Source organism: Paenibacillus sp. sgz302115, assembly GCF_056120445.1.
Genome location: NZ_JBVYOK010000001.1, coordinates 115,344 through 346,029, shown reverse-complemented (window position 1 = coordinate 346,029; position 230,686 = coordinate 115,344). Strand labels below are relative to the sequence as shown.

The window sequence follows — 230,686 nt, the reverse complement described above, 5'->3', positions numbered from 1 at the left end:
GGAAATGAGGGCTGCGTCCTTTTGAAGACTCAATGACACTTGAATACTTCCGGGCTTTAGAGAGAATTTCAGCGCATTGATCAGCAGGTTATCTATCGCCCGCTTGATCATATCGGGATCAATCTCGGCAATTAACGAATCTGTTGTGAAGTGCGCTTGCAGCGTCACCTGATTTTCTTTGGCTATGGGTTCCATTTCAACCAGCAGCTGCTTCAGCATTCCGCCCAAATCCACAGGAAAGGTATTCAGCTTCAGCTCTTGTGTAGTCAATCTTGTATATTCAAATAAACCATCTATCAACAGCTTTAATTGGACCGCTTTGTTGTAGGTATTGCCGACAAAGCGGTCATGCTCTTCCTGATCCAGATAAGCTTTGCCTTTCAGCAAATCCAGGTAGCCGATGATGCTTGTGAGAGGCGTCCTCAGATCATGCGAGACCCCTGTTATTAATTCAAGCTTGCCCTGCTCCAGCCGCCGTTCGCGGTTGATCTGCTCCTCCAGCTTCTCAGCCATACTGTTAATGTTGCTTGCAATAGCCCCGAGCTCATCCTTTCGTACCTCATCAATCCGGTAATGCAGGTTGCCCTGCGCAATGGTCGCTAGTCCAGCGGTCAGCTTGAACACATAACGGATGATATTACGTGTCAGCAGGAAAAAGACGAAAAAGGACGGAATAACAAACGATAGGATTACAACAATCAAATCCAGGTAGTATATGGTGGTTCGCGGGATCACAGCGGATACAGCAATTCCAACCACAATACTGATATATAAGAACAGGATCAGCCGGAAACGCATGTTATGTGTTCCAGACATGCGTCTGTACCCTTTATTTTTCAATTTTATATCCTACTCCCCATATAGTTTTGATGTACCGGGGTTCTCTGGGTGAGATTTCAATCTTCTCGCGGATATTGCGGATATGAACCATTACTGTATTCTCCGAGTAAAAGGCGGTGTTCTCCTTCCACACGCTCTGGTAGATCATATCCACACTGAACACCTGCCCGCAGTGTGAGGCGAGCAGTTCCAGAATGGAAAACTCAATTGGCGTTAAGGATACCGATGTACCGCCCACCTCGACGGAATGCCGGTTTTTGTTGATCACCAGCTCGCCAATGCGGATTTCCGCTTTGCTGTTCTCCTGAGGAGCAAGCAGCTTTTGCCTCCTGATTTGAGCCTTCACTCTTGCCATCAGCTCCAGCGGATTAAACGGCTTCGTGACGTAATCATCTGCTCCTACAGACAGACCCGTAATTTTATCCAGCGTTTCTTCCTTGGCAGACAGCATAATAATCGGAATATCAAACTGCTCCCGAATGCGGAGACACGCGGCAATCCCATCCAGGCTGGGCATCATAATGTCGAGAAGGATCAGATGAATTTCATTCTGCTCAAGAATCTTCAGAGCCTGCAATCCATCCTCTGCTTCCATGACAGTGTATCCTTCATTCCGTAAATATACATGCAGCACATCCCTGATCTCACTGTCGTCATCGACAACCAGGATATTAATTTTCTTCACTCCGCAGGACTCCTTTTTGAATTACGCCCATCATGCTTCCAATATAAGGGTACCACAGGATAGAGGGAACGATAAAGATTGCCAAGAACGGAATCTGCAAAAATACAGTCTTCTCTTCAACCCATTCACTTATTTTAGCTGAACTATCTGTAGAAAAAGTAACGGGAATTCTGAATTTATTCTGAAGAAATACTATGCCAATCCCAATACATGCACCAGCGTAAATCCCAGCAAGGACAGCAGCACTGAGCCGATGAGCCCGGCAAGAAATGGCTTTTTACCCATTCTGCCAAAGGTCTTCATATCCACGCCAAGCCCCATTCCCGCCATTGCCATGCCCAGTAATAAATAAGCTAGTACGATCATATCCGCAGTGATGCCCGCCGGGAGGATGCCCAATGTGTTAATGCCGCTCATCAAAAGAAACCCCAAAATGAACCACGGAACCGGAAGCTTGCTCCACTCGATCCGTTTTCCGTCCTTCCTGCCGCTTGCTTCCACTGCCTCCTCTGCACTTCGGCGCTCCTGTCTGCGCTCCCGGTATCTTTCCCAGCTTCCTAATAGAATCGCTACGGGAACAAGCAGGGCCACGCGGGTCAGCTTGACAATCACTGCCAAATCAGCAGCATCTTTTCCGGCTGGCGCAGCAGCAGCGATCACGTGAGCCACTTCATGAAGTGTACCTCCCGCAAAGATACCGTAGCCAGACGGGCTAAGACCCGTAATCGGATAAATCACTGTATAGATCAGTGTGAAAATCGTCCCTAGAATCGCCACCGTCGCTGCACCCACAGCCGTTTCATTGTCCGTTGCCTTAATTTGCGGAGCAATCGCCGCAACCGCCGCCGCACCGCAAATTGCTGTTCCGCAGGCGGTCAGCAGGCTGATCCTTCTGTCTATCTTCAGCCATTTCGTCAATCCATAGACAGTGAACAAGGTGAAAATAATATTGATTGCGGCAATGGCCAATACTTTAGGCCCCGCCGCAGCTATGTCATAAAGGTTCAGCCGCATCCCGAGCAGAATGATACCCGCCCGCAGCAAGCTTTTACCTGAAAATTGGATCCCTGCCATCGCCTTCTGCGGCACAGCAACGACTGCTCTCACCGCCATACCCAGCAGAATCGCCAGCACCAACTGTCCCATAATGCTTAAGAACGGCAGCAAGGCTAAAAATTTGGCCGCAACAGCAATCACCAGAGTAATTGCGATTCCCTGGATAAACCCTCCATGTCTAAATGTACTGTGATACAGCTTGTGTGCGTGATTCATTCACTTCACCCTCCATCCGCCGCACGTGGCGGCTAACTCTCTATAGCTTCACTATAAGAGCGCCAGACGGGGAAGTGAAATACGGGTTTACTATTTGTATCATTACAAATACTTATGATTAACCGGCTAACGTGTGTTACATTAGGTAATATATTATAGAATATGCCTGAAAACTCGAAGAAAAATGAGGTATTGTTATGATTGTCGATGCATTGAGGGTGTTTGTAACGGTGGTAGAGCAAAGCCATTTCTCCAAAGCCGGTGAGCTGCTGAACCTGTCACAGCCCGGGGTAAGTCTGCATATCCGCAATTTGGAAAATGAACTGGGAACGAAGCTGCTGCACCGCTCCCCCAAACAGGTGCGCATGACAGAAGCCGGAACAATTCTCTATAGACATGCCAAGCAGATTCTTTCCCATTATGAAGAGGCTGACAGAGAGATCAGGCTACTGCAGCACGAAGTCACGGGAAACCTCCACATCGGGGCCAGCTTCACCATCGGAGAGTACATTCTGCCTGCCAGACTTGCTGAATTTGCCAAGCAATATCCGCAAGTCAATCTTCAGGTAACGATTGGAAATACCGAGGAAATCATTGCGTCTGTAAGAGCGAATGTACTGGATGTTGGCTTTATTGAAGGGGAGACCGAAGATGCGGATCTGACGATCATTCCCTATATGAAGGACGAAATGATCGTTATCGCTCCCGCCGGGCATCCCCTTGCGAACAACATCATGGTCGAGAACCGTATGCTGCAGGATCAGATATGGGTGCTGCGGGAGCATGGCTCAGGCACCCGTGCCTTTAGTGATCATTTTTTGGAGGCGTCGGGTATTTCCGTCAAACGGACCTATGTGTTCAACAGCAGTCAAGGTGTTAAGGAAGCGGTCTCTGCCGGTCTGGGACTGGGTATGGTGTCGAGATGGATTGTGCGCAAGGAACTGGCCGGCGGTGAACTCAGCGAACTACGGCTATGGCGGAGACTGCTTGAACGGGAATTTCTGATCATCCGGCACAAGGACAATCCGGCAGGTATGGCGGTTAGTGTGTTCGTTCAGAAGCTGCTTGATCTGCAGAAGACGTAGGCGTATAGAATGTATGGTCTATGGGCGGAAATCCAAGCCTTAACTGCATTTCGTACAACTAAAAGTGAGGATTTTGCCGGAAAATCCATTTTAATTGCACTCTGTACAATTAGATAGGCGGTATCCACCCAAAAGTACGCGTCTGCTATTTTTTAACTGTACAGAATACAACTATCACCCAAAAAATTGAATAAAACATCTTTTTAACTGCAATGGATACAACTATATAAGCTATAGATTTTTATATTGGGTCTGGTCGTAACTACGGGGAATGTTTGGACTTCCGGCCGCTGTTGTCTGCAGATTTCTTGATTATTACCGCTCTTCGCGGTGGAAATCCGCAGACAAAGGCGGTCGCTACCGCTCCTCCAGTTCCAAACTTCCCCTCCGTCACTTCTGCCCTTTTTATATTTTCTCTAGCTTATATAGCTGTTCTGCAGCAGCAAATTTGTTCTCTATCACCCGCACACTCCAAGACTCTAAACTTGTGACTCGCGTACCCCACTCCCCCGCACAGGTCGAATCGTAATTACACCTGCCGGGGGCACATTGAGGGCGTATACTCCACTTTTCCACGCCACAGTATACTCCGCAACTAGAGCTCCCTGGCAATCGCAGACGCGCAGTTCCAGCTCTCCCGGATCACGGTCGAGCTCGAGCACAAGGCGGGTAAGCAGCGTACCGTTCACTACAAGCACCAGCTCGGGCAAATCTCCGGCTAATGGAACTACAGTATCCTCATAAGCTGCTATGACCCATTTCTGCTGTGTGCGGGAGATGATCAGAGGATACAGCAGCTCAGGGTGATGGGGCTCGAGCCGGCCGTCCAGCAGTACATCACGGTGCTCGCGCCAGAAGGACAACCAGAAGGATAGCATTGCAAAATGCGCCTGCGGCAGCGCTCCCAACCGGACAGATATCTGCGGGACGGAGAACAGCACGTTAATGAACTGCAGGGCGGCGTTTGGTGCAGTCTCCCCGGGATTCCACATCAGCATGTCGGAATGGGCCGCAGTTGCACCGCAGATCAGCCGGATATCCATCGTCTTGATCCGGTTCTGCAGGGCATCGTTCGGGCAATCGCCGGCCCGGAACATATTGCCGTATTTGCGCATCAGCGGGCCGGTGTAATTCTGGCGGAATTCGATCAGAACATCCGGCTTCAGCCGCCGCAGACGGGAGATGATTCCGCTCAGAAGCAAATCCACCGCTTCCGGCACGGAATCTGTGTCCCGCCCGCCCCCATTCAGAGCAGATGAACCCTTTGGTACATAAAAGCTGTCTACGAAATCAAGCTTAAAGCCATCCAGCTCCCAGTCCAGTAAAGCCCGCTCATAAATGGCCGTCAAATACTCCCGCACCTCGGGGAACCGCGGATCTATAACCCCTGCGCCAAAATCTCCGCTATAATACAGCAATTTATCTTCAAAGCGCTGCCAGGCTTCGCTATGCTTACCGATGAACGGAACGGCGTACCACAGCAAGTATTTCATCCCAAGCCCGTGGACCCTGGCAATATGAGCCTTCATATCCGGTATCTTATCAGGGCTGTTTCTCCAGTCCCCGCAATACGCATAACCCCTGGCCTCATCCGAGGTCTGCCAGCCATCATCCACAATCACTGCCTTGCAGCCCAGCTCCGCTGCTAATCTGCATTCAGCCTCCACCGCTTCCGGCTCAAGCTGCTGATGAAAGCTGTACCAGGTCGAATACATCGGCTCTCTAGCTGGTTCCGGGACCGGGGACGGCTCACAGCCTGCAAGCCCCGCCCACCATTCACTCGTCCCTTCCAGCGCTTCATAGTAAGGAATACTGCGGGCATCCAGCCGCAAAGTAGCTGTATAATGCGCCACTGGAGGGCTTGGCTCGGCAAAAAACATCACCGAGCAATGAAAGCTGGCCGTTTCCTCGTTAAGGCCCGCATGCAGCTCCAGCGGCTGCAGAACATCCGAGCAGGCAAAGGTCAGCACATTGTTGCCAAGGTTCCCGTATAGGCTTACAACCGGAGCGGCGGAAGTGGCTCTGGAGGAGAGCCCTTGCCACCAATCGGGAATCAGCCCACGGCTGCGCTCCACTGCCGGGTGCCACAGGCCCTGGACATCCACCGCCTCATAGCTCCAACTCAGTGAAAGCTTCGGGGGAACTGCCGGAACCGGCGCTTGGAGATCAAGGCGCACATAGTGAACACCGTTTTCCCCATTGTTATCATCCAGAGAAAGTGAAGCTTCAAAGCTGCCTGTATGACCTTCCAATCTGATTTCACAGCAACCGGTAATTAAGGTCTTCAATAGAGTCTTCGGCTCCTTTACAGCGGATGCCCTGCCTTTGATTTCAGGCTGCTACATCCGACAGGGAATAGTGATCTGTATGCAGGTACCTATACCGGAACGGCTGGCAATCGTGACCCCATAGCCATCGCCGCCATGCAGCTTGATCCGGGAATCGACGTTGCGGATGCCGTATCCGATTCGGGGGCCCTCCGGGGCAAGAATCTGCCGGATGGTGTCCGCGTTCATGCCTACGCCGTTATCAATGATTTTGAACACAATCTCAGTCTCCCGCCTCTCCACCACAAGCCGGATGCCCAGCGTAGCCCCGAACCAGGCATGCTCCAGCGCATTTTCAATCATCGGCTGCAAAATCAGTTTGACCGTCGTATACTCCAGCACCCCGGGGTCAATATCATAATAAACCGTCAACCGGTCGCTGTATTTGATGCACTGAATGGCAATGTAGGCTTTGGCATGTTCGATTTCTTTGCCGACGGTTGTTAAGATTTCCCCACGGTTCAAAGAAAGGCGGTAAAATTTGGCCAGCTCCTGCACAAGAATGCGCAGCTTCTGGGTATCTCCGAATTGGGCCAGGCGGTTGATGGAGGAGAGGGTATTGTAGAGGAAATGGGGATTGATCTGCGCTTGCAGCGATTCCAGCTCCGCTTCTTTTTTCTGGAGATCGGCGACATAGTTTTTATGAATCAATTCTTCCATATTGCTGCCCATCCGGTTAAAGGCGGTGGCGATTTGCGCCAGCTCATCATTGCCTTTGAAGCGGATTCTCTGGTGAAAGTCCCCGTCGTGAAAAGCATTCAGCGAGTCCACAATTTTTTGAATCCGCCGCGAGAAATAACCGGACACTCCAATTCCCAGGCAAGCAAGTACGAAGGCACTGGCCAGACTGACGAGCAGGGTCATCCGGCGCACCTCATTTGCGCTCTCGTCAAACAGGCTGTTCGGGATATAGGCCTGCAGCTGCCAGCCGAGTCCGTGCAGCGGCTCACTTAGCAGCAGCCGGCCCGCAGCGAGCTTCCCCGTATCGGTATCTCCCGCTTCTCCATCCGGCGATGATGCCATAACAACTCTCCCGCGCTGGTCGAGCACTACGAGCGTGCTGTACTCCCCGATTTTGCGGTAATCCACGGAATCCAGCAGATCACGAATCTGCACAGTCACCCGGACGAGTCCGATCTCCTGCCCCCGCTGAACATCATCGAGCTTCTGCAGCAGCGAAATATTTCCATCCTCCGTATCCTGCAATATCTGCTGCCATCGGCCGAGACCCTGCATGGCTCCCGTAATTTCCAGCATACGGTACCAGTCGGCCTCTTGAATCCGCTGCAGATGATAGATTTCATACCGTTTGGTCGAGAGCAGCGGATTCTGCTCCTCTTCCTTGTAGAAAATTTCCGGAAAACTATCATTCTTGAGATACAGCGAAAGACCAATATTGCTGGCCGTATAATTGAGCAGATTTTCCAGCGTGGGCATCAGTGTTTTCGTCATCGTCTCATAGCTGTACCATCCTTGATCATAGCGCCGCAATGCATTTTGCAGACTATAGTTGTAATACAGCATATTCGAAATCCGTTCGATATCATCGGTGCGGTAACGGATATTGTCGCGCATTTGCCGCAGCGTGCCTTGAATATTCTCCCTTGTTTTCTCTTTGAGAGAGCTTACGGAATGCGCATAGGCGAACAGTCCTACCGTCAGTACAGCGACCAGCAGACACAGCACGTAGGGCAGAATCAGCTTGTATCCGAAAGGAATGTTCAGTATGCGCCGCATCTTACAGATGTCTCCTGTAGTCGCCCGGGCTGACACCGTAATACTCCTTGAACTGCTTGCTGAAATGGGAAAGGTTCTTGTATCCCACACGGTTGGCGGCCTCATAGACCTTCAGCTTAGGATCGCCAAGCAATTGCTTGACCCGCTCCAGCCGCCTTAGGCTGACATAGTCCGAGAAATAAACCCCGGTCTCCTCATAGAAGATCTGTCCCAGATGATTGGGTGAAAAAGAAAAATGATTGGCCGCATCCCGCAGCATGACATTGTGCTCCAGACGCTCCTCGATGTACTTCTCAATCTCAGCGACAAGCTTGCGTTTCTTGCCCTGCCGCTTGCGCTGAAGCCGCTCTGACAGCTCGAACATCCGGCGGCGGAGCCAGGATTTCATGTCCTCAATCGTCTCCAGATGATATAGAATGCTCAGGTGCTTCTTTTCCAGACCCAGCAGCTCATAGAAATCCTCATTAATCGTATGCAGATAAGCGTCCAGCTTGGAGACAATATGCAGAAACAACTGATAAATCTCAAGCTTGGTTTCCATATTTCCGACCCATACGAACAGCTCTTCATTACAGTCGTCCACATCCACCAGCCTGTAAGAGGACATCGCCGCAAATAAAGATTGGAGTATGCTGTCCAGATCCTTGGCTTTGGCCGAGATCGGCCCTCTGGCGTCGGAGTGGAGAATAAGCTTGCCTTTGCCCAGGAACAGCTTCAGTCCGAGCGCATGCTTCGCCTTCTGAAAAGAGTCCGGCAGCTCCCTGAGACTCGTCACAGCAGGCCCGACCCCGATTGTCACCGTGAGCGGCATTCCGCTAACCGCCAGCTCAATCAGTCTACGCAGCCGTCCGCTGTCCACGTTCTCCTCCAGAATTAGCGCATAATGGAACCGCTCCGTTCTGCAGGCCTGAATCCGTTCCTCGGCGCAAAAAAGCTCGACCGCTCTCTCCAGCCGGTTCTCCATTTCCGCCTTGGCTCCATCTCCGTAGCCATTCAGCTTCCAGGACAAATCATCGGGCTCCAGCAGCGCTGTGTACAGCCGGGTTGTCCTCCAGGTAATGCCGATCCGCTTAAGCAGCGGCAGCACCCTTTCTTCATCCGGCATCCCGTCCAGAAGCTGCAGGAACAGCTCTCTTTTGACAAGCGGCTCCGATTCCGAGAAGCAGCGCTGCAAATGCGAGTGCTCTCCTTCCCGGTCCAGGGTCTCCCGCACCTCTTCAAGCGTCCGGCGCATATCCTCATCGTCCATCGGCTTCAGAACATAACCGGAGGCGTTCATGGAAATCGCCTGCTTGGCATACTGGAAATCCTCATAGCCGCTCACAAAAACAATCTTCAGCTTCGGGCTTAGCTCCAGAGCTCTGCGGGCAAGCTCCATCCCTGACATAATCGGCATTCTGATATCCGTGACAATAATATCCACGTCCTGGGATTCCAGCACCTCCAGCGCTTCAAAGCCGCTGCTCGCGGCTGCGCACACCTCCATGCCGAGACCGTCCCAATCCATGAAGCGCTGCAGACCCTCCAGATCCAGCAGCTCATCGTCCACCAGCAGCACCTTGTACATCCTATCCCATCCTTCGAACTCAGACTTCAGCCGCTCGAATTCATTCACCGAAATTACATTTTATAGTAAAATGGGGGTACACTTGGCTACAGTATACCCCACACATAGACCCCGCTCTAGCTTTATTTCATCTTGCTGAGGTTGTTTTGCCATTTTTCTGTCTGGAATTTGAGCAGCTTCTCATAACCTGCGCGTTTCGCATCCTCATTGGCTTTATTTAAGAGGCTGCTGACCTCTTCATCACTTTTTGCATACAGTGCTTTGGCAAAGACCTCCTGGTAAATATCATTCACTGCGGTCGCAATAGTTCCCTCTTCGGAGTCAGGCAGCGGGTCCAGATTCACGAACTCCGTAAAGTTTTTGGAGGTCTTCCAGGTTACCTTTTGCTGGGCCAGTGTCGTCCAATTTTGTTTGTCTGGCGGCAGCTGCGCATCCATCTTGGCTTTGGTATGGTCAATGAAGGTAGTGTTGCCAACCCAGTTAAAGCGGCCGATTCTTTCTTTGTCCTTGTCACCCTGCGGAGTGTTCAGTCCTTGTTCATTCAGGATCGGCACGCCGTCAGCATCGGTCTTATCCCAGTACAGCCCCTGGCGTCCGAAATTCAGTATGCGCTGGCCCTCATCGCTAGTCACCCAGTCCAGATAGGAGAAAATAGCTTCCGGGTCCTTCGCATTTTTCGTGATTACAAGCACATTCCAGCCCAGCGAATTGTAATTGTTCGGGGTAATCTTGCTGGCATCCAGTCCGGCCTTATGAATCGGCCAGATGATATCGTAGCCGGCTTCGGGATCGGCTGTGCGCAGCGCACTGTCAGCCCCCCGGCCCGGATTCACTACATCTCCGTCCACGTAGACGGCCACCCGGCCTGTTTTGAGCTTCTCGGTGATCTGGTCGCCGGTCTGCGTGAACAGGTCCTGGGTAATCAGCTTCTCGCGGAACAGCAGGCTTGCGAACTGCATGTTCTCGATGAATACCTGGTCCTCAAAAATGGATTGCAGCGTATTGCCCACTGGATTTGCTTTGGGCAGATAAGGCTTATTCTCGGCAAAGCCGCCGTACATCGTATCAATTCCCCGGCCCTTAGCCCCTACTTCAAGCGGAACCACGTCGCTGTATTTCCCCTTCACCAGCTTCAGATAGGCGTAGAGATCATCGAAGGTTTCCAGCTTCGGCGACCCCAGCTCCTTGTAAATCTTCCGGTTAATAATCCAGCCGCCATTACCGTTCGGGCTTGACGTGTACCAGTTCGGGAACTGGTACAGCTTGCCGTCCTCGGAGCGGAGCATGTTCAGCGTTGCTTCTCCGGCATTTTTTTTCAAATTGGGGTACCGGTCCAGATAATCATCCAGCGGAACCAGCAGGCCGGGCTGACGCAGGCGCTCCACATTGGCTCCCCGGTCCATCATAATGAGATCCGGCAGACTGCCCGAAGCAATCATCGTGCTGAATTTGGTCTCCGCAGCGCCACTGGATTGAACAGGCGTCATTGTAACCTTCAGCGTGTCTGCGATCCAGCGGGTCGTGGAATCTCTGCCCCACTCTTCCGTGGTGTCCCAATCGTAATTGCTATAATAAGTGAAGGCGACCGGCTTCACAGTGCTTCCTATAGCTGGTGATGCGGCATCTGCAGTTGCACTTGCAGCAGCAGTCTCCGTAGCGGCAGGTTCCTTGGTAGGTTCCGCGGTTGGAGAAGCAGCATTATTTCCTCCTCCGCAACCGGCCATCAGAAGCACCGTGCACAACACAACCGTCAGCAGCCAAAAACGCTTAGTAGACTTCAAATGAGTAACCCCTCTCTAATGTTCACTTGGTGCGGCCTGCTTTCAGGCCTGGATAAACCTCTTGCTTCAGGGCTCCTCCTACTCCTTGAGCGAACCAATCAGCACACCTTTTACGAAATACTTCTGCAGAAACGGATAGACCATAATAATAGGCAGTGTTGCTACCATTGTAGTTGCCATAATCAGCGATTTGCTCGTCACCGACTGCACCAGCGCCAGCCGGTCCTGAGCCGCTGCATTGCTCCCTATCGCCTGCTGCAATTGATCCGTTACGATATTGGAGTTGAGAATCTGCTTGAGCAGGGTCTGGATGGGAATCAGATCGGGGTTGTTAATATAAATGCTGGCTGAGAACCAATCATTCCAATGGCCGACAGCCGTAAACAGTGACAAGGTAGCCACGACAGGCCCGGAGATCGGTAAAATGATGCGAAGCAGCACCCCAATGTGGTTGCAGCCGTCAATCCGCGCCGATTCAACCAGACCTGCCGGCAGCCCCAGAAAGAAAGTCCGGAAGATGATCATGTTATACACACTGATTATTCCGGGAATGACAAGCACCCAAAACGTATCCAGCATGCCAAGCTCGCGCAGCAGCAGAAAGCTTGGAATCAGTCCGCCGCTGAAATACATCGTAATGATGCAGAACACCATGTAAAATTTGCGTCCCATCAGCTCTTGCCGGGATAAGCCATATGCCAGAATAGCCGTAAACATCACCGACAGCGTAGTCCCCACAATGGTGCGCAGAATTGAGATCAAGAAGGCGTGACCGATCCGGCTGTCCCGGAACACCACCTCGTAATTATCCAGCGTTAGACTACGCGGCCAGAATGTGATCCCCCCAAGCGCTGTGTCTGAGCCTACATTGAAGGAAATTACCAGGGAATTCCAAAAGGGGTACAGGGTGATGAAGCCCAGCAGCAGCAGCAATATATAGATAAATGCGTGCAGTATTTTGTCTCCCGAAGACAGCCTCAACATAACCTGTTCCCCGCTTTCCCTGTCACAATTAGAATTGCTGACCGTTTGCTTACCATAGGCTTGAGCCCATTTTTCTCGCTGCCTTGTTAGCCAGAGCTAACAGGCCGATACTGACAACTGCCTTGAATAATCCCGCCGCTGCTGCGTAGGAGAACCGGTTGTTCAGAATCCCCATCCGGTAGACATAGGTGTCGATGACATCGGACACATCCCGCAGAATCGGATTTGTTGCCAGGATGAGAATATCCTCAAAGCCGGCATTCAGAATGTTGCCCACGGCCAGAATCAGGAAGATGATAATGACCGGCCGGATGCAGGGCAGCGTGATTAGCTGAATCTGCTTGAAGCGCCCTGCTCCGTCAATGGAAGCGGCTTCATAGAGATGCGGATCAATTCCGGCAATGGCTGCCAGATAGACAATGGCCGCGAACCCCATCTCCTTCCAGATGCCCGTTCCAACAAGGATGCCCCAGAAGTATTCCGGCACCGACAGGAAGCTGATCGGCTCAGTAGTGAGATGCAGGCTCATAAGCAGCATGTTAACGCTTCCATTATCAGTCGAAAGCATGGAGCCTACGAATCCGCCCACGATCACCCACGAGAGAAAATGCGGTAAATAGCTGACCGTCTGGATGATCCTTTTGAACAGCATATGCCGCACCTCATTCAGCATCAGCGCCAGCAGAATCGGAGCCGGAAAACCAATGCACAGCTTCAGCAGGCTGATGACAATCGTATTGCGCATGACCGTCCAGAAGTCCGGCGAATTGAAGAACGCCTCAAAGTGCTTCAGCCCGACCCAGGGACTGTGCAAAAAACCGCCAAACAACTGATAATCCTGAAACGCCATCAGCACCCCGTACATCGGCAGGTAGCTAAATACAAAGATGAACAGCAGCGCCGGTACAACCATTAGCTGAATATCCCATTGCCTGATCCACCTGGACCACCTATTATCCTGATTTCCTTTCGTTTTAGTGATGAGCTTTCGTTGGATTTCCACGTCTGTCATCCTTCCTGTTTCTTTGCTTTACATCTTCATCTTATGCAGGTTCAGAAAGGCTCACCAGTACCGTGGTCAACGAAAAATGTGGTTTAGCAATGATGCGTGAAATGCGGCCGTATAGCCGGTATAACGGACCCAGAAGCGATAACCGGTCTACTCTCCGGCAACCGGAAGCTTGATGGCCTTCACATCGTCGATATACAACGTTCCACTGCCTTGGGTTCCGCTGCCCTGCGCCACATAGAAGGCGAATTCCTTAATGGAGCCCAGATCAATGACTCCGTTGCCGCCAGTAGACCAGCCGGGGCGGGCAAAACTGGTGAAGGGAATGGTCACAAGCTTTGGCGTTGTCCCTTCAATCTTGATGCTGGCTTCCCACACCTCGCCGTTCGTCTCATGAAATTGAACCGCCAGCTGCCGGCTCGAGCCATCCGGCTGCAGCCAGAACGATATGGCCTCCATGCCCGGCCATTCCTTGCCCATGCTGCGGTAGACTCCGGCATAACCGGGATTGCCGACAGTATAATCCAGCTTCAGCCCGTAAGTGCCGCTGTTCAGATGATACGTGTCCAAAGTTACCGTCGCGGCATTGCCGGAGACATTGCGCTGCCATTTGGAGCGCAGGCTTCCATTCGAACCGCCGTAAGTCTCAAATTCGTCAATGATATAGCTGTCCACGGGCGGTGGAATGAAGGGGCCGTTGCCTGTCGCGCCGTTATTAAGCGCACTCGGATCGCTGTATAGCGCCTGAATGCTGCTGATTGAGTTTTTGTCGGTCAAATACTCTGCCCACGTCATGAAGTATACATAACGCGGCTGTTTCTCCCGCAGCATCTGCATATCCGGCAGTTCGCCATTCTCCCCAATGGCTATGGGCCGGCCGCCGCTGAGCTGCACAAGCTTGTTATAATACGTGTCGCGGTAATCGTTGTTGTAGATATCCATAGCCAGCACATCCACATACTCATGGCCGGGATAATAAGGGGCCGAGTCGTACGCCCAGGAGCTTTCTGCATTCGGATTCCATACCCAGATCAGATTATCCAGCCCATGCAGATTGGTCAAGTGGTCATACATATTGCGCCACAGTTGCTTGAACAGCTCCGGCCGCGCACCCCACCAAAAGAATTCAGCATTCATCTCATGATAAGGCCGCCACAATACCGGAATTCCTTCATCCTTAAGCTGCTCCAGATATCCGGCAACCTCGTCCACCTGGGCAGCCCACTGGTTGTACAGTGCTGTGCCCGGGGTCACGATATCCGTCATCTGCGCTTCCGTCACATCTCCCGTGACACTCTCCCAGCCGGAGGTATTCGGGTCCATAGGCCGGGTCTCGTGATACGTCAGCGTCACCATCGTACCTGCATGGCCCTTCGCTATCACTTCATCAATCATGGATTGCCGCATTGCGCTCATATCTCCGCCTATATAATAGGCGAAATCCGAGCCCCATAATGCCGGATAATATCCGGTCAGCTCTGCTGCCTTGTCATACCACTGCGTAGGATGTTCGTAATAATTATGCTGTCCCGTATAGACGGCATTCCCCACCGTGGCATACAGACGGTCCAGCAGAGCTGCCGCTTCTGGAGACGCATTGGGATTGACCGGGGACATGGTCCCGGTTGTTACCTGAAGCGAGCTTGCTGCCGAGATCGCAGTCCCTTCACTGACGGCCTGTACCGCTATATCATATAGGCTTTCAGGCGACAAGCCCTCCAGCTTATAGGCATATTGCGGCTGGCCGGGAACATACGGAACCGTTAAGCTGCTCCATTCGGCGGCAGAGGCTTTTTTGTACAGCAGCTTATACGCTTTTACGCCAAAAGGTCCTGTCGAAGCGGCCCATTTGAGCTGCGCGGACACACCATCCACACCGCTAACAGCAAATCCCGCAGGCGCACTCGGTGAAAGATCTGCGGGCAGCTCAGGCATTTCACCTATAAATAGCTGATCCATGAACATATCTCCGCCGCTCGAATTACCCGCATGGAGCTGCAGGTATACCGCGTCAGTTGCCGTCTGAATCTGCTGTTCCGAACGCGACCATGCCGCTGTCCGGTTTGTATAGAGCGGGTATGAAGCTGTAGAGGCTTCCCGATAAACGTCGAGTGTTACCGTGAAGGTCCCCGGTGAACTGGTATTGAATCTGCTCCAATACGAGACGAGATAGGAGGTATCGCCTTGAGCGGGAATCTCGGCTGTCTTGATCGCAGAGTGGTTCTGCAGTTGCACAGCATATTGCCCCGAATACGGATCATATGTTGTGGTCTGCACCGTCCCCGCGCCCTGCAATGGAGCCACCATACCGGTCTCGAAATCCCCGTTCACAACCTGATTCGGCCCCGGGGTAGCTTCCAGCCCCATGACTGCATCAGAGGTGTTGCCGGCCACATCCTTGGCCCGCAGCATAATGGCGTACACAGAGAACGGATCAAGATTGTTCAAAGTATAGGTGTACTCTGTAACGCCAGCCTGCTGAGGAATTGCTACTGTGCTCCAATCCGGGGCATCCGCCCTTTTGTAGGACAACTGGTAGGATTCGACACCCATATCATCCGTGGAGCCTGCCCAGACCAGCTTCAGCGCGTCCGGTTCATGCACGGCCTGCCAATTGCCGGGGATGCTTGGGCGCTCAATATCTACATTCTCCCGGATCACAGCATCATCAATGTAATAATCCTTGCTGGTGCTGTTCCAGAAGGAGAGCCGGACATACTGCACACCGGGACCCGGCGTGTACAGCAGCTGCCGGTACTCCCAGGTGGTAGAACCCGAGAAGTGAAGCTGCTCCTTCGTCTGTGTGGGGCCAAAAGCATCCATATCTATGACAGCATTCGTGACTCCTGTTCCGGCAAATTTGACCCACAATCCGACACGATACGTTTTACCTTCTTGTACTGCTACTGAAGCTGATGCGCCTCCTGTATTCCGTTTGACCTGGAGGCTTTTTGCTCCCCCATGCTTCTCGGTGGTGGTGACCACCGGACTGCCCCACTTCTCCCAACCCGTATCCCCGGCTTCAAAACCGGGATTGCTGAGCAGATTCTCGCCAGCCGCCCTGGACACGGCTGGCGGCACAACAAGCGATGCGATCAACAGTACTGCAGCGAGCCAACCCTGGAACCATTGCTTGCCTGTTCGTGGAACCATTTTAATCAGGCCTCCATTGGGATTTAGCCGGTGGAATTACGATGAATACATCGTCCGGCACCTCCAATGTAAGCGTTTTCTACAATATTCAACAAGGTACAGCAGCAACGAAAAGTGTGCTGCAGCAATGATGTCCGGTATTTTTGAAAAATTTGTGTTTTTGTCTACGATTTGTCTATGATCGTCGAATGAAAGGCCCCGTTCCCGCAAGATACACCAAGCAGCCCCTTGCCCCCGCTGTCCAGAGCAATTCCTTTCCAGCGGACCGCACCCAGATTAGTCTGGTCCCAGGTCTCCCAGTGAATACCGCCATCCCGGCTGCACACCACCTGTGAATCCGTCCCGTTCACCACCATCGGCTCGCTGGCAAGGATCAGCAGATCTTCGCCGTGCTCTCCAGTACCAACGGATAATGCCGAAGCATTGAAAATTTCTCCTTCTGCAGCCGGGTATAGCTTATTCCAGCTCTGGCCGTCATTGCTGCTGCACCACAAGCCTTCCGATATAAAGCCGGCATACATTTTATCTGAACGATTGGGCGAGTAAGCCACTACATTCAATACAGAGGCGGGACCGCTTCGCTGGAACGGAAGTCCTTCGCCTATGGATGCCCAGCTGTCTCCCCCATCCTTTGACTGCCAGATGCCCTCGGTCCATTCGCCAACCAGAATCCGTCCCTCCTGAAAGGGACTTGCCGCCAGCAGTTGATTGGCCCCGCAAGCATTCTTGACCTGATAGACGACTACGGACAGCAGATCGCCTTCAATCCAGCGCTTCTGATGCGGCAGTGCCGCCATATAACCCGGTGGACGAAAAGCCGTTCGGAACCAGGATTCACCTCCATCCACGGAACGGTAAATTCCGGCTCCTGTTGCGACCGGCCCGTCAATATAGGCATAGAAGATGCCGGAGCGCACGCTGTCCTCCCGCAAAGCCTGAACGAACAGCCCCGGACCCAGAGTGAGCACGGCGGTAACGCTCTCTCCGTTATCACCGCTTGCAGCAATACACGCTGTCCGCCCATGGCCGACAAGTCCGTAGAGATAGCGGCGGTGATCTGCTCTAGCGATGACAACGGCGGTGCTGCCTGAATAATCGGGCAGTCCGGGCAGATCGCGGAAGCTCTGCCCCCCATCCTCTGTTACCTTGGGCGGGTGGTCCGCCATTGTAACACAGAATTTGCCCGGCTGCTGCGGAGCAGCGAATACAGCTTCCATGCAAGTCGTTTCCAGTCCCCGGAACTGCCCTGCACGCCACGTCCTGCCGCCATCCTCGCTGACGGCTACTCCGTACCAGTTGGTCAGGTAGAGACGGCCTTCCGTGAAACGGTCCACAATGATTTTAGAGATAGCCCAGCCTGTTGCGAAAGCCCGCGACCCTCCCCCGAAATGGTCCATGTATGCGGGAAATCCGCTAAGATCCTCATCCTTATGATGCTGAAGCAGCTCCCATTGTTCACCTCCGTTTACGGAAGCATACAGCGGAATCGGCGGAACGCCCTTCATATGCGGCCGGAGATCGGGGGCGGTATACCATCTCTGCGGCTGGTGGAGGTCCTGAATGATGGTGCCGTATCTTTGTTCACCTGCGAGCAGTCCGGTCATGGCTTGCTGCCAGGTCCGTCCGCCATCCGCGCTGCTGCGGATGCCCTTCCAGATACAGGCGGCCATCAGGCGCTGCGGATTCCGGCAGTCAAACGACAGCTCGGCGAAGCTGGGGCCTTCATGCAGCAGTGTCCAAGATTCTCCGTTGTCGCTGCTGGCATATAATCTGCCCAGTGTGCCCCTGGGGTGATCCTGAAGCAGCCCAAGCACGCCTTCTTCCCCCACTTCAGCATAGTCCATGTTCAAATCATCGTCGCTTATTGTTCCTGCATACAGCACTCCGGGTATGCCGGGATGGAAAACAACACACCCGAACCGCTCCTCCGGCAATTGAGTCTGCTTCCAGGTCTCCCCTTCGTCCCGGCTTATCCATAAGCCGCCTGTATACCCTCCGGCAGCTACGATCCGCTGGTCAAAAGGATCCGCCGCAATAACCTCACCGTACATCCTTGTCGGCCCGTTGCCATAGAAGCCCATACCTGTGCAGACTTCCCGCCAGTTGTGCCCGCCATCGGCGGATTTGTGTACCGAGCCGTAGAATCTATGGCTCCTCACCTCCCCGGAGCAGCGGAACAGCACCTCCGGGTTATGAGGGCTAATGGCAAAGCTCTGCACTTGATGGTGGTAAGCTTTGGTCAGCCCCCCGTTCCGGGTTTCCCAGGTGAAGCCTCCATCAGAGCTGCGGAAGATCCCCGCCACGTCACAGCGGGCGTATAACACTTCACTTAATGACGGATGCTGGATCAGTCCCGTGATGTAGCCGCCACCGCCCAGCGAAGCCGGGGACCAGGCATGCACCGTATTGTCAGCGTTAGCCATAACGCTTCATTCCTCCTTTCGCACTCTCTTTAAGCTTACCTTCAAGCAGCGGAACCGTGCATCCCCATGAGCAACGAATTCTGCTGCTCAGCAAAGAAGGTTGATTTGATATCTTTTTCAGAAAGATTGGGTTGAAGCAGTTCCTCTTTTTCATTAGGAGCATCTATCTATACCAAAACTCTCTGAGGGACATACACTAGAATAGAATCAAATTGACCCTTTTAGAGGAGGTGGGTTCATGATTCAGGCTGTCAAATATATTACACCACTTATTGGATGGAGTTTGCCTCACTTGATGGAATGCAGCGATGGTAATTTATATGTAGTCAAACTATCAAGTAATCCTCAGGGAGTTCGGGCTCTTGCAAATGAGATGATATCCTGCTGGATAGCAAAGCGGTTGAATCTCCCTGTTCCCGATAGTCAAGTTATCTACATTCACGAGACTGTGAGGAATCATTGCTTAAACTTTGGGTACGATCCAGGACTGGGTCCGCATTTTGGTAGCCGGTATGTTCCTGATTGTACGAACCATCCTACAGATGCAGAACTTGCCGGTTGTATTAACATTACTCAGGCCGCTGAGATCATTGCATTTGACTACTGGTTGGATAACAATGACCGCTATTTGTGGAACGATTCTGCGCAAAATATCCTTGTCTCCAGGGGGGAGTTTCCAAAACTGTGGATGATAGATAATGCCAATATCTTCAATGGACCAAACTGGACGGTGCCGTCGATTTTGAATTCAGTTTCTGTGCATCGCATGTTTTGGGGATCATTGTATGCTAAATTTGTTCCCTTTTTGAAGGGGACTGATTCATTTAGACAAGCAATAGCTAACATCACAGCACTACCCACAGGCGAACTGCTTGAGGTTATGGCTGTAATGCCAATTGAATGGGGGGTTACTCAAGAGGAAATTGCAGCAGTCTCGTATGCATTGAATAGCCGAAAGTGTAATCTCCCTAATTGGCTGAGCCTCCTGCAAGCTAATTTTTCAGTGTGAAAAGGTTATTTCGGAGGGGTGATAAAGTATGACAGACTTCAATATCCAGGTATATCCCGGCGTTCATCGGCCTGGGCTTCCCTATGAGGTACAGTGGTGCAATCCGGCAGGCTTACCCTTTCTTGGGGCGGGCGCACAAGGTGCAGTTTTCCAGCTATCGCCAACTACTTGTGTCAAGGTTTATGCTGATGAGTCCGATGCTCAGCAGGAGGCTGACTCTCTCCTTAGGGCCTCCTCTGCATCGTTTGTTCCCCAAGTATACGAGGTAGGGCAGAACTATATCATTATGGAATTTATTCGGGGACAAGGCATTAAAGTGTTTCTTTCTGTCCAGCAATCCTTTCCTTCTTTTCTTGCTAAAGGATTGTTAACGATGCTTTATGAAATGAAACGAGTTGGATTTACAAGGATTGATTCTGCATTGCGCCATGTATATGTTACGCCCGAGGAACAGATCAAGGTGATTGACCATGTGAATTCGTATAGGACAGTCCAGCCCTATCCGGCAAGAATACTAAGCAGTCTTGCAAATATAGGTTATTTAGCCCCGTTTATTCACTATGTCCAAAAGGAAGATCCAGCGATATACGCTGAGTGGAGTCAAGCATCTATTATTCCTTAGCCATTACAATGCTGCCAAAAAGAAAAACGGATACCGTCCCTATGCAGGCTGGTATCCGTTAATTTTTTTAAGATAGGCTATTCCTACTGTTCAACCAGTACGCCGTCCTTCAAATGCAGCACCCGGTCGCACCATTCCAGCATCCGCTCATCGTGGGTCACCATGACAGCTGCTTTACCTTCGTTCTTCACCTCGTCTGCGATCATTTGCACAACCTCTTTGCCGCGGTTGAAATCGAGGCTGGCTGTCGGCTCATCCGCGAACAGAACCGCCGGCTTATTCATCCACGCTCTGGCAATCGCCACACGCTGCTTCTCACCGCCGGAGAGCTTCTCAGGATAATGGTTCCGCCGCTCCCAAATTCCCAGCCGCTTCAATAGATAGGCTGAGCGCTCCTTTGCTTCCTTGGTACCAAGCTTCGCCAATCTGGCTACGTACAGCAATTGCTCCTCTACCTTCAGATACGGAAGAAGCTGTGCGCTTTGGAACATAAAGCCGATTTTTTGCAGCCGCAGCTCAGTCAAAGCGCCTTTATCCTTGCCCGTCAGCGGCTCTCCGTCGATGTAGATTTCCCCGCTGGTCGGAGTCAGCAGCGCTCCTGCGGCGGAGAGAAAGGTGCTTTTGCCGGTGCCTGAAGGCCCCAGTACAGCAACAAACTCACTATCATTTACAGTAAGATCAAGTTTATTCAGGATGGTTCTTGCCCCATCTCCGTCACCATAAGTGTGGGTCACTTGCTTCATTATCAGTTTGGCGCTCATGCTCCAGTCCTCCCAATCGCTTCCAAGGCGTCTACTTTTGCTACTTTAGCTACTGAAATTAGCGACCCCAGCAGTGACATACCGACAAACAGCACACTGGTCAGCACAATCGTCTGGCCCTCCAGTTGAAATGGCATCGAATCCGGCAGCCCCATATTCATCCCAAAGGTCAGCAGCAGGCTGATCGTCAGACTGGCTACGGAGAGGATCAGCACCTGACCGACCACACTCCAGGCCAAATAGGACATTTTGGTACCCATTGCCTTCAGGATGCCGAACTGGCTGGACTTCTGGATCGTGATCACATAGAAGAATACCGCAAGCACGAACCCGGCAATCACGAACAGGAACACGATCATCATCAAGAGTGAATTCTGTTCGGCAGAATAACCGGGGATGCTGGCAATCGCCTGCTTTTGCGTAATGACCTCCACATTATCCAGCTTGCTTGTGATCTGTGTGGTCTGAGCGGAAGTAGCCTTGAGCGCAATAACATTATAAGGAACCGGCTGGGTCTTGCTGCCTCCCTGTCCTGTACCCTGTCTCATCGCCTGCCAGTCCAGATTGTTGATGTACACGACAGGCGTATGGCTGTAGGAGCTGTCTTTTACAAAACCGGCTACCTTAAAGGTCAGCCCGGAAGCTTGATCCTTAATCACACTGCCGATGCTGATTCCCGACTCTTTGAGCTTCGAATCCACAACGACACTACCCTTGGTTTTATTGGTAATTCCATCACCCTGAACCACCTTTGGCGCAAGCATACCATCCATATCTACTGCAAAAAAAGTAATGTCCGCCTTTACATCGGCGCCATCTGCCGTAATGGTGCTCATTTGCACTGCGAGCGGTGTTGCATTCTTGTCCCCGGTAATCGAACGGGCAGCAGCAAGCTCCGTGTCACTTAATTGGGAACGTCTGAAAGCATGATCAGCGTCACTTTGCACGGCAAAATAGTTTGCGGACATATTTTCCACGGCTGAAATATTGGCATAGGCAAGGCCTCTGGCCAGTCCAGTCACGAACAGGACCAGAAACGAGACCAGCAGCATAATGACCATTATGAGGCTATAGCGTGCTTTGGAGTGCCTCATCTCCCTTATTGATAAAAACATTTAACCACTCCTTCTGCTCTGTATAGACACAGTTTAGAAGGCGAAAATGAACGCAGTATGAATAATAAATTACAAGAGCGGCAGGGTCACCGTGAAGGTTGTCCCTATCCCGGGTGTGCTTGCTGCTTCGATGGTGCCTCCATGCACCTCGATGATTTTACGGGCAATCGCAAGCCCCAGGCCGGTGCTGTTGCTGTCGCGGGTACGTGCCTTGTCTACCTTGTAAAAGCGGTCAAAAATCATCGGCAGCTGATCCGCCGGTATCCCCTCGCCGGTATCCGTTACGGTAACAATGCAGTTGTGATCCGAGATGCGCGCTGAAATGGTAATGGAACCGCCCGCAGGCGTATATTTTACCGCATTGGACACAAGATTCATCCACACCTGATAGAGCAGATTTGAGTCGCCCTCAAGAAAGATATCCGCCACATGCAGCCGTACGGCAAGCTCCTTCTCCGTCAGCCTCCACTCCATAATCTGCACAACCTGGCGCAACTGGGCACGGAGGTCAAAATCCCTCTTATCCAGTGCATTCTCATCATAATCGAGCGACGACAAGGTGAGCAGCTGCTTGCTCAGCATGGATAATCTGCGACTCTCCTCCTCAATGATGGACAGGTACTCCACTCTCTGCGGGTCAGGCACTGCACCGTCCTTAAGCGAGTGGGCAAAGCCCTGAATGGAGGTCAGCGGCGATTCGATTTCATGCGAGACGTTGGCGACAAACTCCTGGCGTGCCCGGTTCGTCCGCTCCAGCTCCCGGCTCATAATCATAAAGTGGGAGGCCAATTGGCCGATTTCGTCACGCCGCGCTGTATAGAGCTTGATGTCGTATCTGCCCTTGGAGATTTTCTTCGTCGCCTCAGTCAGCCGGGTGATCGGTTTCACAACATGAAGGACAGTAATGAGGACAAACAACAGGCTGAACAGAATCGTAAATGCAATCAGCACCGCAAAAAAGATCCGCAGCTCGCCGAACTGTACCTCGGCATCCGGGCGCATAAACATTGCATAGGTCTGTCCGTCCTTATGTATAGGCACGCCTATCGTGTTGCTGAGCTGATTATCGAAGAATCCGGTAATAAAAGCCTTGCTGGGGAAATTCGCCACACCATGATAGATGCCTCCGGCCAGCACCTTTTGCAGCTCTCCCTCTTTCAGATCATATTTGCGGAAGGGCAGGCCATAGGACCGCTCATCGCCCTGGTCGTTCGAGAGATATATTTTGTAGCCCAAATTAGCGGTGCTTAGCAAATATTCCTCCACCGCTTCCGGGTGGTCTCCGATAAACTGCTGCATTTGGGTGGCCATTTTGGTCAGCTTGGCGTCGTTCTGCGGTTTGATTTTGGCCTGATAATAGACATTGGACACAAGAAATCCCAGCAGGCTGCTGATCATAATCACCGAGCAGAACAATATACTCATTCTTACATAGAGCGATTTCATAGGTTCACCAGTTCCACTTTGTAGCCGATGCCCCGCACAGTGCGGATCGTAAAATCATTCTTGTAATCGCTGAACCGGTCGCGCAGGCGTTTGATATGCACATCCACCGTCCGCTCGTCACCCTCGTAATCCGCTCCCCACACCAGCTCGATCAGCTCACTCCGCGTGAACAGACGCCCCGGATACTCCGCAAGCTGGGCGAGCAGCTCGAATTCCTTCACCGGCAGCAAAAGCACTTCCTCACCGCTGCTGATCTCATAATTTTTGCGGTCAATCACCAGTGAATTGAGGCGGATCTTGTCACTGGCAGCCACCGAATACCGGCGGAACAGCGCCTTGATGCGGAACAGCAGCTCCTCCGGCTCAAAAGGCTTGGTCACATAATCATCCGTCCCGCGCAAATATCCCTGCTCCTTATCGCTGAGCTGCTGGCGGGCAGTAAGCAATATAATCGGAATATCATACGTTTCCCGAATATGCTGGCACAGCTCCAGCCCGTCGATATGCGGCATCATCACATCCACAACCGCAAGATCGACCGTGCTCCCCTTCAACTGTTCCATCGCTTCCCGCCCGTCGGCGGCTTCCACAATCAAATATCCATCCCTGGTCAATACATGCCGCAGCAGTGTGCGGATATTCACATCATCATCGGCTACCAATATCTTCTTCATTCCTTCACACTCCCCGAAAAATCCCTGCATAGCTGTCCCCATAGTAGCAACATTGGCTCGATAAGACAACTAAGGGCTGCTATTTCTGGAGCTTAACAAAAGGCAATATGCTCTCCTTGAGCGCAGTTGCAGGCCGTCCCATCAACCGCTGCAAATCCTCTGAGACAGACGCGATATCTATACTCCTTAGAAAATTGTATATCCAGTGCTGATCTGAGGAATCCTCTACGTGAACCACCGGTTTACCGGCAAGCTCTGTCAGCGCCTGCGCCAGGTCGGCAAAGGTCCATGTCTTCGGCGCTGCCAGCTCATAAATCTGCTCTTCATGCCCGCTTCCGGCAAGGATTTGTGCGGTTGCAAGCGCAAGATCGCTGCGGGTAACGGCATTGAACCGCCAGTCTCCGGGTAATGTCGCGAGCACACCGCTGCTTATCGCCTCATTCAGTCCGAGCACACCTACGAAATCAATGTATAGCGCATTCCGCACAAAAGTATAAGCAAGTCCCGAATCGAGGATTGCCTGTTCCGTCTGAGAATGTACATTACCCGCTGCCTTATTGCCATGCTGCGGAAAAGCAAAGCCGGTATACAGGATATGCGCAACTCCAGCCTTCTTAGCCGCTTCCACTACGTTAGTGTGCTGGGTGATCCGGACAGCATCATCCGTATGGGAGCTGGAGATCAGCAGCAGCCGGGATACTCCGGCAAAGGCCTCCTCAAGTGCTTCCGGCACATCATAATCCACTAGGCGAAGCCCGATCCCCTTCTCCTTATAAGCCTTCCCCTTGTCTAGCTGACGTACACCGGCAATGATCCGTTCCGCCGGAATCTTTTGCACAAGCTGTTCTATAATCAATTGTCCAAGCTGGCCTGTAGCTCCGGTAATCATAATTGTCATGTTATTTCCCCGCCTTTAATGTTCATTTAGTTAAGCTATTAACTATTTTCCCAGAGGTGTTTGTTTCGGGATTGTATTGCATTTCCTCCCCCTACAATTATTGCCTGTTCAGTTTGTGCAGCAACACGATCAGTTGTGTTAACTCCTCTGCGTCCAGCCGGTTCATCTCCTCCGCAACGGTTGCGCGGTTCCCGGGAAGCTGCTGAGACAGCAGCGCACGTCCGGCTTCAGTAAGTGAAATGACGGTCTTGCGCCCATCTTGAACGTGCTCAGCCCTGCTAATGTATCCATCCCTCTCCAGCGGTGTCAGCAGCAGGCTGATATTCGCCTTGGTAACCCCGATCCGTCCGGCAAGCACAGAAGGTAGAATGGTTCCGCCCTGCCGCGCAATCTCCACCAGCACACGGATTCTTGCACCATTCAGCCCTTGCGACTGCCAGTATTTCTCGGATACCGCCACCAGATTCGCCGTTGTCTCAACCAGAGCGAAAAATGCCTCATTAGGCGCCGGCAGGTCCAGCACAAGCTGCTGCAAATCGCCGATATCCGCTTCTTCCTTCCCCTTGTTGTCTTCTTGTAATCTGTCCATCGTCATTGTTCCTCTCCATTTAGTTAATAGCTTAACTATATTGAAATAAAGGTAACTTATCCGACGGCGAATGTCAAAGTAATAATCTCTTCTGCTCCATGTAAATAACCCCATCAGCTCTTTTTATAGAGATAATGGGGTTGGTTTCTATAATAAGCTGAAATTTGATTTGCCGAGTCGGCTTTGGTCGTAGCTGCGGGGAATGTTTGGACTTCCGGCCGCTGCCCGCCTGCAGATTTCTTGATTCTGCCTTTTGGTAGGTTCAGCTAATATAGAAGATAAAAAGGCCGAACAGATGCCTGCCTATTAAGCCAGGACAGGGTTGCCGTGAACAGGCTCCTCGCCATATTGCTTGCTGCCTTCCAGCATAATCTCCAGCTTGATCAGCTCGGAGCGGCTGGCCAGACGGATTGGAGGTCCCCAGGTTCCATAGCCGGAGGATACGACTACATGCATGTTATCCTTGCGCAAGTAACCCCAGTCCAGCTCAAACAGCCGTCTGGTAATCCAGTGATTGGGGGCGATTTGCCCGCGGTGCGTATGACCGGAGAGCAGAACATCTACACCCGCCTTGGCTGCCAGATCAAATCCGGTTGGCTGATGGTCCATCATAATGACAGGACGCGAGAGGTCAAGCCCTTCCAGCAAGGATGCCACACTTCTCCGCCCTCCGGCCTCCATGGACTCCGCAGTTTTATCTTTCCGGCCAACAATATAAAGACCTGCCGTTTCCACTACCTCATCCTGCAGCACTTTGATGCCGATACTGTTCATGAGTTCCGTGTACTCAGCGATAGAACCGCCGTAGTATTCATGATTGCCGAGTACCGCATATACACCATAGCGCGCCTTGAGCTGCTTGATCTGTTCACTCATCCTGTTGCGGATGAACGGCTCAATGCTGTCATCCAGCACATCTCCGGCGAGCAGAATAAGATCGGGCTGCATCCGGTTGATTTCCGCAACCATTTTACGCAAATGGCGATTGCCCACGATGTTGCCCAGATGCAGGTCGGAAGCGACAGCGACGGTAAGCGGAGTGCTCGATCCAATGGACTTGCCGATCTGAATCGGATGCTTGCGCACGACCGTACTCCAGGCATTGCGTGAGCCCCAAATCAGGAAGACGGCAAGCAGGACCACCAGTGTTGCTCCAGCCTCAGAAGTAAAGGCCGCACGCTCAACCCCCATCAGCCCCAGCACCCAATACAGCAGATCAGTAAGCGGCAGCATAATAACGGCAAACTCCATGCAAGCCAGATAATAAGAGCCTGTAACCTTGAACAGTCTGCCGATAGGCTTCACAGCCTGCGGCCAGGGAACCATCCCGATCATATAGGCAAAAGCAACGATCAGAAAAACAGGCCAGTATACAGCGGCCGAAATACCGGGCAGCCAATAATCTAGCAAAATCCAAAGATGAAATCCAATGTAGACATTCACAAGTCCCAGCACAAGCAGCATGACCAGCCCCGAAGCGAGCATACGCAGTATTTTCATGATTCCACTCCTTTAGCATGCAGTTTATCTATTCGTTCTACCTCAAATCATAACACAAAGTATTTGACGAGGATTAATTCTGCCCGGGGGATGAGATAAACCTGCCGCTCCACAGCTTCATTCCGTAAAAAAACAAAAAAAAGAAAATGCCCTGCGGCATCTTCATCTTTTATATTCAGGTTATACAGCTTGGTTGCCCTTATTGGCAATGCATTCACCGATCAGCTTATCACATTTGTTAATATGATTGAGCAGCCAGTCCGTTAACGTACGGTTCAGCTTGATTGTGGAAAGTACAGATACTCCCTTAGCCTTGATGCTTTCTTCCAGTTCCAGTACGGTTTTTACAAACTCAGCATGGGTCTTGCGGTGCTCGGCCAGTTCGGGGAAGTCGATCTCCTCCATCAATTCCTCCTCATTGCCAAAATGCTCAAGCGTGTACTCCTTCAGAAACTTCAGGGTCTCTTCGATTTTCTCTTTTCCCTGCTGGTTCGTGCATGCTTCAAAAAACTCGTTCAGCTTCGCAAGCAGCTGTCTGTGCTGGCAGTCAATCCGCTCCACTCCAATTTCGTATGATTCCTTCCAGTTAATCACTGCCCCACCCTACTCTCTACCAAAATTTACATTTGACAAGCTTATCTAATTCTCTACATATCCGCATAAAAGTTCTATAAACAACATCACACGACAACATATAACAAAATATTCGTCTGTAATAAATACAGCTATGGATGGGAATGTCATTTACAAGTAGGCTCGCGGAGGAGTAACATTAGATCACAAAAAAAGCAGCTTTGCTGTTAACTGAAGGAAGAAGGTACACTATGTGGGGCAGATACTTCGGTAAAAACTCTGGAACGCCGTTGTTTACTCGCAAAATCTCTGGAATTGGCTGGAACCTAAATCCCAATCACCCGCTCACTTGGCTCATCATGCTCGTAATCCTGGCAATTATAGTGTACTCTGCATTCACGCACTAGAACGGAGTACCCACCGTTGGCTAAAAAATCAAGCCCGGTTATGCTCATCCCTGCAATAGATCCTCCCGCAGATTCGTCAGAATCTCTCCTAACCAGTTAGTGCCGCGCCAGGTCGCTCTGCTGCGGATACGGCGGTCATCCTCGGCCAATCCAACACCCCAAATCCGATCCGTTGGGCTGGCCTCCACCAATGTAGTCCCCTTAGTACCCAGCAGGATCTGCAGCAGCTCCTCATTCTGAAGGAACTTTTCCTTATTGCCTTGGTAGACAATTTCTTTGCAGTGTTTATCCCACATAGCTTTATTGAAGCCGCTCACCTTCCTTCCCAGTTCCTTCTGCTCTCTGGGGGTTCTGGCCTGTAAAATCTGCTTGGCTATTTCTTCATCCTTGAACAATCGTGCTTTGCCATACATCATATATTGCTCCGCACAATTGAACAGATTCTCCTCTACCGTAAAATTGCAGGGATACCACTGTGAAAATGGTGAAGCACTACGATAAAAGTAAGTAAATTTCTCCATAAAAAACTCTCCATTCTACATTAATTCATATCCCGGTTCATGTTATAGCGGTATAGCTTTGAAGGCCGATGACCGGCATCCTTGGTGAATTCCTCTGTTTCAGTCACGCTGCCCGCGATTTTGCGGCGGAAGGCTGCGGCAAGCAGCTCTTTGCCCAGAATGATCTCATAGACCCGCTGAAGCTCGGACAAGGTAAACAGCGGCGGCATCAGATTGAAAATAATGTCGGTATATTCCACTTTGCCGCGCAGACGTTCGATGGCATATTGAATCATCTTCAAATGGTCGAAGGCGAAGCCGTCATTCTCGGTAATCTCACGTTCAACCCGCCGTACGTGGCCTTGAACGGTTTCCGTAATTTTAACCGCACCTGTCAAGGTTGTGCTCTCGTTTGTCAGGGTAATGCGTATCCGCTGTTCCTGCTTATAGCCGTTCACCTGCTCCTCGCGGCTGGTCTCAAGCACATCATAGGCGACCTTGAACCAATCCGCAGCGTCAGCATCATCTCCTGCTCTCACATTCAGTGCCGTGCGGTCAACCAGCGCCATGTAAGCGCTGCTGATGACACGCATCCGCGGATCACGCTGAACATCGCCCCACGTATAGAGCTGCTCCATGTAAATATTATCGATGTTCGTCTCAGTGAACAGCTCCCGGCGGGCAGCATCCTCCAGGCTCTCATCCACAGAGACGAAGCCGCCCGGCAGCGCCCATTGTCCCAGATAAGGATGCTCCCCGCGCTGAATCAGCAGAAGCTGCAGAGATTTCTCGGACAGCTTGCGGTAATTGTTCTGCTCCTGCTCCATGACGGTAAAAATAAGCATATCGACGGTAACGGACGGACGCTCATACATCCCGGGATTATATTTTTCTAAATATTGCTGCTCGGTTAAGCCGTTTCGGTCAGTTTTTGCTCGTTTGGACATACGCAGACTCCTTTGCTTTCATTTTTCACCCTCAATTATTATCATCATGTTATTATCATAATGTTATTATAGACAAAGTTAATCCGCAGCACAACAAAAAAAGCCTGATTCCTCAGGCTTCGGTGCATCTACACAGGCTCTATATGAACAAGAACATTCGCCACCTGGTGCCGGTCCTTCAACTGACCTTCAATCTCTTCGGTAATGTCATGGCTCTGGACTACATTCAGTGTGGAATCTACCAGCACCGTTGTATCAACCAGGACATTATTGCCGTGTATCCGGGCTTTGATATCCTTAATGGATTCAACACCATCAACTTCAGCCACAGTCTGCTTCATCAGCTCCAGCTCTGAGGCATCAAATCCGTCAGTAAGATCATGAGAGGCCTTGCGGAATATATCCCAAGCCGTCTTGCAGATCAATAGTCCGACTATCGTACCAGTCAGCGGATCAAGCCAAGGCAGACCAAACTGTGAGCCGATAATCCCGATAAAAGCGCCGATACTTACAAGCGCATCCGAGCGGTTATCCTGTGCTACTGCCTGCATCGCATTGCTGCTCAGCGCTCGGGCCAAACGAATGTTGTAAAGGTACACTGCGAGCATAACCAGGGCACAGCCTGCGGCCGTCCAAGCGGCAATGAGATCAGGCGTTTCCAGCGCGGGTTGAAAAAATTTGTTCGCACTCTGGTACAGAACCTGGATTCCTACAGCAATCATGATAAAAGAAGCAACCAGCGCAGCTATGGTCTCTGCTCTGTAGTGGCCATACCCGTGATTGGAGTCAGGCGGTCTTCTCGAAATCCGGAGTCCGACCAGAATCGCAATCGACGCTATAATATCCGTACTGTTGTTCAGTCCGTCGGCAAGCAGCGCCTGCGATCCCGAGACAGTTCCGATAAATAATTTGACGGCAGATAGCAGTATGTAGGCAAATAAGCTTAGCCAAGCTCCTTTTTCACTCTGTTTGATGTCGCTGTAGTTATCCAAAAAAAGAACCTCCAAAAAATAGTATACCTCCATACTACACGCTGACCTCCAGGTGGGTCTAGAGAAACAGTGTTGCCAGACAGCGCAAGTGTTAACCCTGCCAAATAGAGTTGGAAGACAGGAAGTGTTTTGCGGATCGTAACATTGTTTGCCTCCGTTCAACTTTCACTATAAAATGAAAAAACGGATACCCTCCCCTAAAGGAAAGTATCCGTTCCGGCTGCAAGCTGCCGGGTTTGAGCGGCTCCAAAGAGCTGCTGGTTCAGTTGCTTATTCGGCTGGAGCAGTGAATGTGCGGGCCGCAAATTCTGCATCCAGCATGTAGAAGGCGTTGCTGTCGGTTTCGATACGTTTCAGCTTGGCGATAATATTGCTGAACAGCGCTTCTTCTTCAACCTGCTCATCAATGAACCATTTCAGGAAATAGATTGTCGCATGCTCGCGTTCATCCAGCGCCAGGTCAGCAAGATGATAGAATCGTTTGGTGTTCTGCTGTTCATGGGCGAAGGCATGCTCGAACGCATCCAGCATCGAGGTATATTCATTTTTCGGCTCAGGCAGTGCCGCCAGGGTCGCACGGTAGTCGCGGTCATTAAGGAATCTGTAGATCTTCATCGCGTGAAACCGTTCCTCTTCGGCCTGAATCAAGAAAAAGTTGGCGAAGCCATCCAGACTTTCACCGGAACAATACGCGGCCATCGCCAGGTACACATGGGCAGAGTAAAACTCAAAGTTCATCTGTTCGTTAAGCGTGTTCACCAATTCTTCTTTCATTGACACGTCACCTCATCCTATTAATTTGTAATTACAGGCGGTAAGCCTTTATGTAAAAGTCCCCTTTATCTTAACATTAGTGCTTGTTATTCAGCAAACGAATGGAGGAGTATTTTCAAATGAACGGGGCAAAATATAAAGCTCTCATTTCGGCTGTGGCCCTCACCAGTCTATTCCTGATTGGCGGCTGCAGCGGCAGCGCAAATTCCAATAACGCTTCGCTTGGTGAGGCAGTGCCCCAGCAGACTGTTGCTCCGGCGCCTTCTCCTTCCAAATCCGCTCTTCCAGCTCCGGTAGATACAGTATCTCCCACTGCTGACGGCTCCACCGAAAGCGTTGCTCAAGAGGCGATCAAAGAGCAAATAACCGGTATGACACTGGAAGAAAAAATTGGTCAGATGCTTCTTGTCGGCATTGAGGGTACAGTCCTTGATGAGCAGGCCAAAAAGATGATTGCTGAAGACAAGGTCGGCGGAATCATTCTTTATGCGGATAATATTAAATCCCTGAAGGGCATGGTCAAGCTCACCAATGACCTGAAGAAGAGTAATGAGGGCAATCCCGCCCCTCTCTTCATCAGCGTCGATCAGGAAGGCGGCAAGGTCAGCCGGATGCCTGATGAATACGCCGTGATCCCCGCAAACGGAAAAGTGGGCGCGGCCGGCAATGCCGAGGCTGCAGGTACGATGGGCAAGCTGCTGGCCAGGGAGGTGCTGTCCGCCGGCTTTAATATGGATTTTGCTCCGGTGCTTGATATTAACAGCAATCCGGACAATCCGGTGATCGGCGACCGCTCGTTCGGCAGTACCGCAGGCCGGGTAACCGAGCTGGGCATTGCCGAGCTGAAGGGAATTGAGAGCGAAGGCGTGATTCCGGTGGTCAAGCATTTTCCCGGACACGGTGATACCTCTGTCGATTCCCATCTGGAGCTTCCGGTCGTGAAGAAAACAACAGCTCAACTGGCGAAGCTGGAATGGCTGCCCTTCCAGGCTGCGTTCAAGGAGCATGCGGATGCAGTCATGGTGGCGCATATTCTTTTTCCAAAGCTTGACCCCGAGCGACCAGCTTCCCTATCCAAGGTGATCATCGGAGATCAGCTTCGCGGAGAAATGGGCTTCAAGGGAGTCGTCATCACCGATGATCTGACCATGGGGGCTATCGCCAAGAACTACAGCCTGGCTTCCACCGCAGTGGATACGGTACTTGCCGGAAGCGACATTCTGCTGGTTGCCCACGAGTACAGCAATGAGCAGGCGGTGCGAAAGGCGCTGCTGTCTGCTGTGGGAAGCGGCGCGATTCCAGAATCAAGAATAGATGAGAGCGTCTACCGCATCCTGTCACTCAAGCACAAGTATCAGCTCACAGACAACCCTGTCGCCGTTCCCGACCTTACACAATTGAACCAGGACATTAAAGCCTGGCGCAAAAGCCTATAAATCTTTCCGTTAATCCTCTAGAAAAATAAATCAGCCTGCTTCAGCGGGAACCGAATTCCCGTTGAAGCAGGCTGACCCAAGTGGAAAAACTCCCACTAATCACAGACGATCCTCGTCCCGGAGGACTTTAGTGGGAAAAAGGATAACTAATCCGGAGTCGTAGACCGAATTATGGTTATTTCCTTCTGAATAGTTGGAGTAATTCCACTAAAAGTCTCCGCTAAACTGAATTCACCACATTTAGCTGGAGCAATTCCACCTACGCTTTTCCCGCAGTGCATATCGAGCTTCTTCGGCTATGCTGCACCAAGCCAGAGCTACTGCAGAACTACAGTGTCTCCCGGCTTGAGTCCAGAGACAACCTCAGTCTTCTCTGTGGTTTCAATGCCGATCTTGATCTCCTTGCGTTCATACTGGCCATTTCCCTTGTCCAGCATGACAAAAGCCTTGTCTCCCTCGTGAATTACGGCAATGCTGGAGACTACAGTGGCTTTTTCCTTGCGTAATGTCTCGATATCCCCGCTAAGGCTGAGACCACCGATCAAATGCTCTTCCGGCTGCAAAGAAATTACCACCTCGAATTGCGGCACTTGTCCAGCCGTGTTCTGGCCGGTGGTGGTTGTGGCAAATTTCGAGACCTTGGTCACCTTGCCTGCTATGGTTAAGTTCTTCATGGCAGTCATTTTCACCTTAACCTGCATGCCCTGCTTGATGCGGAAGATGTCCTGCTCTCCCACAAGAGCGATGAACTCGAGCTTGCCCAGGTCAACAATTTTACCGATGTATTGATTGTCCGTAACCATTTGAGGACGTTCGGTGCTGCTGTCATACAGAAAAATTCCGGTCGCAGGAGCATGGTACACAGCGGTTTTGAGCTTTGCTTTCTTGTCGGCAAGCTCCCGCTCCTGGATGGCGGAATTTGCCTGATTCAGTTCATCTGTCAGACGTGCTGTCTCCTGGGCTGCAAGTGCCTTCAGCCGTTCTGCTTCAGTCCCTATCGGAGTCGCTGAGGTATCTTCCTGCTGGCTGACAAAGGTATTCAGCTCCGCCTCCAGCTTCGCCTTGTGGATGGCTGCCTCTGTTGTGGCAATCTCATTTTTCAGGGTCGACTCATCCAGCGTGAACAGCACATCCCCTTTTTTCACCTGTCCGCCGTTCTCCACCTTCCACTTTGTTACCTTGGATGCATACGGTGCATAGACCAGCGTTTCCTCCTGATATTTCGACTTTCCTTTGACCTGAACAGTGCTCGTAACCGTCTCCTGGGTAACAGGGAAGCTAATCACCTGCGGAGGTTCTACAACAGCCGCCGGCTCTTCTCCCTTAAAGACTTTGGTGTACAGGAGATAGCCTGCAGCAGCAATGATTCCGACGATGATAATCCACTTCACGGTCCTCTTTATAATCCTTTTCATTGTTTCTGCTTCCTTTCAACTGGAAATACAAGAAAGTATAAGTTCATGGCTAATCACGCTTAATCGCTGTGAGCGCATCCGTCCTGGAGGCACTGATCGCCGGATAGATTCCTGAGAGGACTCCGGTCATAATCGCGAACGCCAAACCAATCGGAATCGTCACCAGCGGGATGAAAAAGGATAGGCCATCCCCTGAACTGCTCACGAGCTTATTCAGTCCCATGATGATCAGGTAAGAGAAAAGCACACCCAGCAACCCGCCCAGCAGTCCAAGCAGAGCCGCTTCCGTGATGAACATATTGCGGATCTGCCTCATATTGGCGCCGAGTACCTTCATAATCCCGATCTGCCGCCGGCGCTGATGGGTTGACATGGTCATGGCCACGATAATCGAAATAGAAGCAATGACAAGGATGAATACGCCGATGCCAAGGGCCGCCATTTTGATCATATCAAATTGCTCTTTAAGCTGATCCATTTGGTACAGATTGTCGTTCGCATTTAATGAGAGCTTCTTAATCAGCTCTTCCACCCGTTTGATGTTATCCATGCTGTCCACCTTCACGGTGATGGAGCTGTAGCTCCCTTCTTCCACGTTTTGAACGGTTGCGTCGTTATTGAAGCTTAGCTCCTTTTGGAGCTGCGCGGCTGTCTCCAGAGACACATACATGATCTTATCATAGGTTGCCCGGTCATCACTTGTTCCTGATGGACTGGCCAGAATCCCGCTCACTTGGAGCGGAGAACTAAGCTTGACCACCGGCTGCACGGAAGACGAGCTGTAATCCTGGGCCTGCAGTTGAACCTTCTGACGGTACATCTCTGAAGGCACCACCATGAGGTTGTTGTACTGGTCCATGGCCTCCTGGTTGAAGGGATCATTGTTCAGCGTTTCGAAAATCTTCTGCCGGGTCTCAAGGTCCATCAAGCCCAGTGTCGCCCCGTGGTTCAGGACAACCATGCCCGTAACGTCCGACGGTCCGCCTTGCTTGAAGTGCTTATCATATTTGGTCAGCATGCGCAAATCCGTTGCGATAACCTGAACGTCCGTGATCTTGTTATCAACGGTAAGCATCTGCATATAGCCCGTATCCTGAAAAGGTGCTGCGGCAACCACGTGATTGAGGCCCTGTATGATCTTCATCTTCTGGAAGGTCAGCTTGCCGGGATCAAGGTTGCTGCTCGTGCCTGAAGATGAGCCGCTGCTGCCTTTTGAAGAAGGAATGCCGCCGCCCGGAGTGACCGTAATTTCATCCATCTTGAAATTACGGTTCACTTCATTGGTCACATAGACCTGCGCGGATTGTCCGATGCTTAGTGCTGCGATAATCGCGGCGCAGCCGATGGAAATCCCGGCCATACACAATCCGGTAACCACCTTGCGCCGCTTGACCTGATCCCAGGCCATGCGGGAAATATCCCTGATTTTCACGGATTCCCCTCCTCTGCGAGCTCCGTTTCCACCGCTGTCTGCTGTCCGTTAATCAGATATCCGTCACGAAGCGAGAAGGTACGCTGCATTTGATCCGCTACTTCCTGCTCGTGGGTTACAACTATAAATGTGGTCTTCATCGTTTGGTTCAGCTTCAGCAGAATGCTGATGATTTCCTCCTCCGTTTTGGTATCCAGGTTCCCGGTAGGCTCATCCGCAAAAATGACGGAAGGCTCGGTAATCAGCGAGCGGGCAATACTTACACGCTGCTGCTGTCCGCCCGATAGCTGTGAAGGGAACAGGTTCGCCTTGTCGGGAAGCCCCACCTGCTCCAGCAGGGCCAGCGCCTTCTGCTTGCGGATGGAGGGAGATACCGACTGGAATACCAGCGGCAGCTCTACATTCTCCCGTACGGTAAGACTGGTAATCAGCTCGTACGCCTGAAAGATAAATCCGATGTGCTTGCGGCGGAATTCGGCAAGCTTGTTCTCGCCCATCCGCACGATATCCTGATCGGCAATGTAAATATGGCCTTCGGTCGGCTTCATGAGACCAGCCATCAAATTCAGCATTGTAGATTTGCCTGAGCCCGAGCTGCCCAGGAGGGCAACCATCTCACCCTGCTTAACGCTAAAGCTGATTTCATGAAGGACCTTGGTCCATTCATTGCCGGTCTTAAAGGAATGTGTAATTTTATCGACTCGCAACATAAAAGCTGCTCCTTCTTAGTCTGTGATAGATGGAACCCTTGTTATTTATCAGTACCCGGCTTCTCAGTGGTTGGCTTCTCAACGACCGACAGCGGTTCATAAGTCAGGAAGTAAGACTGGCTGCCGAGCTCCATCCGCTCGCCCTGGAACTCATCATAAAGCGTAATTTTGTAAGAGCCGCCTCCAATCTTCTTGTACAGGCTTCTGACGATGGTTGTGGAATACGTATTGTTGTCGCCTTCTGTCAGATCTGTGCCAAGAGTGAGCGATTTCTCCGTCGACTGGCCGAACGGATCAGTGATCTTAACGATCAGCTTATGGCTCAGCGCTTGCGTATCGTAGGTGCGGTCCTGCATCAGATTGTAGTTCAGTACAATGCTTATAGTGTCGCTGCCCTCCGTAATCTTTCCGTCTGAGCTCAGCACCGTCAGGATATACGGATACAGCGAGATTCTCGACAAATCCTTCGCCGGGGTGACCGTTTGCGGAGTAAGCTTCAGCGAAGCAATATTGATATATCCGGTTGCTTCCTGTCCAGACTCGCTAAGCTTGCTGCCGATGATTCCCGGCCCTAAATACATAGAGATTTCCGAGGTTGCCACCGACTTGGGAATCTTAGCCCAGAAGGTAATCAATTGCTTGCCTCCGGGAGCCGCCAGGCCCGTAGTCTGGGCAGGCTGTGCTTCATAGAACTGTCCGTCCGTGGTTTGATAATAGGCCTGCATACGGGCTAGTGCGCTTTGTCTTTTTTCCTCATTGCTCATCAAGAGCTCTGTATAGACGATTTTGTAGTTTCCGCTGCCCGGATAGACGATGGTTCTGTTCTCTTGAAGCTTGGCGTTTTTACCTTTGCCTGAAACCGTGTAGCTGCCTCCGCGTTCAATGGACGGAATATCGTTGATCGCACTGTTCGTGGTAAGCGACAGGAATGGCAGCTTCTCCTCGTTTGCCGTAGTATACATGCTGATGTTCATCGAATCGAAGTTTTCGGCATATGGAATTTTGGTGATGATGGAGATTTCGGCAGTTCTTCCCGGGGCCAGCTCTTGAGAATCCTTATCCAGCAGCAGGTCCGTGGAAGCGGACAAATCCAGATTTCCTACCTTCAGCGCACCCTTCAGCTCCGGCAGGGACAGTGTTACAGACTGTGTATTGGTCAGGTTTACTTTAGCTACAACGATATCGTCATCCTTCCACGGATAACGCTGAATCGACTGCAGGCTGTAGGAGAAGGAACCGAAAGGCGTGGTGGTTCGATACTCCTGCCCTTTCTGGATATCGGCACGAAGCGTATATGGAATGGTGAAATAAGCTATCGGGAAAGTAATTTTGGACACAGCACTCTCAGCTACCGGTGTTTCCGTTCCAGGTGTTCCGGTTGTTCCGCCTGCTCCGGTGCTGCCGGAAGGCTGCGCCTGGCCTTGGCTGACCGCTTCGATCATTTGCAGTTGCAGCGTGTTCTGCTCCACCTCAAGCGGAACCTGGGCAGTGAGCGGAATTACCTTCACTTCCAATGGTCTGAGCGTTATGCCGTTCAAGGCTTTGGCGTTTACTGGAAAGCTTGTCCCTTTTGCAGATTTGACGGCAAGCTCGTATGTAGGAAGCGTGACAGCCTTGTTGCCGGTATTTTTCAGCTCAAGCTGAAAAGACCAGGCAGCCGATGCCTTATCGGCATACACAGAGGCATTGCTGAGCTTGGTTTCTATGGTATTGCTGTTGATCGTTATTTTCTTAATGGCCCCGTTGGCCACCACCAGGTTTGGAACTGTCACAGCGGGAAGCTTAAACGATGCGCCGGCCATCTCAAGCTTCAGCGTTTCATCCTTTTGTGTGAATTGCAGCTTCATGTTGTCGGTTTTCAGGTAGGCTGGAATTTCAGTCAGGTAGTAGATGCTCTTCTTTTCCTGCGGCTGTACCTTGTAGCTGGATTGGGAGCTGTTCAGGGCCAATTCAAAGGATGTCCCGCTGGACGAAACCAAATAAGCGGTGTAGCCGGGATCAGTGAGCACCTTGCTGCCTTTATTGGTCAGGCTTATTCCCACCTTGGCGTACACCTTGCCGCTGTATTTATAGAGCTGAAGGGATTCTGCCGCTGCAGTAACAGGGATATTGTTCATAGTCATATTCAGGCTTGTCCCGGTTGCCACCGTTGTGGAGTAGCTCGCCGGAAGGGCAAAGCTGCCTGCCTGTCTCAAATATCCCTTGGCTTTGGCATCCCAGACGTGCATAGAAACCTTGAAGCCCTGAAGCGACTTGGTCTGGCCTACATTGACATAGTAAGTCACACGCAGGTTTTCTTTGGCTCCGACCTTCTTTTTGAGCACATCGGCAGTTACCGGATTGGCGGGAATCACGGACCCGCCCGGAGTAACTACCCGCGAGAAATATTGCGTTAAGTTCGCGCTTACACCGCTTGCATTGGAATAATTCAGCGTGTAAGCCAGAATGTTGCCGCCAGGCTGCGCCCATATATTCACATTTTCGATCGTTGCCGTAACCCCTGGCGCCATTTGAACAGGTTTTATTGCAGACGCCGCCGCGGCTGCCACAGTTGCGGTATTTGAGCTGCCTGCAGCCTGCACGGCCCCAGGTGTTATGCCGCCAGCTAATTGGCCAATCACAAAGGTGCTTATGAGCAGGGCGACATATGTATTTTTATACGTTCTCATCAATTTCCCCCCAAGAATTTTAGCTAGAATAATTATAGTAGCAGCGGACGAGGGAAATGTATCCAATTTGTAACCCTTCCGCTCAGGTTGTAACCTTATTGTTCCATTTATATCAAAAACAGCGCAGAATGCGCCGTTCGTGTAATAAACTTCGATAATAATCTACATAAAACTCTTGCCTGCTCATAATCCGAAGGCCCGTCTATACTGGTTGGGCGGCATGCCTTCCATTTGTTTGAAGACTTTAATGAAATAGCTGGACTGCTGAAAGCCCGTCTGGGCAGCGACCTGCGCAACGGAAAGCTCCGTCGAAACGAGCAGCAGCTTCGCTCTCACCAAGCGGCAATCGGTCAAATAACGGTTAGGCGTTTTCCCCATGATCGCCCGGAACAAACGCAGAAAATGATAGCTGCTGTAGCCCGCAAGCCTGGCCATAGCCTCCAGTGTCCAAGGACGCTCGCATTCCCGGTGGATCATATCTGCCGTGTGGCGGATAGAGTGCCTGATCTCCAGAGGCACCGACCCGTGCAGCGGTTCGGAATTCTGCAGCAGCGTGATCAGCAGTTCATAGAGCAGGGCCGACAGCCTGGGCTCGCTGGAGGTTGCATAGCAATCACTGAGCCTGTACATCTCCTCCATGACAGGGATTAGACCTGCTTCCGGATCAAAAGAAAAGAAATAACCGCGTGACTTGTCCACCTCCTCCAGCAAGGGAAGGGAAATCCCGGTTCTGAAATGCATCCAGCGCACCTCCCAGGGCTGAACAGGGTCAGAGCCATACTGCTGATAAGCTCCCTTCGGGAACAGAAACCCTCTGCCCCGCCCGATTGGAATCCGTTCACCATCCTGAAAAACATACCCTTCGCCGCCAAAAACCAGATGCAAATTATAGCTGTTCAGAAAACCTTCGCTTCTTCGCTCCGCATGCTGCGGAAAGTCAGTATAATGTCCCAAAAATTCCGGGTAACACACATAATGCATGTACGCCGGCGCCGGTAAAACCCATTGTTTTTTCATCCTGCACCCTTCCCTGGCCCGTGTTAAGCAAGCACGCAATATAATCATATGATAGCAATATTGTGTTATATGAGAACCCATTCACCTAATACTACAATAGGTTCATAGCGTTCATAAAGCATATTTTTTACACTTGGAGGTTGGAAAATGAAGACTCATGCTAATGCAGAAACGTTCGAGCTTGGTGCCTGCTACTACCCTGAACACTGGCCGGAGCAGCTCTGGGCTGACGATTTCCGGCGCATGGCTGAAACCGGATTCACGATTGTACGGATGGCCGAATTTGCCTGGTCCATCTTTGAGCCGCAGGAAGGCGTTTTTCAGTTCGATCTGTTTGACAGGGCCATAGATCTGGCTCACAGCTATGGACTAAAGGTCATTCTGGGCACGCCGACCGCTACACCCCCCGCCTGGCTGACCGAGCGTTATCCTGAAGTGCTGAATGTAACTTACGACGGGGTAACTCTGCAGCACGGCTCCCGCCGTCATTATAATTACAGCAGCCCTAAGTACAGGGAACTCTGCGCCAAAATAACAACACAGCTTGTACAGCATTATGGTACTCATCCAGGCGTAGTCGGCTGGCAGATTGACAATGAGCTGAACTGCGAGATCAATGTGTTCTATTCGGAGAGCGACCACAAAGCCTTCCGCGAATGGGTGCAGGCCAAATACGAAACACTGGAGAGACTGAACGATTCATGGGGAACCGTCTTCTGGAATCAGACCTACACCAGCTGGTCACAGGTCTTCTTGCCGCGTCCTACCCCTTCTCCGATGCAGCCCAATCCGCATCAGGCGCTGGATGAGAAGCGGTTTATTTCCGACAACGCAATCTCTTTTGCCAGAATCCAGGCGGAAATTATCCGTAAGTTTGCCCCTTCCCAGTGGGTAACCACCAATGGCCTGTTCGGCCATCTGGACAGTCATGAGCTAAATGACGAGCTGCTGGACTTTTTCAGCTATGACTCTTATCCGCAGTTCTCCTCCATTAGTGAGGATACAAATGAGGTTAACCCGCTGCGAGACCGGAGCTGGAGCCTCTCGCTGTCTGTAGTCCGCTCCATAAGTCCGAACTTCTGCATCATGGAGCAGCAGTCCGGCCCTGGAGGCTGGGTAAACCGCATGGATATGCCGTCTCCGAAGCCGGGTCAAATGCGTCTTTGGACGTACCAGTCCATTGCCCACGGAGCAGACAAGCTGCTCTACTTCCGCTGGCGGACGGCAACTATGGGCAATGAAATCTATTGGCATGGCATCAATGATTACCATAACCAGCCAAACCGCAGGGTCAAGGAAGCCGCACAGGTTGGCCGGGAGCTGGCTGTAGCCGGCAAGCACATCGTAGGAACGCAGAACGAAGCGAAGATTGCCATTCTCCATGATTACGACAATGAATGGGACGGCGAATACGATGTCTGGTACGGGCCCTTCATGTGGCAGAGCAACAAGGAATGGTTCAAGGCACTCCAGAAGCGGCATATCCCGAATGATCTCATTTATTTGCGCAGCAAGACCACTCTCGAAGACCTGACTCCTTATGAGGTGCTGATCTATCCGCATCCGGCGATTATGAGCGATGAGACAGCGGCACTGCTGGATCAATATGTGCAGCAAGGCGGAAAGCTGATTTTTGGCTGCCGGACGGGCTACAAGGATACCCGTGGACAGTGCTATATGCGGCCTTTTCCCGGCGCAGCCAAGGACCTTTGCGGGATCACTGTAGAAGAATTCACCCTGATCAAAGGCACCCGCCTACCTACCTCCATCCAGTGGGGCAATGATCCTGAGGCGCTTACCGTAGCTGATGCCTTCAACGATGTTCTTCATATCGAAGAGGACAGCGTCGAGATCATGGGCACTTATGCTTCTGACTATTACGCCGGCAAACCGGCGGTCACCAGAAACAAACGCGGAAAAGGCGAGGTTTGGTATTACGGAGCTGTATTTAACGAACAGGCAGCGCTCAAGATCGTAGATAGTCTGAATTTAGCATCCCCAGTTGCAGAGTGGCTGGAGCTGCCCGGTGAAGTTGAACTGCAAATCCGCAAAAGCGAAACTGCAAGCTACACGTTCCTGCTTAACTACAGCGAAGAACCGGCAACCATCCGGCTCAAAGAGCAGAAAAGAGATTTGCTGACAGGCCGGACGGTCTCAGGCTCCTTCACGCTAGAAGGCTTCGGCGTTCTGGTGTTGCATTAATTCCATATTTGAAAAATAAAAAGGCTCCTCCACACCAGAATGAGTTCGGGTGCGGGGAGCCTGCCATGTGTATGGCTATTCTATTGCTGTCCATATGTCTAACGCAAGCGAGCTTAGCCCGATGTTTATATGATTTCTGTATAATCTTAAGCGATGTGCACAATCCGGATTCCACAATAAAGCATTCCCAGCAGCTTCAAGCAAGGAAAGTCCAATATACTGAGATTCATAACGGTCTTCAGACCACAATAAGTCTACAATTTCCAGCACTGCTTCCGGACTCCAATGTCCTTTGTTATCCTTCAGATTTATGGCAATTCCTCTATATGCATCGCTTAGAAGCTGTGGCTGATCCGTAATGCAACTTACAATACGCTTAAGGTAAGCAACGGATTCCAGGGCATTATTCCAATCTATTGACGCTATATAAAATTTCATGACGACATGCTTAAATGTTTCATTTGACGCAAGACAGCCGGTAATGCCCATATACAAAGGAACCAGACTTGCACGTGTATGCTTGGGCATAGAGGTTAACTTATTCGTAAATTTCAACAGGCGTTGCCGATGAGGTAAATCTCTTTGCGTATCCGCATTCCATTTCTCATTTATTGTTACACTGGCCAATTTCTTAAACACACCGATCACAAATTCATTTACCCTGCCGTCACGACACGTTTCTGCCAATGTGTCCATTGCAGCATTCCATCTGGTACGGTCTTCCAAATCAACAATAGCCTTCGCAGTGACACTCGCAATCCTCTCTTCACTTCCATTTGTCCACTGCCGCATACAATTGAAAGCTTCTCTTCCAACAGCCGCTTCTGCATGACCTGCAATTTGAATGATCAAGTCTAAATATTTGGGTCTATATGCTGCTGGAAGCTCATTAGGCCGTTGGTACAGCAGACTCATTGCTACGTCACTTTGTGATGAAGCCGCGATTGCCCTTAAAATATTCCACCCGCGTTCATCATCCAGAAACTGTCTCGCCGCATGTCCGATTGCAATGATTACATCCTTATGCACATTTGTTTTGCCAAATTCATTCATCAGCAGCAGAAGGCTTCCACTGCTTTTATAAGCCCCCAGCAGCCTAATGGCTTCTTTTCGCACAGTGATCTTAAGCTTGTCGCGGTTTAAAAGCTCTTCGAGCATTGAAGTTAATGCATCTGGATTAACTTTACGAATACATCTGGGTATCGAGTACATTGCTACACGTGCTCTATCTCCATCTAAATGCTCCAACAGAATTGGAAGCGCCTTTTCCGGCTCTTCTGTTAATGACAGTGCATGAAGTGCAGCCTCTACTACAGATACTTCATTATCCTTTAAAAGCGCTACGATCCTGTGTGGGGAAAGGTCAGGCATTCTTGCCATTATCTTTACAGCTCCTGAACGCTCCCAAAGATTTCGCTTAGTATTGGACGCCACTCTTTCTAGTAGAGAACTTAAGAATTTTTGCTGGCGTGGCAGCCATCTGTCAAATCCGTTCATAGCCGGGACAAGATAAATGGTTTTACCTGTTAAAAATTTACCTTTAATCGTTTCTCCAGAAATAAAGGGGTCCAGCCATTCCTGACGTTTCAAATGCACATGCCAAAACACTTCGTTTATTGTTATAAATGACTTATCCAAAGCCAGTAATTCTCTGACTCGTTCATCACGTGTTTTTCGGGGCGCAAGCCACTGTCTTGCCGCTTGTACAGCGATGCCATCTGGTTTTGCCTTCGTTGCTTCCTTTAATAAATCCTGAAGCTTAATTATATTAAAGCCTCTTTTTCCAAACGAGCTTGCCAGAGCAATCACAAAATAGTAATTTTCTTTTTTGTTCTCCTCCACAGCTAATGGATAAAGCTCGTCAAATATGGCCTGCTCAATACCTTGAGGCAAATTTTTCTCCAATGAGGGCAGCGTAAGCTGACCGGTCTGTCTGGCCAGTTTTGTAATCGTACTTAAAGAGAATTTAAAAATCCCGCTTTTGGGATTGAAGCCGTTATATTGCATAATACCAAAGGCTAATTTTTGTGTTGCCATTCGTGTAGCGTATGAAGTATCTCTAGCTTCAATAACACTATCCACAAGCAAAGTAAGCTCTTTTGTATGTTCATCTGTGAAAATAGAGGCAGGACACTTCGAAAGCTCACTAAGCACCTCACAGCGCACAGGGTCCTGATCATTTTTGATCCGGCCCAGAAAAGCCAAAGTCTCAGCAACACCATCCCTTGATAGCGCAGTACTCTTGATCAGTTGCACAAGCGCTCTTGCCCGCTCCTCTGCATTTGACGCCTGTGCCGCTTTTTGCAGCACATCTCTTGAATTATTGATTAAGCGGCAAGCCGTAATATGAATAGTTTTATCCCGATCATCACTGATTTCACGAAGACCCAGCATTCGGACGGCTTCCTTGTCACGCAATTTATGCGGCAAAACATATAACAAAGCTTCCGGAAAAATACGCTCCCGGCGTTTATCTTCCTCATACACTGCCTCAAAAATCTCTTCACGATTTGAAGGCGCAATACAATAAAGTAATTTTGCTATATGTATGGGATTCTCTGCAAGTAATTTAGCCAGTCCAATCCATTGATCCTTCGATAGATAATTTCTCCGTTTCAAAATACCCTCAGGCACACCATGAGCAAGCAGATCGCTTCGGGACTCCTTACGCGTCAGCAGCATATACACAGCATCAGAATTTATGCGGACTAAAGTACCGAGCTGTTTTTTTAGCACAGGATGAATTACATCCATTGGGCCAAGCGTCATTGCACATTCCAGCATCAAATCCGCCTTGAGCCTGCAAAAAGTTTCGACAGCAGATGAAAACCTCCACCATACATATCCTCTTTCCCTCGGTGGTGCGTTTTCTAAGGCCGCTCGAAAATACTCCGCAACCAGGTCCAGATGACGATTGGCTAATTTGGACCAATTTTCTATGGCATATCCAATGTCTGCAAGCCAATTACTGACTGTTTCCTTAGAGCAGGCCGGCAGTAAAATGGATGCCTCCTTTGCTCCCCACCTTGCATACACAACAGGCAATAAGCGATCCGCCAATTCTTGACGTTCACTGCCTGAAATATTGCGCAACAATTTGCGGCGGCAATCATGAGATAACTGGGGGAGTTCACGTTCAATATCACTATCTGAAACCACTTTAGCTAAAAGCCCTGCCGCCCTGCTTCTAACACTAGCCATAGGATGCTTTAATGCTGTCAAAATAACCTTAGCGTCCTTTGTCACACTAGCGCCAATTAATGCAAGATACGCTTCATATACGCCACCCTCCAGCAATGATGCAATCAATTTGGAGTATTGGCTGGACCCGTTATTATCAAGTCCTAATAGTGCTATTTTGTTTATCCGGTCTGAATAACCTAATGAATCTAATTCTTTTAGCAGATTTTTTTTATCCAGCAGGTTTTTTTTGAAAATCATAAGCCGCTCCTTTCTCGGTAATAAATTGAACTATAAATTTTCATATTAGGTCTGGTCGTAACTACGGGGAATGTTTGGACTTCCGGCCGCTGTTGTCTACAGATTTCTTGATTATTACCGCTTGTAGCGGATGAAATCCGTAGACAGCCGATGCTTACGATGCCAGCTTTCCTACGGAAAGCTCTCAGGCGGACGCTACCGCTCCGTAAGTATCCAAACTTCCCCTTCGTCACTTCTACCCTTTTTATATTATCTTCCATATGTTCTTAACATAAGTGCCGATGTTCCCGATTGCCTGCTGCCCATCCGGGAGGATTGCAGCTATCATTTGAAATACGCTCCACAGGTCCTCCCAAATTTCAAGTGTAACCTGGACTCCTGCGGTACTCGCCCGCTCCGCCAGCCGCTGGGCATCGCTAAGCAGTACTTCCTGATCACCGGCCTGGATCAGCAGCGGCGGCAGTCCCTGCAGATCCGCTCTTAGCGGGGAGAGCAGCAGAGGCATGTCTCCGGCATGGTCTCCGAGATAATCCTCCAGAATCCGTTGATTTCCCGCCCGGCTTCCCGTCGGGTCCAGCTCTGCCTTGCTGTCATAGGATTCACCGTCCAGGTGAACGAGATCGCTATGCGGAGAGAGCAGAAAGGCAGCAGCGGGCAGCTTCTTCCCAGCATCCCGCAGGGTAATCAGTGTCATAAGCGCGAGAGAAGCCCCTACCGAATCGCCTCCGAGAATAATGTCCTCAGGTGAATAACCTTCCGCAAGCAGCCAGTCAAATGCGGTCAGACAATCTTCATTTGCAGCCGGATAGACATGCTCAGGGGCCAGGCGATACTCCACAGTGAGCACACGGACACCGCTGGCCGCCGATATACGTGCAGCCAAATCCCGATAGATTTCACAAGTACCGGAAATAAAACCTCCGCCGTGATAATAGAGGATCACCTTCCCTTTGCCCGCCCCGGCAGCTTCATCTGTGCAGTCAACCCACTCTCCATGTAGCTGTGCGATTTGTACTTTCACAGTTTGCACTCCGGGAAGCCTTGGCAGGCTTTCGGCAGCAGCGGCCAGGTCCTCACGGATTTGCGCAACAGTTCGCTCACCATTTCTATTGATTTGCTTCAAATGACTTTTTATTGCGTTCAGCATTTCTGTACGGTTCGACATCTTTGTTTTTCCTCCTGTCAGGTATGATGCCTGCATTGTAAACCCTGTATCTGAGTACAGAGTCAAGAGGAAAGTGGCCCAGCATCCCGGCTTACGAATCCATATGCAAGATTTGCAGAGTCTCCTCTACACCAGGGTGCCGGTTAACCGATTGAAGATTTCTTTTTAGATCGCTGAGCTGAGCCTTGATGTTCTCCCGCTTGGCAATCTCAAGATCAACAGCGATGATTTTCCGTTCAATTGCCGCGATAAAATCAGGGATTCCGATGCTGCCGTCTGTAGACTTGACAAGGGCTTTTTTGATTTCCCGCAGCGTAAAACCACAGCTCTTGGCATTCTGGATAAAAGCAATTCGCTTCAGTGTCTCCTCGTTGTAGACCCGGTAACCCGCAGCTGAGCGCTGTGGTACCGGAAGCAGCCCGTGCTTCTCATAATACCGCAGCGTTTCAGCATTCACATGCGCTTCCTTTGCCAATTCTCCCCGCAAATAGCGGACCATTTTCAACCCTCCAGTCCTTCTATAAAAGCATCTTTATAGCTTCAGCCGATCCTTAAGCGCAGCCACTTCAGCTGCCGGAGGATCAGCCTCTCCGTATCTGGCCTGATTGTACAGATGGAGAAGCTCGCCCGGAGCAGCCGAGGTGCCATCCTGATCCTTACGCGGCCGCTTCTTGACAGCAGTCTGTGCCCATTCGTCCACATCCGCTTCGGTCTCCTGCGGTGTCAGGTAGCGTTTCACCTCATACCCGGCAGCGCGTTTGGCATTCAGCCAATGACGGTACAGCCAGCGTGTCTGCTCCCGGGAGCTGTCCATATCCTCCCAGCGGTCCCGGCGCGAAGCTGGAAGCAGCTTGTTCCGCCAATATTCCTTAACCCCCTGCACCGTTCTTTCCCAAGTGAAGATACTCTTCTCCTCATCCTTGTAGGCAGCTGCCTCCGGCGGCAGTTCTCTTCGGAGCATGGACAGCACGGCATCCATCATTCTGCGCAATAATCCGCCTGTATTGCGGTAGAGCCAGCGCAAGGCATAATAAAGCAAGATAGCTATAACCGCCGTTGCCAGCGCGTAGAAGGCAAAATTAAGAATCATAGCGAGCAGACCCGGTTCGTTTGCTTCCGCCGCAGGAAGCTCAGGCATTGCCGGCGGCGGAGCGGCTTCATCCTGCGGCGGCTCTTCGGAGCCTGAGAACAGGCGGCTAAGCCAAGTGAAGAACAGCCGCGCGGCCTGCCACAGCATTAGCCCGAGTGCCCGGCCCGCACCTGCTGCCAGCGCTGCGGCCACAGCCACAAACACAATGACGAACAAGCGGTTATGGCGCCGCAGCCCTCCGGGAAGCCGCGAGGTCTCTCCCGCAAAGGAGCTGTAGCGCAAATGGCTGCTGTTGGAATCCAGCAATGCCAGAATCAGGCACAGGCTTCCGCTCCAGGTCAAGATGGGTACACTTGGCTGGAGCACAGGAATGCGGGCATAGGCAATGGCGGCAATGAAATATAGGGCGATCCCGATAATATAAGTTCTTGACCGGTTGCTCTGGCCTGAAGCCGCGGTCATGCCCATATATGCATATAGGAAACCGCCGGCAAGCAGCGGCAGCTCTTTGACTGACGGCGCTCCCGTCAGAAGCAGCGATGCCGTACCAAGCTGCAAAGCGATCAGGAGCATCTTCCACTTCCGGTTGCACCATTTCCGCTGCAGCACACCTGCCACCGCTACCAGCGGCAAGGTATAGATCCAAGGCAAAGCACTCTGTTCAGGCTGCAGGTAGGCCTGTAAGATGATCCACACAGGAAGGAACAGCAGCCACACTACAAACCAGGAGAGCCAGTGCCGAATTCCGGCTGTCAGCTCCTGCATTGTCTCTCGCTTCATGCGCTGTCCCTCCTCTCGGCTGGAATATCCAGCCACTCTACGCCATTACCGAGCAGCCTAAGCTGCTCGGCGGCAAGCTGCAGCTCCGTGCCCCGGTGGCAGGAAATGATCAGATAATCAGTGTCGCTGGCTCCACTCTCCACTTCCAGCTCCAGCAGTCTGCTCATTGGCAGCGTTCTGTCCAGGTTAAGCCTGGCCAACAGACCCAGCAGATCTTCAAGCCGGTCCACTTGCTCAGCATGAACCGGATCCCGTTCTCCTTCGCCATCCAATCTTCCATTACTGAGCAGCCCGGTCTCGATGCCATGTCCCATCCCATATTCAGCAACTGTAGCGGCATACCGGATTCCCAGCTCAATCCGTTCAACATCCGTGACCGTTCTCCACATGGAATCGCTGATCTCCACATTCAGACAGATGACCAGCCTGGAATCAGCCGTATAATCCTTTTTGTGCACCTGCAGTTGTCCGGTACGGGCTGTGGCCTTCCAGTTAATCGACCCCAGAGAATCCCCGGGACTATACTCACGCGTGCCTGCTGTAAGAAACGGGTCCTCCACAATCCACCTTTTGACCGGCAAATCTCCAAGCCAGCTATGGATCGGCAGCGGGAGCTCATGCAGTTGCAGCATCACGGGATACACCATTAGTTCGAGCTGCAGCGGAAAGGTTCTGGTGCTCCGGCTAAGCCCGAACAAGTCCCCTGTTGTCATGGTGGCCGTATCCAGCCGGAATAACCCGCGCTTCTCACAGCGGACCGAATGTCTGCGTTTGATATGACGGTAGGATCTTAAGTAGAACAGGCTTACATGGTTCTGATAAATGTCACCGCTGGAAATACCCAGATTCTCCTGGCTGCCGAAATCCAGCCCCCGGGCGATGCTCGATTCCAGCCGCAGCCAGGGCAGCGGCAGCAGCTTGGCATTAACAATCTCTTCCACCATCTCAACCTGCTCGCCTTCATAGACAGCTTTGGCCGAGAAATAACGGATATAGCTGACCTTCTTGAGCGCATTCCGCTGGTAGAACGCAGAAATGAACATCAGCAGCAATACAGTGCTGATGATGAACAAGGGCAGAGTCATCGCTATTCCACCCTTCCGCCTCTATATGCGGAAGCCGTCTCCGCAGGAACCTCCACTTCACGCAGCACTTGCTGCACAAGCTCGGCGGCCTGCCCTTCCCGCGAGCCGGGTCCGCGCTGCAACAGCAGGCGGTGCGCCAGAACTGCACCGGCAACTGCCTTGATATCATCCGGCAGCACATAATCCCGGCCCCGGATGAGTGCGTACCCCTGCGAAGCGCGGAGCAGGGCGAACCCTGCCCGGGGACTTGCTCCGAGCCTGACTGAAGGCGCCTTACGGGTAGCTTCAACAATGGAAACCATATAAGCCAGCAGATCATCGCTAACGCTGACCGCCGCAGCAAGCCGCTGGAGCTCCTGAATTTCTCCCGCTGTGGCGACCGGGACCGTGTCCAGCAGCGGGTTATTCTCGCGGAATCTTTGCAGGATGTGAACACCCTCCTCAAAAGTCGGATAACCCGTCGTAATCCGCATCAGAAACCGGTCGAGCTGCGCTTCCGGCAACGGAAAGGTCCCTTGGCTGTCCACCGGATTCTGCGTCGCAATGACGAGGAACGGCGCTTCCAGCTCATGCGTCACACCGTCGATCGTAATCTGCCGCTCCTCCATGCATTCCAGCAGGCTGGACTGGGTTCTGGGCGTAGCCCGGTTAATCTCGTCGGCCAGCAGAATACTGGCGAATACAGGTCCGGGGCGGAACTGGAACTCACTGGTCTGCTGATTATAATAGTTGATGCCGCTCAGGTCCGACGGAAGCAGATCCGGGGTGAACTGAACCCGCTTGAAGGAGCAGTCCAGCGAGCGGGCCAGTGTCTTGGCGAGCAGCGTTTTTCCTGTGCCGGGCACATCCTCCAGCAGCACATGACCATTCGCCAGCAGGGCAGTAAGAAGCAGGTCCACCCCCTCTTCCTTGCCGACGACTACCTTGGCCAGATTGACTCTTATCGCTTGTATTATTGCCGCAGCTTCCTGAAGATTCATGAGGAATAACACCATCCGTTCCATATATTAGGTATGTACTAGAGTTTAATCATACCAGAAAGCGCCTCCAATAAATAATAGATAAGTCTCAGCGGAAATGACCCTATTTCTTGTAATGTTTAAAACCGCGTATAGCCGCTGCAATACCAATCACGATTATATAGGTGCAAATTGACAATGCTACAATTGTTATTTCTGTTCCATAACTTTTAATGGTGCCTGCTTGTATCGTACCTACGACTCTGAACTGAATATAAGCAGCTAACATAATTAAGCCAATGTCAACAAAGAGCATATAAATTCCGGTCTGACGATTGATTTTCTTTTTATCGTACGTCGGTTACAACCAACGCTGTTCGCACACCGTCCATCAGTTGGCTGACCTCCTCTTCGCTGGTAGCGTCCCCATACATCAGCAGGTGCGGACCAAGCTACCAAACATCCCCTCTCTGTGTCTCCGGCTCCTCAATGCTGAGAAGTGCGTGCTGCACATCGAAATCATCCTCCACAACCGGCTGATCGATCTCGGTATCCGGCATGGCGCCGAATTCTGCAATCAGTTCCCCGATCTCCTCCGGCTCAAAACCGGACAGCTCCAGATCAGCACCACCCTCCTGTGCAGCTCCGACAGCAAGCGTTTCGTCGTCCCAGCGGCCTGACACTTTGTTAAGAGCCAGATTCAGCAGCCGCTCTCGCTCTGTGTCCAGATTGACCACACTGACGGCCAGCTCCGTGCAGCCTTGCTCGTTAACCAGAACCTTATTCCGCTGATGGCCACCGATCATATTGCCGGTCTGCTTATTCCACACAATTGGGTCAACGTAACCAAACTCGTCTAGGCTGCGGCGCAACTTCTCGTACTCCGGATCGCCAGGCTGCAGGTCAATTCGCGGGTTGTAAGCTGCTGCATTTATCTGATTGATCGGCACGATTCTGATGTCCATTCTATCCACTCCCATTTTTTCTTAGAATCCATGTTTTAACAAAATAAGTGTAATTTCTGGAACTTTTGTGTTAGATTAAAAATAGTACATATTTCTCATTTTAGCGGCAAAAATAGGAGGAATGGCATATGTTCAATTCAGATCATTATGTTCCGATAATTAAGTGGAAGAGAGGGGAACGAACTGCTCTAGATCACCTCGATGTATCGGTTAAACAAGCAATGACCCCGTTATTAGAAATCCAACCGGTTCCCTACGACCATAAAAAAGAAGACTTTACAAAAACAATAGACGCACACTTAATTAATGTTGGAAAAGATCTGAAAAATGCATGGATTCTATCAAATCCAGTTTTTGTTGATGCTCTTACATTATATGATAACGAAGAATTTGAAGACGATATTCTATCCACTGGTCAACATCCCCTTGAGTTCGTCATTGAATCAATAGAAAACGAAGGAATACCAGCTATCCCTGTTACAGGTACTTTAAGAGACGCCCTTTACCAAACTGCTGTAAAAAATGTAGTAACTCTTTACAATAGAGGAGTTTGCATTAGAATTGTTGAGAGTCAGATAGATAATTTGGCGCAACTTTCATCGGAGCTCAACAACTTCATGTCATTCCTCCAACTTAAAGAAAATCAAATTGATATTTTAATTGATTTTGAACATATTAACCCCACTAAAGCGCAGACAACCTATACTCAAGTCCTAAATGCCCTTATTCAGTTTCCTAAAATTTTGGATTGGAGAACCATAACCATAAGCTCTACTTCCATTCCACGATCATTATCTACAATAACAAAAAAATTCAGCTCAGGAACAATACCTAGAGCTGAATGGGATATTTATAAGCGAATCAGGAAATCCAATTTAGTCAGACATCCTTCTTTCAGTGATTACACTATCACTAATCCGGATTTTGTTAATTTGGAGCCCTGGCTTTTAAACAAAATAATCGCTAGTCTCAAGTATACGTGTGATAATGAGTATTGGATTCATCGCGGCGATTTGACAGGTAACGGTTTTTCTTACATGAGTAAAATATGCTCCGATGTAGTGGCAGATCCACGGTATTGTGGAAGAAACTATTCTTATGGTGATGAATACATCTATAATTGTGCAAATGGTGGACCCACGGGCAATTTAGAAACATGGGTTGTTGTTGGTATTAATCATCATTTAACTAAGGTAGCAGATGACCTCTCCACCCTTGCCTCTGCTTCAACACCTGGGTCACCTCGATCTTTAACTCATCGGCTTTAACAGTCTCTGCAATCCTGTCATAAAGTACCCGTCTAGGCTTAGAGAGCACTCCCTTCTCTAAGCCTTTTTTCTTTAACAGCTCTATCGCTTCATTTCTCCATAACAGTTGTGCCAATGCAAGCGAATCAAGCGATGGATTTGACCGTCCCTTTTTTACTGTTTTTAGACCCGGGATACCCTTTTTATTTGTAACCCTTATAATTCCCCACCATGGAGGAACCATCTCTTTAATATCATTAAGAAATTGATCCGCTGCCACTATAGTCATTCTTTCAAATACTTTATTGTATTCACTCATTTGAAGAGGTAACCTACTAAGGTTATCGCTCTCGCTCTTGATCTCAAAGCCATGCATTATACCGTTTAAAACAGCCACATCAACCCTTGAAACACCTTGACTTACACTCATTTCGTTAATAATTAACGTTTCACAGGATCCGCAGTATTCATTTATTAGTTGTTCAATCAGAACTGACCTGATTTCTGGATCCTTCAATTTGTCCATAATATACTCCCTCAATAATTATTTACGTGTTCATTTTATCAGTTAAATTCTATAATTCAATGCATTTCCACTATATTTTTTCCATTTTTTTGTTTTTCACTTATATATTGAGTTGAGTTGGTTTTTCATCTTTGGGTAGTCAGAAACTCAGCGAGAGACGAAGAGAACCTGCCCGCCCTGCTTTTGTACGTCCTCCACCACACAAACACTCGTTCCTGCATTTGGGGCCTGAGAACGGCTTACAGAAGGGCATTTTGAAAAAGCATCAAATATGCTATTTGAAATGAAATTTTATTATGTCCGCTAGGCCATAACTATTCTTCAAATAATCACTTGGCATATTTTTGATTAAGCTGTCAAAATACCGCTTGAACATAATGTCAAATTCTATCAATTCGTCTTTTAAACGATCAACTTCTACTACCTCATTGACCAGCATTCTAGATATTTTTCCATTTATCCGTATTCCAAGATGTTCATATTGAATACCCAATCCATTAAAATGCAGGGAACCTCTATGTTTAATGAAATTATATTTTTCTCTCAGTTCAACTGTTAATTTGTGGTTAAAAAAATCACGATAGATCTTTCTGGATTTTAAATCTCTCGCCAAAGTCAGTATATAATTCAACTCATCAAAGGTGCATTGAGTTGAGGCTTTAGAAAATTTAGTAGTATCCTCGATGATTTCCATACCAAAATCCCCATAAAAAAACCAAGAGACTTGCCAGGATAAATCGATACAATAATTGTAAAAAGCTAGGGCGTTAAGCAGAAAATTAGCCCGTAAGGAAAGTGTACCTATCTTATCTCCTTTTGGAAATACTAATTCTCCATAATCATTTGATTCAAAAAATAGTAATGATTGTCTCCCATAGCAAAAGGAATAATAAACATCAACAATTTTAAACCCCGCAGCCAGTACATTAGGTAGAAATCTTAGATACTGTGATTCTTTTGGAGAGTAATCCAACCAATGGTGTACATCCTCTTCTTCATATAAATCCAAAGCGTTCATCTCTCATCCCCCAGTACCAAAAATTTCGACACTCAGGAAGTTTTTCCCTTCTGGCATTTCACTCTGGAACAAAACTGTGCAGATTGTTCCCAACGACCCGATATACAGCCTTTACACTTCGATGGCTGCCTGGGTGGACCTTTAACCCGTTGCTGCTGTTGCTTCTTCTTCAAAAAAATACCCCCCAATAGAAAAAAGCCGATCCATAAAGGAACGACTTTGACTGATATGTGTACGATTTTGTACGATAAAATGACGGTTATGGCGAAAACTCATACGCCTTATAAAGAATGGCGTCCGCTCCGCATCCGCAGCAAATGCGCTGCGCTCTTTGCATAAAATCTTTGCGGACTTTATAACAAAGGCGGACAAGACTATTTTCTGACCCCATGAAATAAGAGTCAAAAACTTCAGAGACGATTTAAAGGCCACGCTACAGTGCTGGCTCAAGAATCCTCAAAATCTCTAACTCTTTCATATCCACATGCCAGAGAGTGGTTTATACTGAAAAAAAGTGATTAAGGAGGCATTATGTTTCTAGAACCTTAAAAAAAGCATTGATCCGAATAGCAATTGTCATTCCTCTCGGATTAATACTAGGGGTGATTATAGATCACTATTAGAAATAGAAAATACGAAAGGAGGTACGCCCCGGTTAAATTCCGCAGGTGCAGCCGTACGTGTCACTCTCGTCTAATTTCCACGCTCTCAAAGTATCAAGGAAAACCTATCAAATGGTGTTCATCTTAGGTTCATGTTTCGTTCAATAATAGTCACTATACTTGAAGAATGTGTATATCCAATAAAATGAAGGAAAGAAGAAATAAATAACGAAATCTATGGAAGATGAGGGAGAATAATGTCGTCAATACAAAATAAAAACATTGAAGACTTAAGAGTTTGGTACACAGAAAATCGCCGTACTTACAGCAATCTTTCAAATAAAGTTGAAGCAATAATAAAAGAATTATTAGATACTGAAGGGGTTACATATTATTCAATTTCAAGTAGAACTAAAGATGTTGACAGTTTTATTAAAAAATCGCAGAAGGACAAGTACCATGATCCCAAAAAACAAATTCAAGACTTAGCTGGAATTCGAGTTATTACTTACGTAAGGAGTGAAGTAATCAAAGCCTGTGAAATAATTAGACCTCTGTTTAAGATTGACGAAAAAAACAGCGTAGATAAAAGCAACGAATTAGGAAAAGACAAAGTCGGATACCGCTCCGTACATTATGTTGCAACTTTAACTGACGATAGATTGGCATTGCCTGAATATAAAATGTTTAAGAATTTTTACTTTGAGATTCAGGTAAGGACATTACTTGAACATGCATGGGCCGATATTTCACATGATAGAAGCTATAAATTTAAAGGAGAGTTTCCAGCAGAGTACGACATTGAACGTAGATTCTCTCTTGCATCAGCAACATTAGAACTTGTTGATAGAGAATTTGATTCAATTGTAACTACTCTTGACAAATATGAATATGAAACTGAAGAAAAGACAAAACAAGGCGATGTTGATATGCCACTTAATTCAACATCAGTTAATAATTACTTATTAAATACGCTTGATTCATATATAAAAATTGGAAGTATCGAACCAAATTTTAACAATACTGATTCTGAAATTATTGATGAATTGCTGGATTTTGGATTAACCAATCTTCGTGAACTTGATAAACTCATAACAAAATTCCTTAAGGAGAGCCCTTTAATTTTTGAAGATACTAATTTTGCTGGTATATTAAGGAATGTGATGATACTTAGTGATATAGATCGATACTTCAACTATGCATGGAAGAGACATTGGATTTTTATAGATGCAGATTTTGTAACTATTGCTAAAGACTATGGCATTGATATAGAAAAGTATATTGAAGATAATGGAACAGACATAATGATTGATGAAGAATATGAAGAATACGAAGATTTTAATGACTACTAGGACAGGAAGATTCTAATTATTAATTAAAAAAACAGTAAAAAACCTTTATTTATTGTTTTACTGTTTTTCAGTTTTATAATATTTATTTTAAGTTTAAATGAAACTAAAAAAATCAAAATTAACCATTCTTCTTCTCAAACAAACCCAAAAGTTTCAGGGTTAGCCACACTCTCCGTACCCTCGCTAATTTTTCGTCGAATAGTGCTAGCACTAAAGCCATGGCGGAAGAACATTATTGTCTCTTTAATAGAGTGTCCTTCAATATATCGATGCTGGATGGCCTGCTGAGCATCTTTGCCTTGTATCAAGCCTGCAGCCCGCTGGATAGTGCTGGTGTAGAACTGTACTGCTGATACACCCATCTTTGCCTACAGGCCCATCGGATTCTCCTCACGGAAGACACCCTGCCCATCCGACACCCTCTGGTTGCCGGATATCTACTTCGGCTACGGCACTTTAAAGGGTAAAGTCACCGGGTGGATTTGAACCACCTAGATTGTGCGACTGTGAGGCGCACCAAAAAAGGAACCGACAGCCGCCGGTTCCACTTGTATCGAAGTAAATTCCAACCTATTCAAGCCAATTATCCTAATAACCAACCACCGGATGCGGGATATAAACTTCTTCCAACCGCAGAATCTCTTCCGGGCTCAGCTTAATTGATACTGCAGCCGCCGCATCGTCCAGATGCTCCATCTTCGTGGCACCAACGATTGGAGCCGTCACCGGCTTCTTCTGCAGCACCCAGGCTAGTGCCACTTGGGCACGCGGAACTCCCCGTTCCCCGGCGATTTCCTTCACCCGTAGCGCAACAGCCCTGTCGGCTTCTTCGGTTCTCGCATACAGCAGCTTGCCGAATTCATCGTTTGCTGAACGGGGGCTTGCTACCTCCCAATCTCTTGTCAGCCGGCCTCTGGCAAGCGGACTCCAGGGAATTACGCCAATCCCCTCCGCCTCACAGAGCGGGAGCATCTCACGCTCCTCTTCGCGGTACAGCAGATTGACATAGTTCTGCATGGACACGAACCGCGTCCAGCCATTGCGTTCAGCGACATTTAGCGCCTTGAGAAACTGCCAGGCATGCATTGAGGAGGCGCCGATATAACGGGCTTTGCCTGCTTTGACCACATCATGCAGCGCCTCCATCGTTTCTTCAATCGGTGTTGCCGGGTCCCAGCGGTGAATTTGATACAGATCCACATAATCGGTACCCAGCCGCTTCAGACTATGGTCTATCTCAGTCATAATCTCCTTACGCGATAAGCCTCCGCCATTGGGACCCGGACGCATTCTTCCGTGCACCTTAGTTGCAATAACGACTTCATCACGTGTGGCAAAGTCCTTGAGCGCTCTGCCGACAATTTCTTCACTCGTTCCATCGGAATAGACGTTGGCGGTGTCGAAAAAGTTAATGCCCAGCTCCAGCGCCTTCCGGATAAACGGACGGCTCTCCTGTTCATTGAGGGTCCAGGCATGATTCCCGCGTTCAGGAATGCCGTAACTCATACAACCCAGACAAATCCGTGAGACATCCAGCCCGGTAGAACCCAGTTTTACATATTCCATAACTGACAGCAGCCTCCCTATTAGAAGATAAAAACTACCAATCTTTTATAGTATATCTCTGTCAGCTGCTTTTGAAAAATCAAGCCCTATCCGCTCATTTCACTCAGTATGATGTTTTCAGCCAATTCTGCTTCGCCCAGCTCAGCTTCCCTGCTCCTGATCCATCCGGGCCGGTCAATCTGGCAGCCAGTGTTGCAGGGTCGTCCGGTGTGTAGCTGTAAGGCAGCGCCGATAGGCCGGACCAGGCGAACGGAATAATCGGGGCCGGTACTGGAGCAAGCGGACTTCCTGCGGAATCGCTATTGCCTCTGAAGACGACTCCACTCATCGAGTAGATTGTATCGGCTGCTTTGATTTTACCAGTGTAGCTGGCGTCAGCCGGATCGGTCTGATTGTTGCGCAGCGGATACAGAATATCTATAATATTGGACTTTTCAAGCAGTACGGCTCCGCCTTCCGTAGCAATGGAACCGTTGCTGGTGACCGTAAAGTGATAGCCTTTGGAGGCAATGGCCGCTTCCATCGCTGCCGTGATTCTTGATTTCGCTGCCCAAGCGGCAGAGTTATCCGCCAGAATGTTATAGACATGGGCGTTGCCGCCTCTAAGGCGTGGCAGGCGGTCCTGAATATCCTGGTAATAGTTATGATGCAGCGTAATGGTTAATTTGGCGTTGCTGGAATCAAAGGAAGTTGAGCCGACCAGATGCCCCTTCTTTTGCGAGCTTGCGATGGCGATCACATCATCCTTGCTGAGTCCCACAGCGCTGCTGCGCAGGTAGGCATACATTGGGTAAGCAGCAGGGTTGGCTTCCATCGCATTGATCTGCCGGGTTACCCAGCTATTTGTACTTCTGTCGTCCCCCTTGAAGGTAGACCAGGAGATTGTTACGCCGGTAGTGCCTTTTTTAGAGTCAACCAGCCCGTCATACGCTTTGTTGAAGGTACAGTGGTCAATCCAGACATTAGTATCCTCTTCAAGCGTGATGTAGTCCCAATCGTTTTTGTCATAGTCGCCTTTGGTGGATTCATCCCACTCCCACAGCTCATCGAATTCCAGATTGCGGATGATTACATTCGAGCTGCGTTTGATTGTAAAAGCAACATGCTTGAGCTTCACTCCGTTAGCCGAAAAGATTGTCAGCCCGTCGAACCCGTCAATGTTGATCTTGCTCACTCCTGTCTGCAGGAGCACCGGATGGGTTAACGGCGAGTTATGGGCGGAAAAAGGTGAGGTCTTGGCCGCAGAAGGAAGCTCATTCCAGCCCAGGCTCAGGTCATTCATAATTTCCACGACCTTTACACCGGAGCCTTTCTTGAGTGCTGCTGCCAGATCTGTTGCGTTATACACCTTCTTGTACAGTGTGGTATTCGATTCGTCCACGATGCCGCCGCCGGTGTTCCCAGCGGAGAACCCCGCCAGATTATAAGTGCTTAGCGAACCTGCCGCTGCAAGCGTAGAAGTCTCTGTTATTTCAGACGATTCCTCCAAAGAAGCAGCGCTGGCTGGAAGAATGCAAACAAGGGCCATAATTAGTGCAATGCCAAGCCCTGAAAGGATTTTGAACTTCAAAAATTTCGCCGTCATATATTTCCTCCCTCATTAGGATTACTGAATTGTTGCCCCAATATTCGTGCCGCTTGGAGTGCCGGAACCAATCAGATCGCTGCCGCTGGCCAGCTTCAGGAAGCTGCCGAGGCTGAACGAACCATCCGCATTCCGCACAACCGAAGGGGTCAGGCTCACGAAATCGGCGCTGCTTGCCACAAGACCCTTGGCATTAGTGCTGGCATTGCTTTTCCACCAGACATTGGTGCTGGAAACATCCGTACCGCTCGTCTTGTCACTCGATGTGCCGGCAAAGCTCAGGTTGTTCGTGAACACATGTGTGCCTGAATCAAAAGCAAAGTTGCTCTGACCATTGCTCCATGAGGTATTGTTGGTTAATTGAATGGAGCCCGGGTTGCTGTTGTAGGTGAAGCCATGCTTTTTATTCTGGAAGGCAATGCTGTTCGTCACAATATGATTTACAGCAATTTTGTCGCCGCCCAGCTTGAAGCCGTTCCCGTCACTGTTGGCTGTTGAGTTGCCATCCGAGGTTTGCCCATTTTTGTAAGCAATGCTGTTCTTGATCGTTACGACACCAATCGGGCCGGTTTCCGACTTGGAGTACAGATCCCATCCGTCATCCGTATTCCAGGCCGAAATGCATTTGTCAAAAACATTGCCGGGGCCAATTGTCAGCTTGGCGGCAAAACCATCGGCATCCTCTCCATTGTCAGGATCGAAATTGTCATGGGAATACACGCCGATAATCTGGTTATAGCTCGGCCAGTCGCTCATACTTGCTGCCGATGTAGCATAGCGGCTGATTTGCAGACCGGAGTCACGGTTATGGTGGGTCTCCACATTCTCGATGATATTGTAATTGCCTCCGATGAAAATCCCGTTGTCTCCGGCTCCCTTCACTTCAAGTCCCTTAACGTACCAGTAGTGTCCAAAGATTTGCAATCCGCGTTCAGTGGAGGCAAAGCTCTCGGCGGAGAAATCAAGCACCGGCTTCTCACTTCCGTAAGCCACAATGCTCTTGCGTGAACCGGAGGCGCCGCTGTTATCCCGCTCAATAGTAACCGGCGAGGAAAAAGCATACGTACCACCCCGCATATAGATGGTGCCGCCAGCCGCTACCTTGGTTAGTGCCGATGCAAGGGTTGTAGGGCTGCCAATCGTCCCGGAATTGCCGGCTGCACCGTTCGGAGCCACATAAATGGCGCCCGAAACTGGTGTTGCGGTAGGTGCGGTTGTTGGGGTGGCCGCAGGAGTTGCAGTTGCTGTAGGCGCTGCTGTCGGGCTGGTTGTTGCTGTTGCACTTGGTTTCGGGGTAGCCGTAGCCGTTGCAGACGGAGTTGGCGTACTGGCACTGACACCGCTTACAATAATGTTGTCAAACTTGGCGGCGGTCTTATAAGCGACCAGGCCAATGCCTCCAGAAGTTAAAATGTTATCGTGTGCATTTATCTGCAGCACATCATTCACATACATGCTGATCGAATCTCCGTTTAATTCGAGCTTGACCGTATACACAGTTCCCGCGGTGATTGGATAGTCTGTCTTGACCGCAAGTGTGCTGCTCGCACCGCCAGATTTTTTGCGGATCTCCAGGGTGCCGCCATTGCTGTTCGACAACGAAGCGGCGTAGTAGTTATTGCCGTCCGCATAGCGGCCACACACATAAGTACGGTTATTTCCGTTAAAATTATCCACCTTCACATCAGCCTGCACGCTGTAATTGCTCCATGAGCTGTCGCCTGCAGAAGTCCGTCCCTCCGTACTGCTGGATTGATAATATACAGATGAGCCGCCGTCCTGTACCACAGACCATGTGCCTGTCGTGCTGGTCCAATTGCCCGCATTGCCGGACTCAAAATCATCGCTGAAGATACTTGCTGCTTGTACTGACGGTATCCCCCATTGCAGGCCGCCAAAAGCAAGGACAGCAGAAAGCGCAATACACGCGGTGAGCGTTGATTTCTTTTTATTTTTCACGTTAACATTTACCTCCATAGTGTTTGTATTTTTTACACAGTTATCCCTTCTGTCAGCCCTCCCCTTATTTGTGATATGCAGATCGCTGGGAATTGCGTTTTTTTGCAGCGGTCAGCCTAATCTCCACTATAAGTAAATATTTGTAATTGTACAGATGTTTTTTCGGAAGATTATTACAGATTTGTGAACTGCACAAAAAAACCAACAAAAAACGGATCATTTTTGTTGGCTAGTTGTGCTATAAGATTCGATGCCGCTTGATTCAGCTTTGAATGAAAGGCTTCAGCTTTACGATCAGAGCCTGCAAATCCGTGGAGCACTGCTCATACATTTGCTTCGCTCTTTCGTTATTGGTTGACAGGCCGAACATCTCCAGGTCCGCTTCGCATTTCTTCAGCAAGGCATAGAGCTGCGGTTTGTCCTGCGGCTGCGGCAGCTCTACACTGTCAGTATATAAGTCCACGGTCAGCTCGCCGTAGGAATCCACCTGACCCAGATAGACATTTTCAGCGGTTACATCAAGCTTTCCCAGTTGACCATCCAGCCAGGCGCGTGTCAATCCGAGAGCATCCAGCGGTTCATCCATTATCTTGCCATCCATAATTACTGCCTGCGTCTCCTGCTCCGGCGCTACTTTGACACCGAGGTGCTTCGGCGTTAGCGGCTGGTTCTCCCGGGTAAGCAGGACGTTGATCATTCCGTCTGACTCCATAATGGCGAATTCCACATCCGCTACCTTGAACACATCTTTTTTCCGCAGCTCTGCCAGCAATTCATCGGTGGTCAAACGCTCTTTTTTCATATTGTCTTCGAGGATCTTTCCATCCTTAATCAGCACGGTCGATTTGAAATCAATGAAGTCCCTGGCCTTTTTGCTCTTGATTTGCAGGAACTCGATGCCCAGCGAGAAGGCTATCCAGACAACCAGGGCAATGATGCCGAGATGCCACGTCTTGTCTGTATCCAAGGATATGTAAGCCGCTATACTGCCTACGGTAATGCCTGTAATGTACTCGAAGAACGACAACTGTGAGACCTGTCTTTTCCCAAGCAGCTTCGTCAATAAGAAGAGTACGACCACAGCAAACATTGTGCGCCAAATAACCTCCAGCCATTCAGGCATCAGTGAAACCTCCTTATCTATAGTACCAACATTCATTATTTGTAAAATAGAGAGCGATTAATCAAGAAAATTTTTCTTGTATGTAATCCAGAGTCACGACAGATACTATGTTGCGAAAATTAAGCATCACTATCCAAGGAGGAATATGAAATGACTGTATCCACACAAATAAAGACCTGTGTCTCATCTTTGAAAAGCGCTCAAGCCAGCTTGGAGCAATTCGCAATGGAAACCCAGAATAAAGATGCCAAGAACCTGTTCACTAATGCGGCGAAGCAGACCCAGCAGATCGTTGATCAGGTAGAGAGCCGTGTAACCGAGCTGGAAAATGAGGAACCACAGTATAAAGGGTTCTAATTGAAAAATCCGGGTCATAAAAAAGAAGCTCTTCATTAGCATACGCTGATGAGGAGCCTCTTTTTGCAACAATACTACTTTTTAACAAGGAATAGAAATAGAGTGATGTCAACGATATATGGATATTTGTGACTTTAAAAAGCGCTTTGGACAGGAATACTCTCCTGCTCAAAGCGCCTTAACTATGCTTTATTAGCTACTGCGCATAAAGTCGGCAAGCGCGATTTTGCTTCCAGTCCGGGCGCTCTCCAGAGCACCAAGCACCATTGCCATGCTGTAGCGGTTGTCGCGGCAATCCGTTTCCGCCGGGCGCTGCTCTGCCAGAGACAGGAACATCTCTTCCAGGCAGCCATGATGGAAAGTCTCCTTCATCTCCACAGGTTCACCTTCTATACGCTCGTAATCGAGAATGAACTTGCCGGACGGGTCGCTTGCAGAGACCACCTCGGCATAGGGCATACCTGCTCCGTCCCAGATCGCAGCACCCTTTTCCCCTTGGATCCGCCATGAGGCTTCCCAGGAGGTCGGAGCCCCTTCAGCACACCAAGAGCCTTGATAGCAAAATACGGAGCCGTCTGACATTTCAAAAATACAAACCGCCGCTGCATTCCCCTCGTACCAGGACCCGGGCGGATTAAATTCCTGGCAGTACACTGTAACCGGATTGGCCCCACTGATATAACGTGCCTGGTCGAAGGTATGAATGGCCATATCCAGCAGCAAAGGGCTTTCCATTACATCGCGGAACCCGCCGAAATGCGGCCCCAGGAAAAAGCTCGCCCCCATATAGCCGATTCTTCCGATCTTCCCGGCATCAATGATCTGACGCAGTGAGCGTATACGGGGATCATATCGCCGGTTCTGCATAACAGCATGACTCCGGCCTGAGCGCTCAGACAGAGCGATAATGCTATTGCATTGCTCCATTGACTCGGCCAGCGGCTTTTCGCTGAATACATTGCATTGCAGTTCAAGTGAAGTACTGGCAATGGCAAAATGGCTGGCAGGTACAGTAACATCAAATACGAGATTTGCTTTTGCAGCCTTGATGGCCTGTCCGATCTCTGTAAATACCGGACATGATAACCCGTGCTTGTCAGCCATAGCCTGCGCCGATTCTTGCCGGATATCCACCAGAGCCACGATTTCCACATCTGAACGGTTAAGCGCATAACTTATCCACTCGTTGGCCATTCCGCCGCACCCGGCTACAGCCACTCGGTAATCCGCAGTCATTGGCATTTCCCTCTTTCTATGCTAGATCGGATTTGGTACGAAGCTGCCTCCGCGGCAGTGCTTCAAATAATTGAGTGCATGCACTTGCCCGGTCATTTCCAGTTCATCCCGATAGACCGGATCATGCCAGCCTTCAATATCAATCGTGCCTTTATAGCCAGCCTGGCGCAAAATGGTAATTACATCGGTCCAGTTCGTATCCCCAAAGCCTGGCGTCCGGTGCCATACGTATGGCTTATGTCCATGAATGCCATATTCTTTGACAATATCCCAGGCGATGGTCGCATCCTTGCCATGTACGTGGAACACTTTATCCGTCCATTTGCGCAGCTGTGGTATCGGATCAATCAGCGCAACCATCTGATGGCACGGCTCCCATTCAAGTCCCAGGTTGTCTACCGGAACAGCGTTGAACATTTTCTCCCAGGCTGCAGGGTTATGGGCAATATTCCAGTCTCCTGTTTGCCAGTTACCATCCATGGAGCAATTCTCAAATGCGATTCTGAGACCACGGTCGGCTGCTCTCTTAGAGAGCTCTCCGAATACCTCTGCAAATTTCGGGATAGACTCGTCTATGGACAGCCCAGTCAGTCTTCCAGTGAATCCGGAAATCATATCCGTCCCGAATAAATGCGCATGATCAATCAAACGCTCCCAGCTGGCCAGGGTATCGGCATTGTCACCTGTTCCTGTCAGCGGATTGCCGAATATGCCTAAGGAGGAAATGACGAAATCATGCTCGGCAGCCAGCTCACGCACCCGTGCTGCAGTTTCCGCCAGATTCGTATCTCCGGTTGTCTGCCAGAAGGTTAAGCTGAAGGATTCAAAGCCGTGTTCAACAATTTGCGGGATGACGCGGAACCAGGACTCTCAGCATGAGCAGTTTGTAGCACCGTATTTGAACAATCTCTATCAATTTCCGGTGAAACCTGTGGACCATAACCCGGTATGCAGCACTTATTTCCCCTTGCTGGATTCCGTCATTGCCGAGGTGCGGGAGAAAAGGCCTGCTTTTCAACTGGTAGTCAAAAATCAATTGCATCTGTTTTTCACTCTCCTGGCGCGCAGTTTCCCGCCACAGCAAATGTCCGACAGACACCACAGCGAGCGCCATTCCATCAACCGGGAGCGCTTCAAGCCGCTTCTGGAATATCTTGAAATCCATTTTGATGAAAAAATATCCATCGAGAGCGCCGCCAGATTCGTGAATCTGAACCCATACCATTTTTGTAAAACCTTCAAAAAGCTAACCGGACGCACCTTCATCGACTATCTCAATTCATGCCGGATGAATGAAGCAGAACGGCTGCTGCTGGAGACGGACCTGACGGTAACGGAAATCGCCGGCAAAGTCGGCTGCGACAATCCAAATTACTTCACTAAGCTGTTCAAACAGTATAAAGGCCATACGCCCTCCGGCGCACGTAAATAAACAAGCAAGTCTGAATATTCAAAAAGACAGCACCGCCCACGATGGGCGGTGCTGCGTCATTTAATTAACCCTATTCTCTTCGCCTGCGCCATGCATGCCCCGGTTTAATCCAGTGTATATGGTGCAAGCCCAAGCGGGAGCGGCGCTGGCCGGCTGCAGGTGCTTTGCATTTCATAGAACCGGTGCGAATCGGAAGAGTCGTGAAAAGCCCACATGGCTTCCAGCACATGATAAGCCAGCTCTCCGCTGGCCCGGTGCCGCCGGCCGCTGCGGATGGCGTAGGCCATATCCGTCGGTCCGATTCCCCGGGTATTCTGGTCGTAGCCGGGCAGGAGCGGCTGCTCGCTCCACTCGCTTTCTCCAATCCGGCGGAATTTCACCGGACCGCCGAAGGTATTGGGGTCAGGCACCTGAATCGTTCCTTCCGTGCCGTAGATCTCAATCGGCGGCAGGCTGCTGCCGCCGAAGATGTCGAAGCTTGTGATCAGCGTAGCAATTGCGCCGCCTGCAAACTGCAGAGTTCCGGCGACGTGAGTGGGAATGTCCACCGGAATCTTTTGACCGGCCTTCTTCTCGCTGGTAATGGTCCGCTCCTCCAAGGCTTTGCCGGTCATCCCCGCCACGGTGCGGATAGGTCCAAGCAGTTGTACAAGTGCTGTCAGATAATAGGGGCCCATATCAAACAGCGGTCCGCCTCCGGCAGCGTAGTAAAACTCAGGGTCAGGGTGCCAATGCTCATGTCCCCGGCCCAGCATGAACGCTGTTGCTGCAACCGGACGGCCGATGATGCCGTCTTCAATCAGCTTCAGCGCCGTCTGAATTCCGGCTCCCAGGAAGGTTTCGGGTGCGCTGCCAACGAGCAGTCCTTTTTCCGCAGCCAATTCCAGCACCTTCCGCCCTTCCTCCCTTGTAACGGTGAGCGGTTTCTCCACGTAGACATGTTTGCCAGCCTCCAGCGCCCGCAAGCTGATCTCGGCATGTGCTGCAGGAATCGTTAAGTTGATGATGATTTCAATCTCCGGGTCTTCCAGCAGTTGGTCCACCGTATAGACAAGGGGAATTCCGTAGTGTGCTGCCTGTTCTTCGGCTCTGGCACGGTCCATATCCGCACAAGCGGCAAGGTCCAGCAGCTCGAACTTCTGACAATTCTCCATATAGATACCGCTTATTTTGCCGCAGCCGATAATGCCGACTTTTACTTTATCCATCTTCTTGTTCGCCCCCGCCTTATAGTTGGCTGTCCGCCATGCCGCTGTACCCGGCGAACGCCGCTTGATCTTTTAACGCTGCCTGTGCAATCTGCTTGCCGTCCGCCGCCCAGAGCAAACCGCGCCGCATCAATTCCTTTACCGGCGGCAAATCAACTATATCGGCATGATGGCCCAACGAGTTGTAGTATACCCGGCCATGACCCCAGCGTTTGGTCCAGACTACCGGCATATCTACTGCCTTATTAGCGGCATGCGGCCCATCCACAATGGGAAAGCGTGTTGTAGCCAGAATCTCCACCGCCGGATCATAATGCAGATAATACTGCTCAGTGCAGACGTTGAAGTCGCTAATACCATCTACCAGCGGACTTGAGCCGGGGTGGATTTCCACCTTGTAATCTACTCCGTCATTGCCTGGATGAGCGACCCATTGTCCTCCGGTCATGAACTGCCAATCCACATTGGTCCGAAAAGAATCGCACATGCCACCGTGACAGCCCGCAAGTCCAGTCCCGTTCTGCACGGCTGCCGATACATTGTCCACCTGCTCCTGGGTGATTTGCCCCATCGTCCAGACCGGAACAATCAGATCAAGGCTCAGCAGCTTTTCCCGATCTCCAAAGACCTCAAGTGTATCCGCAACCTCTACCTCGAAATGCTCATGGCGCAGCAGCCCCGCGAATATTCCGGCAACCTGCTCCGGCTCATGACCATCCCAGCCGCCCCATACGATTAATGCCTTCTTCATCATTGTCACTCCTTCTCCTGAATACTAGTGTTTAGAATAATTACATTTCAGAAATCAGAGTCCAGCGGCGTTCCTGAACAGAACGTTCCACTGCCTCCAGTACGGCCTGACATTTCACACCATCGGCAAAGCTTGGCACAGGCTGGCGCCCTTCCGCAACTGCGGAGGACAGCTCCAGTATTTCATGAATGAAGGTATGCTCGAATCCAATCGTATGCCCCGGCGGCCACCAGGCTTCCGCGTAGTCATGGGCAGGATCAGTGGCGAGTACACGCCGGAAGCCCTGCACATCCTCAGCATCCGAGCTCAGATACACCTCCAGCTCGTTCATCCGCTCGAAATCAAACCTTACACTGCCCAAGCTGCCATTGATCTCAAAAGAATTGGTCGAGCGGTGACCGGCAGCAAAACGTGTGGCCTCAAAGCTGCCAAGCGCCCCGTTAGCAAAACGCGCCAGGAACAATGTGGCATCATCTACCGTAACTGGCCCTCTAGCCGCATTGGCACCCGCCCGGGCACTGAGTCCGGTCATTTCAGTCGCCAAAGGCCGCTCCTTGATGAACGTTTCACTCATGCCGATGACTTCTTGCATATCCCCGACCAGGTAATGTGCCAGATCAATCAGATGCGCGCCGAGGTCGCCATGTGAGCCGGACCCGGCGATCTCCTTCTGCAGCCTCCACACTAGCGGGAATTCGGGGTCAATAATCCAGTCCTGCAGAAACCAGGCGCGAAAATGATAGATTTTCCCCAGCCGTCCGCTCTCCACCAGCCTTTTGGCCAGTCTTACCGCCGGAGAGAACCGGTAATTGAAGCCAACCATATGAATAACGCCCGCAGCTTCAGCGGCCTCCAGCATTTCGCGGGAGTCTGCCAGACTCAAGGCCAGCGGCTTCTCACAAAAGATATGCTTGCCCGCTCTCGCTGCCGCAAGCGCGATTTCCTTATGGACATTGCTTGGGGCGTTGATATCAATCAGATCAATATCGTCGCGGGCGACCAGCTCCCGCCAATCGGTTACGGTTTCCGACCAGCCTAGCTGGGCCGCCGCTTCCTGAACGGCTGCGGTATTCCGTCCGCATAACACGGACATTTCCGGTTTAAGCGCTTTCGGGAAAAACATAGGCAGACTGCGATAGGCATTGCTGTGCGCCTTCCCCATGAACTTGTAGCCAATCATTCCGACACGAAGCTGTTTCATCTGATTCCTCCTCAAAGTGATGTAAATGCAGATTCTTCAAGCCTTTAACGATGAAGCACGAACCACAAGCTTAGCAGGAAGCTTAATCCGGATGATTTCACCCGTATCCTGAGCTTCACTGCCCTCCGGCAGCGCCAGCACTTTGGCGGCAGCAATTTCTCCCAGTTGAAAAAAAGGGACCCGCACGCTGCTCAGTGCAGGAGTCGCCAGCTCGGCGGCATCTGAATCGTCATAGCCGACGATGGCCGGCATCCGCTCTCCCGGTATGCCCAGCTCCCGCAGCCCTTGCTGCAGGCCAATTGCCATCCGGTCATTGGCAACGGCAACAGCCTCGATGCGTTCTAACTGCGCGGCAATTTGCCGTGCTGCGGCGATTCCGCTTCGGCGGCTGAAATTCCCTTCGAACAGGAGCATCGGGTCCAAGGAGATATCCGCATCCGCCAGAGCGTCCGTATATCCTGCAAGACGGTCGCGGCTGTTCGAATAGGCCTCCGGCCCGTTCAAGAAAGCAATCCTGGTGAAGCCCTGCTCAAGCAGATGCTTCACAGCCAGACGGCAGCCCAGAACATGGTCGGCATCCACTTCGTGAAAATTCTCGCCCTCAAAATGCTGGTTGACCAGACAAAACGGATGCCCCTCTTCCTTCAGCTTCCGCAGTGCGGAAAGCTCCCCGGCGTCCTCTTTGGCCCCAAGGACAATGCAGGCATCGACCTTGCGCATCCGGAACAATTCGCTGTAATCCAGCGGTTCATCCGCATCGCGGAAGATCATCAACAGATCGTAGCCCTCTTCTCTTGCCCGGCTCCCGATGCCGCTGAGAATTTCAGAGAAATAGTAAGCGGAGAACAGCCGCGCCTTGGGCAAATAAGGCATAATCACACCCAGGTTGCCGCTCCGCCTGCGGGCAAAGCTGCGGGCGAGAGAGCTCGGTGTATAGCCAAGCTCTCTCGCGGCAGCAAGCACCCGCTCCTTGGTCCGCTCCTTGAGCGGCCCAACGTTGTTCAATACGCGGGAGACGGTCGCTTCGGAGACACCCGCCAGCTCGGCGACTTCTTTGCGGCTTGCGATAGCAATCATCCTTTCTTTCGAAACCAAAAATGTACACGCGTACATTCTCTCACGAAGCTTGGCATTCGTCAATCACCAATCTATTCTCCCTTAAACCAAGCCTGAACATGCTTCAAGAATCGTTTTGTCGCCGGAGACGCATATTTCATTGAATGGACGGCAATCCCCAATGAGCGGAAGCTTCGCTCCTCCAGCTCCAGCATGGCTACGTTATGCTTTTGGCGCTGAATGACCAGCTCCGGCAAAATGCTGATGCCCAGCCCATTTTCCACCATTGCAATAATCGCATAATCATCTCCGGCCGAGAACTTGATGTTCGGCTTGATTCCGGCCTTCTCCAGCACCCGTCTGACATCATAATCCGAGCCGGCCTTCGGGATAATGAAATCCTCATAGGCAATCTGTGCAAGCGGCATAAATGGCGCCCTGCTCAAGGGATGCTCCTTGGAGAGAATAGCGAGCATCCGGTCCTGCTTCAGCGGAAACACCTCAAACTTTTCCCTTGTGGGAAGCGAAATAAAGCCGCAATCAATAACTCCGGCTTCGATCCATTGCTCAATCTCCAAATACCCGCCTTCCATCAGTTTAAATTCAATATATGGGTATTCCTTGCGGAATTCCTTAATCATTCCCGGCAGCCAATGCACAGAGACACTGGTGAAGGTGCCGATTGTAATCGTCCCTGTCTCTAATCCGTGGATATCCGCAACCTGCTGCTTCAACTGCTCGTTCCACTTGATAATCTCGCGGATAGGCTGAACGACTTGTTCTCCGTTTACCGTTAATTTAACGCCGGAACGGTTTCTAATCAGCAGGGAGAAGCCGAACTCTAATTCCAGACTGCTGATCGTGTGGCTAATCCCGGACTGGGTGAAGCCCAGCACCTCTGCGGCTTTGGTTAGGCTGCCCAGCTCTACAACCTTCAGGAACACCTCATATTTGCTAATACTCAAGCCTTTGCGCACCTCCGTTATACATGAATAATCCTCATGTTTTATATGATAAACATTCAGTTACCTTATGTATTTGAGCGTATTATACTATAACCAATTGATTTATAGAAGGATGATGATGAAATGAAGCCGCTCAAGGCTGAGCTGATGCTCTTTGTAGTAACCATATTCTGGGGTTCCTCCTACCTGTTCATGAAGATGGGGCTCGGGACTCTCGGGGAGTTTAATCTGATCGCGCTGCGTTTCGGACTCGCTTTTATCCTGGCGGCGCTCCTCTTCCACAAACGTCTCCGCAAGGTGGATGCCAGAACACTCAAATACGGAGCATTGCTCGGATTCCTGCTGCTTGGCGTTTTCACCTGCATCACCTTCGGCCTTAAGACCACAACTACCTCAAACGCGGGATTTCTCGTCGCCTTGACTGTTATTTTTGTCCCGATGCTGGAAGTGCTTGTATTCAGAAAAAAGGTTGCTCCTCCGCAAGTCTTCGGCACTATATTAGCTATCGCCGGAATCGGACTCCTGACCTTAAATTCTTCGCTGCGTATTCAGCCTGGTGACTTCCTCTGCATACTCTCTGCCGTATTCTATGCAGTACAGATTCTGCTCACCGGCAAAGCAGTAAAAACCTGCGATACCTTAAGCATTGGCATTCTGCAGTTAGGCTTCGCCGGCGGATATGCGCTTGTCCTGTCTGCCTTGTTCGAGACGCCTTCTCTGCCTTCTTCCACGTCCGGCTGGATCGCCATTCTGGCACTGGGCATCTTTTGCAGTGCTTGCGGCTTCATTCTTCAGCCCATCGCCCAGAAATATACGACACCGACCCGCACCGGTCTGATCTTCTCCATGGAGCCGGTATTCGCCGCCTTGTTCGGCTACTGGTTTGTTGGAGAGAAGCTGTCGATGCAGGGCTACACCGGAGCAGCGCTTGTTCTGCTGGGCATCGTCGCTTCAGAGCTTTTGGGCAAAGCTCATTTTGCCCCCGGAACCATCAGGCTTCATAAGAAACGCCGAGCCAATCCATAGGGATTTGATAATATTTTCACGCAAAAAAATGCCGCAACAGCACAAGCTGAAGCGGCATTTTTGAAATATAATGTTTCACGCCATCAATCATCCTTATATTTCTCGCTGAAACGGATGCCGCCTCTTTCAGAGGACGGCAAATCCGTTTCTACTTGCGTATTCGTTTAGTGGCCCATCATCATTGCCGGATCAGTTGCCTGACCGTCAGGCGAAGGCTGAGGTGCTACCTTCGGTTTGCGGAGGATTAAGCTTAGTACCACTCCCGCTATCGCGATGCAGGCGGACAGGAAGAACACATCGTTGAACCCTAACACCATAGCCGACAACGGATTGGACCCCGCTGCCATTTTACCCATATGAGCTGTAATCTGACTAGTCAGGTAACCAGTCATGCCTGCTACAGCGAAGGACACAACTACTTGCTGTGCAGCAGCGGTAAGCGGAGTTACCCGGTTCACCCATTCACGCGGCGCAGAATTCAGTACATGTGTATTGACCGGCATCATCGACAAGCCCATGCCAAGACCCATCAAGCCCAGACAGGCCATAATGACTGGAAGACCTGTGTCTACGGTCACGCCGGACAACAGGAACAATGCAGTTGAGATAATACTCAGACCCACAAACACCAGCGGACGCGCACCAATCTTATCAAACAATCTTCCGCCCAGCGGCATCCCAATCCCGGAGGCCAGCGCCTGCGGCAGCAGGATCAGACCGGTCTCAAGCGGCGTGTAATTGCGGATCTGCTGGAGATACAGCGGAACGAACAGCATGGAGCCGAACAATGCGGCTTGAGTCACCCAGCTAAGAATAATTCCCCGGGTGAAATCCGATGAACGGAACACGCGCAGCTCAAGCAGCGGATGCTTGTGAAGCAGCTCGACGATAATAAACAGCACCAGTGCTACACCGCCTACAGCCAAGCCCACAATAGCTCCTGTCGAGGACCAGCTTTCACTGCCGCCCTGATTCACACCGTAAGCGAGCATGGAGAACGCTACTGGAGCCAGAATGATACCCAGAATGTCGAGATGGGCTTTGCCCTTCTTTTCTGTCTTCGGCAAATATTTGATGCCAAGAATGATGCCTACGATTCCGATTGGAACGTTGATCAGGAAGATCCAGTGCCAGCTCACATACTCTACCAGCCAACCGGACAATACCGGTCCAAGTGCGGGAGCGAGCAGCATTGGAATACCGAGCATACCCATAATGGAGCCTCTACGTTCAGGCGGCGCAAGTCTGAATACCATCGCCATCCCAATCGGGGCAACCATCCCGCCGCCCAGTCCTTGAATGACCCGGAACACAATGAGCTGTGTTGACGTCTGCGCAATTGAGCACAGCATCGAGCCTAAGACGAACATGGCAACAGTTGAGATAAAAACTTGCTTGGACCCGAAACGGTCAGTCATATAACCAGCCAGCGGAATGACGGCAGCCAGAGCGAGGGTATATCCCGTAATCGCCCACTGCACTGTTTTGAGATCCGTACCAAAATAATCGACCAGCTTTGGTACAGCCACATTGACTACCGTACCATCCAGGATAACCATAATCATCCCGACGATAATCGCCAGCAGCGGCGGCAGTATAGCTTTTAATGAGAAAGGCTGCTCCACCGGGGCGCTCTTCACATTTGATGTTTTTGACATTTATTCTCCACTCTTTCTCTTTTTATATAATTGTATTAATCAAAATAACGTTCAAACAGTCCGTCGATTTGTTCCCCAATGGAAGGAAGATTGAAGTACGGCAGCATATCCGTTTGATTCTCAGGCAAGCTTGTGACCATTATCACCGGAAATACCACAGCGCCGTATATCTGAAGATACATCGTCATCTGAGTATTTTTATCCTGCTCACCTGTGATTTCCTGGATGGCCTGAAGAATCTTCTCGATCCGCATCATTTTGCAGTAACGGGTGTATTCGTCCAGGGAACCCATGATATGGTGTCTCTGATCAAGCATTTGTTTGGCCAATCCGGGGTAACGCTTAAGCTCTTCAATGTAACGAAGGAAAAATTGCTTAAGCCGCTCCCTTGGAAGCATTGTGTCGTCCTCCAGCGCTGAAAAAGCATTGTCAAAGGTAGAGAGCAGCATCCGTACCGCATCTGCCAACAGCTTCTCTTTGGAGCCAAAATGATAATTGACTAGGGCCAGATTCGTCTCTGCTTTGGCGGCTATATTACGCATGGTGGCACAGTGGAACCCCTCGCTGCGAATAAGATCCAAAGTCGCCTCAAGTATAGTCTGCTTCGTATCCTTCTCTGTTATGTCAGCGATGTTCTCATCTTTGATCATAGCTTTGGCTGATCCCCCCTTTCCTGGTACATGTTGCTGAACCCCGTTTTAAACAGCGTTTAATCCGAATTTAAAGTTACTCTCAATTTAGGTTCCTGTCAAGCAAATTTATAGTGAAACGGTTTCACCAGCAAGCACTTCGTTCAACACAAAGAAGGCCGCATTCGCAGCCCTCTTAACTCAACACCTTATTCATATCTTCTAATTCACCTGGCTGGACAGAGCTTCATCCGCGATTACCGGCTCAAGCTTGAGCCCGGTGATTTTACCCGTTTTGTCTATTGTCAGATTCAATACAGCATCGGAATTGGCAAAATAGAGCACGCTCTGGATTGTCATATTCTCCCCGCCCCACTGGCTTTCCGTTGCTTTTACGCCGAAGAAATCTCCGGCCGGAACCGCAATGCCTTCCCAGCTCTTCTGAATCAGCGGCAAGGAAAGCTGCTCCGCTGCCGGCTCGCTGAAATAACGGTTCTGAAGCTCCTGGTATTTGCCTGCAGCGAGCAGTCCGGATACCGCCCCTGCCATTACCTCGGGAGCGTAAATCTCGGCTTGGCCTTCGGTCTGGTTATAGGAGGTAATCAACCCAATCGCATTAAAAAAGGAAAGCGGAACATAAATCCGTTTCTGTCTGACCTCAATCGGTTCCTTGAAAGGTACTTTATCCTTTCCGTTAAGCGTAAGCTCCTGGCCGCTGAGCTTGAACTCAATGGTCTCTTTAAAGCGTGTCAACTGGATTTCTCCAGTGCTGCCCTGATAGGACGTCTTGTACTTTAAGGCTTCGGCTGTCTCGCGCAGCGGTATCATAACCCCTGATCCATTCTTATAAGCTGCTGCCCCGTCAAGCGGCAATAGCTGTCCATTCATAACTACCTTCACATTATCTGCGGCTAGAACGCTCTGCGGCGTTATAAGCGCTGACCCGGCTGCCAATAACAGAATACTGAGGATAACGGCTGCGATTTTGTTTTTCACATCGAATTCCACCTCTCCTGTATTATTCACGCAAGCTGCTGGGAATAGAACATACATTAAACATTAACCAAAAAACCGGATTTTATAACACCTGTAAGCAGCGTCCTATTATATCTTATGTATTGAGCAATTTGAGATGATACGATAGTTTAAATTCTGAATTCTCTGACATAGTAAAAAGCACACCCGCCTTGCGGATGTGCCCGATACTTAACTGTTATTAATGCATCGACGCCTGTGCTTTATGCTGAACGATGACACGCTTCAAGAAGAAAGCGACCAGCAGACCGATAACAGCCATCGCCATTCCAAAAATAAAGGCATTCTGCACGCCTTGCGTAAACGCAGGCAGCAGATTGGCCGGATCGGCCGGGTTGCTCACCGACTCCATATAGCTCTTGGTGCCTGCGGTCATGATGCTGACTGCCAGCGCCGTACCAATTGCACCCGCAACCTGCTGCAGGGTGTTCATGATGGCGGTACCGTCCGGGTACAATTCCATAGGCAACTGATTGATGCCGTTCGTCTGAGCAGGCATGAAGATCATGGATACCCCGATCATCAGCGCGCTATGCAGCACAATTACGAACACTACAGTAGAAGTGGCGTTGATGTTCGAGAAGAACCAGAGCGATACCGCTACAATAACAAGCCCGGGAATAACGAGCCATTTCGGGCCGTATTTATCGAACAAGCGTCCCATAACCGGCGACATCAGTCCGTTGATAAATCCTCCGGGCAGCAGCAGCAGACCGGCTTTGAAGGCAGAGTAGCCTTGCCCCTGCTGAAGGTACATTGGAAGAATGAGCATTGAGGACAGAATGACCATCATGCAGATGAAGACCATCAGCACACCAACCACGAACATCGGATACTTGAATGCACGCAGATTAATCATTGGCTGCTTCATCGTATTTTGACGGATCACAAACAGGACAAGGGCAATCACGCCAATTGCGATGGCAATGATCACTTTAGGGCTTCCCCAGCCTTCCGCTTCCCCGGCGCTGCTGAATCCGAACACCACACCGCCAAAACCAACGCTGGACAGTACAATCGACAGCAGATCAATCTTCGGCTTCGTGACCTCGGTCACGTTCTGCATGAACAGAATTCCGCTGATCAGAGCGATTACCAGGAACGGCAGGGACAGCCAGAAGATCCAGTGCCAGCTCAGGCTCTCAATCAGCAGCCCGGCAATCGTCGGGCCAATCGCCGGAGCGACCATAATGACGAGCCCGATAAGCCCCATCGCCGCTCCTCTTTTTTCAGCCGGAATAATGACCAGAATCGTATTGAACATCAGCGGCAGAAGCAGTGCGGTTCCCATCGCCTGAACAACACGGGCCGTAAGTAAAAATTCGAAATTCGGCGATGCCGCTGCCAGGAAGGTTCCCAGGATGGAGAAGGATACTGCGGCAACGAATAACTGTCTCGTTGTAAACCACTGCAGCAGCAGACCGGATATAGGAACAAGAATACCCAGTGTCAGCAGATAAGCTGTTGTCAGCCATTGTGCAGTAGTTGGTGTAATATTGAGCACCTTCATGAGATCACTTAGTGCGACATTCAGAGCTGTCTCACTGAACATGCCGATAAATCCGGCAAGCAGCAGGGAGACGAGAATCGGAATGGTTTTGAACTTTCTTTCTCCAGTTTGTTTCTTTTCAGTCATGGTGGCTTCCACTCTTAGATCCTCCTGATTATACGTTTATTTATCTCTCTCTGTGTGTTTCTTGCTTAACCCAGCAATACAGGAACCATTCTTGCTGCGGCGAGCAGCGGATCAGTACTCCGGCAGGTCAATGTCTGCAAGAGCGCCCCTTCGAACAAGGAGACCACTACAGACGCCCTATCGGCTGCTTGCCGGCTATCGGTTCCTTCCTCAAGCAAACGCTGCATAATCACATCCTGCCAGTCCTTGAACACAGCTTGGCATGCTGTTCTCAGCTCTTCACTGATGCAGGAGGTCTCCACAGCTACCCAGAAGCTGAACGGGACCATTCCTTTATAATCGGAACCTTCCGCGTCCTTAACCATCTGCAAGATAAACTCCTGAACCGCCTGAACGATACTTACATCCTTCTCTACATAATCCCTGAGCTGCCTTGCGACGATTTCACTCGTCTTGTTGATGCAGGTTAGTGCCAGCTCCTCTTTGCCGTGCGGGAAGTAATAATAGAGCGATCCCTTGGGCGAGTCGCTATCCTTGATGATTTGACTCAGACCGGTAGCGTGATAGCCTTGTGTAAAAAATAATCTTGTTGCAGAATCCACAATCGCATCACGCGCATTGGGCTTGTTTGACAAGCGCGCCACTCCTTTTTGTATTATAACGATTGGTCTACATAATAAAACCACGAATTTGCGCGAAATGTCAAGATTATTTTCAAATTTAAAGTATTTTTTCAATTGCCGCCATAAGTTGAATGCGTTATAATTTTATTATTCCAATGCGAAAGGTATGATTTGGATGAGCAAGGATGCTGCTTCAAGGGGAATTCCACGCCCGCTTGTCAAAACCAATCAAGCATTTATCGTCTTATCTGTACTGGCAACCTGGTTTACAGGCCAGTACTGGATTCTCGCACTGCCGCTTGCTGCCGGACTGTCTGGCCTGCTGTTCGGTTACAATCCAGTCATCAAGCTTGCCGCCATGCTTCTGACCAAAGAACGCTCCAGCTATCTGCTTGAAGATTGGGATCAGCAGCAGTTCAATCAGAGCATCGCCGTCTTCTGCCTCACGGCCGGACTGGTCAGCTTCCTGGCAGGCTGGACAGTTGCTGCTTACATCTTCACTGCTATGGTCGCTGTAGCTGCCACTGTCGCTATCCTCGGCTTCTGCATCGGCTGCTTCATCCACTATCAATGGAAGATGTACACCTACAGACGTAAGCAAAAAGTTGTGCATTAACCTTCCCCCTACATGCAGCGGGCGCCTGACTTCCGCCAGGCGCCCGCTGCGCAATATGCTCTACTCCTCACGTTCTTCCCCTGCAACATCCCAGCGATGCCTGAATTTCTCCAGACGCGGGTGTACATAAGCCGGAGCCTCTGACAGGATAAGACGAATCTTAACGATCCACTCCTCAAAAGAAGAATAGGAAGCGAACAGGTTCGCCGTCTCCGGCGTCAGATACAGAAAATACGGCGATGGATACACGGTACTGATATGACGAAGGGCAGAATCCAGCGGCGTATATTTTTTTCGCTTGCCTTCGAGACTCTCTACCGTAATGAACGAACGTCCCTGTTCTCTTTTCCACTCATGCAGACGGTCCTCCCGCTTATAGAACGCCTGCACAGGCTCTTTGCTCATCCGCCTTACCGTTTCTTCATGCAAAGGATACAGCACCAGCTTGGTAAATTTACGGTCCGCCGCTGTCTTGGCCGCGAGTTCAAGCTCCTGATCCGTTGTCCGCTCAAAAGAATCGTAAAACACCAGTGTTCCCTTACGCTCTGCAGCTGGCGGCTCATAGCCATAAGGCACTCTTTGAATGTCGTGTTTCATCTTTGCCCTCCTGCTTGAATCTTCACATTGTCTATCCTGAAATAACGATGTCCGAACAGAGGACATTGTTATGGAAGCCTCGAATTTGGCGAAGCCAAACTTAAGGCCCTTCTATGAAATTTCATGGCCCTGAAGTGTCGCGAAAGAGCGACATGGATGTTTATAGCATATCATGCATGCAGCTTCCTGTGTGCATATGTTGCGGCTCCCAGCGTTCCCGCCCGGCTGCCAAGCCCGGCCTGGACAATGCTGCACTTGCTGCCGGACAGCTTCAGTGTGTGTTCCTTCACGGTTGCACGGACACTGCGCAGCAGCCGCTCTCCAGCCGCAGACATCCCGCCGCCGATCACAATCGCCTCGGGATTCAGCAGATTGATAACGTTGGCCAGACCAAAGCCAAGCAGAGTCCCCGTCTCGTGCATTACCTCCATCGCCAGCTCGTCTTCCAGATCATAGGCTTCTGAGATCATCAGAGCCGTTATCCGCTCATTGTCGCCGTCTGTCCAAGTTTGGATGATACTGTATCTGCCTTCGCCCAGCTTTTCCTTGAACGTATTTACCATGCCCACCGCCGACACATATCTGCCCAAGCAGCCTGAGCTGCCGCAGCGGCAGGGACGGCCCTGCCTGTACATGTTCATGTGGCCGATTTCCCCTGCGCTGAACGTCGTTCCGTAGACCACCTTGCCGTCACTCACAATCCCCGAACCCAGACCCGTCCCCAAGGTCAGCAGGACCACGTTCTGATACCCTTTTGCGGCTCCATGCAGCCATTCCCCATACAAATTCACTCTTACATCATTGTCAATAAATACAGGAAAGTCATAGTATGGCTTCATCTCATTTACAATATGTACTTGCTCCCAGCCCGGAAAGTTGGGCGAGAACAGGGACAGCCCCTCCTTGGGATCAAGCAGCCCTGGAACTCCCATGCCCATGCAAACGACGCTGTGAAGGCTGATCCCCTTGTCCTCAGTCAGCAGATTTATCGCATAACGAATCCGGCTAAGCACATGCACCGGTCCTTCTCCCGCCTCTGTAGGAACTGACACCTCGCCGACTGCAGCAAAATCGGCATCAAATAAAGCCGCCTTGATATTGGTTCCGCCCAAATCTACTCCTATGATGTACGATCTCATTGTTTCCACGCCCCACTTCTTCTAATCTCACTAATTATTATGGGGAACTATTGCACATGTTAAAAGAGACTTATATAACATCTTATAATACTTTTGGAACACAAAAAGACAGACCCGGCGGTTCATCGCCTGTCTGCCTTACTGTTATTGTACTGGAGGCCGGTTTTATGAACCGGCTCCTTTATATTTTTTCACTCCGTAATTCCAGGATACAAGCCCGATTCCCAAGAACACCGCACCAACTACTGGAGTCAGCAGTGCCATGCGCTGCATCTCTTCCCTGTGGAGAAACAGCGCTGCCGGATAGACGCCGACAAAAGCAAACGGGACAATCCACGTAAGCAGCACCTGTATTGCACGGTTGTAGATCGTAACCGGATAGCGGCCGTAGGTCTGGATGTTGTACATCAGCGGCAGAATCCCGGTTGGAGCATCGGAATAGAAAGACAATGAGGTCAGGGTCGTATAGATCCCTGTGTAGATCGCAACCGCGCTCAGGGTCAGAATGATCAGCATCGGAATCGTCCACCATTCAAAAGGCAGGCCCAGATTGCTCCCGCTGATCCCCATAATGATCAGGCCGATGATTGAACCGACCAGTGCGGGCGGGTCTACATTTTCCAGAAAAATCTGGAACAGGTTATGCGCCGGACGCGTCAGGACGCGGTCCATTTCGCCTTTGACAATGTAGCGCTCGCTGAAGCCCCACATATTTACGAAGCAACTGAAGACGCCAAAAGGCACCATAAAGAAGCCGTATACGAACACTACCTCGTTCTGATTCCAGCCGCCAAGGCTGTCGGTATGCATGAAGATAACCAAAATGAAGATGAAGTTGGTCGCCTGAAACAGCAGATCCGACACCACCTCTACCCAGAAATCGGCGCGGTAGGTTAGGCGGGTCTTCATATAGTTTTTCAAATATTCAAATAATAATCCCAAGTAATACAACGTCGCTCACCCTCCCTGCACGAACAGCCGCTGACGCGCCGCATAGTATAGCCAGACAATCGGAATCAGCAGCAGCAGGAACCAGACGACCTGGACCCCCAGTACATTCCAGATGCCTACGCCCTGAACCCGGCCCGTAAAAACGGACCCCGGCAGGTAGGTGATCGCTTGAAAAGGCAGAACTTTAAGCACCGAAGACAGCCAGTCCGGGAACAAGCTGATCGGCACGATCAGACCGGAGAAGAGATCAACCACCACACGCTTCATGCGCATCATACCCTCGTTGTTCTCCACGAAGAAGGCGGATAGACCTGTAATGACGTTAATCTGTGAGCTGATCAGGAAGCTGAAAAAGAGCATAACGAGAAATCCGGCCCAAGCCGAAGGCGCTGTCGGCAAGTGCACCGGGAACAACAGAACCGCAATCACCATACCCGGGATCATCAGCATCATGAAGCGGAACACGCCTTCGCCAAGTCCCTGCATCATTTTGACCAGTACATAGTTATACGGCCGGATAAATTGGATGGCGATGCTGCCGTCCCGGATATCCGTAGAAATCTCCCTATCGAGATTGTTGAAGTAAAAGGCCCTCGCCATCCACGAGACAGCCACATAAGTCGTCATCTGCGCACCCGTGAAGCCGCCCAGTGATTCACCGTTGCCGTAAATGGCTTTCCAGGTGAAATAATTCACCCCAATGTTCAGTGTATAAATGAGAATACCTGAGTAATAATTGACACGGTAAGCCAGCATGGTCAGAAAACGGATGCGGATGAAATCAAAATAAGCGCCGAGCAGCAGCCTCCATCCTTTCTCCTGTGAACCGCCCGAAGAGGAGCCTCCGGCTGCTGCCGCCGCAGCTCTGAGCTTATTAGACATGAATGACCTCTTTCTCATCCTGCAAAGCAAGTATCTTCTCTTCCGGTTTATCCGCCGAGCCTGATTGATAAATGCTGCGGACGATATCATCCGTATTCGTTTCAACAATCTTGATATCCGTAATATCCGCTTGTCCAACGACACTTCCCAGCACATCGGACACATTCAGCTCCAGCGGAATCCAGGCCTTGGCACCAAGATCATTCTCGGCTGTCCAGGTCACCGGCATCCCTTCTGTCCAGTGCATGAGCTGTGCAAGCTTCGTAGCTGTCCCGAATTGGAAAATCACCTCACGCCCGGTTCCCCAGCGCTGCTTCAATTCCTCAAGACCGCCATCATAAATAATCCGTCCGTCATCCAGCATGATCACCCGGGAGCACAGCGCTTCAATATCCTGCAGGTCATGAGTGGTCAGCAGAATAGTTGTGCCATGATCACGGTTCATATCCTTCAGAAACTGGCGGATTTCCGACTTCACAACAATATCCAGGCCAATCGTCGGCTCATCCAGAAACAGAATGGACGGATTGTGCAGAAGTGCAGCGACCAGCTCACAGCGCATCCGCTGTCCAAGGCTAAGCTTACGGACCGGACGGTTAAGCAAATCCTGAAGCTCCAGCCGTTCAACCAGCTCATCGAGCCGCTTCTTGAAGTCATGCTCCGGCACCCGGTACACCTTGCGCAGCAGCTGGAAGGATTCAATAACGCCGATATCCCACCATAGCTGGCTGCGCTGTCCGAATACAACGCCTATGTTGCCCACGAATTTCTCGCGTTCCTCATAGGGAACATAACCCCCAACGGAAAGCGTGCCGGAGGTCGGAACCAGGATGCCGGTGAGCATCTTGATCGTAGTCGATTTACCCGCACCATTCTCGCCGATATAGCCGCAAATTTCGCCCTGCGGAATGCTGAACGAGATATCCTTTACCGCTGTTACCTCAGAATATTGCCGCTTAAACAAATCAGCGAAGGCCCCTTTGAGGCCCTCGCGGTTTTTTTGGACTTTGAAGGTTTTGCGCAAGTCCTGCACTTGAATTGCATTCATATTGTACCTCACTAGACTTAGTATTGGGCTCAGTACCCCATTATAACATCTCTGTGTTATTTGGCTACTCGTCCCTCAAAAAAATCGGTGCTCGGCACTGCCTCCAGATGGCCCGAACGCGCCACTTTTGTCCGCAGATACTTTTCATTGAAGACGGAAACATCGCCCCATAAAGGAACTCTCTTGCCAGTATTCATACCGGCTGCCTTCAGGGCTTCCAGCTTCTTCGGATTATTCGTAATCAATGTCACAGGCTTGCTGCGCAGGTGCTGCAGAACGCTGATCGCATCTCTGTAGTCTCTGGAATCATCGGCAAAGCCCAGCTCCAGATTGGCTTCTACAGTATCATACCCTTCTTCTTGCAGAATGTATGCCATAGCCTTGCTGAACAAGCCGATGCCTCTTCCTTCGTGGTTAGCCAGGTAGAACAGGGCTCCCGATCCATGCTGCGCGATCATCTTCATCGACTGCCGGAGCTGGAATCCGCAATCGCAGCGTTTGCTGCCAAAAATATCTCCTGTATGGCAAATGCTGTGCATGCGGATCAGCGCATCGTCTGTATGCTCGAAATCGCCGTAGACCAGTACGCTGGATTGCTGTCCTTCGGCAAGATTCATCGAGGATAACCGTGAAATCAGCAGCTCAGTCGCTTCTTTGCTGTCGCCGCCCTGCAATTCCTCATCCGTGGCCTTAAGCCAGCTATACCATTTAAAGGTGACGGTCTCTCCATCCAGATTCACAGGCAGTGTAATAGGTCCGACAAGTATATTAGTGGAATCATCCATGGTAATCCGTTTGATTTTATTCTGCAGAATAGATAAGATTTCTGGTTTGATCATGATAACACCGTCCTAAACATAGTAATATTAATTACAATTTTAATATTTCAACTTTATACGTCAAGTAACTATTTGTAAGTAAGTTTATCATTGTAATATAACTTCGTCAAGTTATAATATATATTTAAATATTAATAATTACTTATTGTAAGTTTATGATATAATGAATGTGGAGGTGATCTTTATGGAAAATTTCGAAATGTGTCCCCGCTTTGAAAAAGCGGTAGACGTGCTCAGCAAACGCTGGGTTGCGCTTATAGTATTCGTGCTCATGAATGGTCCCCGCCGATTTGGAGAAATCGAGAGCTGTCTGTCCAATCTTAGCGGCAAGGTATTGTCCGACCGCTTGAAGGAAATGGAGAACGAAGGCATCATTCAACGCACAGTCTACCCTGAAATACCTGTACGCATTGAATACTCACTAACCAGCAAAGGTAATGCACTCGCTCCAATTCTTGGTGAAATCAGCAATTGGTCAACAGATTGGATTGAGATCGGCGCAAGTAAATGACGTCCGGCATGCATGCGCAAATAGCGCCCTTACCCGGTTCCACCTAATGGAATCAGCTAAGGGCGCTATTTGTTATGTCAATTGTTTATGAACGCAGGGGCAGAGCTACAGATCCTTCCGCTGAAACCGCAGCATTCCTATCATAAAGACAACAATCGTATACAGCATGGCATAAACGACAAATGAATTCGTAGGACTGGAACTCAAGTCCAGCAGTGGAAAGGAACTAAAATTCATATTAATCATACTGCTAATCTCAGAGAGATTGAACAACTTCGCTGTCATTTTGCGCTGCAGTCCATCTGCCGGCATAAGCAGTGACATGATCCCTGTCAGATTGTGCAGCGTATGCAGAGCTTCTTCCTTCAAACCAAGCGAACTGCTTAGGTTGTCGATCATTCCGCCGATCCAGCCCGCTCCGTAGAGCATGGTCATGAAGACGCCGTTCCCGATTGCCGAGAACAGGCCGGAGCCAAGCATGGACAAGCTGATCAGCAGCGGCACTACGGATGCGAAGAGCAGAAAAGCTTGTACAAGCGCCACGCCGTCGCGCGGGATGGCGGCATGTGCATTGGCAATGAGCAATATCGCAGCAAACAGAAGCAGGGCATAAAGAATCCCCAATGTGACATAACCGAGCCAGCGGCCAAGATACCATTTCCAGCGCGGCAGCGGACGAGGCAGCAAAGCTTGCATAACCCCCTGCTCCGCTTCCCCCGCGATAGCCGAGAAGGAACTGAAGATTGCCAGAAATGCGATGACAAACGCTCCGAAGAAATACCCTATGGATAAAATGACAACGCCCCGCGAAAAACTTTCAATCAGATTGTCCCCATTCGCGATACCCGTTCTCTGGGGTGCCCCGCTGGCTCCAAGGGTTGACGCAACAAACCAGAATGCGAGCAGAAATGCAGCAGTCATCAGCAGCGTCATAAGCATAACTTTCTTGCGGAGCAGCTCCCTCCAGGTCATTCCCATTATAATTCTCATTCCCGCTCCCCCCTGTGGCTAAGCCCTGAAACAGCATCCATGAACCATTCTTCCAGCCGTTCTTTTTTACTCGCAACCTCATATAAGGTCATGCCCTGCTGGATGATCAGTGTATTCAGCCAGCCTACTTGTTCCTCACTCTCGACTTCCGCCTCCAGCCACACGGTGCTGCCTTCAATAGACGATGGCACAATAATTGTGCCGTCTTTACGATCTGCATTCTCCGCCGACTGTCTAATCTGCAGCCCGGTCTGCTCAATCAGCCAGGACAGCAAAAAAGGCGAATAGCCGCCCACTTTAAAATGCCAGCTAGTTCGCTTATTTAATACTTCCGATACTTTGCCGTGCCGCAGGATCTCACCGTTATTCAGCAGCGCCATCCGGTCGCACAGCACCTCAACATCCTCAAGCAGGTGAGAGTTGAGAAAAATGGTAATGCCCCGCTGTTTAAGCTCTTCCAGTATGCTCCGGACTTCCATACGGCCGATCGGGTCAAGGGCCGATGAAGGCTCATCCAGAAAAACAAGCTCCGGCTCATTCACAAGCGCGCAAGCGAGGCCTAACCTCTGCTGCATTCCCTTGGAATAATGCTTCACGCGGTCGCGTCCACGCTGCCCTATTCCCACCTCTTCCAGCAGCTCAGGTATTCTGCGGTCCGCCACGGGTTTTGCGATACGGCATAAGCGGGCATGGAGTCTGACCACCTCTTCTCCGGTCAGCCATTCCTGGTACCGGTACAGCTCCGGCAGGTAGCCGATCTTTGACTTGGCCGCAAGAGAGCCGATAGGATGCCCGAATATAGCCGCGTTTCCGCTGGATGGCCGGATCAATCCGGCCATCATTTTAACAAAGGTGCTTTTCCCGGCACCGTTGGGACCGAGGAAGCCGAAGGCTTCCCCTTTCTCAACAGTAATAGTAACATCACGGCAGCCGCGTCCGTTGCTGTATTCCTTAGTCAATAGCTGTGCTTCGATTGCGGGTACGTTCATTGCGCGATCAACTCCTGAAGCTGTTTCATGAACTTTTCTTTATCCTGATACACCGTTCCTCCGGTCAGCTCGAACAGTTGCCCCTTGTTCACCCAGGTTGCGTTATAGGTTGGCCCACTGTTATATTCTGTGGTTTCCAAGATCACTCTTGTTCCGTTAACGGTGATTTGTTCCGAATGATTCCCTTTGATTATAGGCATGGGCAGGTTGCCAGCCAGAATACTGCTCATCTGCAGGCTCGATTTCAAATTATCCGGCAGCAGCGGGAAGTCCAGAAGAGCCTGGACAGCTTCTTCGACATTAATAGAAGGATCAACATCCACCACAGGCGTTTTCATCTGCCGCAGACTCGCCCAGTGATCATCCTTGGATAGATCGTAGTTTACGGACTCGGGAAGCCGCAGCGTGACCGGCTTACCGTCAATGGATTCAGGCAACAGCTGTTTCGCTCCCAGACTCTTCAGCGCTTTATTTACCTCATCAACCTTCAATGTCAGCGTAATTTCCTGTGAGGGGCTTACATACACCGATTTAATGTTATTAATGGCATCGCCAGTCAGCGCGGAGAAGCCCAATTTGTCCTGAAGCGCATCCACTGGAACCATTCCGGTTATCTTGCCGGAAGAAGTGCTGAAGGCGCCAAATTTGTTGATATCATTCTCGCTTGTTCCTCCCTCCCCGAACTGGTAGAACAGATTTCGCAGATCATCTTCATTGACAAGCGCAACTTCCTGTACGCGGAATTGACCCAGTATGGCGGCCATTGCAGTGTTGCCTACAGGTGTAGAGAGTATGGCGGCAAAAACAGCTACCCCTGCCGCCGCAGCAGCCCATTTCCGGCGCCGGGTCATTACAGGCCGCCGCGACTGCCCCCGGGTCGTTCTATTCTCTGTAGGCTCAGGTGCCCCGGATGCTAATGCATGCTGCTGCACAGTTTCATTATTAAGTGGTTCAGCCGCGTCTACCCCATATATTGTTGTTTCATTCTGAGTCACTGCACGCTGCCCCCAGGTTGCCCATACCGGGTTCACCGGTTCAGCGGAGAGCTTCTGCTCCATTTTCGCCCATGCTTCATCCGTTCCGTGCTTATCTGTATGTTTATTTTCGGGATTGGTCATTTTCTTTCCTCCTCAAAGTTTTGCAAGTCCGGCTGTTCCATCCGTCTGCGGAAGCGACTCCGCTGCCTGCTGTCTTAATTTGTAAGTGGCCCGGCTGAGCAATGTTCCCACAACCGGCGGGTTAACGCCAAGCTGGCCGGCAATTTCCGAGTAGCTGTAGCCAGAGTAGCGCAGCATCAGCGCTTGTCTATCTCTCTCAGGCAAACCGTCCAGCCATACCCGCACATCCTCCTGATCCAGCTTGCTAAGCACCGCTTCTTCACCTGTAGGGGGACTTGCCTCAGCGCTGAACAGCAGCTCCTGCTTATCCTGGAGCTTCCGCTCCCTGGCTTTTTTGTTCAAATAATCATATCCGATCCGGGTAAGCACTCTATGAAGCCAAGCCCCCAGCGCACTTGGATCATCAGGCGGATTGCGGTATAGTCTGAGAAACACATCCTGCGCTAAATCCTCTGCTGCCGACTCGTCGCGTACCAGAGCCGCCAGCTTTCGCTTCACCACCGGATAGTGTTCATAAAATACAGCGCGAAACAGTTCAGATTCCGGAATTTCCATTTTGTAAATCCTCCTTATTAGCTGCAGCTATAAGTAAGACGAACGCCAAAGCTATTTTGTATCACAATTCAATACAAATATCATAACATTTCTATTTTTTCCGTTATAAACGCAGAAAAAGCAGCTCCCTAAGTACGAACGGAGCCGCTTTTTATATGTAGCATGTTGCTTATCCCAGATAAATATAGTAATTTTAGAATTGAACCAACCAAAATATGAAAGGTGGAATCGGCAATGGAAAAGATGTGTATGGAAATGATGATGAACATGTGTATGGAAGACATGATGGCCAAGATGAACACCATGAAGATGTGCATGGAGAAGATGACTGAAATGGGTATGATGGACATGGATATGGACATGATGATGAAGAAAATGCAGGACTGCGATGAAATGATGACAATGTGTATGACTATGATGCGCGAAGGAATGCAAATGTCCAAGTAATCATTTACGGTTCTGGCAGAGCAGACAACTGCATGCCTTTTTTTATCTAATCTTGATATATCTCTCTTGAATTTGCTTGGCTATTGTAATCCGCTCCAGCTTCAACTCCCAAATCTGTTCTTTCCACAGCCCGCTCTCCTGGGCAGCCTCATTCTCTTTCAGCTTACCGAACAATTCCATCAGCAGCAGGTTGATGTGATCAAACCGGTTCCACAGTTCCGTGACACCCTCAATTCTTCTCTGCTCTTCCGTTGTTTCCTGATAATTCTTCAAGCTCTCTATGATGTCAGCCTGCCACTGTCCATCGTTAATTGCTTTGGCGTAGTTGAATAGATCCAGATAATCATCGACTGACATGTGTACCGACTCCTTAATCCTTTTATACCAAGTATTATACTCGGTATTATAGATATTGCAATAGCCTGCAAAAAAAACAAGGGCGGATTTAAATGATCCACCCTTGCTGCTTAATCGTGCTGATATCACTTCTACAGAAGTTTCTTGATGTCATCCTTGATTTGCTCCGATTGCGGACCAAATACAATTTGCACCGCACCTTGACCAAGCCTCATGACTCCGGAAGCTCCTAATTGTTTCAATGCAGCATCCTTGACAGCCTTTTCGTCGTTTACAATCAGCCGCAGCCGTGTAATACAGGCATCAATGTTTCGAATGTTCGACGGGCCGCCAACACTCTCCAAAATTTTGACCGCTCTGGAAGACGCAGAAAGCTTGGCTCCGCCAGAATCAGCTTCAATCCGTTCTTCGAGAATATCATCCTCGCGTCCGGGTGTCTTCAGCTTGAACTTCACAATAATAAACCGGAACAGCACATAGTAGAGAACAAAGAAGGCAAGACCTACAGGAATCAGAACCCAAGCGTTAGTTGAGAGCTTCATATTCAGCAGGTAATCAATCAGCCCCGCGGAGAAACCGAAGCCCAGCTTCACGTCAAGCACATACATCAGGAACCCGGCAAAGCCGGTTAGCACGGCATGGACCAGATAGAGCACCGGCGCAATGAACATGAACGAGAATTCGAGCGGCTCTGTAATCCCGGTGAGGAACGAAGCGATGGCAGAACCAATGAAAATGGAGGCAACCATTTTACGTTTTTCCGGTTTTGCCGTATGAATAAATGCTAGCGCCGCCCCTGGCAAGGCAAACATCATAATCGGGAAGAAACCTGTCATGAACATTCCGGCAGATTTATCTCCGGCGAAGAAGCGCCATAGGTCTCCATGCACTACCTCTCCGTTAGCGTTGGTGAAATCACCGATTTGGAACCAGGCAATCGCGTTAATTACATGATGAAGTCCAAAAGGAATTAGCAGACGGTTAGCGGTCCCAAAGATAAATGCGCCGACTGCGCCGAGACCGACAACCCAGGTGCCAAAATCGCTGATTACATTTTGAATCGGGCTCCAGATCATGCCGACCAAGACAGCCAGAATCATTGTGCTTACTGCTGTAATAATCGGAACAAAACGTTTGCCCGCAAAGAAGCCCAGCCAATCCGGCATTTTGATATTATGGTATCTCTTATAGAGAAAGGCAGCCCAGGCTCCGGCAAATATCCCGCCAAGTACACCCATGTTCAGTGTAACATCGTCATTGATAAAAGGCATTTGCGCAGGAATGACTTTTAGAATGCTCTCAAGAATCTGGTAAGCAATCAGCGCAGACAGCGCTGCTACAGCGTCACCGGCAAATCCAATGGCAACCCCGATCGCAAAGATTAAGGCCAGGTTGCCGAAGATTGCCCCAGCGCCTGCATTCAGAAAAGGTGCCACATAAGTGTTAATAAACCGTCCAACTGCTCCCAGATGGAAATCCTTTTCATAGTTAATCAGTGCAAATCCTTGCAGAATCGCCGCCGCCGGCAACGTTGCGACCGGAAGCATCAGTGACTTGCCTAGCTTTTGCAGAAATGCTAACATTAACAATCCTCCCCTTAATACATATTTTCTCGTTTTAATAAGGCTCTATGAATGATCACCTGGAGCCACTGTTAAAATGATTTCCCGGCCTGCGGCGACCTCGCCGTAATGACAGTCCACACCCTGGACAAACTCTCCGTTGCTGGTCACAATGACCGGCGTTATCGTCCGGTATCCGGCAGCCCGGATCGCTTCCAGATCAAATTCGATCAGCGTTTCCCCAGCTTTTACGTTGTCACCGCTCGCTATATGGCTGGTGAATCCGCTTCCCTTCAGGCTTACGGTATCAATTCCGATATGCAGCAGCAGCTGCAGACCGGAGGGATGCTCCAGGATAACAGCATGATTGGATTTGACCACATGGGCTACGACACCATCAAATGGGGCGATTAATTTGCCTTCAATGGGTTCTATAGCAACTCCCTTCCCCATATGTCCGCCTGCAAAAGTTTCATCAGGCACACCCGATAATGGAACAGCCCGGCCGCTGACTGGAGCTGAGATATTCAGAGCAGCCGCTTCGGCACGCTTCTCTTCTTTTTTTGATTTCCATTTTGAAAACATAAATTCCACTCCCGTACTGCTATTTGTTGTGTAAATTCAAAGCCGCTTCTGTTTATCTAAGGTCTGAAATAAACGGTGCAAATGCATGGCAAGAAAACATATCTCTTCTTCCGGCACCTCTGCGTCCAGCAAATTCCGCATGACTTTTCCCAGCTTTTGAGCCAGCAAGTATTCCTCTTGATACTCTTTCTGAATATGCATGACGAACGGATTGTCAATAAGCGAGCCCTGAAGAATCCGTTCAATGGAAAACCTCAGGTGTATCATCAGCCTGACGTGATTCATACTTCCACGCGTAAACGTAAGATTGCGTTCCTCACGAATGATTTCCATCAGCTCGCTAACGATGTTGGAGGCTTTAACCAGCTGGCCTACCGGCACATTGCTGACCGCTGAATATACATGGTAGGTTAGAAATCCCACTTCATCCTCAGGAATCTGCACATCAAATTCTGCACTTATTTTTTCCGCTGCCCTGTAAGCGATCTCAAATTCTTTGGGAAATGACATTTTGGTTTCCTCTAGGAACGGGTTGACAATGTCCATACCGCTCCGGAGACGGTAAATGGTGAACTGGATATGACTGGGGAGCGCCAAATAGATTTTGTCGTTCAACTTGTCAGAAAACTCAAGAGCGATATCCGCAATAATGTCGTCGGTGATTTTCATTACCTTGGGGTCGATATCTTCAAGCAGAATCTGATATTGACTCCATTCCTCCCGATCCTCCAGCCGAAACAACTTCTCGATTCGTTGGTCATTCGCTTCAATAACACCTGAATCTTTGACCGCAAATCCGATACCTTTGCCAATAATCACGTATTCCTTGCCTTTCTTGCCCTTCTGAACCATCACAACGTTGTTGCCGATCACCCGCAATACTTCAAACTGCTCGTTTTCCTTGGCCAAGTTCTCCCTCCTTCCATCCATTGTCAGAATTTTTGGCATTAAAAAGAGCCAAGAACTACTCAAATGAATGAGATAATTCTTGGCTCATGCCCTTAAAGGTAACACGCCAATTGCATATAAATGATCATTTATGAGTTCATCATAAATCATACCTGAATCTTCCGTCAATGAATTTTTTCAAATGTCAAGTTTTCCCCTAAGCTTGCATTTACGGAGCCGGTGCTTCAAGCCATCTGCACATCCGTGTCACTACATCCTGTAACAGCACAGGTTTAGATATAAAATCAGAAGCTCCCGCTGCCAGACATCTTTCGCGGTCTTCCTTCATCGTCTTGGCTGAAATTGCGATAATCGGAAGCTCCGGCAGCAGCAGTTCTTCACGGATAATGGACAGCGTATCATACCCGTCCAAATTCGGCATCATGATGTCCAGCAGGACAATATCCACATCTGGATGCTCTCTAACCTTTTGCAAGCATTCAAACCCTGATTGAGCCGTCAAAATATTCATTTTATAGGGTGCAAGACCTGTCTCAAGAGCATAGATGTTGCGTATATCGTCATCAACGATCAGCACCGTTATGCCGCTCAGCTTACGATATTCCTTCTCGAAAAGGCTCTTATCAGCTTTCAGCGGTCGGCCATGCGGTTTCTCTTCCCGTTCAAGTGCAGCAGCAGCCTCTGAGGTTGCCTGCACTATGTCGGTATCCTCCTCTCGGCAAGGAAGATAGAGTGTAAAGGTGCTGCCTCTTCCCTCTTCACTTTCCAGCGCAATCGTACCGCCAAGCAGCCTGGCAAGCTGAAGCGATATCGACAGCCCCAATCCGGTGCCGCCGAATTTGCGTGCCGTTGAGCCGTCAGCCTGACGGAAAGCTTCAAAGATCAGCTCCCGGTTCCCCTCGGAGACCCCGATTCCGCTGTCCATTACGGCAAAAGAGATCACTGGACCGGCACTTTCATAGTCGGCTCCTGAATAAGACTCCAGACGGTTAACTACAACCTCTACAAAACCCTCCTCGGTAAATTTAAAAGCATTGGAGAGCAGGTTCCGCAGAATTTGATGCAAACGCATTTCATCCGTAAAAATCAAATCAGGCACTTCTTGGCGAAGAGTCACTTTAAAATCAATATGTTTTTGGTCGGCTGTTGTGCTGAAATAACCCAGCAGCATGGAGGGCAGCTCTGTAAGATTAACGGCCTCCCGTTCCACCAGCATTTTACCGGCTTCTACCTTGGACAGATCCAGAATATCATTGATCATCGCAAGCAAATCGCTGCCCGATGAATGGATTACTGAAGCATAGCCCTGCTCCTCTTCAGTAAGCGTCCCGTTACGATTCTCAGTTAGCAGTTGTGACAGAATAAGCATGCTGTTAAGCGGTGTACGGAGTTCATGCGACATATTGGCCAAAAATTCGGATTTATAGCTGGAGCTTTGCTCGAGCTGTTCATTATATTTTACAAGTTGAACGGCTGCATTCTCTGCCACCGTCTTCTGATGGTCCAGTTCACGATTGAGAATCAGCAATTCATGGGTGTGGCTCTGCAGCTCCTCAGTCTGTACCTGCAGTTCTTCTGACTGCACCTGCAATTCCCCGTTCATCACCTGTGATTCATGGTACAAATGCTGGATTTCCATACGGGTGGTAACAGAATTCAAGGTCACTCCCAGCACATTCAGCAGCGCTGTCAAAAGCTTAAAATGGTAGGGAGCCCATTTCGTAAGCGAGGCTATCTCCAGCACAGCTACCGTTTTGTTCTCAAAAAGCACTGGAGCAATTACCGTAAATCTGGGTGCAGTTCTCCCGAGACCTGAATTAATACGGATATAATCCTCCGGCAAATTCTCAATGACCATAAGTCTCTTATCCGCTGCGCTTTGCCCGATCAATCCCTCGCCCGGCTTGATGGTATCTGCGCCAAAGCGGGTTTCTTTATCCTCTGCCCCGGCATACGAGTAGACCCGCTTGAATTCTCCTTCTTTGTTAAGCACAAAAATGGCCCCGTATTGCATTTCCAGCATGAGCGACAGTTTATTCATAAAGGTTCTGCCCAGCAAAGAAAGCTCTGTCGCTTCCTGAATTGCCAAAGACATGGCTGCCAGTTGATCGCTGCTCCATTGCTCCCGCTGTACGGTATCCAGAAGATCATTTGTTGCATTCGCCAGATCATAGATTTCATCAAGGGTTCTGACTTTAATCCGCTCTGACATGTTGCCGCCGCCAGCGATGCTGTGAATCGCCTGAATCACTCTGCGCAGCGGCTTGGCGATGCTCTCAGAGATCAGGTAGGTAACAAGCGAAGTCAGCACTGCCACTAGCATCCAAAGAATATACATTGTTAGCATAAGCTTGTGGTTGCCTGCTTTGAGATCAACAATGCGTCCGCTGGTCAGCTTGCGCTCATTATCGCGAAAAATATCAGACTGCTTGCGGATGGAATCAATAATTAATTTGCCGGTATCACTGCGAAAAAATGCGGCAACTGCCTTATCCTGTCCATTCCGCTTAAGCTCCACAACATGCTGACCTGCGGATGTGATCCATAGCTCAATATTATCTTTGATCGATCTTAGATTCTGCAGCTGGCCTGGATTATCGGTAATCAGTCCGCTTAATTTCTCGTAATTAATCCGCCACTGCACAGTTCCATCATTATAGGACTGCAGATAGTCGCTATTGCCGGTAAGGGCATAACCCCGTTGACCGGATTCCATATCAAGCACATTTTTCTCAATCTGATATGTAAGCTCATGCACCTGCATATCATGGTCGCTCAGAAAAACAGTCTCTTTCTCAAGATCAGTAATCCTAGTGGATACAACGATGAGAAACAGACCTAGCATAAATAGGATCATGATATATCCAAGCGCAATTTTGCCCCGGATTTTCAAGCTCCAGGCTTGCTTGTTCAGCAATGGTCCAACCTCCATCGTGCGTCCCATTATATGATCTTACAGATAACCTTCGCTCCGGGGCAATCTGTCCTTTAATTGCCGCACATTACTCTCCAGCTTGAGAATAATATCCTCCAGATCCAGCGGATCAATGCCTCTAACGATTGGTGCAGGGATGGCCTCCGCTGCTTTGGCCTTGTCCTTCAATTCACGCAGCTCAATCTGCTGCTCCTGCCATTTATCCATCAAATCGGCAATTGTGGCATAAAAACGTTCGTAATCCTTGATTACGCTATCCAGAAACGTGTCCACTTCCTCAGCGTCATAACCGCGCAGCTTCGTGTTGAATTCCTTCTCATGAATTGTCAGCGCGTCAAGTGTAATGCCAAGCTGGCTGAAGAGCTTTCTTTGTTTGTCCAACCGGCGTTTCATATGTTCGTCCATTTAAGTTACCTCCAAGTATATACTGCTTTCATCCGGCAGTAATTATTATAACAGGGTGATTGCAACCTGAAAATATCACTAAAGTTGTAGTTCTGATACCCGGGAAAATGCATCATTCTAATAGTTATCTGCAACAGCCTTGTTTAAAATGCCCAGACAGCGGTCCAAATCCGTCTTTACCTGCTTTTTGTACAGCTTCGCTTTTTCCTCTCCGTCCGCTGTGAAGTGGTACAGCACAATTTCCTGAAAATCCACTTTAGGATCATTCCCCTTCAGTTGTTTGGTACGGTATAGAATCCCCTGCTGCACCAGTTCATGAAGAGCGCGGTAAATTTCACTTTGAGGCGGCGAATAGCCGTGTGCCTTGAAGTCTCTGCGCAAATCCTCCAGCATCTGATAGCCATAGCCTTTATGCTGTTCGACCATCGTAATCAGGTATACCTTGATAAAAGCCCGTTGGGCAATCATAAACGCCATAGGACACCTCCAAAGGGGTAGATTACCTTATGTTTCCTGCTCTAACTCTAGTATAAGCACTATTTTCCAAGTTTCACAATAAGAAATTTTAAGAGTGTACCCCCACCTTTTTCTTTCTGGATAAGTGGTCAGGATGGGCATAGTTGAATGGCTGGGAGATGCAGCTAGGGAGATTTGATTTTGGTTTTAGGTTATTATGAATTTTTCATATATTGAAATGTAGGAATGAAGTGTGGATCGGGGCAATACAAGTAGAAGCGGCTTTACCGTCCTCTTAAAGAGGCGGCATCCGTTTCAGCGAGAAATATAAGGATGATTAATGGCGTGAAACATATAAATCCTGCCCTGAAAATAAAGTTGCTCTAGAACATCAAAAGTGCGCATACCAAAACAAACCCCATGTTTTTATTTTTTTGAAATCGGCTGTCAGGCCGATTGTTCACTCAGGTTTACTTGATACCCTAACGATTCTAAGCGTTTAATCGATCGGTTCATCACCATCTCGCGGTTTCGTTGGTCAAAGTAATCAAATCCGAGTTCCTTATATTCTTGTTTTCGCGTTAACAAGACATACACTATCGCTAAAATGCTGTGCCCCACGGCTACGGCCGCTCTGTTTTTTCCTCGCCTACCTGCGATCCGGTGATACTGCGCCGACAGGTAGGTATTCTTTTTTCGTCCTGCCGCTCGCGCCGATTCGACCAGTGCACTTCGCAGTTTTTTGTTCCCTTTTCGCGTCTTCGCCGATCGTCTCTTCCCCGCGCTTTCATTGTGACCTGGAGTCATTCCGGCCCATGAGCATAAATGCCCTGCCGTCGGAAACCGTGTCATGTCTGTTCCGATTTCCGCTAGAATTTGCTCAGCGGTTCGCTTACCGACACCGGGAATGGTATCCAATAACTTCAGGTCCTCCGCGAAAGGGGACATTCGGCGCTCCACTTCCTCATCCAATTCGGTGATTAGCTCATTCAGTTGGTCGATATGTGACAACTGTTTTTCCAGCATGAGCAATTGATGCGGGCCAAGGCTTCCTTCAAGTGCTAGTTTCAATTGCTCTTTTTTGGCCTTCAGCTTTTTTTGCGCAAAGTCAGCCAATATGGACGGATCGCTTTCTCCTTGAATCATCGCCTCCAGCATATTTCGTCCGGGCACGCCAAGTACATTCGAAGCTACCGACGAAAGCTTGATATTGCCGCCTTCCAGTACCTTTTGCAGCCGATTCACTTCACGCGTGCGTTCTTCAATGATACTTCGGCGATAGCGGATGATTTCCCGAAGCTCTCGTTGCTCCCGATTCGGAATGTAGCTGCCTTGCACGAGTCCATGCCGGAGTAATTTCGCAATCCATTCCGCATCTTTTACATCCGTTTTACGTCCGGGCACGGCTTTAATATGCTGCGCATTCACGACAACCGGCTTGACGTCTTCCAGTTCAAGCAGATTATAAATCGGTTTCCAGTAATCTCCGGTGCTTTCCATCGCGACATGGCTGCACCGCTCGCTTTTGATCCAATCCACCAGATCGACGAGTCGCCTCGTCAGGGTTTCAAAACTGCGAATCTCCTTTCCTTTCGGCGTGATGATACAGGCTGTGATACTTTTCTTGTGCACATCGAGTCCACAGCAACGTTCAATAAGAATTTCCATGGTTTGCGTCTCCTGCCTGCTGGCGCTTATTAAGGCTGGTGCAAAGACCAATGCTAAGGTTATTCTGCCCTGCGTGCTTCCCTGGTGGGAGCAACAATCTGTGATGCACCGGGTCGATGGGGTCCGTCTTATATGCGGGTTCGTATCACCAAGGATTTCCGACCTACCTTCGCCAGCCCACTACCCAGTATCGCCCATATTTTCATTCCTCAGTGGTGCCGCGCAGCGGCATGGGTGTCTTATATTTTAAAAAAACTGCAGCCGAGGTGATAATGCCTGCGGTGCAGTCTTTGCGGGATTATGATTACAAGCGGATGGCCTTTATTTCGCCGGGCGCGTCCGGTTCGTCGGGATTGCCTGCATGGGGTCATCCGGCCAATAGTGCTTGGGGTAGCGGCCTTTCAGATCCTTTTTGACTTCAAAATAGGTGCTGCGCCAAAAGCTGGCCAGATCCGCCGTCACCTGCATCGGCCGCCTCGCCGGCGAGAGCAGGTGCAGCAGCACCGCAATCTTCCCCCCGCCTATTCTTGGCGTATCCACTTGCCCGAACATCTCCTGCAGCCTGACCGCCAATACCGGAGCGCCCGGGTTCCCATAATCCACAGGAATCCGTGAACCGCTCGGAACGGTTATATGCGTTGGCGCCTCCTTGTCCAGGGTCTGGCGGCTGTTCCAGTCCAGCATCCCCTCCAGCGCCCGCGATACCGGCACCCGTTGCAGGTCGCGCAGATTGCGCATTCCCTGAATATAAGGCTGGAGCCATTCATGGACAGTGGAGAGCAGCATGCTATCCGATACATCAGGAAATTCCTCTCTGAGGCCATGCATGAACTCCATCCGCTGCCGGAGCTGAACCGCAACTTTGTCCCAAGGCAGCAGTTCCAGCCCTTCAGCAGCAATCTGGGCTAGCAGCACCTCTTCCGTTTCTTCCGCTGTTGGCCGCTCATGTGCTGTTTCCTTTACGATCAAAGCACCAAGCCTTGTCCGTCTGCGAGCCTGGACACTTCCGCTGTCCTTGTCCCAGTAGACTTCACGTTCTTCCGTGAAGCTGTCTTTGTGATGCATGAACAGGTCTTCTGCCGGCAGGTCAGCTGCCAGCAGGACCCTGCTCTGGCCGGCACGGTCATCCACGCCGGCCGCCACAATATAGGGCGAGCGCGCGAGCGGCTGCCCTTCCTTCATCGCCGACCCCCGGCCACCGGAGAGCAGAAACGCGCCATCGCCGCGTTTCTGCCCGATCCGGTCGGGGTAGGCGAACGACAACAGCAGCCCGGTGCGGCTGCTGTTGTCGGGCATCTCTCCTGACGCTACCTGCAGCTGCGCCAGGAAATTCCGGCTCTCGCGCTGCACCGCGCGCAGAGCCGCCGGGTCCGCTCCACCGCTGTCTGCGGAGCGCTCGTACCGAAGCAGCGCCTCCACGCGCAGCGTGAGGTCGCAGCTCTGTGCGGCGGGACCCTTGAAGAGGTCCCGCTCCTGGAGCAGCGCCGCCAGCCGGCAGGCGAGCGGCGCCGCTCCAAGCTCTGCCGCGCGCAGCAGCATGTGCGCGATGCGCGGGTGCGCGCCGAGCGCGGCCATGCTGCGGCCGTGCGGCGTAATGGCGCCGCCGGCGTCAAGCGCGCCGAGCTGGCGCAGCAGCGCCACGGCCTGCGCGTAAGGTGCAGCAGGCGGCGCGTCCAGCCAGGGCAGCGCGTCAGGACTGCGCGCGCCCCACAGCGCCAGCTCCAGCGCGAGCTGCGCCAGGTCGGTCTCCATGATTTCCGGCACGTTATCGTCCGGAAGACGGTTATGCTCCTCCTGGCTCCACAGCCGGTAGCATACACCCGGCGCGGTGCGTCCCGCACGGCCGCGCCGCTGGTCGGCCGATGCCTTGGAGACCGGCACCGTAGTCAGCCGCGGCATGCCGGTACGCGGCGAGAACACCTGAGTCCGCCGCAGGCCCGTATCAACTACGCTGCGCACACCCTCAATCGTTAAGCTGGTCTCGGCAATCGAAGTTGCGAGCACCACCTTGCGTTCACCCGGCACAGCAGCCGCCACCGCCAAGTCCTGCTTCTCCTGCGGGAGCTGGCCATAGAGCGGCCGCAGCTCCGTTCCGGGAGGAAGACTGCCGCCCGCCAGTTCCCTCTCCGTCTGCCGGATTTCCCGTTCACCCGGCAAAAAAACAAGCACATCGCCAGGCTGCTCGGACAAAGCCCGGCGGACGGCGGATGCAGCCGATTTATCCAGTTGCTTCTCGCCCGTGCCCGGTATATGTATGGTTTCCACCGGGTAAGTCCGGCCCGGACAATTCACTACGGGCGCACCTCCAAGCACAGCGGAGACCCGGTCGCCGTCCAGTGTGGCGGACATGACCAGAATCCGCAAGTCCTCACGCAGCACAGACTGCGCCTCCAGTGTCAAGGCCAGGCCCAGATCAGCATGCAGGCTGCGCTCATGAAATTCGTCAAAGATAACCAGCCCCACATCGCCAAGCGACGGGTCACTTTGAAGCATTCTTGTTAACACGCCTTCCGTGACTACAACGATACGCGTGTTTTTGCCAACCTTCGTATCCATACGCATGCGGTACCCTACGGTTTGACCCACACTTTCGCCCATGCAGGCTGCCATATAGCTCGCAGCTGAACGGGCGGCGAGCCGTCTCGGCTCCAGCATCAGTATGGTTTTGCCGGCCAGCCACGGCGCATCCAGAAAAGCCGGCGGTGTTCCTGTCGTTTTCCCCGCTCCCGGCTCGGCAATAAGCACGGCGGAAGTGGATGTATTCAGTATTGCTTGCAGATCAGAGAGCACCTGCATAATAGGAAGCTGCTTCATCTTATCTCTCCATAATCTTTTTCATCTATATCCTGTCTACACACATCATGGGCGAAACCGGACTGAATTTCAAGCTTCACTGGATTAAAAAAAGCCACCCAACCCCTCAGGGCCGGATGACTTCTGTAACTCCTTGTTATTGCTCTTCGCAGGTCAATTGCTCCCGTATTTTATCTCCGTAATCTGCGAAAGCCGTGCTGTTCTCCAGCCCGCGCTGCCGCAATAGCTCCTGCAGGCGGAGTCTTTTCAGCGAGAGTTTCGACTCCAGCTCTTTCCGTTCCCCGTGAATGGTATTCCCGCTTGTATGACAGGCTGCCAGCAGTTTCTCCAGCGTTGCACATTCCGCACGCAGTGTCACTTCTTCAGGGAGCAGGCCGGCATTTTTCATGATTTTGAAGGACATTCTCAGGTCTTCAGGCACCCCGGACAAATCCTCCAGCTCCAGCGGCTTGCCATGCCCCGGCAAATTCTCGAACTCCCCATTTCTCATGGACTCCTGAATCCGCTGCTCTGCGAGCCAAGATAATATCGCCATATTACCGCACCTCTTCCCTGCACTTCCGTATTTCCTTTATTCTAGCATAGCAGGCAGGGCAATTCATCCCGGCAGGTTATATAACTTACTTTTGCTTGTGATATCCGCGGTCCCCATACGGCGATAGCTGCTGCATCCATTTGTCCTCCAGATCAGGCAGCAGCTTACGGTATTTTGCCAGTTCAGACACTTCAGCGACGAAGTCCTCCTCCGGTTTGATCTGCTCCAAAATCTCAAAAGAAAATGCCTCTTTTCCATATTCCTTCCAATCAGCTTGTAGAGTCTTGTTGTCGTGGTTACCGATTTCCAGCATGAATTGATGTTTGTTCCAGACACCTTCCAGGTTAAGGCTGCTGCCTACCAAGGATTTATCATTCTGCGTATTAACAATTCTATATACACCCATCGGACGATGGGAATGCGCATAGTTGTAGGCCAGCTCTTTACGTTTCGATTTCTCCATAACTTCTGTTCTCTCCTTCAAATTCAGTATCTATATAAATTGAACTATAGGTTTTCATATCGGGGTCTGGTCGTAACTGCGGGGAATGTTTGGACTTCCGGCCACTGTTGTCTGCAGATTTCTTGATTGTTACCGCTCCTCGCGGTGGAAATCCGCAGACAGCCTTATCATACGGCCAGCTTTCCTACGGAAAGCTCTCAGGCGGTCGCTACCGCTCCTCCACTTCCAAACTTCCCCTCCGTCACTTCGGCCCTTTGTATATTTTCTTTAGTTCAATTTATATAGTAACGGCAACGCCGTTATAATCTAACCCAATAGCTGCTTCCGTCATCCTCGCGGTCCAGCAGCCCGTAATCAATCAGATAGCGCCGCAGCGTAACATGATCAGAGAAAGCTTCACCAAGAATGGCGTTAACCTCTTTCTCCGTATACTTCCTTCCCGTCTCAAAACGCTTGATCAACTGGCGGAGAATGGCGGCCTTCCGCTTCTGCTTCTTAGGAAATTCCGACAAAGGCCCCTCCGGTCCCATCTTAAAATAGGCGTTCAGAATCTCGGCATTCTCCTCCTCCGTGATGGCAAACCGCTCATCGACCATCGCAGCGGAGCGGGGAATGCTGACGAAAGGCGAAGACTTCCCCGGTTTTTCCTCGGCAAGCTCCATCACAGCCAGAAACAGCTTGGCTTGCTTCACCTTCTCCCGCAATGTAAAACGGTGGTTGCGCACAGTGGAGGTGCTGCCGATGCCCAGCTCCTTCGCCGCCTCCCCATCACTCAAGCTCTGCCGAAAAGCATTCAGCAGCCCCTTCTGCAGCTCTGTCAGTCCAGTTAGCTTTTTATCCAGCCCCAGCAGCCAGTTGAACATGCCACCGTGCTCGTTCTCGACATGAAGCGCTGCGAATTTCCCGGCTTCATAATACTGGTCCCCTTCCTTGTAAATGAGGCCCTTCTCAAATTCCTCTCCGCACACAAGGCAAGTATAAAATTCAGAACGCTCTCTGGCCTCGTATTGATAACCTTGCTTCAACTCCAGTATCGAGGCATTCCAAAATTTCTCCGAAATACCGATCGGTCCATTTCCATCCGGCAACTTCATCACCCAATTCATTCTTTTGTTTATTATATAGACATAATATCATTTTGTTTGTTTATTTTCAACTTTATTGTTATTTTGTTTGTTTTAATGGTTGGGAGTGGCTATAACGCTTGCTGAGGACGCTCCGCGAACGGACCGTTGTTTGGGTCGCTGTGCTCTCCAGATTTTTTTTATTTCCCTTAGCGGTAAAAATCCGAGATTCGCTAGGTAACTTAGTTGGAATTTCTCCACTTCATTCTGCGGTACTACCTCCCCCAGAGAGGGTAAGTGGGAAAAACCCCACTTATTTCCTCCAAAATCCCTAATCAGATGAAAATTCAGGTGATTAAATCTACTTTTTCCACCTAATCTTCGAAAAATCGCTAAAATCCACAAATTAGTTTTCCTTTTTCCACTTCATTCTTTCGACAACTTCCTATTCTCGATGTTTTACAATTCATTACGTAAGCGGTTGACCTGGCGCAAACAGCCTTATCCCAGATCTGAAAAGACCGTTGGATAAGGCTGTTAAATGTAGAGAACTTTCTCAACATTGCACGTATTTTTTCAAGAAAGTAAAGACTCTGCCCCATCAATGACAATCTGCGCGCCCGTGATGTGGATCGACTCGTCTGAAGCGAGGAAGGAGACCAGTTCGGCCACATTTTCCGGCTTCCCCGGTCCGTCAGCGAGCGGCTGAGCGCCTTCCGGGAATTGAATCGGGATCACTATGCTCTCTACATCCTCGTTAAATTCGGTGCTCTCATCAATGTTCGTCGAAATCGCTCCCGGACAAATGACGTTGACGCGAATTTTGAACTTCGCCAGCTCCAGGGCCGCCATCTTGGCAAAAGCGACCTGCCCCGCCTTGGTTGTGCTGTATGGCGACCAGCCAAAGCTGGCAAAACGGCTGTTGCCGTTAATGGAGCTGGTGATGATAATGCTCCCTTTTCCTTTTTCCTTGAGATGGGGAATGCTGTATTTCAGCGTCAGGAAGGTGCCCGTCAAATTGATAGAGATGGTGCGCTCCCAATCACTGAGACTAAGCTCTTCAATAGGTCCAACTGCCCCATTAATCCCAGCATTGGCAAAAACAATATCCAGTCCGCCGAAATGCTCCACTGCCTTTTGCACCGCTGATTCCATGCGTTCAGCATCCGAGGTGTCCACATCAATGGCCAGCGCACAATCCTTGCGCAGCTTATTCAGCTTCTGCTCCAGAAGAAAGGTGCGGTCATTCACCAGGTCGAACAGAGCGACATTGGCCCCTTCACGTGCCATCTGGATCGCCGTTGCTCTTCCGATCCCTGAGCCTGCACCGGTGATGATGGCTGTTTTTCCAAGAAACCGCTGTTTTTTCGCTATATCTGAGCTCATCTATACACTCCCTTCCATTTCCTCCAGCTTAATGCTCTCTGTTTCAAGATTACCCAAACCGACCTTGTTTATAATCACTTTCTGCAAATTTCACGCAAAAAGCAGCTAACCTGCTACTCCAGCACGTCCGAACAACGCCAAGCCAAAACTTACGCTGACTGCTGAATTGTTTTATTTATTTTTTAAAGTGACAGCTTCAGTGATTTGAGATTCCAGATCTTCTAGCGTGATACCTGTAACCGAATCAATAGCTTCAATATCATCACTTTCGATTGAAAACACAATTTTTTCTTTTTTGCTTTTAGTCAATATTTCCTTCTCAGCATTACTATTTTTATTAAATTTCAATGTACCTATATTTTCTTGATCGATTTGAATTTGAAAGGGAACCGACGCAGGAGTGAAAATATTTTTCGGCTCATATTTTTTTAGAAATAGAATATAGGTTTGCCCTATTTCTGGCTGTGTATAATTTGGAAGATCCATATCGGCCTCATATTGCTGACCTTCAACAACCGTGCTTAGCTGTTGATAATGAGGTATCGCAACCTCTATCTCTCCACTTACATCGCCATAGTTCACTTTATCGATTACAAATTGATATACATCACTTATATATTTCTCACCCATATCCCAGTTGTCGATGAATTCTTTGTAGTGTCCGGTTACAATATAATCCGCAAAACCCACAAGACCGCTAAGATCACCGCTTACTGCATAATCCGGATGATTGGTTACGGCAATGATTTCAGGTTCACCTGTGGCAGAACTCTCAGCGAAGTTGTTTATTAATATTAGCGCTATAGCTGCTATTAGAGCCACTGTGAAGATGAGTGTTATTACCATGCGTTTTCCTTTTATGATCACATATATTCCTCCCGCGACCTATATTTTGGCAGAGCCATTTGGCTAAAAAAGAGATAAACCAAACATTACTTCAAACGTGTTTACTCGCTTATTTCGTCTTCCACTCTCATGTTACGCACGTTTCATTTGCCATAATAGAAAAGACTTCATATGCTTCTCCTGTCTTAGAACGGATATATTGCATTAACACCGTTGATATCATCTGTTTGAGGTGTATAGACTGTCTCTCTATCCCTTGAAGAATTCATAACACTTAGAACGGGAGGAGTTGTATGGTCTAATCCTAATGCGTGGCCCAGTTCATGAGTTGCTGCACTTCTCCTAGTATTTGATTTATTTACAACATCAGAATTACCTATATTAATCAAAACTTCAGCAGTATAGATTAAACCTGAATTGACGCTATAACTGACATGAGTGATACCATAATGCGATTGGTCTGCAATATATTCGGTTCCAACCGTGTTTACAGCACTAGCATTAAGATCTGAAAGACTGTAATAAATCTTACTCTGCCGTGAATTCCAATCAGAAACAGCTGTATTAAATGTAGCTCTATAGGTTGAATTTGATGTACTATATTTAAATTGGACTGTTTGAGTACTGCCAGCACTTTTACTCCAATGATAAGGTTTTAAAACATATGCATCTGTAACTGTGTAAAGACTTAATGATGCAATCAATACAATAATAGAAACTGATAATTTTTTCTTCAAAGCTAACCTCTCCTTTTCAAGACATAATTTTCATTCTAGAAGTATTGTCCTAAGCAATAACCCATAACTTTTCTTGATATGTGTGCAAACACCATCCTTTTAATACCATTTTTAATTACAAGAGGTTTTATTTCTCCTCTATACTTATTATGTTCATATATTACTACCCCTTCTTTTTATTGGCATTTCATATATTTAAACCCACATGAATGTGAACCATTTGTGAATAAATGGAACTCCAATGTAATATTTCATTTCAATTTTGAAACATCCAGGATACGATTCTTTTTGAAAAATCTCAATTTTATCTCTGAACCAACACAAACAGCGCTTGCCGATCCTTCCGGCACACGCTGTTTCCATTCTATTCAGTAATAACATATTCAATTCTCAAGCTTCCGCACATCCACCTTCACAGTGAGCGTGCCGCCTACTCCGCGGTATACGCCTTTTACGGGAACAATGTCTTTGTAATCCCTGCCATGCCCAAGCTTGACATAACGCCAATTCACTTCAGCATTATTCGTAGGATCAAAGCCCAGCCAGCCCGTACCTGGAATATGCGTCTCCACCCAGGCATGCGAAGCCTGCTCGAAATTGGCATTGCCTCCCTGCAGGTCGCCGACAAAATGATATCCGCTCACATACCTCGACGGCAGACCGACACTGCGGCACACCGCAATCATCAGATGGGCGTAATCCTGGCACACTCCGCGTTTGAGCTTCAGCGCTCTTTTTACGGTAGTATTGACACTGGTCGCTTCGGGATCATAGGTAAACTGCTCATAAATCGTCGATGACAGCCGTTTGGTCCATTCATACATATCTTCCGCTTCATTAAATGGATGCTGCGAGGCAAATTCAACCAGCTCAGGCGTTATTTCGGTATAACGTGTAGGCAAAATAAACTCGACATAGCGGTTCTGGAATCGCTCATCTTGCAGCAGCTTCACCTGCTCCTCAAGTGAGATATGGGGAAGATCCGAGCCTTGGGACTTATCGAGAGTAACTACAGTCGCTCTGGTGCGGATCACCATCTCGGTATGAGGTTTGTTCACAGAATAAGCATGCACCCGATTGCCAAAAAAATCCTCATAGGTCTGCAAATTAGCCGGCGGAGATATCTCCACCTCATGATGGTAGCAGGACTGACGGTAATTGGTGCGCGGCGTCAGCCGGATCTCATTGACACTGTCCGTAACCGGCTCCGGGTAGCTGTATGTCGTCGTATGGTCGATCTGAATTTTCATGCAGACACTCCTTCACGGCGAAAAAAGGCTCCATCCATCGTTTTGCCGAGCTTCTGGCAGGATTCCATCAGTGCCTCCAGCACATCCTCCACGAGATCGCCTGAGATTTCTTCTTTTTCCATATAGTCGAGATCGGCCTTGATCTTGCCGGCTTGACGGATGACCCGCTCATGACCGGAGCCCTTCTCTGAAGTATCCAGTTCAAGCTTTGCCAAATGCTCTTCCAGCTTATGAAAAGAGAACCGGATCGACCGTGGAAAGTAGGCATTGGCAATCAGAAACTCCAGAATACTTTCCGGCGACATTGCATCCGCATAATAGCGGCGGAAAGCCTGATAACCGCTCACCGACTTGAGTACGGCCTGAAGCTGGGTATAAATGGCGTTAATCGGCTTAGATTTGCAGGATACCGTAACCGCCTGAAGAATCCGCGTCGTATTTTCCGCCCGCTCCAGAAAACGTCCGCTCTCGATAAAATGCCATTCATTTCCTCTCAGCATTACCGAATGCTCTGCTCCAAGGAACATGGCCGCCCGCTCTTTGACATGCTGGTAGAATTGATGGGGACCGCTCATAATATCCGCCACTGACTGCTCGCCAAGCCACAGATTGAAGCTGCTCACAATATCCCACAGCTCACTCGGCAAATGCTGTCTGAGCGTACGAAGGTTGTTCCTGGCTTGATGCACACATGAAAATAATGAATTGGAGTTGCCCAAATCGAGAGTGATGAATGAAAGAACATCCTGCTCCGAGAAGTTTTCGAATTGCTGCAAATATTCATTCCTGACGCCCAGCGCATCGATCAGCCTTGACCACTTATGCCCTTCAGCATGGAAGTCCTCTTCCTGTTGAATATGATAGTGCACATCAATCAGCCGCGCGTGATTCTCTGCCCGTTCAATGTACCGGCCAATCCAAAACAAAGCCTCCGCATTGCGATTCAGCATCGTCGCCACTCCTTCATTTAACATTTGGATGCCGTACTTTGTCAGTCCGTTCTGAAACGCTCTGCTGTCCGTTCGTTCTTAGGCCATTACCCAGGTATCCTTAACACCGCCGCCCTGTGATGAGTTCACGACCAGTGAACCTTCCTTCATGGCAACACGGGTAAGTCCTCCGGGAATCACATGCGGCTTGCGGTCCGCCCCCATAAGCACAAATGCCCGCAGGTCAATATGGCGCGGTATCATACTACCACCTGAGAGCACCGGCGCCCTCGACAGCGACATAATCGGCTGGGCAATGTAACGTGCCGGATCGGCAAGTATTTTGAGCCGGAATTCCAGCAATTCCTCCTTGGTCGCCTCGCTTCCGATAAGCATACCGTATCCGCCGGACAACGAGGTCTCCTTGACCACCATTTCGGACAAATGATCAAGCACATACTGCCGCTCCTGTTGGCGGGACAGCAGATAGGTCGGCACATTTCCAATGATAGGCTCCTCGTTCAGATAGTAGCGGATCATATCGGGGACGTAGACATACATTGCTTTGTCATCGGCAACACCGGTGCCCGGAGCATTCGCGATGGCAATATTCCCTGCACGGTATGCATTCATCAGACCGGCAACACCGAGCAGCGAGTCAGGCTGAAATGCCAGCGGATCAATATAATCATCATCAAGCCGGCGGTACAGCACATCCACACGGCGCAGTCCGTTCATTTCCCTCAAATATATTTTGTGGTCCTGGGTTACCAGATCACGGCCTTCCACGAGATGGATTCCCATTTGCTGGGCCAGAAATGCATGCTCATAGTAAGCCGAATTATATTCACCTGGAGTCAGCAGCGCAATGACCGGGTCCTTCGACCGTGAAGGGGAAAGGCTGCGCAGCACCGACAGAAACCGGTTCAGGCTGTGGTCCACATCCCGTATAGAGCTGGAAAAGGACAATTCAGGAAATAGCTGATTCATCAGGGATCTGCCTTTAAAAAGGTAGGAAAACCCTGAAGGTGTCCGCAAATTATCCTCCAGCACGTAATACTCCCCATCATGGTGACGGATCAGATCAATACCCGAAGTAGTGATATAAGCCCCGCCAGGCACCCGCAAGCCACACATTTCCGGCCGGAAATAACAGTTGGAGATGATCATCCGCCGCGGGACAATACCGTCCTTGACAATGTACTGCTCATGATAAATGTCATGAATGAACAGATTCAATGCTGTAATCCGCTGAATAATACCGGCTTCAAGCCGCTCCCACTCTCCTTTCGGGATAATCCGCGGGATCATGTCAAAAGGAATCGTACGCTCCATCGGATGATCCTGTGCGGGGTTGTACAGTGTAAAGGTAATGCCTTCTTCCATCATCCGGCGCTGCATCAGATTCTGCTTGCCTTGCAGCTCCTCGGGGCTCATCCCGGAAAACATGCGGTTCACATGTGAGTAATGCGGCCGGACACTCCGTTCATCAGCATACATTTCATCATAAAAATGCTGCAGCGGATACGGAGACAGCCCGGGCAAAGGATCTAATTTGGACATGAGCCCCACCCCTTTCGAATCAATTGATGTGTAATGTTTGTTGACACTATCGCTTGGAACGCAATAAACGAAGCACGAAAATAGTAAATATTACATTAATAATACGTAAATGTTAATCTTCATGTCAATATATATAACAATGAAATGGAATTTACGAACCATTGTTCATAAATGGAATCGCTTCCTTTCTAAATGAGTATGTGTTTAGGAAGCATATTTGTACAGAATACATAGAATTGTATGCAGGAGAGCTGACAAGCATTACTATTATGAATTTTTCATATATTGAAACAGCGGAAGTCTTGGACCCGGAAAGGAAAGTCCTAAACTCCCGCTGTATAATGAACCAAAGTTCCCTGTTTGTTAACTGCTACTTTGTTGAATATGATCCGTAGTTAAGATGACCTTTTCATATCCCAACTGGCCGCCTGCAGTTTTGCTTGCGTGTTGCAGAAGCAGTGCTCCTAAAGCCTGCTTCCTGAGCATAAACGATCAGCCTATTTTTTTAGAACATCCATCCAGTTTGGTGGAAAATCAGCCTTCTGCGGGTCTTTTAAGTGCTTCCAATCTATCAACTTAACATTATTTAGGTTAGTAGGTGATATATCAAATGTTAGACTGTCCTTGCCAACGGAAATATGCGGACCAACTACTGGAGCCACTTCGAGAGTCATGATGAAGTGAAATCCTCTGAATCCATTTACCCGTTGTACATTTGCAACATTCACAAAATAAGGATAAACCTCTGGTGCATAATTCAATTTTTTTTGATATATCTCATCTATTTTCTTTTTTATGTGCGGCAAAAGATATAGCATTAGCATATCCTGAAACATCAATTCTTTCGACTCTTCAGGTTTGTCAATAGTACTTTTTGATGTCAGTTTTTCATTTGTTCCAGCAATATTATTATTTATACCGCTCATTGGGCAGCAGATAAGCAATATTAAAATCAATAATTTCTTCACTATAAGAACCCCCAATATTTTGCGGGTATCTTTCCCTAGAATTCATTGGTTTATCCTCTCCGTTATTTCTACATAATCTTATAAAAAAAGAAGCTATACTCCTCAATAAGAGTACAGCTTCTCTAAGAAACGTTAGTTGTTATTACTCCTGCTCTTCGTTCTGCGTTTCTTCGGCAATCATGCCGGCGAATAGAGCGTGGACAAATTGAGTGGAATCAAACGGCTGCAAATCCTCCATTTTCTCCCCGAGACCCACCAGTTTCACCGGCAGGTTCATCTCTTGACGGATCGCGACGACAATTCCACCCTTGGCTGTACCATCAAGCTTGGTCAGCACCAGACCGGTAACACCGCTTTTTTCTCCAAAAAGCTTGGCTTGCGTCAGAGCATTCTGCCCTGTAGTCGCATCAAGCACCATCAGCACTTCATGCGGCGCACTTGGAATTTCGCGCTGAATGACCCGGAAAATCTTGTTCAGCTCTTCCATCAGATTGCTCTTATTCTGCAGCCGGCCTGCGGTGTCACAGATCAGCACATCCACGTTGCGCTGCTTGGCAGCTTGAACGGCATCGAACATTACTGCAGCCGGATCAGAACCCGCTTGCTGCTTGATTACGTCCACGTCAGCCCGCTGGCCCCATACTTCCAACTGTTCAATGGCTCCTGCACGGAAGGTGTCGCCTGCGGCCAGCAGAACCTTTTTACCCTCTTGCTTATAGCGGTGAGCCAGCTTGCCGATGGTTGTCGTCTTGCCGACTCCGTTCACGCCAACGAACAAAATAACGGTGATCCCATCCGGATTTTCCTTCAGGCTATTATCATCATCGCCACGAAGCAGCTCCATTAGCTTACGGGAGAGAATTGGCTGAAGCTCCGAGGCATCCTCAATCCGCTTCTGCTTCACTTCGGCACGCAGCTCTTCAACCAGTACCATGACCGTGTTCACACCAACGTCTGCCCCGATCAGGATCTCTTCTAATTCCTCGTAGAACTCTTCATCTATTTTTTTGCGGCGGATAATGAGATCCGATACCCGCTCAACGAACCCTTTGCGTGTCTTCTCCAGACCGTCGCGGAACTGTTTCGTAACACTTTCCGTTTTGCCGGCGATGCTTTCTTTCAATTTTCTAAAAAAGCTCATATTGTTCCTCCTAAAAGTTTTATCAGCCAAGGCATCAGCGCATTACTGCTTACTAGGCAATCTCCGCTTCCTCATCCTCCAGCTTAACAGAGACTAGCTTGGATACCCCGCCTTCTTCCATCGTCACGCCATAGAGCACATCCGCTTCCTCCATCGTGCCTTTGCGGTGGGTGACAACGATAAACTGCGTTTGCCCCGAGAACTCCCGCAGGTATTGGGCGAAACGCACAACGTTGGCTTCATCCAGCGCCGCTTCAACCTCATCCAGTACGCAGAACGGCACTGGCTTAACCTGCAGAATCGCGAACAGCAGTGCCATTGCAGTCAGAGCCCGTTCTCCGCCGGACAACAACTGAAGGTTTTGCAGCTTTTTACCTGGAGGCTGTGCGACAATATCAATCCCCGTATCAAGCAAATGCTCGGGGTCAAGCAGCATCAGATCCGCCCGGCCGCCACCGAACAGCTTTGTGAAAACCGTGCCAAACTGGCGGCGGATCGCATCAAAGGTCAGCTTGAAGCGTTTGGACATCTCCTCTTCCATCTCACGAATTACATGGTAGAGGGTGGTTTTGGCCTCCACCAGATCATCCTTCTGTCCGCTGAGGAAGGTATACCGTTCATGTACACGCTGGTATTCCTCAATCGCACCCAGATTAACCTCGCCTAGAGACGAAATGCTTCGTTTCAGCCGCTGCACCTCCGCCTGTGCCGCCGGCACATCCTCAGGTACAGGATAACGCTGCTTCGCCAGCTCATAGCTTAGCTCATAATCGTCGCTCAGCTTGCGGAGAATATTATCCAGCTCGACATCCAGCCGCCCTACGGCAACCTCCGTTGAGCGGAGCTTGTCTTCGACTGTTCTCAGTGCTTGCCGCTGATCTTTGGTCTCCCCTTCGGCAATTTCCAGCTTGCGTGTCAAGGCTGCACGTTCGGCTCTTGCCAAATCAAGCTTAGCGGCTGTATCTTCTTTCTTCAGCTTGTAGCTGTTCAGGTCTTCTTTCTGCTTCACGGCTTCACGGGCGTTTTCTTCCAAATCCTGTTCGATAGTCATCAGGAGGCTGCGGCTCTGGCGCAGCTCTTTATCCTGCGAGCCGGCATCCTGCCTCATCCGCCGCAGCTGCTCTTCAAGAGAGAAAATCTCCTGATCCTGCTTGCCCTCTGTCACCTTCATGCCGGTCAGCTTACTCTGCAGCTCTTCCTTGGCCGACTCGCTGGCCTTACGGGCTGTCTCGGCATTGCGGATCTCCTCATGCGCGGTCTTCTCTTCCTTCTCCAGCCGCTCCAGCTCGGCGACCGCCTGCTTGCGGCTTTCTTCCAGCGTGCGTACCTCGCTCTCAAAGCTGCTGCGCTCCGCCCCGGCGCCTTCCACCTGCTCCTGCACGTGGCGAAGCTCCTGCTCAAGCTGCTTCAAGTCACCGGAGACACGCTGTTCCTCCAGGCGTTTCTCATCCCCGTCATGCCGCAGCTCTTCCAGCTTCCGGGCAGCATTCTCCTGCTCCTCCCTCAGACGGCTGATCCCCTGCTTCAGCTTGGAGATTTGGCGCTCGCTCTCCTCGATCTCGCTGAACAACTGATCCAACTGACGTTTGCGGCTTAACAGGCTGTTGTTCTTCTTGTGCTGGCTGCCCCCGGTCATGGAGCCGCCTGCATTAACTACATCGCCTTCCAGTGTTACCACTCTATAGCGGTACTGGCACTTAGCGGCGATCCGGTTCGCCTGCTCCAGACTTTCAGCAATTACCACATTGCCAAGCAGGCTTCCGACGATGCTTGCATACTTATCTGCAAATCCCACCAGCTCAGAACCGATCCCGACAAAACCGTCCGCGCCTGCCACCATACTAAGGTCGCTTCCGCTAATCTGCCGGGGCCGGATGACATCCAGCGGCAAGAAGGTAGCCCGTCCAAGCTGGCGCTGCTTCAGAAAAGCAATCGCTTGCCGGGACACGGCTTCGTTATCCATGACCACATGCTGCAGCGAAGCGCCCAGCGCGGTCTCAACGGCCATCTCCAGCTTCTCGGGAACCGAGATAAGCTCCGCGACAGCGCCGTGTACACCGCTCAGTTGGCCTTTGCGCGCTCCCTTCAGCACCTCTTTGACTCCGAGCATGAAACCATCGAAGTCATCCTGCATTTCCTTCATCGTCTCATGCCGGGACACCTGGGCTTCGCGCTTCTGCTCCCATTTGCGCAGTCCGCCTTGTGTCTCCTCCAGCAGCTTCTGGCGTTTACTGGTCTGCTCGCTCTCGGTAATGTACGCATTACGGAGTGCGCCAATCTCTTTGCCCAGTCCGGCAATCTTATCCTTAAGCCCTGTATGGGCGGAAGTCAACTCCTGCAGGCGGGCAGTCCATTTGCCGCTTTCTTCCTCGCTGCGGCTCATTCGCCGCTCCAGGCTCTCCTTCTGCTGGTCCGCATAACGAATTTCGTTGCGGGCCTGCGCCATCAGGTTCATCAGCTCCAGAAGAGCGCTCTTCAGCTTTTCTTCCTTGCTCTGGCTGATACCGCCGCTGACGCCCTCCAGCCGGGATTCCTCATCTGCGATCTGCTTCCGCAGCTCCTCCAGAGCCTGCCGGGTCATCTTCAGCTTATGCTCCAGCTCCGCAAGCTCGCGCTGCCGGTCGGCTGAACGCTCGCCTACAGAACCGAGCGTAGCCATAAGCTGCTCCCGGTTGTTCTCCAGGTTGCGTCTGCGTTCCTTCAACAGCTCGCCGTACCCTTCGCTTTTTTCGTTGGCTTCACTGTACCGCAGGAGCTGCTCCTGCAGCTTCTCTACTTCTTCCTCCAGCGTCCGAAGCTCGGAACGCCCGCTTTCCAGCTTGGCATCATGGGCCGAGACAACGGTAGACAACTGAAGCTGTTCGCTGCGCAGCACTTCCAGCCGGTCATTGCCTTCCTTCCAGGCGGTATGTATCCCTTCGATCTGATGGACATATACGGAAATCTCCAGTTGCTTAAGCTGCTCCCGCAGCTCCTTGTAGCGGATAGCCTTCTCGGATTGATCCTTAAGCGGTCCGATCTGATCTTCCAGCTCACTGATGAGGTCATGAATACGGAGCAGATTCTGCTCTGTTTCATCCAGCTTGCGGCCGGCGTCTTTCTTACGTGATTTATATTTAACGATACCTGAGGCCTCTTCAAATATGCCGCGGCGATCCTCGGAACGGGTACTGAGTATTTCTTCGATCCGGCCTTGTCCGATAATTGAATAAGCCTCGCGTCCGATCCCGGTATCCATGAACAGCTCTGTGATATCCTTCAGCCGGCAAGCCTGCTTGTTGATTAAATATTCACTTTCACCACTGCGGTGCACACGGCGCGTTACAGTCACTTCGCTGAAATCCAGCGGCAGCGCGTGATCCTCATTATCCAGCGTCAGCGACACTTCACCGTAATTGACCGCTTTACGCGCATCGCTGCCCGCAAAAATAATATCCTCCATCTTGCCTCCGCGCAGCGACTTGGCGCTTTGTTCGCCCAGCACCCAGCGTATGCCATCGGAAATATTGCTCTTCCCGCTGCCATTCGGGCCTACTACGGCTGTAATGCCGCGCACAAATTCCATTTCCGTTTTATCGGCAAATGATTTAAAGCCAGCTAATTCAATCCGTTTCAAAAACATAACTCGCCTATCACCTCTGCCCCATTATACCATAGCGTTTTAAAGCCTAAAATAGCCCTTGAAACCGAAGAAACCATTGATCTCATGCAAAAATTCCTACCTCAGCACTGATTCGAAAAAGAGCAGCAAAGGTCTGACCTCCGCCTCTGCGCCGGCATTCAGACCACTTGCTGCTCTCCTCCGTCTGCTACTCTATGCAGCCCCATTAACGCGGGCCTGATTTCATCTTATCTTGCAAAATCAGCACTCATGCGCCATCTTCCTTCAGATGTAAAAGTGCCGCCGCCGCAGCCTGCTGCTCCGCTTCCTTCTTGGAACGGCCGCTTCCTTTACCCAGTGACTGGCCCGACATATACACTTCAGAGACGAATTCCCGTTCATGTGCCGGTCCGCGTTCTTCAATAATCCGATATTCCAGCGTACCCAAACCGTGATGCTGTATCAGCTCCTGAAGCTCCGTCTTGAAATCGCTCATCTGCATTTGCAGCTTACCGTCCGTTTCCACCAGCGGGAACACATGATTATCCAGAAACTTCCGGGCCGTTTCAAGGCCCTGGTCCAGATAAAGCGCTCCCACGAAGGATTCAAACACATCGGCCAGCAAGGCCGGGCGGGTTCTGCCGCCCGTAAGTTCTTCCCCTTTACCCAGCAATACATAGCGGCCAAAGCCCAGGCTCTCCGCAAATCTGACCAGTGAAGGCTCGCATACAATTGCAGCCCGCAGCTTGGTCAGCTCTCCTTCAGGTCTGTCCGGCAGCAAGTTGTACAAATATTCTGACACCGTAAGCTCCAGAACCGCATCGCCAAGAAACTCCAGACGTTCGTTGTCCTGGTGCTGGTTGAAACGGTGTTCATTCACATAAGACGCGTGGGTAAAGGCCTGCTTCAGGAGTGCAGCATCGTGAAATTGGATTTGAAGTTGGCTTTGTAACTGCTTCAGGTCTCCTTTCACTGCACTGTCCCCTTACTGATTGTATTTTTTGAGAATAACAGTCGCGTTATGTCCTCCGAACCCGAATGAATTCGACATGGCGATGTTAAGCTCTGCTTGGCGTGGAACATTAGGAACATAGTCCAGATCGCATTCCGGGTCGGGATTGTCCAAATTGATGGTTGGAGCAATCATGTTCTTTTGCAGAGACAGTCCGCAAATAATCGCTTCCACGCCTCCGGCAGCACCAAGCAAATGGCCTGTCATTGATTTGGTGGAGCTGATTGCAACCTTATAGGCATGATCTCCCAGAGCCTTCTTGACGGCAGTTGTTTCCGACCGGTCTCCTACAGGCGTGGAAGTACCATGCGCATTAATGTAATCGACCTCTTCAGGTGCAATGCCGGCATCGCGGATTGCCATCTTCATGCAGCGTGCCGCACCATCCGGATCAGGCTCAGTCATGTGATGGGCATCAGCGCTCAGTCCATAGCCAATAACCTCCGCATAAATCTTCGCCCCGCGCTTCTCGGCATGCTCCAGTGATTCCAGAATCAGAATACCGGCACCCTCCCCCATGACAAAACCGTCACGGTCAACGTCAAACGGGCGGCTGGCCTTCTCAGGCGCATCGTTGCGTGTAGACATGGCTCTCATTGCACAAAAGCCTGCCATCCCTGTCGGACGGATCGTTGCTTCAGAACCGCCGCAGATCATCGCATCCGCATCTCCGCGCTGGATCAGCCGGAAGGATTCCCCAATGGAATGGCTTCCTGTTGCACAGGCTGTCACTGTTGTCGTATTCGGGCCTTTGGCTCCGAAACTAATGGATAGCTGGCCTGAACCCATGTTCGCAATCATCATCGGAATAAAGAACGGGCTGACCCGTTTCGGGCCTTTTTCCAGAAGAAGGTTGTGATTATCTTCCCAAGTGCCCAGACCACCGATACCGGAACCGACGGATACACCGATTCTGTCCGCATCAATGTCTTCACCGATCTTAAGTCCGCTGTCCTTTAACGCTTCTTGGCCGGCAGCCAGGGCAAACTGGACAAACCGGTCCATCTTGCGCGCTTCCTTGCGGCCGAACAACGCTTCGGGATCAAAATCTTTAATTGAAGCTGCAATTTGGGTAGGGTACTCACTGACATCAAAGGAATCAATCGCTGATACTCCGGATTTGCCGCTCATCAGATTATCCCAGAACGTATCCAAATCCTTACCCAATGACGTCATCACGCCCATACCTGTAACAACCACTCTATGACTCAAACGCAATCACCCCATCTGTAGGCTGTATCTTCTTAAGTAGAAACTATATAAACTTCAGCCGCCGCATGATTGTACAATCAGCGGTTCTGTTATTTTCCCTGTAAAGGTGCAGCTCGCATCCTCCGGCATCGCCTTGGCGCTATAAAATGAGGAGAAGTCCCGCCCTGAAAGGAACGGGACTCTCAATCATATGACTCTAGGTATGAGATTGTATGTACTTCACAACTTCACCCACGGTCGTAATCTTCTCTGCATCTTCATCAGAGATTTCCATGTCGAATTCATCTTCCAATTCCATAACCAATTCTACAACATCAAGAGAATCAGCACCTAAATCATCTTTGAAAGACGCTTCTAATGTTACCTCAGCTTCATCGGCACCTAAGCGGTCGATGACAATGCGTTTTACACGCTCCAATACATCGGACATCCGGTTCACCTCCTCTTTTGGTATTATACGAGATATGAAGTCAAAATACCATAGAGCACCAAAAACGCTTTCCGGCCGCCCCGCTTCTCTTCCCCCGTAACATTTTTACTGCTTTTTTGGCCTTACATGTACATTCCGCCATCCACGTGAAGTGTCTGGCCTGTCATGTAGGTTGCCCCTTCCGAGGCCAGGAATACAACCGCCATAGCAATGTCCTCCGGCCGCCCAAGTCTGGCAAGGGGAATCCCCTTCTCATACTCGCTGCGGACTTCATCGGACAGCGCATGCGTCATTTCGGTGTCGATAAACCCGGGAGCGATGCAATTCACCGTAATCCCCCGGGAAGCCAGCTCGCGTGCAGCCGACTTAGTCATCCCAATGATACCTGCTTTGGCGGCAGAATAGTTCACCTGACCGGCATTCCCGATCACGCCAATAACCGAAGAAATATTGATGATCCGGCCGTAACGCTGCTTCATCATCGGGCGGGTAACTGATTTCAGACAGTTGAACACGCCTTTGAGATTCGTTTCGATGACCTGGTCAAATTCTTCTTCCTTCATCCGCATAATGAGATTGTCGCGGGTAATACCGGCATTATTGACAAGAATGTCAATCTTGCCCCAGGTGTTAATGACCTCTTTTACCAAATCCTCCGCCTGCTGGCTGTTGCCGACATCGCCTTTGAGGGCAATGCCCTCCGAGCCAAGCTCGTTGATGCGGGCCACAGTCTCCTGCGCCGCCGCTTCGTTACCGGAATAATTCACGGCCACCTTCACGCCATATTCCGCAAGCAGCAGCGCAATACTGCGGCCAATGCCGCGTGATCCGCCTGTGACAAGTGCCGTCTGGCCTTTTAATGCTGAGAACATGCTATATTCCCCCTTCATCCATTCCACTCACTTTGGTTATACCGGAGCTTACAAGCCCGCCTGTGCACTTTCCAGACTGTTAATATTGACAACCTTGACGTTCTTGTCAATTTTACGGATTAAGCCTGCCAGCACACTGCCGGAGCCGATCTCCACGAAAGTATCCACTCCCGCAGCAATCAGTTGTTCTACGCTGTCCTGCCAGAGCACCGGCGAGAACACCTGACGCACCAGAAGCTCACGGATTTCTTCCGGATCTGTAACCGGAGCTGCCGTGACATTGACAACCACAGGCACAGCAGGAGCATTAAAGGTTACTTTCCCCAGTTGGGCAGCCAGCCGCTCCGCCGCCTCCTTCATTAAGGAGGAGTGGAAAGGGCCGCTTACTTCAAGCGGAATCGCCCGTTTGCCGCCGATTTCCTTGACGCGCTCAACAACGGCGTTGACGCCAGCAAGGGAACCGGAAACGACAATCTGTCCAGGGCAGTTGACGTTAGCCAGCTCGACAGGATTGCCTTCCTCCGAAATGCTGCGGCATAATCCAGCCAATGCCTCGCGCTCTGCACCAAGCACTGCCGCCATAGCGCCTTGTCCGCCCGGAACCGCCTCTTCCATGAAACGTCCGCGCAGGCGCACCAGGCTGACAGCATCCTCATAAGACAGCACTCCGGCGGCTACCAGGGCGCTGTATTCGCCCAGACTGTGGCCGGCAACATAATCCGGCTTCACTCCGTGTTCACGAAGCGCCTCCAGATAAGCTACGCTTGTCGTAACAAGTGCAGGCTGTGTATTGGCTGTCTGTTTCAGCTCGCTGTCCGGTCCTTCAAAAATAAGGCGGCTCAGCGGAAACCCAAGCACCTCATCGCCCTTCTCAAACACCGCACGGCTGTGTGGAAGAGCATCATATACATCTTTACCCATACCGACTGCTTGTGCACCTTGACCGGGAAAGATAAATGCGATTTTACCCATAAATGTGAACTCCTTCTCGTGAGGTCTCAGGAATTACCAGATCAGTACAGAAGCGCCCCATGTGAGACCGCCGCCAAAGCCGACCATCAGCACAGTGTCGCCTTCCTTCATCCGGCCTTCTTCTGCTGCTTCAACCAGCGCTAACGGGATGGATGCTGCAGATGTATTCGCGTATTTGTCAACATTGATTACGCATTTCTCAGGCGGCAGCTCCAGGCGCTGCATCGCGGATTGAATGATACGGATATTTGCCTGATGCGGAACGAACAGATCAATATTCTCTTTGCCGAGTCCCGCTTTGGTAAGAACGCGTTCTGTAGCCGTGCCCATAACCCGCACTGCGAATTTGAAAACTTCACGGCCGTTCATATAAATGAAATGCTTCTTGTCTTCAATGGTCTGATGAGAAGCCGGCAGACGCGAGCCGCCCGCTTCCATCTTCAGCAGACTGCCGCCGGAGCCTTCCGCGCCAAGATCAAAGGACTGGAAGCCTCTTCCTTCCGGAACCTCGCCGATAATAACGGCGCCGGCACCATCACCGAACAACACGCAGGTGTTGCGGTCCGTATAATCCGTAATCCGCGACAAGGTGTCCGCACCGATGACCAGAGCATTGTTATACATGCCATTCTGGATAAAACCTGTTGCCGTTGCCAGACTGTATACGAACCCGGAGCAGGCTGCCGACAAGTCGAATGCCGCTGCACCTTTCGCTCCCAGCTTGTCCTGCAGGATGCAGGCCGTTGAAGGGAAGGTGCTATCCGGGGTAACGGTCGCTACTATAATAAGATCCAAATCTTCAGCCTTCATGCCTGCTGAATCCAGCGCCTTGAGCGCGGCTTCGTAAGCCAGATCCGAGGTTGCTTCATGCGGAGCGGCAATGTGCCGTTCCCGAATCCCTGTACGGGTGACAATCCATTCATCATTGGTTTCGACGATCTTCTCAAGATCGCTGTTCGTTAAAATTCGCTCAGGCACATACTTTCCTGTGCCGATAATCCCTACCGGGCGCAACTGTTTCATGTTTTCACTCACTTCCCGCTAATTTCCTTGGATATGCTGGATACCAATTCCGCTTGCAATGCAATCCGCGCTTGTCTGACTGCATTCTTCACCGCATTGCCGTCAGATGAGCCGTGTCCCTTCACTACCAGTCCGCTCAGACCAAGAAGCGGCGCACCACCGTGCTCCTTGTAATCCATTTTGCCTTTGAGGCCTCTAAGCTCCGGCATCAGCAAACCCGCACCCAGCTTAGTCTTGAGAGACTTGCTGAATTGCTCCTTCAGCAGTGAGAACATCGCTCCTGCCGTACCTTCCATTGTCTTCAGCAATATGTTGCCGGCAAAGCCGTCGCAGACAAGCACATCGCAGCTTCCTGTCAGCACATCACGGGCTTCAACGTTGCCGACAAAATGGATGCCCTCCAGTGCTTCCAGCAGCGGATAGGCCTCCTTGGTCAATTCGTTGCCTTTGCCCGGCTCTGTGCCTACGTTCAGTAGTCCGACACGCGGCTTAGACATACCGTGCACCTTCCTGCGGTAGATACTGCCCATCAGTGCGTATTGCACCAGATGCTGCGGCTTCGCATCCATATTGGCTCCAAGATCCAGAGCCAGCACACCGACATCATCCAGGGTCGGAATCATCGGGGCCAGCGCAGGACGCTCTATACCCTGCATTCTCCCCACGATCAGCAGCCCCGTAGTCATCAGGGCGCCGGTGTTCCCGGAGGAAATCATCGCATCCGCTTCACCATCGTGCACCATGCGTCCGGCAACCACCATGGATGAATCCTTTTTACGGCGGACCGCCTTCACCGGCTCTTCATCGGAACCGATCACATCCCCTGCATGACGTACAGTCACATTGGACGGTTTATTCTTTAGCAGCGGTTCAAGCCTGGCTTCGTCGCCGACAAGAACGATCTGCGTGTCACTCCATTCCGCGGCTGCGGACAATGCGCCTTCTACATTGCATTCGGGTGCGTTGTCCCCACCCATCGCATCAATGGCGATCAGCACTGCGGTTTCCCCCTTCGCTGTATTCTTCAACTGCGGACCGGTATACTACGAAATGGCCCTGAAATACCAGTTCTTCTCCGACATAGGTAAATACGTCCACTTCAGCTTTGCCGTTCCGGCCTGCGAGTGAACGCACCTGCGCTTTGGCAATACATTTCTCACCCAAACGGACCATTCGGACAAAACGGATATCGGCGGAAGCCGTCAGGGCAATCTCGTCATTGATAACCGCAACCGCCAGCGAGTTGGCTTGGGCAAATACATAGTGGCCGCGGGCAATACCGTTTCTGGAGAACACATGCTCCTCACGGATCTCAAATATGGAAATACCGCTGCGGTCCAGCTGTAAGTCTACAATATCACCGATCACTTCGTCTGCAGGCAATGAGCGCACCTGATCATAAGAATGCTCTGCCATCTGCTTCATCCGCTCGCGCAGCTCGGGAATCCCCAGCTCCATCCGGTCCAGCCGGATCGTCTGAATGCTGACTTTCAGCTGACGGGTCAGCTCCCGGTCAGTCACAAAAGGATTGCCTTCGATGATCTGCAGCAGTTGTTGCTGACGCTCTTTCTTGGACATCCGCTCTATGGCGGCTCACCTCCTGGCACATGCAAAAAAGCATTCGGCCGTGAGAATGGCCGCTGTCGTAATAGCTATATGGTTATAAGTAACATTTAGAACCAGGTACTAATATGTAGTATAAAGCATGCCGCTGCAAAAATAAAGCATTGACTTCAAACCATTAGACAAATCCGGCTCCGGTCACTGTTCTATTATCCAAAACATTCTTCTATTTTCAAAAAAAATAACACCTCACCGGCAGATGAGGTGCTACTTTTATTAAAAACTATTGTTTGATGATCTCTCTTGCTTTGTAAGTTCCGCAAACTTTACATACGTGGTGAGCCAGCTTCAGCTCTCCGCATTGTTCGCATTTCACCATGCCCGGCACAACCAGTTTGAAGTGGGTGCGGCGTTTGTCACGGCGTGTTTTGGACGTTCTCCGTTGAGGTACTGCCATTGTGTTACACCTCCTAGTTCCGTTTTAACCCGTTATCACTCGGGATTTGTTCTTAGTCATCTTGCTTGGTAAAGAATCCTTTCAACGCAGCGAGTCTTGGATCGACCACTGTGTTGTCGCAACTGCAGGTGCCTTCGTTCAAATTTTGTCCGCATGTCTGACAAAGACCAAGACAGTCTGCCTTGCACAATACCGAATCCGGCAAGTGCAGTACGAAGTTTTCTTCCACGAACGGGACAAGATCCACAATCTCATCCTCGATGTAAATGAGATCCTCATCTTCATCTTCGGGAAGAAGCGGCTGCTTAAGCCATTTGAAAGTCTCAGCAAAAGGAATATTCAATTTACTGTTAACCTCTGTAAGGCAACGTGCACATAACATGTCCACATTCCCGTTCAATTTCCCCACCACGTTCACACAATCGGTGCCCGCGGGCAGCGCTTTAAGGTCCACTGAAAGTGGTGCAACAGCAAAAATATCCTTTCGCCCCTTGACAAGCTCACTGACATCCATAGTTTCCTGAATATGCAGAGGCTCGTCGGCATTAGCCAATTTGCGAAAGTGAATCTTCATAAGTATCACTCCAAACAAACAAAATTTATTATACCTATCATTACCGAACTTTGTCAACCGTTTTCCCTTTATATTGTTTCAAAGAGACAGACAAATTATGATATAACTAATCAGAATCCCATTATCCAGATACGGAGTGAATATAGCGTGACTACTGTTGGCATTATTGCAGAGTACAATCCATTACATAACGGACATGTTCACCACTTTGAAGCGTCCAAAAAATTGTCCGGAGCGGACAGCGCGATTGTGGTCATGAGCGGTCCGTTCACCCAGCGCGGCGAACCGGCGGCAGTGAGCAAGCAGGCCCGCACGGAGATGGCGCTCCATATGGGCGCCGACCTCGTGCTTGAACTGCCGGTGGCGTATGCCGTTCAGCCGGCGGAATGGTTCGCCTTCGGAGCAGTGGCATTGCTGGAAGCGACCGGGGTCGTGGACAGCTTGTGCTTCGGCTCCGAAGCAGGCACTTTGAGCGCGCTGCTGCCGCTGGCCGGATTCCTGGCCGAAGAGAGCAGCGCGCTCCGGGGCGAGATCCGCCGACGCATGGCGCTCGGAGCGAGCTTCCCCGCCGCCTACAGCGCAGCGGCGGCGGCGGCCTGGGAGGGGTCTTTCATGGGAGATGAAAGACCCTTCGATGCGGCCGAGTTGTTGCGCCAGCCGAACAACAGCCTCGGCCTGCACTATCTGATCGCGCTGCGGCGGCTCGGCAGCGCGATTCAGCCGCTAACCGTGCCGCGTACCGGCGCAGGCTTCCATGAACCGCTGCAGAGCGGTTCATCCATTGCCAGTGCCACTGCAATCCGCAGGCTGCTTGCAGAGGGCGGATCGCCTGCGGCTTATATGCCGGAATATAGCATATCCATCTTGGAGAGAGAGCATGCGGCAGGCAGAGGTCCGCTGAATCTGGAGAGCTTCCGGATTCAGCTTCGCCATTTGCTCTCTACCCGCACAGCTTCTGAGCTGCGCGTTCTGCAGGATATGAATGAAGGACTGGAGCACCGGCTGCTGCGGATTCTTCCGGCACTGCCCCAGTTCTCCGTAAGCGGCCTGCTGGAAGCGCTGAAAAGCAAGCGCTACACCCACACCAGACTGCAGCGTCTCCTGCTCCATGTTCTGCTGAATCACAGCAAAGCAGAAATGACACCCGCTAAGCTAGCACAAGGACCCGGGTATATCCGGGTCCTTGGCTTCCGGGAGAGCGGGCGAAAGCTGCTCAAGAGAATGAAGCACAGCGCAGCCTGGCCTGTTGTTACAAGCCCTGCCCACTTCTCCCATCCTATGCTGGAATGGGACCTGCAGGCAGCGTCCGCTTATGCGGGAGCGTTCACTAATCCGCTGCGTACAGATCTGTACCACGATTATTTACAGCCGCCGGTCAGGGTTTGACCGGCAGCTCCTCCATATATTTCAGCGCTTCCGCCAGCGTAGATACAGGCACAAGCTTCATTGACGTGCCTATTGCATCCGCCTTGGCCTTGGCTTCGTCATAATTTTTGACCGGCACGAAGAAAATCCCCGCCCCTTTCCGGTCCGCCGCGACGATCTTATGCTTGACTCCGCCAATTGCTCCTACAGTACCCTCAGCATCTATAGTCCCTGTACCTGCGACCCGATGGCCTTTAGTTAGATCACCAGGAGTCAACTGGTTATAAATCTCCATCGTGAACATCAGGCCCGCTGAAGGTCCGCCGACGTCCGTACTGACAAAGCTGACGGTTTTCCCTGGCGCTTTGGGCTCCACCTTTTGAACGGCGCCGATAACAACTCCAAGCCCTGGCTTAGACGCACCAGTCTTGGTATCCTTAACCTCAACGAGCGTGACTTGCTCCTTCACTTCTTTGCCTTCCCGCTGCAGCACAACCTCTGCCTTATCACCGACTTTCCTTGATGACAGAAGGGCGGATAGAGCCTCAGGACCACTTAAAGTCTGTCCTTCAACGCTGATGATTTTATCGCCAGGCTTGAACTGCTCCTGATTGCCTGTTACCGGGACCGAAAACACAAACAAATAATCCACAACGTCTTCATAGGGGATATTGGCCGCATGGTAAGCCGCCTGTACAGCATACGACTGCGAGCTGTCCATGTAATAGACCTGTTCAGCCGCATACTCCTGCTCTGTTTTATCCCCCAGACGTGCCTCTTTAAGGACAATTTCGGCATTGGAATTAAATACAGAAGCGATCAGCAGGGCCACATTGGCGTAACTCGCGGACACCGTGGTCATCATGAACGTCCCCCGTTCACTAGAATCGGCATTCTGTACATGAATCATCGGAGCCACCTCGGAGGCACTGCCCGGTTGATAAACAATGTAAGGCGTATTCATAAAAACAACCACATAGAGAATAACCACGAATGTGAACAAGTAGGCTGTGGCGCGGAATCCTACCCGGCGTTTCGGTTGCCTCACTGCTTTTCCCTTCTTTCCCACGGCACTATGCTGTACATTCTGTGTGAACTTATTCATTATCCTTGGATTTTAATAAAAGCAAGCGTTTCGACTGAGGCATGATGGTTGTCTCAACTGCATAAATTGATAACAGTCTTAAGGCTATTGTCTATGCTATGAAGAGGTGATGCTCAAAATGAATAACTTTAAAATACACCGGATAACCACAGCTTCTGCGCCCTTCCTGGGCGGAAGCGTCGCCATTCTGCTCGCCATTGCCATCGTCTCGGCGCCGGAGTCCGCATTTGCAGCATCCCTGCAGGGTCTTAAGCTCTGGTGGACTATCGTTTTCCCGGCCTTGCTGCCCTTCCTGATCCTGTCCGAAATGCTGACCGCCTCAGGTCTGGTGCACGGCATAGGTGTGCTGCTGGAGCCGCTCATGAAGCGGCTGTTCCGGCTGCCGGGAGCCGGCGGCTGGACGCTGGCGCTGGGAATGGCCGCAGGGTTTCCCGCCGGAGCCGGCGGGGTGATGCAACTGTACAAACAAGGCAGCATTACGGACAAGGAGGCCGGACGGATGGCCGCGCTGGTCCATTTCGCCAGTCCGGTTACCTTGCTTATCGTGGTGGGCGCAGCCTTTTTGCACAATCCTGCAGCGGGGTATGCCCTGCTGGCCATTCACTGGCTTGCAGGACTGGCCTCAGGCTTTACCGCCGCTCTGCTTGGCGGACAATCAAAGAAGCAAGCTGTATCCCCTAAAACAGGGACAAACCGCAAACAGGCCTCTTTGCTGAAACGTGTACATCTTGCAGCCTTAACAGCCCGTTCACAGGATGGCCGCAGCTTCGGCAGGCTGCTCGGTGAATCTGTTGGTTCCGCAGTGCAGAATCTGATGATCGTTGGCGGCTATATGATTATATTCGCTGTAGTCATCAATATTGCCTCAACCGTATTTCCGCAGTTGCCTGCGGCATTGCCGGCAAGTCTGCTGGAGATTCATCTTGGCGCAAATGCCCTTACTTCTGGAGGAACAACGGCTGATCTCTTAGACTCCTCGGGCATCATTGGAGCAGCTATGCTGTCTGCAGCCCTGGGCTGGAGTGGAATTTGCGGACAATTACAAGCATTAACGGTACTGAAACAGGCCGGAGTCCGTTTTTTGCCTTTTGCCGCCGTCCGGCTGCTGCACGGGACATTCGCCTTCCTGTTCACTATGCTGCTGTGGAAGCCGCTATTGAACTTACACCCGGCTGTCCTGCCTGCGGTTGCAGCTCCAGAAGCCGACTGGCCCTCCGGCACGCTAAATCCTTTGACCGTCTGGAGCACTCTGCCGCAGCTGTTTGGACTGCAATCGCTTCTGTTGCTGCTATTAGCAGCTCTCTCCGGGGCCGTTTATGTTATTACTTGGCTCCGCCGTCCATCCGGTTGAATTTGAGCTTCATTGCCTGTTCCACCTCTGGCGTCACAAAATCCGAAACGTCCCCTCCAAAATGGGCAATTTCCTTGACTACGCTGGAGCTAAGATAGGAATATTTAGGATTAGTCATCATAAATATCGTTTCGGCGTCAGGGTCCAAATTATGATTGATGGATGCGTTCTGCAGCTCATACTCGAAATCGGTGACCGTGCGGATTCCCCGGACGATCACCTGGGCATCCTTTTGCCGGACATAATGAACCAGCAGGTCACGGAAGCTGTCTACCTCCACATTCGGAATGTCCACAGTAGCCTGACGCAAAAGCTCCGTACGCTCTTCAACCGAAAATAGCGGATTCTTGCTTAAATTGTTAAGTACGGCAACAATCAGTCTGTCGAACTGTTTGGCTGCGCGTTGAATAATATCCATATGTCCCAGCGTCACCGGATCAAAGGTTCCAGGATAGATGGCGACACGTTCTTTTCTAATTTGCAGACTCATCATTTCCCTCCTTACCGCTCTCTTCTTCGTGAAGAGGCGCGGCTTCAAACTCATAAATAGATACTGTTGTCTCTCCATATACAGCCTGCCGCGTTCTATAGAATCCCGGAATATTCTCCGGGTATTCATAGCCCGATTCATGTTCCAGCACGATAACCGCGCCCAAGCTCAGCAGTCCTTTCTGAACCATTGTCAGCATCAATTCATCCCCGTGCTTCATCCGGTACGGAGGGTCCAGGAAAACAAGATCAAATACCCTTCCGCGTTTCTCCAGTGCACTTAAGGCCCGTCCGGCGTCATTGCGGTAGACCTCTGCCTGCCCCTCCAGCTTGGCCGCCTTCAGATTCGCGCGTATAGTATCAATGCTCTTTTGCTCCATATCCACAAAAACCGCGCTATCCATTCCTCTGCTCAAGGCTTCAATCCCCAAGCCGCCTGTCCCGGCGAACAAATCCAGTGCAGCTCCCCCTTCAAAATAAGGGCCAATCATGCTGAATATCGCTTCTTTCACCTTGTCAGTTGTAGGCCGCGTTCCGTTGCCCGGAACACTTTTCAAAGGTCTGCCCTTTGCACTTCCCGATACAACTCTCACCAATCATTCACCCGCTCTTGTATCTCTGTTAGTTATGCCGTATAAGGCATAAGTCCAAGCCTATAGTACCACAATTGTCCGTTGAAATAAAAAGAATGTCTTTATGTGTCATATTTAGGGGACGGCAGATTTTTTCAGACTGTCTATGTATAAGAATGGGACCTCAGGGACATCATGTAACTATCGACATCACAAAATGTCGTAGACAACCGCGGAGCAGGCTTACGTTTCCCCATAAGCTCTTCGTCCGGTTTCTCCTCTCCCATGAAAGGGCACCCCGAAAGGGGTGCCCGATTTTATGCGTATAACACCGTTAATCCGTAATAATTTGGTTACAAAAAGAAAAGCCCGGCACCTGACCGCGCCGGACTGGTAAAGTTATTTGATTCGCTTAAGCTGGGCTTCCTGTTCGATGGACCGGGCCGAGAGCAGTTCAATAATCCGATGCTGATTCTCAAGAATGGATTCTATATTGATAACCCGTTCATTCGTTTCTAACACAGCACGTTTAATCAAATGCTGATCTTCTTCAATACGGCTAAGACGCTCATCAATTTGTTCAAAATGTTCATCAAATTGGCCAAGTCGCTCATCAATTTGTTCAAAATGCTCATCAAATTGGCCAAGTCGCCCATCTATTTGGCCGAGATACTGATTCACACCGTTCAATCTTTCATCCGTCCGGTCCAACCGTTCATTCACAGGAACTAATTCTTCCCGTATAACCGACCGCAATAATTGCACCAAATCATTATCCATGCGCTCCGCTCCTTCAAACTTAATATATAGATTGTATCAAAATCAAACTGCTTATACTAGTTGAGAAATTAGGGCGTTCACATGCTATTACCTTTATTTGTTTTTGGCGTACAGCCAGTTATAATAACCGGCATGCTTGATCTCGTCCGTCATAATCTCGAAGATCCAGTCCCGGTACAGGGGATTGATATGCAAATACAGGGTACGGTATTTCTCAAACGCTTTTAGCTCACCTAAAAGTGCTTTTTCAATGCCCTCCAAATAACTTGCCGGCAGCTCTTCAGCTGCTTCTTCCACAGCCGGAGGAGCCATTCCGGTTAACCGGGTATATAAGTTTCTGAACATAGCCCTGTGTTTTCTTTCGTCATTGCGGATGCTGATAATGACCTCTCTTTCCTGCTCAGTGGGGGCAAGTTTGATAAGAAAGTCATAGAACACTTCATCGTTACGTTCACCTTGAATGGATTGCTCGATCAGCTTAAGCACCATATCATCGTTCCGATAATACACCCGGTTGGCCAGATTGGGGTAAACAGCATAATAAGGTTGATAATTCATTTCAGATGACACCGCCTTAGGCTAAAGTACGAACACTGGTTACAGGATATTCACCCATAAACCAAAGGGTACCTGTCAGCTATGGCGGGCCGATTCAATCTGTCATCCCTCATCTTCAAAAAGCGGTGTAGACAAGTATCGTTCTCCGGTATCCGGGAGAATGACAACGATATTCTTACCTTTATTCTCCGGACGTCTGGCGATCTCAGCAGCGGCGTATACGGCGGCCCCGGATGAAATACCCACAAGCAGGCCTTCGGTTCTGGCAATGCTCCGTGCTGTTTCGAATGCAGCCTCATTCTTCACCTGAAAGATTTCATCGACAACTCCATAATTGAAATTATCCGGCACAAAATTGGCTCCGATGCCCTGTATCTTGTGTGCGTTTGGTTTCCCTCCCGATAGAACTGGTGAATCCGCTGGTTCAACGGCAATGATCTGTACATCCGGTTTTCTTGCTTTCAGAACTTCCCCGACACCTGAGACAGTGCCCCCCGTACCCACTCCCGCCACAAAGATGTCAACTTCACCTCCGGTATCTCTCCAAATCTCCTCTGCAGTAGTCTCACGGTGGATCTGCGGATTAGCCGGATTGCTGAATTGCTGGGGAATAAACGAATGGGGCGTCGCGGCCGCCAGTTGCTCGGCTTTTTTGACCGCACCAAGCATCCCTTCAGCTCCCGGAGTCAGTACCAGCTCCGCGCCAAGTGCTCTGAGCAGCTTGCGGCGTTCCACACTGAACGTTTCCGGCAGCACAATGATCAGCTTATAGCCAAGAGCGGCGGCTGCAAAAGCAAGGCCAATTCCTGTGTTTCCGCTTGTAGGCTCGATCAGAACTGAATCCTTATGGATCAATCCTTTGGCTTCAGCATCTTTGATCATAGCAAAACCGATACGGTCCTTAACGCTTCCTGCCGGGTTGAAATATTCCAGTTTGCCGATCAGTCTGGCCGGGATCTGGTGGATTTTCCCGTAATTCGCTAACTCCAATAGCGGAGTGTTTCCAATCAGTTCTGTCAGGTTCTTCGAAATATTAGGCATGTTTACCCCTCCAATAAAATTACTGATGCGCTTTAATCCATTCACCAATATCGGTAATTACCTGTGAATCTACCATGCCGGGAATATTATATTCTGCAGTTGTTCCTGCACCCGCTCCATCATAATTGACGAAGAAATGATTAAGGCCCGGGTACAGCTTAAATGAAGCTGCGGCATCACCTTTCAGAACTTCCTTCCAAAGCGGGAAATCTGTGTCCGCATAGACCTGGAAATCATCACTGCCCTGGAGTACAAGCACCGGCTTGGTCAGCTTTCGGGCCAGATCCGCCGTACTATGTGAATCCATCTCCTTGAAATAATATGCAGGAACATTGAACACACTTGGAGCTGCCAACGCTTGCTCAAGGGTTAACGCAGACAATGATTTTGCTTTGGTAAGTTCAGCATCGAGTGCTGCATTAGCCTGTGCCTTGAGCGGATTGGCGTCATCCATTGTATTAAGGACGGCCTTGTTCTGGTCGTATATAATTTCCCATAGGCTTCTCGGTGAGCCTGCCAGCAGAATCAATCCGGCAAAATCTCCGCCATCGGCATCAATTCTCGGTGCCAGCATTCCGCCAAGACTATGACCGGCCAAGTAGACTTTACCAGGGTCTAACCGCTTGTCCTGCTTAAGCAGCTTGGATGCGGCAATGGCGTCCTCCACCGTTTCTTCCTTAACAGTTATACGGGCCCCCGCAGCTCCTGTAAATTCCTGAGGATACGCATGAGTCCGCTTATCGTAGCGAATGACGGCAATGCCTTGCCGGGCAAGTCCATATGCAATATCCCTGAATGGTTTATACGCATAAGCAGTTTCGTCATAATCCGAAGCGCCGGAGCCTTGGACGAGAACTACAGAAGGCAGCGGATGAGCCGATTTCTTGGGAAGTGTAAGCACGCCTTTGAGCGGATGCGCGGTCCCTGCACCAACAATAACCTCCTCCTCTGTTACTCCCTCTGGAAGCTTAAGCTCCGGTGCTGAGGCAGCAGGAGGCGAGAACAACAGGCCGATAATTTTGCCGCTGCTGTTGACGGCTGTTGTAATGATCAGATCCCCCTTGGCAAAAGAAGCAGTGCCCGCAATGGAAATCTTGCCATTCTCGTTGTGGCTGGATACGTCACTCACCTTGATGAACTCTCCATAAGTAGCAGCCATACCCTCCCAAGCCTGCTTAAGCGCTGCTGCCGGAAGGGCTTTTTTCACGTCCTCACTAAAATAACGCTGCGATAGTACCTCATATTTTCCCTTGGCAAGCAGCCCTACAACCGTCTCCGAGTAATTTTGTGGAGTGTTCACTGCGGCTTGGGCTGAGGCTGAATCATACGATGTGACTAAACCCATAGCGTTGAATAATGCTAGCGGGACATAAATGCGGTTGTTCTGCTGAACAGCCTTGCCATCAATTACAAGCTTGTCCTTTCCGTTAATGATCACTTCACTGCCGCCCAGCTTCAGTGTTAACTGCTGCCCGTTGCGGCTTAATTGCAGAAGCTTGTCTTTCTTACTATAAGCAACTTCCAAACCAAGCGCTTTACCTGCCGTACCAATAGGTACCATTACTGTATTTCCGGTTACATAAGGGGCTCCGCCGGCTGGAAACTTCAGCACCTCATTGTCGACACTGAATTTCACCGTAGTCCCTGCCCCATGTGCGGCTGGTGCCGGCCAAGACCATACCCCCAGCAGCAGAATGCAGGCTAAGAAGAACGTTATTCTTTTGTTCATCCCAATAATCTCCTCTCTGAAATTACATCCTCTTCTAATACGAATTCATATGGTAAATGGTTCAATTTTTGTTCTGATTAACCGGCTTGTCCGTGGCAGTAGAGCAGAAAAGCGCGTTCCCGGCACAATAAGCCCCGGGAACGCGCAGATTGACACACAGCCTTAGATGAAGCAGGAACTCAAAATAATGACCAGCAGGATGAAAAGCACCAGGATCGCAGATGTAGACGTAAAAGGACTAACGTGATGGCCTACATTTTCTACTTCTTTACCGCCATAACCACAATTTGCTCCCATGAGATAACCTCCTTCTGAAAGATCACTACAGAACAGAATATGTACCTTTTTCTTTGGCAGATTGGGCAAAATGGTTTATTTTTTAGGCAAGCTTTATTTACGATTCTCTGTAGTTCCATAAAAAACAGCATCCTGTCATATCCGTGGTTAACGGCTTGACAGGATGCTGGTCATTAATCTGAAACTAAAATACCCTGAAAGCTCTCCGGACCGACACGAACCGTACCGGCAAGGTTCGAGGAAACGAACGCTGTGTAGGTCAATTGCGGGGTGATCGGAGGCAAGAAATCAGCTGCAGAAAATGTGATTACCTGTGGAGCCAGGACACTAAGGCTGAAGGTGGAGGTGGCAGAATAAACCACCGGATCGGTTGGCAGCGTACCTCTAACAATTGTTATTGTTATACCCACCGGATTAAGCGGAAGCGCTACCGATATCGTACCAGTGAGCAGGACACGCGGGTTAGTTGTTACCCCAGCGGTGATTAAGCCAATTTGACCGAACAATTGCGGAGTATTAAGGATTGAAATTGGAATGGAAATGGAGCCTGCAGTGCTGGCATTCTGCGATGTTCTTGCATCAAGATAAGTTCCCATAAAAGCACCTCCTTTCATCGTTTATACAATATAGTATTCTGTAATCCAGCCGATGGCTTGGTCATATCGACTGCAGTCAAAGCCTCTTTATATGACTCTACCATTTCCCGATATAGGAGCTTATCAATCTTTCTTTGAGCCTTCCCTTTTATTGAACGCAAGTTCAAAAAGTCCCGTTGCCGACAGCCCTGCAAGCCCCCCTGCCCAAAGGCGCAAAATTAAATTCATGTCTGTAAACGGATATGCCACAGCGCCGACAAACAGGCCGATAATTAAGCCTACCGCCGGAACGAGGTTGCGTGGAATCTTCACTGTATTCTTCACCAGTTGAACAAGAGCCATTACAAATACGGCTAAGACTGAAGCGAACGCCAGCACATTATTTAACGCGTCGTTCCCCATTTGGAATCACACCTCCTTTTTGGCTGAGAGCAGACCCGCCCGGTACAATACGGTAAGTGTTCTGTAAAAATCATAGCTGCCTCCATCAGGCGTATCCAGGAGACCTGCCGAGGCAGCAGCGTCAACCGCAGGCTGCGCCCAATCCGGCACTTTCATTGCTGCCCGTCCTTCGAATACCGCAAGCTGCTCCATCACACTCTTAAGAGTCTGACCTTGCTCCTGGACTCCGGTCTTTAGCGTATCTTTGCTCGCTGTAAGTCCGGACAGCAGCAGGCGGAGTTCCTTCAGTTCTGTCTCCAAATCAATGAGTTTCTGTTTATCTTCCGCCGACATCTCATCATCCTCCTTAATTTCATCATATTGGAATAAATTATAGGTATTCATAATTTGTATAAGCTTGGACGCATAATCTGGATCAGTGGCATAACCTGCCGCTGCGATCTCACGGGCAGCAGTTCTACCGTCCACATTGATGACCCTGCTGTACAGGCTGCGGTTCCAGGACACCCCTCCGAGTATCACGGAAGAGTGGTCCGCAATGGATTCACCCCAGTTGTTGTAAGCACGAAAAGCCGCTGAGACCTGGATGGCTTGTCCCTTCCGGTATTCAATGGTCCGCATGATGATGCTTCCGGCTGGACCGCTGCCTTTTATCCCGAACAGGTTGCCTGCCTTAACAGTTAACCCGCTGCTGCCCCAGCCGGATTCCAGTGCTGCCTGTGCTATCGTCAGTGAAGCCGCAATATGACTGTGCTTCATGTCCGCAACGGCAAAAGGCGCAATTCTGGCAATAAAGTCGTTCTTAGTCATGTCCTCACATCCTTTCTCTATATCTAATGCTTGTTCCGTAAAAATGCGTGTGCTGTTGGTCTGACGGAATCACAAAAAACCTTTCCCCACAGCACGCCGGATGATTCACCAGCGGTATGAAGAAAGGTTATAGCATAGCTTGATATGTTCTAGTAGGCGGCTTCAAAGGTGATCCGGTTCTTGCCGCTGCGCTTGGAGATATACAGTGCCTCATCCGCCAGCCTTAGCGTCTCATCCGTGTCGGCACCATCAGGCGACCATATTGCGGCACCTACACTGCAGCCTACATGAATGTTTTCTCCTCTGATCACAATGGGCAGGTTGATCTTGCTGATGATCCGTGAAGCCACGATTTCCGCTTCCTGAGCAGGCTTGCTTGCTGATGTATTAAGAACGACGATGAACTCATCTCCGCCCAGGCGGGCGACAATTTCATTATCGCGGGTGCAATCCAGCAGCCGGAAAGCCACCTCTTGCAGTAGAGCATCGCCAGTAGCATGACCGAGCGTATCATTGACTTTTTTGAAGCCGTCCAGATCAAGGTATAAAAAACTGAGTGTGGTCCGGTTTTGCTTAGCTTTGCTGACCGCATGGGCCAGGAACTCATCCAGCGCAGCGCGATTTGGAAGCCCGGTGAGCTTGTCATGCAGTGCCATATCCGACATATAGGTCAGCTTGCTCTCTACTTTGGTCAGATTATTGACTAAATGGCGTAAGGAAGCGGACAGAACCGCCACGTCCTTGAAGCGTGTTGAGGCCGGAATTTCCACGTTTGCTCCGGCGCTTAGGAGATCGGCTGTTTTCGTAATATTGTTGAGCGGCCGGGTAATCCAGCCAGCAAGAAACCAGCCGACGACAGCGAACAATACAGCAGAAGCCAATCCGCTAAATGCGATAAAACGCTCAAGCCGATGAACCGAAGCAAAAGCCACATCTGTTGGCTGACGAATAATCACCGTCCAACCCAGACCCGGATAATTCTGATAACCCTTGCCATAGGCATATCCTGTCAGGTAAGACTCCTTCTTGCTGCCATCCTCTTCTACCATCCAAGAGTTCGTCCCCGCCCTAGCCGGCCCGAGGGCTTCATCCGACATTTTCTTGCCTACCAGCTCCGCAGGACCGAGCAGAATGGTATCATCCTTCTTACTGACCACAAACGCCTCCACGTCCTGCAAACGTTCCTTCAGGGGAGCCATAATTGACTTCTCCACCTCACGCGACCATTCCCAGCTAAGATGCGCAGCCAGCACGCCGCTGACCTGCCCCTCTTTGCTGTATACAGGAGCACTTACATCTACGAATTGCAATACTTCCCCGCTTGGATTCGGCAGCAGCTTGGATAACAGCACCGCGTCATGCACATCGCCAGTGTACAGCCCCTTCAAGCCTTCCTGGAAGACGGGTCTTTGGCTGATATTTTGTCCCAGCAATAAATTGTCTGTAGACGAGAGCACCATCCCCTTGGCATCGAGAAATCCAATCCAGGTGAACACCGGCAGGCTGCTCTTCAGCTGATTCAGCAAGCCGCTGACCTCCGCCTGATCTGCCGGCGCCTGAAAAGCCTTAAGCTTGCTCAGCACCTCTATTTCCGCAGAACGCGACCACATGAATTGATCCAGCTTCTCAGATAGCTGATAGGCTTCCTCGGCAAGTGAACCTCCAATACTGGCTTCAACAGATTTCGAAGACTGGTTGCCGATGACATAGCTTAGCAAAACGGTTATTAGAATGATAACAACTGCAAAAGTACTTGCAAATAAGGTACGCAGGTTAAAGGACATTCAAATTCTCCTTGTCGAAATGAGTCAATATTTATGTATCGGCATCTTTCTTAATTTAACTGATGTCTTGTAGCAAAATTATACTGATTTCAATGCATGATAGTGCTTACAATTTGGCAATATAGTATAATCTGCTCAGCAACCACAACAAGGAGTGATTGGTAATGACTGAACAATTTGAAATGTACGATGACCCGTTCAAGATGCTTATTCTTCTGGCTACACTGGTATCCGAGAAACAGGGGGTAGAGCTCAAATATGAGCATGTCCCCTCCTACAGCAACGAAGTTTTCTCCATCGAGAATGAGAAGTTCATCTATAAAAAGGATGGAACCGAAATTACTTGGTTTGAATTCCTTGGCAGAGACATCTCCTGCTCCCGGGACCTGAAGCGTTCTGAATACAACAAGATGTTCGTCGATTGTATGGCTTCGCTCTATAATTTGTAAATTCCCGCCAGTTTCTACATATATAATTGCAATAAAAAACAGGAATACCATCGCCTTGTCCTAATGAGCGGCGGGGTGTTCCTGTTATTTTAAAAATAGCACTTTAGTAGATTGTCCTATTGAGTCCATTTCGATATAATAGCAGAAAAGCTAGCGGAGGTAAAAATGGACGACTCCAGCAGAAAAGAACCATTCCGATATGTAATGAACCAGCCTATAGAATGCTGGCTTGAAATTCCCGCCAGCAGTTCCGGTCCTGGTGCCGGGAAATTAACTGAAGGGGTACTGCTTGATCTCAGCCGTTCCGGCTGCAAAGTACGCACCTCGCTTAATATCCGGTTTACCACGGGCGATACGAAGCTGACGATCCATTTCCAGCTTGCGGAAGAAAAGCTTCAATTCGAAGGCAGCGTACGCTGGGGCTGGATGTTTGGACTCGGCCAATACCAGTACGGGATAAGACTTGATTTGCAGGAAGCGGAAGAAGAGCAGCTTCTCCGCGAGCTGGAAATCTGGACGAATGGACGCAGCGCACAGGGACTATAGAACATTTGGAATGATAGACGCCCTCATTCAGAGGACGTCTTTTTGGATTGCAGAAACCTAGGCGCCTTCCCCTTTGCACAAAAGCGAAAGATCGGCTCATGCCAAGCTTCGCTTCACGCGGCGGAATGGAATTAGTTCTCGATCCTTTTTTTCACAAGCAAAGTAGTTACATAAACAAGTATCGCTCCAATAACCGCTTCAAATAGGAACGGCCAAAAGTTGTTTACAGAGATATCCACCTTAAGATTGCTTGGTACAGATGACGTTTGATAAACACTAAACCGGAAAGCATTCTCAAGACCAATTGTTTGATTGCCCCATATCTGCATCTCTATGAAATTCAAACCATTCTCAAGCACCATAAAAACCGCAATTCCAATCCATATTTTCCCTTTTATCCGCAAGCTTCTGACCACAGTGATGACGAACATCAAGAGAATGAGTTCAAAACCGGCCAGCCAGACAAAATAAAAGGCGTTCCAAGCAGCCACGGTCCAGAAATGCTCAGTAAGAAAATCAGGAGAATAGGCAAGTATATAAATTCCCAAATGGACTGCGGCAATACCTAACACAGACAGCAGCAGCACCCAGCAGAACAGCAGCGGTGAAAGCACATTCTGAATGATAGGGACCGGCACAAGCCGTCTGGCATAGGATCTTAGATAACGGTCATAGCTGATGATCGCGGAGATCACCAGAGAATAACCGAAAACACCATACGTCAGCATATTAATCGAGATCAGATCGGTGCCCATGGAGCTGTTCGTAATCCATATTCCAGCCTGGACAAGCAGCATGATGACAAAGAAAGCGAGCACCCGCTCCCGTTTGCGCCTAAAATCGTATTTCAATAGCTTCAGCATTCTGCGTACACCTCTCTAAACAGTTCATCGACGCTTTTTCCACGCTGAAGCCGAAGCTCCTCAACTTCACTTTGCAGCACCAGCCCGCCGTCCTTTATAAAAATCACTTCATCAAAAATCCGCTCAATGTCCGTCACCAGATGCGTGGAGAGCAGAATTGTACTATCTTCCTCATAGAACTCCATCAGCGCATTGAGAATCCTCGTCCGGGCAACCGGATCGACTCCGCCAATTGGCTCATCCAGGATATACAAGCTGGCCTTACGTGAGAGCACCATGGTCAGCTGCAGGCGTTCGCTCATCCCTTTGGACAGAGTCTGTACCTTGTCTTGCTCCCTAAGCTTCATGAATTCCAGCATCCGCTTCGCTTTGCCTTCGTCGAAGTCGGGGTAGAAATCCTTCTGAAATTTCAGCGCGTCCCCTACTCTCATCCAAGGCTCGGTCAAGGGACGGTCCGGCATGAACGACACCAGTGTTTTGCTTGCTTCGCCCACCGGGACGCCCAGCACGGAAATATTGCCTGAGGTCGGCTGAGCCAGACCGGCGATAAGCCTCATAAGAGTACTTTTACCGCTGCCGTTGCTGCCAAGCAGTCCGACGATTTTACCGGCACTCAGTGAAAATGAAACTTCACGCAGTGCGTGTTTGGAGCCATATTTTTTGGTTACATTCTGTACTTGAAGTATCCTGTCCACCGCAACAATCCCCCTATTGTTTATTACGCGTCTGAATATTCTCCGCCACAGCCGACAGAATATCTTCACCCTGAAAGCCAAGCTCCTGCATGCCGCGAATGAAACGGTCCAGCACATCCTGCGCCATTTCTTTTTTGATCGTCAGGATCGTCTGTTCATTGCCGGTCACATATCTGCCCATTCCCCGCCGGGTCTCCACGATTTCTTCACGCTCCAGTTCCTGAAAGGTTCTTTGCACCGTATTCGGATTAATTTGCAGCTCAGCGGCCAATTCACGCACGGAGGGGATTTTATCGCCCGGCTTCAGCTTGCCTGTAACGATCTCCCCTTTGATGTAATTCATGATCTGGAGATAAATTGGCTGATTGTTGTCGAATTCAATAGTCATCAAGCAACGTCCCTTCGTCTGAACACGGCAAACCCCGCCAGGAGAAACAGCAGCATATAAACGGCAAGCATCATGATCGAAAAGCCCAGGGTCATCCCCGGAATCGGCGCCCCGCCACTCTCGTAGGCAGACAGATCCAGATTGGGAAATAATACGTATTTATAAAATTCGCGGGAGATCACCATCCTGTCAACTGTAATGGCAAATATCGTAGCACCAATGGTTACGCCAGTGGAGGTGGTCAGTGTTCCGAGCATAAAAGCGAGCGTTGCATACACAATCATGTACACGCAAGTGTACAACAAGGAAGTAAGGATATCAGTGAACCCTGTCTCGCCTCCGCTGCCTCCAAACCACAACATCCCCGCGACAAAAGTCGCAGCAGCAGTAACCAAGGTCATGCTTAGGCCATACAGCAGTACAGTCACATATTTGGAGGCCAAAATCGCCGACCGGCTGCGGGCGCGGATCAGCAGGAACTTGATGGTTCCCTGACTGTGCTCCTTGGCTACAATTCCCGCCGTTCCGATAATGACTATAATTGTAAGCATCTGGCCGACTTGGGACGGCAGCAGCATTTCTGCTGTAAAAGCTGACGGCGAAGCATAGCTCGCACCAGCAACCGAGTGTACAATATAGCCCAGCAATAGCGGCAGCAAAATTAGAAGCCCATAGGCGATGAAAAAGGTCCGTTTCTTCGATAGCTTCAGCCACTCATTCAGAACCAGCCTGTTAAATTTACGCAATTCGGTTTCCTCCCGTCCATTTCAGGAAATCTTCCTCTAGGCTTTGCTTATTTTCCGTAATCCGGTAGACCCCCACTTTGGCTTCACTAAAAGCTGCAACAAGCTCCGGTACCTTCAGGTCCGGCAGGTTAACAATAACCTCAGAATGTGCCGCATCCATGCGGACAAGCTGTACATCCTGCTTCGCTTCGATGACTGACACGGCAGCAGCGACCTCGTCAACACGGATTGCAAGCGATACAGCAGCCTCCGCCTGCGCTTCTCCTCCAAGTGAAGTTACCGTCACCAGACTGCCATTCTGGATCACAACAGCACGATGGCAAATTTGCTCGATCTCTGCAAGCATATGACTGGAAATCAGAATCGCTATCCCCTCTACCTCTGCTATCCTGCGCATATATTCGCGCATTTCACGGATTCCTGCGGGGTCAAGCCCGTTCGTAGGCTCATCCAGAATAAGCAGCTTCGGTGAATGCAGCAGTGCTTGTGCGATCCCCAGACGCTGCCGCATCCCCAGGGAATAGGCCTTAACCTTCTTGCTCATGGCTTCCTGCAGACCGACCAGCTCCACAACTTCATCGATCCGTGACCCGGCAATGTTATCGCTCATCCGCTGATATTGCTTCAGATTATCATAGCCGGTCATATGACCGTAAAATTCTGGATTCTCAATAATCGCCCCTATATGGGCGATAGCCTTGTTGAAATCTTTACGAATGCTGTGGCCTTGTACCACTACATCCCCTTCCGACATTCGGATCAGCCCTGTCATCATGCGGATGGTAGTCGTCTTCCCGGCACCATTTGGACCAAGCAGACCGACAATCTCACCCTTGCGGATGTCAAAAGACAGCTTGTTCACAATAGCTTTTCCCTTAATAATTTTGCTGACTCCATTCATTTGCAGAACCGGGAGATCAGCCTCTTTCCCTGCAGGCCCTTGCTTATACGCAGTCTGATTCATAACAGCCTCCTGATCGGTATTATTTATCGCTTGGCGATATATATAAGGAATGTATCTGTGTATTAGTTACATAGTACACCGACTCAATGATTTTGTAAAGCCTATAAACTCAAGTGTTTATTGCTTGTCTGTTATTCGCCTTTTTATATTTACTAATGATAGCAATCCAATACAATCTATTAAATCGACATATATTGTGTTATCAAAAGAAAAGGAGGTGAGCAAACATGGCGGTTCATTCGATCGGTGCAGTTGCCAACCTGGACCCAACTCTCGCCCCTATATCGCAATTCGTTCAGCTTCGCATCACGAACACCACTGGAGCAAGACTCCAACCTATTGTGGTCAATGCTTACAGCGTTACAGATGCCGGACCTGAAGGTGTGGTTGAAACACTGTATTTCACAACAACTTTTGCAATCGCGAGTGCACATGGTGTAGTTACTCTTGTAATTCCTACTACGGTAGCCAATTACGCGATTAACGTCTCTTCACCAGGAGCAGCCGGATTCGTAAGCGACGTTTCTCTTTACGCTCAAGGGAGAGATGCTGCCGGATTCCCAGTTCCCGAACAAACCTTCCCATTTGGCGATTGGGACCTTATCACCAACGTTTAATAGCTTTACCTGGCTCAGGGATATCCCTGAGCTTTTTTATTGTGGTCAGGCCCGGCAGAAGTCAAGCATTTATGCACGGCGAAAAGACCGCCGGATTCCACCTTTTTGGATGGCCCGCCGATCTTAACTTCCATCGTAAACTACTTATTTGAATATATCTGCAAGCTTGGATTTCACTATTTGCCCCGCATTAAACTTGCTTTTAATCTTATCGGAACCATTTTTGCCAACATTCATTGCTGCTTCAAAGTGATTCTTGATCCAAATCAACCTGTCATAAAGAGCATCCCCGTCAGGTTCTACTTCAAAATAATCCCTGTCTTCTTCGAAAATAAACCTGTCCTGTCGAGGATTTGTCGTGACAAGCACACTGCCCGTTGACATCGCATCAACAGCCGCAGTGGTTGGAAAACCATCTAAAGCAAATCGATCCGGAACACTGCAATTCAGGAATATATGGGTCCTTTCATACACTGACTTTAATTTTTCAGGTGAGAGCAGACCGTAGAATGTATAATTTTTATTTGTTAATCGTTCTAAGTGATCCTCCCAATCACCAATTAAATTTAAATGAAAATCATCCGGAAGGCGATTAAACGCATCTGCCATAATGGGGAACCCTTTTCTAATGGCATTAAACGCACAGAAGGTCAGCTGTATCGGAGTTTCAGCTTTCTTTTCTTGGAATGTATATAAATCGGTATTGATCACAACCGGATAATAAATACTGGTCGGGATTGCATCAATTACTTCATTGATATTCGTAAACACGGTTGAACAATGCTGTCCTGCAAAGGTGAGAAACTCTTTTTTGGTCCACGGATCGAGACCGCCGCCAGGGTACAAGGTAGCATGAAGTCTAATATGCCGCTCCTCCAAAAATGTTTTAATATTGAGATTCGGATTTGCTCCCGGCATATAGCTGCCATCCGGAAGAAAACAATGTCCCAGTAAACTAAGCGTTAAATTCAAGAAAACACAATACACATCTGTTATTCCCTCAGAGACTGCAACCTTCATGAACTCAGAAAAAGGATACACTTTAGCAGGGAAGTCATCATCATTAGGTACAGTCGCAAAGAACAGTGTATCCGGCCTTTGCTCTAATATATTTAAGTTCTCCCAATAACGGAAACCGCTTAGCTTCCATGGAAACCTCGTATCAATTACTGCAAGACGCCGGTTCGCTTGCGTGTGAAATTGCTGGCCAGATACTTCCATGCTCTCATCCTTTCCCTAAATCGCTGTCCCCCCAAAACGAATATAACTGACATTTCGTATATATATGTAGTTCCACCGGCCGTTGTGCCAGGTGCTGCTAACAACCTAACAACAATATTATGGATCTTGCCATGCGAGTCTACGATTTTTCCGCTATAATTAATTGCATCTTGATATGAGCAAAGGATGGGATACTATGGAAGCTACCGTGTCTAAGCGCTGGCTGCTGGCAAGACTCTATGAACCGGAGCAGACAATTGTGGACTGCCGTTTTACACTGGGGAAACCTCAGGCTGGACGAGAAAGCTATGAGCAAGAGCATATTCCGGGAGCGGTCTATCTCGATCTGGAGCTGGATCTCTCAAGCCCGGTAGGAGAACACGGCGGACGCCACCCACTGCCTGACCCGCAAGATCTGGCAACACGCCTCTCAAAGCTTGGGATCGGAAACGACACACGCGTTGTTGCCTATGACGATGAGAGCGGCATGAACGCCGCACGGCTCTGGTGGCTGCTGCGTTACCTGGGACATGAGCAGGTATTCATTCTGGAGGGCGGCTTCAGCGCCTGGAAGGCAGAAAAATTCCCTGTCACGGATCATCAGCCGGTGCGGGTGCCAAGCAGCTTCATTCCGAATGTGCAGCCGCAAATGCTCGCAGGCGTTGACGAGGTTCGCCGGGTGTCCGGGCAGACGGCCGCTGCTGCTGCAGATGCATCCGCTTCGGCTTCATCCCCTGCTATCCCCATCCTGATTGATTCCCGCGCTAATGACCGCTATAAAGGCCAGAACGAGACCATGGATAAAAAAGCCGGACATATTCCAGGAGCGGTCAACTTCTTTTGGAAAGACACGCAGAATGCAGATGGCAGCTTCAAAAGCGCAGAGCAACTGCAGACGCATTTCACCGGACTGGACAAGGACGCCGAGATCATCGTCTATTGCGGCTCCGGTGTAACCGCCTGCCCGAATGTGCTGGCGCTGGAGAAGGCCGGATATAAAAATGTGCGGCTGTATGCGGGGAGCTGGAGTGACTGGATTTCGTATGAGGAGAATGCAGTGGCGACTGGAGAAGAGTAAGGGCGGAACAACGGACAACAATATTCAAACAAAAAATACATCGCCATGTAGGATAAGTGCACACTGGCGATGTATTTTTTGTTTCGGAAGACAACTCGGAGGCAGCAGTTAGCTCAGCCAATTGGGTCGATCCCCATTCCAGCGTATCCGAGGCAAAAGTAATATACATGCCCACTCTGCCCGAACCGTTGTATGTACAAGGGGCAATTCTGTACGCAGTGGAGTACGAGAATGTCAAAAAAAGCTGGATGACCAAGCCGTTCAGCTTGTAGGATATACTCTCTTATTTAAAAGATACAGATTCCAGAATCTTATCCGTTTCAGCCTTTGACTCATCATTTGTGTATGAAACAATGAAACAGAAGGCATACTCATCAATTATTGTGCTGTAAACCTCTTGTGTAGTTACAACATCATTACCATAATCAACAGACCCTTTCAACAGGTACATTCTTTTTCCGCCAATTTTCACCTTTGTGATATCTTCGAATACATACGGATACTCGGCTTTTTCCATCAACCTTTTATAAGCCTCCAGATAATCCTTACCATCAAAAACGCCTTGATTCGCCTCTACTTTCTCAGCAAGAACGACAATCGAAGGTCCGGCTTCACCTGCATCTAACGGTAACTTTGAAACGACCAAAAGGTAGACCGACTTGGCCTTCGACAAATTCATAATTATTTCCTTGTCTTCATTATCCCTGAGGGCATAATCCACATACTTCATATTTTCATCCCTTAGCTCATTCATCTGGTCTGCGTCCTGATAGATCCATTCTGTCGGAAAGTTAAGGGACACACCGAAATAATCATTCGTATATGAACCACTTTCAGTCACACCCAAGCTAAATTCTTTCTCTTCCCATCCGCATGCTGTAATCATCAATAGCATTAACAGCAATACCATTGATAATAATCCAACTTTTTTCTTCATAATACCCTCCTGATGTCTCTCGTTTTTCATACGTATCCGAAAGTAAGCAGTCTTCTTCACCAAACCAGACGCCGTATATACCGATGATTACAGCCTGTTTTCAGATAATCTTTTATATTTATCGGAATAAGATAAGAAGAAATTTATGGAAATTAGTATTCTGTGACCTCACAAGAAAAAAACCGTAAGAAGGTTACAGTCACTCAACAATGACCTCTGGTTCAGGTGTCCTCTTGCTGGGATGCAGGTAATGGTGCTGATTGATACACCAACATTCAACGGCGCTGCTTTGTTGTTATGTAGTCTCGCTTTTTCAAAGTCCGGCGACCAGGCACCCTGAAAACAATTTCTGATGGCAATGCCAACTGGAGTGATTGGATTTCGTATAGCGAGAATCCGGTGGCGACGGGGAAAGAATAAGAAACTTTTCAATGACTAAGATGGCTTCCAAAATGCAATATAGTGTTTACATTTCGAAATACATAAGTTACAATCTTTCCCAAACTATATCTGGAAAGGATTTCTCGTATGCTTGTTAACAACGTTCGTGAACTGAGGGCACGCTTCAGATGGTCGCAGCAAGACCTAGCAGATGCATTGGCAAGTATTGTTGAAAACTAAGCGTTTTTCTACCGAGAGGAGATCAAATTCCTATGAATATAGCCATCAAGTTGATGCAAAAATTCAAAGACCGCGATATCCAGAATAAGCTGAAGGTCTATCGGGACAAAGTGGAGCTCATCAGGAAACGGAATTTGGAAGCATGGGACGATGGGCAGCTTCAAGCGGAATCCCTCCGGCTGCAAAAAGAAGCAAAATCGGGCACGCCTTTGGATGAGCTGCTTGTCGATGCTTATGCGTTAGTCTGCGAGGCAGCGAAGAGAAAGCTCGGACTACAGCCTTACGATGTCCAGATCATGGCTGCCATCGCTCTACATGAGAGATTTCTGATCGAGCAGCATACCGGTGAAGGAAAAACGCTCTCTGCTGTTATGCCTGCTTATCTAAATGCGCTGACCGGCGAAGGTGTTCATGTGCTGACTTTTAACGATTATTTGGCCAAGCGGGATGCGGAGTGGATGGGCCCGATCTATTGTTTCCTCGGGTTAACGGTAAACTCGGTTCAATCCGGCATGAGCCTGTCCGGGAAACGGGATGCATACGCCAAGGATATAACCTATGTTACGGCCAAAGAAGCGGGATTCGATTACTTGCGCGACACAATCGCACTAAGCGAAGCCGATACAGTGCATCGTCCTTTCCACTATGTCATCGTCGACGAAGCGGATTCGCTGCTTCTCGACGAAGCGCGGGTGCCGCTGGTCATCAGTAGCGATTCGGCCTCTTCCAGGAGCGACGGCTTTCGCTTCGCAGAAGTGGCCCGGCAGCTCAAGCAAGATGAGCATTACGACTTCGACGAGTTCCAGCGGAACGTTTACTTAAATGAAGCAGGCGCTGCGAAAGCAGAATTGCTGCTGGGATGCGGTAATTTGTACGATAGCCATAATAGTCATTTGCTAACGTCATTAAATTGCGCGCTGCATGCGGAATCGTTATTACAAAAAGACGTCGATTACATCGTCCGGAACGGCAAAATCGAGCTGATCGAAGAATATACCGGCCGCGTGGCGGAGAACCGGTATTTGCCGGACGGGCTCCAAGCCGCGCTTACAGCCAAAGAGGGGCTGCAGCCCGTAGCCGGCGGGAAAATTCTCGGGACGATCACCATCCAACACTTCATCAGCCTGTATCCGCAGATTTGCGGAATGACGGCTACTGCGCATGCTTCCGCAGCGGACTTCGAAGATATTTATGCGCTGCAGGTCGTACAAATCCCGCCGAACCGGCCAAACATCCGGATCGACCATCTGCACCGGGTTTTTACCCATAAAGAAGCCAAGCTTAAGGCACTCGTACAAGAAATCTCATCCGTCCATAAGACGGGACGTCCAATTCTCATTGGTACGTCAAGCGTCGAAGAGTCTGCCATGCTGGCAGAGGCGCTAGCGGCTGCCGGCGTACCTTGCCATGTTCTGAATGCGAAAAACGACGCGGAAGAAGCCGGCATCATCGCCAAAGCGGGAGAAACCGGCGCAGTGACGGTGTCTACAAATATGGCGGGACGCGGCGTCGATATCCGGCTCGGCGGCGGCGACCCCGCGCAAGATGAGGTAGTCGCCAAGCTGGGCGGGTTGTACGTGATTGGCACCCATGTGAACGAAAGCGTGCGGATCGACGACCAGCTGCGCGGGCGTTCCGGCCGCCAAGGCGACCCGGGAGCTTCCGTTTTTTATGTAAGCTTGGAGGACGAGCTGCTGCTTCGCTTCGGCATCCATAAAGCGGTTCGCGCTCCCAGGCAGGATGAGGCTCTTGAAGAGCCGGTGCTCAGCAGCAAGATCACAAGTATTCAGCGTATTGTTATGGGCCAAAACTTCGATATACACAAGGAACTGAACTGTTATTCGGATATGGTGGAGGATCAGAGGCGAATTCTATACGCGGAGCGGCTAAGGATTTTGAAAGGCGAGAAGCCGATGAGCCCTTCGGAGCAGCGGATACGGCTTTTTTATATCGACGAGTTCTGGGCTGAACATCTGGCATACGCTTCTTACCTTCGCGAAAGCATCCACTTGGAGAGCCTTGCCAGCCGCAATCCGATCGACGAATTTCATGCGCAAATCACCGAAGCCTACGAGCAAATTCCTTCTAAAATAAATAGCGCGTCGGAAAATATGCTTAAAAGGCTCGGAGGTTCGAATGACCCGGCAGAGTGGGAAAAGCTCGGTCTGAAGAGCCCACCATCCACCCGGACTTATATTATCAGTGATCAATACCTCCAGAATAAGCGCAGCTCGTGGACCGGAACGACCGTATTTGCTTATTGGCTTCGCACGATTGCGAGGCCGATATTCAAGCTGTCAAAGTATTGATGCAGCGTAGCTTTTTCAAGAATGATCGCGTTGACTCCGTGTTGACTTCAGGGCACAAAAAATACATCGCCGGTGCGTATAAGCTACTTGGCGATGTAAATGTCTGACAAGCTCCGCTTCTTGATTCCGCTCTAGGAGAGATAGGTGAGAACAGAAAGAATTTTAGCAATGGCAGGATGGTTGCATTAACCAAGACAGGATTCACTGGAGAAAGACGAGTAGGAACATCTCGCCTCAATTCTTGGCTAATGACACGAAAGCAAGGAGTCCATCGGACCCCCTGCAATCATGAACTAGGTTTCTTTTGTTTTATATCTTTTATTGGCGAATCCAGGCATTGGCCAGCAGCATAGCGCCTTTAGCTGCATTTGTATCGGCCAGCACATTCAGCATGACGAAGTCATGAATGATGCCCTGGAAGCGGACGGCCGTCACAAGCACGCCCGCTTCGCGCAATTTGTTGGCATACGCTTCGCCTTCATCGCGAAGCACGTCCGCTTCACCGGTAATGACAAGAGCTTCCGGCAAAGCGCTCAGGCCATAGCCGCCAACATCGCTTATTATGAAGTCATCCCTGGAAACCTTTTGTGAGCTGGTCTTGCAGCAACAAATCGACTGCAATTGGATCATCGTCGGCTCTGTAGATTCAGTACTGCAAAATGCTTTAGCCGATGCTCTCGAATCCTGTAGCTTAACAGCCAAATGCCCGCTCCCCAGCTCAGACGAAAATTGGTTGTCTTCATTAGAAGATCCACGATTTCAATATCGAGGTTGTGCAGATTTCTAACTCTGCGGGAATTCCTGATTCCGATGTTATCGGTCCCGATGCACCACATAATTCATTAAATGCTTCAGAAAAGCGATATTGCGGGACACTTCCTTCAGTGCTTCCAGGGCAAGGCAGTAGTGCTCCCACATCTCCTTACTGGCGCCTTCAAGGCCAAGGATGGATACGAAATTCGAATTGTTGTTACCGGAATCCTGGCCAACAGGCTTGCCGAGTAGGCGCATGTCTCCTTCCACATCAAGCAAATCATCCTTAATCTGAAAAGCAATCCCCATATGATAGGCATACTTCTTGAGCGCAGCAATTTCCGATTCACTGACTCCTGCGAGCATAGCCGGCATAACCAGACAAGCCTCAAACGCTACCCCTGTTTTGTAAAAGCACACCATATTCAGTTGCGCTAGTGTCAATGCTTTTCCTTTTGAGTCCAAATCCATCGCCTGCCCCATACACATATCTTCTGCCTTTTGGGCCGAGTAGCGGATCAAAGCAAGCACAGTCTCAGCCTTGAACCGGTCAAGAGACGCTTGTTCTCCTATCGCCTTCTGGATCAGATACAGGCCGGTTAATTCCGCAGTAGCGCTATTGTGAACCTGATGCAAGGTCTGGCGCCCTCTGCGGGTTGACGCATTATCCTGTGAAGGCAGATCATCAAAAATCAGGGATGCAGTGTGCATATACTCCAGCGATCTCAGCAGCGGTATGATTGCCTTCCCATCTAAGCCGTACTCATTCACACCCATGACCCAAGTCAAAATCGGGCGTACCCGCTTCCCATCCCCTTCCAGGCTGTAATTTGCAGCATCTATAAGCTGTTCCTTCATTGCCGGAATCCCTTGAGGCTTGGTAAATTTCAATTGGCTGTTAATCTGATTGCGGACATTCTTCAGCGTTTTGAAAAACTCTTCCTTCTCTTTGGCATCGCTTTTCAGCTCAGCTATCATCCGGTCCCGCAGCAGCTTGTCGAAGAAATCCACATCATCCGCTTGCTGCACCATTTTCTGAATGAGACGGTTAAATTCCGGATTACCGGAGGCAAAAATCGCCATCACCTCATCATACTTATCAGCACCTACACGTTCCTTGTAACGTTTAAGCCCATTGATCGCCCGGTCTAATATGACCTCTCTGGCCTTGGCATCGGAGCCATATACGTTATGGATCAAATTGGAGATTACCGCCCAGTATAGCTCGAAGGGATTGATCAGATCCGCTCTTTGCTGATGGTATTTTAGATAATAGGTATAAGGTGTTACCGCACCGTCATTCATATCGTCAACCATATCCGCAAAATCATCGGCAAGCTGGTTATAGATGCCAAAAAAGAAGGTGCGCTGCTCAAATCCCCCATCCTCAGGGGCACTGCTCACGGAGCGGGCAATCAGCCGGGAAGAGGAAGATTTTAAAATGACGGGGATATACAGCTCTTCATTGGTGTAATCGGTTCGCGCCAGCACCTTGATACGGTCGATATCCTGCGCATGAAAAAAGACATACGACTGCTCAAAAAATATGTGCTGCGTATCCGGCCCCTGATTTTCTTTGATATACTCAAAAGCTTCCTTGAGCTCTGAATGGATGTAAAAAATCAACTCCATATTATCTCCGGACCATTCGCCCAGTTCAGGCACAGCTCCAGTGAGAAGTGCAGTACGTATCATGTCGGAGTATTGCTCTTTCTCTTGAACCGTCAAAACATTGGAATCAAGAAGATCATCAATGAACGGATAGGTTAAGCCATAGGAATATCCAAGCCTGATAGCTTCATCCAGCCGGCGGGAACGTTCCTCAGAGGATACTCCATCGCCCATCTCTTCCATCACATGCAGAACAACGCCAACGATGATCTTGATCAGCTTACGCTGAGCATGCTCTGCATTCATTCCCTCCGGAATATGGGAAGATACGGACCTTAGCTTGCCCAATACCCAGATTGTGGCAGCTTCGATCCCTTCCTTTTGAGCCCACCGGTACACCCCTGCCAAATTCATAAACTCCGGCTGGTTCTCCCTGCTTGCATTGGTGGACTTAAGCAAGTATTTCTTCAAGTCAGCAATGGTTCGCTGAATCCGGGTCTGTGTGAGAGGAGAATTCAAAGCTTTGCCCAGATCCCTCATATAAATGTAGGAGACACTCCGGTCCAGGTAAGCATCTAATTTCCCCGTATAATTCAGCCATTGAATATATCTATAATAATCCCGGGTATCGGGTTTACTCTTTCCCTGTGAAAAGATGGATAGCCATGCAAACCGGCGCATATGATTCTTTTTCCATACTTCGATATCCTCAGTCAAGGCAGTCACATAAGACTTATCCCTAACCTGATTGCAAAGTAACGCAAAATACTGGGCCGCCTTCTGTTCCGACCTTCGATATCCTGTATCAGCCTGATTTTTAATGTATTCATTCATAGGATGCACTACCTCAATTTTTTATTTGTTCGGATCATACTTTTTAACTTTATACGAAAGATAATCTGCAAGGTTACGAAATCATACACCAGACTTTTGCTTAGTGTTATGATCTATATAAATTGAACTAACGAAAACATAAAAAGGGCAGAAGTGACGGAGGGGAAGTTTGGAACTGGAGGAGCGAACGCGTCCGCCTTTGTCTGCGGATTTCAACCGCAACGAGCGGTATAAATCAAGAAATCTGCAGACAACAGCGGCCGGAAGTCCAAACATTCCCCGCAGCTACGACCAGACCCCGATGATGAAAATCTATAGTTTAATTTATATAGGTGAGGTTTGGAGGTCAACTCATTGAATGAATACCTATAGAACATCTGAAATTGCACGCACCATCGGAATCCACCCCAATACGGTGCGGCTTTACGAGGACCTTGGGCTGATCCCCAGGCCGGAACGCAAACCAAATGGCTACCGGGTTTTTACAGATCTGCATCTGGAGCAATTTAAGCTTGCCAGAACGGCCCTGCAGGTAGAGGTTCTGCAAAACGGCCTGCGGAGAAATGCGATTGATATTATTAAAACATCGGCTGCCGGAGATTTCGACAGAGCGATTCTGCTTACCAGAAGCTATCTGCAGCAAATCGAACAGGAGCAGAAAAACGCCGAAGAAGCTCTATCCATTGCAGAGCAGCTCTTGTCAGGCAAGCAGCGAGAGGTGAACAACACCTATTTCACCAGAAAAGAAACGGCTGACCATCTGCAAATCTCAATGGATGCTTTGAGGAACTGGGAAATGAACGGTTTGCTTACGGTCAAGCGGAGGCAAAACGGCTACCGCGTGTACACGCATGAAGATATTAGTCTGCTCAAAATCATACGTTCCCTGCGCTGTGCGAATTATTCCCTTTCAGCGATTTTGCGGCTGCTAAGCGCTATGTCCAGCGATCCGAAGGCTGACATACGTGAGGTTATTGATACGCCTCGAGATCATGAAGGCATCATTTCGGTATGCGATAAGCTGCTCACCTCCTTGCGATATGCCGAAACGAATGCGCGAAGCATGCTCCTGCACCTGGAAGAAATGAAGAAACATTTCAAGGCAAACCCTCCACTTTAACACCAGACTTTGCTCTGGTGTTATTCTTTTTTTTGCACCAAAAAACAACAACCAGGAGGGCACGATTAGCATGGAAACAACAATCAAGGTCAATGAACTAAGCAAGTCCTACGGCACACTTAAGGCGGTCGACAATATTAGTATATCCGTTTGCCGAGGCGAGGTGTTCGGCTTGCTAGGAGCAAACGGTGCAGGGAAAAGCACCACCATTGAGTGTATCTTAGGCACGAAGCAGCAGGATGCGGGAACTGTATCTATTCTGGGAATGAATCCCCACTCAGACCGCAAAAAGCTGTTCGAGCAGGTTGGCGTTCAATTTCAGGAAGCCAATTATCAGAACAAAATCACGGTAGCGGAGCTTTGTGAGGTCACACAATCTTTTTACAAAACATCTGTGGCTTACATAGACCTGCTGCAACAATTTGGCCTGGCAGACAAGGTGAAAAATCAAGTCAGCGAGCTTTCGGGCGGACAAAAGCAGCGTTTGTTCATCGTCCTTGCATTAATTCCCAATCCCGAAGTTGTGTTTTTAGATGAGCTAACGACTGGACTGGATGCAAGAGCACGGCGGGATGTGTGGAAATGTCTGGCGGAGTTGAAAGCACAAGGGCTGACTATTCTGTTGACCTCGCATTTTATGGATGAAGTGGAAGCGCTGTGCGACAAGATCAGCATTCTAAAGAACGGGAAAAGCATATTTTACGGAACCCTACAGGAAGCCATTTCAGCCAGTCCTTATGACAAATTTGAGGATGCATACCTGTGGTTCACAGACGAGGAGGAACAAAAACATGCGGACATTTAACACCCTGTTCAAAACAGAGCTTAAATTATCGCTGCGGGGCATGGATATGCTGATTTTTGCAATCTGTATGCCGGTTGTGATGGTGGTTATTCTCGGAATTATTTATGGAAACAAACCTGCCTTTGACGGAGCACAATATTCTTTCCTTGAACAGTCCTTTGGCGCTGCTGCAACTATCGCAATATGTGCCGGTGGCGTGATGGGTCTGCCCTTGGTCGTATCCGATTACCGGCATAAAAAAATCCTGAGGAGGTTCCAGGTAACTCCTGTCAGTCCTGCCCTCATTTTGGCGGTACAGGTTGCCATCTATGCGCTCTATTCCGTTGCTTCACTTATCCTTGTATATGCCGTTTCAGCTTCTTTCTTCGACTATACCTTTGCTGGTTCATGGCTCCAATTTTTGGGTGCATACTTCTTAATTATGGCATCTATGTTCAGCATTGGGCTGCTGGTGGGAGGGGTGGCGCCAGATATTAAAACAGCTGGCATCTTAGCCAGCCTGTTGTATTTTCCGATGCTGATTTTCTCAGGAACTACATTGCCTTATGAGGTAATGCCGGCTCCCCTGCAAAGGATTGCCGATTTCATGCCGCTGACTCAAGGAATCAAGCTGCTGAAGGTCACCTCACTCGGCTTGCCTATCGAAAATGCTCTGGTTCCCATTATTGTGATGCTCGCAGTAGCGGTAATCTGTGCAGGCGCTTCTCTTCGCTTTTTTAGATGGGAGTAATGCATTACCTGCAGGGGAGCTATATAACTCCCTTGCAGGTGTGCATGACCATGAAGCTATTGACTGCTGCAAACGGTCAGATGCGTATTATTGAGCCGACTTCGCCAGAAATTCGTCTATCTGACGCTGAACCTCCGCGATTATTTTGTCTATGCCGGCGGCCTTTACCTGCTTCTGCAGCTTGTCCAGCCCCTTGTCTACATCATCAATCATGCCATATTCCAGCGGAATGCCGTATTGGAGCATCACATTGCCGACGTTCGCGACTTCGGTCTTCACCTTGCTGTTATCGAACACGAAGGTTTCCAGCGGGTAGTGATAAACCTCGCCTTCCCATTTGTCGGTCAGCGCGTTTGCCTCGTCCGGGAAGGAAGCGTTGTCACGGTTCAGCGGCGAGTTAAAGCCCCAGTTGGAGAAGCCGGTGTAGTTGGCATTTTTTGCTGCGTTAGTGTACTTATCGTCTCCGACCGGGTTGTAATGTACACCGGAGATCCCGTTCATGATCAGATCGTGCAGCTCCTTGTCGTTCTGCAGCAGATCAATCATCATCAGTGCCCGCTCGGGATTCTTGGAGGTGGCATGGATGGCGATCCCGTTCTGCGTGGAGACAGCGACCGACTTCTTCTTGTCCGGCGTAACGTCAGCCAGCGCCAACTCATATGGCGTTTTCTTTTCCCGCATGTCGGTCATCAAAGAGCCAAGCGTGCCTACGTTATGCGTAATCGACGCCGTCTTGCCTTCACGGAACTCCTGCTGGTGATCCAGCTTGCTGTTCAGTGCGCTCTTCGACCAGGCGTTGTGATCGGACAAATCTTTATAATAGTAGACCAATTTCTTAAATTCCGGCGTTTCGTATACATTGAACACTTTACCGGTTGGATCGTCCAGCTTGAAGCCTATCGGCATATCAAGGTCGAACATGTTCCATTCGTTCTGCTGCTTCAGCAGCACCCGGTCCAGATTGTGGAACTTCCAGTCTCCGGTCTCCGGTGTGAACGGTGCGACACCCTTCTCTTTTTCGGCGATAGTCTTGAGATAGGTAGCGTAGGCTTCAGGGCTGTTAATCTCCGGCAGGTTGTATTTCTTGCGCAGGTCCTCCCGGTATAGAATCAGCTTCTCAACCGTTTCTCCGCGGTTCTGGGGCACCATGTAGAGCTTGCCGTTCACCTTTGCTTGACCCCAGCTCACCTCCGGCATCGCTTTCCAAGTCATTGGAGTGTATTTCTGCAGCATGTCGTCGGTCAGCTCCAGGAAGCCGCCTTTGATTGCCTGATCGTTGTAGCCTGCCCAGTTGGCGGCATAAATGAGGTCAAAATCCTCGTTGGCCGCGAACTTCAGCGGATATTTCTGCGCCCAATCGGACCAGTCCAGGAACTCGGCTTCCACAGTCGCGTTGATTTTCTCCTTCAGCTTCTTGTTGATCTCCCCAAAAACCGTATCATAGTCGACCGGCTTGGGTCCCACCATGATCATCTTCAGCGCGACAGGCTGTGAGGTATCCACTGTGCCGGAATCTCCCGCCGCCTTCGTCGCGGCTGCCGAAGCCTGCGGCTCTGCCTGGCTGCCTCCGGCGTTACCGTTGTTGCCCCCGCCGCACGCACTGAGCAGCGACAGCATTAGAATGCCGGACATTAGTGTTAGCCCTCTTTTTTTGTTCACTAGAATTTCCCCCTATCGCTTTGTGTAATCGCTTTCAAATATAGTATAAAGAGTATTTGCATTTTTTCTAATGCAGGCCGTCAACGATTATGCATACTTTTGCAACGACTTTTACGGCTCTCAGCGCCTAACTATCGCTACTTATGGCGCACAAGTAAGAAGCCCGCGTGAACATCGGACTTCTTGCTTACAGCTATAACAAAATAATACTTGAACAATTATTATTGCGCGGAATGTGCTGGTTCGATGATGATATTTTTGAGCTTTAATTGAACCAGATTAGCGATCGTATCCCCAACCGGGCATTTGCGCTCTAAAAATCGTACAAACTCTTCCACTCTTTCTTTTGGCGAATCGGTTTTGATATAAAATGTATATCGAATGTCTGAATAACCGGGACGGACATCCGATTTGTCCAAAAATCCATCAAGGTCAATATCGCCTTCAACTTCTACGCGAAAATCATCGAGCTTAACATCAAACCTAGGCGCATAGACCCGGGCAACGATAGACTGGCATGCCCCTAACGAGACAAGGAGAGCCTCGACCGGGTTCATTCCCGTATCCGTTCCGCCGAGGCTCTGAGGTTCATCGATAGTAAGCTCGAACTGCCTGGACGTTGCTTTTACTTTTACGCCATCTTGCAAATGTGCAGTTGCTTTGAAAGTCTGAACAGCAGCCATTATTAATCCCTCCCTGTAGTGGTTCATCGATCCTCTGAAATATACCCTTACACAAATACATACTTTTTAACTATGTTTTATCGGTATTATAAATTAGGTGCTGGTTACTGTCAATGCTACTCTATTTTCATACTTGTAAAAGGATTTTAACTCTTAACTTCTGCCGCTTTCATGTCGATAAATATAAAATACACATGGAAAAGTATGGAGGAGTATATGAACACGAACCGCAGAACTGAACCTTTTCGATATACCCTTATAGAACCTGCTACACTTGATCTTCATATTCTTACAATTAACGGGATTCCAGTTCCTCCCAAGCCTGTAAGCGCTATTCTGCTGGAAATCAGCCGTTCGGGCTGCCGTTTGTCCTTCCCCTTGAATGTCAATCCGAAAAGCAACGATGTACGCGTTGGCATGGAGATGCTGCTTACCGAAGAGCCTATGTATATAGAAGGAACACTGAAATGGAATAAGGAGCACGAGGGCAGCTACCAATACGGTATTCAATTGGACATTCCTGAAGCGGAACGTGACCGTCTCCCAAGCATGCTGCGCAGACTGGCGGGCGAAGGTAAAATAGTAGTTCGTTAAAAAACTGTATAAAACCAGAAAAGCCGCGATCCTCCGGTTATCGGAGAATCGCGGCTTTTATTGTTCTTATTTGGCAGGTCGGTCAACTAGGTCCTTTAAGGGGAATGAAAAGGGTGTCCCATGGGACACCCCTTTTTGATTCTTATTTAAACGTTACAGATTCCAGAATCTTATCCGTTTCCGCTTTCGACGCATCATCGGTGTATGAAAGGATAAAGTTCAGTGCGTACCCATCCATAATAATGCTGTAATAGTCTTGTGTAACTACTGCAGTACCAGTATTAATGGTGGCCTGCATCAGATCCATATCTTTTCCGCCGACTTTAACTGTCGTGACATCCTTGAATTCATACGGAAGCTTGCTGTCTACGAGCAGCTTCTTGGAAGCCTCCAGATAATCTTTTCCGGTCTTGATCCCCTGCAGCATGCTGATTTTCTCAGCTACAGCGACAGCCGAAGGTCCAGCCTTCCCGGAATCGAGTGGGAACTTGGAGGCCATCAGCAGGTTAAGCGTTTTGGTTTTCGCCAGATCCAGCATTTTGCTCTTGGCTTCATTGCCTCCGGCAACGACTTCTTGACCAGCCTTCACAACCTCCATCATCTGATCAGCGTTCTGGAAAACCCATTCTTTTGGAAAGCTAAGGGACAAACCGAAATAGTCATTTGTGTAAGATCCGCTTTCAGTCACACCTAAGGTTACTTCTTTGTCTTTCCCGCCGCATGCTGTAACCATCACCAGCATCAACAGCAATACCATTGATAATAATCCAACTTTTTTCTTGTTCATAATACCCTCCTGGTCATTCTTTTTATCTTTTTTTACACCAGAAAAGTTTAACATGTAATGTTATCATTTCCACCTATATAAAACTATAGGGGACGCTCTACAAAAAAGACATCCGGGTGGCAACCGAAACGGCTTCCGAGCTGGACTGCACCCCGAGTTTATCGAAAATTACTTTTTTATGATGATTTACCGTACACTCTTTGATCTTCAGTTTTGAAGCAATCGCCTTTCCAGTCAGACCTTGAGAGATCAGCTCAAGCACCTTTAATTGACGTTCGCTTAAGTGTGCAGAGGGCTGACCGGCAGCTTGGGACGCAAGTCTGGCCTGATAGTTGTTCAGTATATCCGCCGGGATCAGCTTGGCGATGGCTATCAGTTCACTTTTCATATCCGCATCAATAGTTGACACATCCAGATAACCAAGAGTAGTCGGCCCTACGGTCAAAGGAACAGAGAAGCAGTGCCAATTTTTGAAAAATGGGCTTTCATGCTGCTCCGGCGGCAAATATACGGGACCCCCTTGCAATATCGCCTCTGAGATAGCGTTCACTCCGCAATGTTTTTCTGTAAAAAACATGCCTAAATGAATAGGAGAGCGGTTCACAACGCTTTCAAGATTGCAGCTGTAATCCATGCTAAGAAGCACCCCCTCCTCATCCGTAAGCAGGAATAAATAGGGACCGGAAAGATGATCCTTAATATTTAAAATGCTATGCTGAAAAACTTCGACTAAAAGCTGATTTGGGGGACTGTTCAGGTCAGGTTGCTGCATCTGCGATAACATGCTTCTTGATTTCACCGGTTGGCGGCATGTATCTATTGCTGTGATCATTGCTGTAGTTCTCCTTCCTTCTAACATGAATCTACTATATCTATCGGGTAAACCCAGAAAAATTTGTAATTTGCCGGAACACTCTATATATATGAATATTTGAACTTTAAGCCTTTAGGCATACAGGGCTTAGACGCAGCAAAGAGGTTAAGATATCCCAACAGGCCCATTTGCAAAAAAAGCAAGGTCTATATGTATATAAAAGTTAAAACAGCTTACAGCTCGATTTTACCGTTTTAATGATTCTTTTATACTATTTTTGCTTGAAAGCGGCATCATGCTGATGTGGAGACTATGCTCTTATTATAGTAGAAAAAAAACCGCCAAAAATTGGCGGCAGTGATTATTGCTCTATCTTGTGCTATTTCCCCAGCCGAACTTCACCGGAGGTTTTATTCCATTGCAGACTAATACCCAGCAGATCACATAGGTCCTGAAGTGGAAACTGGGTTGATTCCGACAAGCTTTTAAGCGAGATTGCACGCTCCGATTTCCTGCCGTTGATGAAGAGCTGCTCCGGTGTGCTGGCTTTGATCTGGACGGTTGTGCTGCCATATACAAAAGACCATACTGTAAAACGGGAGTTGTTAACCTTCGGGTCCGGATTGGACTCGCTCCTTCCGGCTTTCACTCCAAGCGCCTTGAACACACTGGTATAAGGAACATACAGCTTGCCGTCAATAACACCTGCAGTGCCGTAAAAAGTGGTTGGCTGGCCGTTCACCAGAAAATTCAGTGTAGACTGAACCGGAACAGCAGTAACAGCTCCATCTTTGGCTGTATTTCCGCTACCCGCCGCTAATCCGCTATAGTAGCCTTCCCCCCACCCCAGAAGTGTGCCATCCTTGCGTTGGGCAAAACCAAAGCTCCCCGTGCTTCCCCAGAGATTTGTGATGTCCTCTGCACCCTTCATCTGGAACGCCTTGGACAACGGCCCGGAATTATAGTTCCATTGCCAGAGTGTTCCGTTAGTCTTGAGCAGGAACAACTGCTTGTAACCGGTCTGCAGCTTATACACATTGCCAAATCCTGATGCTACAGGCTCTTTTAACAAGTTGTTCCAGCGCAGAACCTGTCCATCCGTGCGGAGGAGAAAAGCATCATCGCTTGATGCGGCAATTTGCTTAATCTCAGAGGCGGCAAGCGTATATACCGTGACCGGATCGCTCGCCCAGCGGCTTCTGCCCATTACGCTGTTATAAATACTCAATCGCTTTACACTGCCGGTGTCTGTTAGAAACAGCGCGTCATTACCGACTATAACAGCAGAACGAACTCCCGAAATTCCTTGTAACGGCAAATACCGGACCTTCATCTGCATGGTGACATCGCTCTGCTCAAAGGAAGGATACCACAGTACCGCCGTTCCGTCTTTTTTCACCGCTATTCCCGAAGAGCCGTCTGTAGTAATGGATGAAACGTTCTGAAGCCCTGCTAATTTGACTGGACCTCCACTTTTCTGATATGGCAAAACCGGATCATCAAAAACGTATGCGCCATAGGTTTGGCCCCAGGCCCATACCTCTCCATTCTTGTCCAGTGCAAAAGAGGCATTGCTGCCCGCTGCAGCCTGCACGATATTAGTCAGTCCGGCAACCTTCTTTGGAATGTACTGATCAATGGTTGTGCCGTCGCCAACCTGGCCATATTTGTTATAGCCCCATCCGGTCACCGTACCGTCACTCCAGACTGCAAGTCCATGCGCATAGCCGCCTGACACATTTACAGGTCCAACCGCAGCCTCAGCGGCCACATTACCGCCTGCAGGAATGAATATGGCGGCTAGCAGCATGAATACCATTAGGCGGACAATCCTTTTACGGATATTCACTGTGACTCCTCCTGCTCACTTAAAATACGAATCAAGTCCCTTCTTGATCCCCTTTACGATCTTATCCTGATACGAAGCCACGCTTAGCTTCTTGTCTTCCTTCGGGTTTGTCATGAAGCCCATTTCGATCAGCACGACAGGCACTTTTGACCAGTTAAATCCGGTCAGATCACTCCGCGGAACGATTCCGCGTGAGTTCGCCTGCGTTTCTTTTAGCACAGCCTGGGATAGGACGTCCGCGATCTCCAGACTTTGTGAAGCAATATTTTTCGTAAATGTGTTGGACGCAGATGGGTAGAGAAAAGACATTCCTTGAACACTTCGGTTGTCGCTTCCGTCTGCATGTAATCGAAGAGCAAGGTCAGCCCCGGCCTGGTTGCATCTTGTAGCACGTTCACTATTAGATATATCCACATTATTGGTCCGGCGAATCATCGTAATCTCATAATCGTTCTGAAGTGCCTTTTCCAGCTTCAATGCCACTTCAAGCGTAAGCTTGTATTCAGGTATTTTCGTCGTAATGCCTTGCGTCCCGCTGGACACCTTGGCCTTGAATGTACGGCTTCCCGGTCCAACCGGCTCTTTGGCGTTATTGCCTTTACTCTGGTGGCCTGCATCTATGCAGATTATCGGCTTGCTCTTAGCACTGGCTATTGATTGTCCCCCCGCTTCTCCCCCATTTGCTCTTGCCGGTACGCTTGCTGATGTCAGCAGAATCATGATAATCAAAGAAATAACCTTCAAATTTGTTCGCATTATGTACTCCTGTCTGTTAAATTAACGGTTTTCTCACCCGTACCTAAATTCGACATGCCTTACAGTGTTCCTCTTTAACCTGCAAAAAAACGCGAAGCCCTGTCCGGCTAGGACAAGCACTGCGCTTCGCAGACCGGTGTCTGCGGTGACAGGCTAAGGGCTTCGCGTTTAAGCACATGAGGCTTATGATGGGATTGCGGACGCGTTTTTCCAGCGCAGCTTATACAGCTCGGGAAGCATGACCCCCAGCAGCACCAGGACAACCCCGGTCCACTGCAATCCGCTCACCTGCTCATGAAGCACGAACGAAGACAGCAACACGGCAACCGGCAGCTCGGCAGCACCAAGAATTCCGGCCATCCCGCCACCAATATGAGGGACACCGATAGCGAACAGCACAGGCGGGATAAATGCGCCGAACAAACCAAGCAGGAATCCGAACAGCAGCAGCTGTCCCCACAGCAAGCCGTTAAACAGGAAGTATGGCGGAAATAAAATGAACAGCAGCAGCAAGCCTCCGGTAATCATCCAGGCGCTACGGTATGCCGGGTGCGCTGCAGGAACAGCTTTGCCGCTGAAAATAATGAACATGGAATAGCTTACCGCAGACAATAGTCCCAGAGTGATTCCCAGGACGTTGAAATGGGCCGCGCCCTGATCCATAATTCCCGCTGCCAGCAGCGTTCCCCCGAACAGCAGCAGCAAAGTCAGCAGTGTAATCTTGTCTGGCCGCTGGCGTTTGCTGACGGCTTGAATCAGCACGCTGATCCAAGTGAATTGGAACAGCAGGATAATCGCCAGCGAGGCCGGAATGTAGCGCAGAGATTGATAATACATCAGACCCGTTGCCACCGTAGGGGCTCCTGCCAGCATCAGCAGCAGCCGGTGCTTCCAGGTCAATGGCGCTGCTGCTTGCTGCACACTAGCAGCGATGCCGCGGGCGCGTGCCTTTCGTGTCTGTCTGATTTTTGTATATAAGGCGAGCAGCCAGGCAAGAATGCAGCCGGTCAAGAGCTGTGTGCCAACCACTTCCCCAAGCTGGTATCCTTTGCCGTAAGCCAAAACGACAATTGTTGACAAAATACCGTAGCTCATAGCCCCCGCCAAGACGGAGAGCAAATATTTCAAATCTTTCATGTTTCTTAGAACCTCCTGATTACTCTGAATCGGCCGCTACACGCAAATAATCCTAACTCCGGGGACAAGGGACATAGAGCAAGGTCCTTGTCATCGTAGTTAGGAAGAGTAGGCTTCCTGTAGAAACCCTCGCCCTGTTGGTGCCTGATGCTGCGAGGTTATACGAGAAAAGTATGCAGTTATTGGTATGACGACCTTTCATATGTTACATGGCAAGTAAGCTGATGTCAACCCTCAATCCTTAAAATTTGTGCTATTTACTCAATGATTTTCGCTTTGATGTAAACTCTAAGTAAAATAATGGTTCTTTTGTGTTATTTATTTTTTTCATTAAAATCCGATATCTTAAGATATGTTTTGATTTACACTATTTCATCTACAGAGGAGTCGTCAAATGAATCGAATGCCAAAATCAGTCAAAAGAGTATTATTCACATTGCTTGCAGGTGTGCTGGTAAGTATCGGAACACTTGGAGGAGGCAAGCTAACCCCTACCGCTTCGGCGGCTTCAGAGAATGGGTATGTTTATTATACCTCAGATGATACTTTATACCGTGTGCCGTCGGCCGGAGGTACTATCCAGAAGCTCTCCGAGAATTTCGAAGGAACAGATGTTGAAGCAACAGACAAATACTTGTATTTTCTAACTGGTGATTCCTCCTCCCAGTTGCAGCGCTTATCGCTGACGGAGACTGATCCGCTTATCAGCAGTTTTGCCGCTAACAAAAATATCGTATTCTACCTGGTAGAGGGTGATTTCCTATATTTCATGGATGATACAGGAAAAATCCACCGTTCGCTGGCCAATGCGGCAGATGACAGCCAGATCAAACAGGTTGCTTCCAATGCGGATATAGAATTTCCGGGATTTAAGGTAGTAAACGGGCGGATTTATTATAATGCCCTGAAAGACGGTGCGAACACCTGGGCCGCTTCGAAATCAAGAGATGGCAGCGGCAACGTACAGTGGATTGCCAAAGGAGCTATTCCATCCTCCCGTTTTATCCATCCAAGCAACAACACAGTCTCTGTAATGGTGGATACCAAGCCGCAAGAAACGTATTATTCACTGGACTGCATGATCCTCTACACGCTTCCAATCAATGGCGGAAATGCAAAAGCAGTAAATGCTAAAAGCCCGCTGGATGCGAACGCTACCCTCTCGGGCGGATGGTCCAATGACTACTTCGTTTATAACAAGGGTGTCACAGTAGATGATGATGATAATTTCGTCTATACCAAAAGCAAGGCCTACGCAATTGATAAAGCCGGTAAAGTCTTTCAATTCAGCCAAACCAGTGTTGTCAGCCTTTCGGATATGGGCGGAGGCAAGCTGGCCTACGTCGGCAGCAACGGCAAAGGCTATGTCAGCACTGTAGCTAACGGTAAAGTGACCAGTACAAAACCGGTTGAACTAAGCAATGTAAAACATGTCGCCAAGTTCAAGAACGGCACAGCCTCTGGACAAACTGTATTTTTTGCTACTAAAGGTGCTTATGCATTGAATGCAAATCTCACATTAACCAAATTGAACGGTGTGGATTGGGATAACAGCGCGTTTAATGAGGATGTAGCAGGCATCTACTATTGGAATACAGAAGATAACGACAACCTTTACCGGATGAGCACCGACGGCAAATCGAAGATTAAGCTCTCCGAGACAACCGTGGATTCCATTGAGACGATCTCCCCACGATAAGTTTTAAACCTAATTCAAATTCGTCAGTCAGCCGGAGCTCCAGAAATGGAGCTTCGGTTTTTTGTATAGAGGCTTGACGGATCATGCTTCATAAGGTAATATTCCCCATATATCAAGAACAACATTGAAAAAGGGTAAGTAGACATATTCCGCGTGGATCTGCAGAGAGCCGGTGGTTGCTGTGAACCGGTGTCCAGGATATGCTCGAATGGCCTTTGGAGTTGCTTTTCCGAACCTCCCTCCTTCGGGTGCAGTAGGGAAATGCCGGGAGTCCCGCCGTTATCAGGGGAACGGTCTCGAGATGATTCATGTATAAATCTCCGCACCGTATAACGAAGACCGAATGCCGTCTATATGCGGCTGAGCGGTTATTTAAGGTGGTACAACGACAACTTCGTCCTTAGCGGGCGGGGTTATTTTGTTTTTCAGGGGGGTGATGGCCATGGAGGATGGCTGGTGGTGGCGGTTAATCATGCAATTTCACAAGCAGCTAAAAATTCATTACAACCATTTTAGGAGGATATTGAGCTATGACAGAACGAGTATTGACAGGAGACCGTGTTACCGGAAAGCTTCACCTTGGCCATTATGCCGGCAGTCTGGAGAATCGGGTGCGATTACAGGAGGAGTATGATTCCTTTGTATTTCTGGCCGACGTCCAGGCGCTGACGACCCACTTTGAACAAAAGGACTTGATCCGCAGCCACATCCATGAGATGACCCTTGACTATTTGTCCGCAGGGATTGACCCGGAGAAGTCCACGATCTTCATTCAGTCGATGATTCCCGAAATCGCTGAGCTCACCGTATATTTCTCGATGTTCGTGTCCGTCAATTCGCTGCGCCACAATCCAACCATTAAGGCGGAGTCTAAGGGACAGGGACTGGATGAGCTATACTATGGTTTTCTCGGCTATCCGGTAAGTCAGGCGGCTGATATCACTTTCTGCAAGGCAACATTGATTCCCGTGGGCGATGATCAGCTTCCCCATTTAGAGCTGGCCCGCAAAATCGTACGCCGGTTTGGTGAACTGTATCAGCCCATACTTGTAGAGCCTAGAGCGCTCATAAGCAATACGCCAAGACTGGTGGGGACCGATGGAAATGCGAAGATGAGCAAGAGCCTCGGAAATGCCATCGCGCTTGATTCTACCAGGGAAGACATTGCCTATAAAATAAAAAGAGCGGTCACTGACCCCGCCCGTGTGCATAAAAATGACCCCGGCCACCCGGGGATCTGCCCTATTTATGCTTATCACAGAGCCTTTCAACCGGATGCTCTTCCTGAGATACGCGAAGGCTGCGAACGTGGAACTATGGGCTGCTCCGCCTGTAAAGAGCGTATCACCTTGACGCTTGAGCAGCTAATCGCACCTATGCGGGAACGCCGCGCCTATTACGGCAGTAAGCCAAAAGCAGTGGAAGAAATTCTGATGACCGGAACGCAGCATGCCCGTGAAATCGCGAAAGAGACGATGAAGGAAGTCCGTGCTGCGATGAGCCTTGATTATTTCGAGCTCTCCGCCATGGAAAGAGGTGTGCTCTAATGCTTACTTTGCCAGAGCTTGCAGTGCTTCTGGACGAGAAGAACAGCGACTATGAGCTGATTGCCCATGAGACCCCTATCCGCTCGACCCGGGATGCGGAGCAATACTTTGATCTTGCAAAAGCTGCACCTACACTTATCGTTCAAACAGAGCACGGATTAGTTGCTTTTATAGCCAGCGCTCAACGGGGCCGGGTAGATCTTAACAATTCCTTTGATCGGCCACGGCTTACCCTGCCTGTTCGAAAACCGCCTGCTGTCCCTGGACTATATTTATGGAGGCACAGGCGATGAACTGCACACCTTGAAAATCGCTCCGGCAGATGTCGTCCGGCTGAATCGAGTTCTTGCGTTCGTTGTTTGACAGATAACGCCTAACCTTTAACTTTGGATAGACTGCGGCGGGATTGTGAGCCATACTGCATTTCTAAACACAATTTAGTCTGATGCTTGTATTAGTTAATTGTATTTACTGCAGTTAAAAGGCTGCTTAAACCCGTATTTGTAGCGGTAACTGTATTCTGTGCAATTAAAAATGGCTAAAACTATATTTTTATCGGATTGCTGCCGATTTAGATGTACAGAATGCAATTAAGTCAGATTCAGCACGAAAATACGGCTTTTTAGTTGTATGAAATACAGTTAGGGCTTGGGAAGCAATCTTAACGGAGCCACCCCTTCCCTCAAGCCGGCATCCGCTTATTTCCCGAAAGCTCCTTATTCTTTAGCTGACAAGTGAAAACGGCTACGCCGTCCTTATAAAGAGCCTATGCTTCCGAAGCAGCGATACTCCGTATCGCTTTCAGGTATCCGTTTCAGCGAGAAATAGAAGGATAATTTATAGCGTGAAACATATAAATTCTTGTATTTTAAAAAAGCGGCCAGTGAGTGCCAGGCATTCCGATTGGGAATACCGGCACTACTGGCCGCTTTCTGCATCTTAGCTTACATATAAATGTCTACTACAGTTCTTTCTGCGCTCTGCAGACGTTCAAAGTCAGCGCGCTTGATCCGCAGTCCGCCAGTGCGGTACGGGTTAGCCAGCCGCTCAGCCTGAACCTCCTGGCCGTTCACCTTGACGGCGCTAAGCTCGCCTTGTGCAAAGTGGTATACAAATGTGGCTGGAGCGCCTCCATATTCAAAATCAAAACGTGTGCCATCCAGCTCATCCGGAAGCACAGGATCAATGATCAGATCGCCGCCGGCTTCGCGGATACCCAGCACATTCGAGATCAGCTGGTTCATGTAGATCCCCGGGCCGCTCGAATAGATTCTCCAGCCGCCTTTTACCTGAACCGAGCCGTCACGCAGCTCTGCAAAACGCTCCTGCGCCTCATAGCGGTTAGCGAATTTGCCGTCCGAGCTGCTGAAGTAGGAATTGCTCTGGCGCAGCTCCGCATTCGGAACCGCATCACGGATGCCGATCGGGTTGATGACCGCCAGCCCTTTCCATACCTGATCGCGTTTGCCGATCTTGGCCATAGCCTCAACGAAGCGGATATGTGCATGCACATATTGCAGGCCAATCTCACGGCCGAAATTAGCCGCCTGCTCCGCACGTTTGAAGTGGAGGCTGACTCCGCCCGCATACTGTGCCGGGTGGTTCATCAGACGCACACCGTCTGGGCAGAGGAACTGTTCCTGGATCAGCTTGTAATGCTCCTCCATCTGCTGTGGTGTAAGCAGCTCGCCAATCATGCTGCGGGTCATCGGCAGCAGACGGTACTGGATGCCGGTCTCCTTGTCTTCGGGATGCAGCATCAGCTTGGCATCAGCCGGATCTTCAAAGTACAGGAAGCCCGGGATTACATCAGTTCCCAGCATATAGCGGTTAAAGTCGCCTTTAATTCCTTCCGCCAGCTCTTTCAGTTCTCCTGACCATACATCATCCACACCCTGCAGCACTCCCGACAGTCCAAGCACCGTCTGATATGTCAAAGCAACGGTCCAGCTGCTGACCATATACTGCTTAAGCTGGGCATTGGCCGGTTGAAGCGTATCATCCCAGTCGCCGTCTCCGTAGGAGGACAGGAAGGTGTCATGAAGGAAATTCGCTTTAATATAATTCAGTTCCTTAACCGCATGCTCACGTAGGGAAGCTGTCGTTTCTGTAAAATCAAAGCCATGCTTGCGGGTATACGGAATCTGCTCGTCGAGAACAGCGAAGTCACGGGTTGCCCGCAAATAATCTCCCAGAACCTTAAGCGGCCAGACGATAATATCGCCGTGGCTTTCTTCCTGCTGGATTCGGGTATACTTGTCGAACATGAACCATTGCGGCCAGTTGCCGTCATCCTCATATTGATGGGCAAATACCGTCAAAAGAATTTCCCGTACCTGCTCATATTTATGGGTAGCCAGGAAATATTCCACCGGTCCCTGGCACACATCGCGTGTTCCCCAAGCCGCTCCGCCATACTGCTCCAGACCGTGCGGCATCGAATAGTGAACGAGCATGTTATGGGTATACCACCAGGCAAGTGCATTCACCTTGAACAGCTCACCTTCATCGCCGCCCGGCTGGGTCAGCTTGAAGCCATTCATCACACCGGCAAAAAACTCGCGGTAGCGGGTTATCTCAGTCTCTGCCGCAGTATGCGTGAGCGGAAGCTCTTTGCCATCTAGCAGCCCTTGCAGTCTCAATGTCCAATCCGCGCTGTCCTCAAGCTCCAGAACAACCAGCGAAGCGCTGCCTTGAGCTGGACCTTCTACCAGTACCGACTCATTGCCGAGCTGGTAAGCTGCTCCCTCAACAAATATCCGGTAGGCCAGCTCTGGATATACCTGGCTGCTAGTTCCCGACTCTGACGCGCGGAAGGTCAATGCTCCGCTGGTTGCGTCTTGGGCCATTTGGTAAGGAACCTCATATTCTGCCACATTCATTGTAATCTGGTTGGTAACCAGGAAGCGGTACGAAATGCCGTTCGCAGAACGGACATGCAGTCTGATCTCCGGCGCATCCACAGTGGTGTAATTGGTAATTACCAGGGTGTCTGAAGCTGTTTTATAATACCAGCGGACATAGTTGAAGCCAATTTCGAACAGCGAAGGCATGGAGAGCAAATGGTACTGGCCTTCTTCTGTCTGCACATAAATGCGCTGACCGGAGGTTTTGTATACATTCAATGCGTTGCGGGCATTGGACATCATTTTATTCATATTGGTATTGCCGATAACCACCTGGGAGTTGAAGATACCGTACATATAAGAAGTAGTAGTCAGTACTTCCGGGTTCAAACGCGCATTGTCCCCGCTCATGAGAATATGCCCGTGCGGGCGCTCAACAAGCAGCTCCTTCTCCTTGAGCACCACGTGCTCGTAGCTGTCTGTGAAGAAAGCCAGCAGCTTGCCGTCTTCCCGTTCCTCCTGGAATTTATGCGGGAACAGGGCGTTCAGCTCATCTTCTGTCAGCGGCAAGGTCTGCAGCGGTTCCCCTACCTGTGGGGATACAGCAATACGGGTATTCCAATCGCCCTTGTCAGACACGTCGCCTAAAGTTAGCGTCTCCTGCCAGGCTTGCTGCACAGCCGCAGCATGCTCCAGTTCTGTTATCGCAGCAGGATGATCTTCACGGAATAGACCATAGAATGTGAAGCGTGCCTGTCCGTCTAACTGGATTTGCTCAGACTGCAATGCCGTATAGGCAAATTCGTATTGGTAGACTTCGTTCGCAAGCTTCTGCTTGAACAGAGCCTCCGGTTGATCGGTCTCTTTGTAGGACAGGCCGAAGAATTGGAAGCCATCGGTGGAATAACCTGCAGAACCGCCCAGCAATCCCTGTTGAAGATAAGGAAACTTTCCGCCTTGCGGCTGATTCTGGCGTGAGCATACTACGTAGCCTTTGTCTTTATCTTCGAAGACTGTATGGTCAATGTATTGCGATAAATAAGCTTCATTGCTAGTAACCGCTCCGGGGGAAGCAATACCTACATCCTGGGTGTAGATCACATCCAGCAGAACACCGCCGCCTTCGATCGTCACGTCCCAGAACCATATTCCGTTATTAGCCAATGTGAAGACGACCTGATACTTGAGGTTTGCCGTCAGTCCTTGACCTGCCTGCTCCGCTCCAATTTCGCCCTGCCATACCAGGCGTTCACCCTCCTTACGGAAACGGCTGCCCGATTTAGCTCCAATCAGTGGAAACGCATGAATCCCGTCCTGTAAGTGAAGTCTTGCATAGATATTCCCGGGTGCCCCATCCACACTATTGGACAGCAGCTGATTGATCATCATCTTGCCGCCAAAGGCCTGATAGAGGTCACCGCTCTCCAGAAATGTAAAGGTCAGCTCACCCTTTTGAAGCGACAGCTTGGAGTTTGTTATAGTTGTCATTTCTTTCACTTCCTTATCTGATCGGGCTAATGCCGCGAATGTTCTGTCATTTGTAAACTATTGTACTAACCGGAAGCCAGCCTTCTGCACATCACGGCTGCTTGCACCGACAAAGACGGTGAACTGGCCGGGATCACTGGTAAAGGACAGGTCGCTGTGATGGTAGCGAAGCTGTGATTCTTCGATGTGGAAGACAACTTCCTTACTCTCACCAGGCGCGAGATCAACCTGCCGGAAGTCCTTGAGCTCTTTAACCGGACGGACTACCTCTCCCGATATGTCGCGAATGTACAGCTGGACGGTTTCCGTTCCGGCCATATTGCCGGTATTGGTTACCGTTACCTTCACTTCAAGCGGATGGTCAGGGGCCATAACCTCTGAGGATAACGACAGCCCTTCATAGGCAAAGGTTGTATAGCTCAGGCCGAAGCCGAAAGGCAGCAGCGGCTCATTTGGAATGTCAATATACTGGGAAATATAGCGGTTGTCTGTTTCTTCTTCCGGCTTAGGCCGGCCAGTATTATAGGAATTGTAATAGACAGGAATTTGACCAACCGAATAAGGGAAGGACATGGATAGACGGCCGGAAGGGTTCACCTTGCCATATAGCAAGTCTGCCAGAGCCGCCCCCCCTTCACTGCCCGGGAACCAGGCTTCCAGCACTGCATCCGCTACATTGTATACACCGTGCAGATCAAGCGGACGGCCGTTGAACAATACGACTGCCAGCGGTTTGCCCAGCTCTTTCATCACACGGATCAATTCCAGCTGCGCCTGAGGCAGTCTGATATCACTGCGGCTGCCCCCTTCTCCGCTCATCTCCGAGGCTTCGCCAACCGCCAGAACAATAATATCCGCTGCCGCAGCGGCCTTTATGGCTTCAGCCTTTTGAGACTCACTTATGGTGTGGATACCGCTGCCTTCCGCGATGACAACATGGTCCGGGCTCGCGCTTAATGCCCGCATGGAAGCTCCCAGCTGCACAGCAGTTTCCTTGGAGCCCTGCCAGGACCACCAGCCGAGGATATCGCCGCTGTCTGCGAACGGACCAATCAGCGCGACCCGCTGGTTCGCCTGCAGCGGCAAGATGCCTTCATTCTTGAGTAGTACACTGGATTTCTCGGCAAGCTTGCGGGACACCTGGCGATGCTCATCGCTGTAAACAATCTTCTTCTCAAGCTCAGGATCTGCCCCACGCATCGGGTTCTCAAACAGACCGAGCTTTTCCTTCAATTTCAGAATGCGCAGCACCGCTTCATCAATCAGAGCCTCATCAACAAGCCCTTCCTTCACCAGCTCCGGCAAATGCTTCACATAGCTTGTGGTCATCATGTCGATATCGACACCGCTATAGATCGCTTTGAAGGCAGCTTCTTTATCATCTTCCGCCGCGCCATGAGCAATCATCTCTTTGATCGCGGCCCAGTCAGAAATGACGACTCCGTCAAAACCCCATTCGTCGCGCAGCAGGCCGCGCATTAATCTGCGGTTGCCTGTAGCAGGGATACCGTCCACAATATTAAAGGAGGTCATTACCATCTCTACCCCGGCGTCTACCGCCGCTTTGTATGCCGGCAAATAATATTCGCGGAGTTGGCGTTCCGACAAATCAACCGTATTATAATCACGTCCGCCTTCGGCCAGTCCATACGCCGCAAAATGCTTCACGCAAGCAGCTACGCGGGTCATATCGTTCTCCAGATCATCGCCCTGGAAGCCTTGCACAAATGCCTTGGAAAACACAGAATTCAAATAAGTATCTTCGCCGGTAGACTCCATTACACGGCCCCAGCGCCCATCGCGGACCAAATCCACCATTGGAGCAAAGGTAACATGCAGACCGGAGACCGCAGCCTCACGTGCAGCAATCTCTGCGCTCAATTCAGCCAGCTCCGGGTTCCACGAGCAGCCAATCGCCAGCGGAATCGGAAAAATGGTTTTGAACCCGTGCACGATGTCGGCCATGAACAGCAGCGGAATACCAAGTCTGTTACTAGCAAGGTGTTCTTTCTGCACGGCCATCATTTTCTCCGCACCGGCTATACCCAGCACCGAGCCTGCTGCACGTTTGGTATCGTTCCCGATGCCAAGCTCTTCCATTGGACCGGTAATTTCCGAATCATCACCCGGCTCGTCGTAAAAAGGGGCTGCAAGCTGCAGAAGCTGGGCTATCTTTTCTTCAAGCGTCATGTTCTTTACATATTTGTTATACAAATGCTCACTCATAGCTACTCCCCCCAGTGAATACGAAACGTTTCTTCTTAATAAAACCTTTAATAGCATAGCTTTGGAACCAGTAATACATTGTATAATAAGAAACGTTTCACTTAATTTCCAGACTTAAGGCCTCTATTCAGAGGCTCTCCAATTAACTCTGGGTTTTGACTGATCTGCGTTCAATCAGCTCGATTTTAAGCTTGTAGAACGAATTGACTGCATCTCCGTTCAGTCTTTGGAACAGCAGATGTCCAGCCAGCGAGCCTGATTCATACATTGGCTGGCGGATCGTTGTCATTGGAGGCTGAATGTATTCAGCCAGTTGAATATCGTCAAAGCCGATAACCGATATATCATCCGGGACGGAAACTCCGCCCTCCTCCAGCGCCTTCATCCCGCCTACAGCCATTTCATCATTCGCATAAAAGATAGCTGTCGGGAGCTCCCCCTGTACCAGCATCATCTTGGTCGCCTTGTATCCGCCCTCGCGGATAAAACCGCCGCTCAGCTTCCACTTCGTTTTCTCCTCAAGCCCGGCTTCCCGCATGGCCCGCAAAAAGCCCTGATAGCGGAGCGCATTGTCATAGGAATTGGCGGGACCGCTGACAAAGGCGATCTCCTTATGCCCCTTTTCGATCAGGTGGCGGGTTGCGCTGTAGCCCCCCTGCTCACCATCTACCATTACATTGATTAGTCCCTCTCCGGTAATCAAACGGTCCATAACAACGATTGGAAAACGGCTGCTTCCCGCTGCGTGCAGAATCTCATCAGTTATATTATGAGCCAGAACAATGGCTCCATCGACTCTTTTCTCCATCAAAAATTTCACCGCAGTCGAATCTTTGCCGCCCATAGAGCTGCAGGCAATCAGGTCATACGAATTGGATAATGCCACATCCTGAATGCTGCGGATCAATTCTGAATAATAGGGACCGGACAGATCCCGGAGTATCAGAGCAATGGTGTTGGTCCGGCTTCTTTTCAAATCCATGGCAAAGCCATTTTTCTGATAGCTCAGCTGTCTTGCTGCCTCAAGCACCTTTTCTCTAGTCTTGGCGCTTACCTTGCTGTCGCCGTTCATCGCATATGAAGCTGTTGACAAGGCCACTCCTGCCAGCTTTGCCACATCCTTGATCGTTGCCATCCTGTTCAATCCTTCCCGAGACCCTCAGGTATATTTCTCTATATTATTTTATGCCGGAGATGGTATATCCTTCTATGATATGCTTTTGGAAGATAATAAATATGATAATAATCGGCACGACCATAAATGCGGCCCCGGCCATCTGCAGCCCGAACTGGGTTCCGTATTGCCCCTTCAGCAGGGATAGTCCGACAGACAGTGTATACAGCCTTTCGTCATTGGCAATAATCAGCGGCCAGAGGAAGCTGTTCCAAGCGCCGATAAAAGTCAAAATCCCCTGTACGGCAAACACCGGCTTCACAATCGGCACCATCAGCTGGAAGAAAATCCGCAGCTCGCCCGCCCCGTCCAGTCTTGCCGCTTCGAGCAAATCCATAGGGATTGTGGACATAAACTGGCGGAACAGGAAGATCGCAAAGGCCCCGACCAAACCAGGCAGCACAATGCCCGCCATCGTATTCACCAAATTCATTTTGTTAATGATCAGATAGGTTGGAATCATAGTTACCTGTGACGGAATCATCATGGTAGCCAGGATCAGATAGAAAAACTTGTTTTTACCCGGAAAATCGAACTTTGCAAAAGCATAGCCGGCCATCGCATTCAGGAACAGCCCTGCAAACGAGCACAGCACGATAATCAGCGTGTTTTTCAAATATATCAAAAAGTCCATCTTCACGAACAAATCCTTATAATTGGAAAAGGTCGGGTGGCTCGGTATGAGCGTTGGCGGAATTACGGTAAATTCATTTTCAGGCTTAAAGGATGAACCTATCATCCAAATGAACGGCACCATCATCAGGAGTCCTCCGATAATAAGCAGGGCGATCATTACACCTTTTTCCATTTTCATTTTTAGGGCCATGCTTGTTCCCTCCTTCTTAAAACCCGCAGCCAGAGGCTGAGGTTTAGTATTCCACTTCTTTCTTTTTGACCGCGAACTGAATGAGTGTCACTATGATGATGATGATGAACAGTACAAACGAGCCGGATGCCGCATAGCCGAACTTGCTGAGCTGGAAGCCGTTGTTGTAAATGAACAGTGCCATCGACATTGTTGCATTAAGCGGTCCGCCCTTTGTCATAACCAGCGGTTCTTCGAAGAATTGAATCCAGCCGATCAGAGTCGTAATGGTCACAAAGAAAGTAGCGAATCCGAGCAAAGGAACTGTAATGTAACGCAGCTTCTTCCAGCCGGTTGCTCCGTCAATTTCAGCCGCTTCATAATACGAACGGGGAATTCCTTGCAGCGCGGCCAGGAAAATAATCATATTCAGACCGATGGACTTCCAGAAGGCCAGCAATATCAGTGAAAATTTCGCGAGTACCGGGTCCTGGAGCCATTGCTGTGCCGGAAGACCGAATACAGACAGAATATAGTTGAACAATCCATAGCTGCCGTTATACAAATATCCCCAAACCACAGCTACAGCCACGATGTTGGTAATGGAGGGCATGTAGTAAATAACGCGGAAGCTTTTGAACAGCCAGCCTGTTCCATAATTAAGCAGCAGCGCGACAGCCATAGAGGCAATCACAACCATCGGCACTCCAACGGCTACATAAATAAGCGTATTATACATGGATTTCAAGAAAACCGGATCTTTAAAAATTTCGAGATAATTCGAAAATCCCACGCCATTAATATTGGAATAATCCGCAAGCCCCACCAAATCCATATCGGTAAAGCTGATGACCAGCGCGATAATTATCGGAATAATTGAAAATACGGTCAGCAGCAGCACCGCCGGAGCGATGAACATATATGGATATTTATGTTTGTTCCATTGCTTCACAAATGAGCTCACAAAATCACATCCCTTCGCTTTCTCACACTTTCTTCCATTTACTAGGATGAACATACACACTGCCGGGACCTCTCAGCTAAGGAGATTCCGGCAGTCTGCCTGATCACGTTCAGATCTTATTTATTGCCTAGAAGCTCATTTGCTTTTGCATTCAGCTTATCCAGTTCGGTTTGCGTATCCGCGCCCCCAACTGTGATCTGTTCGAACGAAGCCATAGCTGCCTGGGCAATTTCTTCATATTCTTTTACCATTGGAGCAGGACGGGTATTTTCAAGCTGCTTGCCGAAAGCCTGGATCATTGGATCTTTCAGAGCGTCATTGCTCCAAGCTGCTTTCAGTGCAGGCATAGAGTTCGAAGTTTCATAGAATTTCAACTGGGCATCCTGTTCAGCCATGAAAGCAATGAACTTGGCTGCTTCATCAGGGTTTTTGCTGTAGTTGAAGATCGACAGGTCGGCACCGCCAATGGAAGAAGTATTGGTTTTCTTAGCCGGCAATGTGGTTACAGCCCATTTACCATCAATTTCAGGCGCTTTTTCTTTTACGGTCTGAATCATCCAAGGACCGCTGATGAACATTCCCATCGTGCCGTCTTTAAATGCAGCTACAGTATCCAGGTCGGTGCCTTTAGGGGACAGACCTTCGTCATAGAAGCTCTTCAGGAAATTAATCGTTTCCACGTATGGCGGCTGATTGAACTGTGGCTGACGGTTGCTGTCAATCAGTTCGCTTCCGTTCTGCCAAGCGAAGATTGCAGTGTAAATGGAGTCCTTCGCTTCGATTGGCAATGCGTAGTGTCCTGCGCCGCCTTTAGCTACAAGCTTCTTACTTGCATCCTTCAGCTCATCCCAAGTTTTCGGTCCTTCCGGATAACCTACGGAACCAAGCAAATCAGTGCGATAGAACATAGCACGTGTTTCTACATAGAAAGGAATGGCTACTGTCTTGTCTTCATATTTGGTCGTTTGAACCGCACCATCGAAGAAGTTCTCAGCTTTCATGCTTGGGTATTTCTCGATGTAAGGCGCCATATCCTTCAAAGCTCCGGCAGCCGCGAATTCAGGAATCCAGGTTGTTCCCATTTGCACAACGTCAGGACCGTTTTTGGAAGCAACGGCGGTCAGCAGCTTGTCATGCGCGGAATCCCAAGGAATAGCCTGCACTTCCACTTTGATGCCCGGGTTCTTTTCTTCATACATCTTGGCAATTGGTGTTACGGTGTCGGCTGTCCCCATGAACCACACCTTCAATGTTTTGCTGTCGCCTGATGCCGAGTTGTTCGAGTTCGAGCTTCCGCAACCTGCAACGACCAGAGACAAGCTCAACATTGCTGCTGAAACTACAATACCAGTTTTTTTCTTCATTTCTGTCACCCCTGTTATAGTGTTAGCCAAACTTGAAAAACTATGAATAAAGCCCTTACATCGAAACGTTTCGATTATTTTCGAAAAAAATTTCGAATTTTCCTGTGAAATAAAGTACTGATCACTGATCTCATTATCATTAATCACCATGAAATGGAGACCAAAAACTACTTTTTCTACAATTTCCCTCGAAAAGGAGTTCTTTTCTCAAATGTATCTTTAGTTCAACGCTTTCATGATTCGAATCGTTTCGACAAACTTATTATATGACTTGCTTTTAGCGATTTCAAGTAGGTAACTTAAAAAATGTTCGAACAGAAAAGAAATATGTCGAATTTAGTCACATATTAAGAGGCAGCATCCGTTTCTCCAGAAACGGCAAAGAGGACACACGGCAGTAGATGCCAAAGTGTCCCCTCAATAGAGTTAAATCGAACGCACCGAATCCCGCCGGACCAGCTCTGGCATAACCTTCAGAGTGCGTCCGGCCCCTCCGTTTATCAGTTCAAGCAGCAGCTCCGCGGCACGTATTCCGAGCTGTTCGAAGCGGTGGCGGATTGTGCTGAGCGGCGGATTGGTATAGGCAGTAAAATAAGTTCCGTCGTAGCCTACCATAGAGAGATCTTCAGGAACAGAAATTCCGTGGCGGGCCAGCTCCATTATCGCTCCCATGGCCATCATATCGTTAGCACAGCAGACGGCTGTCAGCTCCGGAAAGCTATCTTTCAGTTCGAGAATAGCCTTCGCCCCGCTAGCTCCACTGAAATCTCCTATTCTCTTTAGCGCCGGATCATGCCCGGTCCCGGTTCCGTTCCGAAAAGCGGCACAAAAGCCTTTATAACGTTCTTCACAAATGCTTAAATGCTCCGGCCCATTGATGTAGCCTATCTTCTCATGCCCCAGCTCCAGCAGATAGGAACCGGCCATTCTCCCGCCTTCGTAATTGTCCGAGACAGCAAGCGAACAGCGCGGCCCCACGGCAGAGCCCATATTTACGCTAGGTACTTGCAGCTTAATCGCTTCTCTGATCAGCGGATGCTCCTTACCGAAAGGCTGCATGAACACACACCCCTCCAGGCTGCGCATCCGCACCCATTCGGTTAAGCTGCCAGGCCGATACTCCTCTTCCCCAAACGGGACGGAAAAAATCAGAATCTCCTTCTGGTATAACCGCAGCCCTTTGCGTAAGGAGGCAAAAATATCATCAAAACCGCGATTTGATTCCGATTCCAGCTCAGGCATAAAGATCCCGACCAGATTGCTTTTGCGTGTCACCAATTGCTTCGCACCAAGGTTCGGAACGTAGCCTAGCTCCGCTGCCGCCTCTTGCACACGGGCGATTGTCCGGGGATGAACGCCGTAGCTGCCGTTAAGTGCTCTCGATACTGTACTGACCGATAAACCCAGCCTGTCGGCGATGTGCTGAATCGTTATGTCCACGTGATCATTCACCCTTTGCGGCTTCCGCCAAAATTTTGCCGGCTGCGTCCTTTGACAGTTTTGCCTCATCATAACTTTTGCCGGTCTGCCGTTCAAGCTTGCGGATTGCCTTCAATTGTGTCTCTGTAGCCGGCTGGGCTTCAATGATTGCAGCGAGATTGTCATGGGCGATTTTACGGGTAATTGCCGGATCGTCAAGAAGATCAATCATCCGGTACATCGCATCAATCGCTTGTTCCTCACCGCCTATCCCATAACCGGAGTCTGTGCTGAGCATGAAGCGGTCCGGGTATTTTTTCATCACAGGAATATATAGTTCAGGATGCCTGCCGCTGTCAGGATTATACACAGAGAACCCGGCGAAAAAATCCGCATACAAATTAGGATACTTGCCGAGCAGACGGTCGACCTCTTCCGGCGTGTTGTACGCATTGATATGGGCGAAAATAATGATCGTCTCCGGATGCTTCGTAAGCGCCTCCTCCAGCTTCTCAATCGGCATGCCGTTTGGAGGATCAATATGCATCAGAATCGGCGCCTTGTAAGCTGCGATAAGGTCGTAAATCTGCGGAAGATAACCATCCATCGGATCATTGGCCTTCCACGCCACCTTGGACATCGCCGGCGAAGCCGTAGAAGCGCCTGCCACCTCTCCCAGCCCGAAGTAGCCTTTTTCCAGATTGCTCTTCACCACCTCCAGACTTCCCTTGTCATGCAGGTCAAAGCCTGAGAAATAAGGTATGATCAGCTCCGGGTATTGCTGGTAAGCATTCCATGTGGTCTCATCTGTATCAATCGCCGCCGGCTCGGAAGAATTGCCGAACAGCACTACCTGCTGCACACCATTCACCTTCCAGGTGTTCAGCATCCCCCGGTATTTATAAAAGCTGGCCCCGTGGTTGTGGGCATCAATTAGCTGCAGACCTTTATTTTCTGCAACTAGATCGGCTAGTGGAGTCTCCTCCTCTACCGGATTTTCGCTTGGTTCCGCAATCTCTTCCACAATCTTTGGTGAAGGCTCGGCGGTCTCATTGACCACTTCGGCTTTCTCTGTCTGATCATTACTTGGATACCAGAAAACCAGGGCTACGAGTACAATCACAATGCCTGCTGCGAGCAGAATATATTTGCGCATGAGCATCACCCTCCCATTGATTTTCGGGAACGTTCCCGAATATACGCAAATCATACTTTGTTTACAGATTTATGTAAATGATATTTTTGGGAACGTTTTCTTTTTTACTATACCAAACTCTTTCTATACTTGAATTCTCCCTTGTTCAGCCTTATTGAAGTGATATAAAGTTGCAATAGACAGCCATGCCGCTCTTTCGCGGCACTCCAGACGATGAAATTTTCATAGAAGACCCTCAATTTGGCTTCGCCAAATTCGAGCTTCCATAACAATGTCCTCTGTTCGGACATCGTTATTTCAGGGTAGATTGTCACATAATCTGTAGAAAGTGGGTTTGAAATGAACATCGAAGTTAACCTCGCCTCTCAAGATGAAGCGTATATTATCAAGAATCTGTACCCGCTCTACCTGCATGATTTGTCCAGCCATTATGGGCTTACGGGTGGAACGATCCTTAACCGGCATGGAATCTTTGAGGAGAGTCCCGAGGTCAGAACCTTAGCCGATCAATATGATATTCAGGGCATCTGGTGGGAGAAGCCCGGAGTGCTGTATCCATTTCTATTCAGGGTTGATGGCATTCCTGCAGGCTTCGCCTTCGTCGCAACCCCGCCTCACTGCGCGAAGGGAGTTGACTTTTTTATGAATGAATTTTTTGTGCTGCAGCCCTTCAGAGGCACTGGTTATGCCCAGCAGGCCGCCATACAGGTATTCGAACGCTTCCAAGGCCAGTGGGAGCTGTTCACCAATCCGGCAGAGAAGAATATTGTGGGACAGCAATTCTGGCGTAAAACCGTGTCGGCTTATACCGGAGAACATTATGAGGAAAAGCTCAGCGAAACGTTCAATGGAAATATGCTGGTGTTCAGATTTCACAGCACGCCTATATAAGTTGAACTTTAGATTTTCATATAAGGGTCTGGTCGTAACTGCGGGGAATGTTTGACTTCCGGCCGCTGTTGTCTGCAGATTTCTTGATTATTACCGCTCTTCGCGGTGGAAATCCGCAGACAAAGGCGGTCGCTTTCGCTCCTCCAGTTCCAAACTTCCCCTCCGTCACTTCTGCCCTTTTTATGATTTTTTTAAGTTTAACTTATATAGAAATAACCCGAAGACGTTCCCAATGCTTTAGTATCGGGAACGTCTTTCAGGCTGGAAGATTACCTATAGCGATCTACGTTACTTTTATTTGGCGCGCTTATAAATATCAAGCTTTATTTCTGTCTGGTTATTCTCCGAACCTGTCTTAACCGCCATTACGAGCGACTGGGGATGGTCGAGCCAATTACTGGCAAAATGGTATTCGAACCCCTCCTCGGAACCGCCGCCTGAAAGCGAGCTAAGAGATATTGTTTTGTCATGGACCTTCGCCAGTATTTCTTTTGAAAAGAAATCTCCAAAGATTGCTCTGCGGATTTCCCGGTTATTCTCGGACGGATTCTTCAAGGCTATTGTTGCCTTGATCAGCAGCGGAGACATTTCAACCTTGCTGACCACTACCTCATGCCCATTCAGCGTAAACGACTGGTTCGGCTCGACAATCTGTGTCTTGTATGCCATAAATTTAGGATCAAGCTTGAAGCCGATCTTCAGTACCGGCGAATAATGCATATCTGACATAATCGTTCCTGTCTTGGGGTCGTCCATTTTACCGGGATTGACAGAAGCAATCCTGAATTCAGCCTCAAGCTGCTGCGGGAATGACTGCGCGCGATCCAGTTCGATAACGCCCCGCCCGTAAAAAACATGATTTTTCTGCGGTTCAGGCACATCCACATTCCCTCCCACCTGAGTTGTTGCGTTCAGATAGCGGTTAGTGGCGCCGTCCTTCATTTTTGCGCTGTTGATGCTGTAAATTTCCTGCTTATCGTCCGTAGTCGCCGTATATAGGTACATGATTTTATTTTCATCTGCGGTAATAGCATTTAAGGTAATAGAATACCCCTTACTCTCCGCCGTTTTGTTCACCATCTGAATATAATTATTACGGATTGCAGATTCCATGGTAGGCATATCCAAATCAGAAATTACATTGTCCTTAAACACTTGAAGCTCTCCCCAGTTCACTTTGGGCGCAGGGGCAGCAGGTTGAGGGGTGCCCGGCAGGAACGGAATAATAAACAGTACGGCTGCGACTATAACTGCTGCGGCAAGCCCTAGACCCCTGCTTTTATTCCAAAAGCGCTGCCCATCCACCCGCCGTCCCCGCTCCATTCCTGATTGAACGGACAGCCTTACGGAGGCGCGGCCTTCATCTCTTTCGAGTTCCTTCTGCATACGGACCGCATCGGACAGCAATGCCTCTTCTTCACGGCTACTGATCATTCCATTCACCCCGATTCTTCATAATCGTTCTGAGCTGCTTCAGCCCTTTATGCTGCCAGGTCTTTATCGTTCCTTCCGGCTTCTTGAGCAGTTCCGCAATCTCCGTCAAGGTCATGTCATTATAGTATTTGAGCAGCAGCACATGACGGTATTTCGGCTTCACCTGCTCTACGGCCCACAGCATTTCCAGCTTGCTGCCGCTGTCCTCCACACTGCGCTCTTCCATCGCCTCCTCCGGCGTCGGCACAGACTTCTTCCGCCTTCTTTGCTCGTCAATGCAGACATAGATCAATATCCGAATGATCCATGATTTGAACGCCCGGGGGTCCTTCAGTGTGCCCCGCTTGATCCAGGCCCGGCAGGTAGTCTCCTGCACCGCCTCCAGCGCGTCATTCCGGTTCCGCAAATAACTGTAGGCAATGTGATAGAGCTGATCACTGTGCTCCATCACTGCATCGCAAAAGGCATGCTCCTCCCACGGCAGAGCAGTTGTGCCGGTGATCTTTTTCATTTCCGCCTTGGATGTTGTCATCCATTCCCCTCCTTGCTTCTCTCTATATGTATAAGACGGAGAGCATCCCCAAACAGTTTTTGCATTCTGCCAAACAAAAAAGGCTGCAAGCCCACCCTGAGATGAGCTTGCAGCCTTTCCAGCCTGATTGTACAGTCCGCTGTGGTTCACAGCAGGTTACAGCACCCAGTTCCCTTTGCGGAATACCGGTTCGATGGTTCCATCCGCCAGTTCACCGTCGATATCGAGCTCAGCGGAGCCGATCATAAAGTCAACATGCGTCAAGCTGACATTGGCTCCCCGCTCCAGCAGCTCATCACTGCTGAGTGAAGTCCCGCCTTCAATGTTGACCGGATATGCACTGCCAAGCGCAAAATGGCAGGAAGCATTCTCGTCGATTCCCGTATTGTAGAAAATCCGGTTCAGCCGAGAAATCGGCGAATCATGCGGCACCAGGGCCACTTCTCCCAGATAAGAAGCTCCTTCATCCGTTTCCAGCAGCGAGGTCAGATGCTCCCGCCCGGATTTGGCATCATAAGCGGTAACTTTCCCGTCTGTAAAAGTAATCGTAATGCCATCCACAAGCCGTCCGTTCAAATTGAGCGGCAGGGTGCTTGCCACCGTTCCGTTGACCCCTTTGCGGTGAGGCATCGTATAGATTTCTTCAGTCGGCATATTGGCCACGAAGTACACGCCGCTTGCATTCTCACCGCCGCCGCCGCGCCAGAGATGGCCTTCTGGCAGCTCGACATGCAGATCCGTACCCGGAGCGCGGTAGTGCAGACTTTTATAACGTTTGGCATTCATCCGCTCCTGGGATTGTTTGAGCTCGGCAATATGACCGCGCCAGGCCGCTACCGGGTCTTCACTGCCCACACGGTTCATCTGGAACACGGCCTCCCACATGGCCTCCACACGCTGCTCCTCGGGAAGATCTGCAAACACCTTGTCCGCCCAAGCCCGTGTCGGCGCTTTGATCAGCGACCAGCTAATTCTGTTGTTGCGGGTGTAGTTCTGATAGTTCTTCCGTGCCACCGCTGCTGCTTTCACTGCGGTTGACACCTTGGAGCCGTCGATGCCGCGGAACAATTCCGGATCAGGCACCTTAATATGTAATATCGCTCCGCCTTCCTCGGCGAATCCCTCCAGCATATCCGCATGCCACTGCGGGTAATAGCCGAAAGAGTCCTCTGGAGCTTTCTCGTAACGAATGCGGGTAACCTTCTCATCGTCCCAATCCACCAGCACGTATTTGGCTCCTGCTTCGTAGGCTTTGCCTACGATCAGCCGGGTCAAGTCAGCCGTTTCCAGCGGCGAATGAATCATCAGCACTTGTCCGGGCTGCACGTTCACTCCGACCTTGACCACCAGGTCCGCATATTTCTCCAGCATCACATCAAAATCCTTCATCGCTTCTTTTCCCCCGTATCCTTAATTGCTGTACCTCATGCGGGACATCCACGCTGACCGAAGCAGCAGGCGTTCCGTTTCCACAGTAATTTTAACGCAAAATACGCGAGGTTGCGAGTCTGACCCGGATTGGTATTAGCCTCCTGCCCCGGATGATCGCCCGAAATGCTTGATAAAACTGAACCGTGCTCCGCCAAGCGGGGAATCCGAATACGTTAACTCTCCGTCCAAATTCGCGGCAATCTGGCGGCATATCGCCAGGCCGAGTCCTGTAACACCATTAGCCCCCGTGTAAAAACGCTGAAAAACTACCTCACGCTCCTTTTCGCTTAATCCATTGCCATCATCGTCAATATGTATTGCCCACTCAGCTCCCGGAAAATCCGCTTCAACGCGCACATTGATTTGGCTCGATGTGTGTCTTACCGCATTCTGCAGCAGATTTACCAGTACACGGAACAACTGCTCTCCGGCGACAACGGTGTGCAGGCTATCCCCTTCCACATTCAGTTCAATGGCCCGGGCATTCGCTGCCGGCATAAGCAATAACGCCGCTTCCTCTGCCATAGCGCGAAGGTCGATTTCCGATGTCGGCCACTCTTCATCCACCGCCTCCAGCCTGGAAAGCTGCAGCAGCTTATCCACCATCTCCATCAGGCGCACCGACTGCGTCTGGATCACTTCAAGCCCTTCCTCTTGAGTGACCACCTGATCCTGAATGGCGAAGACAAAGCCGTGAATCGACATAAGTGGTGTTTTTAGTTCGTGAGATACGTTCTGCAGAAATTCGATCTGATTGCGCTGATGCTGCTGTATGCGGTCAGACATAGACTGAAAGGTAGTAATCAGTTCGCCGATCTCTGTAGTATCTCCCTTCGGAAAAGCAGCAGCAGGTGAACGAAAAGGTTCATACCGCCCCACCGCTTCCTTTAACTGGTTCAATGGCCGCACGACCCTCGATACGGTAAGCAAACCTATAGCCAGGATGATGAAAAAGCTGAACCCGATCGACAGCAGCGTTGTTCTCATCAGAGACCCGTAGTGGGCTCTAAGCGAGGAGAGCGGAGCATAAATGAAAATAGCATAAGGACGGCCTGGCAGCGGCTCCTTGGTGAACAGAAACTTCTTGCCATGCAATATCGCTATCCCTTGCCGCCCAGAAAGCGTATACTGCAGAGTTGTTCCTATTTCCTTGTCATCGTTCGCATCAATAATTTTATTGTGTGAGTCGAGAATAAGGTAATCCGCATCCAGCATCAGTCCCTTTACGACATACTTGAAATCCGTGTTATCCAGCCTGGAGAAGTCGTCATCGCGCAATATTTTCCCCGCTTTTTCCGCCTGCCCGTGCAATTGTGCCTTGACCTGATTCACTAAAATATCATCAATCAGGCTTACGAACAGAGCAACCGTAATACCAACTGTAATAACAAGCGCCAAAATAAAGGACAGCAGCATCTTGCCTCTTATGGTGCGCATCTATAGTTTTCTCACGGTCGCTTTGTAGCCAAAGCCCCAGACCGTATTGATCAGTAGTGAAGAACCGTGTTCAGCAAGCTTTTTGCGGATTCTTTTGACAAGATCGTCCACAACCCGGACATCCCCAAAGAAATCATAATTCCACACATGCTGGATTAGCTGCTCCCGGCCGAACGGCCGCTCAATATGCGACGCCAGAAACAGCAGCAGCTCAAATTCGCGCGAGGTCAGGCTTATTTCCTCGTTATTCACCGACACTCTGCGAAAATCAGGGAAAATATCCAGATTGCCGGCATGGCATACACTCTCAGACTTGGACTGCTCAGAGGGTTCTCCCGGCGTGCTGCTCCCTAGCTTCACCAAGCGCAGCATGGCCTTGACTCTGCCCACCAGCTCACGCGGATTGAACGGCTTGCTCAGGAAATCGCTGCAGCCCAGCTCCAGCCCTTGGATACGGTCGCTTTCTTCTCCCCGCGCGGAGATCATAATAATAGGAATCTCGGTAAACGAACGTAATTCGGTTAGCAGAGAAAGTCCGTCAATCCCGGGCATCATAATATCGAGAATCAGACATTCCGGTTCATCCGAGCGCACATATTCTACCAGATTTGTTCCGTTCGAAAAAGAAGTCACCTCATAGGCTTCCTTCCGCAAATACTCGGAGAGCAACTGTAAAATGAAAAGATCATCGTCTACCACCACTATTTTGCCCACCGTAAGTCACTCTGCCTTTCTATATCAGCGTCTTATATCTACAGGGTAACACAAAAAGACAAAAGACGGGAATCCTGCCTGCGGCCCCGTCTCAGTCAAAGAATAGCTGTGAAGTTAGTTAACCTGTTTTAAGTGCAAAAGATATAGTGCTTATTTCTTCTTAGGTTTTGCTGGAGTCTTCACTGTTGTTTTTGCTGGCGCTTTTGCTGGAGTCTTTGCTGTTGTTTTCGCTGGTGCTTTTGCTGGTGCTTTTGCTGGTGTTTTTACTGCTGCTTTTGCAGGAGTCTTCACTACTGCTTTCGCTGGTGCCTTTGCTGTGGTTTTTGCTGGTGTTTTTACTGCTGCTTTTGCAGGAGTCTTCACTACTGCTTTCGCTGGTGCCTTTGCTGTGGTTTTTGCTGTTGTTTTTACTGCTACTTTTGCAGGAGTCTTCACTACTGCTTTCGCTGGTGCCTTTGCTGTTGTGGATTTAACCACTGCCGTGTGCTTCACAGCCGGTGCGGTTACCTTAGATGTAACTGCCGATTTGGCCGGAGCCGTTGCCGCGAATGCGCTTGTAGAGCCTCCCAACACACTCACTACTGCCAGTACTGCGATTGCTTTTCTTGTCCATTTGTTATTCATCTTAATACCACCTCTTCCTTTGAAGTGATTTAAGCATAACAATTGGATACGGGAATTTTGTGAGACAAATATGAAAAAAGTATATGAAGCTGTCTCGGTTCTATTTTTTATCCACCTGCAATAGAGTGACAGTCTTCAAGGTATAAGTATGAGCAAGTTTGTCTTCCTGGAGGATATTAAGCTTGGTCAGGCTGGCGATTTTGGCCGGGTCCGCCCGGGAGAGCAGCCGCCATACCTCCGGATCGGATAAGGTTTGATACAGTTTGTCGTCATCGTATTCCTTGCGGTTCTGTGTGACGAGCTTCACTCTGTAAGCGCCTATTTCACTGTCCGCTTCCCCCTTTTCCAAGCAATAGTCCAAGATATCCTGGCGAAGGTCGGCCAGTTCCTTCTCAATCTCCTTCTGCTTTCCTTTGAGCTTATAATACTGCTGCACCTTTTTCTCCATGCGGCTTCACGCTCCTCTCCAGACATATGTATGCCGGATTAGCCCGTCAATTCCTTAATATTCACATTCTATTTCACATGTTTGCAGGGATAAGGGCAGTGAAGAACGTCAAATGAGTGGAGGGCTCTCCATGAAGCTGATTCAGGATTACTGATGGTTTGGTGGTGAGCAACTCACTACTAACTTACACACGGCAGGTGGATCATGCTTCAACCTTATCTTTTTCCTATCTCTCACGCATTTATGTTTTTTCCGCTGGCGGCGCTGCTCTTCACGCTCCCCTTTCTCATTGTGCAATATCGGCGGCATGGTTATATCAACAAGGTCAGAGCACTGGTGCTTTATCTGCTGCTGCTCTATTTGCTCAACGCATTCTTTCTTATTATGCTGCCAATGCCTTCTTCACGGCATAACGCACCGCCTACAGGCTCAATGATTCAGCACATTCCTTTGCAGTTCATTCAGGAAATCAAACAAAACACCGCCTTGAAGGCAAATGATCCTTCATCGTATCTGAAGCTATTTAGCGACCCGGCTTTTCTGCAGGCAGCGTTCAATGTGGCCCTTATGGTCCCCTTTGGCTTGTTCCTGGGCTACTATTTCCGCACCCGATGGGTAGTTTGCATTTTGCTGTCCTTCGCGCTATCCCTTTGTTTTGAGGTTACACAGATTACGGGAATCTATGGATTTTTCGATTATCCTTACCGTATCTTTGATGTCGATGATTTGATTACCAACACACTGGGCGGCATTGTTGGGTACAGAATTGCGCTGTGGGTGTCGGGGCTGCTGCCGCGCATCGAACAGCTTGACAGCAAGGTGGATCTATCCGCCAAAAGAGTCACGTATACGCGCCGGGGCATTGCTTTTATGCTGGATGCGATGGTCTGGATGCCTGTCGCTCTGGCGCTCAATTTGTGGTCAGTGCAAGGTGCCTACTGGATAACAACCGCCGTGTATTTCGTGCTGCTCCCCTGGTTGACCGGCGGGCGGACACTGGGAAAATGGATCGTACGCATTCGCATAAGCGGACTAGAGGGACGCAGCCGTCTAGGGGAGCTTGTGGTGAGATACATCTTGCTGTATGGAATTCTGATTGGCGGAATCTTGTGGCCGGCCGACTTGCGCGGTCTGGCTCTCTTAATAGATTTTGTTTTTCTCTTCCACTTAATCATCCGAATTTTCAAGCGGAACCCGCAGTTGGTCTATGAAAGGTTAAGCCGGACCCGCAGCGTAATCACCTGGCCGGAAATGCCGCACAGTTCAGGCTCGGATACTTTGGCAAACTCCGCATGATCTTAGTTCCGCCTTGTGCGGAGAAATTTCTTTTTATAAGACCTGAACGTATAATGAAATCTATAAGGCCGTATCCTCTCAAACTACATATCTATTAACAAACGCAATCACACGCTAAGCAGAGGACTCGCCCCAATAAATTTAGGGAGATGTAGATATGGGAACCGTCAGTACAGCAAGTCAATTGCCACGAAGCTTTCCAGAAGCGCAAGGAGTACCCTCAAGTGCAATATCCGCTTTTCTAAACGCCATTGAGGAACAAAACATCGAGCTGCATAGCCTCATGCTGCTGCGTCACCGCAATGTTGTAGCGGAAGGCTGGTGGTCGCCCTACAAGCCAGAGCTGCCACATACACTCTTTTCACTTAGCAAAAGCTTCACGTCCACGGCAATTGGTTTCGCCGTCTCAGAGCGCCTGTTATCACTGGATGACAAAGTAGTCTCCTTCTTCCCTGACGAGGCTCCATCAGACATCTCCCCAAATCTGGCGGAAATGAACATCAGCCACCTGCTCATGATGGGAACCGGCCATACCTTCGATACTACAATGGACATGCAGCGCAGCGCGGATGGAAATTGGGTCAGAGCCTTTCTGGAACTCCCTGTTGAAAAAATACCCGGGTCTCTGTTCCTCTACAATACCGGTGCCACTTACATGCTCGCTGCCATTTTGCAAAAAGTAAGCGGTCTCACGCTGCTGGAATATCTGGAGCCACGCTTATTTGCTCCGCTTGGTATCAAGAGCCCCACCTGGGAGTCCTGTCCGCGGGGAATCAATGTCGGAGGCTACGGGTTAAGTGTGACCACGGAGGAGATTGCAAAATTTGGCCAGCTCTATCTACAGCAAGGCATGTGGAATAACAAGCAAATCCTGCCTAAGGAATGGATCGCCGCAGCAACCTCCAAGCAAATCGAGAATGGAGACGGAAGCCCAGATGCCAGCAGCAGTGAATGGTCTCAGGGCTATGGTTATCAGTTCTGGCAATGCCGTCATGATGCGTACCGTGCTGATGGAGCTTTTGGACAGCTATGCATGGTTATGCCACAGCAGGATGCGGTAGTTGCCATCACAAGCGGAACAAACAATATGCAGAGAATCATGGATGCCGTATGGGATCATCTTCTGCCTGCCATGAAATCTGAGCCTGAGACTCTTCCAGACAACCCGGCAGCGGCAGCTCTTGCAGATCAGCTTGGCAGTCTGAGCCTTAATCCCCCAGATGAGCAGCGGTCATCAGAGTTGGAGAAGATACTCAGTGGACAAATATATAAGCTGGAAGAAAATATGAATAAGCTGGATACCTTTGCGATCGCGTTCAGCGACACTGAAGCAATATTGACGCTATACGGTATGTTCGGCGAGCAGACTGTTACCTTGGGCCGTGGTAAATGGGCTACAAGCTCCGCCACAATTTTGGACAATACAGTCAAACTGATCATGTCCAGCTTTACCTGGACACAGGAGAATAAGCTGTTGCTGACCCTGCGGTTTGTAGAAACTGCTTTCTGCATCACGCTGGAAATAGCTGTTGAAGAGTCTACTATTGTGGTTTCACAGCAATTTAATGTTTCCTTTCCACCGGAAGATCAGACAATAATTCTAGTGGGCCATCTGGAATAATCTATTGAATGCAGACTGCAAGTCAAAGGCCATATCTCCCAAGCACCGGGATGATATGGCCTCTATTTGTATCCACTGTAATAGCAATTATTCCTGTTAAGCTTCCAGTTCCAAAACTACCGGACAATGATCGCTGCCAAGTATGCTGGAATCTATTGCCGCCTTGGATAAACTCGGTGCAAGACGGGAGGAAGCGAGAAAATAGTCAATGCGCCAGCCAACATTACGCTCTCTCACCTTGGGCATATTAGACCACCAGCTATAGGCCCCTTCCTGATCGGGGTGGAAATGTCTGAAGGTATCAATGAAACCGGATTCCAGCAGAAGTGTCATTTTCCCGCGTTCTTCATCGGTAAATCCCGAATTTCCCCGGTTAGATTTGGCATTCTTGATGTCAATCTCCTGATGGGCGACATTGAGATCCCCGCAGACCAGCACCGGTTTATGCTTGTCCAGCTCCTGCAGGTAGCTGCGGAACCGGTCCTCCCATTCCATTCTATAGTCCAGCCTGGATAAGTCGCGTTTGGCATTTGGAGTATACACAGTGACAAGGTAAAATTCATTGAACTCCAAAGTAATCATCCGGCCCTCAGGCTCCGAGTTCTCTTCCATACCGTATCTTACGGAGAGCGGCTTGATTCTGGTAAAAACCGCTGTTCCTGAATAGCCTTTTTTGATCGCATAATTCCAATACTGTTCGTATTCTTCTCCCAGCTCCAGAGCAATCTGCCCTTCCTGAAGCTTCGTCTCCTGCACACAGAAGATGTCCGCAGCAGTTTCTTTGAAATATTCATTGAAGCCTTTGCCTACACATGCCCTTAACCCGTTGACATTCCAGGAAACCAGCTTGATCATCGTCATTCTCCTTACTATTAACTGAGTTGTTCTCAGTGTAACATATTACAAGCTGTTTGGAGCTTCTGTCTACTCCCAAGGCATTCGTCAAGCAATAATAGATTTAACGAATACACTATTCTATCAAACGAAAAGAGGGGCATCAACGCCGCTGTCACAGTAAACAACAACTCCGCTTTCCCGGTGAATTTGCTGCTTACTCTTGTGGATGCTCCAGCCGTCACTTATAGCATTCCGGCGCTGAACAGCCTCACACTTTCTGTTAATAGATTGCTCGTTGCTGCTCTGCAAGCCACAACTGCAGGCGCCGTATTCGGTACGATTGAAATTGCAATATCGGATTTCTAATAAATGAGCTAGAGTATCCCCTCATACTCTCTCATTATCATTCCCTGTTCAAACATCCCCGGCTGCTAAGCGGCCGGGGATGTTTTCTATATGTCCGAGCTTACATAGCAAATGATTCTTAAAACTCCGCTTCAGGCATCGGTCCGGTATAGACCGATTGCGGACGGAAAATCCGGTTGTTCTCTGCTTGTTCCATAATATGCGATGTCCAGCCGACGATTCTTCCGGCAGTGAAGGTTGGTGTGAAAATCTCTGGTGCAAGATGAAGCGCGCGCAGGATAGCGGCGGCATAAAATTCAACATTGGTGAACAGCCGGCGTCCAGGCTTATATTCATCAAGCAGACGGATCGCAGTTGCCTCCACATGAAGAGCCAGGTCGAAGGAAGCATCATTGCCAATCATCTCTTGAGTGGCAATCTGCAGCGCTTCGGCGCGTGGATCTTTGGTTTTGTAAATCCGGTGTCCGAACCCCATGATTTTCGTTCCGCTGTTCAGCGCATGGCGGAGCCACGGTTCCGCACGTTCCTTCGTTCCAATATCCTCCAGCATGGAGATAACCTCATAAGGGGCTCCGCCATGCAGCGGGCCTTTCATGGCCCCAATAGCCCCGCTTACCGCCGCACACATATCCGATTCGGTGGAGAGAATCACACGGGCGGCGAAGGTTGAAGCATTCATGCCATGCTCCATGCAGAGGATCATATACGCACTGAGAGCCTTCACATGGGCATCTGTAGGAATTTCGCCAGTCAGCATATATAAGTAATTGGCGGCGTGCCCAAGCTCTGATAACGGTTCCACAGGTGTTAATCCGTTCAGCTTACGATATCTGTAGGCAATAATGGTCGGCAGAACCGACGTCAGTCTCATCCCCTGCTTCTGTGTAGGCGGCCAGGCTGTGTTGCCTTCCCCCAAGGCAGCTACTGCGCTTTGCAGCACCAGCATCAGCGGCACCGATGCTGGCAGCAGGTCAATCATCCGGCAGAGATATTCCGGCATTGTCCGCGCTGCAGCCATTTCTTGCTTGAGCAGCTCCAGTTCTTCCGCTGACGGCAGATGCCCATTCCACAGTAAATGAGCTACTTCCTCGTAGCTGCGGGTCACTGCCAGCTCTTTGGCCCAATACCCCCGGTATACCAGATAGCCCCTCTCGCCATCCACCAAACCGATATCTGTCTCCCCTGCCACTACGCCTTCCAATCCGGTCACTTTTGCCATTGTTTGTTTGCTCCTTTTCCGGTTCAAAAAGTTAACATCATATTAGGAGTATAAACGCCAAATGTTACATTGCATATTTATAGTTTTTTATGAATTCATAAAATAATTTTATCATCACTCCAGCACATGCTGCTCCATAAGCTGTTTTAGCTTGGCTTCCGTGTTAGAATCCCCGGCAGGCGTATAAATGCTGCAACGCAGATCAGTGCTGCCCTGGACCTGGAGCGAGGTCAGATGAAACAGCATTTTCCCCGCCTTGGCATGACGGAATTCGAGCACCACATCGGGGGCTGAACTGACCTGGCTCTCTTCCCACAGCGCATTGAACTCCGGATGCTGCCCCTTCATATCCGCGATGAAATCATCATACCAGCGGTCCTCCACATACTGCCCGTAATAGGCACGGAAGATGGCTAAATAACCTCTGACGAACTGCTGCCAGTTCACCGCCAGCCGCTTAAATTCCTTGCGGGCGAATAATAATGCAATCATATTACGTTCCTCCGGCGCCAGCTTGGCGAAGTTCAGAAACACATGCGCCGCCGCCTCGTTCCAGCCCACAATACCGCAGCGGCGGTCTGAAATGATGGTGGGACAGGTGGTAAGCTCATGCAAAATTTTTTGTAAGGACGGACTGATAACAGATGGCTCCTCTTGCGGATAAGCGGCCGCTCCAGCGCTGTTCTCCAATGCTAATGCAAACAAATAGCTCCGTTCATCCTTGGTCAGCTGCAGAGCCGCAGCGATGCAATCCAGCACCGATGGCGATACCTTTATATCCCTGCCCTGCTCCAGCCATGTATACCATGTATTGCTCACTCCTGCGAGCTGCGCAACCTCTTCCCGGCGCAGCCCCGGGGTTCTTCTGCGTGTGCCCTCAGGCAGTCCCACGGAGGCGGGAGATATGGCCGCACGCCGTGATTTCAAGAAATCCGATAGTGCTTGAAGCCGCGTTTGATTGGACATGATGTTAACCCCTCTTCTTTATCCTATGCTGAGAATAGTAGTAATTATACTATGATAAATGACAACTTGTAATAGGATAAGATCCATGGAAAAATACAGGCATACCCCGTGCAGGGGATTTGCTTTCGAAGCTATTTAAGATGAACGTAAAAACCAGAAAATCTAAAGTTCAACTTATATCAAAAACTTTTAGGAGGATGCTTATGGAACGCGTAGTTATTACCGGTATGGGCCTCATTTCGCCGCTTGGAAATTCTGTGGAGCAGTTCTGGAGCCGCCTGGCTGCCGGTGAATCGGGCATTTCGCCAATCACTTCATTTGATACAGCACATTTCAAGACCAAAATTGCCGGAGCCGTGCGGGACTTCGATCCCGAGGCGAGATTCGGCCGCAAGGAGGCGCGGCGGATGGACCGCTTCAGCCAGTTCGCACTGGCTGCCGCAGAAGAGGCCTGGGAGCATTCCGGGCTGCAGCACAGCAAAATTGACCGCGAGCGGCTGGGCGTATATGTAGGCTCCGGTGTTGGTGGCATTCAGACGCTAATGGAGCAGGGGGATTTGCTGCGGGAGCGCGGACCGGAGAGAATCAGCCCAACCCTCATTCCGATGCTCATCTCCAATATGGCGTCAGCAATGATTAGCATTAAGCTGGGGGCGCTAGGGCCGGCTCTATCTCCGGTTACTGCCTGCTCAATAGGCAATACAGCGATTGGCGAAGCCTTCCGGCTGATCCGCTACGGCGGCGCCGATGTTATCCTTGCCGGAGGTGCAGAGGCTGCGATTTCCGAAATTGCGCTGGCCAGCTTCGGAAATGCGACGGCATTATCCACGCGCAACGATGAGCCGGATAAGGCGAGCCGTCCTTTTGATGTCAGCCGCGACGGGTTCGTCATCGGTGAAGGCGCAGGCATAGTTATACTGGAGTCACTCTCTCATGCCTTGCGCAGAAACGCCGTCATTTACGGCGAAGTGATCGGTTATGGCGCAACCTCGGATGCCTATCATATGGTGGCTTCACATCCAGAAGGAATCGGAGCTTATCAGGCGATGAAGCTGGCGCTGAACGAGGCTGGCATCAAGCCCGCAGAAGTGGATGTGATCAGTGCCCATGCGACCAGCACTGTGGTCGGAGACCGCTCGGAGACGATGGCGATCAAAAAGCTGTTCGGTGAAGAGGCCTACCGTATCCCTGTGACAGCGAACAAGTCGATGACCGGACATGCTTTTGGCGCAGCCGGCGGCCTGGAGGCCATCGCACTGGTCAAAAGCATCCAGAACGGCATCATCCCGCCTACCATCAATCTGGAAGAGGCTGATGAGCTTTGTGATCTGGACTATGTGCCAAATGTTGCCCGTACCGCCAGCCTGAATATCGGGATATCCAATTCTTTTGGCTTCGGAGGCCACAACGCAGTTATTGTCCTGCGGAAATATGAGGAGGAATAACAACAAAAAACCTCCAGATTACCGCTCATCGCGATAATCTGGAGGCATATAACGTACATTCCGTACTCAATAATGGGCTGCGCGACTAGCTGTTATTTTTTCTCAACCGATACATGACTTCCCCAAATGGAAATGCCTCCTTCAGACACCGCCGTGAACGTCATCACCTGGCTGCCCGTAGCCTCATTCCATTCCCGCAGGAAAACACCGCTGTACACAGCGCCATCTATCGTCAGTTCTGCGTTATGGGCATCGCTGAGCTTCCAGGTTCCCGTTGCCGCTCCCGTTATCTTCCCGTCAGCAGTTAGCTCAATGAGCTGTGATTGAGCAATCTTCGCTGTGATCTCCTTGCCATGATTTACAAGCTTGTACTCTCCGATGATGTCATCGGCTGTGTACTTTCCAATCTTCTCGCCGCTGTAGCGGTGTGGAGCAACAACCGGCCAGCCGTCCTTGTTCATGAACATCTGATGCACGCGCACCTCATGCTCCTCTCCCCTTCCGGGGAAGCGGGTATGGAAAATTAAATAATAATTCCCGCTCTTCTCATCATAATATGCCGAATTATGGCCGGGAGAGACATAACCAGCTCCAATTGCTGCCGGTTCGCCATCCGTATTCAGGAATTCGAAATTGCCCAGCAGCTTCACCCCGTAAGGCGAGTAGGCCTTATCATCGAACAGCACTCCCTTTGTTCCTTGCGCATCAAGCATTGCTTTGCCTTCAGAATCTTCGAATGGACCGTCCGGATTTTTCGAACGGGCTACACGGATATTATAGCCTCCCTTCGCATCCAGCCCTCCGTAGGACAGAAAGAGATAATAGTAATCCGTTTCAGGGCTGTACAGCATATACGGTCCTTCAATCCGGGCATGGTTGGCGCCCAGCAGCTTCTTGCCATACCCCTGGTCCGGCAGCGGAAAGCCAGTCGCGGCATCCAGCTCCATAATGAAGATCCCCCCGGAGTAAGACCCGTAGACCATCCACAGCTTGCCGTCCTTATCAAAAAACACATTAGGGTCCACCACATTCGGCTTCATGGTGGCGTCGTACCTCTCTCCGTCATTACCAACGCCAGCCATTCCGGACTTTAGAATTATTCCCAGGTCCTTGTAGGGTCCTTCAATCTTGCTGGACACGGCAATGCCCATTGCCGACAACGGCGAATCTCCGCGGCAGGCATTATAATACATATAGAATTTCCCGTCCGCAAGTTGAATGACATCCGGCGCCCACAAGGTATCGGTCTGAGCCCAGTTCAGCGTAGCGCTTAATTCCTCGGTAACATTAGGAATAAGCACATTCCCATCCTCTACTCCTGAAGAAATCTGCTTCCAGTCCATCAGGTCCTTGGATTTGGCCGAAGCCAGGTGGGAGCCGAATACATAATACGTATCATCCACCTTGATCACCGATGGATCATGTACGGATACATTATTAAACTCCGGGACACTACTACTGCTGCACGCTGTTAATAAGGATAAGGATAGCGCTGCGGTTAACGTTCGTTTTTTCATTCTCCAGCCTCCTATGTATACCCTTACATTTTGCTGCGAAAAGCTGAAATAGTCAATACTTTTATTTAGATATATTAGTTTTGTTTCATATTTACTTAAACATAAAACCCCATTCCGCGCAAAAAAGCGCCAAGCCGACTTAACGGCCTGACGCTGATTCATCTGCAATACTCCTGCAGCTCCAAATTAATATTCGCTGGAGTTTTCAACCAAAATCGGTTGAGGATAATTGTTCTTCAGTTCACGATGCTGCTTCTTCACCACTGCAGGCGGTTCTACCGCCGGCGCCATCGGGTGCATCAGCCAGGATTTCACCAGATGCGAATCAGATACCTTGTACATTGGCGGCTCTTTCTCCATATCAATCTTCATGGCGTAAGTGCTGCGAAGTGCAAAGGCATCCCCCTTCGGAGGTTTGATCAGATCGGGAGGTGTTCCGGGAATCGCTGTAAGCATGGAGCCCTTGCTTTCGAGACTTGGCATGGAAGCTAGCAAACCCCAAGTATACGGATGTCTTGGATCATAGAAAATTTCTTCAGCCGTACCCATTTCGACAATTTGTCCGGCATACATAACAGCTACACGGTCTGCCATTCTTGCTACAACCCCGAGATCATGGGTGATGAAAATAATCGAGGTATCAATTTTCTTCTGCAGATCCTTCATCAGATCCAGAATTTGCGCCTGAATCGTCACATCAAGCGCGGTTGTCGGCTCATCGGCAATCAGCAGCTTAGGGTTGGCTGCAAGCGCCATGGCAATAACAACACGCTGGCGCATCCCGCCGCTGAACTCATGCGGATACTGCTGAAAACGCCGCTCCGGTGAAGGGATTCCCACCAGGCCAAGCAGCTCAATAGCACGATTGTATGCGGCATCTTTGGACATGTTCTCATGCTTGAAGAGCACTTCTGTAATTTGTTTGCCGACCTTCATCATCGGATTCAGCGAGGTCATCGGATCTTGGAAGATCATCCCGATTTCTTTACCGCGGATCTTTTGCATTTGCTTCTCGTTTTTGTTAATCAGGTCTTGACCTTCGAACAGAATCTGTCCGCGTTTGTATTGACCCATCGGCTGGGGAACCAGCTTCATTACGGCCTGGGAGGTTACGCTCTTGCCGGAACCGGATTCACCTACAATTGCCAGAGTCTCTCCTTTATTTACATGAAAGCTGACACCACGGATTGCTTGTACTTCGCCTCCGCGTGTTCTGAATGATATAGCCAGGTCCTTTACCTCTAAAAGGCGCTCCATTCTGTCACCCTCTCTGCTTCTTTTCAAATTGTGATAACGATTCTCAGTACGCAAACAAGCAATAAGTATTATTTTATCTATGTTTATGCGCTTACGTCAAGATTTTTCTGAAAACAACCATATTTAGTAACAATTCTGTACATGTATTGTTAGTAATGGTCCCTGCTACCCATAAAAGCTAAACGCTCATGAACCTCTGCCAGCCCTCCAGCAAATTGCCGTGAGCCCATTCCAAATGCCCTTCACTGTCGTACTTGCGCGAATAACATTCGATGAAGTAAATCAGGTCAATGTACAGGTCGTACAGCTTTTTGCGGGCGGTCTCGTTCGGGCTGTCAAAGCCCCCGCCATAGCCGCGGCAGAAGTGCCTTGTATCCTCAACATAACGGAAGTAATATTCCATAAGATGGTCGCCCCAGAGCGCTCGCTCCCAATCAATCAGGGCAACAATCCGGCCATCACGCACGAACACATTCCCATCCCATAAATCCCAGTGCACCAGACGCGGCTCTGTCACAGCATCGAGTGCGGGCAGCAGCTTAGCAATCTCCGCCTCAATCGTCTCTCTCGGGATCGGAAGCGGCGCATCCAGACGCTGTGCATCATCGAGCAGAGCTGTGACCAGACGGCCGAAGGTATCACGCCAGGAATCATCCGAGCTATGAGAAGGCGCACCATACATGCCAAAACGCTTTCCGCGTATTTCATTAATGAACCGGTTATACCGGCCCAGCTCAGACTCAATCGCCGCTCTCGCTTCAGGTGTCAAGGTATCCTTGAGATCACTGTAAGGCTCGCCCCTGACCTTCTCCATGAAAAAAAAGTCGAACGGAATTACAGTCCGGCTGTTATCGTAGATATACACTTTGGGGACCGGCACTGTTCCTTTGGAACGAATCAGCCGCAGCAGGTCAACCTCCGCCGTCATAATATTACGCTCATAGCTCAAAATTTCAGTATCATCTGACGGAGCAACCTTGAGAATCGTCTCTCTGCCATCCGAGAGGAGCAAGTCATACGCAGCGTTAAAATATCCGCCGGTCAGCTCCTTCCGCTGTAAGATGGTTACCCCGCTTCCAAAAGCGGACTTAACGATCAGGTCCTGCTGCTCAGAAGTCAGTTTGCTTTTTGTTGCGCTTTCCAGGAACATTACCTCCATTGTCTATACAGGCAAGAAGGCCGGAGTCTCCACAGAGAATCGGCCGCCTGATTTGCTATACGGTTGTTTCTATATTACCATCAAAAGTCTTCAAGGTCTCTGTCAGATTATCGAACGCCCAGCGCACATGATTCTCGTCTTTGTATTGCCGGGAGTAACATTCAACAACCAGAATCAGATCCAGGTACAGATCATACAGCTTGATGCGAAGCTGCTCATTAGGACTGTTAAATCTGGCCCCATACCCCTCAAAAAAAGCCTGCGAGTTCTCAAAATGCCGGAAATAATACTCCAGCAGCACATCTCCCCACATGGCCCGCTCCCAATCAATGATCGAGACGACAACTCCGTCTTTGACAAAAATATTGCCATTCCATAAATCCCAATGTACCAGCCGGGGCTCGGTCACTTCTTCAAGCGCAGGGAGGTACTTCTCAAGATTCCGCTTAATCGAATCAATCGAAGCCGGCAACACGGCTTGCAGCCGTTCAGCATCAGCAAATACACTATCCATCATAGCCGTAAATGTCTCACGCCAGCCCGCACCTGTCTCCCCGTCAGGCTGAACGAACAGGCCAAACCTGTCACCCTTGATCTCATTGATCAAACGCTGATAACGGCCCACTTCGTGCTCTATAGAAGCTCTTTGTTCGTCTGAGAGGCTTTCCCTCACATCAGAGTAGGGCTGGCCTTCAACCTTTTCCATGAAAAAAAACGGGCACGGAATCAGCTCGCAGCTATCATCAAAGCTGTACACGGCAGGAACGGGAACAGTTCCTGCGGCCAGCACCATGCGAAGAGCTTCCACTTCAGCGTGCATAATGTTCTTTTCATAGCTTAAGGTCTCTGTCTCCGCTGCAGGGGCAACCTTTAGAATGACATGCCGGCCGTTATTCAATTCAAGATCATAGGCTGTATTAAAAAATCCCCCGGTCAGCTCTGTGCTGCTGATTATGGCCGTCTCCGTCCCAAAGGTGCTTGCTACTAAAGTACTTAGCTGCGAATCTGTTAATTTGACTTTAGTAAAGCTCTCCATGCTTTAGACCCACCACATTTCGGCAAGAGGTTCTTCAATCAGCACCTGGCGCAGATTGTTCACGGCTTTGGAGAAGCCTTCTTCAACGGACATCAAGCCATCCTCATGCTCAATGCTGACAACATAGTCGTAACCGACCAGACGGAGCGCGCTGATAATGTCTGCCCAGACCTTCACATCATGGCCGAAGCCGACCGAGCGGAACTGCCAGGCGCGGTCCAGCATATTCGTATAAGGCTGCATATCTGTCAAGCCGTACTTGTTCACATTCACCGGATCAATGACGGTATCCTTGGCATGAAAATGATGAATGGCGCCTTGGCGGCCAAGAATGTGAATCGCCTGTACCGGATCAATGCCCTGCCACCACATATGGCTCGGATCCAGGTTCGCGCCGATCACTTCCCCTGCCGCTTCTCTCAGACGGAGCAGGGTAGCCGGCGTATGCACAGAGAAGCCTCCATGCAGCTCAAGGCCGATCTTGACCCCATGCTCGGCAGCAAAAGCACCCCATTCGCTCCAATACGGAATCACCTTGTTTTCCCACTGCCAGGCCAGAATCTCCTGATAGTCATTCGGCCAAGGAGCTACCGGCCAGTTCGGATATTTTGCTCCCTCATGATCGCCCGGACAGCCGGAGAAGGTGTTCACAACGGGAACTCCCAGCTTCTGTGCCAATTTGACGGAGTTGACGAAATCCTCATGATCCTTGCGGGCAAACTCCTTCTGCGGATGCAGCGGATTGCCGTGGCAGCTGAGCGCACTGATCATAAGGCCGCGCGATTCCACCGCAGCTTTAAATTCCTTCAGCGCCGTCTCATTCTCCAGCAGCAGCTTGGGATCACAATGGCTGTTCCCCGGATTGCCTCCAGTGCCGATTTCTACAGCCTTCAGCCCTTTGGATGCCACATAATCCAGCGCATCCTCCAGCTTGCGACCCCCGAATAGTACCATAAATACACCAAGCTTCATATCCCTGCCGCCTTTCGTGGATAATTGTATTGATTTTCATATTAGGGTCTGGTCGTAACTGCGGGGAATGTTTGGACTTCCGGCCGCTGTTGTATTCAGATGTTTTTTATTATATCGCTTAGCGGATAACATCTGAATACAAAGGCGGACGCGTTCGCTCCTACAGTTCCAAACTTCCCCTCCGCACTCCTACCTTTTATGGTTAATTTAAGTTCGTTTTATATCGGTCATTTTCCGTATATGTCGAAATCCTTGATGGTCTGGTTCGTTTCCGCAGCCGCGAAAATAGCTTCGATCAGCTTCAGCACACGCAGCACCTCGGTATTCTTGACGATAGGCTCTGCCGTGCCTTCAATGACGTCCGTGAAGTTGTCGTAGAAGCTGGAGGACAGCTCCGCTGCCGGCGGAAGCGCCTCGGTGATCGTTGACCCTTCCGAAGGAGGGGCCATCGTCTTGGTCAGGCCGACTCCGGCACGGATCGGAGTTGGCTCTAGTCTCTCGCTCTCATGGTTGCGGGCGACAATTCTTCCCGTCAAGGACCAGTCTTCGATAATCGCTGTTCCTTCTGTACCCTTCACATACCATCTTGGCAGTGTAATGAAGTTGGTAGTGCCTACCTCAACAACCGCCTTAATCCCATTCTCAAATTGCAGAACCGCATCAAATCCATCATCCACTTTATTACCGAGAATGAAGCTCAGATTGCTGCTTACGCTGGCAACCTTGCTGTCAATCATGAACAGGAGCTGATCCAGCAGATGTACGCCCCAATCCAGCAGCATGCCGCCGCCCTGCTCTTTTACATGCCGCCAGTCACCGGGAATGCCGTTGGCGCCATGCACGCGCGACTCAAGCTGGAACAACGGGCCAATTGTCCCCTTGTCATACATTTCCTTAATGATCCGGAAATCCTCATCCCACCGCCGGTTCTGATGAACCATCAGCACACGTCCGGCTTCCTCTGCCGCCTTGGCCATCTCGGTGAACTCATCCGAGGATAAGGCCACCGGCTTCTCGCAAATCACATGCTTGCCTGCTCTGAACGCCGAAATGGCAATGTCCTTGTGCACATCATTCGGCGTAGCGATTAATACAATCTCAACACCCGGATCAGCCAGAACCTCTTCATAGCTGGCATAAGCGTGATATCCCGCCGCCTCGGAAGCGCTGCGGCGGTCCTGCAGCAGATCGAACGTTCCGGCAACCTTCAGGCGGCCGTTCTCCTCAATCAGTTGTGTGTGATAACTTCCCATTCCGCCGTAGCCTACGATGACTACGGAATGTTTGTCTGAACTCATGGTCTCCACTCCTGTTACTAACAATGTGACTTATACAAGCTGAACTAAAATCATCATAATAGGGGCTGGGCGTAACTGCGGGGAATGTTTGGACTTCCGGCCGCTGTTGTCTACAGATTTCTTAATTTATACCGCTTGTAGCGGATGAAATCCGTAGACAGCTTATGCTTGCGATGCCAGCTTTCCTACGGAAAGCTCTCAGGCGGACGCGTTCGCTCCTACAGTTCCAAACTTCCCCTCCGTTACTTCCGCCCCTATTAATTTTTTCCAGTTCGCTCGTATAGCTATCCCTTAGTTGTCCGAACTTCCGTCAAAATATACCGCGCGGCCCGTACGTGCCGACTCATAAATCGCTTCAAGAATTTGTGTTACAACCAAAGCCTGCTCCGGCTTAACGACCGGCTCTTTGTCCTCACTTACCGCTTCCAGCCACAGGCGGGCTTCACGATCCGATTCATTTTCCGCTTCCCCGCTGTAGAAGGCTACACCACCGGTGGACAGGTCAACCTTGGTTTCATACAGGTGTCCGGCACGTTCGCCGTTGAGACGTAGACCGTCCTTCATGTCCGCGCCGCCTTCGGTTCCTGCGAGCAAAGTTTTAGCTTCTCCGAATTCGGATACATTGAGCGCCCAGCTGGATTCCAGCGTTATGGTAGCTCCGTTTTCCATAGTGATGTAGCCAAATGCGGAGTCTTCTACCTTGAATTGTTCCGGGTCCCACGGGCCAAAAGCATTGGCTGCATTTTTCCGCTGTCCCAGCTTGTGGAAGGTTGAACCGACAACCATATGCGGTTTGTAGTTATCCATCAGCCATAAGGTCAGGTCAAGCGCATGGGTACCGATGTCAATAAGCGGGCCTCCGCCCTGCTTCTCTTCGTCAAGAAACACACCCCAGGTTGGAACGGCACGGCGGCGCAGCGCAATCGCTTTGCCATAGTAGATATCGCCAAGCTCTCCGCTTTCGCACAGACCCTTGAGGTATTGACTGTCCGAACGGTAGCGGTTCTGGTAAGCGATGGAAAGCTTTTTGCCGGTGCGGCGCGCAGCGTCGAGCATTTCCTGAGCCTGCGCTGCAGTCTTGGCCATAGGCTTTTCACACAATACATGGTTACCTGCTTCAAGTGCAGCTACTGAAATCACAGAGTGACTGTCATTCGGAGTACATACATGCACAATGTCAAATCCGCCTGCTGCCAAGAGCTCCCTGAAATCAGTATACACAGCGGCATCTTCTGTACCATAAGTTTTCGCCGCTTCCTGTGCGCGTTCCTCTATGATGTCGCAGAATGCCACCATTTCGGCATTTTTTTGCCGGGACAAGCTTGGCATATGTTTGCCGTTTGCGATACCACCGCAACCGATAATAGCAATTTTAAGTTTGTTAGACATGAATTTTTCCTCCTTGGCTTGCGTATGTTTTAACCCATTTCATGCTGTCCGTGACGCTCTCAAGCGGCGAACGGCTGCAATAATCCTGCTCCACTACCGCCCATTCCACGCCCGCTGCTGCAGCGGCCTCCACAATCGCGGCCAGATCCACTTCCCCTTCGCCCAGCACAACCGTCTCTGCCGAGCCGTCTTCACGTTTCTTCATATCCTTCAGATGGATGATCGGCAGGCGTCCTGCATACTTGTTGATGTATGCCACAGGATCATAGCCGCCGTAATACACCCAGCAGGTATCCATTTCCACTTGCAGAAGCTCCGCAGGCACTTCTTCGAAAATGCCGTCAAAAGCGGTGCGCCCGCCAAAATGCTCCGTGAATTCAAAATCATGATTATGATAAGAAAGAACAGCCCCGCGTTCTTTGCACTTCTCTCCAATAACCCGCAGGTTAGCTGCTACCTCTTCCCAATTGCGCTGCTCTTCTGTCAAATAAGGCACAATCAGATTGTGGTTGCCTATTTCAAGGTTATAGCTGATCTCCTGCTCTGTATCATTCAGCAAGGCGTCATACGGACGGTGTGCTCCGAGAGCAACCAGTCCCGTTTCCTGAAGCAGTGCCTTCACTTCCTCTGCCGAGCGGCCAAAAAAGTGAAAGAATTCCACACCGCTGTATCCCAGCTCCGCCACCTTGCGCAATGTTCCTTCGAAATCCTGTTCCAGTTCTTCTCTCAGCGTATATAGCTGCAAACCTATCTTTAGCATCTTCATCTCACTCCTACCTGGGTTTAAATTGATTTCACCTGAACAAAAGGGCTGCACTTCCCGAATGCTCCTTATTCACTTCACCTATCCACTCATTTCCACAAACTGGTTTATCCGGCCATCAGAGCCGAAATACAGCTTCCTCCACATCTTTTATATGTTTTTTGCTCAGGTACATAGTAATATGAAAGCGTATATAATAAAATGAATAATATGATTAAAACATGAACAATCTGCTTATCTTTTGAAAGACATATTACGCCGCCCAGGAGGACCTATGACACCTAATTCACTTTGCCATGTGCTTTCCGCAGGCTTCTCATTTCACCGCAAACCGTTCCACATGTCCCGCAGCGAAGGCGTCCAGTATTATCTCCTGCGCCTGCAGACCGAAGGACGCAGCCGGACCATGATTGACGGCATAGTCCAGAGCGTGGAGAACGGCGATCTGATGCTGTTTGGCCCAAAAGATCCCTACTATCTGAGCATCGACAAAGAAAGCCATCCGGTGGGCAAGCCGCGGGTCGAAAGCGGCGATTATCATATCTTTTGCGGAGGGCCGTGGATTGAAGAGTGGTGGACCCGCAAGCAGCGGCCTGCCCTTCTGCATGTTCCCCACAGTGAGAATTTTCTTGGCCTGTTCCGCCAAATTGTGCTTGAGCAGCGGAGGCTTTCTGACTCCTCACCGGAAATTTCCGCTTGTTATCTGCAGATTCTCTGTCTGGAAATCGACAGGCTGATGTCTGAGCAGCCTGCGGTTTCGGCCAAGGGCTACCTGGCTTACCGCATGAAGCAATATGTAGAGGAGCATGCCGCATACCCCTTCCGCCTTGAGGATGTGGCCGGATATGTGGATATTTCCGTCTCGCGGGCGGTTCACCTGTTCAAGGAGGCTTTTGGCACCACGATTGTGAAGTATGTAAATGATGTCAGGCTGGAGATGGCGCGGGAGAGAATCACCTTCAGCCCTATGCCGCTGGAGCATGTCTCCGAAACCTGCGGCTTCGCGAACTATACTTATTTTCACCGCGTGTTCCGGAGCCGCTTCGGGATGTCTCCTAAGCAATACCGCATTTACAGCCGCGAGAAGATCTAGGGATTGGATATGTAAAAGGAGCGTCATCCTGGAAGATCCGCTCCTTGTGTTTGACCTTATTCAGTTGCTGGCGTTTGCTAGGGGTGATTCGTTCATGCTGGGAAATTGCTCCAAAGTCCTGATTCATTCTGCGGTTACGTTCTGCGCACCAGGTGCCTGAGCGTTCCGCTTTGAGCAAAGCTTTTTGCGTTTTTGTGCGTGCCATGACGGCAACACTCCTTAATATATAGTTTATCGGCATAGGGCTTGCGGAAGCCCGCCGATATTTTAATTTTAACATATTCCTGCAGTTATTTCCCGGTATAGTTGATTATAATCATTTGCCGCGCTCCCCTCGGCTTGCAGTTGCGGGTCCGGTTACAGTATCCTTGATGTGTACAAGGACTGGGAAAGGCTGTAATTCAACAGATGCGGAGGAGAATCAATGAAATACGATATTTTATATGAAGGCGCTTTTGCAATGCTCAAGGTGCATTTGAATCCGGGGGAGAGTGTCAAAGCGGAGATGGGGGCGATGGTCGCCATGTCGCCAAACGTTGAGCTTAGAGGCACTGTGGACGGCGGACTGATGCGGGGTCTGGGCAGAATGCTCAGCGGGGAGAAATTTTTTTTCCAGGAGCTGACGGCAACCAGAGGTCAAAGCGAGGTGCTGCTCTCCCCCGGTTCAATCGGTGACATTCAGGCGATTGAGCTGGACGGGTCGTACAAGCTATATGTGCAAAAAGACGGCTTTCTCGCCGGTACTCACGGCATTCAAGTCAATACGAAGATGCAGAATCTGACGCGCGGCCTGTTCTCGGGTGAAGGCTTCTTCATCATTGAGATCAGCGGCAGCGGGACCGTGTTCCTCTCTTCGTTCGGAGCCATCCATGCCATTAACCTGGAGCCGGGCGAGGAAATGATTATCGACAACGGGCATCTGGTGGCCTGGCCGGATTATATGAATTACAAGGTGGAAAAAGCCGCCTCCGGCTGGCTGAACAGCTTAACGAGCGGTGAGGCTCTGGTCTGCCGCTTCCGTGGCGAAGGCGTGGTGCTGGTGCAATCCCGTAATCCGGGCAGCTTCGGAACATGGATTAAATCCTTTGTGCCGTCAAGACCATAAGCGATCAATATGTAATGAATAGAAAACGGCATTTCAGAGCGCTGGCCGCAGGCTCTTGAAATGCCGTTTTGTTGTTTGGATTGCAGCAATATAAGTTGAACTTTGGTTGTTTATATTGGGGTCTGGTCGTAACTGCGGGGAATGTTTGGACTTCCGGCCGCTGTTGTATTCAGATGTTTAATAATTATCGCTCAGCGGATAACATCTGAATACAAAGGCGGACGCGTTCGCTCCTCCAGTTCCAAACTTCCCCTCCGTCACTTCTGCCCTTTATATGTTTCTTTAGTTCAACTTATCTATTCCAGCAGGCGGTCCAAATGATAGGAGACCAGCCTCACGATATCTTCGGGTGTAACCTGCTCCGGGTGGATCACATGATGCAGTACAAGACCATCCACCAGACCGTGGAGCACCTTAATCTCGAGTTCCAGGTCCAGGCCTTTCCTTAACACCTGTTCAGTGTTCAAATACTCCATCATCTGGCGAAACCCTTTATGCAGCCCATCATGCACTTCCTGCTTCAGCGCCTGAATCTCCGGGTCGGTAACCGCTCTGCCTACAAAAGCCAGCCAAACCTCCGCCTCGGCCCTGCGCTCCTCATCCAGCGGCATCAGCTCACCAATCAGGCACTCTACATCCTTCCGGGGATTGCCTGTGGTCTGATAACCTACAATACGGCTATATCCCCGCTCCGACACCAGCCTCATCGAGAAGGCCAGCAGATCAGACTGGCTTGCGAAATAGTGCCGTAGCGAACCAAGCGACATTCCGGCTTCTCTTGCAACATTCCGGACAGAAGCGGCCTCCAGCCCTTCGCGGCGGATAATGCGCCATGCGGCTTCCGCCAGCCTGTTGCGCCGCTCATCATGGTCTACTTTTCTGGGCATTGGGACCTGCTCATGATACTGCCTGGCATTCCTTTTCGCCTTTGCAGCCGTTTCGTTTGCATGTATTGTAAGTACCCTTGAAATCCAGACGGTGATCCGTAACGATAAAACCGTACTCACGCTCCAGCCGCCGTTCAAGCTCAAGGAGCCAGTCATCCTTGATTTCCTCCAGCCTGCCGCAGACATTGCAGATCAGGTGGTGGTGCATATGGGCATGGTCATCACCGCGCAGATCGTAGCGGGCAACGCCATCGCCGAAATTCATCTTTTCTACAATATGAAGCTCACAGAGCAGCTCCAGCGTACGGTATACCGTCGCAAGTCCAAGATGCGGATAGCTGCTTTTCACCAGCATGTATACCTCTTCCACGCTCAAATGGTCTTGCTCGTTATCAAGCAGGACTTGGACTATAGCCTCACGCTGAGGGGTCAATTTATAATTTTGCGCAGCGAACTGCTGGCTGATCTTAGCAATTGGGTTCACCTTTAGTTTCCCACCTTTCAGGAAGCACAGACTTGGAATTTAATTAGTAATCGTTACGATATAAGCATAACAAAAATACCCGCCAAAGAAAAGTACACTGACCTTATTATAACATTCCTTCGTGGAATTCAGTACCAGCCATCAAAAAGAAACGGTTTTGCCGCCATCTGAAAGAAATTCACCTGGCATTCCTGTAGATTAAGCATCCGCCCAAACCGTTCAAAGCCCCCGCTCCATACTTTAAATAGACAGATGATTTAACAAAGTGAGGATGGTTCGGATGGTAAAAGTAAACCTCAAGAAACCCCAGCTTCTTGTAACTGGACGTGTTCTGCGCCAGGTCGCCTGGAGGATGCTGCCTTTTTACCGGAAAATCGCCGGCAATCGCAGCTTCGCTTCGCAATGGACAACCGCTGTCGTTACCTCTGATCTCGGTGAGATGGGCAGGCTGCTCGCCCGCATTCCGGCACTTGCCAAGGTGGAGCATTTCGGAACAAACGGCATCGGCTACTTCATCTCCTTTCCTTTTCCGTCGCCGGTTGATTACTATACGAACGGAACGACAATCCTGCCGGGCTCGGTGCAGTTTACGTTTGATACAAAGGCGCACCGCAGTATAGCCCAGGCAGTGATCCCGCTGTACCGCAAGCTGGCTGTAAGCCCCTCCTTCGCCAAAAGCTTCGCAGCCGCAATCCGCCGGAAGGACATAAAAGCTATAGAGGGTATGGTCCGTAAGCTGGTTAAGGCTGAATCACTGAAATCGGTAACCATAGAGGAGCAAGGAGTGGCGCTGCTGTTCCAAACCAGATTCAGTGAATATTTCTACCGAAACCTGCTGTTTCAAGAAACGATGTAGACATTCGTGTGGAACAAATATGAAGGAGTCTGCAACCTTTCCATATTCTTCTCCGTCAAGGGAATTGAACAGGCCAAGCGGCCTTAACCCTACTGATAGAGGTGGAATTCAGATGATGATCAAAAAAAGCGTTTTTGCAGCAATTACAACCGTTTCGCTTCTCTCATTCTCACTAGCAGGGCAAATTTTTGCCGCTGACAGCAGCTTCAAAGACATTGACACCGTAGCCGGCAAGGACAAAATCAACTCCCTGAAGGAGCAAGGCCTGATCAAAGGGATCTCCGATACCCAGTTCCTGCCCGGAGCCAAGGTAACAACAGCTCAAGGCATACAGTTTATCTCCGGCGGCCTTCAGCTTAGCCTTGCAGCAATTGATTTCACCAAAGCGCCTGTAGCCAGCGGAATTTTCACAAAAGTAAAGGACAACGCCTGGTACGCGGATGCCTTCATCAACGTCCACTACAATGGCATCGAAATTGCTCCGGATATTGATCCTTCGAAGCCGATCACCAAGGAATTGTTCACCAATCTGCTGATTCAAGGGATCGAGAAGGTTGGCAATCTGCCGATGATCAAGCTTGTTCCTGTTGAGATCAAGGATGCGGATGCACTTGAACCCTCCTACCAGGGAAGCGTTCAGCGCTCACTGAAGTACAAGATCAACACTCTGGATGCGAGCGGCAAATTTAATCCAAAAAGCGAAATCACCCGCGCCGAAGCGGCTGTTATGGTGTACAACGCTTTGGAATATCTGAAAACCAGCACAGCGCCGCAAAGCTAATATCTAGACAAAAGCTCCAATATCAAAACGGCAGTCCGGGCCGGGATTCCCCGCCTGAACTGCCGTTTTTATTCTTCCTCACCGCTTAACCGGTTCAAAAACTGCAAGGCACGCAGATTCCTTGGATGCTTCAGCACCTGCTGTGGCGTGCCCTGCTCCAAAATGACACCTTTATCCATCATAATGATCTGGTCCGCCACATCTGCGGCAAATTTCATTTCATGGGTGACGATAACCATCGTCATGCCTTCGGCGGCAAGCTGCCTGATCACCTTCAGTACTTCGCCTACCAGTTCGGGATCAAGCGCTGAGGTTGGCTCATCAAAGAGCAGCACCTCCGGCTCCACCGCCATCGCCCGGGCAATGGCCACCCGCTGTTGCTGGCCTCCCGACAATTGATGCGGATAGGCGTTCCCCTTGTCTGCCAGGCCAACCTTGGTCAGCAGCTCCATTCCCCGCTTACGCGCCTCCGCCTTGGAGCGCTTCTGAACCGTAACCTGACCCTCCATCACATTGCCAAGTGCGGTCATATGCGGGAACAGGTTGTACGATTGAAAGACCATACCTGTCCTCTGACGAAGCGCCAGTACCGAACGCTGCGGGATTTTACTAGTAGGTGCAAATTCAAGCTGCAAATCATCCAGCTTCAGGCTTCCCCGGTCAGGCCGCTCCAGCAGGTTGAAGCAGCGCAGCAGTGTTGTTTTGCCGGAGCCAGAAGGACCGATGATCACCAGCACCTTGCCGTCCTCCACGGTGAGATTCACACCCTTCAATACATGCAACGAACCGAAAAATTTATGCACATCACTGATTTCTATCACGGGATATTCCTCCTTATCTTGCCGAGTAGCGGTCAAGCCGTTTCTCCAGGTAGCTTTGCAGCACCGACAGTACGGAACAGAACAGCAGATAGAACAACGCAGCCTCGGTGTATAGGAGCATCGGCTCATAAGTGGTCGCTGTTATTTGCTGTGCGGTTTTGAAAATTTCCACGTAAGTAATCGTGGCGGCAAGCGAGGTATCCTTGACCAGACTGATAAAGGAATTGGATAAAGGCGGAACCGAAACACGCGCTGCCTGCGGCAGAATGATCCGCCGAAGCGCTTGCCTGCGGGTCATTCCGACTGAAAATGCCGCTTCCCACTGACCTTCAGGAATGGATAGCACCGCAGCCCGCACAATCTCGGAGGAATAAGCACCTACACTGAGTGTGAAGCCAATCGTAGCGGCAGTAAACGGATCGAGGATGATCCCCATAGCCGGCAATCCATAGAAAATGATGAATAGCTGAACCAGCAGCGGTGTTCCGCGGATGATCCAAACATAGAATCGCGCAATCAGCTTCGGTAGCGTCCACGGCGAAAGCCGGATGAGTGCGGTACACACGGCAAGCAGCAATCCCAGTATGAAGGAGACCACAGCCAGCGGAATGGTAAAAGCCACCCCGGCTTTCAGCAGGGGCAACAAGGAATCAAGGAAAATTTGTATTTTGCGGTCATCCACGGATCAGACCTCCTTCTCAGGGGTTCAGGAACCAACACTCCGAACACACCGGTTATTATTTGGATACATCAGCACCGAAATATTTCTCGGAAATTTTCAGGTACGTTCCATCACTTTTCATGGCTGACAGCGCTTCGTTCACCGCCTTCACCAGCTCCTCATTGCCTTTCAGGAAGGTAGCCGCACTATGTGAGCCTGCAGCGATTTCATCGACAACTTTAATTTTCACATCCGGTCTCTGCTTTTTCAGATCCAGATAGGACAGACCATCGTTCACAGTTGCATCAATCCGGCCCGAGGTCAGCAGGTCAATAGCTTGGTTGAAGCCCTCAATGGCGACAATCTCAGCACCGTTCTCACGGGCGATAGCGGATAGATTGCTGGTTAGTGACTGGCCGGCTTTTTTGCCTTTCAGGTCTGCAAAGGTTTTGATGTCTTCATTCTTGTCACTTACGATCAGCACTGCCTTGGAGACAATGTATGGATCGGAAAAAGCATATTTCACCTTGCGTTCATCCGTAATCGACACTTCATTAAAGATCACATCAAACCGTTTGGCATCCATGCCGGCAAAAAGTCCATCCCACTGCGTCTCAAAAAACTCCGGCTGAACCCCTATCCGTTTGGCTACCTCCTCGGCGATTTCCACGTCAAATCCCGTCAGCTTGCCGGTGGCATCATGGAAGGTGAAGGGTGCATACGTGCCTTCGGTTCCGATGCGCAGCTTGCCGCTCGCTTTTATGGCCTCCAGGCTGTTCTGCGCTGCCGGGGCAGCTGTTGCTACACCTTCGCTTGGAGATGCAGACTGCACCGCCGCATTGTTGCCGCTATTTTTGCCGCAGGCCGCCGCCAGTATCACCGAAAGCAGCAGCAGGATGGTCAGGCTTATTTTTTTCATGATCTATGTCCCCTCTCATCTGAAAAATCTTCGGGATTAGCATCCCCAAAAACAACCCGCTCACTCTGCTCCTCCGTTGACATCAAGCCTGAATATGATATATTAATTAGCAATTGTGAATTCAATATCGACCTGTTATTTCACTAGGGGAGTCTGCCGACTGAGACGAAGCCTTAAGCTTCGGACCCTTGGAACCTGATCTGGATCATACCAGCGGAGGGAAGTGGAACAGAATTGCTCAGCGGTACCGCTTCATGCTGTCTGCCTGAACCTTTCAGACCCATTTGTCTCCTCCAGAGACGGATGGGTCTTTATTGTGTCCATTAAGTATCGCTACATACAAAGGAGGCTTGCTTACATACGAATATGATCTCTATTACTAACCTGTCCTATTCTTTTGATGCATCATTCGGAGCACCGGTATTCTCCGGGCTATCCATGAACGTCAACCAGGGCGAATTCATCTCCATTGTCGGGGCCAGCGGCTGCGGCAAAAGCACGCTCTTCAAGATTATTGCCGGACTTCTGCCCCACTCCGGCGGTGAGATCAGAATTCACGGGCACCCCTCTCAAGATCCTTCCTCACGCTTAGGACAGGTTGCCTATATGCCGCAGCAGGACCTGCTGCTGCCCTGGCGGACTGTGCTGGACAACTGCCTGCTGCCTTGGGAGCTGAAGCAGATTGGCAGCAAGGCCGAGGCCGCTGTGCAGATCCGCGAAATGCTGTCCCTCTTCGGCCTGGCGGGAACGGAGACAGCCTATCCCGCAGAACTGTCCGGCGGGATGCGGCAAAGGGTTGCCCTGCTGCGCACTCTTGCCGCCGGGAATGAGCTGATGCTGCTGGATGAGCCGTTCGGGGCGCTGGATGCGATTACGAAACGCGAGCTGCACCGCTGGCTGCTCTCGCTGTGGAGCGGTCTTGAGAAGACGGTGCTGTTCATCACCCATGATCTGGAGGAGGCCTTGCTGCTCAGCGACCGGATCTATCTGATGTCCGGCGGCGCAGACGGCGGCTTGCAGGAGCTGTCTGTAGAGCTGCCGCGCCCACGACATTACAAAATGAACTATGAACCGCAGTTTGTCGCCCTGCGGGAGGATTTGGAGCGGAGGCTATATGAGAGCCGCATTTTGTAGAAAAGCACTTAGGAATTACGGGCCTTTTGCTATGCTGGCAGTGCTTACTCTTATCGTCTGGGAGATCGTATCGCGCCTGGGGCTGATCCCCTCGTTCATCCTCCCTGCTCCTTCCGCAATCTTCATGGCGCTTGTCCGGCAAAGAGGGCTGCTGTTCGGAGTGCATTTGCCCGCGACACTGGAGGAGGTACTGCTTGGGTTTGGCCTGTCAGTGTTCTGTGGCTTGCTGCTTGGGACCGGAATGCACATGTTCACTCCGCTGGAAAAGGCGCTGTATCCCCTGCTCGTTATCAGCCAGACGGTTCCGCTGATTGCACTGTCGCCCATTTTTATTATGTGGTTCGGCTATACGCTGTGGAGCAAGGTTGCGGTGGTGTTCCTGACGGCCTTTTTCCCGGTGGTGGTGGGGACCTATGACGGTCTGCATAAAAGCGGGGCGATATACCGGGAGCTGCTGCTGACCCTTGGCGCGAACCGCTGGCAGATCCTGCGGAAGACGCAGATTCCGCCGGCGCTGCCTTCTTTTTTCTCTGGACTCAAGCTCTCCATTGTCTACTGTGTGATAGGGGCAACCATCGGCGAATGGCTGGGCGGCAGCAAGGGACTCGGTTATTTCAGCCGCCGGATGGCCGGAAATCTGCAAAGCGCAGAAATGTTCGCCGCCGTTGTCCTGCTGTCCGCGCTTGGTGTCGCTTTGTTTCTAAGCATAACCTTGCTTGAAAGGATCATTTTGAAGAAAAGAGGTATTTATCGGTGAAAATCATCCGCTACGTAAATTCTGTAAGGAAAAGGAAGCTGTCCATAGCTCCCCTCTTATTGCTGCTGTGTCTTGGAGTTGCTGCCAGCGGCTGTGGACCATCCAACAATGCTGCCCCTTCCAGTTCTGCTCCGGCCAAAGAAGGCGCGCCGCGCCACAAGCTCACCATAATGCTTGACTGGTATCCGAACGCTGTCCACTCCTTCCTCTACGCCGCACAGCAAAATGGCTATTTCGCCGAAGAAGGTCTGGACGTGGATATCCAGATGCCTGCTGACAGCAATGACGCTCTGAAGCTGGTGGCCGGAGGGAAAGTTGATCTGGCACTGAGCTACCAGCCGCAGGTGCTGATGGCCCGGGGAGAGCAGATTCCGGTCAAATCTGTTGCAGCCATCGTAAGGCATCCGCTGAATCACCTTATGGTTCCGGCTGACAGCGGCATCAAGAGTCCCAAAGATCTGGCGGGCAAAGCTGCCGGTTATTCCTCCGTCCCGCTCTATGAAGCGATGCTGAAAACTATGGTCAAGACCGATGGAGGCAATCCTGGCGCCGTCAATCTGATTGACGTGGGCTTTGACCTGATTCCCGCCATTTCCACCGGACGGGTGGACGGGATTATCGGCGGTTTCATTAACCATGAGCAGCTCATCCTGGAGAAGGAAGGCCATCCCGTAACCTCACTTGATCCGACGGATTACGGCGTACCCGACTATTATGAGCTGGTTCTTGTCGCCAGCGAGCAGGCTCTGCAGAACTCAAAGGCCGAGATCCAGAAGTTCATTAATGCGGTACGCAAGGGACAGAAGTTTGTGGAGGAGCAGCCGCAGCAGGCGCTGGACCTCCTGATCGCGCATGAGGATGCCACAGCTCCGCTCGACAAGGACATTGAAACTAAAAGTCTGCAAATTCTGCTGCCGCTGATGGATGCGGGCGATCAGCCGTTTGGCTATCAGGACCCTGCGTCCTGGGACAAGGTGCAGAAGTGGCTAAGTGACAACGGGCTGCTGAGCGGAGAGGTTAACAGCCAGGAGGCTTTTATTAATTTGTAGGGTATAGTGCTAAACCAAATTTTAGGAGTGATAAATAATGTCATTTTTATCCAAAGTACGGGAAAGCAATCCGCTGGTGCATAACATTACGAATATCGTGGTCGCGAACTTCAGCGCGAACGGGCTATTGGCCTTGGGCGCTTCGCCTTTTATGGCCGATGCACATGAAGAAGTAGCAGACATAGCGGCTATGTCGGGGGCTGTTGTGCTCAACATCGGTACACTGAACGACTATGCCATCAGTTCTATGCTCCTGGCCGGACAAGCCGCTAACCGCCATCAGGTGCCGGTGGTACTTGATCCGGTGGGTGCCGGAGCCACAGCTTACCGTACAGAGGTTACGCAAAGGCTGGTGAACGGTATGCAGATTACCGCGCTGCGCGGCAACGTTGCCGAGGTGGCCCATGTGGTCGGGGAAAGCTGGAGCATTAAAGGCGTGGATGCCGGAGCTGGAGACGGCGATGTGGTGGCACTCGCGGTAAAAGCTGCCCGGAAGCTGAATTGTGTCGTGATCATCACCGGCAAAGAGGATGTCATCACGGATGGCAGCAGCACCTATATAGTCAGCAACGGCCATCCCATTCTGACCAAGGTTACCGGTACAGGCTGCCTGCTCAGTGCGGTTGTGGGCGCTTTTCTGGCGGCCAGCGGCGGAGCCTTGCTGGAGGCGGCGGCGGAAGCTCTCTCCTTCTACGGCGTTGCGGCTGAGATTGCCGCCGAGCGGACGAACGGGCAGGGTCCGGGCAGCTTCCAGCCCGAATTCTTAAATCAACTGGCGCTTGTTACTCCGGAAGTATACTCCGAACGCTCCCGTGTGCAGCGGCTTGAACAATAACGGCAGGCTATCAAAGGAGAATTTATGATGTCAAAAGTATTCAAGGCATTAACTGTCGCCGGTTCCGACAGCGGCGGCGGTGCTGGCATTCAAGCCGATCTCAAAACCTTTCAGGAGCTTGGAGTATACGGCATGTCCGCACTTACGGCGGTAACAGCGCAGAACACGCTAGGTGTACAAGGCGTGTACCCTCTTGAAGTGGAGGCTGTTGCTGCACAGCTTGATTCGGTTGGAAGCGATCTGGCGCCGGATGCGGTCAAAACCGGAATGCTGTTTAGCACCAGGTTAATTCGCGTGGTGGCCGACAAGGTCCGTCAATACGGCTGGACCAGGCTTGTTGTCGATCCGGTGATGATTGCCAAGGGCGGCTCCCCCCTGCTCCAGCAGGAAGCCGTACATGCGCTGATTACCACGCTGCTGCCGCTAGCCTTAGTCATCACGCCGAATATTCCTGAAGCGGAAGTTCTCACCGGGATGACAATCACCTCTATGGCCGATCGTGAAGCGGCCGCCAAGCTCATTCATGCGATGGGACCGCAATACGTGGTGCTCAAAGGCGGTCACGATGAAGAAACAGCCCTGGTGACGGACCTGCTCTATGACGGGCAGGAATTCGCCTATATGGAGAGCCCGCGCATTCATACCCGGCATACGCATGGAACGGGCTGCACCTATTCGGCAGCGGTTGCTGCCGCATTCGCTAAGGGTCAGGGGATCGTGGAGGCGACCCGCACAGCTAAAGCTTTTATCCAGGCGGCGATCGAAGACAGCTTGAACCTTGGAGCGGGACATGGGCCAACGAATCATTTTGCTTATCAGAACAGACTCCGGGGGGTGCGGCAATGAACCGGATCAACAGTGAACATATGCGGGGAATGCTGAAGCTGTATTTCATTATGGGCAGTGTAAATTGCCGGAGATCACCACTCGATACTCTTGCGGCGGCCATTGAAGGCGGAATAACCATGTTCCAGTTTCGCGAAAAGGGCCAAGGCGCGCTGACCGGACAGGCATACTTCGAGCTGGCGAAGCAGCTTCAGATGAGCTGCCGGGAGCACCGTGTCCCTTTTATCGTGAACGATGATATCGAGCTGGCAGTTGCCCTTGATGCGGACGGCGTACATGTCGGCCAGAGCGATGCGCCGGCCCGCTCGATCCGCCAGCGTCTCGGAGCGCACAAAATCGTCGGCGTCTCTGCCCATACCCTGGACGAAGCGCGGCAGGCAATCGCTGACGGAGCGGACTACCTGGGAGTCGGCCCGGTCTATCCGACCAGCTCCAAGGATGACGCCGAACCCGTTCAGGGAACTGCTGTAATTGAGGAGCTTCGGCAGAGCGGGCTCACTATTCCCCTCGTTGGCATCGGCGGGATAACGGCAGCGAATACCCCCCCGGTGATCAAGGCTGGCGCAGATGGTGTTTCCGTGATCTCAGCAATTGCCGGTGCGGAGGATATCAGCAGGGCAACGCGGGAATTCCTGCGGGCGATTCAGCCGTAGCAGATTTAGCATCAGCCTGCGGGTCCACCGCTTGGCCCGGATTAAACAAAAAGCACAGCAGCCTGAAATGCGGCGCTGTGCTTTTTGTTTTCTTTTAAATTAGGCGCTAGTCCCTCCATCTTCCCATCACAACCGTGTTGTAGTAGTTGCCGTCAGACAGAAGCTTGTCTTTTTGCAGCACGCCTTCAACTTCGAATCCCAGCTTGCGGTAGAGGTTAATGGCGCTGCTGTTGGTCTCCAGAACATACAAGGACATTTTGCGGATGCCGCTGGATTCGGCCCAGGCAATCGAGGTTTGCAAAAGGTTATTCCCGATGCCGTATCCCCAATATTCCTGCAGCACTCCTATTCCAAACTCCACTTTATGTGCTAGCCGTTGTAAACTATTGCCTTCACATCTGGAGAATCCAGCGATTCTGTCATTCACAACCGCCACCAGAAAGAGATTCCTGTCATTTGCGGTATCCCTTTGAATAAGCTGATCAAAACCGGCTGCATCAATGTAAGCCTCACCGCGTACACGGTCCAGGTTCTCTGTCTCTCCATCAATCTGCAACCGGACCTCTGAAAGCTCCAGCGCATCTGCAGGCACGGCGGATCTTATGGTGTAGCTCAATCCGTTTCGGGTGAATTGCTGTGGCTCAATTTTCATGCTGTACCCCCCTTCCCATTCAATTAGTTAATTTACATCAGCCTGATATTGGCGTATTATCCAGAAGGAAGTAACTAATATTCAGAAGCTGGTGATCTATAGTGTCAAGAGGTTTCGGATCGGTCGGCAGCGGCGGCCACGGCAAATTGAAATTCGCTGATGATGAAGTGAAGCCCAATCTGTCCAAAGCGCTGCTGCTGCGTATATCCAAATATTTCTTACCGTACTGGAAGCAAACGCTCCTAGTAATGGCTGAACTAATTGTATCCGCTTTATTGGGTCTGCTGCCGCCCCTGCTGATCCAGCAAATTATCGACGTGGCGCTGCCTGATAAAAACCTTCAGCTCCTCATTCTGCTCGTTGTCCTTTCGCTGGGTACGACTGTCGCAACCGGTCTGCTGGGTGTGCTGCAGAATTATTTGAATTCTTTTATCTCGCAAAATATTGTCCATGATATGAAAAACCAGATGTACCGCCATTTGCAGAGGATGCCCCTGCAGTTCTACTCGGGAGTCCAGCAAGGCGAAGTGATCACGCGCATGACGAGCGATATTTCAGGGGTTCAAGGCGTGTTCAGCAGTACGGTTGTTAACTTTGCCAGCAATCTGCTGATCCTCGTCGCCACTACCGGGACATTGTTCCTCATGAACTGGAAGCTGGCGATCCTCGGTGTGCTTGTCGTTCCTCTTTTTGTGGTGCCCACCCGAAAAATGGGCAATGTGCGCTGGAAGCTGGCCAAACAGACCCAGGAAAAGATTTCCGAGCAGAATCAGGCCATCCAGGAAACGCTCAGCATCAGCGGATATCTGCTAATGAAGCTGTTCACCAAGGAAGCAGCGGAGTACGCAAACTTTACCACCATTAATGCTGAAGCGACGCGGCTGCAAATCCGGGAATCTATGGCCGGCCGCTGGTTCCTGATGGTGCTGTCCACCTTTACCAGTATTGGTCCGATGCTGATTTATCTGTATGGCGGTTATCTTTTTATTCAAGGCGAACTGTCCATAGGAGCCATTGTCGCCTTTGTCGCACTGCTGGGCAGACTCTACGGCCCTGTGATGCAGCTGACGAATCTGTATGTGGATATCAAGCGCTCTACAGCACTTTTTGAACGGATTTTTGACTATTTTGACATGGAGCCGCTGATTGTCGATGAGCCCCAAGCAATGCCGATCAGCGCAGCAGGCAAAAATATCGAATTTCAGAATGTCTATTTCGCCTACCAGCCGGATAAACCGGCCGTTCAAGGAATCTCCTTCACCGCTGCCGCCGGAACACTGACTGCACTGGTTGGGCCTAGCGGAGGAGGCAAAACAACGATTACGAACCTCATTCCGCGCCTCTATGAAATCCAATCGGGAGCCATCACTATTGGCGGCAGAAGCATTCGTGAATTTACGCTGGAGTCGCTGCGTTCGCAGATTGGCCTCGTGACGCAGGATACTTATCTTTTTAATGGAACCATTCGCGAAAATCTCGTCTACGCAAACAGCGAGGCCAGTGAGCCGGAGATTATTGCCGCCTGCCAGGCCGCCTACATCCATGACTTTATTATGGGTCTGCCGGATGGTTACAGCACCGTAGTGGGCAACCGGGGAATCAAGCTGTCCGGCGGCGAGAAGCAGCGGATCTCCATCGCCAGGGTGCTGCTGAAAAACCCTCCGGTCATCATTATGGACGAGGCCACATCTTCACTCGACACAGCATCTGAGCACTATATTCAACAAGCGATGCATTCCCTGCTGCGGGGCAAAACCAGCATCGTCATCGCCCACAGGCTCTCCACGATCATGGCGGCTGATCAAATCCTCGTCGTTCAGGCCGGATCAATCATCGAGGAAGGCACACATCAGTCACTGCTCGAGAAAAATGGCGTGTACAAGGATTTATATGACAAGCAGTTTGAGCCAAAGGTGTTGAATTAGCTGAAACAGCTTTACTTGGACAGCGTGTTGCTCAGCGGTTTCAGCTTATCCATCCAGCCCTTGATCTGATCAAAGGAGCCTGTTTTGATAGTATTCAAGTAAGTGTCCACAAACCCGCCGTCTCCGGAGGTCTGCCCCGCCAGCTTATAGAACTCAGGAAAAAGAGCCTTGGCTTCATCCAGCCGGCCCAGCACGAGATAGGCATCGAGCAGCACCTCCAGGGTGCCTTCGGTTGGATCTGCCTTGTAATTCTTATCCCCTTGCAGCAGTTGCTTCTCCCAATATTGACGAGTTTTTGCGGCGTTAGGAACATACTGATTACCCTTGAGCTCATACGCCGCAAATAACGCGGGTCCCAGCGGCATCTGACCGGAATAAGGGCTTGCCAGCAGCTCCGGGCTGCCGTCCTGATCCACATCCTCATATTTCAGCAAAACATTGTCATGAACGGTAACCTTCATAGCCCCGTCTACTTTCTCCAGAACGATATAGGCAGACTCTGGACGGTTATCCGCCAGGCTGAACATAAATGTAGGCCGATTGTTCTGCATAAGCGACTCTGTCCAAATGTTCTTCGCTTTATTCGAGATGTAGCCGCCTTCAATGGTCAAACCGGCCTGCTGGCTGTCAAAGAGAATCTCCTGCTTGTACGTTATCAAAAATTGCGTATAGTCAAAATCGCCGCTGTTCCAGTAATAAATCTCATAGGTCTGTCCGTCCAGCGAAGCGGATTCCTTATGGACAAAGCCGGAATATTTATTCTCAATTGAGTTGGCCGGTGAGGGCGATGCTGCCAGAGATGGCTGAGCGGATGCAGCCGCTGATTGGGTTGGTGATGCTGTTGCCGTTGCCGCGGGAGTTTCTGTTGGGTCTGCTGCCTGTTTAGCACCTGATGACGAGCACCCCGTAACTATTAATAGAGTAATAAAAAAGCTCACGTATTTCTTCATTTGAGTCTCCTCCACAATGATTCAGTCGTTTAGACGGTCAAGAAGCTCTGACAGCTCATCGTTCCCCAGGTGTCTCCACTGCCCTCTTTCCAGTCCGTTCAAAGTAATATTCATAATGCGCATCCGCTCCAGACCGAGTACACGATAGCCCAGTTCCTTGCACATGCGGCGGATTTGCAGATTAAGCCCCTGAGTAAGAATAATTCCGAATTGGGTTTCGCTTATCTTATAGGTCGTGCATGGTTTGGTCCGGGTCCCCAGGATCTCCACGCCTCCGGCCATCTTCTCCAGGAATTCTTCAGTCACGGGTTTATCGACGGTAACGACGTATTCCTTTTCATGCCCGTTCTCCGAGCGCATCATTTGGTTCACAATACTTCCGTCATTGGTCATAAGGATCAGACCCTCGGAATGTTTATCCAGTCTGCCAACGGCGAAGATTCGGGAAGGATATCCGACAAAATCAATAATATTCCCCTCCACCTGGCGTGCAGAAGTACAGGTAATGCCTATAGGCTTGTTAAGCGCCAGATATACAGGCTCTCTTGTGGCAATAGTAATGGGAGCACCGTCTACAGCAACAATGTCCTCAGGCTCCACATTGTCTCCTTTTTCACATACCCTGCCATTGATCGTAATCCGTCCGGCGGAAATCATCCTGTCGGTTTCTCTGCGCGGGTATAGCCCGGTTTCACTGATGTATTTGTTAATTCGCATGCATACGCCCGCTTTCCTGTTCTCTAAATGAGAGACACCTGAAATTGCCTTGTTATATCTTACCATTTCTCAGGACTGATGTCAGGTGAACGCACAAACAGCCTATCAGAGTAGCTCTGGCAGGCTGTTTGTATGCAAATACTATTTAAGGTCCTGGGATTACTTCGGCTGAATATAGCCTTCAGCTTTCAGCAGCTCCGCGATCAGAACAGCACCACCCGCTGCGCCCCGTACCGTATTATGAGACAGGCTGACGAATTTGTAGTCGTACAATGAATCTTCACGGAGTCTTCCGGCCGAAATTCCCATCCCGTTCTCGATGTCACGGTCAAGCTTGGTCTGCGGTCGGTTATCCTCTTCGAAATAAGTGATGAACTGCTTAGGTGCGCTTGGCAGCCCCAGCTCCTGAGGACGGCCCTTGTAGCTGTTCCAGCGTTCAAGAATCTCTTCCTTGGATGGCTTCTGCTCAAAGGATGCAAACACCGCAGCCATATGTCCGTCAGCGACAGGCACACGGATGCATTGGGTGGTGATGACTGGCTGTTCGCTTTTGACAATACCATTGTCGGTCACGCTTCCCCAGATCCGCAGCGGCTCCTGCTCGCTCTTCTCTTCCTCGCCGCCAATGAACGGAATTACATTATCAATCATCTCCGGCCAATCGGCAAAGGTCTTGCCGGCCCCGGAAATCGCCTGGTAGGTTGTAACGACAACCTTCGAAGGCTTGAAATCATGCAGCGCATGCAGTGTAGGCATGTAGCTCTGAATGGAACAGTTAGGCTTCACGGCGATAAAGCCGGTTTCGGTTCCCAGACGTTTCCGCTGCTGGGCAATAACCTTGAGATGCTCCGGATTGATCTCAGGAATTACCATCGGAACATCCGGTGTCCAGCGGTGTGCGGAGTTGTTCGAAATGACCGGCGTTCCGGTGCGTGCATACGCCTCTTCCAGCGCCTTGATCTCTTCCTTCTTCATATCTACGGCGCAGAAGATCAGATCTACATCTGCAGCCACTTCCTCTACTTTGGAGGCATCCTGAACCATGATGCTCTTGACAGCCTCCGGCATCGGTGTGGACAGCTTCCATCTGTTATTTACCGACTCTTCATAGGTTTTCCCAGCCGATTTGGCGCTGGCGGCAATAGCCGTCACTTGAAACCAAGGATGATTCTCAAGAAGTGCAATAAAACGCTGACCCACCATGCCTGTACCGCCGACAATACCCGCTCTCAACTTACTTGACATAAGAAATTCATTTCCTTTCAAGCAGCACGTCGATAAGTGCTTTTTAATAACCGATTATAAATGATATATGCAGCTTACACAATATGTGATTGTAAAGTATATGTTTCCATAGGCAGAAATGACTTAAGAGGCTCCCAGACGTTTGGCCAATTCGCCAAGATCCTGGCCTTTGAGTGCACCTTCCACGAGTGCGGGCAGCAGAGCCGGAGTGCAGGCAAAGCAAGGTGTGCCGTCACGTGTAAGCTGCGCAGCCAAACGCTCGTCGTAGGAAGGCTTGCCTTCATCCGACAAAGCCAGCAGCGTCATCGTGCGGACGCCAGACTCGCGCAGCTCACGCATCCGACGCACCAGCCCGGCCTGGTTGCCGTTCTCATACAGATCCGAGACAATAATGAACAATGTCTTCTTCGGCTCTTCAATGAACTGCTCGCAATACTTCACAGATTTGTGGATATCCGTTCCGCCGCCAAGCTGAATGCCGAACAGCATATCCACGGGATCATTGGCACACTGCTCCGTCAAATCCACTACCTCGGTATCAAAAACTACTACACGGGTATTCAGTGCCGGGATGCTGGCGAAGATGGAGCCGATGACCGAAGCCCAGATAATGGAGCTTGCCATCGAGCCGCTCTGGTCAATATCTACAATAACGGTCCATTCTTTGCTCCGGCGGGCCCGGTCAAAATAAAAAAACCGTTCGGGGATCAAAATCCGCCGCTCCTGATCATAGTGCTTCAGGTTCCGCTGAATCGTCAGCTTCCAATCCAGCCCGCTGAGCGAAGGCAGCGGCGAATGCTGCCGCTTGTTCAGCGCCCCTGTAACCGCACGGCGGATATCTGTTTCCAGCAGCTTGACCAGATCGTCAACCAGCGCCTTGACGAGCAGCCTTGCCGTATCTTTGGTTTTCTCCGGGATCTTGCCCTTGAGCGACAAAAGTGTGCCAACCAGTTGAATGTCGGGCTTCACAGCAGCCAGCAGCTCCGGCTCAAAAAGAAGCTGCTTCCAGCCCCGCCGCTCCATCGCATCGCTCTGGATGATCGACACCACATCCTCCGGGAAATAGCTGCGCACATCTCCGAGCCATTTGGAGAGATGCAGGGCGGCATGCCCCGTTCCTGCGCCCTTGCCTCTGCCGGAGGAAGACCCTGTCCCGCCGCCACCGTCTGTATCATCATAGATGGCGGCAAGCGCCGCATCCATTATCAATTCCTCATCAGTCAGGCTAAGCTGGCCACCTTCGCCATAGCCTGACAAGGCTTGTTCTGCTTCCTGGCCCAGAATGAGCCGCCAACGGGCAACTGTGCTCTCCTGCTTGTTCTCATTCACCATCTAAAAATCCCCGAAGTCAAAATCATTCAAATCGTCCAGCATCTTGGCTTCATCCTCCTTCAGTTCTCCGGTGAGAATCTCAGCCGCCTGCTCCACATCCACACCCCACAGCTCGCCCAGCAGCTCAGAGATCATCGTCTTCTCGCGCGGCGAAAAGGTGCTGAATGCCCGGCGCAGGAACACCAGCGCCCGCTTGAATTCCTCATCCTCCAGCGCGTTGATGTAATCATTAAGCTGTTCCCAGAGACTCATCCGGGACAGCAGTCCATAGCGGTTACGCATGGACAGTCCTTCGAACCAACCCGCACCGAGGTCGGCGGGAATACCAGGCGACAAACGGCGCGAGACCTCGGAGGCGACGTCTGCCGCCGAGATGGCGCCGCGTTCCATCAGAATCGCACAGGCAAAGCCAGACAGACGCGGATTCCGGTCATCCCGCTCCGCGAGATGCAGCAGCTCTTGCAGCCATAATGCTTCATCGACCGTTTCGCTGTGTTCCAGCGAGATCACATTCAGCTCATTCATGGCAATAAGCATTTTGCCGGCGGCTTCATCATTACAGCTGCTGGCATCCAGCAGGAACAGACAGCCGCGCCGGAACAGCTCCTCCATGAGCGGCACAAGCGGGGCGGTGTCTACCTTGCGGATGTCGCCGAAGCCGATGATCGTTGCCAGCTCGCGGGCGGCTGCCGCAATCCCGACAACGTCGCGGCTGTCAACTGCGAGACTCTGCAGCACCCTGCTGCTCTCCTCCATCTGTGCGGTCATTCCGCACTCACAGGCCAGCCGGATAAGCGCCGAGGCTTCGGCAATGGAGCGGCATTCCTGCAGCTTCTCGCGCAGCACATAAGCAGCTGCTACCTCAACGGTCTCGCCGAGCAAGGTCGATTCCACGACCTGAATCTCCACCTCGGGAGACCACTGGATAATCCAGTATTCCGCCCATGTGGCTCCTTCCTGGCCGCTGGGCCTGTTCTTGGCAAAAGAGATGCCGAGCAGACCCAGCCGGTGGAACAGAATGGAGCGGTGCAAATCCAAAAAGGCCGCCTCCTGGCTGGAAACTCTGCGATTCTCTCTAAGGTCGAGCGACAGCTCGGTGGCTACAGTCGTTTTGTATTTCTCCAGCTTATAGCGCTTCAGCAGCCGGCCCAGGTCATCCTGGATCGGCGTCTGGCTGACGCCGTCGGCAAGGTTGCCGATGGCTGTGCCGACATCCACTCTCGCCAGTCCATCAGCTACGGCTGACAGCTCGCCGTGCCCAAGCAGCGTCTGCGCGGCATCGCGCAAATCGCGCAGCGTAGGCGCACTCCCGCCGTGCAGCGCAGCAAGCGACTCCGCCAGCCGCACCGCCTCGATCACCTCGGCGGTGGAGCGGTGTGTACCGCCGCTGCGCACATGGCGGGCCACCGTGGACAGATAGAGATGCGGCAGCTCCTCAGGCCGTCCGGCCGTCATCGTCTCCCACATCATCTCAAAATAATGCGGCGCTCCGTTACCCGCGCCATAACCCGACATCGTGGACAGCTTGTAGTACGAGTAAGGCATCAGCGTCAGCTTGGTGCTGCGCGAAGGCAGCCCCGCCAGCTCGGAATCAGTCATGGCCTCCGTTAAGCCGGCAAGCGCTGCCGCATGATAGGCGCCGCAGATGACCACAATCTTCTGCGGATCATGTCCGGCGGCAATAGTCTTCTGGATCTGCCGCCGCATGTAGGCTTCGCGCAGCGCATTATATGCATGCTCCTTCGGCTGCTCCAGCTGCTCCTTGCCTTCCGACAGCTCCCGCATCTGGGCGGAGAAGGAAAGAATCGCCGCCCGGTACGCTCCGGCATTTGCGTTATGCTCGAAATTACGCTCCCAGTACATATCATAATCATGTTCTCCGGCAAGCCGGGCAATCCGGCTGTAGATGGACTCCGGTTCCTGAATGTCTTCACTTGCAGGTTCACCGGATTCAACTGCCTCAGGCTTCGTTCCCCTCCCGGAGATTTCTTCCCGTCTCATGGCATCCTGCAGACTTAGGGTAACGGAGGAAGGAAGATCAATAAATGCCGCTTCGGCCCCGTTCTCTTTCGCCCATTTCATGCCCTGATACTCCGGGGAATAGACGGCAAAAGGCCACAGGACGGTTCGTACCGGCAATTCCTCAGTGAAGGCCAGAATCGCCACCGGAGGTTTCGTCACCTCATGCGTCAAATGACGGATCTCACCGGTCGCATCGCTAGGGCCTTCAATAAGCACTGCGGTCGGCTGAAGCTCATTCAGGTAATCCAGTACATGCTTCGCGCCGCCCGGAGACAAATGCCGCACCCCGAAAATATGTACCCCGGCTTCAGCAGTCGCCTTCACTCGTTCATCTCCTTACAGGCCTGATACAGGCCGCGCCATTCCGCTCCTTTTTTCTTCATTACATTATCAAGGTATTCCTTCCAGACCAGCTTATCCTTGTCATCATCCTTGACAATGGCCCCCTGGAGTCCAGCAGCAAGGTCGCTGTTGGTCAGCTCACCATCACCGAAGCTGGCCGCAAGCGCCATGCTGTTCGTCAAGAGTGAAATGGCCTCTGCGGTAGAGATAACTCCGGTCGGTGTTTTCACCTTTTCCTTCTTGTCCAGCGTCATGCCGCTGCGCAGCTCGCGGAAGATCGTAACCACCTTAAGCAGCGCTTCGTCGGCCGGAACGGCAGCCTGCAGCTCATAGGAGGACGCTATTTCCGCGACTCTCTTCTTCACAATCGACAGCTCTGTATCAATATCTGATGGTGCGGGCAGCACAATGATGTTGAAGCGCCGCTTCAATGCCGCCGACATTTCGTTGACCCCACGGTCCCGCGTATTGGCTGTGGCAATAATGGAGAAGCCTTTGCGGGCTCCGGCCTCCTTGCCCAGCTCCGGCACGGAGATCGTCTTCTCCGACAGAATGGAGATCAGCGCATCCTGCACCTCCGAGGCGCAGCGGGAGATTTCTTCGAAGCGGGCGATCCCGCCATCCTCCATCGCACGCATAATCGGGCTTTTGACCAGCGCTTCCGGGGTAGGACCGTTTGCCAGCAGCATCGCATAGTTCCAGGAATAGCGCACATGCTCTTCACTCGTTCCGGCAGTTCCCTGCACAACCAGCCCGGAGTTGCCGTAGATCGCCGCGGCCAGATTCTCAGACAGCCAAGATTTGGCCGTCCCCGGCTCGCCGATCAGCAGCAACGCCCGGTCAGTGACCAGTGTAGCCACCGCCATCTCAATCAGACGCGTATTGCCGATATATTTCGGCGTGATCACCGTTTTGCCCGCCTTGCCTCCAGCAATGAAGGTCAGCACTGCGCGCGGAGACATCTGCCAGCCTGCGGGGATTTTTCCGGTATCCTCCTTCTTCAGCGCTTCCAGCTCTTCACGATACAATATCTCTGCCGGCAGCCGCATATAGTCTTGAAGCTGCTCTTGTTTCGTTGACATGGACACCTCTCCTTATGCAGTACTTTAGATTTTCATATTAGGGTTTGGTCGTAACTGCGGGGAATGTTTGGACTTCCGGCCGCTGCCCGCCTGCAGATTTCTTGATTTATACCGCTCTTCGCGGTTGAAATCCGCAGACAGCCTAATCATCCGGCCAGCTTTCCTACGGAAAGCTCTCAGGCGGTCGCTACCGCTCCGTAAGTATCCAAACTTCCCCTCCGCACTCCTACCTTTTTTATGATTTTTTTAAGTTCTTATATAGTTATCAGAGCTTCATCAACTAGCCTGCTACATTTTACTCCGCAGATGGATAATCAAGTGCTCAAGCTGCCTATGGCTTTCATATCTGTATTTCGGAAGCAGCGCTTCTATGCGGCTGATATAGTCAGGCGAGAAGCTCAGCATCTGATTAAGCAGGTAGTAATCGAACATATACGGACTGTATGACTTGTCATTCTCCAGGACACTAATCAGCAATTCCTGACGCTCAGTCTCTGCCATGCCCGAACGTTCAAGTCCCATAAAGATATGATTAATAGCATCATGGCTGCGCCGTTTGCCCTGCTCCTGAAGCTTGTTCAGCAGATAGCTGCGCACTCCATCATGACCGGGACGGGCAAAGGCGCTTGCCAGATCGAGCGAATTGCGTTCAATGAACCAGTCCAGCCAGTGCGGGTCCCATTTCGCGGCAATGGTCTCCGCAGACAGCATTTCCCGGGCATAATACTCCCGCTCGCTTGACAGCTCCCAGCTCGCCTCATAGACAACTCTCTCCACGTTCACAATTTGCCGTTCGATGGTTTCCAGAAGCATCTGGGCGCGCTGCGCCGCATCCTTGGATATCTTGGATTTCAGCTTGTTCATCATCGTACCGCCGAACTCTTTATACAGGTCCGCAGGTGTCGAGAGCTGCTGGGCTGCCCGGAAATAATTCGGCAAATAGCGGGAATTCAGCTTCTCCAGCTCCTGCAGCTCCGCAAGCGCCGGCCCGGACGAAGTCTGTTCCTTATACAGCGCCGCACGATCAATCAGCGGCATCCAGCCAAGTGAAGAGAAGCGGTGATATTCCTTGATGACATAGCTATAAATTTCATCAAGCTGTGAATTCCGCTCCTCATAGAGTGCTGTCAGGAAAGGCTGAATTCCATCCCAGACAGCCCCTGTTTTCTTCTTGTCCCCATTCTCCACCGGAGCTTCGCGCAGTTCCTCCATAAATAGAGTGGACAGCCTTGCACCTAGCTCTGCGGAGGGCCACTTGGCTAAAGCATCCGCCACCAGCGCCCGGTCCTTCTTCGCGGTAAAAGCTTCGATCAGCCGCTCCCCGCCCTGCAGTGAGCCGCCTGCCGCCAATGCCGCAAACGCCGCCTCGCGGATCACCTTTTTCTTATCCGTGGTCCACTCAAGCAGATCTGAGGTGTACTCTTCATGCCCGCCAAGGCATTCGATCGCCGCTACCCGGATATCGTCACTGCCGCTTTCAGCGGCTTTGAAGATTTCACCCAGCAATCCGTCCCCGCCTACCTTGCCGATCACCTTCAGCTTGCGAACCTCGCTTCGGCCGCCGGCCGGATTAAAGCTTTCCAGCAAATAATCGGCGATAGCCGGGCCATAAGAAGGGAGAATCTCCGTCATGGCAAAATCGGCAATTTCCGAATAAGGATCGCTTAACGCCGCAATTGCCAGCGGAAGCAACCGCAAATCCTGAAATATCCCTTCCTTAAAGGCATCAACAACAATCTCATGTCTGCCGCCCCCGGTTGTAGTTAGGGCCTGCCGCACTGCGGCCAGCTTTCTGTAAGGCAGCTTAGTTTCCAGAACAAAGCTCCGGGTCCGCAAAGCTCCTGGAGTCCCGTCAGGAGTGGTAACCCCCTGTGTATAGAGCACAGATTCCAGCAGCAGGGTCAACTCCTGCAGCTGCACGGCCGGGGCAGGCTCCTGCCCTCCTGCGGGTTCGAGCAGGGAAGCGATGCCTTCGCCAAGCCGTTTAAAGACAGCGGCCCGCTCTCCAAGCTGCTGAAACTGCGGAAGCAGCCGTTTCAGGCGGAAGTCTCCGGCGGCCAGGTCACTGCCGGCAATATATAGCCTTCTGACCTCTTGATGAAGCTCTTGCAATAATGCTGTACTCATGGGCTATCCCCCTATAGATATATATAAGAACGGAATATTTTAATACATTAGCCGTGTAGTCTCGCCGTCTTTAATGACGGTTAGCGGCTGGGCTACCAGACGTCCCTGATCCAGACGGTGCTCGAACATTACCAGGATATAACTGTCAGCCAGCGATGAAGCAGGCAGGAAAGGCAGCAGATTCACAGTGCCTTGTGGCAGGGATGGAATATCCTCAAGTACCAGAGAGCTGCCAGACTCATCCGTGATCACGTACTGTCCGCTCTCCGTTACACCCAGGCTGGCTGCATGCAGCAGCAGCACAGGCGTTTTGTCGCCAAGCGGATTCTTTAATTGATTTTTGACCTTTTTAACAGCTTCCGCGTAAGAGCGGTGTGCTCTTTCAGACACAAGGACTAAGTCATCTGCTGAGACAGCTCTGCCCGTCATCTCCTCATAGCGGACCCTGGCATTCATATCACCTGGATACTTATACAGCATAGGAATCCGGGCAATTTCAAAAAAGCTGTCTTCCTCCCGCATCAGCTTAGCCGCTTTGTAAGGGCGGTAGGTCACTGTCCGGTGAATCTCGCCGTTTGCAGGCTCTACCCAGTAACCCAGATCCACATACTCCTGCCGGGCGAGATCATCGTAGCTGTAGAAGGCCAGTTGAAGCAGCTCCGCTGCTTCCTTCACCAGCCCGTATTCCTTCAGCTCGGACAGTTGCCAGGCATGTCCGAGCCATTCATCAATTGTAGATTCATGATCCAGCGCCAGCTCCGGGTCCTCTGCTCTGGCGGTCAGATAGCCCCGGCCTTTCTTGATAAAAGCATGAAGCCGGGTCAACTGCTCCATGGCATATGTATAATTCTCTTCAAGGTCCTGCCCGCCCCCAAGCAGCAGCGCAAGCCGGCGCAGTTCAATCTGCGCTCCGGACAAATAATAGTTGCCGAGCTGCTTCACATGCTCTTGAATCATCTTGAGCGTCTTACTGTCAATGGTGGACAGTCCGCCGCGGATCAAGGACAGCACCAGCTTTTCCAGCAGCTCCAGTCCTTCGAGCTGTGCGGTGATTTTTTTCTTGAGCGCGGATTTATTGACCTTCTTCGGCTTGCTCCCGCCGCCTTCGGCTGCCTGCTTCGCCTTGTTCTCCTCCCGCTTCTCAGCCTTCTCGCGTTTGGAAGCTATATCCTCCGGCACAGGTGCAGGTGTGAATGTCTGTCCTTCTGTATAAGCATAGAGCAGACCTAAAGCGTGCTTGCAGGGAAATTGGCGGCTGGGACAGGTGCAGCGGAAAACAGGATTCTCCGGCACAATAAAGTCCACAGAACATTCATAAGGGGTTTTACCGCTGCCGGCGCACTGTCCGAAGAGCAATTCACTGTTCTCAGAAATATGCAGCTGTATGAAGCTCTTCTTGCGCACCAGTCCCATACCGTTCTTGATGGCGGCGGCGTTGGGTGCGAGTGAATCAACATAGGATGATGTGAGTTCAGGCAAATGGGTTTCCTCCCGACTGGATTAAGTGGCTGAACAGCCAGAATAATTGTGCGTTGCTGAAACATGTTCTGTCATTACCATAATCAGGGATAAGAGCACATGTTTGCATTCATCATAGCAAAAATGCTTGCCGGTTCCAATCCTGAGCACCGATTCATGGGAAAAATAGTAATATTGTCCCAGATCGCGTTAGGACTCCACAGTATATCTGCAAGCAAAAAAGGGACTCCTAAGAGTCCCCTGATTCGGGTTTTATCCAACTTTCCGCAAAAACCTATTTAAACCAGCCCTTTTCTTTAAACCTGGTAATGGCTTCAATCCGGTTGCCCACATCCAGCTTGTCGAGAATGACGGAAATGTAGTTGCGGACCGTTCCGGTTGTAATGTATAGCTGGCTGGCGATCTCCTTGGTGTTTTTGCCGTCGGCGATCAGGCCCAGCACCTCCTTCTCCCGCTGTGTCAGGGGATTGGATTCGCTGCTGTAAGCCTCGTCCATAAGTTCGGGGGCATACAGCCGTTTGCCGGCCATCACGCTGCGGATCGAAAGCGCCAATTCCTCGCTCGGACTATCCTTGAGCAAATAGGCATCCACACCGGTTTTGACCGCACGTTCAAAATACCCGGCCCGGGCGAAGGTGGTCAGAATCATGATTTTACAGCCTGAATCCTTCAGCGCTTCCGCCGCTTCAAGACCGCTCATCGCCGGCATTTCAATATCCATGATGCAAATATCCGGCTTGTGCTGCTGCACCAGCTTCACGGCCTCCTCGCCGTTTCCGGCCCGGCCCACTACCTTCATATCGTCCTCCAGATCGAGCAGGGAAGCCAATGCCCCCAGCAGCATGCGCTGATCTTCAGCGATTACAATTCTGATCATTGTCCCTCTACCTCCAGTTCAGCCTGCATAAAAACATTGGGCACCTTAATAACAATCGTTGTCCCTTCATGGGCCACAATGTCCATACTGCCGTTAACAAATTCAAGCCGTTCTCTCATTCCCTGCAGTCCATGTCCTTTATTGTAATGATTCGCCGCCCCAAAGCCTGCGCCGTTGTCATGTACCCTGATAACCAGATCGGTGCGGGATGGCTCAATAAGGACCCGGCAGAGAGTGGCGCCGCTGTGCTTCACCACATTCGTTACGGCTTCCTTAAGACACATGCTGAGCACATTCTCGGTAATCAGTGAGGTATTGGTAAGCTTCGGATTGCCTTCGAGCTGAAATTCAATCTCCGCCGCCTGCAGAAACTGCTGAATCCGAATCAGTTCGTCTTCGAACCGGATACCCCGCATCTGCGTAACCATCTCCCGGACTTCCTTGAGCGCGCTTCTGGCCGTCTGGCGGACAT

The 230,686-nt window shown here is 50.3% G+C and carries 206 protein-coding genes, 2 pseudogenes and 1 riboswitch (2 of these 209 only partly in view); of the genes and pseudogenes, 42 read left to right on the top strand and 166 right to left on the bottom strand.

Translation table 11 applies throughout. The features are described 5' to 3' along the window. The 3 genes from AC0LWN_RS01545 to AC0LWN_RS01535 form a co-directional block, all read right to left on the bottom strand. Positions 1–816: the 5' portion of a HAMP domain-containing sensor histidine kinase gene (locus AC0LWN_RS01545; protein WP_474662886.1), read on the bottom strand. Its footprint begins 231 nt before the window's first position; the window shows 816 of its 1,047 coding nt (coding positions 1–816); it begins with the start codon at positions 814–816; the stop codon falls past the left edge of the window. A gap of 13 nt (positions 817–829) precedes the next feature. Continuing rightward, on the bottom strand, positions 830–1,525 hold the full coding sequence (locus tag AC0LWN_RS01540) for a response regulator transcription factor (RefSeq protein ID WP_474662885.1): 696 nt from the start codon (positions 1,523–1,525) through the stop codon (positions 830–832). A gap of 192 nt (positions 1,526–1,717) precedes the next feature. Next, a complete protein-coding gene (locus AC0LWN_RS01535) occupies positions 1,718–2,797 on the bottom strand; it encodes a YeiH family protein (protein WP_474662884.1) in 1,080 nt (359 codons plus the stop codon). 197 nt (positions 2,798–2,994) lie between these two features. On the opposite strand from AC0LWN_RS01535, the gene AC0LWN_RS01530 reads away from it, so the two are divergent. Beyond that, positions 2,995–3,882, top strand: coding sequence for a LysR family transcriptional regulator (locus AC0LWN_RS01530; protein WP_474662883.1), 888 nt, complete (start codon positions 2,995–2,997; stop codon positions 3,880–3,882). 479 nt (positions 3,883–4,361) lie between these two features. Here AC0LWN_RS01530 and AC0LWN_RS01525 read toward each other — a convergent pair whose 3' ends face one another. The 8 genes from AC0LWN_RS01525 to AC0LWN_RS01490 form a co-directional block, all read right to left on the bottom strand. Further along, a complete protein-coding gene (locus AC0LWN_RS01525; protein WP_474662882.1) occupies positions 4,362–6,170 on the bottom strand; it encodes a glycoside hydrolase family 36 protein in 1,809 nt (602 codons plus the stop codon). A gap of 51 nt (positions 6,171–6,221) precedes the next feature. Then, the gene (locus AC0LWN_RS01520) at positions 6,222–7,946 is read right to left on the bottom strand and encodes a sensor histidine kinase (protein WP_474662881.1); all 1,725 of its coding nucleotides are present in this window, start codon (positions 7,944–7,946) and stop codon (positions 6,222–6,224) included. A 1-nt stretch (position 7,947) separates the two neighbouring features. Continuing rightward, positions 7,948–9,513, bottom strand: a complete 1,566-nt coding sequence (locus AC0LWN_RS01515) for a response regulator (protein ID WP_474662879.1) — start codon at positions 9,511–9,513, stop codon at positions 7,948–7,950. 122 nt (positions 9,514–9,635) lie between these two features. Continuing rightward, positions 9,636–11,237, bottom strand: a complete 1,602-nt coding sequence (locus AC0LWN_RS01510) for an extracellular solute-binding protein (RefSeq protein WP_474663550.1) — start codon at positions 11,235–11,237, stop codon at positions 9,636–9,638. Positions 11,238–11,372: 135 nt separating this feature from the next. Continuing rightward, complete coding sequence (locus AC0LWN_RS01505) at positions 11,373–12,278, bottom strand: carbohydrate ABC transporter permease (RefSeq protein WP_474662878.1); 906 nt, start codon at positions 12,276–12,278, stop codon at positions 11,373–11,375. Between the two features lie 49 nt (positions 12,279–12,327). Continuing rightward, positions 12,328–13,191, bottom strand: coding sequence for an ABC transporter permease (locus AC0LWN_RS01500; protein ID WP_458965474.1), 864 nt, complete (start codon positions 13,189–13,191; stop codon positions 12,328–12,330). Between the two features lie 246 nt (positions 13,192–13,437). Then, the gene (locus tag AC0LWN_RS01495) at positions 13,438–16,440 is read right to left on the bottom strand and encodes a glycosyl hydrolase (RefSeq protein WP_474662876.1); all 3,003 of its coding nucleotides are present in this window, start codon (positions 16,438–16,440) and stop codon (positions 13,438–13,440) included. Positions 16,441–16,604: 164 nt separating this feature from the next. After that, positions 16,605–18,863 (bottom strand): WD40/YVTN/BNR-like repeat-containing protein, encoded by a 2,259-nt coding sequence (locus AC0LWN_RS01490; RefSeq protein ID WP_474662875.1) that lies wholly within the window; start codon positions 18,861–18,863, stop codon positions 16,605–16,607. A gap of 238 nt (positions 18,864–19,101) precedes the next feature. Between AC0LWN_RS01490 and AC0LWN_RS01485 the strand changes: the two genes are divergently transcribed. Both AC0LWN_RS01485 and AC0LWN_RS01480 read left to right on the top strand, forming a co-directional pair. Next, positions 19,102–19,872, top strand: a complete 771-nt coding sequence (locus tag AC0LWN_RS01485) for a HipA family kinase (protein ID WP_474662874.1) — start codon at positions 19,102–19,104, stop codon at positions 19,870–19,872. 28 nt (positions 19,873–19,900) lie between these two features. Continuing rightward, complete coding sequence (locus AC0LWN_RS01480) at positions 19,901–20,494, top strand: serine/threonine protein kinase (protein WP_474662873.1); 594 nt, start codon at positions 19,901–19,903, stop codon at positions 20,492–20,494. Between the two features lie 83 nt (positions 20,495–20,577). Here the strand turns inward: AC0LWN_RS01480 and AC0LWN_RS01475 are convergent, their stop codons facing one another. The 12 genes from AC0LWN_RS01475 to AC0LWN_RS01420 all read right to left on the bottom strand — a co-directional run bounded on the left by AC0LWN_RS01475 (position 20,578) and on the right by AC0LWN_RS01420 (position 31,670). After that, the gene (locus AC0LWN_RS01475) at positions 20,578–21,255 is read right to left on the bottom strand and encodes an ABC transporter ATP-binding protein (protein ID WP_474662872.1); all 678 of its coding nucleotides are present in this window, start codon (positions 21,253–21,255) and stop codon (positions 20,578–20,580) included. After that, positions 21,252–22,370: an ABC transporter permease gene (locus AC0LWN_RS01470; protein WP_474662871.1), complete on the bottom strand. Its 1,119-nt coding sequence runs from the start codon at positions 22,368–22,370 to the stop codon at positions 21,252–21,254. The genes AC0LWN_RS01475 and AC0LWN_RS01470 overlap by 4 nt, the downstream gene beginning before the upstream one ends. A 69-nt stretch (positions 22,371–22,439) precedes the next feature. After that, positions 22,440–23,816 carry a sensor histidine kinase gene (locus AC0LWN_RS01465; protein WP_474662870.1) on the bottom strand — a complete coding sequence of 459 codons (1,377 nt, stop codon included), beginning with the start codon at positions 23,814–23,816 and terminating at the stop codon, positions 22,440–22,442. Further along, on the bottom strand, positions 23,813–24,490 hold the full coding sequence (locus tag AC0LWN_RS01460; protein ID WP_474662869.1) for a response regulator transcription factor: 678 nt from the start codon (positions 24,488–24,490) through the stop codon (positions 23,813–23,815). Before AC0LWN_RS01460 ends, AC0LWN_RS01465 begins: the two co-directional genes overlap by 4 nt. 79 nt (positions 24,491–24,569) lie before the next feature. Continuing rightward, positions 24,570–25,388 (bottom strand): SDR family oxidoreductase, encoded by an 819-nt coding sequence (locus tag AC0LWN_RS01455; protein WP_474662868.1) that lies wholly within the window; start codon positions 25,386–25,388, stop codon positions 24,570–24,572. Between the two features lie 97 nt (positions 25,389–25,485). Continuing rightward, positions 25,486–25,977, bottom strand: coding sequence for a MarR family winged helix-turn-helix transcriptional regulator (locus AC0LWN_RS01450; protein ID WP_474662867.1), 492 nt, complete (start codon positions 25,975–25,977; stop codon positions 25,486–25,488). A 306-nt stretch (positions 25,978–26,283) separates the two neighbouring features. Next, the gene (locus AC0LWN_RS01445) at positions 26,284–27,477 is read right to left on the bottom strand and encodes a metallophosphoesterase (protein WP_474662866.1); all 1,194 of its coding nucleotides are present in this window, start codon (positions 27,475–27,477) and stop codon (positions 26,284–26,286) included. A 180-nt stretch (positions 27,478–27,657) separates the two neighbouring features. Next, complete coding sequence (locus AC0LWN_RS01440; RefSeq protein ID WP_458965322.1) at positions 27,658–28,071, bottom strand: bacteriohemerythrin; 414 nt, start codon at positions 28,069–28,071, stop codon at positions 27,658–27,660. Between the two features lie 430 nt (positions 28,072–28,501). Beyond that, positions 28,502–28,978 (bottom strand): riboflavin biosynthesis intermediates N-glycosidase, encoded by a 477-nt coding sequence (ybiA, locus tag AC0LWN_RS01435; RefSeq protein WP_474662865.1) that lies wholly within the window; start codon positions 28,976–28,978, stop codon positions 28,502–28,504. A 20-nt stretch (positions 28,979–28,998) separates the two neighbouring features. After that, positions 28,999–29,904: an NUDIX hydrolase gene (locus AC0LWN_RS01430; RefSeq protein WP_474662864.1), complete on the bottom strand. Its 906-nt coding sequence runs from the start codon at positions 29,902–29,904 to the stop codon at positions 28,999–29,001. Positions 29,905–30,032: 128 nt separating this feature from the next. Beyond that, positions 30,033–30,896, bottom strand: a complete 864-nt coding sequence (locus tag AC0LWN_RS01425; protein WP_474662863.1) for a cation diffusion facilitator family transporter — start codon at positions 30,894–30,896, stop codon at positions 30,033–30,035. 270 nt (positions 30,897–31,166) lie between these two features. Beyond that, positions 31,167–31,670: a ferritin gene (locus AC0LWN_RS01420; protein WP_474662862.1), complete on the bottom strand. Its 504-nt coding sequence runs from the start codon at positions 31,668–31,670 to the stop codon at positions 31,167–31,169. A 119-nt stretch (positions 31,671–31,789) separates the two neighbouring features. Between AC0LWN_RS01420 and nagZ the strand changes: the two genes are divergently transcribed. Then, positions 31,790–33,106, top strand: coding sequence for a beta-N-acetylhexosaminidase (gene nagZ, locus AC0LWN_RS01415; protein WP_474662861.1), 1,317 nt, complete (start codon positions 31,790–31,792; stop codon positions 33,104–33,106). A gap of 317 nt (positions 33,107–33,423) precedes the next feature. On the opposite strand, the gene AC0LWN_RS01410 is transcribed toward nagZ, so the two are convergent. From AC0LWN_RS01410 to AC0LWN_RS01390, 5 genes are all read right to left on the bottom strand, one after another. Further along, the gene (locus AC0LWN_RS01410) at positions 33,424–34,521 is read right to left on the bottom strand and encodes an efflux RND transporter periplasmic adaptor subunit (protein WP_474662860.1); all 1,098 of its coding nucleotides are present in this window, start codon (positions 34,519–34,521) and stop codon (positions 33,424–33,426) included. Between the two features lie 49 nt (positions 34,522–34,570). Next, the gene (locus AC0LWN_RS01405) at positions 34,571–35,953 is read right to left on the bottom strand and encodes an ABC transporter permease (RefSeq protein WP_474662859.1); all 1,383 of its coding nucleotides are present in this window, start codon (positions 35,951–35,953) and stop codon (positions 34,571–34,573) included. After that, positions 35,950–36,663 (bottom strand): ABC transporter ATP-binding protein, encoded by a 714-nt coding sequence (locus AC0LWN_RS01400; RefSeq protein ID WP_474662858.1) that lies wholly within the window; start codon positions 36,661–36,663, stop codon positions 35,950–35,952. Before AC0LWN_RS01400 ends, AC0LWN_RS01405 begins: the two co-directional genes overlap by 4 nt. 41 nt (positions 36,664–36,704) lie before the next feature. Next, entirely contained in the window at positions 36,705–39,332 is a 2,628-nt protein-coding gene (locus AC0LWN_RS01395; protein ID WP_474662857.1) for a hypothetical protein, read from the bottom strand. Between the two features lie 183 nt (positions 39,333–39,515). Then, positions 39,516–40,349 (bottom strand): helix-turn-helix transcriptional regulator, encoded by an 834-nt coding sequence (locus tag AC0LWN_RS01390; protein WP_474662855.1) that lies wholly within the window; start codon positions 40,347–40,349, stop codon positions 39,516–39,518. Positions 40,350–40,496: 147 nt separating this feature from the next. Between AC0LWN_RS01390 and AC0LWN_RS01385 the strand changes: the two genes are divergently transcribed. Continuing rightward, entirely contained in the window at positions 40,497–42,551 is a 2,055-nt protein-coding gene (locus tag AC0LWN_RS01385) for a beta-galactosidase (protein ID WP_474662854.1), read from the top strand. A gap of 75 nt (positions 42,552–42,626) precedes the next feature. Here AC0LWN_RS01385 and AC0LWN_RS01380 read toward each other — a convergent pair whose 3' ends face one another. The 7 genes from AC0LWN_RS01380 to AC0LWN_RS01350 all read right to left on the bottom strand — a co-directional run bounded on the left by AC0LWN_RS01380 (position 42,627) and on the right by AC0LWN_RS01350 (position 52,036). Then, positions 42,627–45,992 (bottom strand): HEAT repeat domain-containing protein, encoded by a 3,366-nt coding sequence (locus AC0LWN_RS01380; RefSeq protein ID WP_474662853.1) that lies wholly within the window; start codon positions 45,990–45,992, stop codon positions 42,627–42,629. Between the two features lie 244 nt (positions 45,993–46,236). Continuing rightward, on the bottom strand, positions 46,237–47,157 hold the full coding sequence (locus tag AC0LWN_RS01375; protein ID WP_474662852.1) for an alpha/beta hydrolase: 921 nt from the start codon (positions 47,155–47,157) through the stop codon (positions 46,237–46,239). Positions 47,158–47,248: 91 nt separating this feature from the next. Beyond that, on the bottom strand, positions 47,249–47,656 hold the full coding sequence (locus AC0LWN_RS01370; RefSeq protein WP_474662851.1) for a MerR family transcriptional regulator: 408 nt from the start codon (positions 47,654–47,656) through the stop codon (positions 47,249–47,251). Between the two features lie 33 nt (positions 47,657–47,689). After that, positions 47,690–49,027 (bottom strand): hypothetical protein, encoded by a 1,338-nt coding sequence (locus AC0LWN_RS01365; RefSeq protein ID WP_474662850.1) that lies wholly within the window; start codon positions 49,025–49,027, stop codon positions 47,690–47,692. Then, positions 49,024–50,112 carry a DUF58 domain-containing protein gene (locus AC0LWN_RS01360; protein WP_474662849.1) on the bottom strand — a complete coding sequence of 363 codons (1,089 nt, stop codon included), beginning with the start codon at positions 50,110–50,112 and terminating at the stop codon, positions 49,024–49,026. Before AC0LWN_RS01360 ends, AC0LWN_RS01365 begins: the two co-directional genes overlap by 4 nt. A 2-nt stretch (positions 50,113–50,114) precedes the next feature. Continuing rightward, positions 50,115–51,092 carry an AAA family ATPase gene (locus tag AC0LWN_RS01355; RefSeq protein ID WP_474662848.1) on the bottom strand — a complete coding sequence of 326 codons (978 nt, stop codon included), beginning with the start codon at positions 51,090–51,092 and terminating at the stop codon, positions 50,115–50,117. 431 nt (positions 51,093–51,523) lie between these two features. Further along, positions 51,524–52,036 carry a ParB N-terminal domain-containing protein gene (locus AC0LWN_RS01350; protein ID WP_474662847.1) on the bottom strand — a complete coding sequence of 171 codons (513 nt, stop codon included), beginning with the start codon at positions 52,034–52,036 and terminating at the stop codon, positions 51,524–51,526. A 128-nt stretch (positions 52,037–52,164) separates the two neighbouring features. Between AC0LWN_RS01350 and AC0LWN_RS01345 the strand changes: the two genes are divergently transcribed. Further along, complete coding sequence (locus tag AC0LWN_RS01345) at positions 52,165–53,304, top strand: beta family protein (protein WP_474662846.1); 1,140 nt, start codon at positions 52,165–52,167, stop codon at positions 53,302–53,304. Here AC0LWN_RS01345 and AC0LWN_RS01340 read toward each other — a convergent pair. Then, a complete protein-coding gene (locus AC0LWN_RS01340) occupies positions 53,225–53,809 on the bottom strand; it encodes a sce7726 family protein (RefSeq protein ID WP_474662845.1) in 585 nt (194 codons plus the stop codon). The genes AC0LWN_RS01345 and AC0LWN_RS01340 overlap by 80 nt on opposite strands. Positions 53,810–54,083: 274 nt before the next feature. Further along, positions 54,084–54,827: a hypothetical protein gene (locus AC0LWN_RS01335; RefSeq protein WP_474662844.1), complete on the bottom strand. Its 744-nt coding sequence runs from the start codon at positions 54,825–54,827 to the stop codon at positions 54,084–54,086. An 859-nt stretch (positions 54,828–55,686) separates the two neighbouring features. On the opposite strand from AC0LWN_RS01335, the gene AC0LWN_RS01330 reads away from it, so the two are divergent. After that, positions 55,687–56,781, top strand: coding sequence for a GTP pyrophosphokinase (locus AC0LWN_RS01330; protein ID WP_474662843.1), 1,095 nt, complete (start codon positions 55,687–55,689; stop codon positions 56,779–56,781). Positions 56,782–57,369: 588 nt separating this feature from the next. Here AC0LWN_RS01330 and AC0LWN_RS01325 read toward each other — a convergent pair. From AC0LWN_RS01325 to AC0LWN_RS01305, 5 genes and pseudogenes are all read right to left on the bottom strand, one after another. Next, entirely contained in the window at positions 57,370–58,347 is a 978-nt protein-coding gene (locus AC0LWN_RS01325; protein WP_474662842.1) for an aldo/keto reductase, read from the bottom strand. A 103-nt stretch (positions 58,348–58,450) separates the two neighbouring features. Then, complete coding sequence (locus AC0LWN_RS01320) at positions 58,451–59,932, bottom strand: pectate lyase family protein (RefSeq protein WP_474662841.1); 1,482 nt, start codon at positions 59,930–59,932, stop codon at positions 58,451–58,453. Between the two features lie 21 nt (positions 59,933–59,953). Next, positions 59,954–61,183, bottom strand: a pseudogene (locus AC0LWN_RS01315) (right-handed parallel beta-helix repeat-containing protein); the annotation flags it as partial. Positions 61,184–61,291: 108 nt separating this feature from the next. Continuing rightward, positions 61,292–61,909 (bottom strand): annotated as a pseudogene (locus tag AC0LWN_RS01310) (3-keto-alpha-glucoside-1,2-lyase-like domain-containing protein); the annotation flags it as partial. Between the two features lie 244 nt (positions 61,910–62,153). Then, a complete protein-coding gene (locus AC0LWN_RS01305) occupies positions 62,154–63,014 on the bottom strand; it encodes a DUF421 domain-containing protein (RefSeq protein WP_474662840.1) in 861 nt (286 codons plus the stop codon). A gap of 150 nt (positions 63,015–63,164) precedes the next feature. Here AC0LWN_RS01305 and AC0LWN_RS01300 point away from each other — a divergent pair, with 150 nt between their 5' ends. Further along, positions 63,165–63,371 (top strand): DUF1657 domain-containing protein, encoded by a 207-nt coding sequence (locus tag AC0LWN_RS01300; protein WP_474662839.1) that lies wholly within the window; start codon positions 63,165–63,167, stop codon positions 63,369–63,371. A 192-nt stretch (positions 63,372–63,563) separates the two neighbouring features. On the opposite strand, the gene AC0LWN_RS01295 is transcribed toward AC0LWN_RS01300, so the two are convergent. Both AC0LWN_RS01295 and AC0LWN_RS01290 read right to left on the bottom strand, forming a co-directional pair. Beyond that, positions 63,564–64,607 (bottom strand): Gfo/Idh/MocA family protein, encoded by a 1,044-nt coding sequence (locus AC0LWN_RS01295; protein ID WP_474662838.1) that lies wholly within the window; start codon positions 64,605–64,607, stop codon positions 63,564–63,566. 21 nt (positions 64,608–64,628) lie between these two features. Continuing rightward, on the bottom strand, positions 64,629–65,459 hold the full coding sequence (locus tag AC0LWN_RS01290) for a sugar phosphate isomerase/epimerase family protein (protein WP_474663549.1): 831 nt from the start codon (positions 65,457–65,459) through the stop codon (positions 64,629–64,631). Between AC0LWN_RS01290 and AC0LWN_RS01285 the strand changes: the two genes are divergently transcribed. Then, the gene (locus AC0LWN_RS01285; RefSeq protein ID WP_474663548.1) at positions 65,458–66,039 is read left to right on the top strand and encodes a helix-turn-helix transcriptional regulator; all 582 of its coding nucleotides are present in this window, start codon (positions 65,458–65,460) and stop codon (positions 66,037–66,039) included. The genes AC0LWN_RS01290 and AC0LWN_RS01285 overlap by 2 nt on opposite strands. 104 nt (positions 66,040–66,143) lie before the next feature. Here AC0LWN_RS01285 and AC0LWN_RS01280 read toward each other — a convergent pair whose 3' ends face one another. The 5 genes from AC0LWN_RS01280 to AC0LWN_RS01260 form a co-directional block, all read right to left on the bottom strand. Next, positions 66,144–67,247, bottom strand: coding sequence for a Gfo/Idh/MocA family protein (locus AC0LWN_RS01280; RefSeq protein WP_474662837.1), 1,104 nt, complete (start codon positions 67,245–67,247; stop codon positions 66,144–66,146). 19 nt (positions 67,248–67,266) lie between these two features. Then, positions 67,267–67,998 (bottom strand): ThuA domain-containing protein, encoded by a 732-nt coding sequence (locus tag AC0LWN_RS01275; RefSeq protein ID WP_474663547.1) that lies wholly within the window; start codon positions 67,996–67,998, stop codon positions 67,267–67,269. Positions 67,999–68,038: 40 nt separating this feature from the next. After that, complete coding sequence (locus AC0LWN_RS01270; RefSeq protein ID WP_474662836.1) at positions 68,039–69,199, bottom strand: Gfo/Idh/MocA family protein; 1,161 nt, start codon at positions 69,197–69,199, stop codon at positions 68,039–68,041. 36 nt (positions 69,200–69,235) lie between these two features. Beyond that, on the bottom strand, positions 69,236–70,276 hold the full coding sequence (locus AC0LWN_RS01265; RefSeq protein WP_474663546.1) for a LacI family DNA-binding transcriptional regulator: 1,041 nt from the start codon (positions 70,274–70,276) through the stop codon (positions 69,236–69,238). Between the two features lie 71 nt (positions 70,277–70,347). Then, complete coding sequence (locus tag AC0LWN_RS01260; protein WP_474662835.1) at positions 70,348–71,220, bottom strand: LysR family transcriptional regulator; 873 nt, start codon at positions 71,218–71,220, stop codon at positions 70,348–70,350. A gap of 123 nt (positions 71,221–71,343) precedes the next feature. On the opposite strand from AC0LWN_RS01260, the gene AC0LWN_RS01255 reads away from it, so the two are divergent. After that, the gene (locus tag AC0LWN_RS01255; RefSeq protein WP_474662834.1) at positions 71,344–72,246 is read left to right on the top strand and encodes a DMT family transporter; all 903 of its coding nucleotides are present in this window, start codon (positions 71,344–71,346) and stop codon (positions 72,244–72,246) included. Positions 72,247–72,410: 164 nt separating this feature from the next. Here the strand turns inward: AC0LWN_RS01255 and AC0LWN_RS01250 are convergent, their stop codons facing one another. The 5 genes from AC0LWN_RS01250 to AC0LWN_RS01230 form a co-directional block, all read right to left on the bottom strand. Beyond that, positions 72,411–73,904, bottom strand: a complete 1,494-nt coding sequence (locus AC0LWN_RS01250) for a DHA2 family efflux MFS transporter permease subunit (protein ID WP_474662833.1) — start codon at positions 73,902–73,904, stop codon at positions 72,411–72,413. 35 nt (positions 73,905–73,939) lie between these two features. After that, a complete protein-coding gene (locus AC0LWN_RS01245) occupies positions 73,940–74,554 on the bottom strand; it encodes a TetR/AcrR family transcriptional regulator (protein ID WP_474662832.1) in 615 nt (204 codons plus the stop codon). A gap of 201 nt (positions 74,555–74,755) precedes the next feature. After that, positions 74,756–75,529: a stalk domain-containing protein gene (locus AC0LWN_RS01240; protein WP_474662831.1), complete on the bottom strand. Its 774-nt coding sequence runs from the start codon at positions 75,527–75,529 to the stop codon at positions 74,756–74,758. A gap of 220 nt (positions 75,530–75,749) precedes the next feature. Further along, positions 75,750–77,204, bottom strand: coding sequence for a DHA2 family efflux MFS transporter permease subunit (locus AC0LWN_RS01235; RefSeq protein ID WP_474663545.1), 1,455 nt, complete (start codon positions 77,202–77,204; stop codon positions 75,750–75,752). Positions 77,205–77,269: 65 nt separating this feature from the next. Next, positions 77,270–77,848: a TetR/AcrR family transcriptional regulator gene (locus tag AC0LWN_RS01230; protein WP_474662830.1), complete on the bottom strand. Its 579-nt coding sequence runs from the start codon at positions 77,846–77,848 to the stop codon at positions 77,270–77,272. Between the two features lie 154 nt (positions 77,849–78,002). Here AC0LWN_RS01230 and AC0LWN_RS01225 point away from each other — a divergent pair, with 154 nt between their 5' ends. Next, positions 78,003–78,443, top strand: a complete 441-nt coding sequence (locus AC0LWN_RS01225) for a DUF4395 domain-containing protein (RefSeq protein ID WP_474662829.1) — start codon at positions 78,003–78,005, stop codon at positions 78,441–78,443. A gap of 60 nt (positions 78,444–78,503) precedes the next feature. Here the strand turns inward: AC0LWN_RS01225 and AC0LWN_RS01220 are convergent, their stop codons facing one another. The 6 genes from AC0LWN_RS01220 to AC0LWN_RS01195 all read right to left on the bottom strand — a co-directional run bounded on the left by AC0LWN_RS01220 (position 78,504) and on the right by AC0LWN_RS01195 (position 83,899). Then, entirely contained in the window at positions 78,504–79,040 is a 537-nt protein-coding gene (locus AC0LWN_RS01220; RefSeq protein ID WP_474662828.1) for a hypothetical protein, read from the bottom strand. A gap of 170 nt (positions 79,041–79,210) precedes the next feature. Further along, entirely contained in the window at positions 79,211–80,179 is a 969-nt protein-coding gene (locus tag AC0LWN_RS01215) for an ROK family protein (protein ID WP_474663544.1), read from the bottom strand. Between the two features lie 165 nt (positions 80,180–80,344). Continuing rightward, entirely contained in the window at positions 80,345–81,088 is a 744-nt protein-coding gene (locus AC0LWN_RS01210; RefSeq protein WP_474663543.1) for an ABC transporter permease, read from the bottom strand. Between the two features lie 48 nt (positions 81,089–81,136). Further along, the gene (locus AC0LWN_RS01205; protein WP_458965471.1) at positions 81,137–81,931 is read right to left on the bottom strand and encodes an ABC transporter permease; all 795 of its coding nucleotides are present in this window, start codon (positions 81,929–81,931) and stop codon (positions 81,137–81,139) included. A gap of 73 nt (positions 81,932–82,004) precedes the next feature. Then, positions 82,005–83,060 carry an ABC transporter ATP-binding protein gene (locus AC0LWN_RS01200; RefSeq protein WP_474662827.1) on the bottom strand — a complete coding sequence of 352 codons (1,056 nt, stop codon included), beginning with the start codon at positions 83,058–83,060 and terminating at the stop codon, positions 82,005–82,007. A gap of 56 nt (positions 83,061–83,116) precedes the next feature. Further along, a complete protein-coding gene (locus tag AC0LWN_RS01195; RefSeq protein WP_474662826.1) occupies positions 83,117–83,899 on the bottom strand; it encodes a GTP cyclohydrolase II in 783 nt (260 codons plus the stop codon). A gap of 184 nt (positions 83,900–84,083) precedes the next feature. Here AC0LWN_RS01195 and catR point away from each other — a divergent pair, with 184 nt between their 5' ends. Beyond that, on the top strand, positions 84,084–84,410 hold the full coding sequence (gene catR / locus AC0LWN_RS01190; RefSeq protein ID WP_019911205.1) for a catDE operon transcriptional regulator CatR: 327 nt from the start codon (positions 84,084–84,086) through the stop codon (positions 84,408–84,410). 105 nt (positions 84,411–84,515) lie between these two features. Here the strand turns inward: catR and AC0LWN_RS01185 are convergent, their stop codons facing one another. From AC0LWN_RS01185 to AC0LWN_RS01170, 4 genes are read right to left on the bottom strand one after another with little or no spacing between them, the layout of a single operon-like run. Continuing rightward, entirely contained in the window at positions 84,516–85,400 is an 885-nt protein-coding gene (locus AC0LWN_RS01185) for an ABC transporter permease subunit (RefSeq protein ID WP_474662825.1), read from the bottom strand. Next, positions 85,397–86,389, bottom strand: a complete 993-nt coding sequence (locus tag AC0LWN_RS01180; protein WP_474662824.1) for an ABC transporter ATP-binding protein — start codon at positions 86,387–86,389, stop codon at positions 85,397–85,399. Before AC0LWN_RS01180 ends, AC0LWN_RS01185 begins: the two co-directional genes overlap by 4 nt. Further along, positions 86,386–87,507 (bottom strand): hypothetical protein, encoded by a 1,122-nt coding sequence (locus AC0LWN_RS01175; protein ID WP_474662823.1) that lies wholly within the window; start codon positions 87,505–87,507, stop codon positions 86,386–86,388. The genes AC0LWN_RS01180 and AC0LWN_RS01175 overlap by 4 nt, the downstream gene beginning before the upstream one ends. A 12-nt stretch (positions 87,508–87,519) precedes the next feature. Further along, a complete protein-coding gene (locus AC0LWN_RS01170) occupies positions 87,520–88,062 on the bottom strand; it encodes a sigma-70 family RNA polymerase sigma factor (RefSeq protein WP_474662822.1) in 543 nt (180 codons plus the stop codon). A 234-nt stretch (positions 88,063–88,296) separates the two neighbouring features. Between AC0LWN_RS01170 and AC0LWN_RS01165 the strand changes: the two genes are divergently transcribed. After that, positions 88,297–88,509, top strand: coding sequence for a hypothetical protein (locus AC0LWN_RS01165; RefSeq protein WP_474662821.1), 213 nt, complete (start codon positions 88,297–88,299; stop codon positions 88,507–88,509). A 42-nt stretch (positions 88,510–88,551) separates the two neighbouring features. Here AC0LWN_RS01165 and AC0LWN_RS01160 read toward each other — a convergent pair whose 3' ends face one another. From AC0LWN_RS01160 to AC0LWN_RS01010, 31 genes are all read right to left on the bottom strand, one after another. Further along, positions 88,552–88,866, bottom strand: coding sequence for a hypothetical protein (locus AC0LWN_RS01160; protein WP_474662820.1), 315 nt, complete (start codon positions 88,864–88,866; stop codon positions 88,552–88,554). A 131-nt stretch (positions 88,867–88,997) separates the two neighbouring features. After that, positions 88,998–90,449: a PTS transporter subunit EIIC gene (locus tag AC0LWN_RS01155; protein ID WP_474662819.1), complete on the bottom strand. Its 1,452-nt coding sequence runs from the start codon at positions 90,447–90,449 to the stop codon at positions 88,998–89,000. 45 nt (positions 90,450–90,494) lie between these two features. Continuing rightward, positions 90,495–91,013, bottom strand: coding sequence for a PTS sugar transporter subunit IIA (locus tag AC0LWN_RS01150; RefSeq protein ID WP_474662818.1), 519 nt, complete (start codon positions 91,011–91,013; stop codon positions 90,495–90,497). Between the two features lie 36 nt (positions 91,014–91,049). Beyond that, entirely contained in the window at positions 91,050–91,922 is an 873-nt protein-coding gene (locus tag AC0LWN_RS01145) for a PRD domain-containing protein (protein ID WP_474662817.1), read from the bottom strand. Between the two features lie 208 nt (positions 91,923–92,130). Continuing rightward, positions 92,131–94,839, bottom strand: a complete 2,709-nt coding sequence (locus AC0LWN_RS01140; RefSeq protein WP_474662816.1) for a CHASE3 domain-containing protein — start codon at positions 94,837–94,839, stop codon at positions 92,131–92,133. 36 nt (positions 94,840–94,875) lie between these two features. Further along, positions 94,876–95,262 (bottom strand): DivIVA domain-containing protein, encoded by a 387-nt coding sequence (locus tag AC0LWN_RS01135; protein ID WP_458965279.1) that lies wholly within the window; start codon positions 95,260–95,262, stop codon positions 94,876–94,878. Positions 95,263–95,379: 117 nt separating this feature from the next. Then, positions 95,380–95,739, bottom strand: a complete 360-nt coding sequence (locus AC0LWN_RS01130) for a replication termination protein (protein ID WP_019911214.1) — start codon at positions 95,737–95,739, stop codon at positions 95,380–95,382. 426 nt (positions 95,740–96,165) lie between these two features. Then, complete coding sequence (locus tag AC0LWN_RS01125; protein WP_474662815.1) at positions 96,166–97,386, bottom strand: IS110 family RNA-guided transposase; 1,221 nt, start codon at positions 97,384–97,386, stop codon at positions 96,166–96,168. Between the two features lie 321 nt (positions 97,387–97,707). Continuing rightward, positions 97,708–100,200 (bottom strand): ATP-dependent helicase HrpB, encoded by a 2,493-nt coding sequence (hrpB, locus tag AC0LWN_RS01120; protein ID WP_474662814.1) that lies wholly within the window; start codon positions 100,198–100,200, stop codon positions 97,708–97,710. Between the two features lie 136 nt (positions 100,201–100,336). Continuing rightward, on the bottom strand, positions 100,337–100,735 hold the full coding sequence (locus AC0LWN_RS01115; protein WP_474662813.1) for a DnaJ family domain-containing protein: 399 nt from the start codon (positions 100,733–100,735) through the stop codon (positions 100,337–100,339). 85 nt (positions 100,736–100,820) lie between these two features. Beyond that, positions 100,821–101,198: a GIY-YIG nuclease family protein gene (locus AC0LWN_RS01110; RefSeq protein ID WP_474662812.1), complete on the bottom strand. Its 378-nt coding sequence runs from the start codon at positions 101,196–101,198 to the stop codon at positions 100,821–100,823. A 299-nt stretch (positions 101,199–101,497) separates the two neighbouring features. Then, on the bottom strand, positions 101,498–102,292 hold the full coding sequence (locus AC0LWN_RS01105) for a DUF2087 domain-containing protein (protein WP_474663542.1): 795 nt from the start codon (positions 102,290–102,292) through the stop codon (positions 101,498–101,500). Positions 102,293–102,838: 546 nt separating this feature from the next. Further along, positions 102,839–103,648 carry an SDR family oxidoreductase gene (locus tag AC0LWN_RS01100; RefSeq protein ID WP_474662811.1) on the bottom strand — a complete coding sequence of 270 codons (810 nt, stop codon included), beginning with the start codon at positions 103,646–103,648 and terminating at the stop codon, positions 102,839–102,841. Positions 103,649–103,819: 171 nt separating this feature from the next. After that, positions 103,820–104,515: a hypothetical protein gene (locus AC0LWN_RS01095; protein WP_474662810.1), complete on the bottom strand. Its 696-nt coding sequence runs from the start codon at positions 104,513–104,515 to the stop codon at positions 103,820–103,822. Positions 104,516–104,679: 164 nt separating this feature from the next. Continuing rightward, the gene (locus AC0LWN_RS01090) at positions 104,680–105,231 is read right to left on the bottom strand and encodes a M57 family metalloprotease (protein WP_474662809.1); all 552 of its coding nucleotides are present in this window, start codon (positions 105,229–105,231) and stop codon (positions 104,680–104,682) included. A 383-nt stretch (positions 105,232–105,614) separates the two neighbouring features. After that, positions 105,615–106,481 carry a transglutaminase family protein gene (locus AC0LWN_RS01085; protein WP_474662808.1) on the bottom strand — a complete coding sequence of 289 codons (867 nt, stop codon included), beginning with the start codon at positions 106,479–106,481 and terminating at the stop codon, positions 105,615–105,617. Beyond that, positions 106,478–107,431 (bottom strand): alpha-E domain-containing protein, encoded by a 954-nt coding sequence (locus tag AC0LWN_RS01080; protein WP_474662807.1) that lies wholly within the window; start codon positions 107,429–107,431, stop codon positions 106,478–106,480. Before AC0LWN_RS01080 ends, AC0LWN_RS01085 begins: the two co-directional genes overlap by 4 nt. A 78-nt stretch (positions 107,432–107,509) precedes the next feature. Continuing rightward, positions 107,510–108,973, bottom strand: coding sequence for a circularly permuted type 2 ATP-grasp protein (locus tag AC0LWN_RS01075; protein WP_474662806.1), 1,464 nt, complete (start codon positions 108,971–108,973; stop codon positions 107,510–107,512). A gap of 497 nt (positions 108,974–109,470) precedes the next feature. Continuing rightward, entirely contained in the window at positions 109,471–109,941 is a 471-nt protein-coding gene (locus tag AC0LWN_RS01070; protein WP_474662805.1) for a DUF3888 domain-containing protein, read from the bottom strand. A gap of 142 nt (positions 109,942–110,083) precedes the next feature. Then, positions 110,084–111,082, bottom strand: a complete 999-nt coding sequence (ftsY, locus tag AC0LWN_RS01065) for a signal recognition particle-docking protein FtsY (RefSeq protein ID WP_474662804.1) — start codon at positions 111,080–111,082, stop codon at positions 110,084–110,086. A 52-nt stretch (positions 111,083–111,134) separates the two neighbouring features. Then, positions 111,135–114,704, bottom strand: coding sequence for a chromosome segregation protein SMC (smc, locus tag AC0LWN_RS01060; protein WP_474662803.1), 3,570 nt, complete (start codon positions 114,702–114,704; stop codon positions 111,135–111,137). Between the two features lie 247 nt (positions 114,705–114,951). After that, positions 114,952–115,656, bottom strand: coding sequence for a ribonuclease III (rnc, locus tag AC0LWN_RS01055; RefSeq protein ID WP_474662802.1), 705 nt, complete (start codon positions 115,654–115,656; stop codon positions 114,952–114,954). Positions 115,657–115,668: 12 nt separating this feature from the next. Then, entirely contained in the window at positions 115,669–116,907 is a 1,239-nt protein-coding gene (fabF, locus tag AC0LWN_RS01050; RefSeq protein ID WP_474662801.1) for a beta-ketoacyl-ACP synthase II, read from the bottom strand. A gap of 196 nt (positions 116,908–117,103) precedes the next feature. Continuing rightward, complete coding sequence (locus AC0LWN_RS01045) at positions 117,104–117,337, bottom strand: acyl carrier protein (RefSeq protein ID WP_019911228.1); 234 nt, start codon at positions 117,335–117,337, stop codon at positions 117,104–117,106. Positions 117,338–117,459: 122 nt separating this feature from the next. After that, entirely contained in the window at positions 117,460–118,209 is a 750-nt protein-coding gene (fabG, locus tag AC0LWN_RS01040; protein WP_458965261.1) for a 3-oxoacyl-[acyl-carrier-protein] reductase, read from the bottom strand. Positions 118,210–118,257: 48 nt separating this feature from the next. Further along, a complete protein-coding gene (gene fabD, locus AC0LWN_RS01035) occupies positions 118,258–119,181 on the bottom strand; it encodes an ACP S-malonyltransferase (protein ID WP_474662800.1) in 924 nt (307 codons plus the stop codon). Between the two features lie 33 nt (positions 119,182–119,214). After that, entirely contained in the window at positions 119,215–120,204 is a 990-nt protein-coding gene (locus tag AC0LWN_RS01030; RefSeq protein WP_474662799.1) for a beta-ketoacyl-ACP synthase III, read from the bottom strand. Between the two features lie 8 nt (positions 120,205–120,212). Continuing rightward, entirely contained in the window at positions 120,213–121,202 is a 990-nt protein-coding gene (gene plsX, locus AC0LWN_RS01025; protein WP_474662798.1) for a phosphate acyltransferase PlsX, read from the bottom strand. Further along, positions 121,186–121,782, bottom strand: a complete 597-nt coding sequence (gene fapR / locus AC0LWN_RS01020) for a transcription factor FapR (protein WP_458965257.1) — start codon at positions 121,780–121,782, stop codon at positions 121,186–121,188. Before fapR ends, plsX begins: the two co-directional genes overlap by 17 nt. Before the next feature lie 268 nt (positions 121,783–122,050). Beyond that, positions 122,051–122,224 carry a 50S ribosomal protein L32 gene (gene rpmF / locus AC0LWN_RS01015; RefSeq protein ID WP_019911234.1) on the bottom strand — a complete coding sequence of 58 codons (174 nt, stop codon included), beginning with the start codon at positions 122,222–122,224 and terminating at the stop codon, positions 122,051–122,053. A 52-nt stretch (positions 122,225–122,276) separates the two neighbouring features. Further along, positions 122,277–122,798, bottom strand: a complete 522-nt coding sequence (locus tag AC0LWN_RS01010; RefSeq protein WP_458965256.1) for a YceD family protein — start codon at positions 122,796–122,798, stop codon at positions 122,277–122,279. A gap of 147 nt (positions 122,799–122,945) precedes the next feature. Between AC0LWN_RS01010 and AC0LWN_RS01005 the strand changes: the two genes are divergently transcribed. Next, positions 122,946–124,184, top strand: a complete 1,239-nt coding sequence (locus tag AC0LWN_RS01005; RefSeq protein ID WP_474662797.1) for a tRNA(Met) cytidine acetate ligase — start codon at positions 122,946–122,948, stop codon at positions 124,182–124,184. On the opposite strand, the gene AC0LWN_RS01000 is transcribed toward AC0LWN_RS01005, so the two are convergent. Continuing rightward, positions 124,174–125,211 (bottom strand): SepM family pheromone-processing serine protease, encoded by a 1,038-nt coding sequence (locus tag AC0LWN_RS01000; protein ID WP_474662796.1) that lies wholly within the window; start codon positions 125,209–125,211, stop codon positions 124,174–124,176. The two genes, AC0LWN_RS01005 and AC0LWN_RS01000, sit on opposite strands and share 11 nt — an antisense overlap. 175 nt (positions 125,212–125,386) lie before the next feature. On the opposite strand from AC0LWN_RS01000, the gene AC0LWN_RS00995 reads away from it, so the two are divergent. Further along, entirely contained in the window at positions 125,387–126,619 is a 1,233-nt protein-coding gene (locus AC0LWN_RS00995; RefSeq protein WP_474662795.1) for a nucleoside recognition domain-containing protein, read from the top strand. On the opposite strand, the gene coaD is transcribed toward AC0LWN_RS00995, so the two are convergent. From coaD to AC0LWN_RS00940, 11 genes are all read right to left on the bottom strand, one after another. After that, entirely contained in the window at positions 126,591–127,109 is a 519-nt protein-coding gene (coaD, locus tag AC0LWN_RS00990) for a pantetheine-phosphate adenylyltransferase (RefSeq protein ID WP_474662794.1), read from the bottom strand. The genes AC0LWN_RS00995 and coaD overlap by 29 nt on opposite strands. Then, positions 127,093–127,701, bottom strand: a complete 609-nt coding sequence (rsmD, locus tag AC0LWN_RS00985) for a 16S rRNA (guanine(966)-N(2))-methyltransferase RsmD (protein ID WP_474662793.1) — start codon at positions 127,699–127,701, stop codon at positions 127,093–127,095. The genes coaD and rsmD overlap by 17 nt, the downstream gene beginning before the upstream one ends. A 378-nt stretch (positions 127,702–128,079) precedes the next feature. Next, complete coding sequence (locus AC0LWN_RS00980) at positions 128,080–128,460, bottom strand: hypothetical protein (RefSeq protein ID WP_474662792.1); 381 nt, start codon at positions 128,458–128,460, stop codon at positions 128,080–128,082. Positions 128,461–128,553: 93 nt separating this feature from the next. Continuing rightward, the gene (locus tag AC0LWN_RS00975; RefSeq protein WP_474662791.1) at positions 128,554–129,018 is read right to left on the bottom strand and encodes a ferritin-like domain-containing protein; all 465 of its coding nucleotides are present in this window, start codon (positions 129,016–129,018) and stop codon (positions 128,554–128,556) included. 102 nt (positions 129,019–129,120) lie between these two features. Next, on the bottom strand, positions 129,121–130,059 hold the full coding sequence (gene cysK, locus AC0LWN_RS00970) for a cysteine synthase A (protein ID WP_474662790.1): 939 nt from the start codon (positions 130,057–130,059) through the stop codon (positions 129,121–129,123). Positions 130,060–130,078: 19 nt separating this feature from the next. Then, on the bottom strand, positions 130,079–131,788 hold the full coding sequence (locus tag AC0LWN_RS00965) for an alpha/beta fold hydrolase (protein WP_474662789.1): 1,710 nt from the start codon (positions 131,786–131,788) through the stop codon (positions 130,079–130,081). A gap of 162 nt (positions 131,789–131,950) precedes the next feature. After that, positions 131,951–132,085 (bottom strand): YjcZ family sporulation protein, encoded by a 135-nt coding sequence (locus AC0LWN_RS00960; RefSeq protein WP_458965246.1) that lies wholly within the window; start codon positions 132,083–132,085, stop codon positions 131,951–131,953. 173 nt (positions 132,086–132,258) lie between these two features. Continuing rightward, positions 132,259–132,681 (bottom strand): hypothetical protein, encoded by a 423-nt coding sequence (locus AC0LWN_RS00955; protein ID WP_474662788.1) that lies wholly within the window; start codon positions 132,679–132,681, stop codon positions 132,259–132,261. A gap of 123 nt (positions 132,682–132,804) precedes the next feature. Then, the gene (locus tag AC0LWN_RS00950; RefSeq protein ID WP_458965244.1) at positions 132,805–133,083 is read right to left on the bottom strand and encodes a holin; all 279 of its coding nucleotides are present in this window, start codon (positions 133,081–133,083) and stop codon (positions 132,805–132,807) included. A gap of 6 nt (positions 133,084–133,089) precedes the next feature. Beyond that, entirely contained in the window at positions 133,090–133,893 is an 804-nt protein-coding gene (locus tag AC0LWN_RS00945) for a glycoside hydrolase family 73 protein (RefSeq protein ID WP_474662787.1), read from the bottom strand. Positions 133,894–134,042: 149 nt separating this feature from the next. Then, complete coding sequence (locus AC0LWN_RS00940) at positions 134,043–135,677, bottom strand: sensor domain-containing diguanylate cyclase (protein WP_474662786.1); 1,635 nt, start codon at positions 135,675–135,677, stop codon at positions 134,043–134,045. Positions 135,678–135,841: 164 nt separating this feature from the next. Here AC0LWN_RS00940 and AC0LWN_RS00935 point away from each other — a divergent pair, with 164 nt between their 5' ends. Further along, positions 135,842–136,126, top strand: coding sequence for a hypothetical protein (locus AC0LWN_RS00935; protein WP_474662785.1), 285 nt, complete (start codon positions 135,842–135,844; stop codon positions 136,124–136,126). Between the two features lie 165 nt (positions 136,127–136,291). Beyond that, positions 136,292–136,672: a PilZ domain-containing protein gene (locus tag AC0LWN_RS00930; protein WP_474662784.1), complete on the top strand. Its 381-nt coding sequence runs from the start codon at positions 136,292–136,294 to the stop codon at positions 136,670–136,672. Between the two features lie 131 nt (positions 136,673–136,803). Here AC0LWN_RS00930 and AC0LWN_RS00925 read toward each other — a convergent pair whose 3' ends face one another. The 5 genes from AC0LWN_RS00925 to AC0LWN_RS00905 are packed head-to-tail and all read right to left on the bottom strand — an operon-like array spanning position 136,804 to position 140,328. Next, positions 136,804–137,535, bottom strand: coding sequence for a hypothetical protein (locus AC0LWN_RS00925; RefSeq protein ID WP_474662783.1), 732 nt, complete (start codon positions 137,533–137,535; stop codon positions 136,804–136,806). Further along, entirely contained in the window at positions 137,529–138,230 is a 702-nt protein-coding gene (locus tag AC0LWN_RS00920) for an ABC transporter ATP-binding protein (RefSeq protein ID WP_474662782.1), read from the bottom strand. The genes AC0LWN_RS00925 and AC0LWN_RS00920 overlap by 7 nt, the downstream gene beginning before the upstream one ends. A gap of 13 nt (positions 138,231–138,243) precedes the next feature. After that, complete coding sequence (locus AC0LWN_RS00915) at positions 138,244–138,618, bottom strand: GntR family transcriptional regulator (RefSeq protein WP_474663541.1); 375 nt, start codon at positions 138,616–138,618, stop codon at positions 138,244–138,246. Next, a complete protein-coding gene (locus tag AC0LWN_RS00910; RefSeq protein ID WP_474662781.1) occupies positions 138,618–139,364 on the bottom strand; it encodes a DUF2705 family protein in 747 nt (248 codons plus the stop codon). The genes AC0LWN_RS00915 and AC0LWN_RS00910 overlap by 1 nt, the downstream gene beginning before the upstream one ends. Then, positions 139,357–140,328 (bottom strand): ABC transporter ATP-binding protein, encoded by a 972-nt coding sequence (locus AC0LWN_RS00905; RefSeq protein ID WP_474662780.1) that lies wholly within the window; start codon positions 140,326–140,328, stop codon positions 139,357–139,359. The genes AC0LWN_RS00910 and AC0LWN_RS00905 overlap by 8 nt, the downstream gene beginning before the upstream one ends. A 227-nt stretch (positions 140,329–140,555) precedes the next feature. Between AC0LWN_RS00905 and AC0LWN_RS00900 the strand changes: the two genes are divergently transcribed. After that, on the top strand, positions 140,556–140,945 hold the full coding sequence (locus AC0LWN_RS00900) for a hypothetical protein (protein ID WP_474662779.1): 390 nt from the start codon (positions 140,556–140,558) through the stop codon (positions 140,943–140,945). A 144-nt stretch (positions 140,946–141,089) separates the two neighbouring features. Here AC0LWN_RS00900 and AC0LWN_RS00895 read toward each other — a convergent pair whose 3' ends face one another. Further along, a complete protein-coding gene (locus tag AC0LWN_RS00895; protein WP_474662778.1) occupies positions 141,090–142,166 on the bottom strand; it encodes a glycosyltransferase in 1,077 nt (358 codons plus the stop codon). 196 nt (positions 142,167–142,362) lie between these two features. On the opposite strand from AC0LWN_RS00895, the gene AC0LWN_RS00890 reads away from it, so the two are divergent. Beyond that, entirely contained in the window at positions 142,363–143,244 is an 882-nt protein-coding gene (locus tag AC0LWN_RS00890; RefSeq protein WP_474662777.1) for a sulfurtransferase, read from the top strand. 283 nt (positions 143,245–143,527) lie between these two features. On the opposite strand, the gene AC0LWN_RS00885 is transcribed toward AC0LWN_RS00890, so the two are convergent. Then, positions 143,528–144,181 (bottom strand): hypothetical protein, encoded by a 654-nt coding sequence (locus AC0LWN_RS00885; RefSeq protein WP_474662776.1) that lies wholly within the window; start codon positions 144,179–144,181, stop codon positions 143,528–143,530. 653 nt (positions 144,182–144,834) lie between these two features. Between AC0LWN_RS00885 and AC0LWN_RS00880 the strand changes: the two genes are divergently transcribed. After that, the gene (locus AC0LWN_RS00880) at positions 144,835–147,111 is read left to right on the top strand and encodes a preprotein translocase subunit SecA (protein ID WP_474662775.1); all 2,277 of its coding nucleotides are present in this window, start codon (positions 144,835–144,837) and stop codon (positions 147,109–147,111) included. A gap of 318 nt (positions 147,112–147,429) precedes the next feature. Here AC0LWN_RS00880 and AC0LWN_RS00875 read toward each other — a convergent pair whose 3' ends face one another. Both AC0LWN_RS00875 and AC0LWN_RS00870 read right to left on the bottom strand, forming a co-directional pair. Beyond that, positions 147,430–147,813, bottom strand: coding sequence for an alpha/beta hydrolase fold domain-containing protein (locus AC0LWN_RS00875; protein WP_474662774.1), 384 nt, complete (start codon positions 147,811–147,813; stop codon positions 147,430–147,432). Positions 147,814–147,924: 111 nt separating this feature from the next. Next, entirely contained in the window at positions 147,925–150,318 is a 2,394-nt protein-coding gene (locus AC0LWN_RS00870) for a polyprenyl synthetase family protein (protein WP_474662773.1), read from the bottom strand. A gap of 349 nt (positions 150,319–150,667) precedes the next feature. On the opposite strand from AC0LWN_RS00870, the gene AC0LWN_RS00865 reads away from it, so the two are divergent. The 3 genes from AC0LWN_RS00865 to AC0LWN_RS00855 all read left to right on the top strand — a co-directional run bounded on the left by AC0LWN_RS00865 (position 150,668) and on the right by AC0LWN_RS00855 (position 152,964). Continuing rightward, positions 150,668–151,429: a MerR family transcriptional regulator gene (locus tag AC0LWN_RS00865; protein WP_474662772.1), complete on the top strand. Its 762-nt coding sequence runs from the start codon at positions 150,668–150,670 to the stop codon at positions 151,427–151,429. A gap of 70 nt (positions 151,430–151,499) precedes the next feature. After that, on the top strand, positions 151,500–152,234 hold the full coding sequence (locus AC0LWN_RS00860; protein ID WP_474662771.1) for an ABC transporter ATP-binding protein: 735 nt from the start codon (positions 151,500–151,502) through the stop codon (positions 152,232–152,234). Beyond that, positions 152,221–152,964, top strand: coding sequence for an ABC transporter permease (locus AC0LWN_RS00855; protein ID WP_474662770.1), 744 nt, complete (start codon positions 152,221–152,223; stop codon positions 152,962–152,964). Before AC0LWN_RS00860 ends, AC0LWN_RS00855 begins: the two co-directional genes overlap by 14 nt. 87 nt (positions 152,965–153,051) lie before the next feature. On the opposite strand, the gene AC0LWN_RS00850 is transcribed toward AC0LWN_RS00855, so the two are convergent. After that, a complete protein-coding gene (locus AC0LWN_RS00850; RefSeq protein ID WP_474662769.1) occupies positions 153,052–154,623 on the bottom strand; it encodes an ABC transporter substrate-binding protein in 1,572 nt (523 codons plus the stop codon). 221 nt (positions 154,624–154,844) lie between these two features. Then, complete coding sequence (locus AC0LWN_RS00845; protein ID WP_474662768.1) at positions 154,845–155,306, bottom strand: OsmC family protein; 462 nt, start codon at positions 155,304–155,306, stop codon at positions 154,845–154,847. A 216-nt stretch (positions 155,307–155,522) separates the two neighbouring features. On the opposite strand from AC0LWN_RS00845, the gene AC0LWN_RS00840 reads away from it, so the two are divergent. Beyond that, positions 155,523–155,900, top strand: coding sequence for a PilZ domain-containing protein (locus AC0LWN_RS00840; protein ID WP_458965220.1), 378 nt, complete (start codon positions 155,523–155,525; stop codon positions 155,898–155,900). Between the two features lie 142 nt (positions 155,901–156,042). On the opposite strand, the gene AC0LWN_RS00835 is transcribed toward AC0LWN_RS00840, so the two are convergent. From AC0LWN_RS00835 to AC0LWN_RS00815, 5 genes are all read right to left on the bottom strand, one after another. Continuing rightward, a complete protein-coding gene (locus AC0LWN_RS00835; RefSeq protein ID WP_474662767.1) occupies positions 156,043–156,687 on the bottom strand; it encodes a hypothetical protein in 645 nt (214 codons plus the stop codon). A gap of 97 nt (positions 156,688–156,784) precedes the next feature. Then, the gene (locus AC0LWN_RS00830; RefSeq protein ID WP_474662766.1) at positions 156,785–157,321 is read right to left on the bottom strand and encodes a helix-turn-helix transcriptional regulator; all 537 of its coding nucleotides are present in this window, start codon (positions 157,319–157,321) and stop codon (positions 156,785–156,787) included. Positions 157,322–157,880: 559 nt separating this feature from the next. Next, entirely contained in the window at positions 157,881–159,350 is a 1,470-nt protein-coding gene (locus AC0LWN_RS00825) for an RCC1 domain-containing protein (protein WP_474662765.1), read from the bottom strand. A gap of 15 nt (positions 159,351–159,365) precedes the next feature. Further along, on the bottom strand, positions 159,366–160,106 hold the full coding sequence (locus AC0LWN_RS00820) for an N-acetylmuramoyl-L-alanine amidase family protein (RefSeq protein WP_474662764.1): 741 nt from the start codon (positions 160,104–160,106) through the stop codon (positions 159,366–159,368). Positions 160,107–160,289: 183 nt separating this feature from the next. Next, entirely contained in the window at positions 160,290–161,243 is a 954-nt protein-coding gene (locus AC0LWN_RS00815; protein WP_474662763.1) for an EamA family transporter, read from the bottom strand. Between the two features lie 394 nt (positions 161,244–161,637). Here AC0LWN_RS00815 and AC0LWN_RS00810 point away from each other — a divergent pair, with 394 nt between their 5' ends. From AC0LWN_RS00810 to AC0LWN_RS00800, 3 genes are all read left to right on the top strand, one after another. Further along, positions 161,638–162,942, top strand: coding sequence for a DUF5050 domain-containing protein (locus tag AC0LWN_RS00810; protein WP_474662762.1), 1,305 nt, complete (start codon positions 161,638–161,640; stop codon positions 162,940–162,942). A gap of 530 nt (positions 162,943–163,472) precedes the next feature. Beyond that, positions 163,473–164,489 (top strand): tryptophan--tRNA ligase, encoded by a 1,017-nt coding sequence (trpS, locus tag AC0LWN_RS00805; RefSeq protein ID WP_474662761.1) that lies wholly within the window; start codon positions 163,473–163,475, stop codon positions 164,487–164,489. Next, positions 164,489–164,782: a hypothetical protein gene (locus tag AC0LWN_RS00800; protein ID WP_474662760.1), complete on the top strand. Its 294-nt coding sequence runs from the start codon at positions 164,489–164,491 to the stop codon at positions 164,780–164,782. Before trpS ends, AC0LWN_RS00800 begins: the two co-directional genes overlap by 1 nt. A 651-nt stretch (positions 164,783–165,433) precedes the next feature. On the opposite strand, the gene AC0LWN_RS00795 is transcribed toward AC0LWN_RS00800, so the two are convergent. The 8 genes from AC0LWN_RS00795 to AC0LWN_RS00760 all read right to left on the bottom strand — a co-directional run bounded on the left by AC0LWN_RS00795 (position 165,434) and on the right by AC0LWN_RS00760 (position 177,931). Beyond that, entirely contained in the window at positions 165,434–168,823 is a 3,390-nt protein-coding gene (locus AC0LWN_RS00795; protein ID WP_474662759.1) for a GH36-type glycosyl hydrolase domain-containing protein, read from the bottom strand. Positions 168,824–168,880: 57 nt separating this feature from the next. After that, the gene (locus AC0LWN_RS00790; protein WP_474662758.1) at positions 168,881–171,049 is read right to left on the bottom strand and encodes a glycoside hydrolase family 3 N-terminal domain-containing protein; all 2,169 of its coding nucleotides are present in this window, start codon (positions 171,047–171,049) and stop codon (positions 168,881–168,883) included. 142 nt (positions 171,050–171,191) lie between these two features. Beyond that, positions 171,192–172,184: a LacI family DNA-binding transcriptional regulator gene (locus AC0LWN_RS00785; protein WP_474662757.1), complete on the bottom strand. Its 993-nt coding sequence runs from the start codon at positions 172,182–172,184 to the stop codon at positions 171,192–171,194. A gap of 43 nt (positions 172,185–172,227) precedes the next feature. Then, positions 172,228–173,049: a carbohydrate ABC transporter permease gene (locus tag AC0LWN_RS00780; RefSeq protein ID WP_458965208.1), complete on the bottom strand. Its 822-nt coding sequence runs from the start codon at positions 173,047–173,049 to the stop codon at positions 172,228–172,230. A gap of 43 nt (positions 173,050–173,092) precedes the next feature. Further along, a complete protein-coding gene (locus AC0LWN_RS00775) occupies positions 173,093–173,947 on the bottom strand; it encodes a carbohydrate ABC transporter permease (protein WP_458965469.1) in 855 nt (284 codons plus the stop codon). 161 nt (positions 173,948–174,108) lie between these two features. After that, entirely contained in the window at positions 174,109–175,356 is a 1,248-nt protein-coding gene (locus AC0LWN_RS00770; RefSeq protein ID WP_474662756.1) for a sugar ABC transporter substrate-binding protein, read from the bottom strand. A 426-nt stretch (positions 175,357–175,782) separates the two neighbouring features. Beyond that, complete coding sequence (locus AC0LWN_RS00765; RefSeq protein WP_474662755.1) at positions 175,783–176,796, bottom strand: LacI family DNA-binding transcriptional regulator; 1,014 nt, start codon at positions 176,794–176,796, stop codon at positions 175,783–175,785. A gap of 4 nt (positions 176,797–176,800) precedes the next feature. Further along, on the bottom strand, positions 176,801–177,931 hold the full coding sequence (locus AC0LWN_RS00760; protein ID WP_474662754.1) for an amidohydrolase family protein: 1,131 nt from the start codon (positions 177,929–177,931) through the stop codon (positions 176,801–176,803). A gap of 339 nt (positions 177,932–178,270) precedes the next feature. Between AC0LWN_RS00760 and AC0LWN_RS00755 the strand changes: the two genes are divergently transcribed. Beyond that, positions 178,271–178,822, top strand: a complete 552-nt coding sequence (locus tag AC0LWN_RS00755; RefSeq protein ID WP_474662753.1) for a hypothetical protein — start codon at positions 178,271–178,273, stop codon at positions 178,820–178,822. A gap of 294 nt (positions 178,823–179,116) precedes the next feature. Here AC0LWN_RS00755 and AC0LWN_RS00750 read toward each other — a convergent pair whose 3' ends face one another. The 7 genes from AC0LWN_RS00750 to AC0LWN_RS00720 all read right to left on the bottom strand — a co-directional run bounded on the left by AC0LWN_RS00750 (position 179,117) and on the right by AC0LWN_RS00720 (position 185,442). After that, a complete protein-coding gene (locus tag AC0LWN_RS00750) occupies positions 179,117–180,256 on the bottom strand; it encodes a DUF4179 domain-containing protein (RefSeq protein WP_474662752.1) in 1,140 nt (379 codons plus the stop codon). After that, on the bottom strand, positions 180,246–180,788 hold the full coding sequence (locus tag AC0LWN_RS00745; protein ID WP_474662751.1) for a sigma-70 family RNA polymerase sigma factor: 543 nt from the start codon (positions 180,786–180,788) through the stop codon (positions 180,246–180,248). Before AC0LWN_RS00745 ends, AC0LWN_RS00750 begins: the two co-directional genes overlap by 11 nt. Positions 180,789–180,944: 156 nt before the next feature. After that, positions 180,945–182,177 carry an aminopeptidase gene (locus AC0LWN_RS00740; RefSeq protein ID WP_474662750.1) on the bottom strand — a complete coding sequence of 411 codons (1,233 nt, stop codon included), beginning with the start codon at positions 182,175–182,177 and terminating at the stop codon, positions 180,945–180,947. 135 nt (positions 182,178–182,312) lie between these two features. Beyond that, entirely contained in the window at positions 182,313–183,656 is a 1,344-nt protein-coding gene (locus AC0LWN_RS00735; protein WP_474662749.1) for a sensor histidine kinase, read from the bottom strand. Further along, on the bottom strand, positions 183,657–184,370 hold the full coding sequence (locus AC0LWN_RS00730; protein WP_474662748.1) for a response regulator transcription factor: 714 nt from the start codon (positions 184,368–184,370) through the stop codon (positions 183,657–183,659). Positions 184,371–184,520: 150 nt separating this feature from the next. Further along, the gene (locus AC0LWN_RS00725) at positions 184,521–184,994 is read right to left on the bottom strand and encodes a hypothetical protein (protein ID WP_474662747.1); all 474 of its coding nucleotides are present in this window, start codon (positions 184,992–184,994) and stop codon (positions 184,521–184,523) included. 100 nt (positions 184,995–185,094) lie between these two features. Next, entirely contained in the window at positions 185,095–185,442 is a 348-nt protein-coding gene (locus AC0LWN_RS00720; protein WP_474662746.1) for a hypothetical protein, read from the bottom strand. Positions 185,443–185,646: 204 nt separating this feature from the next. Between AC0LWN_RS00720 and AC0LWN_RS00715 the strand changes: the two genes are divergently transcribed. Both AC0LWN_RS00715 and AC0LWN_RS00710 read left to right on the top strand, forming a co-directional pair. Then, entirely contained in the window at positions 185,647–186,738 is a 1,092-nt protein-coding gene (locus AC0LWN_RS00715; RefSeq protein ID WP_474662745.1) for a VanZ family protein, read from the top strand. A gap of 157 nt (positions 186,739–186,895) precedes the next feature. Then, a complete protein-coding gene (locus AC0LWN_RS00710; protein ID WP_474662744.1) occupies positions 186,896–188,359 on the top strand; it encodes a serine hydrolase domain-containing protein in 1,464 nt (487 codons plus the stop codon). Between the two features lie 96 nt (positions 188,360–188,455). Here AC0LWN_RS00710 and AC0LWN_RS00705 read toward each other — a convergent pair whose 3' ends face one another. From AC0LWN_RS00705 to AC0LWN_RS00695, 3 genes are all read right to left on the bottom strand, one after another. Beyond that, on the bottom strand, positions 188,456–189,211 hold the full coding sequence (locus tag AC0LWN_RS00705; protein ID WP_474663540.1) for an exodeoxyribonuclease III: 756 nt from the start codon (positions 189,209–189,211) through the stop codon (positions 188,456–188,458). Between the two features lie 469 nt (positions 189,212–189,680). Beyond that, on the bottom strand, positions 189,681–190,781 hold the full coding sequence (locus tag AC0LWN_RS00700; RefSeq protein ID WP_474662743.1) for a citrate synthase: 1,101 nt from the start codon (positions 190,779–190,781) through the stop codon (positions 189,681–189,683). A 114-nt stretch (positions 190,782–190,895) separates the two neighbouring features. After that, positions 190,896–191,747: a helix-turn-helix transcriptional regulator gene (locus AC0LWN_RS00695; protein ID WP_458965713.1), complete on the bottom strand. Its 852-nt coding sequence runs from the start codon at positions 191,745–191,747 to the stop codon at positions 190,896–190,898. A gap of 203 nt (positions 191,748–191,950) precedes the next feature. On the opposite strand from AC0LWN_RS00695, the gene fabF (AC0LWN_RS00690) reads away from it, so the two are divergent. Next, complete coding sequence (gene fabF, locus AC0LWN_RS00690) at positions 191,951–193,192, top strand: beta-ketoacyl-ACP synthase II (protein WP_474662742.1); 1,242 nt, start codon at positions 191,951–191,953, stop codon at positions 193,190–193,192. Between the two features lie 92 nt (positions 193,193–193,284). Here fabF (AC0LWN_RS00690) and abnB read toward each other — a convergent pair whose 3' ends face one another. From abnB to AC0LWN_RS00650, 8 genes are all read right to left on the bottom strand, one after another. Continuing rightward, positions 193,285–194,709, bottom strand: coding sequence for an arabinan endo-1,5-alpha-L-arabinosidase AbnB (abnB, locus tag AC0LWN_RS00685; protein ID WP_474662741.1), 1,425 nt, complete (start codon positions 194,707–194,709; stop codon positions 193,285–193,287). A gap of 186 nt (positions 194,710–194,895) precedes the next feature. Next, a complete protein-coding gene (locus AC0LWN_RS00680) occupies positions 194,896–195,966 on the bottom strand; it encodes an ABC transporter ATP-binding protein (RefSeq protein ID WP_474662740.1) in 1,071 nt (356 codons plus the stop codon). Positions 195,967–196,144: 178 nt separating this feature from the next. Continuing rightward, positions 196,145–197,116, bottom strand: coding sequence for a phosphotransferase family protein (locus AC0LWN_RS00675; RefSeq protein ID WP_474662739.1), 972 nt, complete (start codon positions 197,114–197,116; stop codon positions 196,145–196,147). 64 nt (positions 197,117–197,180) lie between these two features. Next, a complete protein-coding gene (locus AC0LWN_RS00670; protein ID WP_474662738.1) occupies positions 197,181–198,161 on the bottom strand; it encodes a phosphotransferase family protein in 981 nt (326 codons plus the stop codon). Positions 198,162–198,164: 3 nt separating this feature from the next. Continuing rightward, positions 198,165–199,133 carry a sugar phosphate isomerase/epimerase family protein gene (locus tag AC0LWN_RS00665; RefSeq protein ID WP_474662737.1) on the bottom strand — a complete coding sequence of 323 codons (969 nt, stop codon included), beginning with the start codon at positions 199,131–199,133 and terminating at the stop codon, positions 198,165–198,167. A gap of 227 nt (positions 199,134–199,360) precedes the next feature. Further along, complete coding sequence (locus AC0LWN_RS00660) at positions 199,361–200,431, bottom strand: Gfo/Idh/MocA family protein (protein ID WP_474662736.1); 1,071 nt, start codon at positions 200,429–200,431, stop codon at positions 199,361–199,363. A 291-nt stretch (positions 200,432–200,722) separates the two neighbouring features. Next, positions 200,723–201,820, bottom strand: a complete 1,098-nt coding sequence (locus AC0LWN_RS00655) for a Gfo/Idh/MocA family protein (RefSeq protein ID WP_458965721.1) — start codon at positions 201,818–201,820, stop codon at positions 200,723–200,725. Then, entirely contained in the window at positions 201,813–202,580 is a 768-nt protein-coding gene (locus AC0LWN_RS00650; RefSeq protein ID WP_474662735.1) for a sugar phosphate isomerase/epimerase family protein, read from the bottom strand. The genes AC0LWN_RS00655 and AC0LWN_RS00650 overlap by 8 nt, the downstream gene beginning before the upstream one ends. Before the next feature lie 277 nt (positions 202,581–202,857). On the opposite strand from AC0LWN_RS00650, the gene AC0LWN_RS00645 reads away from it, so the two are divergent. Next, positions 202,858–203,676 carry an AraC family transcriptional regulator gene (locus tag AC0LWN_RS00645; RefSeq protein ID WP_474662734.1) on the top strand — a complete coding sequence of 273 codons (819 nt, stop codon included), beginning with the start codon at positions 202,858–202,860 and terminating at the stop codon, positions 203,674–203,676. On the opposite strand, the gene AC0LWN_RS32815 is transcribed toward AC0LWN_RS00645, so the two are convergent. Then, positions 203,639–203,881, bottom strand: coding sequence for a hypothetical protein (locus tag AC0LWN_RS32815; protein ID WP_488656661.1), 243 nt, complete (start codon positions 203,879–203,881; stop codon positions 203,639–203,641). The two genes, AC0LWN_RS00645 and AC0LWN_RS32815, sit on opposite strands and share 38 nt — an antisense overlap. A gap of 219 nt (positions 203,882–204,100) precedes the next feature. On the opposite strand from AC0LWN_RS32815, the gene AC0LWN_RS00640 reads away from it, so the two are divergent. Next, the gene (locus tag AC0LWN_RS00640) at positions 204,101–204,781 is read left to right on the top strand and encodes a TIGR00266 family protein (RefSeq protein ID WP_458965724.1); all 681 of its coding nucleotides are present in this window, start codon (positions 204,101–204,103) and stop codon (positions 204,779–204,781) included. Between the two features lie 296 nt (positions 204,782–205,077). Here the strand turns inward: AC0LWN_RS00640 and AC0LWN_RS00635 are convergent, their stop codons facing one another. Continuing rightward, entirely contained in the window at positions 205,078–205,668 is a 591-nt protein-coding gene (locus tag AC0LWN_RS00635) for a TetR/AcrR family transcriptional regulator (protein ID WP_474662733.1), read from the bottom strand. Between the two features lie 10 nt (positions 205,669–205,678). Then, the gene (gene fur / locus AC0LWN_RS00630; RefSeq protein ID WP_474662732.1) at positions 205,679–206,152 is read right to left on the bottom strand and encodes a ferric iron uptake transcriptional regulator; all 474 of its coding nucleotides are present in this window, start codon (positions 206,150–206,152) and stop codon (positions 205,679–205,681) included. Positions 206,153–206,432: 280 nt separating this feature from the next. Between fur and AC0LWN_RS00625 the strand changes: the two genes are divergently transcribed. Then, positions 206,433–207,008 (top strand): hypothetical protein, encoded by a 576-nt coding sequence (locus tag AC0LWN_RS00625; protein WP_474662731.1) that lies wholly within the window; start codon positions 206,433–206,435, stop codon positions 207,006–207,008. A gap of 112 nt (positions 207,009–207,120) precedes the next feature. Continuing rightward, positions 207,121–207,789: an S-layer homology domain-containing protein gene (locus AC0LWN_RS00620; protein WP_474662730.1), complete on the top strand. Its 669-nt coding sequence runs from the start codon at positions 207,121–207,123 to the stop codon at positions 207,787–207,789. Between the two features lie 68 nt (positions 207,790–207,857). On the opposite strand, the gene AC0LWN_RS00615 is transcribed toward AC0LWN_RS00620, so the two are convergent. Genes AC0LWN_RS00615 through AC0LWN_RS00605 form a run of 3 tightly spaced genes read right to left on the bottom strand, consistent with a single transcriptional unit; the run spans position 207,858 to position 210,190 of the window. Continuing rightward, on the bottom strand, positions 207,858–208,610 hold the full coding sequence (locus AC0LWN_RS00615; protein ID WP_474662729.1) for an amino acid ABC transporter ATP-binding protein: 753 nt from the start codon (positions 208,608–208,610) through the stop codon (positions 207,858–207,860). Between the two features lie 13 nt (positions 208,611–208,623). Beyond that, positions 208,624–209,292: an amino acid ABC transporter permease gene (locus tag AC0LWN_RS00610; protein ID WP_474662728.1), complete on the bottom strand. Its 669-nt coding sequence runs from the start codon at positions 209,290–209,292 to the stop codon at positions 208,624–208,626. Between the two features lie 55 nt (positions 209,293–209,347). Beyond that, positions 209,348–210,190 (bottom strand): amino acid ABC transporter substrate-binding protein, encoded by an 843-nt coding sequence (locus tag AC0LWN_RS00605; protein WP_474662727.1) that lies wholly within the window; start codon positions 210,188–210,190, stop codon positions 209,348–209,350. Positions 210,191–210,325: 135 nt separating this feature from the next. Next, positions 210,326–210,429: riboswitch (TPP riboswitch) on the top strand. A gap of 127 nt (positions 210,430–210,556) precedes the next feature. On the opposite strand from AC0LWN_RS00605, the gene AC0LWN_RS00600 reads away from it, so the two are divergent. The 6 genes from AC0LWN_RS00600 to thiE are packed head-to-tail and all read left to right on the top strand — an operon-like array spanning position 210,557 to position 215,464. Continuing rightward, positions 210,557–211,324: an ABC transporter ATP-binding protein gene (locus tag AC0LWN_RS00600; protein ID WP_474662726.1), complete on the top strand. Its 768-nt coding sequence runs from the start codon at positions 210,557–210,559 to the stop codon at positions 211,322–211,324. Then, positions 211,305–212,081: an ABC transporter permease gene (locus tag AC0LWN_RS00595; protein WP_474662725.1), complete on the top strand. Its 777-nt coding sequence runs from the start codon at positions 211,305–211,307 to the stop codon at positions 212,079–212,081. Before AC0LWN_RS00600 ends, AC0LWN_RS00595 begins: the two co-directional genes overlap by 20 nt. Then, positions 212,078–213,130: an ABC transporter substrate-binding protein gene (locus AC0LWN_RS00590; protein WP_474662724.1), complete on the top strand. Its 1,053-nt coding sequence runs from the start codon at positions 212,078–212,080 to the stop codon at positions 213,128–213,130. Before AC0LWN_RS00595 ends, AC0LWN_RS00590 begins: the two co-directional genes overlap by 4 nt. A 37-nt stretch (positions 213,131–213,167) precedes the next feature. Further along, positions 213,168–213,965, top strand: a complete 798-nt coding sequence (gene thiM, locus AC0LWN_RS00585; protein ID WP_474662723.1) for a hydroxyethylthiazole kinase — start codon at positions 213,168–213,170, stop codon at positions 213,963–213,965. Between the two features lie 27 nt (positions 213,966–213,992). Beyond that, the gene (gene thiD / locus AC0LWN_RS00580; protein ID WP_474663539.1) at positions 213,993–214,811 is read left to right on the top strand and encodes a bifunctional hydroxymethylpyrimidine kinase/phosphomethylpyrimidine kinase; all 819 of its coding nucleotides are present in this window, start codon (positions 213,993–213,995) and stop codon (positions 214,809–214,811) included. Continuing rightward, a complete protein-coding gene (thiE, locus tag AC0LWN_RS00575; RefSeq protein WP_474662722.1) occupies positions 214,808–215,464 on the top strand; it encodes a thiamine phosphate synthase in 657 nt (218 codons plus the stop codon). Before thiD ends, thiE begins: the two co-directional genes overlap by 4 nt. A gap of 106 nt (positions 215,465–215,570) precedes the next feature. On the opposite strand, the gene AC0LWN_RS00570 is transcribed toward thiE, so the two are convergent. Beyond that, positions 215,571–216,116 carry a GNAT family N-acetyltransferase gene (locus tag AC0LWN_RS00570; protein ID WP_474662721.1) on the bottom strand — a complete coding sequence of 182 codons (546 nt, stop codon included), beginning with the start codon at positions 216,114–216,116 and terminating at the stop codon, positions 215,571–215,573. Between the two features lie 101 nt (positions 216,117–216,217). Here AC0LWN_RS00570 and AC0LWN_RS00565 point away from each other — a divergent pair, with 101 nt between their 5' ends. After that, complete coding sequence (locus AC0LWN_RS00565) at positions 216,218–218,041, top strand: ABC transporter ATP-binding protein (RefSeq protein WP_474662720.1); 1,824 nt, start codon at positions 216,218–216,220, stop codon at positions 218,039–218,041. 11 nt (positions 218,042–218,052) lie between these two features. On the opposite strand, the gene AC0LWN_RS00560 is transcribed toward AC0LWN_RS00565, so the two are convergent. The 10 genes from AC0LWN_RS00560 to AC0LWN_RS00515 form a co-directional block, all read right to left on the bottom strand. Then, positions 218,053–218,991: a hypothetical protein gene (locus tag AC0LWN_RS00560; protein ID WP_474662719.1), complete on the bottom strand. Its 939-nt coding sequence runs from the start codon at positions 218,989–218,991 to the stop codon at positions 218,053–218,055. Between the two features lie 21 nt (positions 218,992–219,012). Continuing rightward, positions 219,013–219,708, bottom strand: coding sequence for a pseudouridine synthase (locus tag AC0LWN_RS00555; protein ID WP_474662718.1), 696 nt, complete (start codon positions 219,706–219,708; stop codon positions 219,013–219,015). 159 nt (positions 219,709–219,867) lie between these two features. Beyond that, positions 219,868–220,953 carry an aspartate-semialdehyde dehydrogenase gene (gene asd / locus AC0LWN_RS00550; RefSeq protein WP_474662717.1) on the bottom strand — a complete coding sequence of 362 codons (1,086 nt, stop codon included), beginning with the start codon at positions 220,951–220,953 and terminating at the stop codon, positions 219,868–219,870. Between the two features lie 123 nt (positions 220,954–221,076). Continuing rightward, positions 221,077–222,285, bottom strand: a complete 1,209-nt coding sequence (locus tag AC0LWN_RS00545) for a VWA domain-containing protein (protein ID WP_474662716.1) — start codon at positions 222,283–222,285, stop codon at positions 221,077–221,079. After that, positions 222,286–224,631, bottom strand: coding sequence for a DUF5682 family protein (locus AC0LWN_RS00540; RefSeq protein WP_474662715.1), 2,346 nt, complete (start codon positions 224,629–224,631; stop codon positions 222,286–222,288). Next, positions 224,628–225,731, bottom strand: a complete 1,104-nt coding sequence (locus tag AC0LWN_RS00535; protein ID WP_474662714.1) for an AAA family ATPase — start codon at positions 225,729–225,731, stop codon at positions 224,628–224,630. The genes AC0LWN_RS00540 and AC0LWN_RS00535 overlap by 4 nt, the downstream gene beginning before the upstream one ends. Positions 225,732–226,019: 288 nt before the next feature. After that, positions 226,020–227,858, bottom strand: coding sequence for a HEAT repeat domain-containing protein (locus AC0LWN_RS00530; protein ID WP_474662713.1), 1,839 nt, complete (start codon positions 227,856–227,858; stop codon positions 226,020–226,022). Between the two features lie 39 nt (positions 227,859–227,897). After that, positions 227,898–229,337 carry an SWIM zinc finger family protein gene (locus tag AC0LWN_RS00525; RefSeq protein WP_474662712.1) on the bottom strand — a complete coding sequence of 480 codons (1,440 nt, stop codon included), beginning with the start codon at positions 229,335–229,337 and terminating at the stop codon, positions 227,898–227,900. A 274-nt stretch (positions 229,338–229,611) separates the two neighbouring features. Then, positions 229,612–230,214 (bottom strand): response regulator, encoded by a 603-nt coding sequence (locus tag AC0LWN_RS00520; RefSeq protein WP_458965746.1) that lies wholly within the window; start codon positions 230,212–230,214, stop codon positions 229,612–229,614. Further along, on the bottom strand, positions 230,211–230,686 hold the final stretch of the coding sequence (locus AC0LWN_RS00515; protein WP_474663538.1) for a sensor histidine kinase. Its footprint extends 670 nt past the window's final position; only the last 476 of its 1,146 coding nucleotides appear in the window; the start codon falls outside the window, past its right edge — the gene reads right to left on this strand; it ends in the stop codon at positions 230,211–230,213. Before AC0LWN_RS00515 ends, AC0LWN_RS00520 begins: the two co-directional genes overlap by 4 nt.

Coding starts and splice junctions, on each gene's coding strand:
- AC0LWN_RS01535 (WP_474662884.1), bottom strand. CDS start 2,797: ATGAATCACGCACACAAGCTGTATCACAGTACATTTAGACATGGAGGG.
- AC0LWN_RS01530 (WP_474662883.1), top strand. CDS start 2,995: ATGATTGTCGATGCATTGAGGGTGTTTGTAACGGTGGTAGAGCAAAGC.
- AC0LWN_RS01520 (WP_474662881.1), bottom strand. CDS start 7,946: ATGCGGCGCATACTGAACATTCCTTTCGGATACAAGCTGATTCTGCCC.
- AC0LWN_RS01515 (WP_474662879.1), bottom strand. CDS start 9,513: ATGTACAAGGTGCTGCTGGTGGACGATGAGCTGCTGGATCTGGAGGGT.
- AC0LWN_RS01510 (WP_474663550.1), bottom strand. CDS start 11,237: ATGGCCGGTTGCGGAGGAGGAAATAATGCTGCTTCTCCAACCGCGGAA.
- AC0LWN_RS01505 (WP_474662878.1), bottom strand. CDS start 12,278: ATGTTGAGGCTGTCTTCGGGAGACAAAATACTGCACGCATTTATCTAT.
- AC0LWN_RS01500 (WP_458965474.1), bottom strand. CDS start 13,191: ATGGTTGTACCGGCGCTGCTGTTCATCTTTGTATTTAGCTACCTGCCG.
- AC0LWN_RS01495 (WP_474662876.1), bottom strand. CDS start 16,440: ATGGTTCCACGAACAGGCAAGCAATGGTTCCAGGGTTGGCTCGCTGCA.
- AC0LWN_RS01490 (WP_474662875.1), bottom strand. CDS start 18,863: ATGGCTAACGCTGACAATACGGTGCATGCCTGGTCCCCGGCTTCGCTG.
- AC0LWN_RS01485 (WP_474662874.1), top strand. CDS start 19,102: ATGATTCAGGCTGTCAAATATATTACACCACTTATTGGATGGAGTTTG.
- AC0LWN_RS01480 (WP_474662873.1), top strand. CDS start 19,901: ATGACAGACTTCAATATCCAGGTATATCCCGGCGTTCATCGGCCTGGG.
- AC0LWN_RS01475 (WP_474662872.1), bottom strand. CDS start 21,255: ATGAGCGCCAAACTGATAATGAAGCAAGTGACCCACACTTATGGTGAC.
- AC0LWN_RS01470 (WP_474662871.1), bottom strand. CDS start 22,370: ATGTTTTTATCAATAAGGGAGATGAGGCACTCCAAAGCACGCTATAGC.
- AC0LWN_RS01465 (WP_474662870.1), bottom strand. CDS start 23,816: ATGAAATCGCTCTATGTAAGAATGAGTATATTGTTCTGCTCGGTGATT.
- AC0LWN_RS01460 (WP_474662869.1), bottom strand. CDS start 24,490: ATGAAGAAGATATTGGTAGCCGATGATGATGTGAATATCCGCACACTG.
- AC0LWN_RS01455 (WP_474662868.1), bottom strand. CDS start 25,388: ATGACAATTATGATTACCGGAGCTACAGGCCAGCTTGGACAATTGATT.
- AC0LWN_RS01450 (WP_474662867.1), bottom strand. CDS start 25,977: ATGGACAGATTACAAGAAGACAACAAGGGGAAGGAAGAAGCGGATATC.
- AC0LWN_RS01445 (WP_474662866.1), bottom strand. CDS start 27,477: ATGAAAATACTGCGTATGCTCGCTTCGGGGCTGGTCATGCTGCTTGTG.
- ybiA (WP_474662865.1), bottom strand. CDS start 28,978: ATGGAGAAATTTACTTACTTTTATCGTAGTGCTTCACCATTTTCACAG.
- AC0LWN_RS01430 (WP_474662864.1), bottom strand. CDS start 29,904: ATGTCCAAACGAGCAAAAACTGACCGAAACGGCTTAACCGAGCAGCAA.
- AC0LWN_RS01420 (WP_474662862.1), bottom strand. CDS start 31,670: ATGAAAGAAGAATTGGTGAACACGCTTAACGAACAGATGAACTTTGAG.
- nagZ (WP_474662861.1), top strand. CDS start 31,790: ATGAACGGGGCAAAATATAAAGCTCTCATTTCGGCTGTGGCCCTCACC.
- AC0LWN_RS01410 (WP_474662860.1), bottom strand. CDS start 34,521: ATGAAAAGGATTATAAAGAGGACCGTGAAGTGGATTATCATCGTCGGA.
- AC0LWN_RS01400 (WP_474662858.1), bottom strand. CDS start 36,663: ATGTTGCGAGTCGATAAAATTACACATTCCTTTAAGACCGGCAATGAA.
- AC0LWN_RS01395 (WP_474662857.1), bottom strand. CDS start 39,332: ATGAGAACGTATAAAAATACATATGTCGCCCTGCTCATAAGCACCTTT.
- AC0LWN_RS01390 (WP_474662855.1), bottom strand. CDS start 40,349: ATGAAAAAACAATGGGTTTTACCGGCGCCGGCGTACATGCATTATGTG.
- AC0LWN_RS01385 (WP_474662854.1), top strand. CDS start 40,497: ATGAAGACTCATGCTAATGCAGAAACGTTCGAGCTTGGTGCCTGCTAC.
- AC0LWN_RS01380 (WP_474662853.1), bottom strand. CDS start 45,992: ATGATTTTCAAAAAAAACCTGCTGGATAAAAAAAATCTGCTAAAAGAA.
- AC0LWN_RS01375 (WP_474662852.1), bottom strand. CDS start 47,157: ATGTCGAACCGTACAGAAATGCTGAACGCAATAAAAAGTCATTTGAAG.
- AC0LWN_RS01370 (WP_474662851.1), bottom strand. CDS start 47,656: ATGGTCCGCTATTTGCGGGGAGAATTGGCAAAGGAAGCGCATGTGAAT.
- AC0LWN_RS01365 (WP_474662850.1), bottom strand. CDS start 49,027: ATGAAGCGAGAGACAATGCAGGAGCTGACAGCCGGAATTCGGCACTGG.
- AC0LWN_RS01360 (WP_474662849.1), bottom strand. CDS start 50,112: ATGACTCTGCCCTTGTTCATCATCAGCACTGTATTGCTGCTGATGTTC.
- AC0LWN_RS01355 (WP_474662848.1), bottom strand. CDS start 51,092: ATGAATCTTCAGGAAGCTGCGGCAATAATACAAGCGATAAGAGTCAAT.
- AC0LWN_RS01350 (WP_474662847.1), bottom strand. CDS start 52,036: ATGGACATCAGAATCGTGCCGATCAATCAGATAAATGCAGCAGCTTAC.
- AC0LWN_RS01345 (WP_474662846.1), top strand. CDS start 52,165: ATGTTCAATTCAGATCATTATGTTCCGATAATTAAGTGGAAGAGAGGG.
- AC0LWN_RS01340 (WP_474662845.1), bottom strand. CDS start 53,809: ATGGACAAATTGAAGGATCCAGAAATCAGGTCAGTTCTGATTGAACAA.
- AC0LWN_RS01335 (WP_474662844.1), bottom strand. CDS start 54,827: ATGAACGCTTTGGATTTATATGAAGAAGAGGATGTACACCATTGGTTG.
- AC0LWN_RS01330 (WP_474662843.1), top strand. CDS start 55,687: ATGTCGTCAATACAAAATAAAAACATTGAAGACTTAAGAGTTTGGTAC.
- AC0LWN_RS01325 (WP_474662842.1), bottom strand. CDS start 58,347: ATGGAATATGTAAAACTGGGTTCTACCGGGCTGGATGTCTCACGGATT.
- AC0LWN_RS01320 (WP_474662841.1), bottom strand. CDS start 59,932: ATGACGGCGAAATTTTTGAAGTTCAAAATCCTTTCAGGGCTTGGCATT.
- AC0LWN_RS01305 (WP_474662840.1), bottom strand. CDS start 63,014: ATGCCTGAATGGCTGGAGGTTATTTGGCGCACAATGTTTGCTGTGGTC.
- AC0LWN_RS01300 (WP_474662839.1), top strand. CDS start 63,165: ATGACTGTATCCACACAAATAAAGACCTGTGTCTCATCTTTGAAAAGC.
- AC0LWN_RS01295 (WP_474662838.1), bottom strand. CDS start 64,607: ATGACTGCGGATTACCGAGTGGCTGTAGCCGGGTGCGGCGGAATGGCC.
- AC0LWN_RS01285 (WP_474663548.1), top strand. CDS start 65,458: ATGACGCGGAACCAGGACTCTCAGCATGAGCAGTTTGTAGCACCGTAT.
- AC0LWN_RS01280 (WP_474662837.1), bottom strand. CDS start 67,247: ATGGATAAAGTAAAAGTCGGCATTATCGGCTGCGGCAAAATAAGCGGT.
- AC0LWN_RS01275 (WP_474663547.1), bottom strand. CDS start 67,998: ATGAAGAAGGCATTAATCGTATGGGGCGGCTGGGATGGTCATGAGCCG.
- AC0LWN_RS01270 (WP_474662836.1), bottom strand. CDS start 69,199: ATGAAACAGCTTCGTGTCGGAATGATTGGCTACAAGTTCATGGGGAAG.
- AC0LWN_RS01265 (WP_474663546.1), bottom strand. CDS start 70,276: ATGATTGCTATCGCAAGCCGCAAAGAAGTCGCCGAGCTGGCGGGTGTC.
- AC0LWN_RS01255 (WP_474662834.1), top strand. CDS start 71,344: ATGAAGCCGCTCAAGGCTGAGCTGATGCTCTTTGTAGTAACCATATTC.
- AC0LWN_RS01250 (WP_474662833.1), bottom strand. CDS start 73,904: ATGTCAAAAACATCAAATGTGAAGAGCGCCCCGGTGGAGCAGCCTTTC.
- AC0LWN_RS01245 (WP_474662832.1), bottom strand. CDS start 74,554: ATGATCAAAGATGAGAACATCGCTGACATAACAGAGAAGGATACGAAG.
- AC0LWN_RS01235 (WP_474663545.1), bottom strand. CDS start 77,204: ATGACTGAAAAGAAACAAACTGGAGAAAGAAAGTTCAAAACCATTCCG.
- AC0LWN_RS01225 (WP_474662829.1), top strand. CDS start 78,003: ATGAGCAAGGATGCTGCTTCAAGGGGAATTCCACGCCCGCTTGTCAAA.
- AC0LWN_RS01220 (WP_474662828.1), bottom strand. CDS start 79,040: ATGAAACACGACATTCAAAGAGTGCCTTATGGCTATGAGCCGCCAGCT.
- AC0LWN_RS01215 (WP_474663544.1), bottom strand. CDS start 80,179: ATGAGATCGTACATCATAGGAGTAGATTTGGGCGGAACCAATATCAAG.
- AC0LWN_RS01210 (WP_474663543.1), bottom strand. CDS start 81,088: ATGAAGACCCGCCTAACCTACCGCGCCGATTTCTGGGTAGAGGTGGTG.
- AC0LWN_RS01200 (WP_474662827.1), bottom strand. CDS start 83,060: ATGAATGCAATTCAAGTGCAGGACTTGCGCAAAACCTTCAAAGTCCAA.
- AC0LWN_RS01195 (WP_474662826.1), bottom strand. CDS start 83,899: ATGATCAAACCAGAAATCTTATCTATTCTGCAGAATAAAATCAAACGG.
- catR (WP_019911205.1), top strand. CDS start 84,084: ATGGAAAATTTCGAAATGTGTCCCCGCTTTGAAAAAGCGGTAGACGTG.
- AC0LWN_RS01185 (WP_474662825.1), bottom strand. CDS start 85,400: ATGAGAATTATAATGGGAATGACCTGGAGGGAGCTGCTCCGCAAGAAA.
- AC0LWN_RS01180 (WP_474662824.1), bottom strand. CDS start 86,389: ATGAACGTACCCGCAATCGAAGCACAGCTATTGACTAAGGAATACAGC.
- AC0LWN_RS01175 (WP_474662823.1), bottom strand. CDS start 87,507: ATGACCAATCCCGAAAATAAACATACAGATAAGCACGGAACGGATGAA.
- AC0LWN_RS01170 (WP_474662822.1), bottom strand. CDS start 88,062: ATGGAAATTCCGGAATCTGAACTGTTTCGCGCTGTATTTTATGAACAC.
- AC0LWN_RS01165 (WP_474662821.1), top strand. CDS start 88,297: ATGGAAAAGATGTGTATGGAAATGATGATGAACATGTGTATGGAAGAC.
- AC0LWN_RS01160 (WP_474662820.1), bottom strand. CDS start 88,866: ATGTCAGTCGATGATTATCTGGATCTATTCAACTACGCCAAAGCAATT.
- AC0LWN_RS01155 (WP_474662819.1), bottom strand. CDS start 90,449: ATGTTAGCATTTCTGCAAAAGCTAGGCAAGTCACTGATGCTTCCGGTC.
- AC0LWN_RS01150 (WP_474662818.1), bottom strand. CDS start 91,013: ATGTTTTCAAAATGGAAATCAAAAAAAGAAGAGAAGCGTGCCGAAGCG.
- AC0LWN_RS01135 (WP_458965279.1), bottom strand. CDS start 95,262: ATGGACGAACATATGAAACGCCGGTTGGACAAACAAAGAAAGCTCTTC.
- AC0LWN_RS01130 (WP_019911214.1), bottom strand. CDS start 95,739: ATGGCGTTTATGATTGCCCAACGGGCTTTTATCAAGGTATACCTGATT.
- AC0LWN_RS01125 (WP_474662815.1), bottom strand. CDS start 97,386: ATGGAAATTCTTATTGAACGTTGCTGTGGACTCGATGTGCACAAGAAA.
- hrpB (WP_474662814.1), bottom strand. CDS start 100,200: ATGAAGCAGCTTCCTATTATGCAGGTGCTCTCTGATCTGCAAGCAATA.
- AC0LWN_RS01115 (WP_474662813.1), bottom strand. CDS start 100,735: ATGGCGATATTATCTTGGCTCGCAGAGCAGCGGATTCAGGAGTCCATG.
- AC0LWN_RS01110 (WP_474662812.1), bottom strand. CDS start 101,198: ATGGAGAAATCGAAACGTAAAGAGCTGGCCTACAACTATGCGCATTCC.
- AC0LWN_RS01105 (WP_474663542.1), bottom strand. CDS start 102,292: ATGAAGTTGCCGGATGGAAATGGACCGATCGGTATTTCGGAGAAATTT.
- AC0LWN_RS01100 (WP_474662811.1), bottom strand. CDS start 103,648: ATGAGCTCAGATATAGCGAAAAAACAGCGGTTTCTTGGAAAAACAGCC.
- AC0LWN_RS01085 (WP_474662808.1), bottom strand. CDS start 106,481: ATGAAAATTCAGATCGACCATACGACGACATACAGCTACCCGGAGCCG.
- AC0LWN_RS01080 (WP_474662807.1), bottom strand. CDS start 107,431: ATGCTGAATCGCAATGCGGAGGCTTTGTTTTGGATTGGCCGGTACATT.
- AC0LWN_RS01075 (WP_474662806.1), bottom strand. CDS start 108,973: ATGTCCAAATTAGATCCTTTGCCCGGGCTGTCTCCGTATCCGCTGCAG.
- ftsY (WP_474662804.1), bottom strand. CDS start 111,082: ATGAGCTTTTTTAGAAAATTGAAAGAAAGCATCGCCGGCAAAACGGAA.
- smc (WP_474662803.1), bottom strand. CDS start 114,704: ATGTTTTTGAAACGGATTGAATTAGCTGGCTTTAAATCATTTGCCGAT.
- AC0LWN_RS01045 (WP_019911228.1), bottom strand. CDS start 117,337: ATGTCCGATGTATTGGAGCGTGTAAAACGCATTGTCATCGACCGCTTA.
- fabG (WP_458965261.1), bottom strand. CDS start 118,209: ATGTTCTCAGCATTAAAAGGCCAGACGGCACTTGTCACAGGCGGATCA.
- fabD (WP_474662800.1), bottom strand. CDS start 119,181: ATGGGTAAAATCGCATTTATCTTTCCCGGTCAAGGTGCACAAGCAGTC.
- AC0LWN_RS01030 (WP_474662799.1), bottom strand. CDS start 120,204: ATGAAACAGTTGCGCCCGGTAGGGATTATCGGCACAGGAAAGTATGTG.
- fapR (WP_458965257.1), bottom strand. CDS start 121,782: ATGTCCAAGAAAGAGCGTCAGCAACAACTGCTGCAGATCATCGAAGGC.
- rpmF (WP_019911234.1), bottom strand. CDS start 122,224: ATGGCAGTACCTCAACGGAGAACGTCCAAAACACGCCGTGACAAACGC.
- AC0LWN_RS01010 (WP_458965256.1), bottom strand. CDS start 122,798: ATGAAGATTCACTTTCGCAAATTGGCTAATGCCGACGAGCCTCTGCAT.
- AC0LWN_RS00995 (WP_474662795.1), top strand. CDS start 125,387: ATGAATAACTTTAAAATACACCGGATAACCACAGCTTCTGCGCCCTTC.
- coaD (WP_474662794.1), bottom strand. CDS start 127,109: ATGAGTCTGCAAATTAGAAAAGAACGTGTCGCCATCTATCCTGGAACC.
- AC0LWN_RS00980 (WP_474662792.1), bottom strand. CDS start 128,460: ATGGATAATGATTTGGTGCAATTATTGCGGTCGGTTATACGGGAAGAA.
- AC0LWN_RS00975 (WP_474662791.1), bottom strand. CDS start 129,018: ATGAATTATCAACCTTATTATGCTGTTTACCCCAATCTGGCCAACCGG.
- cysK (WP_474662790.1), bottom strand. CDS start 130,059: ATGCCTAATATTTCGAAGAACCTGACAGAACTGATTGGAAACACTCCG.
- AC0LWN_RS00965 (WP_474662789.1), bottom strand. CDS start 131,788: ATGAACAAAAGAATAACGTTCTTCTTAGCCTGCATTCTGCTGCTGGGG.
- AC0LWN_RS00960 (WP_458965246.1), bottom strand. CDS start 132,085: ATGGGAGCAAATTGTGGTTATGGCGGTAAAGAAGTAGAAAATGTAGGC.
- AC0LWN_RS00955 (WP_474662788.1), bottom strand. CDS start 132,681: ATGGGAACTTATCTTGATGCAAGAACATCGCAGAATGCCAGCACTGCA.
- AC0LWN_RS00950 (WP_458965244.1), bottom strand. CDS start 133,083: ATGGGGAACGACGCGTTAAATAATGTGCTGGCGTTCGCTTCAGTCTTA.
- AC0LWN_RS00945 (WP_474662787.1), bottom strand. CDS start 133,893: ATGACTAAGAACGACTTTATTGCCAGAATTGCGCCTTTTGCCGTTGCG.
- AC0LWN_RS00940 (WP_474662786.1), bottom strand. CDS start 135,677: ATGTCCTTTAACCTGCGTACCTTATTTGCAAGTACTTTTGCAGTTGTT.
- AC0LWN_RS00935 (WP_474662785.1), top strand. CDS start 135,842: ATGACTGAACAATTTGAAATGTACGATGACCCGTTCAAGATGCTTATT.
- AC0LWN_RS00930 (WP_474662784.1), top strand. CDS start 136,292: ATGGACGACTCCAGCAGAAAAGAACCATTCCGATATGTAATGAACCAG.
- AC0LWN_RS00925 (WP_474662783.1), bottom strand. CDS start 137,535: ATGCTGAAGCTATTGAAATACGATTTTAGGCGCAAACGGGAGCGGGTG.
- AC0LWN_RS00915 (WP_474663541.1), bottom strand. CDS start 138,618: ATGACTATTGAATTCGACAACAATCAGCCAATTTATCTCCAGATCATG.
- AC0LWN_RS00905 (WP_474662780.1), bottom strand. CDS start 140,328: ATGAATCAGACTGCGTATAAGCAAGGGCCTGCAGGGAAAGAGGCTGAT.
- AC0LWN_RS00900 (WP_474662779.1), top strand. CDS start 140,556: ATGGCGGTTCATTCGATCGGTGCAGTTGCCAACCTGGACCCAACTCTC.
- AC0LWN_RS00895 (WP_474662778.1), bottom strand. CDS start 142,166: ATGGAAGTATCTGGCCAGCAATTTCACACGCAAGCGAACCGGCGTCTT.
- AC0LWN_RS00890 (WP_474662777.1), top strand. CDS start 142,363: ATGGAAGCTACCGTGTCTAAGCGCTGGCTGCTGGCAAGACTCTATGAA.
- AC0LWN_RS00885 (WP_474662776.1), bottom strand. CDS start 144,181: ATGAAGAAAAAAGTTGGATTATTATCAATGGTATTGCTGTTAATGCTA.
- AC0LWN_RS00880 (WP_474662775.1), top strand. CDS start 144,835: ATGAATATAGCCATCAAGTTGATGCAAAAATTCAAAGACCGCGATATC.
- AC0LWN_RS00865 (WP_474662772.1), top strand. CDS start 150,668: ATGAATACCTATAGAACATCTGAAATTGCACGCACCATCGGAATCCAC.
- AC0LWN_RS00860 (WP_474662771.1), top strand. CDS start 151,500: ATGGAAACAACAATCAAGGTCAATGAACTAAGCAAGTCCTACGGCACA.
- AC0LWN_RS00855 (WP_474662770.1), top strand. CDS start 152,221: ATGCGGACATTTAACACCCTGTTCAAAACAGAGCTTAAATTATCGCTG.
- AC0LWN_RS00845 (WP_474662768.1), bottom strand. CDS start 155,306: ATGGCTGCTGTTCAGACTTTCAAAGCAACTGCACATTTGCAAGATGGC.
- AC0LWN_RS00840 (WP_458965220.1), top strand. CDS start 155,523: ATGAACACGAACCGCAGAACTGAACCTTTTCGATATACCCTTATAGAA.
- AC0LWN_RS00835 (WP_474662767.1), bottom strand. CDS start 156,687: ATGAACAAGAAAAAAGTTGGATTATTATCAATGGTATTGCTGTTGATG.
- AC0LWN_RS00830 (WP_474662766.1), bottom strand. CDS start 157,321: ATGGATTACAGCTGCAATCTTGAAAGCGTTGTGAACCGCTCTCCTATT.
- AC0LWN_RS00820 (WP_474662764.1), bottom strand. CDS start 160,106: ATGCGAACAAATTTGAAGGTTATTTCTTTGATTATCATGATTCTGCTG.
- AC0LWN_RS00815 (WP_474662763.1), bottom strand. CDS start 161,243: ATGAAAGATTTGAAATATTTGCTCTCCGTCTTGGCGGGGGCTATGAGC.
- AC0LWN_RS00810 (WP_474662762.1), top strand. CDS start 161,638: ATGAATCGAATGCCAAAATCAGTCAAAAGAGTATTATTCACATTGCTT.
- trpS (WP_474662761.1), top strand. CDS start 163,473: ATGACAGAACGAGTATTGACAGGAGACCGTGTTACCGGAAAGCTTCAC.
- AC0LWN_RS00800 (WP_474662760.1), top strand. CDS start 164,489: ATGCTTACTTTGCCAGAGCTTGCAGTGCTTCTGGACGAGAAGAACAGC.
- AC0LWN_RS00795 (WP_474662759.1), bottom strand. CDS start 168,823: ATGACAACTATAACAAACTCCAAGCTGTCGCTTCAAAAGGGTGAGCTG.
- AC0LWN_RS00790 (WP_474662758.1), bottom strand. CDS start 171,049: ATGAGTGAGCATTTGTATAACAAATATGTAAAGAACATGACGCTTGAA.
- AC0LWN_RS00785 (WP_474662757.1), bottom strand. CDS start 172,184: ATGGCAACGATCAAGGATGTGGCAAAGCTGGCAGGAGTGGCCTTGTCA.
- AC0LWN_RS00780 (WP_458965208.1), bottom strand. CDS start 173,049: ATGGCCCTAAAAATGAAAATGGAAAAAGGTGTAATGATCGCCCTGCTT.
- AC0LWN_RS00775 (WP_458965469.1), bottom strand. CDS start 173,947: ATGTTCATCGCTCCGGCGGTGCTGCTGCTGACCGTATTTTCAATTATT.
- AC0LWN_RS00770 (WP_474662756.1), bottom strand. CDS start 175,356: ATGAAGAAAAAAACTGGTATTGTAGTTTCAGCAGCAATGTTGAGCTTG.
- AC0LWN_RS00760 (WP_474662754.1), bottom strand. CDS start 177,931: ATGCGCAAATATATTCTGCTCGCAGCAGGCATTGTGATTGTACTCGTA.
- AC0LWN_RS00755 (WP_474662753.1), top strand. CDS start 178,271: ATGAACATCGAAGTTAACCTCGCCTCTCAAGATGAAGCGTATATTATC.
- AC0LWN_RS00750 (WP_474662752.1), bottom strand. CDS start 180,256: ATGATCAGTAGCCGTGAAGAAGAGGCATTGCTGTCCGATGCGGTCCGT.
- AC0LWN_RS00745 (WP_474662751.1), bottom strand. CDS start 180,788: ATGACAACATCCAAGGCGGAAATGAAAAAGATCACCGGCACAACTGCT.
- AC0LWN_RS00740 (WP_474662750.1), bottom strand. CDS start 182,177: ATGAAGGATTTTGATGTGATGCTGGAGAAATATGCGGACCTGGTGGTC.
- AC0LWN_RS00735 (WP_474662749.1), bottom strand. CDS start 183,656: ATGCGCACCATAAGAGGCAAGATGCTGCTGTCCTTTATTTTGGCGCTT.
- AC0LWN_RS00725 (WP_474662747.1), bottom strand. CDS start 184,994: ATGAATAACAAATGGACAAGAAAAGCAATCGCAGTACTGGCAGTAGTG.
- AC0LWN_RS00720 (WP_474662746.1), bottom strand. CDS start 185,442: ATGGAGAAAAAGGTGCAGCAGTATTATAAGCTCAAAGGAAAGCAGAAG.
- AC0LWN_RS00715 (WP_474662745.1), top strand. CDS start 185,647: ATGCTTCAACCTTATCTTTTTCCTATCTCTCACGCATTTATGTTTTTT.
- AC0LWN_RS00710 (WP_474662744.1), top strand. CDS start 186,896: ATGGGAACCGTCAGTACAGCAAGTCAATTGCCACGAAGCTTTCCAGAA.
- AC0LWN_RS00700 (WP_474662743.1), bottom strand. CDS start 190,781: ATGGCAAAAGTGACCGGATTGGAAGGCGTAGTGGCAGGGGAGACAGAT.
- AC0LWN_RS00695 (WP_458965713.1), bottom strand. CDS start 191,747: ATGTCCAATCAAACGCGGCTTCAAGCACTATCGGATTTCTTGAAATCA.
- fabF (WP_474662742.1), top strand. CDS start 191,951: ATGGAACGCGTAGTTATTACCGGTATGGGCCTCATTTCGCCGCTTGGA.
- abnB (WP_474662741.1), bottom strand. CDS start 194,709: ATGAAAAAACGAACGTTAACCGCAGCGCTATCCTTATCCTTATTAACA.
- AC0LWN_RS00680 (WP_474662740.1), bottom strand. CDS start 195,966: ATGGAGCGCCTTTTAGAGGTAAAGGACCTGGCTATATCATTCAGAACA.
- AC0LWN_RS00675 (WP_474662739.1), bottom strand. CDS start 197,116: ATGTTCCTGGAAAGCGCAACAAAAAGCAAACTGACTTCTGAGCAGCAG.
- AC0LWN_RS00670 (WP_474662738.1), bottom strand. CDS start 198,161: ATGGAGAGCTTTACTAAAGTCAAATTAACAGATTCGCAGCTAAGTACT.
- AC0LWN_RS00665 (WP_474662737.1), bottom strand. CDS start 199,133: ATGAAGCTTGGTGTATTTATGGTACTATTCGGGGGTCGCAAGCTGGAG.
- AC0LWN_RS00660 (WP_474662736.1), bottom strand. CDS start 200,431: ATGAGTTCAGACAAACATTCCGTAGTCATCGTAGGCTACGGCGGAATG.
- AC0LWN_RS00655 (WP_458965721.1), bottom strand. CDS start 201,820: ATGTCTAACAAACTTAAAATTGCTATTATCGGTTGCGGTGGTATCGCA.
- AC0LWN_RS00650 (WP_474662735.1), bottom strand. CDS start 202,580: ATGCTAAAGATAGGTTTGCAGCTATATACGCTGAGAGAAGAACTGGAA.
- AC0LWN_RS00645 (WP_474662734.1), top strand. CDS start 202,858: ATGACACCTAATTCACTTTGCCATGTGCTTTCCGCAGGCTTCTCATTT.
- AC0LWN_RS32815 (WP_488656661.1), bottom strand. CDS start 203,881: ATGGCACGCACAAAAACGCAAAAAGCTTTGCTCAAAGCGGAACGCTCA.
- AC0LWN_RS00640 (WP_458965724.1), top strand. CDS start 204,101: ATGAAATACGATATTTTATATGAAGGCGCTTTTGCAATGCTCAAGGTG.
- AC0LWN_RS00635 (WP_474662733.1), bottom strand. CDS start 205,668: ATGCCCAGAAAAGTAGACCATGATGAGCGGCGCAACAGGCTGGCGGAA.
- AC0LWN_RS00625 (WP_474662731.1), top strand. CDS start 206,433: ATGGTAAAAGTAAACCTCAAGAAACCCCAGCTTCTTGTAACTGGACGT.
- AC0LWN_RS00620 (WP_474662730.1), top strand. CDS start 207,121: ATGATGATCAAAAAAAGCGTTTTTGCAGCAATTACAACCGTTTCGCTT.
- AC0LWN_RS00605 (WP_474662727.1), bottom strand. CDS start 210,190: ATGAAAAAAATAAGCCTGACCATCCTGCTGCTGCTTTCGGTGATACTG.
- AC0LWN_RS00600 (WP_474662726.1), top strand. CDS start 210,557: ATGATCTCTATTACTAACCTGTCCTATTCTTTTGATGCATCATTCGGA.
- AC0LWN_RS00595 (WP_474662725.1), top strand. CDS start 211,305: ATGAGAGCCGCATTTTGTAGAAAAGCACTTAGGAATTACGGGCCTTTT.
- thiM (WP_474662723.1), top strand. CDS start 213,168: ATGTCATTTTTATCCAAAGTACGGGAAAGCAATCCGCTGGTGCATAAC.
- thiD (WP_474663539.1), top strand. CDS start 213,993: ATGTCAAAAGTATTCAAGGCATTAACTGTCGCCGGTTCCGACAGCGGC.
- thiE (WP_474662722.1), top strand. CDS start 214,808: ATGAACCGGATCAACAGTGAACATATGCGGGGAATGCTGAAGCTGTAT.
- AC0LWN_RS00570 (WP_474662721.1), bottom strand. CDS start 216,116: ATGAAAATTGAGCCACAGCAATTCACCCGAAACGGATTGAGCTACACC.
- AC0LWN_RS00560 (WP_474662719.1), bottom strand. CDS start 218,991: ATGAAGAAATACGTGAGCTTTTTTATTACTCTATTAATAGTTACGGGG.
- AC0LWN_RS00555 (WP_474662718.1), bottom strand. CDS start 219,708: ATGCGAATTAACAAATACATCAGTGAAACCGGGCTATACCCGCGCAGA.
- asd (WP_474662717.1), bottom strand. CDS start 220,953: ATGTCAAGTAAGTTGAGAGCGGGTATTGTCGGCGGTACAGGCATGGTG.
- AC0LWN_RS00545 (WP_474662716.1), bottom strand. CDS start 222,285: ATGGTGAATGAGAACAAGCAGGAGAGCACAGTTGCCCGTTGGCGGCTC.
- AC0LWN_RS00535 (WP_474662714.1), bottom strand. CDS start 225,731: ATGTCAACGAAACAAGAGCAGCTTCAAGACTATATGCGGCTGCCGGCA.
- AC0LWN_RS00530 (WP_474662713.1), bottom strand. CDS start 227,858: ATGAGTACAGCATTATTGCAAGAGCTTCATCAAGAGGTCAGAAGGCTA.
- AC0LWN_RS00520 (WP_458965746.1), bottom strand. CDS start 230,214: ATGATCAGAATTGTAATCGCTGAAGATCAGCGCATGCTGCTGGGGGCA.